This is a genomic window from Phytohabitans flavus, from assembly GCF_011764545.1.
Taxonomy (GTDB): domain Bacteria; phylum Actinomycetota; class Actinomycetes; order Mycobacteriales; family Micromonosporaceae; genus Phytohabitans; species Phytohabitans flavus.
Map to the genome: position 1 here is coordinate 8,684,740 of NZ_AP022870.1, position 230,686 is coordinate 8,915,425.

Genomic DNA, 230,686 nt, shown 5'->3' on the forward strand with positions numbered 1-230,686 from the left:
CAAGGCAGAGCCGCCCATCAGGGCCCACGAACACCCGGCCGCCCACCGGCGTCGCGCCGCTCGGCTCGGGGACGAACTCGCCGGTCAGGGCCGCTTCGCCGACCGTGCGGTATCGCACGTAGCGCCCGGCGCCGTCGCACTCCACCAGCCGCTGGCGGTCGGGGTGAGCAGCCACGAGCCGGCGACCTCCAGCCGGTGCTGGAGCGGAGGCGGGTGCTCGGCGAGCGCCTTGGGTGTCTTCGCGGCGGACGCGACCAGCACCGGGCCCACCTGCTGGCCGGCGGCGGCGCGGTGCGCGAGCAGCGTGCCGGCCTTGGGCGCGACGAGGTCGAACACCCGGTCGTCCGGCGCCCGCACATGAGCCACGACCGCGCCCGCCGTATACGGCTGGCCCTCGGCGACAAGCCATCGCACCAGCTCGCCCCGGCCACCCGGGATGTCCCAGGCCACCGGCTCGATCCGCCAGCTCGGCCGGTCGGCCTGCACCGCGCGGCTGGGCGCCCCGACCGACCAGCGGGCCGCGCCACGGGCGACCGCCAGCTCCGGCTCTGTCGCCCGACGGACCGGGTGGCCGAGCGTGGCGCGGAGGGTCGGCTCGGCCATCGGCAGCCGCGCACCACCGCCGGCGAGCACGACGGCGCCCAGGTCGGCGGGAGTGGCACCGGCCGCGGCGAGCACCGTATGGCAGCTGGTCGCGAGCCACCGCAGCGCGGGCTCGGCGAACGCCGCGAGCCACTCGCGGGTCAGCCGGTACGGCGGGGTGATCGGCGTGAGGTGGTCGGTCACCTCTTCGGTGTCGGCGAGCTGGTGTTTGAGCCGCCGCACGAAGTCGATCGCCTCGTAGTAGGCCCGCAGCCCGGCGTCGCCCGGCGCGGCGAGCAGCGGCTCCAGCCAGGTGCGCCCCTCGGAACGGAGATCGTTGATCAGCAGCGCGTCGAGGTCGTGGCCGGCGGCGGAGGTCTCCTGGGCCAGCTGGGCCGTGTAGTTGCCGCGCACCTGCACGAGCGCGACGGTCCAGGTGGCGCCGAGCACGCAGGCTAGCACCAGCGTCCCGCCGGGCAGCCCGCCGCCGGTCTCCGGATCGAGGGCGGCCGCCACCGCGCTCGACACAAGCTCCACATCGGAGAAGCCGGCCGCCTCGCCCGCCGCGCTCAGCACGTCCCGGCGCGGGTCGCCAGCCAGGTACGACGCGGGTGTGGTGAGCGTCACGCGGTCGACGTTCGCGCCGTACTGCTGGCGTGCCTCGCCCCGCACCGCCGCCAGGTACGCGCTCAGCGCCTCGCCTCCGGTGATCTCCCGCCCCTCCAGCCACATCGATGCCTGAGCGTCGACCGCCCGCCGCGGGCCATCGATATACCGCCGGGGTATGGCGCGCTTGCGTCGCTCGGCAACGGTGCCGAAGACATAGCCCGTGTCGTCGAGGCAGACCGAAGAAGGCCAGACCAGGCTGCCAGTGCCCGGCTCGCGCAGGAGCCCGGACTGGTCACCGACGACCAATGCCACGCGGGTGGCCGACGTGCCGACATCGACCACCAGGATCGGCTCGGCCATGAGCGGTCCTTGAGGGGAATGGGGGCGGCTGGAAGTTTCGAACTACAGGGAGTTCCGGCATAGTTTCCGCGAGTCTTACGGCCACGTCCACCCTCCGGAGGGTCACGGCACAAGCCAAGCGGACGATGTGGATGCAGCGGAAACAGGTCGGTAACAATCGATCGACCAATCCGGGTACCGTACGGCACCGAAGTACCGATATGGGCGCGCAGATGATCGGCGAGAGGCTGGCATTGATGAGCGAGGGCGGCAACGAGGGGCCGCAGCGGGTGGAGCAGCTATCGGCCGTGCCCGCGTCGCCGCCGGACCCCGCCGCGGAGGCCGGCGAGCTGCTGCGCGCGGTCGCGCGCGGCGACGAGGCCGCGTTCACGCGCCTCTACGACCTCGTGGCCCCACGGGTGTACGGCCTGGCCCGGCGGGTCCTGCGTGACCCCGCCCAAGCCGAGGAGGTGGCGCAGGAGGTGCTCGTCGAGGTCTGGCGCACCGCCAGCCGCTACGACCCGGCGCGCGGCTCGGCCACCTCGTGGGTCTTCACGATCGCCCACCGCCGCGCCGTCGACCGGGTCCGCTCGGAGCAGGCCGGCGCCGAGCGGGCCCGCCGGGTGGCGGCCACGCAGGGCGAGACGCCGTACGACGAGGTGGTCGACCAGGCCACCACGCGCCTTGAGCAGCAGCAGGTGCGGCGGTGCATCCAGACGCTCACCGGGCTCCAGCGCGAGGCGATCACGTTGGCCTACTACGGCGGGTACACGTACCGCGAGGTCGCCGAGCTGCTCGGCACCGCGCTGCCGACCATCAAGACGCGCATGCGGGACGGGTTGATCCGGCTGCGCGACTGCCTCGGCGTGGAGGTGACGGCATGACTGACGTACACAGTGATGCCCACGCGCTCGCCGGGGCGTATGCGCTGCACGCCCTGTCCGACATCGAGCGGGCGGCGTTCGCCCGCCATCTGGCCGGGTGCGAGTCCTGCACACACGAGGTCGCCGAGCTGGAGGAGACCGCCGCGCGGCTGGCCGACGGCGCCTGGTCGATCCCGCCACCCCGCCTCCGCGACAACGTGCTCGCCGAGATCCGCCAGACCCGCCAGGTGGCGCCGGGCCGCCCGGATAGTCCGGCCCGCGCCGTGTCCACTACCACCGGCGGCGGCTGGCGGCGCAGGCCGCTCATGGTCGCGGCAGCCGCCGCCGTGGTCCTGGCCGCGGGCACGGGCACGGTGTCATACGTGGCGCAGGAGCAGCGGGTACGGGACGAGCGCGCCACAGCCGAGGCCCTCCGCGCCGAGTCGGCCCGGATCCAGGAGGTGCTCGCCGCCTCCGACGCGCGGCTGCGCTCCGCACCGGTGACCGGGGGCGGGCAGGTCACGATGGTGCTCTCGGAGAGCCTGGACGAGGGCGTGGTCATGCTCTCCGGCGCCCAACCGCCCGGTACCGACCGGGCGTACCAGCTCTGGTACCTCTCCAGCGGCGGGCTGGACTCGCGCGGCGTGCTCCCGGCCGGCGAGGGCGGGGCGACCAAGCTCATCAAGAACATCCGCGGCATGGACAACCTCGGCGTCACGATCGAGCCGAAGGACGGCTCGACTACACCGAGCGCGCCGACGGTGGCGAGTGTGCCCACGGATGCCTGAAGATATTCGCTTCCCGCCGTCGCTAAGGTGATGCCGTGACGTTTTTCTTCCTCGCCCGCTGACCCCCACTAGCGGGTCGCGGGTCCCCACCGCTGGTGATGCGGGGCGGCGCAGCGCCGTCCCGGGTCCTGCCGCGGGAGAAGAACGATGCACGCGCGCCTTCTGGCGCGGACGGTGCGAGGCATGGAAACCCTGGTCGCCGACGAGATCCGCGAGCGCGGACTCGGTCAGGTCGACCTCATCGGCCACCGCGAGGTGCACTTCACCTCGTCGGACCCGGCCGCGGCGATCCGTGCCCTGCCCACCGCCGACGATGTACTGCTCGTGGCCGCCGTCATCCACGGAATCGGCCACACAAAAGACGACCTCCACCGCCTCACGGAGCTGGGTGACCTTGCCTGGGCTCCGCGCCGCCCGCTCGACGTCTCCGCCACGGTGGTGGGGGCGCGCCGCTTCGGCAGGTACGACGTCGAGGACGCCCTCGGCGCGCACCTGTCGAGGATGCTCGGCGTGCCGTACCACTCCCGCCGGGGCGGAGTGCGCCCACCGCCCGGTACCACCTCGTGGCGGGTGACGATCGAGGGCAAGCGGGCCACCGTGGCCGTACGGCAGGGCGACCGACCCGCCCACCGACGCGCCTACAAGCGGGCGAGCGTGCCCGGCACGCTGCACCCGCCGGTGGCCGCCGCGATGGTACGGCTGGCCGGCATCGCACCCGGTGACGTGGTGCTCGACCCGTGCTGCGGGGCGGGCACGCTCCTGATGGAGGCAGCCACGTCCGGCGCTGGCCTCGTCGGTGTCGACCGAGCTCCGGCTGCGCTCGGTGCGGCTCGGCTGAACGCTGCCGGCTTCGCCGTCTCATGGATCGGTGCCGACGCAGGCCGGCTACCAATCCGGCGAGGAAGCGTGGACCGCGTCCTGGTCAACCCGCCATGGAATCGCCAGGTGCCGGCACACGGCACGCTCGCCACCGACCCGGCGTGCCTCTGGTCGGAAATTCGCCGCGTCCTCCGCCCGCATGGCCGCTTGGTCGCCCTACTGTACGAGGACGACTGCCTGCCCGAGGATTGGCCTGTGGAAGCGGTTTACCCGATTCGAATATCGGGAGCAAAAGCGTCGATCGTTCTGGCTAGATATACTCAGTGAGTAATGCCGAACATTGACGCTGGCGCTAAGTGCTCCTTGGGTCTGAAATTCAGATGGCATGCGGATCGGGCTCCGTGGCGCTATGCCATTCTTCGTCTACAATTCTGGTAAACCGTCGCTGCGCGGCTGACGAGGTATCGGCCCAGGTGAGGTGGATTCGTTGCCACCACTCCCATGCAACTCGACCCTTGAATAACCGGGCTACCGCGTATCGCACCTGATTTTCGCTCATTCCTCCCATCTGCCAGGTTGACATCCAATACCCGACCATCAAGTTGACGTAGACCTCTTGGCGGATGTTCGGCAGGCCTGCGACATCCGGGAGGATAGCCTCGAGAAGTTCTCGATCGTTAAGGGCGAGGCTGACGATTTCAAAATGCCGTTGCCGCTCCGCGGCAAGTTGATCTATTGCCATTTGTCGTCGCTGCAGAGCCAGTGAGCCGGCGATTCCACATAAGGCAAGACCGGACAAGGCCGCCGATATTCCGCCGTATGCTGTACCTATCTCGGCGTAGTGCGACCAGTCAGCGTTTTCGTCGTTCATGCGAGCCAGCAAACCAGGAGAGGCGATGATTAAGTACAACACTGAGATAAGCAGCCCTGCGGCGGCGGCTAGTAAGGCGGCTCGGTTCAGAAGAGAAGAGTTAGTGGGACGGGGCACGGCGTCTCCCTAAAGATCCAAGTCACTGACTCGCCTTGTCAAGGTACTTGCCCGCGCCAAGCTTCTGTCGGCGCAAACCCAACTGGCCTTCGACGACAACGGCGCCGGTGGGGTGCATTCCTTAGAGGCGGGCGGCGATGATCTGGGCGGCGCGGCGCAGGGTGGCCAGGTCGCGGGCGGAGGCGCCGGCCAGCACGTCGGCCACCGCCCGCACCCGCGCCGCCCGGCCGCGCTCCAGCAGCCGCTTTCCCGCCGCCGTCGCGGTCACCAGCACCACACGGCGGTCGGTCGCGGAACGCTCGCGCACCGCGAGGCCGTCCGCCTCCAGGGCGGCCACGAGCTTGGTGATGGCCGGCGGGGAGACCTGCTCGATCGCGGCCAGGCGGGTGATCGGCTGCGGGCCGGCGAAGACGACCACGGACAGCAGCGACGCGCGCGGCCCGTCGAGGTCCATGCCGGCATCCTGGGTACGGGCCACGCGCAGCAGCCGCACCGCGGCCGAGTGCAACAGGTTGGCGGTCTCGTGGCGCTCGTCGGCCGGCACACCGGCTGGGCGGCTGGGCAGCCGTGCTTGCCCCGACTGCTTCACCATGGTTAACCTTTTACCACAGTTATGTATCCGCCCAGGAGGTGGCCATGGCGCTCGGTCCGGTGGCCCAGATCCACGTCAGCGTCCGCGACATCGACCGGTCGGTGGCGTTCTACCGTGACGTGCTCGGCATCCCGCTGCTCTTCCAGGTGCCGGGCCAGCAGATGGCCTTCTTCGCCAGCGGCGACGTCCGGCTCTACCTGGGGGTGCCGGAGAGCGCGGAGTTCGCCAGCCGATGCACGCTCTACTTCCGGGTCGACGACATCGAGGCGGAGCACGATCGCCTGGTGGCGGCGGGCGTCGAGTCGTTCGGCAAGCCGCACGTCGTCCATCGCGACGGGGCGACCGAGCTGTGGATGTCGTTCTTCAGCGACCCGGACGGCCACAAGCTAGGTCTGATGCAGGAGCGCTAGCGCGGAGGCTACGCGCCCCACTCGTGGGGCTGACCGGTCGCCTCCAGCACCGAGAGCCACAGGTCGCCGTTGGGGTCGACGGTGTTGCGGCGGCTGATCGCGAGCGGGATGGGGATGTTGACGAAGCGCCCGTGCCACCGCCCCACCACCATCGCGGTACGCCCCGCCATCGCCGCGTGCACGGCCGTGTGCGCGAGCCGCAGGCAGTACACGCTGTCGTACGAGTTGGCGGGCACGCTGCGGATCGCATAGCTGGGGTCGACGTACTTGAGGTACACCTCGTCGCCCCGGGCGGCGAAGTGCTCGCCGATCCGCTCCCTCAGAAAGAGCCCGATGTCCCGGAGCATCGTGTTGCCCGAGGCGTCGTAGCGGGCCGGTGCGGCCGGCAGGTGCTCCTGCCCGGCGCCCTCGGCGACCACCACGACAGCGTGGCCGCGCCGCTTGACCCGGTCGGCCAGATGGTTCAGGAAGCCGTCGAGCGGGAACGGCACCTCGGGTATCAGCACGTAGTCGGCGTCGGTGTTGGCGAGCGCGGCGTAGCAGGCGATGAAGCCGGAGTGCCGTCCCATCAGCCGCACCAGCCCCACACCGCCGGGCACCGACCGCGCCTCCACGTGCGCGGTGCGGATCGACTCGGCCGCCTTGGCGAACGCGGTCTGGAAGCCGAAGCTGTGATCCAGGTACGGGATGTCGTTGTCGATCGTCTTCGGCACGCCGATCACCGAGATCTTCAGCCCGCGTTCGGCCACGGTGTCGGCGATCCGGAGCGCACCGCGCATCGTGCCGTCGCCGCCGATCACGAAGAGCACGTTGATGCCCATCTGCTCCAGGCAGTCGACGATCTCGTCCGGGTCCTGCTCCCCGCGGGAGGTGCCGAGGATCGTGCCGCCGTCCTCGTTGATGCCGCGCACCATGTCGGGCGTGAGGTCCAGCACCTGCCGCCCGTACCGTGCGATGAAGCCCTGGTATCCATTGCGGAAGCCGGCGATCCGGTGCACCCCGTAGTGCAGGGTGAGCTCCATGACCAGGCCGCGGATGACGTCGTTGAGCCCCGGGCAGAGGCCGCCGCAGGTGACGATGCCGACCCGGACCTTGGAGGGGTGGAAGTAGATCTTCCGGCGGGGACCGGCCGGCTCGAAGCCGGGCAGCTTGTCGACGGGTGTGCCGTGGGCCGCGACCATCGCCACGGTGTCGTCCAGCAGCACCCGGTCGTCCTCGTCGACGTAGTGCTCCGTCGTACGGCGCGGCTCCAGCAGGGCTGCCAGCGGCGAGTCGATGCGGCACGGGCCGAGCGTGCGCACCGCCAGGGCGTCGTCCGAGATCATGTCACCCTCCGCCAAGTGTCGCCACGACCATAGCGGTAGCTGGTTACAGGCGTACTACCTGACGAAAGACAGGGGCGACGGTTGCCCTTCGGGCCCTGCGTGGCCCACCCCGGTGTCCATAGCGTCGGACGCATGACCATCACTGTGACCGGCCTGACGAAACGTTACGGCGCGACCACTGCGGTGCACGACATCTCGCTGCGGATCGCGCCAGGCCGGGTGACCGGGTTTCTCGGGCCGAACGGCTCGGGCAAATCCACCACCATCCGCATGATCCTGGGACTGGACCGGCCAACCGCCGGCAGCGCGCTTGTGAACGGCAAGCCGTACGCCGAGCTGAAGAATCCACTTCGGACAGTTGGTGCACTGCTCGACGCTCGCGCGGTGCACCCGGGCCGTAGCGCCCGCAACCACCTGCGTGCGATGGCGCGCAGCAACGGCATACCCGAGCGGCGCGTGGGCGAGGTGCTGGAGACGGTCGGCCTCCGTGACGTGGCGCGGAAGCGGGCCGGCGGTTTCTCACTCGGCATGAGCCAGCGGCTCGGCATCGCGGAGGCGCTGCTCGGCGACCCTGAGGTACTGATCTTCGACGAGCCGGTCAACGGGCTCGACCCGGACGGCGTGCGGTGGATACGCCAGCTCATGCGCGCGCTGGCCGCCGAGGGGCGTACCGTCTTCGTCTCCAGCCACCTCATGAGCGAGATGCAGCAGACCGCCGACCACCTCGTCGTGATCGGCAAGGGCCGGATCATCCGGGACGCCCCGATCGCCGAGGTGATCGCGGGAAGCTCGACAACCGCCATCCGGGTGCGTACGCCGGACGCGGAGGCGCTGCGCCATCAGCTCGCAGCCGCGACGATCGCAGTAAGCCACACCGGCCCGGACGAGCTGACCGTTACCGGCGCGCAGATCGAGCGGATCGGCGACATCGCGTACGAGGCTGGGGTGCGCCTGCACGAGCTGAGCCGGCGGGACGCCTCACTGGAGGAGGCGTACCTGGAGCTGACCGCGCCGAGCGTCGAGTACGCCGCACCGGCACCGGGAGAGTCCCGGTGACCGCGGCGGCCGAGTGGGTGAAGCTCTGGACGGTGCGCTCCACGTGGTGGTGCGTCGCGGCAAGCGTCACGCTGATGGGCTGCACGGCCTTCTTGCTGGCCAACGACTTCGTGTACGACATCGAGCACCCCGACCAGCAGTCGGTGCGCGACACGGCGGCCACCACGCAGTCGATAGTGGACCCGGCCGCGGCGTCGGTATCGCTCGCCCAGTTCGCGGTGATCGCGCTGGCCATGCTGGTGATCACATCTGAGTACTCCACTGGCGCGATCCGGTCCACGCTGCGGGCGGTGCCGGTCCGCGGCCGGGTACTGCTGGCCAAGGCCGCCGTGGCCGCGGCGGCGACCTTCGGCGCGGGGCTGGTTCTCGCCGTCGCCGGCCTGTTCGCGGCGCGACTGGGCCTGCGGGAATACGCGGTCGTGGACCTTGGCGACGCGGGGGCGGTGGCGGTACGGATCGCCGTCTACCTCGCGCTTGTCGCGGTCTTCAGCGTCGGGATGGGCGCCGCCCTGCGCAGCGCGGTCGGCACGCTCTCGGCGGTGCTTGTGTTACTGGTCGGCCTGTCGATGGTGGTACCCGAACCGGCCTCGGAATACATGCCGGGCGTGGCCGGCGGGATGTTCGTGGCGGACGGTGACGCGAGTGGGGCGCTGATACTGGTCGCCTGGACTGGCGCGGTCCTGGCGGCGGGCTACGCGGTCATCAGGCGGCGCGACGCCTGACCGAACGGCGGGAGTGCGGCGACCGGCCGCACTCCCGGTCCGAAGGGCTACCGGCGGTCGAACTCGCCGAGCTGCACACCCTCCAGAAACTCCTGCCAGTGGTCACGCCCGAAGCCGAGCACCGGCCCGCCGCGCTCCTTGCTGTCTCGCATTTGGACAGTGGCAGCGTCGTGGCGTGCCTCCACACAGTTACCGTTGCTGTAGCTGCGCGAGCTCTTGCGCCAAGAGTTCGTCAACACCGAGTTGTTCTCACATTCTTAGGGGGAATGGCGGACCGTAAGCTCGATCTTAGTGATCGACTCATCTGGATCGAGCGCGAGCTGGCGGAGTTTGTGAAACGCGTCCCGATAGGGCTGGATGCTGCTGGCGCGCTCGAATCGTCCCCCGGCGAAATCTTCGATGTACACCGAATCAGGCTCGTCGGATTCTAGATAGATCAAGACGAAGTGCTGGAAGCTGCCGATCGGCCGGGTGTGCTCGTCGAGGAGGATTCGCAGGTCGACATTCGGCAGCTCAGCTGCCTCTATCAGATGATGCAGCTGGTCGCGCATGGTAGCTGTGTCGCCCACCGTCTGCCGGAGGACAGCCTCCTGAAGGATGAGCGAGAGGTGCAGTGGGTCGGCCTTGCGGAGCACCTCCTGCCGGCGCAGCCGCACCTGGATGCGGTCCTCCACCTGGCTCGGGTTGAGCTTGGGGATGCCGCTCTCGACAAGCGCCCGCGCGTACGACTCCAGCTGGAGCAGGCCGGGCACGACCATCGGCTCGTACGACTCGAAGCGCGTCGCCTCGTCCTCAAACCCGATGAACGTGGCATACGCCTCGGAGATCGTCCCGCTGAACTCGCTCCACCAACTGCGCGCCCGTCCCTTCTCCGCGAGGGAGAGCAGCTCGGTGCGGCGGTCAGCATTGTCCACTTGGTACAGGTCCAGAAGGTCGCGCAGGTCCCGGCCGCGGATGCCGATACGGCCCCCCTCCACGCGGGAAATCCACGACGCGGACCGTTCTACCCGCTCGCCGGCCTGCTCGCCGGTCAGTCCCCGCTCCTGTCGCAACATGCGCAGGGCGAGTCCTAGCCGGCGCCGCTGGACGGTCGGGCTCGTGCCGTCCACGACTCCTCCTCCCCACGGCCATGACACGACACATTTGAACATGTACAACAACCGCGGTGTCGCGGTTCCAGTCCCCCGGGCGAAACGTACCATGAGTGATCATGTTGAGTCTCTTGCAAATGCGACTCGCACGGGCCATGCTCATGTGACAGGAGCGGAGGTTCTCCTGCCAAGCCTGCCAAGCTGCCTCCGGCCCCCGCTCCTTTGTACTCCGGCCGGGCCGGCGACGCCGAGGGCAAGGGCGCCCCGCTTCGCCGCCCGGCACGGACCTGTCAGGTAGGGGACAGGTCAGTTGCGGGTGAGCATGTCTTTCGCCATCAGGCGGCCGTCTGTGAAGCAAAGCCGGTAGATGGTGAGCCGCGCGCGCAGCAGGTCGCCGTCCGCGCGGTAGTAGCGGCAGTCGCCACCCGGTCCGTCGTCCCGCGCCGGTGCGTCCAGCCATTCACGGTCCGGGAGCACCCGCTCCACCGCGGCCTGGTCCATGCCGACGCTGAGGGCGGCATAGTCGCCGGGCCGGAGCACCGAGTTGGCCGTCGCATGGGCGTAGTAGACAAGCGCGGTCCCGCCCAGCACCGCACCAAGCGCCACCGGCACCGCGAACGTGGCGACGAGGCCGCGCCGGGCCCGCCGCTGCACGAGCCGCCGCCGGTCGGTGGAGGTCTCCGGGACGTGCGGAGCGGGCGCCGCCGCGTAGGGCAGCCGGGCCACCACCTCGAAGCTACCGCTGGGCAGCCGCCCGGCGCTGAGCGTGCCGCCGGCGAGCCGTACCCGCTCGGTCAGCCCGACCAGGCCGCGCCGCCCCGGGACGCTTTCCGGAAGGGGACCTGCGGGTGGGGGCGCGTTCCGCACGGTGACCGTCGCCTCGGACTCGCCGCGCCGGACCCGTACCGTGACCGCCGCGCCCGGCGCGTGCTTGTTGGCGTTGGTCAGCGCCTCCTGCACGACCCGGTGCGCCGCTCGGTCGACCATCGGCGGCAACGGTTCTATCTCGCCCTCGTGGTCGAGGTCGACGGCCATACCCGAGTCCTTCGCGCGGCGGACGAGCTCCGCGACGTCCTCGTCCACCGGCTGGACCGGGGCCGCGTCGGTCTGGTCACGGAGCACACCGATGATCTCGCGTAGCCGCTCGGTGGCGGCCCCGGCGCTGGCCCGCAACTCGGCGGCGGCGTCGCGGTGCCGCTCGTCGAGGTCGGGGGCGAGCTCGAGGGCACCGGCGCGAAGCGCGATGAGGCTGAGCTCGTGGCCGAGCGAGTCGTGCATGTCCTCGGCGATCCGCGTCCGCTCCCGCAGCCGTACCTGGTCGGCGATCATGCGCTGCTCGCGCTCCAGCTGCTCCGCGTGCTCCCACCCGGCGGCCACCAGGTCCTGCTGCTGCCGCCGGTAGCGACCGACCAGCCACGGGAAGAGCCCCGCGTACACAAGCACGCCGGCCATCTGGGTCCAGACGAGGAAGCCGGCGTCGACAAGCACGTACGGCGTGGCGAGCGCCACGATCGCCAGGAACCCCGCGGCAGCCGGGAGCACGCTCACCATCCGCCGGCCGACGAGGTAGCTGACCACTGGCAGCGCGAACGAGAAGTTGCCGTCCACGGCGGTGAGCGCGACCACGACGAAGAGCGAGGCGATCGGGTACCGGCGGCTCAGCGCCACCGCCGCGGCGAGCCCGGCCAAGGCGAGCAGGAGCAGCCAGAACGGGTAACCGTTGTGGCCGGGCCAGGCGATCGCGACGGGCAGGGCGAGCACCACCCAGAGCAGGATGTCGGTCGCCGTACGTCGCACAGCTCCGACGGTAGCTCCGCCGGACCGGGCGAGAACCCTGCCGAAAGTCAGGGGTGCCGGACGACGATCGGCCGCGGCGGCCGGCAGCACCGCGCACCTACGGTGGCCCAATGTTGCGCGTGGAGACCGGCCTGACCGCACCCGAGGTAGCCGAGCGGATCGCCGCCGGCCAGGTGAACGACGTCCCGGCGCGGTCCAGCCGGAGCGTTGGAGAGATCGTCCGGGCCAACCTGTTCACCCGGATCAACGCGATCGTCGGCGTACTCCTGATCATGATCCTGGCGGTCGGCCCGATCCAGGATGCCCTCTTCGGCGGTGTGATCATCGCGAACACCCTGATCGGTGTCATCCAGGAGCTGCGGGCCAAGCGGACGCTCGACCGGCTGGCGATCGTCGGTGCCGCGCGCCCGATCGTGCGCCGCGACGGGTACGCGGTCGAGGTGGACGCGGCGGAGATCGTGCTCGACGACCTCGTCGAGCTCGGCGCCGGCGACAAGATCGTGGTGGACGGGGTGGTCGCCGAGGCCGAGCACCTCGAGGTGGACGAGTCGCTGCTCACCGGCGAGGCGGACCCGGTCGTGAAGCGCCCCGGCGACCCGGTGCTCTCGGGCAGCTTCGTGGTGTCCGGCGCGGGCTCCTTCACCACGACGAAGGTGGGTCGGGAGGCGTACGCGGCGAGGCTCGCCGAGGAGGCCAGCCGCTTCACGCTCGTCGACTCGCAGCTGCGCAACGGGATCAACACGATCCTGCGGGTGGTCACCTGGATGATCATCCCGACCGGGCTGGCGCTGGTGGCCAGCCAGCTCATGGTCAATCGGGACGACCTGCCCGAGGCGGTACGCCGTATGGTCGGCGGCCTGGTGCCGATGGTGCCGGAAGGGCTTGTGCTGCTCACGTCGATGGCGTTCGCGGTCGGCGTGATCCGGCTCGGCCGGCGCAACACGCTCGTACAGGAGTTGCCCGCGATCGAGGGACTGGCCCGGGTGAGCGTGGTCGCGCTGGACAAGACCGGCACGCTCACCGATACGAAGATGGCGGTGGCCGAGCTGCGCCGGCTTGGCGCGGATGCCCCGGTCGAGGCGGTGCTCGGTGTCCTCGCTGCCGCCGACGAGCGCCCCAACCCGAGCATGCGGGCAATCGCTGCCGCGTACCCCGAGCAGCCACAGTGGACAGTGGGCGAGCGGACGCCGTTCTCCTCCGCCCGGCGCTGGAGCGGGGCGGTGCTCACCGCGCCCGACGGCGGTACGGCCACCTGGCGGCTCGGCGCGCCCGACGTGCTCCTGCCGGTCGGGCACGAGGCACTGGCCGGGGCCGACGCGTACGGCACCCGTGGACTGCGGGTGCTGCTCCTCACCCGGGACGAGGCGCCGGTCGCGTTGGTGGTGCTCGCCCAGCGGCTGCGCGCGGACGCGCCCGATACGCTGCGCTACTTCGCTGAGCAGGGCGTCGCGGTCAAGGTGATCTCGGGTGACAACCCGGTCTCGGTCGGCGCGGTTGCCAAGGCGCTCGACCTGCCCGGTGCCGATCGGCCAGTGGACGCCCGTACGCTCCCGGACGACCGCGCACAGCTGGCGGCCGCGGTCGAGGCGGGTACGGTCTTCGGCCGGGTGGGTCCGCAACAGAAGCGGGACATCGTGGCCGCACTCCAGTCCCGCGGCCACACTGTCGCGATGACCGGCGACGGGGTCAACGACGTACTCGCGCTCAAGGACGCCGACATCGGCGTCGCGATGGGCGCGGGCAGCCCGGCGACCCGTGCGGTGGCGCAGATCGTGTTGCTGGACAACAGCTTCGCCGCGCTCCCGTCGGTGGTGACCGAGGGGCGGCGGGTGATCGGCAACATCGAGCGGGTCGCCAACCTCTTTCTCACCAAGACCGTGTACTCGGTGCTGCTCGCCGTCATCGTCGTGCTGAGCCAGGTGCCGTACCCGTTCCTGCCCCGCCACCTGACGCTCATCGGGTCGCTGACGATCGGCATCCCGGCGTTTTTCCTCGCGCTCGCGCCGAACGCCGAGCGGGCCCGGGCCGGCTTCGTCGGGCGGGTGCTGCGGTTCGCGGTACCGGCCGGGGTGCTCGCGGCGGCCGCCACGATCACGTCGTACCTGAGCGCCCGCGGCATCTACGACGGCAACCTGGAGGCCGAGACCTCGGCCGCCACGCTCACGCTCTTCCTCGTCGCGCTGTGGGCGCTGGCGATCATCGCGCGGCCGTACACCTGGTGGCGGGTCCTGCTGGTGACCACGATGGGCGGCGCGTTCGCGGTGGTGCTGGTGGTCCCGTTCCTCCAGGAGTTCTTCCAGCTTGAGCTGGTCGGCGGGCGAGCGCCCGGCCTGGCGGTGGCGATCGCGGCGGCCGCGGGCCTGCTGCTGGAGCTGGTCACTCGGCTGGCTCGACCAGCCCCGCCTCGTACGCGATGATCGCCGCCTGCACCCGGTTGCGCACGCCCAGCCGGGTCAGGATCGCGCTCACGTAGCTCTTGACGGTCCCCTCCACGAGGAAGAGCCGCTTCGCGATCCCCGCATTGGACAGTCCCGCGCCGACGAGCGCCAGCACGTCGCGCTCCCGCTCGGTCAGCGCTTCGATGCGGGTGCGGGCGGCGGCGCCGCGGCTCATCCGGCCGTCGCGCAGCTCGCTGATCACGCGCTGGGCCACCCGGGGCGAGAGGTACGCGGCACCGCCGGCCACCGCCCGCACACCGGTGATCAGCTCGCGCGGGTCGCCGGACTTCAGCAGGAAGCCGCTGGCGCCGTCGCCGAGCGCCCGGGCGATGTACTCGTCCTCGCCGAACGTGGTGAGCATGACCACCGCGGTATCCGGTGCTGACCGGTGTATCTCGGTGGCCGCCGCGAGCCCGTCCAGGCGCGGCATGCGGATGTCCAGCAGCGCGACCTGTGGGCGGTGGGCGAGCGTGAGGTCGACCGCCTCCCGGCCGTCACCGGCTTCGGCCACCACGTCGATTTCGGGGTCGGCGGCGAGGATCGCCTTCACCCCGGCGCGGATCATGGCTTCGTCGTCGGCGAGAAGTACCCGGATCACCAGGCCGACGCTACCCCGACCTTCGCGCTCGGTACGTGCGCGGCGGTGCGCGGTTCCTGATTGATATCGCGGTGATATGGGCGAGCTTGCGCCTCGATGCGATCCTTGACCGGTGACCACTGCGCACGGCCCCGGCGGAGGCGGCCCGGGCTCCGACGAGCCAACCGGCCGGATCCCGTTGCCGGCCCCAGGCGCAGCACCCGCACCGCCGCCCGTGCCCGTTCCGGGGCAGCACCCACCGCAGGTTCCGGTGCAACTGCCGCCGCCGGTTCACAGTCAGCTGCCGCCGTCCGGTTATCCGCCCTCGTTGCTGGGGCCACCACCGCCGGCGATGCCCGCTCCGGTTTCCGGGCCGGCCGTCTCGGCGGCGCCGGCCGCACCCAAGCCGCGCCGGGCCGGGTTCGTGCTGGCCACGATCGCGATCCTCGTCACGCTCGGGCTCGGTGCCGTCGTGATCGTCCAGTCTCGACAGATCAGCGACCTGCGCGGCGACCTCGACCAGGCCCGTGCCGAGTCGGGCAACGCGCAGGCCAGCGACGACCAGCGGCTCGACAGCCTGGAGGGCCAGGTCACCCAGCTCGGCGAGCAGGCCGACCAGGTCTTCGATCCGCAGGCGGTCGCGGCCGCGGTGCTGCCCAGCGTCTTCCGGATCACCGCGGGCAAGCTGACCGGCACCGCGTTCGCCGTCGGCAGCCCTCGCTCGGGCAGCAGCCGGCTGCTCACGGCGTACCACGTGGTGCAGGAGGTCTGGGGTCGCGGCGCCAACACGGTGCAGTTGGAGCGTGACGGCGAGACCTACAGTGCCACAGTGACCGACGTCGACCCGGGCAACGACATCGCGGTGCTGTCGGCGCCGTTCGAGTTCGCCGGTCTGGCCACGGCCACCGAGCCGGTCAAGTCCGGCCAGCAGATCGTCGTGGTCGGCTCGCCGCTCGGCCTGACCGACAGCGTGACCGTCGGCGTGGTGAGCGCGTTCCGCAAGGGCGAGGCCGGTGCCGCGGACCTCATCCAGTTCGATGCCTCGATCAATCCCGGCAACTCCGGTGGCCCGGTCGTCAACACCTCGAAACAGGTGGTGGGCATCGCCAGCCTCAAGGCCAGAGATGCCGAAGGGATCGGGCTGGCCACCCCGATCCAGACCGCCTGCGCCAAGTTTCGGGTCTGTTAGAGCCTGCGGACAGGTCCTGACCGGCCCCGACGAAGTCCAGCCCCTCAGGAGGAAGAGCGATGAGCCACCCCGGGTACCCGCCGGAAGGCCCGCAGCAGCAGTACCCGCCGCAGTCGCCGGCCTACCCCGGCTACCCGCCGGCCCAACCCCAACCCCAGCCGCAGCCCCAGGTCACCGGTAGCTGGCCCCAGACGAGCACGCCGCCGTATGCCATCTCAGGTGCGCCGCCGGGCACCGGTGTCCCTTATGGACAGCCGCAGCAGGGTGGGCGGGCGTCGATGATGGTGGCGGTCGTGGCGGCGGTCGCGCTCTTCCTGCTAGCGGGCGTGATGACCGGGCTGTATGTGGCCAAGAGCAGCCAGCTCGGCGACACCCGGGACACGCTCAGCAGCCAGGTCGCCGACCGGGACAACGCGATCAAGACGAACACCGACAAGATCACTCAGCTCGAGGCGGACCTCAAGAAGACGAACGACGAGCTGAACAAGAACAAAGAGTCGCTCGACAAGGTCACGAAGGAGCGCGACGTGTTGCTGCCGTGCATGCGGCGCTTCGTCGAGGCTCTGGAAGCTGCCGGGACCGACAACGAGCCCGGGCTGGAGATTGCGCTGCGGCAGGCGACCACCGCCTGCCAGAAGGCGCAGGGCGAGATCGACTCTTGATACCAGCGCGGCGGGGTCCCAGGCCGGACCCCGCCGCGAATGGAGAAATCAGGCAGTGACCTCGCTGCGGTCGCCGCCCCACAGCACGTGGAAGCTGCCCTCGCGGTCGACCCGGCGGTACGTGTGCGCGCCGAAGAAGTCGCGCTGGCCCTGCACAAGCGCGGCGGGCAGCCGCTCGGCCCGCAGCCCGTCGTAGTACGCCAGGGCGGAGGAGAAGCCGGGCACCGGGATGCCCAGCGTCGTGGCCGTCGTCACAACCCGCCGCCAGGCGTCCTGCGCACCGCGTACGGCGTCCTGGAAGTAGTCGTCGACGAGCAGCGAGGGCAGTCCGGCGTCGCCGTCGTACGCCGCCTTGATGCGGTCGAGGAACTTGGCCCGGATGATGCAGCCGCCCCGCCAGATCGTGGCCATCGCGCCCGGGTCGATGCTCCAGTTGTACTCCGCGCTGCCGGCCTGGATCTGGTTGAAGCCCTGCGCGTAGGCGACGATCTTCGACGCGTACAGCGCCTGCTCCACGTCCTCGACAAGCAGGTCGGCGGAGCCGGTGGGCAGCGGGCCGGGCAGCTCGCGAGCGGCGGCGCGCAGGTCGGCGCCGCCGGAGAGCGAGCGGGCGAAGACCGCCTCGGCGATGCCGCTGACCGGCACGCCCAGGTCGAGCGCGATCTGCACGGTCCAGCGGCCGGTGCCCTTCTGCTCGGCCTGGTCGAGGACCACGTCGACGAACGGCTTGCCGGTCGTCGCGTCGGTGTGCGCGAGCACCTCGGCCGTGATCTCGATGAGGTACGAGCCGAGGCGCCCCTCGTTCCAGCCGCGGAAGACCTCGGCGATCTCGGCCGGCTCGCGACCGGCGCCGCGGCGCAGCAGGTCGTACGCCTCCGCGATGAGCTGCATGTCCGCGTACTCGATGCCGTTGTGCACCATTTTCACGAAGTGTCCGGCGCCATCCGGCCCGACGTGGGTGCAGCACGGCGTGCCGTCGACCTTCGCGGAGATGTCCTCCAGCAGCGGGCCGAGCGCCTCGTACGACTCAGGGGAGCCGCCGGGCATGATGCTGGGCCCGTGCAGCGCACCCTCCTCGCCGCCCGAGATGCCGGCACCGACGAAGTGCAGCCCGCGCTCGCGCAGCGCATGCTCGCGGCGGCGGGTGTCCGCGAAGTGCGCGTTGCCGCCGTCGACGATCATGTCGCCCGGCTCCAGCAACGGCGCGAACTCGTCGATCACGGCGTCGGTGGGGCCGCCGGCCTTAACCATGATCACGAGGCGGCGGGGCCGCTCCAGGCTCGCCACGAACTGCTCCGCGGTCTCCGCCGGCAGGAAGGTGCCCTCGTGGCCGAACTCCTCGACAAGCTCCTTGGTCCGGCCGTACGAGCGGTTGTGTACCGCCACGGAATGGCCGTGCCGCGCCAGGTTTCGGGCGAGGTTGCGGCCCATGACCGCCAGTCCCGTGACCCCGATGCGTGCCAACTCCGTCATTAGGTCTTCCTCCCTCACGGCCGAGCAATGGCTCGATTCTGCCCTACATACGTAGTGTGCTCGTCAGGAGTTGAGGTCAACCGTTAGGCCAGCGGCGTTCCCGGATGGTGCGCGCGGCGTTGCTCTGCCAGTTGCCGCGGACGCCGGGGCGCCCCGCCGCCTGGCCCGGCTCCACCTTGCGCCGCGCGCGCATGAGCAGCGTCAGGCCGAGGAAGACCATCATCCCGCCCACCGCGAGGCCCACCGGGAGCAGGCCGGAGCCGCCGGTGTTGGACGCAGGGGTGGTCGGCCCGCCGACGTCGCCCGCGACCGGCGCCTCGGCCTCCTCGGTCGGCGCGGCGGTCTCCTCCTGGGCCGGCGTAGGCGATGGAGACGGGGACGGGCCGTCACCCTCGACGTTGCGGGTGGAGGTGTCGCTCTCCAGGAACTCGTTGCGGGCGTCGTACGCCTCCACGCTGAGGGTCACCCGCCCGCCGCCGGCATCGTCGTCGAACGCGATCCGGTACCGCGCCGTCACGTTGCGGTCGCGGCACAGCCTGCCGGGGTCGAGCCGCTCGTCGGTCACCCGCCCCTCGGCGCCCTCGGACTGGAAGTCGACCGGGAACTGGCCGTCCTCCTCCCGCCGGTCGATCGAGATCTGGTCGAGGCTCATGTTTTCCACCCGGATCACCAGCGACCAGCGCACCTTGATGCACTCGCGGGTGCGCTTGGTCGCCACCACGGTCAGCTCGGCCGGGTTTGCGCCCGCCTCGAAACGGTCGGTCACCTCGGAGATCCGCACGGTGACGCCCTGTGCCGCGGACGCCGGCGCAACGGCTATGCCGGTGGACACGACGAGGATGCCGAGCACCACGCCCAAACGGCCCGCGAAACGCCACACGCTCCTCACCCCAGGTTTGACCCAAAGCTCCAGACGCCCACGCTAGGGCGGGCCGTGGGGAGGTGGAAAGGCGCCGTATTCGCGCCTTTCGCGGATGAAGGACATGACAAACACGACTAGTGGTGAACCGGTCACGCGCCGGCTGCGGTCTCCCGCGTTCTGATCAGGAAGTCGTGGAGCGCCGCGTTGAATTCGGCCGAACGCTCCAGGTTGGGCATGTGTGCCGCGCCCTCGACCACGACAAGCCACGCGTCCGGGATCGTGTCGCTCATCACCCGGGCATCGGCCACCGGCGTGAACGCGTCCTCCGCGCCGACCACCACCAGCGCGGGCACCGCCACCTCGGCGAGCATCGCCACGTAGTCCGGCCGCTCGGCCCGCCCGCGCAGCGCGGCCGCCGCACCCTCGGGAGCGGTGCCCCGCATCATGGCGAGGACCTGCGTGACCACGTCGGGCGGTGCGCTCGCAGACACCATCTTGTACAGGACCTCCTCGGCGTACGGCCCCATGCCCTCGCGCAGCAGCCGCTCCGCCATCTCCCGACGCCACCCCCGCGTCGCCTCGCCGTCGGCCGGTGCCGAGGTGTCCGCGAGCAACAGACCGCGCAGCCGGTGCGCGAAGAGGCGGTGGCACTCCAGCACGATCTGGCCGCCCATCGACAGTCCACCGAGGACGAACCGGTCCACGCCCAGCCGGTCGAGCAGCCCCGCGATGTCGGCGGCGAACACGTCCAACGTGGTCTTGCCCGGCACGACCGTGCTCGAGCCGTATCCGCGCAGGTCGGGGGCGATGACCCGCCAGCCGGCGCGGCTGAGGTGCGCCACCTGCGGCTGCCACATGCTCCGGTCGAACGGGTGCCCGTGCACCAGCACGAGCGTGTCGCCGGTGCCCTCGTCGTCGTACCCAATCGTGATTTCCCCGATGGTTGCCGTAGCCATGCTCCGAGGCTATGTGGTGCAATGGGTGAGTGCAATGACAAAGTTGCACTCGGTGCAATGTGGGGAGTGGCCCGTGGAGGACTACCGCCTGATCGCCGACGCGCTCGCCGGTGACATCGCGGCCGGCCGGCTCCGCCCGGGCGACAGGCTCCCGACGCAGCGGGCGTTCGCGCGGTCCCGGGGCATCGCCAGCTCCACCGCCGCCCGGGTGTATGGCGAGCTGATCCGGCGTGGCCTGGCGACAGGCGAGGTGGGGCGGGGCACGTTCGTCCGGGCTGGCGCGCCGATGGCCCATCAGCCGCTCGCCGAGCCGGCCGGCGCGCGGGTCGACCTGGAGCTCAATTTCTCCGTGCTGCCCGAGCAGCCGGCGCTGCTCGCCCCGGCCTGGAGCGTCTGGTGCGCCCGGACGCGTTCGCGGCCGCGCTTGCCCCGGCGACGGTCACCGGTCCGCCCGGCGCACGCGAGGCGGCCGCGCCGGTGCTCGCCCGCGCCGGCTGGACGCCCGAGCCAGAGCGGATCCTCTTCGCCGGCAACGGGCGCCAGGCGATCGCCGCCGCCATCGCCGCGCTCGTGCCGATGGGGGAGCGGCTGGGCGTGGAGGCCCTTACGTACCCGGTGGTCAGGGGCATCGCGGCGCGACTGGGCGTGACGCTCGTGCCGCTGCCGATGGACGAGCACGGCTTGGTGCCGGAGGCGCTGCGCGAGGCCCGCGTGCGTGCGGTCTACGTTCAGCCCACGCTGCACAACCCGCTCGGCGTGACGATGCCGCCGGCCCGCCACGCGGCGCTGGCAGCCGTGCTCGACGAGCTGGACATCTACGCGATCGAGGATGCGGTCTACGCGTTCTTGCGCGATGACCCGCCGCTGGCCGCCTCGGCGCCGGCCCGGACGCTCGTCGTCGACAGCCTGTCGAAGCGACTGTCGCCGGGACTGACGTTGGGCTTCGTGGTCACACCCGCGCGTGGCGTCGGCGACCGGGTCGCGGCCGCGCTGCGGTCCGGCGGGTGGGCGGCCGGCGGCTTCGCGCTCGCCGCCGCGACAGGCTGGATGGCGGATGGGACGGTCGCCGACCTGGTCCGCGCCAAGCGGCGCGACGCGGCGGAGCGCCAGCGGATCGTCGGCAAGATCCTCGATGGGTACTCGGTGCGCGCCGACCCGAACGCCTATCACTGCTGGTGGGAGCTGCCGGAGCCGTGGCGGGCGGAGACCTTCGTGGCCGCCGCGGCCCGCCACGGCATCGCGGTCACTCCGGCGGCGGCGTTCGCCGTGAGCCCGGCGCACTCGCCGAACGCGGTGCGCCTGGCCCTCGCGGCCCCACCCGTCGACGCCCTGTCCGCGGCCTCGGAAGTGCTAGCAGCCGTGGCGCGCGGCGAATACGCCGGAGTCGAGTGACTTACTTGGTGCCGTCGGAAAGGTTGACCAGCGCCTGGGCGGTCTGGAAGTACTTGCTGCGACCGAGGTCGCCGATCGTCGTGATGTTGAAGGCGCTCTTGAGAAGCTGCGCGTCGCTCTCGCTCACACCCGAGAGAGCAGCCACCGGGGCGTCCACGAGCTCGGTGAGGCTCTTGTCCTCGTACGCCTTGTCGAGCAGCTTCGCGAGATCCGCACTAACAGCCACAGGTCCTCCACGTTGGGTCATCACCCCGGCCGGGTGACCGGGTACTGATCTCACCCTACAAACACCCCAAGCGAGGCTGTCGACAACCGGCGCGCGGTTCCGACCCGTGGTGTAGTGCCCAGAGAGACTTTTGTTTCGGAGGACTCCCATGACCACCATCAGCCCGCAGATCGTGGCCTCGGCCGACGGCACGCCGATCGCGTACGAGTCCACAGGCGACGGCCCGCCCGTGATCCTCATCGGCGGCGCCTTCAACGACCGCACCACCGTCACAGCGCTGGCCGCCACACTCGCGCCCCACGTCACCGCGGTCGTCTACGACCGGCGCGGCCGGGGCGACAGTGGCGACAACGCGGACGCGTTCGCGGTGGAGCGTGAGGTCGAGGACCTGGCCGCCATCATCGCCGCCACCGGGGGCCGGGCCAGCCTCTTCGGCCACTCCTCGGGCGGCATCCTCGCGCTGGAGGCGACCGCGCAGGGCCTGCCGGTCGAGCGGCTCGCGGTGTACGAGACACCGTTCGTCGTGGGCAGTCTCCGCCCGCTGCCCGCCGAGGGCACCGCGGAGCAGCTCCGCGCGCTGATCGCGGAGGAACGCCGCGAGGAAGCGGTGCGCCTCTTCCTCACCCAGCATGTCTCGGTGCCCGCCGAGATAGTCGACATCATGCAGGGCAGCCCGTCGTGGCCGTTCCTGGTGGGGCTCGCCCACACGCTGCCCTACGACGTGGCCGTGTGCGGCGCCGACCTGAGCCTCCCGGCCGACCGCCTGGCGAAGATCGCGGTCCCGACGTTGACGATGTCCGGCGGCGCCAGCCCAGCGTGGTTTCCCGCCGCCGCCCAGGCAGTCGCCGACGCGATTCCGGGTGCCAGCTACCTCACGCTGGAGGGCCAGGACCACAGCGTGCTGCACAACCCGGAGGCGCTTCGCGAGCCGCTGCTGACCTTCCTGCGCTAGTGCGGTGGGTGGTCAGGGTGCCTCGACGGCGGAGATCCGGTACTTGGCGACCGAGGCGTCCAGGATCTGCGTGGCCTGCTCCTCGTCCGGCCCCGAGCCGCGAAAGCGGGCCAGGTCCTCGTCGGACTCCCAGCGCTCGAAGACGTTGATCCGCCACGGCTCCAGAAGATCAGCGGTGAGCGAGAAGTCAAGGCAGCCAGCCGCGGCCCGCGCCTGCTCCAGGACAGCGCGGCAGCCATCCAGGTACGACTCCCGGGCCGCAGGGTCCACCTTGATCCATCCAGCCACGATGATCATCTCGTTACCTTACAGGTATGCAACAGGACGTTGCGTATGGACTGACGGTAGCGGCGTTTCGCGTACGCGATGTGGTGCAATATCGACCGACGGCACGGGAGGGAGGCGCCATGATCACGAGTACGGCTGGGATCGTGGGCATTGGATACGAGAGCCGGACATTGACGGAGTTTCTCGACGGGCTTCTGTCAGACGGTGTAAAGCGCCTTGTGGATGTGCGGCTCACGCCGATGTCGCGCAAGCCCGGATTCAGCAAGACCGCCTTGAGTCGAGCACTCTCCGGAGTGGGCATTCGGTACGAGCATCGCCCAGAGCTCGGCAACCCTAAACCGAATCGAGCAGGCTTCGCTGGCGACCGTGACGAACTGGACCGGGCGCGCGAGATCTACGCCGAGGTCCTTCGTCATCCGACTGCAGTTGAGACGCTCGATGGGCTGGCTGCTCGATCCACGCAGGAACGGATAGCAATCCTGTGCTTCGAGGCCGACCAGGCCCGCTGCCACCGGGACGTGGTGCTTGCACAGGTCGCCGCGCGGTCATTCACCGCTGCGGGTAGTAAACACCGAGCACGCTGAACACATGCGCTCGCTTTGCTTGATTGCCGACATAGAAGGCGGGATCCCGGCTCGCATCGAACATCGTAGTTAGAAACCTGGCCTCCAACTGTGCCCGAATCTCGGGGTCCGGCCAGCCAGCCAGGTGCCTTTGGAGTGCGACGAACTCCCAGTCCAGCAGTCCCTGTTCATGGCCCTTACAGCCAGGCTCGTAACATCGGTAGTGGTAGCGTGCCTGGAATCGAGGCGCCTGTAAGGGCCGCTTGTCCCGTGGATCGAGCAAGTCCATCTGGCGAACGTATTGGTCGATCTTCCGTTGTTCATCTGGGTTCCAGCCGGGATGGGGTGCTATCCGTAGTTGGTAGACCTCTCGTGGGCGTACCAGGGCCAACGACTTCGCGTCCGATCGAGCACGAGCGTCTGCGTTGAGTCGGCACATTGAATCCTCGACGTACTCGTCCAACCAGCTCCGGCGCGGTTTCCACGGCTTCAACGTGTCGCCTTTCACGATCGAAGAGAGGACCGGTCGCCAGCTCTCGCGGCGTTGGTCGTTTCGCGCCGGGAAGGCCTCGAGCGTGATGAACTGGTACTTGTTAAACGCGTCCTGGATGGGAAGATCACGAAAGTTGATTGGGTAAAGCCTGACCCACCCTCTACGTATCAGGTCTGCGTGTATGCCGGCCAAGCAGACCGTTTCACCGTACTTTTCCGATGGATTGGGCGCCGCCTTGACGGTTACGAGCACGGTCATCCGCGTCCGTAGGTCTCCCACCGGCTTCGGGTCTGGCTCGTGACCCAAAGGGCCGAAGAGTGTTTGCGCCATAAATCCTCCTGATCGGGGACCGTCGGCCAAACAAAAGCTTGATAGATGGTCTCACGCTGGTGGATGCGGCGCCACACCTCGTCGTTGGGACGGGAGAAGGAACCTCCTTGCGGCACGGGCCCTCAGCAGGGCTTGTTTCCACACCCGCGCGGGCGGGTAGCAGGAGTGCGCATTGACCGACATGTTGATGTTCGTGTGGAGGAATCATGCGCGTCCCGACCGTCGCGGTCCTGACCCTGGCCGGGCTCGGCCTCGCTGTGGGCGGGTGCGCCGGCACCGAGCCTGGCGCGTCCGGACCCACCACCAGTACCACCAGATCTTCTGCGCCTGAGCCGACCGTTAGCGGTACCGCCACGGGCTGCATGGTCGGCACCTGGCGCACGACCCAGGTCAGCGGTCGCGCGGCCAGCGCCGTCGCCAGCGGCAGCATCTCCGGCGGCACCGGCGCCACGGTCACGATCAGCCAGAACGGCCGGGTGCTCGCCGACTTCAGCGGTATGCAGCCGCTGTCGTTCACCGCCGAGGTGAGCGGCAACGCGGTGGCGGGCTCGGCCACGTACGGCGGGCAGGGCACCGCCACGATCAAGGCGAGCGCGACGACGAGCACCGCCACGACCGACGCGCCGGCCAGCGCGCCCGCGGTGACGCCGGGCACGCCACCGGTACCGAGCGCCACCCCGCAGACCACCGAGACGCCGACCGCCCTTGCGAGCGCCACTGCGGCCGCCGCAGCCGAGGAGGGCACGTGGGAGCCGATCGGGAAAATCGACTGGAGCGCCCTGCGGCTGACCCTCGAGCTGACCAAGCCGGTGGAGGCCAGGCTGCTGGACAACGCACCGATCGGTGACTACATCGACGACGCGGCAAACCAGAGCGGCCAGGCGATCGAGACCGACCCGATCCTGGGCGCCGGCGCGTACAGCTGCCAGGGCTCAACCCTGACCCTTAAGGGCGACACCGACACCGACGGCCTCACCTGGACCCTCACCAAGATCTAGGGTCGGGCTCATTCAGTCCGTCCACAATGGCCGCCGCACGCTCACTACCTAACAAAAGATTTGAGCTACCGCGACGCCCGTTGTGGTCCAGACCGCTGCTCCCGCGGCCTCACCCTCCGCGCTTCACAACCGAACCCGCGATCCGGCAGATCGTGGTACTTGACGGCCCCTATCGGGGCAGCTGAGTACCACGATCGCCGGCGTGCTCCGTCGATCTCGTCGATCAAGGCAAACCAGCTCTCTGCGGGTCGCCGAAGGGGCCGGCAGCACCGATTCGAAGCTGTAGCCAACTCCGAGAGATCTTGTCGACTTTCTGCCGTCCTGGCGACAAGAAGTCGACTAGATCCAAAGTTCTTCCCAGGTTTTCCTGTTGACCAGGCGAGGAGAGCGGGCTCGTCGGGCTTTGGGGAGACTTGTCGCTGCCAGGCAACCACGGGTTTCCCCAAAGGGGCGCCGTCGGGTCTTGGGTGCCGACGGCGGCGCTCTGTTGGGTTGTGGATGGCGGAGGTTTGTGAACGTTTCCCGTTGCTGGGGCAGCAGGAAACGTTCACAAAGGCCGACCCGCTGAATCGGCCCGGAAGGGTGCCGGAACCTCACAGTCGCCCAAGCCGAGGGGACTGTAATCTCCCGAGACCTGCCTACGGTGTGCGTGCCTGCAACCCGTAACGCGTACTGAGCAAGATAACGCCAGCAGAATCACGAGACACTAGCCGCCGTGGGCGCCGTGGAATGGGGTCATCACGCCGTCGTAGCGCAGGTGGAGCGCCATGCCCTGCGCGGCGTGGGTGAGGTTGTGGCAGTGGTTCATCCACTCGCCGGGGTTGTCCGCGCGGAACGCCACCCGCCAGACCTCGCCCGGCCGTACGTCGAACGTGTCCAGCCACAGTGGACTGCCGCTCACCTTCCTGCCGTCGCGCTCCAGGACGAGTACCCGATGGCCGTGTAGGTGCCATGGATGTGTGTCGAAGCCCCTGTTGGCCACCGTCAGCTCCACCAGGTCGCCCTCCCGGACGAGCTGGGTCGGCACGTTCGGGAAGGCGTGGCCGTTGACCGTGTGGGCGTACTTCGGTACGCCGTCCACTAGCGCGATGCCCCGGTCCAGTACCAGCGTGAAGTTGCGGTCGAAGTGGCTTTCTCGCCCGAAGGGTGTGGCGGCCGGCGTGCCGTACCGGGTGATGTCCAGCTCTGGCCACCCCTTGGGCGCGTCCAACCCAGAGCCCGTGCCCGTGCCCAGCCGCAGCCCCGGGTCGCCGTCTATGAACAGGGCGACCGCGCCGGCCGGCATCGTGAACGCCAGGTCGTACCGGCCGCCGGCGGGTAGGCGCAGCTCCACCTCGCGCAGCTCGCCGGGGCCGTTGAGGTCACTCCCGTCGACCGCGACCAGCCGGTACGCCGTGCCCGTGAGCGCGAAGCGGTGCGGTACGCCGTCCGTGTTGACGAGGCGCAGCCGCACGGGCGTGCCGGGTGCGGCGGCGGGCGGGTCGAGCGGCCCGGTGACCGTCGTGCCGCTGAACGTGTGCACCGGCACGGTCAGATCGACGCCCTCGGTGGGCGGCCCGACGACGAGCGTGCCGTAGAGCCCCATCTTCACGCCCACGTCGGACGCCTGATGGGTGTGGTACCAGTACGTGCCCACCTGGTCCGCGCGGAACCGGTACACGAACTCCCCGCCGGGCGGGACGGCGTCCTGGGTCACCCCTGGCGCGCCGTCCTCGCCCGCCGGCACGTCGTACCCGTGCCAGTGCACCGTCACGCCGCGTTCGATGTCCGCGTTGCGCAGTGTGACCTCGATAAGGTCGCCCTGGTTTGCCGTGATCGGCGGGCCGGGCACCTGGCCGTTGTACCCCCACGCCTCGACCGCCCGCCCATCCACCTGGATCGTCGTCTTGCGCGCGGTGAGCTCGTACCGCCGCACCTGCCCGCCCGGCGCCGGCGTGGTCGGCCCGCGCAGGTCGGCCACGGAGATGGCGTGCCCGGCGGGATGGTGGGAGGTTGGGCCGCCGCCGGCATCGAGGTCCGCCCCCGTTGCGAACCCGGCCCCGATGCCGGCCAGCCCCATGACGAGTACCGGCACGAACGTCCACAGTGGTGGACCCGAGCCGGCTACCCGCCACGTCACCAATCCGGCCGCCCCGACCAGCGCCACCGTCACGAGCACGTCACTCCAGCTCGCCGGATAGCCGACGAGGAAGGGGAAGAGCAGGCCGGCCGCGCCCGCGTACCCGGCGAGGAGAAGCGGCACCACGGCGGCGGGTGAGTTGCCCGGCGTGCCGGCCCGCACCGCGGAGAGCAGGCGCGGGCCGGCGATGAGGACGGCGGCGAGCCCGGCCACGCCCAGCAGCGGCCCGGTCAGGACCACGCGGTCCTGCGCGAACCACCAGCCGCCGGTGGCGAGGGCGACCGCGGTCGTGACCCGTACCAGGGTCACGGCGACCGCGACCGCCAGGAGGGCGAGAGCGGCACGGGCGCGCCGGGCCGCCGCCGCGACACCCGCGCCCACCCAGACGGCCGCCGCGAGCAGCGTGGCCACCAGGTCGAGCGCGATGAGCTGCGCGGTACTCATGCCACCGGGGTTACCGTCGGCTGTGGAGCGTCTACAGTGGACTTCTCAGCGGCGAAGGTCCGGGCGCGGCGCAACACCGTGGCCGCGGCGCCCATGACGAGCATCGCATTGACCGCGTGCAGGCCGAAGACGAAGAGGCTGGCCGGGCTTGTGTCCTCGTCCGACCCGCCGGTGATGACGTTGCCGACCACGATGATGAGCACCTGCACCACCACGAGGCCGAGCGGGGCGAGCGACAACCCGATCAGCCGGCCGGGCGCCCGGGCGACCGCGGCGGCGACGGTCGTGAGGATGGAGAGCAGCGGAATGATCATCATCCCGTTGATGCTGTGGAGCGCGTACGTGTCGTCGTCCTGCGGCCGGTCGAACGCACCCACCGCGGCGAAGTAAAACTGCAGCACGAGGGCGATCATCAGCAAACCGGAGAGGACCACGAAGACCCTGCGCATGGTGTACTCCTTTCGACACGGCAGATCCTTCGCCGTGCCGCCCGCGCGCACGTCTGTCCCTGAGCGGCATCGCGCTACGTCATCGCGCGGCCCGGGAGCGCCGGTGTATACGCACGTGAACGTATGCGGCTACGCCTTGAGACGGATCTGGTGGACCCGGGCGGCGGATACGATCGCGCCATGGCCGCCCTTTACTGGCTGCGCCTGCCGGTGTGGGCGCAGGATCTACTGCTCGCGATCTTCGTCGCGTTCATGCAGGTCCAGGGCACCCAACGGATCACGACGCAGGAAGAGTTCGACCAGCTGAGCATGGTCGGCATCTACGCACATGCCGTGCTGCTAGTGCTCAGCGGGCTGAGCTTGGCCGTCCGGCGCCGGTGGCCGTACCTCGTGTTCTTGTTCGAGGTCTGCACAAGCGTCATGTACTACGGCTCCGGCTACCCGGACGGGCCGGGCTGGATCGGTGTCTTCGTCGCGCTCTACACCGTGACCGCGTACGGGGACCGGCGCCGCCTCTGGATCCTGGGGGCCGGCATCGGCGTACTCGTCGCAGGCTGGGTGCTCGCCGCGTTCATGTACCCGCCGGAAGCGGGCTGGTTCGCGTTCCGGATCGGCACTGCCAAGATGGCCGCGGTGCTCGGCGAGTCGGTGCGCATGCGCCGCGTGATCGCGACCGAGGCGCAGGAGCGGGCGGAACGGGCCGAGCGCACCCGCGAGGAGGAGGCACGCCGCCGGGTGGACGCCGAGCGGCTGCACATCGCCCGCGAGGTCCACGACACGGTGGCGCACGCCATCGCGGTGATCAACGTGCAGGCCGGGGTCACCGCGCACGTGCTCGACAAGCGACCCGAGCAGGTACGCGAGACGCTGCTCACGATCGAGCGGACAAGCGCGCGGGCGCTGCGCGAGCTGCGCGCCACGCTCGGCGTGCTCCGCGAGTCAGCGGACGGCCGCGCGCCGACGCCTGGGCTCGACCGGATCGAGGAGCTGGCCGGGCTGGCCCGGGAGACCGGCCTCGACGTCAAGGTCGACATGGCCGCGCCACCACGCGAGCTGCCCACCGCGGTCGACCAGGCGGCCTACCGCATCCTCCAAGAGTCGATCACCAACGTGATCCGGCACGCCGGGCCCGCGCGGGTCACGATCAAGGTCGTGTACGAGCCGTCCGACCTGCGGATCCGGATCAGCGACGACGGCAGTGGCTGCGACGGCCAGGGTGGCACCGGCCGCGGCATCGCGGGCATGCGGGAGCGCTGCACCCTGCTCGGCGGCGACCTCACCGCCGGGCCGAGGGCCAGCGGCGGCTTCGAGGTGTACGCCCGGCTGCCGCTCGTGGCCGCGCCATGACTCGTGTCTTGGTCGCTGATGACCAGGTGCTCGTGCGCACCGGCTTCACGATGCTGCTCGACCTCGAGGACGACATCACGGTCGTGGGCGAGGCGGCCGACGGGCGGGAGGCGGTGGAGCTCGCCCGCGCGCACCGCCCGGACGTGGTGCTGATGGACATCCGCATGCCCAAGCTCGACGGCATCCAGGCCACCGCGCAGATCGCCGGCACACCCGGGCTGGAGCGGGTGCGCGTGCTGATCCTGACCACGTACGACACGGACGAGTACGTCTTCGAGGCGCTGGAGTCCGGGGCGAGCGGCTTCCTGCTCAAGGACGCCGGGCCGGCCGAGCTGCTGCACGCGGTCCGGGTGGTGGCCGCAGGCGACGCGCTGCTCGCGCCCCGGATCACCCGGCGGCTGATCGGGCAGTTCACCGCCGCGCGGACCGCCCGGTACGCGGCCGAGCACCGCCTCGCTGTGCTCACCCAGCGTGAGCGGGAGGTCGTCGCTCTGGTGGGGCGCGGGCTGAGCAACGAGGAGATCGCCGCTGAGCTGACGCTCAGCCCGGCCACCGCCCGCACCCACGTGAGCCGCGCGATGGTCAAGCTCGGCACCCGCGACCGGGCGCAGCTTGTGGTCGTCGCGTACGAGACCGGGCTGGTGCGGGTTTAATCGGAGCGTGACCTTCGAGGTAGTGATCCGGGAGCAGGCGCCGCAGGTGCTGGGCGCGCTGGTCCGCCGGTACGGGCAGTTCGACGCCTGCGAGGACGCGGTGCAGGAGGCGCTGCTGGCCGCCGCGATGCAGTGGCGCGAAGAGGGCGTACCGGACAACCCGCGCGCCTGGCTGCTGACCGTCGCCACCCGCCGGCTGACCGACCAGTTCCGCAGCGAGAGCGCGCGCCGCCGCCGCGAGGAGAACCTCGTGGTCATGGCGCCGGCCGACGAACTCGTCGCGCCGGCCGCCGACGAGGGGCGCGACCCGGACCGGGACGACACGCTGATGCTGCTCTTCCTCTGCTGCCACCCGGCGCTCACCCCGGCGTCGCAGATCGCGCTCACGCTCCGCGCGGTCGGCGGCCTCACCACGGCCGAGATCGCGCATGCCTTCCTCGTGCCGGAAGCAACGATGGCGCAGCGGGTGAGCCGGGCCAAGCAGCGGATCAAGGCAACCGGCAGCACGTTCCGGCTGCCTCCCCCGGAGGAGCGGGCGGAGCGGCTCCAGGCGGTGCTGCACGTGCTTTACCTCATCTTCAACGAGGGGTACACCGCGACGTCCGGCGCCCAACTGCACCGGGTCGAGCTGACCGCCGAGGCGATCCGGCTGGCCCGCGCGGTGCTCGCACTGCTCCCCGACGACGGCGAGGTGGCCGGGCTGCTCGCGCTGATGCTGCTCATCGACGCCCGCCGCCCCGCGCGCACCGGGCCGGGCGGCGACCTGATCCCGCTCGCCAACCAGGACCGTGGACTGTGGACAGCCGAGTACATCAAGGAGGGCGTCGCGCTGGTCACCCACACGCTGGCCCGCGCGCCGCTCGGGCCATACCAGCTCCAGGCGGCGATCGCGGCGGTACATGACGAGGCGCCCCGCGCGGAGGACACCGACTGGCCGCAGATCCTGGCCCTCTACGACCTGCTCGCCGGGGTCTCGGACAACCCGATGGTCACCCTCAACCGGGCAGTGGCGGTCGCGATGGTACGCGGCCCGCAGGCAGGCCTACACGAGCTGTCCACTTTGGACAAGGACGACCGGATCGCCAGCCACCACCGCCTCGACGCGGTACGCGCCCACCTGCAAGAGCTGGCCGGCGACCGGGAGGCGGCCCGCGCCAGCTACCAGCAGGCGGCCAGGCGCACCAACAGCCTCCCCGAGCAGCGCTACCTCCAAGCCCGCGCCGCCCGCCTCGCCTAGCCTCTAGGAGACTGCTGAATAAAGGCCTTCCGGCCCAGATCAGACGCATCGAATCAGGCCGGATGAACCGAGTTCGGGTCGGTACGGCCATCTCCAGCCGTGTTTCTTGGAACACGCGGCGTGATGGCGCGATTATTCAGCAGTCTCCTAGAGAGCTTTGGAGTCAGGGTGGCCTCGGCGTCATGTCGCGGATAGGGATCTAAAACTTAGGAAATTGAGCTACCGCGATGTCCGTGGTGGTCCGGACCGTCGCTCCCGCGGCCTCACCCTTCGCGGTTGGCAAGCTCACCCCTGGGTCGTGGTCGGCCGACCGCGACCTTCGCTGCCGGGTCCGCGGTCCAAGCCCAGCCTTGACCTGGCTCGGCGGTTGGGCGGGGCCCAGCCAAGACAGACACGCGCCCGAAGGGCGCTCGGTTTGCTTGGTCGACGCTAGGGCGGACGCCGTCTGGCAGATCGTGGTACTTAGCTGCCCCTGGAGAGCCTGTCGCAAAATCGCCAGATTCGCATGAAGTGAGGGTCGCGTTGACCCTCACTGGCCGCCGTTCGGCGGCCAGCGGCGGACACAGCCGTGTTTTTCTACGCACACGCTGTAGTCGGGCAATTTTGCAACAGGCTCTGGAGGGGCAGTTCGGTACCACGATCTCTCACGTACACCAACCCGACCGCGCCGATCAAGGAAGCGGGGCTGCGCGGTGAATGTGACCCTGACCCTGAAAGGTCTCTAGACCTTATCCACAATGGAAATTTGAGCTACCGCGACGTCCGTTGTGGTCTGGACCGCTGCTCCCGCGGCCTCACTCTCCGCGATTCACAACCCGCCGCCGGTTTTGGGCCGATGGCGCGGGCAAACCCGGGAAGAACTCTGGATCTAGTCGATTTCTTGTCGCCAGGGAGTCGTTCGCGTAATTCTGAATTCCGGCTCGTCAAGCGCCTCGCACCGGTTGTTCGGCAGCATAAAGCGGATATTTAGGGCGGCTGACGGCGCGGGAGCGTCCGAAATGCGGCTTTCAAGCCGACGGCTTGCCCCTTGACAGATCGCCGCGCCGAATTACGCGAACGGCTCCAGGACGGCAGAAAGTCGACAAGATCTCTCGGATTTAGAATTCGGAGCGGCTCCGTCCCAGGGCATGAGCGGCCACGACGGCCTGCGCGACGAAGCAGGGGAACCTGAGCGGAGCGTTGATCACGGGTCAGGAGCCGGGCTTTACCAGGCCTGTCTCGTACGCCAGCACTACAGCTTGGGCGCGGTCGCGGAGGTTGAGCTTGCTGAAGATGTGGGCGGCGTGGGTCTTGACCGTCGCCTCGCTCAGGGTGAGCGTGGCCGCGACTTCCGCGTTCGACAGGCCGCGCCCCATGAGGGCGAGCACCTCCCGCTCGCGCGGCGTCAGCCCCGCCAGGTCGCGGTGGATCGCGGGTGGGGCGGCCGGCTCGCCGGCGGCGAAGCGCTCCACCAGGCGGCGGGTGATGGAAGGTGCCAGCAGTGCGTCGCCGGTGTCGACAAGGCGTACGGCCGCTACAAGGTGTTCGGGCGTCACGTCCTTGAGCAGGAAGCCGCTCGCGCCGGCGGCCAGTGCCGCGTACACGTAGCGGTCCAGGTCGAACGTCGTCAGCATCAGCACCCGGCACTCAGGTGCGTGCTCCAGCACCCGGCGGGTGGCCTCCAGGCCGTCCATGCCCGGCATCCGGATGTCCATCAGCGCGACGTCCGGGCGTAGCTGACGTACCGCCGCCACCGCCTCGGCACCGTCGGCGGCCTCGCCCACCACGTCGATCCCGCCGGCCGTCAGGATCATGCGGAAGCCACTGCGTACCAAGGCTTGGTCGTCGGCGATGACCACCCGGGGCGCCGCGCTCACGGGCGTTCCAGAGGGATCTTCGCCCGGACCCGGAAGCCGCCGCCAAGCCGCCGGCGGGCGTCGAGGTCGCCGCCGAAGACGGCGACCCGCTGGCGCAGGCCGAGCAGCCCGCGCCCCTCGCCGCGCTGCGGTGGGGACGGCGGGCGGCCGCCGGAGAGGACGCTCGGGCCAGTGTTGAGCACCTCGATCCGCAGGTACCGCTCCGCGTAACGGACGGTGACCTCAGCCTTGCCGCCGTCACCGTGCTTGAGCGCGTTGGTCAGGGCCTCCTGGATGATCCGGTACGCGGTCAGGTCGACCCCGGACGGTAGCGGGCGCGGCTCGCCGGAGATGCGTACCTCCACCGGCAGCCCGGCGAACGCGATCCGGTCGACCAGCGGGCTGAGCTGGCTCAGGCTCGGCTGCGGCGCGAGGTCGATCTCGTCCTCGCCGCCGGCCGTCGGGGCGAGCACGCCGAGCAGGTGGCGCAGCTCGGTCATCGTGTCGCGGCCGGCGCTCTCCACCGCCCGCAGTGCCGCGGTGGCCTCGCCTGCGTCGGCGTCGATCACCTGGCGGGCGGCGCCGGCCTGTACCACCATCAGGCTCACGTTGTGGCTCACGATGTCGTGCAGCTCGCGGGCTATCCGGGCGCGCTCGGCGTCGACCGCGCCGCGGGCCGCTGTCTCGCGCTCCCGCTCCAGCAGCCAGCCGCGCTCCTCCAGCGCGCGGGCGAAGGCGCGCCGGGTGCCGACCAGCCGCACCGCGAGCAGCCCGGCCACCGCGGCCGTCACCGCCGCGACCAGCCAAGCCACCATGGCAACCACTCTCTCAGGCCGCCGCGGTACGGCACATCATCCCCGCGAGCCAGCGCATACATCCCCAGGATGAGACCCGTCGAGAGTTACCACCGGGAGCCGATGCCCGAGCGCTGCCGCCCGGGGCAGTCTCTACGACCATGAGTGACGAAGGCAACGAGCCAGCGGTCGTCCGGCTGTCGGATGTCCGGAAGGAGTACGGCGAGGCGGTGGCCCTCGCCGGGGTCTCGCTGGAGATCCGGGCCGGCGAGGCGGTCGCCGTGATGGGCCCCTCGGGCAGTGGCAAGTCGACTCTGCTGAACGTCATCGCCGGGCTGGACCGGCCGACGTCCGGCTCGGTCGTCATACACGGTGACGACCTCGGCCGGCTGGACGAGAAAGGGCTAGCCCTCTTCCGCCGGCGCCGGATCGGCATGATCTTCCAGTTCTTCAACCTGATCGACGACCTGCCCGCCCTCGACAACGTGGCGCTCGCCGCCCAGCTCGCCGGCGTGGCCGCCCCGCACGCTCGCCGCCGCGCGCTGGAGCTGCTCGACGAGCTCGGCATCGCGGCGCGGCGCAACACGTACCCGGCCCAGCTCAGCGGCGGTGAGCGGCAGCGCGTTGCGGTGGCCCGGGCGCTGATGAACCGGCCCGCCCTCCTGCTGGCCGACGAGCCCACCGGCGCGCTCGACAGCCGGGTCGGCGAGCAGGTGATGGACCTGCTCCTCGACCTCAACCAGATTGGCCAGACGCTGCTGATGGTGACCCACGACGAGCGGCTCGCCACCCGTTGCGCCAGCCGGGTGATCGAGATCGTCGACGGTCAGGTCGCCCACGAGCGCACCCTGGAGCGCGCATGAGCGCCGTCTGGCTGGCGGCCCGCGCGGCGGTACGCCGGCGGAGGCTCCAGACCGCGGTCGTGGGGATCGTCGTCGGGGTCTCGACCACGATGATCGTGGTGGCACTCGGGCTGCTCGCCGTCTCGGCCGGCCCCTTCGACCGGGCCTACGCCCAGCAGCGTGGCGCGCACCTCGCCGTCACGTACGACAGGGCGAAGGTGACCGACGCCGGGCTCACGTCGAACGCCGGGTCGTCGGGGGTCGAGGCGGTCGCCGGCCCGTTCGGCCAGGCCACGGTCGAGCTCGGCGCCGCCGACCGACCTCGGCCGCAGCCCATGACTGTCGTCGGCCGTACCGATCCCGCCGGCCCGGTTGACCGCCTCAACGTCTGGCAGGGTCGCTGGGCGACCGCGCCCGGCGAGATCGTGCTCAACCAGAACCCGGTCCTCCCGGGCCGCTTCGTCCGCCTCGGCGGCCAGCTCACCGCCCCGGACGGCACCGCGCTGACCGTGGTCGGCCGCGCCTACAGCAGCAGCCGCTCGGCCGACGCGTGGGTCACGCCCGAGCAGATGACCGCGCTGCGCCCCACGGCGACCCAGATGCTCTACCGCTTGACCGAGGCGGACACCACCGCACAGGTGCAGGCGGGCGAGGCCGAGGTGACGCGTGGGCTGCCGGCGGACGCGCGGCTCGGCTCGACCTCGTACCTGGTACTCCGCGAGGCGGCCGCGCGCGAGGCGGCGTCGTACGTGACCTTCCTTGTCGCGTTCGGCGTGCTCGGCCTCGCGGTCGCGATCCTCATCGTGGCGAACGTGGTCAGCGGCGCCGTGGTCGCCGGCTTCCGGCACATCGGGGTGCTCAAGGCGCTCGGCTTCACCCCGACCCAGGTGCTGGTCGTGTACCTGACCATGGTCTCGGTGCCGGCGATCATCGGGTGCGCACTCGGCACGGTGCTCGGCAACGTGCTGGCCCGGCCGCTGCTGTCCCAGGCGTTCCGAAATCTGGGCGCCGAGGGCATCGGTGTGCCGGCCTGGGTGAGTGTCGCGGCGCTGCTCGGCGTACCGCTGATGGTCGCGCTCTCCGCCCTCGTGCCGGCCCTGCGGGCCCGGAGGCTGCCCGCGGCCGAGGCGATCAGCGCCGGGAGCGCGCCGCACAGCGGCCGTGGCCTGCGGGTCCAGCGCTGGCTCAGCGGTACCCGGCTGCCCCGCGCGGTGAGCCTCGGGCTCGGCCTGCCCTTCGCCCGACCGGCCCGCAGCGCTATGACGATGGCGGCGGTGGTGCTCGGCGTGACGAGCGTGACGCTGGCGATCGGCCTGGCCGGCTCGCTGACCCGGTACGAGCGGGCCGAGGCGCGCACGGGGGCGGTACAGGTGGAGGTGTTTACGGCCGGCGGCCCGGACTCCGGGTCGGCGGAGGACGAGGCGCTGCTGCGCTCGGTCCCCGGCACCCGCTACGTGCTCGGCGCCACCGAGGTACAGGTGCGGCAGGTCGGCAACACCGAGCAGACGATGCTGAGGCTCTACAAGGGAGATTCGGCCGCCCTCGGCCAGCAGGTCCTGGATGGACGGTGGCCGTCGGGCGCCGGTGAAGTGGCCGTCGCCAAACGCTTCCTGGTCCAACGTGGACTGTCCGTAGGGGACACATTCACGATCGAGGGGGCAAGGGGGCGACACAGGTGCGGATCGTCGGCATGGTGCTCTTCAACGAGACCGAAACGATCATCGCGGACTGGCCGACCGCCGCGCTTGTCGCGCCGGACGCGCTGCCCGACCGCTTCGAGGTGCGGCTGACCGAGGGTACGGACGCCGCGGCGTACATGGAGGCGGTCAAGAAGGCCGCTCCGAACCTGGTGGCGTTCCCGCCCGAGGGCGAGGAGGAGTTCGTCGTGATCGTGCTGGTGACGGTCACCCTGCTGACGCTGATGCTCGCGGTCGTGGCCGCGCTGGGCGTCTTCAACACCGCCGTGCTCAGCACCCGCGAGCGCCGGCGCGACCTCGGCATGCTCAAGTCGATCGGGATGACCCCGGGCCAGGTCGTCGTGATGGTGGTGACCTCGATGGCGGCGCTCGGCGCGCTCGGCGGCCTGCTGGGCATCCCGATCGGCGTGGCCGCCCACCGTGTGGTGCTGCCGGCCATGGCGAACGCCGCCCAGGTTGGCTTCCCCTCCGTCGTGCTCGACGTCTACAAGGGACCGACGCTCGCCCTGCTGGCCCTGGCCGGCGTCGCGATCGCCGCGGTGGGCGCGCTTGTACCGGCCCGGTCGGCGGCCCGGGCCACGATCGCCGAGGTACTACACAACGAGTGACCACGCGAGCGCGATCTTTCGGTCCAAGAAAATTGCGATCATTGATCAACCTCGGGGCCCGGGTGCATCGTGGAAGTCATGCGAAACGGGGAAGCTCTGCTCGGGCCAGAGGAGGAGTGGGCATACCGGGTGCTGGTCCGCCTGGGTACGGCCCGCGCGGACGAGGTGGCGGCGCGGATGTCGCTCCCGCCGGACGACGGGCAGCGACTGCTGGCGGGACTGAGTGACAAGGGCCTGGCGGCAACGGCCGACGGTGCGGACGTGTACCGGCCGCTGCCGCCGGAGCCCGCGCTCGGTACCGAGCTGCTGCGCCGCCAGGAGTCGCTGGAGGAGGCGCGGCGCGGGTTGGCGGCGCTGAGCGAGGAGTACCTGACCAGCGCCCGGCGCCGGTACGCGGACCAGCTGGTGGAGATCGTGGTCGGGGCGGCCGCGCTGCGCGAGCGGATCCGCCGGCTCCAGGACTCGGCGAAGACCGAGATGCTCTGGCTCTGCCGGGCGAACGCGGTGGCGATGGAGAGCGCGGAGAACACCGAGGAGTTCGACGCGCTCGACCGTGGCGTCCACTACCAGGTGATCTACGAGCGGGCGCTGCTGATGGAGCCGGGCATGCAGGCCAACGTCGCCGACGGCATCCGCCGGGGCGAGGAGGCGCGCAGCCTGCGTACGCTGCCGGTGCGGCTGGCCGTCGCGGACCGTACGACGGCGATCTGCCCGCTGGTCCGTGGCGACGAGGGCGACGTCGGCGAGCCGTCCGCCGCGATCATCGGGCGCAGCCAGCTGCTCGACGCGCTGATCGCGCTCTTCCTGAGCCATTGGGACGTGGCCACGCCGGTACGGATCGACGGTGGCGTGCCGGACGAGGAGCCGGACCTGCCGGACGAGTCCGAGCGGTTCGTGCTCTCGCTGCTCGTGGCCGGCGTACCGGACAAGTCGATCGCGTCCCAGATGGGGGTGAGTCGCCGTACCGTGCAGCGCCGGCTGGACCGCCTGATGGCACTGGCCGGCGTGGACACCCGGCCCGGCCTGGCCTTTCAAGCCGCCCGCCGCGGCTGGCTCTAGCCCACGGCCTAATGCAGGCCGTACGCGCGGATCACCGTCTGGGTGACCGTACTGCCGGCCGCGTCGCGGGCGTGGACGCGCAGGGACACGCTTTCCGCGCCGGCCGGCACCAGGGCGCGGTAGCCGTCGCCGTGCCGGATCACCGGTACGGCACGCCAGGTCGTGCCCTCGTCGAGCGAAATCTCGACCCGCAGTGTGGTGGCGCACAGCCCTTCCTGGTGCCACAGCGTCAGCCCGAGCAGGTGCGGGTGCCGGCCGGAGACGTACTGCCACTCCGTGCCGGGCGGCACCTCGGTCATCCCTCCGCCGATGGGGTTCATCTCGTCCCTACGGTCGGTGTCCGGCGCGCGATACGAACCATGGCGTGAGTGTGTGGTCGGGTGGCGGGAGGGTCACTACCTCTGTGCGCGCGCAAAGGCGACATGTCGCCAGATGGACAACGGGATCCTGACGCGAAGGGGCCAGCTGCGCGTTTACGCACTTCGCTTCTGGCGGTACGCCTGAAACTGTAAACTTCCTTAAACGTTTATCCATGCGAACGTTTGGATGGGAGAAGCGGATGAAGCGAGCGTTGTACAGGCTGGCGGTCGTGGCCGCGGTAGCGGCCGCCTTCGGTGGCGCGGTCGCGTCCCCGGCAAGCGCCGGGGTGGTGGGTGTCTACCCCAGCGCGGAGTCCTGCCACGCCTTCGGCCAGCGAGGGGTCGGCACGCTCTGGAACTACTACTCCTGCTACCCGGCGACCGGCGGCTGGGCCCTCTGGGCACCCGGCTACTGACCGTTCCCGAACAACCCGGCCGGACTGTCCCGTAGCGGACGTCCGGCCGGTTTTGGTTGGTGTCGTAGGTCGAGTCACACCTCCATGAGGGGCCGCTGGCTGGACTCGCGTACGACGAGTTCGGGTTCGAAGATGACTTGTTGGTGTTGGTGGGTTTGGGGGTTGTTGGCTTCGTCGAGGAGGAGTTCGGCGGCGGTTTGGCCGAGGCGTTGGCGGGGTTGGCGGACGGAGGAGAGGGGTACGGCTGCGGCGGCGGCGAATTCGATGTCGTCGTAGCCGACGAGTGCGATGTCGTCGGGTACGCGTATCTGTTGGCGGGTGAGTACTTGGAGGACGCCGAGTGCGAGGAGGTCGTTGGCGCAGAAGACGGCGGTGGCTCGTGAGTTCTTGGGTTGGCCGAGGATGCGGGCGGCGGCGTCGCGGCCGGCGGCGACGGTGAGCGCGGGCGTGTCGTAGCGGCGCAGGTTTTCCTCGCCGAGCCCGGCGCCGGTCAGGGCCTGGAGCGCGCCGTCGTACCGATCCCGGACCTGTTCGAGGCGGTGTGGTCCGCCGACGTAGGCGATGCGGCGGTGCCCGCTCTCGACGAGGTGGCGCACGGCGAGCTCGCCGCCGAGCCGGTCGTCCACCGACACGGAGCAGAGGTCGGCTTCGGGGAGCGGCGGTCCAGGAGCACGACTCGGACCCCGCGGTCGCGGAGGCGGTGGAGTCGTTGGCTGGCGTCGTCGATGGGGGTGATGAGGACGCCTTGGACGCGTTGTTCTTCGAGGAGGTCGAGGTAGGCGTTTTCTTTGTTTTGGTTGCCGTCGCTGTTGCAGAAGATGACGGGCATGCCGGCGGTGCTGGTGGTGTCTTCGACGCCTTTGGCGACGTCGGTGAAGAAGGGGTTGGCGACGTCGAGGACGACGAGGCCGAGGGTGCGGCCGCGGCCGCGGCGTAGTTGGCGGGCGGCGTCGTTGGGGACGAAGCCGAGTTCGGTGATGGCGGCGAGGACGCGGGTGCGGGTGGCGTTGGCGACGATGTCGGGGCGGTTGAGCACATTGGACACGGTGCCGACAGACACTCCCGCGTGATTGGCCACGTCCCGGATGCTGACCAGCGGGATCTCCGACACCGTCGCTCTCCTTGCCTCGGCCGCCTCCGCCTTCGCTGGCGGCGCGGTACTGAATCGTGTCAAGAATGCCTCACGATGACGAGCGGGTTGGAAAGCCCTTGCCCGTCTAACGATTCGGTAACCGGGCTGAAACTCTTGACCGGTCCGGAAACCAGCCCTTAACGTCTATCCCACGAGCCCATGAAACGTTTCACTAGCCTAAGCCGGATGCAGGGAGGCGTCGTGCCCGAACGTCCCGAGCACCCTGCGGCACTGCTCACCCTGTCCGGGGTGCGCAAGTCGTTCGGCGCTGTCCACGCGCTGGTGGATGGTCGTCTGGAGCTGCGTGCGAGTGAGGTGCACGCCCTGGTGGGGGAAAACGGGGCGGGCAAGTCGACGCTGGTGAAGATCCTGGCCGGCGTCCACGCCCCGGACGAGGGTGTGCTGAGCCTTGACGGCCAGCCCCGGCTCTTCGGCGGCCCGGCGGATGCGCGGGCGGCGGGGATCGCGGTGATCTACCAGGAGCCGACGCTGTTCCCGGATCTTTCGGTGGCGGAAAACATCTTCATGGGCCGGCAGCCGCTGCGGAGCCTGCGCCGGATCGACACGGCCGCGATGCGCCGGCGCACGTCGGAGCTGTTCGCCCGGCTTGGTGTGCGGATGGATCCGGACCGCCCGGCACGTGGCCTGTCGATCGCGGACCAGCAGCTTGTCGAGATAGCCAAGGCGCTGTCGTTCGACGCGCGGGTGCTGGTGATGGACGAGCCTACAGCGGCCCTGTCGGGTGTCGAGGTGGAGCGGCTGTTCGCCGTGGTCCGCTCCCTGCGCGAGTCCGGGTCGGCCGTCCTGTTCATCTCGCACCGGTTCGACGAGGTCTTCGCCTTGTGCCAGCGGGTGACGGTGATGCGCGACGGCCGCTGGGTCTCGACCGATCCCACCGAGGAGCTGACGGTGGGTCAGGTGGTGCGGCGGATGGTCGGCCGGGAGGTCTCCCAGCTTTACCCGAAGCAGGACACCCAGGCCGGCGACGTGGTCCTCGAAGTCCGCGACCTGACCCGGCTCGGCGTCTTCGACGGGGTCACTTTCGACGTCCGCGCGGGGAGATCGTCGCGCTCGCCGGCCTGGTCGGCGCCGGACGGAGTGAGGTGGTCCGCGCGGTGTTCGGCGTGGACCGGTACGACTCCGGTGAGGTCCTGGTCGGCGGGAAGCGCCTGCCCCGTGGCAGACCGAGTGCCGCGATGGCCGCCGGGGTCGCGCTGGTTCCGGAGGACCGTCGGCAGCAGGGCCTGGTGATGGAGCTGTCGATCGAGCGGAACGCCACGCTGACCCGCCGCTGGTCACTGTCCCGCTTCGGCCTGCTCGGCCCGCGCAGCGAGCGGGAGGACGCCCGCGAGTGGACCCGACGCCTACAGGTCAAGGCCGGTCACCTCGCCGATCCGGTGTCCACATTGTCCGGTGGCAACCAGCAGAAGGTCGTGCTCGCCAAGTGGCTGTCGACGAATCCGCGAGTGTTGATCGTGGATGAGCCGACGCGCGGGATCGACGTGGGGACGAAGGCGGAGGTACATCGGCTGATGTCCCAGCTCGCCGCCGACGGCGTGGCGGTGTTGATGGTTTCCAGCGAGCTGCCCGAGGTGCTGGGCATGGCCGACCGGGTCCTGGTGATGCACGAGGGCCGGCTGGTCGAGGAGATCGCCCGGGAGCGGGCCGACGAGGAGTCCGTGATGCTCGCCGCGACCGGCCAGCCCGGTGGTGCCGCGTGACCACCACGACCCGCGCAGCCGCACCTCCACCCACCCGCGCCCGCGGCGACGTCCGCGGGGCCCGCAGGTTGTTCGTGGTCCGCGAGCTGGGCATCGGCTTGGCGCTTGTGTTGCTGGTCGCGGTGACCACGATCTACAACCCGCGCTTCCTGAACGCCCAGTCCCGCAAGGACCTGATGCTCGGCGCCACCATCCTGATCGTCCTGGCGGTGGGTCAGGCGATCGTGGTGATCACTCGCAACGTCGACCTGTCCGTCGGCTCGGTGCTCGGCCTGTCCGCGTTCGCGACCGGGAAGCTGCTTCTGGCCATGCCGGACGCCCCGATCGTGCTCGCGGTGCTGGCCGGTGTCGGGCTGGGCATGCTCTGCGGGGCGATCAACGGCGCCCTGATCGCGATCGCGAGGGTGCCGGCCCTGGTCGTGACGCTGGGCACCCTCTACGTGTTCCGTGGCATCGACTATTCGTGGGCGGCTGGGCAGCAGATCAACGCGGCCGACATGCCGTCCGGGTTCAAGCGGATGGGCACCCAGACCCTGATCGGCATCCCGGTGCTCGCGCTCTTCGCGGTCGCGGTGTTGCTGATCGCCGGGTTCTACCTGCGCTCGTACCGCTCGGGGCGGGAGATGTACGCGATCGGCTCCGACCCGGCCGCGGCCCGGCTGTCCGGCATCCCGGTGGGGTGGCGCGTGTTCACCGCGATGACCCTCTCCGGTGCCCTCGCCGGGCTGGCCGGGGTGCTGCACGCGGCCCGGTTCGGCACCATCGACGCCGCCGCCGGCAACGGGATCGAGCTCAACGTCGTCGCCGCCGTCGTCGTGGGCGGTGTGGCGATCTTCGGAGGGAGCGGCTCGGTGTACGGCGCGGCACTTGGCGCGCTGCTGCTCAGCACGATCGGGAGCGCGTTGCCGGTGTTGCGGATCGACCCGTTTTGGCAGCAAGCGGTCGTCGGCGCCCTCATCTTGGCCGCGATCGGGCTGGACCGGGCACTCACCGCCCGGATAGCGCACCGGCTCAGGGAAGGAGGGCCCGCGGTGCTTAAGCGCTTGGGCAGCTGGGACGTGCTGGTGATCGTGGTCCTGGCCCTCGTGGTGGTCGTCTCCTCGGCCGCGGTGGAAGGGTTTGCCTCCTCCCGGTTCTGGGGCTTCCTGCTCCTCGACGTCATCCCGATCGCGCTGATCGCGCTGCCGATGACCTTCGTGATCATCACCGGCGAGATCGACCTGTCGGTGGCCAGCGTGCTGGGGCTGTCCAGCGCGGTGATGGGCCAGCTCTGGGTCTCCGGCGTGCCGCTGCCGCTGATCCTGCCGATCATCCTGCTGCTCGGCGTGGTCCTCGGTGCGGTCAACGGCCTGTTCGTCACCGGGTTCGGGCTGCCCTCGCTCGCGGTCACGATCGGGACCCTCGCGCTCTACAGAGGACTCGCCTACGTCGTCCTCGGCGACCGCGCCGTCGCCGACTTCCCGTTTGCGTGGACAGGGCAGGCCATCGAGGCCCTGCCGGGCACCACCATCCCGTGGGCGGCAGCGACAGTAGCAGGCCTCGCGGTGATCTTCGGGATCGTGCTGCACGCGACCCCGATCGGGCGGGCGCTCTTCGCGATGGGCAACAACGACCAGGCCGCCACCTTCTCCGGCATCTCGGTGGCGAAGACGAAGTTCTGGCTCTTCGTACTCACCGCGACCGTCGCCGCCCTCGCCGGCTTCTTCTGGACCATGCGCTACGCGAGCGCCCGTGCGGACAACGGCGCCGGCCTGGAACTGTCCGTCGTGGCCGCGGTCCTACTCGGCGGGGTCTCCATCTTCGGCGGCCGGGGCAGCCTGCTCGGCGTGATGGCTGGGGTGCTGCTGCTCATCACGCTCCGCAACGCCCTCCAACTCGCCGACGTGCCGGCGGACACGCTCACCGTGGTCACCGGCGCCCTACTGATCATCTCCGTCGTCGGCCCCAACGCGGCCACCATGCTCCGCGCTCGCCTCCGCCGGCGACGACCCGCTGTGCCGACCGGGCCTGCGGTTAGCCCCTAAGCCCACATGTTCTGTCGAGGAAGGAAACAGCCATGAGAGGTATGCGGACCCGACGCATGCGCGTGGGGGCTTCCATTGTCGCGCTGTCGGCGTTGATGCTGGGCGCGACGGCCTGCGCCAGCGACGAGGAGGGCGACACCCCGGCCGCCGGCGGCGCCAGTGGGGGTGCGGCGGGGCAGATCAAGGAGGGCCTGAGTGTGGCCTTCTTGCCCAAGCAGGTGAACAACCCGTACTTCACCGTCTCCGACAACGGTGGCAAGTCCGCGGTGGAGGAGTTCAAGGGCGAGTACAAGGAGGTCGGCCCCTCTGAAGCGTCGGCCTCTTCCCAGGTCTCGTACATCAACACGTTGACCCAGCAGGGCTCCGACGTGATCGTCATTTCCGCCAACGACCCGAATGCGATCTGCGGCGCGGTCAACCAGGCTCGGCGGGGCGGGGCGAAGGTCGTCACGTTCGACTCGGACACCAACAAGGACTGCCGTGACCTGTTCGTCAACCAGGTGACCGCGCAGGGCATCGCGGAAAACCAGGTCAAGCTGATCTCGGACCAGATCGGTGGCGCCGGGAAGATCGCGATCCTGTCCGCGACGGCGAACGCGACGAACCAGAACGCCTGGATCGAGCTGATGAAGACTGAGCTGAAGAAGCCCGAGTACTCCAAGATCGAGCTGGTCACGGTGGCGTACGGCAACGACGAGGACCAGAAGTCGTTCCAGGAGACCCAGGGCCTGCTCTCTTCCTACCCCGACCTCAAGGGATCATCTCGCCGACCACAGTCGGTGTGGCGGCGGCCGCTAGGTACCTGTCCGGGTCGCAGTACAAGGGGAAGGTCGCGCTGACGGGCTTGGGGACGCCGAACCAGATGCGCGAGTTCGTCAAGGACGGCACGGTCAAGAACTTCGCGCTGTGGAGCCCGGCCGACCTGGGGTACCTGGCCGCCTACGCCGGCGCCGCCCTCGCCTCCGGGATGATCAGCGGTAAGGAAGGCGAGAAGTTCACCGCCGGCAAGCTCGGCGAATACACCATCGGCACCGACGGCGTCGTGGTCCTCGGCCCGCCCACCGTCTTCGACGCCGGCAACATCGACCAGTTCAACTTCTGATCCCGAAGACTCCTCCGGTGCCGGCGAGGCCATGTGCGGGGCAGCGCCGGCACCGGAGGGCGTAAAACGATTCAAGACCAAGAAGATTTGAGCTACCGCGACGTCCGCGGTGGTCCGGACCGCCGCTCCCGCAGCCTCACCCTCGGCGCCTGGGTTGCGGTTACCCCTTTTGCCTCCGGCGGGGATCACCGGCCTCCGGGATGGCGCCGATGGTGGGGTGCGCGCCCCTCGTGCCGGCAAAGTCGCCGCGCGGGTCACCCGCACAGGCCAGCATGACCGAAATGCCCGCCTCTCGCGGCGGCGGAAGCAGATCATGGTATTTAGCTGCCCCTATGAGGGCAGCTAGATACCACGATCTATTGAAGCGGCGGCGCCGGCCGCTGGCCGGCGGGTGGGGTGTGAAACGCGGAGGGTGAGGCTGCGGGAGCAGCGGTCTGGACCACCGCGGACATCGCGGTAGCTCATGATCAATTGATCTGCGATGAGATCGTGGACAGACCGCTGCCTTTCGCCTCGCGACGCCGCACCAACCCTGATCCAGGCGCCTGGGGTTAGCGGCCGCGTAGCTCGCGGTAGCTTGCGACGAGGTTGGCGGTGGACGGGTCCAGACCCGACACGTCCGCACCCTCGGTGAGCGCCGGCTCGACCCGCTTGGCGAGCACCTTGCCCAGCTCCACGCCCCACTGGTCGAACGAGTCGATGTCCCAGATCGCGCCCTGCACGAAGACCTTGTGCTCGTACAGCGCGACGAGCTGCCCGAGCACCGACGGCGACAGCTCGTTGGCGAGGATCGTGGTCGTCGGGTGGTTGCCCAGGAACGTACGGTGCGGCACCTGCTCCTCCGGCACCCCCTCGGCGCGTACCTCGTCGGCGGTCTTGCCGAACGCGAGCGCCTGCCCCTGCGCGAAGAGGTTGGCCATCAGCAGGTCGTGCTGCGCGGCAAGCCGTGGCGGCAGCTCGGCCACCGGCTGGGCGAAGCCGATCAGGTCGGCCGGGATCATCTTCGTACCCTGGTGCAGCAGCTGGTAGTACGCGTGCTGCCCGTTGGTGCCGGGCGTACCCCACACCACCGGGCCGGTCTGCCACCGCACCGGCTCGCCCTGGCGGTCGATGTACTTGCCGTTGGACTCCATGTCGAGCTGCTGAAGGTATGCCGTGAACTTGGAGAGGTAGTGGCTGTACGGCAGCACCGCGTGCGACTGGGAGTCGAAGAAGGCGCCGTACCAGACGCCGAGCAGGCCGAGCAGCATCGGCGCATTCGCCTCCGGCGGCGCGTTGCGGAAGTGCTCGTCCACGAGGTGGAAGCCGTCGAGCATCTCGCGGAAGCGGTCCGGTCCGATCGCGACCATCAGCGAGAGGCCGATCGCGGAGTCGTACGAGTAGCGGCCGCCCACCCAGTCCCAGAACTCGAACATGTTCTGCGTGTCGATGCCGAAGTCGGCGACCTCCTTGGCGTTTGTCGACAGCGCGACGAAGTGCTTCGCGACCGCGCTCTCGTCGCCGCCGAGCCCGTCGACGAGCCAGGTGCGGGCCGAGGTGGCGTTGGTGATGGTCTCGATCGTGGTGAACGTCTTCGACGCGACGATGAAGAGTGTCTCGGCCTGGTCGAGGTCACGGACCGCCTCGTGCAGGTCCGCGCCATCCACGTTGGACACGAAGCGGAAGTCGAGCGCGCGTGCGGTGTACGGCCGGAGCGCCTCGTACGCCATCGCGGGCCCCAGGTCGGAGCCGCCGATGCCGATGTTGACGACCGTACGGATCCGCTTGCCGGTGGCGCCGGTCCAGGCGCCGGTCCGTACCGAGTTGGCGAACTGGGCCATCTTGTCCAGAACCGCGTGCACGGCCGGCACGACGTTCTCACCGTCCACCTCGATCACCGCGTCCCGTGGTGCGCGCAGGGCGGTGTGCAGCACAGCGCGACGCTCAGTGACATTGATCTTCTCGCCACGGAACATCGCGTCGCGGAGCTCGGCCACGCCCCGCGCCGCCGCCAGGTCACGCAGCAGCGCCAGCGTCTCGCCGGTGACGAGGTGCTTGGAGTAGTCCAGGTAGAGATCACCGACCCGCACCGTGAGCTGGCTGGCGCGCCCCGGGTCGGCCCCGAACAGCTCCCGCAGGTGCGTCCCGCCCAGCTCCGCGCGGTGTTTGGCCAGCGCGGCCCACTCGGGTAGCTCGTTGAGGCGGACGGTCTCAGGCATCGCTCACTCCCGGCTTTTCGTACGGACGCACCTGACTTTATCCGTCACCGATGAACGGCCGGTGTAAGACTGCGCGGATAGGGGCACGTTCTCGCGCATGACCCTCTACGGCTTCCACGCCTCGCATGAGCAGATCACCCCCGGTAACCTGCTCGCGGCGGCCGTCCGGGCCGAGCGGGCCGGCTTCGACGCGGCGATGTCCTCCGACCACTTCTCCCCGTGGAGTGAGCGCCAGGGCGAGTCCGGCTTCGCCTGGTCGTGGCTGGGCGCCGCGCTCCAGGCCACCCGGCTGCCCTTCGGCGTCGTGACCGCACCCGGCCAGCGGTACCACCCGGCGATCCTCGCGCAGGCCATCGGCACGCTGGCCGCGATGTATCCGGGGCGGTTCTGGGCCGCGCTCGGCACCGGCGAGTACAGCAACGAGCACATCACCGGCGACGGCTGGCCGCGTAAGGAGGTGCGCAACGCCCGGCTGCGCGAGTGCGTCGACGTGATCCGGGCGCTGCTGGCCGGCGCCGAGGTGACCCACGACGGACTGGTCACGGTGGACCGGGCGAAGCTGTGGAGCCGTCCCGCCAGGATGCCCGCGCTGGTCGGCGCCGCGGTCGGCATCGAGACCGCGCGGTGGTGCGCGGAGTGGGCCGACGGACTGATCACAGTGGGCGCGCCGCACGATCACCTGCGCCGGATGGTCGACGCCTACCGCGAGGCCGGCGGTCGCGGGCCGCTGCGCCTCCAGGTACACGTCAGCTACGCGGCCGACGAGGAGGAGGCACTGCGGATCGCGCACGACCAGTGGCGTACCAACGTCTTCGCCCCACCGGTCTGCTGGGACCTCGAGCTTGTCGAGCACTTCGAGGAGGCGGCGAAGCACGTACCCCGGAGGCCATGCACGGCGTCGTGCGGATCTCCGCGGACCCGGGGCAGCACGCGGCCTGGCTCCAGGAGTACGCGGACCTCGGCTTCGAGCAGATCTTCGTGCACCACGTGGGGCAGGAGCAGGACGAGTTCCTGGACGTCTTCGGCGGCAAGGTGCTGCCCCAGCTGCGCGGGGGTGCGTCGTGAAGCTCAGCCACACCGCCGACCTGTGGTGGAAGAACGCGGTCGTCTACTGCCTCGACGTGGAGACCTTCTTCGACGCCAACGGCGACGGCTGCGGTGACTTCCGCGGCCTGGCCCAGCGCGTCGGGTACCTCGACGAGATGGGCGTGACCTGTATCTGGCTGATGCCCTTCTACCCGACGCCGGACCGCGACGACGGCTACGACATCACCGACTTCTACGGCGTCGACAGCCGGCTGGGCACCGGCGGCGAGTTCGTCGAGTTTCTCCAGGTGGCCCGCGACCGGGGCATCCGGGTGATCGCCGACCTCGTGGTCAACCACACCTCGAGCCGGCACCCGTGGTTTCAGAGCGCCCGCTCCAGCCCCGAGTCACCACACCGGGACTGGTACGTCTGGCGCGACAAGCCGCCCGCCGACGGCCCCGAGGGCGTCGTCTTCCCGGACCAGGAGAAGAGCCTCTGGGAGTACGACGAGCAGGCGGGACAGTACTACCTGCACCGGTTCTACAAGCACCAGCCGGACCTGAACGTGGCCAACCCAGCCGTCCGGGACGAGATCATGCGCGTGCTCGGCTACTGGCTCCACCTGGGACTGTCCGGCTTCCGGGTGGACGCGGTGCCGTTCCTGCTGGAGACCGACGGCGCGCTGGACGCGGAGGACCTGCCCGACCCGCACGCGTACCTGCGCGACCTGCGTGCCTACCTGTCCCGGCGCAACGGCGAGGCGGTGCTGCTCGGCGAGGTCAACCTGCCGTACCCGGACACCATGCGCTTCTTCGGCGACGAGGACGGCGACGAGCTCACGATGTGCTTCGACTTCATCGGGATGCAGCGGCTCTACCTGTCGCTGGCGCGGCAGCAGGCCGGCCCGCTCGCCGAGGCGCTGCGGGAGCGGCCGGAGCAGCCCAAGGACGCGCACTGGGCGACGTTCGTCCGCAACCACGACGAGCTGACGCTCGACAAGCTCAGCGAGCAGGAGCGGCAGGAGGTCTTCGACGCCTTCGGGCGGGAGCCGCGGATGCAGCTGTACGGCCGCGGCCTGCGCCGCCGCCTACCTCCCATGTTGGACGGTGACCCGGACCGGATCCGCCTTGTCTACAGCCTCCTCTTCTCACTGCCCGGCACGCCGGTGCTCTTCTACGGCGAGGAGATCGGCATGGGCGAGGAGCTGAGCTTCGAGGGGCGCAACGCGGTGCGCACCCCGATGCAGTGGTCCGACGACGACAACGCCGGCTTCTCCACGGGCGACCCGGAGAAGCTTGTCGCGCCGGTCGTCCAGGGCGAGTACGGCCCGTCAAAGGTCAACGTGGCGTCCCACCTCCGCGACCCGCACTCGCTGCTGTCCTGGATGAAGCTGCTGATCCGCCGCTACCGGCAGTGCCCCGAGCTGGCCTGGGGCCGGTACGAGGTACTGCCGCACGAGGCCGAGCAGGTGCTGGCCCACCGCGCCGACCAGGACGGCGGCACGGTGGTCGCGCTGCACAACTTCGCCGGCGAGCCGGTCGAGGTGGCGCTGCGGCTGGACGGCGTCGAGTCCGGCGACCGTTTGGTCGACCTGCTCGGCGACGGCGTCACGCCGGTGGGGGACGGGCGGGTGTCGCTGCGCCTGGACCGGTACGGCTGCCGGTGGCTACGAGTGGTCAAACCGGGCGAAGTGTTCCTCCCATAGCCCGTACGACTGTTTGTTTGGGTGCAAGAAACAAGGCTAACGTGCAACACGCAACTTGCATCTATTGAGCGCACGTGAACCTCGAATTGCGTATCAAGAATGGCTATTGACTAATGCCTCCGCGGTATCGCACGGTAGAAGTCCCGAGGAGGCAAGGCATGGAGCTCAGGCCGTTCTCTGGCACCTATCTAACCGACCCGGCCGCTATTTGGCGGGATCTGCTCGACGGCCCCGAGCGGGTGCATTACGCCGAGGATCTCGGACTGTGGTTGATCACCAGACACACTGATGTGCGCAACGCGCTGGGCGACAGCGAAGCATTCAGTAACGCGTTGACCCTATTGCCCATTTATGACATGTGTCCGGAGGCGCTGTCGATCGTCATGGAGATCGACGCTCCGCCGACCACCGCGGCGGCCGATGCGCCGACGCATACGCGCACTCGCCGCGCGCTGCGGGCGACGTTCCCGAACACGTCCGCACGTGTGAACGAGCAGTACGGCGCCATCGTGCGCCGGCGCGTCGACGAGCTGGTGTCCCGCCTTGTCGCCCGGCGGGGCACCGTCGTCGATCTTGTTTCGGACTTCGCGGCCGAGCTGCCGCTGCTGGTCATCGTCGACCTCCTCGGGGTGCCAGCGGAGGACGTGCCGGCGATCAAGAACTGGTCCGACGGGCAGATCGCGCTGATCTGGGGACAGCCCGAGCCGGAAGAACAGGTGCGCCTGGCGCGTGGCCTGCTCGACTTCTGGCGGTACTGCCAGAAGCTCGTCACCCTCCGTGTCCAGGACGCGGACGCAGGCGACGACTTCATCAGCAAGGCGCTGCGCTACCGGGCCGGCGACGACGAGATCCTGACCGAGAACGAGGTCGCCAGCTTCGCCTTCAACCTCCTGGTGGCGGGGCACGAGACCACGTCCGGCCTGATCGCGCACGGCCTGGACAACGCGCTGTCGGTCCCCTCCCGGTGGGAGCGGCTGGTGGAAAACCCGTCCGGCGTCGCCGCCTTCGTGGAGGAGACCCTGCGCTTCGGCCCGGCGATCGACGGCTGGCTCCGGGTCACCACGCGCGACGTGGCGATCGGCGATACCACGATCCCGGCCGGTTCCCGCTGCCTGCTGCTGCTGGGCGCGGCCAACCGCGACGCGGCGACGTTCGCCCACCCGGACGTCTTCGACCCGCACCGCGCGGACGTGCGCGAGCACCTGTCGTTCGGTTACGGACCGCATTTCTGCATCGGTGCCGCGCTGGCCCGGCTGGAGGCGCAGGTGGCGCTCACCCACCTGACCGCGGCTGTACCCGGGTTGCGGCTCGCGCCCGAGCACGCCAGTTCGTTCAAGCCGAACGTGGGATTCCGGGCGCACAACGCATTGCCGGTCTTCGTTGAGACCTTCGCCCAGATGGACGATCGGACTCCGCGCGCGGCCTGACTGGCCGTAACGATCCAAATCGATCATTTGGGGTAGCTATCCAGAGGTCGGCCCGGCCGCCAGAATGGGACCGGCGGATTCTCTAATGGCCGGGTCGACTCGAAGGTGACACATGGACCGTGCACCATCCGATGCTGCCCCCGATCCGATGGCAAGTCGGCGGTTTCGTGGCGAGCTGCGGCGCTGGCGCACCCGCAAGGGGATGACCCAGCGCGCGCTCGCCGACCGCGTCCGCTTCAGCCGCGAGACAGTGGCCGCGGTCGAGTCCGGCCGGCGCTACGGAAGCCGCGAGCTGGCGGTCCGCTGCGACGAGGTGCTTGGCACGGGCGGCCTGCTCGCCTCGCTCTGGCCTGACGTCGCCCGCGAGCAGATGGCCGCGGACGGACGGCGCGGACCGCGCGAGCGCGCCACACCCCGCCGGCACACACCCGCCGACGACATCGTGGCGATGATCGTCGACAACGGCGCGCGGCGCGGCCCCAGCGAGGTCGTCGTCGAGCTAGACGACCTGCGCACGGCCATCGACCGCGCCCTCAGCCAAGGCCACCGCTAGCACCAGTTTCAATCCTGCCGGCCCACGCCGCGCACAGCCGCCGTCGGGCAGCTCCGCGCGGGCATCGAGCTGCTCCTCACCCGCGCCCACGCCCGACCCGGCTTGGCGGAGGCAGCAAAATCCCTGATTTTGCTGCTTCGAGCGCGGTGTAAGGCAGCAGAATCAGGGATTTTGTCGGGATCTTGATTGGTGCGGTGACGGAACGCGGCGGGGTGTGCGCACGGGGCGGTTTGCCCCGGTGGGCTTGGCGCGCGGAGCTGGCAGCGGAGGTCGGGGGGTCGGCGAGCGCTAGCGAAGCCGGCCGCCCGACGGAGCGGTGCCCGCGGGAGCAAACGGTCCGCAGGTGACGCGGACCGGGGCAAATCTCTCAATGTGTTGATCGACGGTGGGCAAGTGGCGCCACTCGAGGCTGTGCACTGAGAGTGATTGCGGAGAGTGGTTGATCCTCTTCGAGCGGTACAGATGTGGGTACCGGTTCGTCTCGCCACGGGTAACCCCGTTTGTCGCACCCCATGTGCGACCGGAGGGGAATTGCGAGCTGCAACGTGCACATGGAACTGTGCCGACCACCCGTGGGAGTGAATCTTGGCGTCCGGTACTAAAGCCCATGCGGCCCGGCCGGGACCTCGGCAGCGGGGCTGGAAGATCGCATCTCGGATGCGGATCATCGTGGCCGCGCCCTTGGTCGCCGTCGTCGGCTTCGCCGGCCTGGCGCTGGCGGGCAGCGTCCAGCAAGCCGAGCGGGCAAGTGACCTCGGCGTCCTCGCGCGCCTCGGCGCCGACGCGGGCGCCCTGGCGTATCAGTTGCAGCGCGAGCGAGTCTCCGCGGCCGATCTTCTGGCCACCGGGGCACCCGACAAGAGGACGCGTACGCGAAGCAGACGGCGGAGACGGACCAGGCAGTCGCCCAGTATCGGCGGCAGCGGGCCCTCGTGCCGTCCGTGCCGTCCAGCACCGCTGCCGTCTTGCAGCGGATCGACGGATCAATCAACGACCTGGGGCCGTTGCGGGCGCAGGTGCGCACCGCGGCGAACGCCTCGGTCTCTGCCATGACCTTCAGCTACCGCATCATCATCGCGGACCTGCTGGCATACCGGGAGGCGACCGCGCAGGGCGTCGAGTCGGCGGAGATCGCCGACCAGATCCGTGCCTCCTCGGCCCTCTCCAAGGCCGGCGAGTCCGTCGGCCAGCAGCAGGTCGCGGTCATGCGTGCGTTGGCCGCCGGCCAGCTGACGCCGGCGATGCAGCAGGACATCACCGCCTCGCGCACCGGCTTCACCGAGAACAGCCTGACGTTCCTCAGCCTGGCCAGCCCCGAGTGGCGGGTCTGGTGGGAGCAGGCCGGCAGCGGGCAGGAGATCGTCGGCCTGCAACGCCTGCAGGACCAGGTCTCCCGGGCGGAAACGGGCGCCAAGCTGCGGGTATCCACCGCAGACTGGATCGCCGCGACCCAGTCCTGGGCCCGCCGGCTGTACGAGGTGCAGCAGCGCGTCGACGCCGCGGTCTTCGACGAGATCGACGCTGCGCGCGTGGACGAGCGGCGCAACGCGATCCTCGAAGGGGCCGCGATGGCCGTGGCGCTCGCCCTGACCGTGCTGGTCACCTGGGCGGTCGCCCGCCAGATCACAAACCGCCTGCGGCGGCTGCGGGACGCGGCGAACACGGTCGCGTTCGACGAGCTGCCCGCGATGGTCGAGGAGCTGCGCCGGCCCGATGCCTCGGTACACCCCGAGATGCTGGCCGCGCAGGTGACCACCAACCTGGACCGGGGCAGCGGCGACGAGATCGGCGAGGTGGGCGAGGCGTTCACCGCGGTACACCGTGCCGCTGTCCGTACCGCCGCCGAGCAGGCCGTCATGCGGGCCAACACCGCGAAGATCTTCATCCACCTCAGCCGCCGCGAGCAGCGCCTGGTGGACGCGGTGCTGGCCCAGGTCGACCTCGTCGAGCAGGACGAGACCGACCCCGATCGGCTTCAGCGGCTGTACACATTGGACAACCTGGCCACCCGGATGGGGCGGATCAACGCCAGCCTCCTGGTGCTCGGCGGCGTCGGCGTCGGTCGCATGCGGCAGGACGACGTACCGCTGTCCAAGATGCTCCAAGCCGCGCTCTCCCAGATCGAGCACTACGAGCGGGTACGCCTCGGCGTGGTCGACACCGACGTGGCGGTCTCCCGGGACGGGGTGGACGAGGTCGTGCACCTGCTCGCCGAGCTGATGGACAACGCGACCACGTACGCCCCGCCGGAGAGCGAGACCTGGGTGACCGCCCGGAGCCTCGGCGACCGGGTCATCGTGCAGATCAGCGACGAGGGCGTGGGCCTGCCCAAGGAGCGGCTGGCCCAGCTCAACCACCTGCTGCGCCAGCCGCCGGCGATCGACGTCGCCGCGGTCCGGGCGATGGGTCTCGTCGTGGTCGGCCAGCTCGCCATCCGCCTCGGCGCGACGGTGGAGCTGCGCCCGGGCCCGCGGCTCGGCACGATCGCCGAGGTCGCGCTGCCGGGCAAGCTGATCCGCCCGCTGCCGGAGGACGAGGAGCTGCCCAGCGCGGGCCACTCGCCGCTCTTCGGGAGCCCGCTGGAGGCCAGCATCCGCATGGACGGCCCGATCCCGGTCAGCCCGGCGCCGGCCGGCATGCAGATCCCGCTGCCGCGTACCCCGCACGCCGGACCGTTGCCCGGGAATGCCCTGCCCCCGGAAACAGCGGCCTGCACGGTCAGAACGGTGGGCTGCACGGCCAGAACGGTGGCCTGCACGGGCAGAGCGGCGGGCTCCAGGGGCAGAACGGCGGGCTCCCGGCTCGCGGCGGTGCGGCCCAGGGCGCCAGCCCTGTGCTTCCGCCCAAGCCGCCCGCCTTGCCACCGCCACCGGACCCGATCGCGATCCAGGGCCGCGTACCGGTACGGGAGATCGACCAGACCCAGGAGCTGATCATCTTCGAGCAGGTCAACAGCTGGTTCCGGGCTGATCACGGCGTCGGGCTGGAGCAGCGAGAAGTCCCGCCGAGCACCCCCATCCCCGCGGTCGAGTCGCCGGTCCCGCCGGCCGTGACCAACTGGAGCACTCCCGGTGACGACGGTTGGCGCGCGGCGTCCCAGCTCGAGACCCCGAAGGCGGTCGGTACCACTCGCACCGGCCTGCCGATCCGGAAGCCACAGGCACACCTGATCCCCGGCGCGGTCCCGCCCAGCGGCGACCAGGGCCGGGCGGAGCGTCGCGACCCCGCGCAGGTCGCGTCCGCCATGTCCGCGTACGCCCGCGGTGTCGCGGGCCGCCGTCCCCTGGCCAACGCCTCACCCAACAACGACGCGACAGGAGAGCCTTCGTGACCAACGTGAGAGACCTCGGCTGGATGCTGGACAGCTTCGCCGAGCGTGCGCCGGACGTCAGCCACGCCATCGCCATCTCGGCGGACGGGCTCATGGTGGCCGCCACCCGCGCACTGCCGCCGGACCGGGCCGACCAGCTCGCGGCCACCGGCAGCGGACTCGTCAGCCTCCTGCGCGGCGCCGCCGCCTTCTTCGACGCGGGCGCGGTGATCTCCAACGTCACCCAGCTCGAAGGCGGCTTCATGTTCTCCATGGCCTTCAACGACGGTGCGTCGCTGCTCGTGCTGGCCACCCCCAACTGCGATGTCGGGAAGGTCTCGTACGAGATGACGGAGCTAGCCAACCGCATCGGCGACGCCCTCACCCCGGCGGCGCGCTCAGCCCTCACCCACACCCGCTGAACCGAACCACCCCCGGTCCTTTCAGCCCGAACACGGAGTACCCATGCGTATCCAGAAGATGACCGCCGCGCTGATTGCCCTCGGCTTGGCGGCCACCGGAGCGACGGCCTGCGGCGGCGACAGCAGTGCCGCCAGCGGCACCCTCAAGATCGGCCTGCTCGCCTCGCTGTCCGGCACGTACCAGGCGATCGGTACGGACATCCGCGACGGCTTCCAGCTCTACCTCAACATGCACGGTGGTCAGCTGGGCGGCCATCCGGTCGAGCTTGTCGTGGCGGACGAGGGCGACGGCGCGCCGACCGCTGTGCCCGCCGCCACCGACCTGGTCAAGAAGCACAAGGTCGTCGCGCTCACCGGCGTGGTCGGCGGTGGCTCGGCCGCGGCGATCCAGCCCGTGCTGGGCCAGGCGAAGATCCCGTTCATCGGCTCCAACGCCCGGCCTGTGCTGAAGGACGTCACCTACAACTGGGTCACGTCGTACCTGTCGCAGGAGACCGGCGCGGCGATCGCCCAGTACGTGAAGGACAACGTCAAGGGCGAGGTGTACGCGATCGGCCCGGACTACCAGGGTGGCTGGGACCAGCTACAGGGCTTCACCGACGCGTTCGCCAAGGCCGGCGGCAAACTCGCCAACGACGACGGCAAGACGCTGTTCACGCCGTTCCCGGCCACGAAGAACTTCACCCCGTACTTCGCGAAGATCAAGGCCTCTGGCGCCACGGCGGTCTACACGTTCTACGCGGGCGCGGCGGCGATCGACTTCGTCAAGCAGTACTCGCAGTCGGAGGTCAAGGGCCTGCCCCTGTACGCGGCCGGCTTCCTGACCGAGGGCGGCGTGCTCAACGCGCAGGGTCCCGCCGCCCGTGACGTCTACTCGGTGCTCAACTACTCGCCCGACCTCGACAACGCGCAGAACCGCGAGTTCGTCGCCGCGTGGAAGGCCGACCACGACGGCCCGCCGACCACGTACGCGATGGCCTCGTTCGACGCGGCCGCGGTGCTGGACAAGGCGATCGGCGCGGCCGGCGAGAGTCCGACCGCGGAGAGCATCAACAACGCCATCGCCGGCCTGGGCCAGATCGAGAGCCCCCGCGGTGCCTGGCAGTTCTCCAAGAAGACCCACTCGCCGGTGCAGAAGTGGTACCTGCGGCAGGTCCGCCCGGACGGCCGCGCACTGTCCAACACGGTCGTCGGCGACCTGGCGACGGTCGGCGAGTAGCTGAGTGATGGGTGAGCTGGATCCGTACCTGATACCGGCGCTCGACGGCGTCGCGTACGGTCTGCTGCTCTTCGTGGTGGCCGCGGGCCTTGTGTTGAGTTTCGGCGTCGCCGGGATCCTCAACCTGGCCCACGGCACCCTGTACGCGATCGGCGCCTATGTGGCGGCGTGGCTGGCCGACGGTGGCTGGGCCGCGGTGCCACTTGCGCTGGTCGCCGGGGTGGTCGCCGCGGCGGCCGCCGGCACCGCGCTGGCCGGGCTGCTCACACCGGTACGGCGCGGTGACCACCTGACCCAGGCGCTGCTGACCTTCGGGCTCGCGCTGGCCGGCGGGAGCCTGCTGGTCAGCGCGTTCGGCCCGGACGACCTGCCGGTGCGGGTACCGGCCGCGCTGGACCGCCCGATCGACCTCGCGGGGCACTCCTACGCCGCGTACCGGCTCGTCTTCATCGTGGTCGCCGCGGTGATCGCGGTTGGCCTGTACCTGGCGGTGACCCGCACCCGCGCCGGCATGCTGGTGCGGGCCGCCGTCGACGACCCGCAAATGGTGGCTTGCCTCGGCGTCAACCCGACCCGTGTGCGGGTCGGTGTGCTGGCGGTGTCCGGCGCGCTCGCCGGGCTGGCCGGTGTGCTGGGTGCGCCGATCATCGGGCCGGGGCCGACCACCGCGGCGACCGTGCTGCTGCTCTCGCTGGTCGTGGTCGTGCTCGGCGGCCTCAACTCCGTCGGGGGCACGCTGCTCGCGGCCCTCGCGGTTGGCGAGATCCAGACCCTCGGGGTCGCTCTGCTCCCGACGGCCGCGCCTTTCCTCTTGTACGCGGCCATGGCGCTGATCCTCGCCGCCCGCGCGCAGGGCCTCCTCAGGCGATGGAGTACCGCATGAAACGGCTCCTCCTCGTCCCCGCCGTCGCCTTTGCCGCGGCGTTGCCTTGGCTTGTCGACGACTACACGACGGCGACGCTCGCCCGGCTGCTCGTGCTCGGGCTCGTCGGCGTGAGCGTGGCGCTGCTGACCGGCGTGACCGGGCTGCCCACGCTCGGCCAGACCGCCCCGTTCGCCGCCGGCGCGTACGCGGCCGCCCAGCTCGGCCTGCACGACGTGGCCAACGAGCCGGTGCGGCTGCTCGCGGCGGCCGGGGTGGGCGCGGCGTTCGCGCTGCTCACCGCGCCGCTCGTGGTGTACGCGCGGGGCGTGATCGTCCTGATGATCACGCTGGCGATCGGCGAACTGGCGATCACCGTGGCCAGCCGCTGGAAGTCGGTGACCGGCGGCACGGACGGGCTGATCGCGGCCCCCACATTGGACACCGACCGAGCCCGCTACCTGTACACCCTCGCGGTGGTCGTCGTGCTCGTCGCGCTTGTGCTGCTCGCGCTCCGCTCGCCGGCCGGGCTCCTGCTGCGGGCCAGCCGCGACGACGAGGCACGCATGCGGGCCAGCGGCCACCCGGTGACGGCGTACCTGACCGGGGCGTACGCGGCGGCCGGCGGGATCGCCGGCGTGGGCGGGGCGCTGCTCGTCACCACCCAGCAGTACGTCTCGCCGGCCGACTTCAGCTTCGACACCGCCGCCCTGCTCCTGCTGGGGGTGGTGATCGGCGGCGCCGGGTCGATGCTCGGCGCGGCCGCGGGTACGGCGTTCGTCTTCGCCGCCCGCGACTGGCTCTCCGGCCTGCTGCCCGGGCACGCGCCACTGCTCCTCGGCGCGCTGTTCGTGGTGACGGCCTACCTCCTGCCACGCGGGGTGGCGGGATTCGACTGGCGCCGCCTTGGCCGGGCGGCGCGGGCGGCTTCGCCCGGCGCCATGAGGCGTAGAAACCAGGAGGCGTAACACATGGCGGACATCCTGATCACGGAGGCACTCACCCGGCGGTACGGCTCGCTCGTCGCCGTCGACCGGATCGACCTGCGCATCGCGCCGGGCGAGCGGCGCGCGATCATCGGGCCCAACGGCGCCGGCAAGACCACGCTGCTCGACCTGGTGGCCGGCGCGATCCGGCCGAGCGGCGGGCGGATCCGGTTCGACGGGCGGGACATCACCGGGAGCGGGCCGGCGCGGCGGGCGCGGCTGGGGATCGGCCGGATCCACCAGCGCCCGGCGGTGTGGCCGTCACTGACCACATTGGACAACGTGGCGGTGGCGGCGGCGCAGTCGCGTGGCGGCGTAAGGCGTTCCCGTCGCCCGGCCATCGAGCTGCTCGACCGGCTCGGCCTCGCCGACCAGGCCGGGGTGGAGGCGGCGCGGCTGTCGCACGGGCAGCGGCGCCAGCTGGAGATCGCCATGGCGCTGGCCGGCGAGCCACGGCTGCTTCTGCTGGACGAGCCGGCGGCGGGACTGTCCGCTGTGGAGTTCGAGCGGCTCGGCGAGGTGCTCCGCGACCTGCCGGAGGGCATGACCGTGCTGCTCGTCGAGCACCGGCTGGACCTCGTATACGCGTTCGCCGACGTGGTCACCGTGCTCCGCGACGGCCAGTACGTGGTCAGCGGTACGCCGGACGAGATCCGGATGTCGCACACGGTGCGCCAGGCGTACAGCGGGGCGGTGGCCTGATGGCTTTCGCGCTCCGCGTCGACGGGCTCTACGCCGGCTACCACGGCGGGCGGGTGCTGCACGGCGTGGGGCTCGGCGTCGAGGCGGGCACGGTGCAGGCGCTGGTTGGCCGCAATGGCGCGGGCAAAACCACGCTGGTACACGCGATCGCGGGCTTGCTCCGCCCGTACTCCGGCGTGGTGGAGATCGGCGGCACGGACCTGGCCGGCCGCCCAGCGCATCAGGTGGCGCGGGCCGGGGTGGGCATCGTCCCGCAGGGACGGCGGGTCTTCCCAAGCCTGACCGTGGCCGAACACCTCAAGCTCGCCGCGCGTCACCAGGAAGGTCCGATGTGGACCATCAAGGGCGTGCTGGAGCTGTTGCCCCGCCTGGGGGAGCGGCTCAGCCACCGGGGCGACCAGCTTTCCGGCGGCGAGCAGCAGATGCTCGCGATCGCCCGGGCGCTGCTCACCCAGCCCCGGGTGCTGTTGCTGGACGAGCCCTCCGAAGGGCTCGCCCTGGACCTGGCCGCCCGGGTGCGCGGCCTGGTCGCCGACCTGGCCAGAGCCGGACTGAGCCTGCTGCTCGTGGAGCAGCGGCTCGACCACGCGATCGAGGTGGCGGACCGGATCGCAGTCCTGGATTACGGGCGCGTGGTCTTCGACGCGCCAACCGCGCAGGTACGCGCGGATCCCACGACCGTCCAGTCGTTGCTGAGCATCGACCAGCCACTACCGCAAAGGAGCTGACCGAACGTGCCGACCGGCTACTCGTTCGACAACCACGCACCCGAGGCCGACGCCCAACTGGCCACACTGGAGGCGTTCCTCGACCCGCTGACGGGCGCCCGCCTCCGTCCCCTCATGCGCGCGGGTGCGACCTGCTGGGAGGCCGGCGCCGGCGGCGGCTCGGTCGCCCGGCTGATGGCCACCGCCGTAGGCCCCGAGGGCAACGTCGTCGCCTCCGACATCGACCCGTCGCATCTCGCGGCCACGAACAACCTCACCGTGGTACGGCACGACGCCCGTACCGAGCCGGCTCCGGCGGGTGGCCCGTACGACCTGATCCACGCCCGCCTGCTCCTGCTCCACCTGCCCGAGCGCCGCAAGGTGATGGCCGAGATGGTCCGCGCCCTGGCCCGGGCGGCTGGCTGGTGGTGGAGGAGTTCGACTGCACGGCACCGCTGCGCGTGCTGACCGCGCCGTCGGACGACGCGGCGAAGCTCTTCCAGCAGGTGATGGAGGCGATCCTGGGCGTACTGCACGACCGGGGCGCGGACCTTGCCTGGGCGCAGGACGTGCACACGGAGATGGTGCGCGCCGGGCTCACCGAAGTGGACACCGTCACCCACTCGCAGAGCTGGACCGGCGGCTCGGCCGGTGCGGCGCTGCACGACATCAACTCCCGCACCCTGGAGCCGCGGCTGCTGGCGGCGGGTATCTCGCTGGACCAGCTGCGCGCGTTCCGCCAGCTCTCGCGCGACCCCTCGTTCGCGTCGCTCTCGTACCAGTTCGTGTCCACCCGTGGCCGCAGGCCGCTGTAGCTCCTCACTTCCCTCACTCTTCTCGTCGCGCGCGGGGCCGTCCTCCGGCCCCGCGCCGTGCATTTCCGGGGCCGGATGTATCGAGTCGCGCCGATGCGTCCGATCTGTCGTGTTGGCGGAAGGCCTGCTAGGAATCGCTTTCTTGCCGCGCTGCTTGTGCGTGGGAGCCCTCCCATGCAAGACTCGCTCTACGCATTCGGGGAGCCGATGCGAGTGAGCTTCGCCAGGGCACGCGGGCCGGCCTCCAGCCGCTCCGCACGGCGGACCACTGCCCCCAGTCGTCAGGCTGGGCGGGTTTCTCCATCTCCAGCTTGCCTTCCGGGCCGGCGAGCTACCCGTTAGGCGTGCCTGCGGCGCGCGCGTCCGCAAACGCCCGCGGCCCGCCACGCCAGAGCCTCCCGCTCTGGTGCCGCGCGACGAAGTAGGAGTAACAGGAATGAGACTCGTCTCGAGTCGTACCCGGAAGCAGCGTCTCGCCATTGGCGCGGTCGCTGTGCTTGGCTTGGGCGGCCTCTCGGTGATCCAGGCTTTGCCAGCCAGCGCCGCCGCGGGTTGCAGCGTGACCTACACGGTCACCAACTCATGGAACACCGGGTTCCAGGGCAACATCGTCATCCGCAACGTCGGTGACGCGTGGACCTCGTGGAACCTCACGTTCTCGTTCGCCAACGGCCAGCGTGTGACGCAGGGCTGGAGCGGCCGCTTCACCCAGAGCGGCACCGGGGTGACCGTCGCCAACGAGTCGTGGAACGGTGCCGTCCCCAACGGCGGCACGGTCAACCCCGGCTTCACCGGCAGCCACACCGGCACGAACAACAACCCGACCGCGTTCTCGGTCAACGGTGTGGCCTGCACCGGCACGACCAACCCCACCACCGGTGGGCCGACGGGCAACCCGACCACCCGCCCACGACGCCGCCCACCACCCCTCCCACGACGCCGCCGACGTCGAACCCGACGACCCCGCCGCCCGGAACGCGCGTCGACAACCCGTACGCGGGTGGTCGGGGCTACGTGAACCCGGAGTGGAAGGCCAAGGCGGAGAGCGTCTCCGGTGGTAGCCGGATCTCCAGCAACCCGACCGCGGTGTGGATCGACCGGATCGCCGCGATCGAGGGCACCAGCGGCAGCAGCTCGAACGGCCCGATGGGCGTCGAGGACCACCTGCTCGAGGCCGTGCGCCAGGGTGCGTCGTACATCCAGTTCGTGATCTACAACCTGCCCGGCCGCGACTGTGCCGCGCTGGCGTCGAACGGTGAGCTCGGCCCGACCGAGATCGACCGGTACAAGACGGCGTACATCGACCCGATCGCCGCGTACCAGAACGACGCGCGGTTCCGGAGCCTGCGGATCATCAACATCATCGAGATCGACTCGCTGCCGAACCTGATCACGAACGTGGCGGGCCGGGCGACCGAGACCGCGATGTGCAACACGATGAAGTCCAACGGCAACTACGTCGCCGGCGTCGGGTACGCCCTTGGGAAGCTCGGCGCGATCCCGAACGTGTACAACTACATCGACGCCGCGCACCACGGCTGGATCGGCTGGGACGACAACTTCGGCCCGACCGCCGAGCTGCTGGCCACCGCCGCCCGCGCGCAGGGCAGCAACATCGCCAACGTGACCGGCTTCATCACCAACACGGCCAACTACTCGGCCCTCCAGGAGCCGTACATCACGGTGACCGAGCAGAACCGCCCGTCCAAGTGGATCGACTGGAACCGGTACAACGACGAGCTGAGCTTCGCTCAGGCGTTCCGGAGCCGGCTCGTCCAGGCCGGGTTCCCGTCGAGCATCGGCATGCTGATCGACACGTCCCGCAACGGCTGGGGCGGCTCGGCGCGTCCGACCGGCCCGCGGACCACGGGCACGCTGGACGAGCAGATCAACGGTTCGAAGATCGACCGCCGTATCCACAAGGGCAACTGGTGCAACCAGAGCGGCGCCGGCCTCGGTGAGCGGCCGCGGGCCAACCCGGCCACCGGCATCGACGCCTACGTCTGGGTCAAGCCCCCGGGCGAGTCGGACGGCTCCAGCACCGAGATCCCGAACAACGAGGGCAAGGGCTTCGACCGTATGTGCGACCCGACGTACGGCGGCAACGCCCGTAACGGCAACAACGCGACCGGCTCGCTTTCCGGCGCGCCGATCTCGGGTGCCTGGTTCCCGGCGCAGGTTACGCAGCTGATGCAGAACGCGTACCCGGCCCTGTAAGGCAACAGTGATGCGGTCGCGGGGTCCGGGCGTCATGCCCGGGCCCCGCGGTCATTCGCGATTGCCGGACGGCCGCCACACGCTCGGCGTAGCCTCGGACGTGTCGGGAGATCTGACTCTGGGCGTGCTGACGCCCTTTCTCGGTGGCTGGTACTTCGGCGGGTTGCTGCGCGGCATCTCGCGCGTCGCCGCGGTCGAGGGCGGCACCGTCGTCGCGGTCCAGACCCTGGACGCCGGCACCAACCAGACCGAGGTGCGGGAGCCGGTCGACCTGCCGTACCCGGTGGCCTGGCAGCGGGTGTCCGGCTTCCTCGTGATCATCAACGCGGTGCGCCCGAGCTACCTCGCCGCCGCCCAGGACAGCGGCAAGCCGGTGGTCATCATCAGCCACGAGCTACCGGACCTTGACTGCCCGGTTATCGCGCCGGACAACGGCACCGGCATCCACGAGGCGGTGGGCCACCTGGTCGGGCACGGCCACCGGCGGATCGCGTTCGCCGGCTACCTCGGCGCGAAGGACATCCGCCAGCGGTACGAGGCGTACCGCGACGCGCTCCGCGCGCACGACATCGAGCCGGACCCGGGGCTGCTCTTCCCGATCGAGGACAACCAGATGTCCAGCGGGGAGGCCGCCGCCCAGGTCCTGGTCGGCGCGGGCATGCCGGCCACCGCGGTCATCACCGGTACCGACGCGAACGCGATCGGGCTGATGCAGGGCATGCGCGCCGCCGGCTACCGGGTGCCGGAAGACCTGGCCGTGATCGGCTTCGACGACGTGCGCGGCGCGCAGTACAGCCTGCCCCGCCTCACCACCGTCAACCACCCGGTCGACACGATCGGCCGTACCGCCGCCGACCTGCTCGTACGCCGGATCCGCGGCGAGCCGGTGCCGAACGGTACCCGGCACGTGCACACGTCGCTCGTGGTCCGCGAGTCGTGCGGCTGCCGCCGGAACGACGTCACCGAGCCGCCCGCCCTCCAGCCACTGACCCGGCTGGAGGCCGAGGGGCGGGCGCACTTCCGCGAGCGCACCCACCTTCAGGGCATCCTCAGCAAGCAGTACGTGGTGAGCATGGACCTGCTCCGCGCGCACGAGGAGGACCCTCGGCGGCTGGGCTGGCTCGGCCGCACCAGCGCACGGGCCGGCTGCCTCGGCCTGTGGGCCGACCGCGTGCGCCCCGACCCGGCGCTTGACGTTGTCGGCTTCTACCAGCGCGACAAGCCGGGTGCCACAGCCTCGCTGATGATCCCGGTCAGCGAGTTTCCGCCGGCCGACCTGCTCGACGTGGCGCGGCAGGACGTCGACGCGGTCACGTTCGTGGTGCCGGTCAAGATGGACGGCAGCGACTGGGGCCTGCTGGCGGTGGTCGACGCGGTGGAGACCCGTACCGGTACCGGCCGCGAGCCGATCAACCACTGGGCCGCGCTGCTCACCGTCGCGCTCGACTACCAGCAGGTGCTCGCCACCCTCCGCGAGCAGGAGGAGCGGCTGCGGTTCGCCGCCCAGTACGACCACCTCACCGGCCTGCCCAACCGCGCGCTCTTCCTGGAACGGCTCCGCGCGGCGATGGGCGACGGCCACGAGTTCGCGGTGCTCTTCGTCGACCTCGACGGGTTCAAGGTGGTCAACGACAGCCTCGGCCACGCGGCCGGCGACGCGCTGCTGATCCAGGTGAGCAACCGGATCTCGCGCAGCCTGCGGGAGCGGGACACCGCGGCCCGGTTCGGCGGCGACGAGTTCCTGATCCTGCTCGACGGGGTCGCCGACCCGTACACGCCGACGCAGGTCGCCGAGCGGCTGCACGCCGCGCTGGCACCGCCGTTCCGCCTCCAAGGGCAGGAGGTCGTGGTGACCGTCTCGATCGGCATCACGCTCGGCGGCGCCGGGTCGGCGGACGCCGAAGACCTGGTACGCGACGCGGACATCGCCATGTACTGGTCGAAGTCGCAGCGGAAGGGCTCGCACGCGCTCTTCGACGTCGCCATGCACGCCAAGGCGGTCGTACGCCTGCAGATCGAGACCGAGCTGCGCCGGGCCATCGAGCGGGGCGAGCTGGAGGTGCACTACCAGCCGATCGTGCAGCTGGCCACCGGCCGTACCCGTGCGTTCGAGGCGCTGATCCGCTGGCGCCACCCCACACGTGGGCTGGTGCTGCCCACGGACTTCCTCGCGGTGGCCGAGGAAACCGGGCTGGTGATCCCGATCGGCCGCTGGGTGATCGCCGAGTCGTGCCGGCAGCTTGCCGCGTGGCAGCGTACGCCCGGCCGGGGTGACCTGCGAATCAGTGTGAACGTGTCGAACCGCCAGTTCTGGCAGGGCGGGCTTGTCGACGACGTGGCCGAGGCGCTGCGGGTGTCCGGGCTGCACCCGCGCAACCTCGCCTTCGAGATCACCGAGGGCGTGATCATGAACAACGTCGGGCTGGCCCGCAAGATGCTCGAGGACCTGCACAACCTCGGCTGCGAGCTGCACATCGACGACTTCGGCACCGGGTACTCGTCGCTGGAGGCGCTGCACCGGTTGCCGATCGACGCGCTGAAGATCGACCGTTCGTTCGTGGCCCGGCTCGGCATGGACTCCAAGAGCAGCGCGCTCGTGCACGCGATCGTGCTGACGGGCGGCAACCTCGGCCTCCAGCTCATCGCGGAGAGCATCGAGACCGAGGAACAGCGCGACCACCTGCTCCGCCTCGGCTGCGCGTACGGCCAGGGCTATCTCTTCTCCGCGGCGGTCCCCGCCGCGGAGGCCGAACAGCTCATTTCCTAGCCGAGTCCGCACCCGTGGTCGCGAGGATCACCGACGCGACAAGGTCGGGGTCGTCGCTCATCGGTACGTGGCCGCAGCCGGGCAGGTCGATGTGGCGGGCCTCGGGCAGCGCGACCCGCGCCCGGGCGGCTTGGCGGTAGAGCAGGATCATGTCGCGGGTGCCCCACGCCACGGTCACCGGTACGGTCGGCGAGCCGCGGTACAGGTACGAGCGGCCGGCCCGGGCCACCGCGTGGAATGCCGGACCGTTACGCAGCGCGAGCGCGTCGGAGAGGGCCACCTCGGCGGTGATGCCGCTGGCCCGGGCGACGAACATGCCGAAGCAGAGCGCGCGAAACGCACCGTACCGGAACATCGCCCGCATGATCGGCTGCGGCAGCCGCGTGCCCCACCGGTGCGCGGTGAGCGTCCCGATCGCCCAGCGCAGCTCGGCCGGGGTCCAGAAGCCGGCGGGGGACAGCGCGGTCGCCGACGAGACCAGGCCGGCGCCGGCAAGCTCCAGCGCGATCGCGCCGCCGAGGCTGTTGCCGGCCACGTGCGGCCGATCCAACCCCAGCTCGGCGATGAACGCCGCGACCCCCTCGACCGTCTTGGCCATGTCCTGCGGCAGCCCGTCGGCGGGCATCGGCGACAGGCCGAAGCCGGGCAGGTCGATCGCGATCACGTCGTGCACCTCGGCGAGCCGGTCCAGCACCGGCAGCCACGCCTGCCAGTGATGGCCGATGCCGTGCAGCAGCACCAGCGGCTCGCCTGCGCCGCGCCTCTCGTAAACGACCTTTGCCGTCATCGCCCACCTCCGTGCCGGCCGAACGCGCGCCCGAGCGTGCGGACCTGTTCCTCCAACCGGGGTACGGCAGTGCGCGCGCCGTGCCCGATGACCGCGTCGCTGAGCGGGCTGACCAACAGCGAGCGGGCCGCCTGCACCAAGCCGACCACCCGGGGGACATACACCCGGCGCCGCCGTCGCTCGATCGCGTCGACGAACGCCCGCGCGCACGCCTCGACCGAGGTTACCGAGCCGATCGGCCACGGCAGCCTGCGCAGCGTCTCGCGGAAGTGGGGCAGGTCCTCCTGCACGTCGCGCACCAAGTCGGTGTCCACAAAGGACATGTGCGCCGTGCCCACCGCGACCCGGCGGTGCCGCAGCTCCAGCCGGATCGCGTTGCCGAACTGCTCCACGCCCGCCTTCGACGCGCAGTAGGCGGCCATCCCGGGCAGCGCGGCGAACGCGGCGGCCGACGACACAAGCAGGCAGTAGCCGCGGCTGGCGATGAGATGGTCGACGGTGGCGCCGACCGTGCGCATCGCGCCGACGAGGTTGACCTGCACGGTGTGCGCCATCGCCTCGATGTCGCCGACCGCGATCGTGCCGAGCGGGGCGACGCCCGCGTTGGCCACGACCGCGTCGATCCGCCCGTACCGCTCCACCGCCGCCGCGGCCGCTCGGTCGAGCGCGGACTGGTCGGTCACGTCAGCCTCGAACCAGGCGCCGCCGGTCTCGGCGGCCACCGCGGCGAGGCGCTCGGGCTCCAGGCCGACGAGCACCACGGTCGCGCCGCGGGCCGCGGCCAGCCGTGCGGTGTGCTCGCCGATGCCACGGGCGGCGCCGGTGATGAAGAGGACCTTGCCGTCAAGCACTGGCCACCACCTGGTAGTGCGCGGGGTCGAAGCGGCGGGTGCGCAGCCGGTACGACCACGTGTAGCCGGGCCAGATCGCGGAGACCCGGCCGGTCGTGTCCTTGTACCAGCTCTCGCAGCCGCCGGCCAGCCACACGGTACCGGCCATCTTGCGGTCCATTGTGGAGACGAAGGCGCGCTGTGCGGCCGGCGTCGGCTCGATCGCGGTGGCGCCGGTCCGGTCGAGGTGGCGCAGGGCGCCGAGCACGTACGCGAGCTGGCTCTCCATCATGAACACCACCGACGTGTGCCCGGTGCCGGTACCCGGGCCGAGCAGCAGGAAGAGGTTGGGGAAGCCGGCGACGGTCGTACCGAGGTACGCCTCCGGCGAGCCCTGCCACACCTCGGCGAGAGTACGCCCGTCCCGGCCGCGGATTAGCTGCGCGATCGGAATGTCGGTGACGTGGAACCCGGTGCCGAAGATGATCGTGTCGACGGCGCGCTCGGTGCCGTCCGCGGTGACCACCGCGTCCGGCCGTACCTCGGTCACGCCACCGCTGACGACCTCCACATTGGACCGCGTGAGCGCGGGGTAGTAGTCATTGGAGAGCAGCACCCGCTTGCAGCCCATCCGGTAGTGCGGGGTGAGCCTGGCCCGCAGCGCCCGGTCCGGCACCTGGCGGCGCAGGTGGGCCCGGGCCGTCGACTCGCCCAGCCGCATCACGACCGGCTTGAGGAAGCCGGTGGCCTGGGCCTCCCGCGCCCAGTAGACGCCGGTGCGGGCCAACCGCTGCAAGCCCGGCACCGCCCGGAACGCGCGCTGCTCCAGCCGGCTGATCTGCCGGTCGGCCTTGGGCATCACCCAGGGCGGCGTGCGCTGGAAGAGGTACAGCCGCTCGACGTCCGGCGCGATCGCGGGTACGAACTGGATCGCGGACGCGCCGGTGCCGACCACGGCGACCCGGCGGCCGGTCAGGTCGAGGTCATGGCGCCACCGGGCGGAGTGGAACACCTCACCCGTGAACCCCTCCAGCCCGGGCAGCTTCGGCTGGGCCGGCTCGCAGAGCGGACCGGCCGCGGAGATGAGCACGTCCGCGCTGAGCGTGCCGCGGGAGGTCTCGACCACCCACCGGCCGCCGTCCCAGGCCGCGCCGCGTACCTCGGTGTCGAGCTGGAGGTGCCGGTCCAGGCCGTACTCGGCGACGCAGCGGCGCAGGTAGTCCCAGATCTCCGGCTGGCTGGAGAAGCTGCGGCTCCACCCCGGGTTGAGCCCGAAGGAGAACGAGTAGAGGTGCGAGGGTACGTCGCAGGCGCAGCCGGGGTATGTGTTGTCGCGCCAGGTGCCGCCTACCTCGGTGCCCCGGTCGAGCACGACGAAGTCGTCATAGCCCCGCTGTTTGAGCCGGATCGCGGCGCCGAGGCCGCCGAAGCCAGCCCCGATCACCGCGATCCGGTAGTGCCGTGGGCCCGCCATCCTCGGAAAGTTACCATCGGGTAACGCGCCGGGGAAGGGCGGCATTTCTCGATCAGGCCGGGGCTTGCCCGGCTGGCGGGTCTATCAGGTCGTTGCCGCGTTTTCCCAGAGCCCGACGACGTTGCCCTCGGTGTCCTTGAAGTAGCCGACGAACCCCATGTCGCCGACCGCCATCTTGCCGGCCACGACCTTGCCGCCGTGCTGCTCCGCCGTCTCGAGCGCCGCGTCGACGCTGTCCACGCCGATCGTCAACGTCGGCGCCGATACGGGGGACTGGCGTGCGGTCAGCCCGCCGTTGATGGCGCCCGACTCGGTGGGCATGCCCTGCTCGTCGGTGGGCGTGGTGACGACCATCGTGTACGCCATGTCCGGCATTGGAGTCAGCTGCCAGCCGAAGGCCTCGCGGTAGAAGGTCTGCGCCCGTTCCATGTCGTCGGCGGGCATCTCGAAGTGAACAACTCGACCGTTCATGCTGCGTACCTCCCTCGGAGCCGACTCTATGCCCGGCAACGGGTCACGCGTTGAGGAATGCGCTCACTGGAAGCGGTCGACTGACGATCCGGATGTCGCCGAGCCAGCCGTAGAAGCCCTGCTCGATGATCCGGTCGTAGTGGTACGCCCCGACGAACCACGGCTCGCCGGAGGCGGCCAGCCCGATCGCCGGCGTCGACGGGTTGCGCAGGAGCTCGGCCCCGTCGACGTACAGCGTGGTGGTCCGCCCGTCGTTGACCACCGCGACGTGGAACCACTCGTCGGCGCGCATCTCGTGTCCCCAGTTGGTGGAGATGCCGTTCTGGTTGCCCGGGAACACCGCCCACTGGAGGGCCATGCCGTCCGACATGCTGAGCGTCGCGAGCGGCTCCGACGGGTCGCCACCGGTCTTGCCGGCGTCCTTCCCGGCGCCCATCCGGCAGAGGATGCTCATCCAGGCGTGGTTGATGGACCGCACGTTGGCCGGGAGCTTCACGAACGCCTCGATCGTGTAGCCGGACTCGAACGTGGCAAAGTTGAGCGGCGCGCCGGCGGCCGTGCTCAGGTACGCGCCCCGCGCCGGCTGCTTCGCGCCGTTGAAGAAGAGGCTGGCGTGTGCGGGCTGGTCGGGGTGGTGCGCGTCGGTCCAGCGCAGCGCATCCGCCGGGCTCCCGCCGAGCGTGACCCGGGTGAGGTGGTTGCCCAGCCCGGAGAGGTCGTCGATGCGGAAGCCGTCCGGCACGGCGGTGCCGTCCGCCCGCCCCTGGTCAAAACGCCAGTACGCCACAGTGCCGCGAACCAGCATCGGCTTCGCCGGGCGGGCCGGGCGGACCGGTACCGGGGCGAACCCGGCGAACCGCTCGGCGAAGTCGATCGGCACGCTGAACCGGTTGTTCGCGTCGGTGAGCTCGATCTCCTGCCGCTCCAGCGCGTTGCGCCGGCTCGGGTCCTGGCCGAGGATCCACGGCGAGATCGTCTCCACGTCGATCGTGTTGCGGTCCAGATCGAAGTGGTACAGCCGGAGCATCGCCCCGCCGCCGTAGTAGCGGTCCTGGTAGTTGGTGATGTGCACGTGCACGTCGTGCCCGGCGTCGTTGGTCAGCACCGAGTCCGCCGGCGGCCAGAAGTGTCCGTTGATCGTGAGGAAGATCTGGTCGCTGCTCTTGACCAGCCGGTCCAGAGCCGCTGCCCGTGCCCGGAGAGGACCGCCTTGCCGGGCTCGTTGCCCTGGATCGCCAGCTCGTGCGTGGTCAGGATCGCCGGCGTACGTGGGTGCGCCGCGAGCACGCCCTTCACCCACTCCAGCGTGCCGTCCGAGGGGCGCCAGTCGAGCGCGAAGAGCAGCCACTCCCGGCCGGCCGCGCGGAAGATGTGGTACGTGTTGTACCCGTCCGGGGTGGCACCGCCGAACGTCGACAGCGGGCGGAAGCGCTGCGGGCCGAAGACGTCCAGGTACGGGCTGGGGCCGCGCTGGTCGGTGGTACGCGAGTCGATGTCGTGGTTGCCGGCGAGCACGCTGTATGGCACGCGCCGCCGGTCGAAGAGCTCGAACACGTCGCCGGCGCTGGCGAGTTCGTCGGCCGCCGCGTTTTCCACTATGTCGCCGAGGTGCGCGGTGAAGACGATGTTCTGCTCGGCGCGGTGGTCCATGATGTAGCGCAGGGTAGCGGTGAGCGGAGCCGGGTCGCCGCGGTCCTGGTCGAAGAGGTACTGCGTATCCGGGATGACGGCCAGCGTGAACTGGGCGCTGGACGAGTCACCGCCCTTGTGGGCGAAGGCCGGCGCGGTGCCGGCAGGCGCGACGGTGGCCACGGTGGCCGCCGCCGCGCCCAGCCCCACGCCCTGCAAGAGGCTACGTCGAGAGGTAGTTGCCATAACCCTCATCCACCCCCACCCCAACAAAGAAAGATCACGCGCTGCGCTCAACACCTGCCAAACCCTGCGTGAACCCCAGCGTTGTTGATCAGGGAGTTGGTGAGCGTGTCGTGCGGCGATTCGCTCCACGAACTCCCTGATCAACTCCCTCCCCGGGGTTAGAAGACGCCGGCCGCGGCGCGGGCGGCTACGCCGGCGCCGACCACCATTACCAGGGTGGCTGTTCCTGCCGGGGCTAGGCGGGAGATGCGGCGGGACAGGCTGGTGGGGAGTTTGGGCAGGCGGCCGAGGCGGCGCTGGGCGGACACCAGGGCCAGGCCGACGGCGGTGAGGGTGGCGGCCATGCCGACGCCGTACGCCAGCACGAGTACCACGCCGAACGCCGTCCGGCCCAGGCCGATCGCGGCGAGCAGTACCACGATCGCGGACGGGCTGGGCACGAGGCCGCCGGCGATACCGATGCCGGCCAGCCCGAGGCGGCCGTCGCCGCGGTGATGACGGTGGTGGTGCCCATGGTCGTGGTCGTGGTCGTGCCCGTGGGCGTGATCATGCGCGTGGTCGTGGGAGTGGGCGTGGTGGCTGCCCTTCCGGCGGCGGACGAACATGCCCACCCCCACCGCGATCACGATGGCGCCGCTCACGATCCCGAGGTAGCCGAGGATCCGGTCGCCGGCGAGGGTGCTCGACGTGGCCAGCAGCAGCCCGACCACGAGTACGCCGCCGGTGTGGGTCAGCGTCACAGTCGCGCCCACCGCGAGCGCGTCCCGGATCCGGCGCCGCTGCGCGGCCGCGTACGCGGCGAGCACCGTCTTGCCGTGCCCGGGCAGCGCCGCGTGACCGGCCCGAGCAGCAGCGCGAGCAGTACCGCGAGCAGCCCGACCGTCGGGGTGAGGCGGCCGCCGGCCAGCTCCTGGAATCGCCGCTCCACGCCGGCCGTGATCCCGGCCAGCAGGCCGTCACTCGGGCGGCTCAGCGCGGCACCCGCCGTACCGTCGCCGGGCGTCACCCGCAGTGTCGCCGAGCGCACATCCGGCGCGGAGGAGAGCGGGTCGGCCGGGTACACGCGCAGCTCGTCGCTGATGCTCTCGGCGGGCAGCGGCGACTCCACCCGCACGCCCTCGCCGCGGGCGGTCATCTCCCGCCAGCCGACCCGGTCCGTCGCGTACCGGTTCTCCACGGTCACCGTGGCGGTCTCCATCCGCACCGGGACGGACAGCGCGCAGGTGAGGCGGCTGGTCTTCAGGCCACCGCTGCCGTCGACGTGGGCGAACTCACCCGACCTGACGGTCCACTGTAGAGGCTTGCCGTCGACCGCCACCGAGAGAGCGAGGTCCGCACAGGTGGGCTCCGAGGTGGCCTGGAGCGTCGGGATCTCGGCGAAGTCGACGACCGCGGTCGCGTCGATCCGGTCCGGGTGCAGCGTCAGGCCGGTGTACTGGTTGACGGAGAAGTTGCCGAGCGGGTGCGCGCTCGCCGGCGCGGCCGGCATCAGCAGGAGCGCGAGCGGTGCGGCGGCGAGCGCCAGCAGCCAGCGGCGTTTCATCGGGTGACCTCCGGTCCCGCGAGCAGGGTCCGCGCCAGCGGCGCGTCGATGGGAGAGAAGAAGGGATTGAGGCGCAAGGCGGTGGCCAGGTCGGCCTTTGCCGCGCCGGTGCGGCCCAGACCCAGTTCGATCACGCCCAGGTGGTACGCGTACAGGGCGGACTTCGCACCGCTGCCGACGGCCTTGCGGGCGTACGGCAGAGCCTCGGCGTCCCGCCCGGCGTGGTGCAGTGCCCAGGCGAGGTTGTCCGCCACGTCGGCGTGCCCGCGGCGGGACCACTCGGCCCGTGCCTCGGTGAGCGCGGTGGCCGGGTCGCCCGAGGCCAGGGCGAGCGCGGTACCGGTCAGCCCGTCGATGCCACCCGCGCCGGTGAAGAGGCGGTGGCCGGCGACGGCGACCTCCAGCTGGGCGTCCGCTTCGGCGGTACGGCCGGCGGCCCGGAGCAGCTCGGCGTACTCCAGCACGTAGGAGGGTGTGGGTGCGCGGCGGGTGACGTCGGCGTACCCGGTCAGGGCCGCCTCGCGCCGTCCGGCGGCCCAGTCGGCCCGGGCCTTGCCCCGGCGCAGCGCCACGGACTCGGGGTCGGCGGCGAGGCCGGCGTCGTACTGGCGGGTGGCCTCGCCGAGGTCGCCGGCGTGCCAGGCGAGGTCGCCGAGCTGTACGCGGCAGAAGCCGATGTCGGCCGGGCTGACCGCCGAGTCGAGCGCCTGCCGCATCAGGCCGGTGGCCTCGGTGACCTGGCCGCGCAGCTCCAGGTCGTAGGAGGCGCGGGCGTACGCCGACAGGCCCGGCCGCAGGTCAAGCTGGCGCTGCACCGCGGCGGTCGCGGCGGCCACGTTGCCGAGCTGGGTCTCCGCGTCGGCGAGCACCGCGAACGCGTCCGCGTCGTACTCGTTGATCCTGGTGGCCTCGACGGCGAAGCGGCGGGCGGCGGCGAAGTCGTGGCGGGCGTTGGCCAGCGCACCCTGCGCGACAAGCGCCTCCCCGTTGCCGGTCGGGCGTACGGCGAGCGACCGGCGGACGGCCTCCTCGGCGCGGGGGTAGTTCGTGGGGTCGGCGCTGATCCGGCCGCGCTCGACGTACGCGACCGCGAGCGCCGCCCATGCACGCCAGTCGCCGGGTACGAGCTTGAGCCGTTCCTGCGCCCGGGCGATCGGGTCGACCGGGGCGGCGGCCGCGGCCGGGGCGGCTACCGGGGAGTCGCCGGTGGGGCCGAGGATGGCCGCCGCACCGGTCACCGCGACAGCGAGCGCTACCGCGCCGCCGAGTAGAGCTGTCCGTCGCATGTGGAGCCTCCAAGGGGAAGCGGGCGCGCCGCACCGCGGCGGCGCGCCCGGTACGAGGGTCAGAACCGCTGGGTGCGCTGGTCCGCGAGGCGGACCCGGCGGCGCCACAGCCAGGCGAGGACCAGCAGGCCGAGGCCCGCGGTCGCCGCGACCCCCACGGCCGCCGCCGCGATGGTGTTGGGCATGTCCCCGTCGGAGTTGCTGGCGAACCCGGCCGGAGTCAGGTCCGGACCGTCCGAAGAGGACCCGTTGGCGGCGGCCGGCCGCACGCCGTCGCCACCTGTGTTCACGCCGACACCGTTGGGCAGCGCGACGTAGGGGAACGTGCCCCGAACTGCTGGTCGTTGGCGTCGACCTTGTCACCGGCCGCGAGCGCGTCCACGATCTTGCCGGTCTGTGCCGCGCCCTCCAGGGCCTGCACCTCGATGTCGACGACGTCGTCGGTCAGCCGCCGGCCGTTCGGGAAGCCCTGAAGGTCGCCGGCGAGCACGCCGAGCCGGTTGGGCTCCGCGGTGACGGGCACCGTCAGGTTGAGCCGCAGCTGCTCGGAGGGGACGAACCGCTTCGGGTTCACGTCCTTGTTGTTGAGCTGCGAGTTGAGGTCCGCCTTGATCGGTCCACCGGCCTTGGTGGTGATACCGGTCAGGAAGATCTCGACCAGGTCGTTGCGGGGTGTGGCCGGCGCAGGGATGCCGTAGATCTTCTCGATCAGCTGCGGCACCTCGGGGTTGGTCACCCGCTTGACGATGGTGGGGTTCTTGGCGTCCTGGTCGGGCCGGGAGGCGTTGAACGCGTCCTTCAGCCCGGCCGGTACGACGACCTCGTTGACCAGCGGGTTGCCGAGGCGGGAGACCTGCACGCGGTCACCCGACGAGCCGCCACCGGTGATCCGGACGCGCGGCCGGTCGGTGGTGGTCCAGATGCCGATGTTGGGGTTGCGCTTCGCGTCGCCGTTCAGCGCCACGTCCTTGAACGGCACCTGAAGCACGATCGTGTTGACGTTGTAGCCGGCGAGGGTGTCCTGGCCGGTCTCGCTCAGGTCACCGCCGTAGAGCAGGTCGAAGACCCGCAGGTCCAGGAAGAACGGGTCGTCCGCCTGGCCGGCGTAGACCTTCCAGCCGCCGGGCAGCTGGATCGCCGCCTGGTCGCGCAGCTTGCCGTAGTCCGGCATGGACGCCGGGCCGACGCGGGACGGGGCCACCGGCCCGTTCGACACCCGGGTCTTGAACGGCTTGCCGTCGAACGACGACTCCAGCGTGTACGTCTGGCGGACCAGCAGGTTCTCGTCGTCCAGCGACTCCACCGGCCCGTTGTTGTACAGGAACGTACCGGTGCCGCGCTTGTCGGTGGTCTTGAACTTCCACCGGAACACCGCGTCCGGCCGCGCGTCGCCGTCGTTGTCGACGTTGATGTTGTACGTGGCGTCCGTCGCGAACGGGTAGAAGTTCGGCCCGCCGTTGGGCTCTTCGAACGGGATCCAGTTCGCCACGAACGTGACGTAGTCCGGCCGGTCGGGGCTGACGAACGCGTACAGGTCGGTGTTGTCGACGGCCGGGTCGGCCGCGATCAGCGGTGCCTCACGGTGGCTGGAGGCGACGGCGCCGCTCGGCCCGAGGCCGTAGAGCCCTGCGCCGCCGAGCACGGCCATCGCCGCGAGTGCGGCGGCGCCGCGCCGCGTGGAGATTCGGGTACGTATGGACATCGGGGTTCCTTCCGCCCGGTGCGTGGTGATGCCAGGCGTTCGGAACCCCGATGCTCGATGGACTGGCCCCTGTCAGATAGCTCGCATCGAGCAATCCGCAAAGGCGCGGGCCACGAATGGAGTTGTTTAGGGCTGGGTCTTCAGAGGCCCAGCAGGCGGTCGAGGAAGTCGCGGTGGCGGCGGACGGCCGCGCGTAGGTCCTCGGTGTCCTCGCCGGACCGGCCGCCGAGCGCCTCCTTCTGCCGGTTCAGCTCAGCGGTGAGGGCGCCGACTGCTTCGTCGACGAGCTGGGTCGCCTCGCGGGCCGCACTCGCCGGGTCGTCGACGAAGCGGAACTGGACCTCGCGCCACCGCTCCCGGTAGCCCTGGACGGTCTCCGCGCCCCACAGCCCGGTGATCGGCTCCTCGACCGCCGGCGCGACTGCGGCCTCGGCCGGGGCGTCCACGGCCGGCGCGGCTTCGGGAAGGCGGTCGCTGTGGATGCTGACGTGCTGCTCGTCGGGCGCGGCGGTCGTCTCCGTCCGGTTCGCGGCGTCGGCATAGACCCGCTCTTCTGCCGCGCGGTCCGCGTCCAGGTCGGTCCGTTCGGCGTCGAGGCCTTCGCGGCGGTCGCGGTCCGCGTCCCGGTCGGTTTTCGAGGGGGTACCGGATGCGTGGTCGTCGACGGCGCCCTGCGGCTCGGTGTCGGTGCGGTCGCGGACCTGCTGGTAAGGGCCGGCTTCGGCCGCGGCGGCGACCGCACCACCGACGGTGGGCGCGGACAGCCCGGTCCGCTGCGGACCCGGCTCGGCGTACTCCGTCTCGCTGGGGGTCACCGCGGTCAGGTCGTCCGGGTCGTTCCGTTCGCCGGCGAGCACCGGGTCTTCGAACGTGCCACGCTCATCGAGCGTGTCTCCCGGTACCCGGTCGGTGACGTCCTCAGCCGCGCCCCGGTCCCGGTCGGCGTCATAGGTCTGCCGGTTCGCCATGGTGTGCCCCTCCCTCACCGGTTCGTCTCGTGGTGCGAAGCGGTGGGCAGGGACTCGGCGTCGTACCGGCGCGCGGTGGGCACCGGCTCCCGGCCGAGCAGCTCGGTGACCATCTCGCGGTAGTGCACGAGCGCCTCGCGCAGCTGCTCGGTGTCGCTCTCGCCGCGCGCGACCGCCTCACGGACCTCGTGGGCCTGGCGGTAGTGGTCCAGCGAGTGAGAGTGCTCGACGGACAGGTACGCGGCCTGCGCCTCGAAGTCGCCCTCGGGGTAGCCGCGTTCGGTCGCCATACGGCCGACCAGGTCTTCGGCGGCGTTCACGGCGTCGACCGGCGACTCGACGAAACGGATCTGGATCTCCTCCCACTCCCCGGCGTAGCGGGCGCGGGACTCGGGGCTGAGCGGCCTGCGGTCAAGTTCGGCGTGCCGGCGCTGGCGCTCGCGCAGCTCGCGCTCGGCGGTCGCCCGACCGGCGCGCCCGGCGACGAGGCGGTCGTACTCAGGGCCGAACTGGTGGCGCAGGGACCACCGGCGGTACAACATCCAGCCGACACCCGCGGCGACGAGCACCACGAGCACGACGATGATGGTGGTGACAACGGTCTGTGTGGCTGACATGCGGTAGTAGTTCCCGCTCAACCATGATCGGCAATCCCCGCGCGGGCAAAAACTGCGCGTAATTAGTTAGATCGGTTCCAGAGAAGTCACCCTTCGCGGGTGAGAAGGGCGTCTTGATACCCGCGGCGGCAATGTATCCTGCCGAAGGCGCCGTACCGTACCCCCGACGGGCGAGGTCTCATGAATACTGGCAACTGGTCGATCCGCGCGAAGATTATCGCCCTGGTCACCGTGCCTCTCGCCGCCCTTTTGGCGCTCTGGATATTCGCCACGACGCTGACCCTCGGCCCGGCGTTAAACCTGCTCTCGGCCAAGACGCTCCTCGACGAGGTGGGCCGTCCGGGCGAAACCCTGGTGGCCGAGCTACAGCGCGAGCGGCGACTCTCCCTCGTGTACCTCGCGGGCAAGCGCGACCTGCCGGCGATGGGCGAGCAGCGCAACCGCACCGACGCCGCGATCGCCGAGTTCCGCCGCCGGGCCGGCAGCCCCGACCTGCGCGACACCGGTGAGGGCCGGCTCGGCACCTACCTCGACCAGCTCTTCACCTCGCTCGAGCTACTGCCCACCGGGCGCGGCTTCATCGACCGCCGGGAGATGGACCAGGCCGGCGCGCTGGGGCTGTACAGCGGGGTGGTCGACGGCGCGTTCCGGGTCTTCGAGATCATCGCGGACGTCGACGACGACGACCTCAACCGTGAGGCGCGGGCGATCACCGGGCTGGGCCGGGCCCGCGAGGTGCTCGGACAGTCCGACGCGCTGCTGGCCGGCGCGTTCGCGGCCGAGCGGTTCTCCAGCGGTGAGCACGCCCAGCTGGTCCAGATCATCGGCGCCCACCGTTACCTCTTCGCACAAGCCCTGCCCGCCCTGCCGGACGCCGAGCGGGTCGCCTACCAGCGGATGACCGAGGGCGAGGCGTTCACCCAGCTCCGCGTGCTCGAAGACCGCGTGATCGCCCAGGGGCGGGACGGCGTCGAGCCACCGATCACCACGGCCGCGTGGCAGAGCGCGTATGAGCCGGCCGTCCTCCAGCTGCGCGAGTTCGAGCTCTCCAGCTCGGACGCGCTCGCCGACCGGGCCACGCCGGTGGCCATCGGGGTGCTGCTCCGCCTCGCGCTCGCCGGCCTGCTCGGCCTCGCCGCGATCGCGCTGTCGCTGCTGATCTCGCTGCGGGTGGGCCGGTCGCTGATCAGGCGACTTGGTGGCCTCCAGGAGAGCGCGATGGACCTGGCCGACCGGCGGCTGCCCGGCGTGGTCGCCCGGCTGCGGCGTGGCGAGGAGGTCGACGTCGCCGCCGAGGCGCCCCCTCTGGAGTACGGCAGCGACGAGATCGGCCAGCTCGGGCGGGCGTTCACCGAGGCGCAGCGCACGGCCGTCCAGGCCGCGGTCGACGAGGCCACGCTCCGGCAGGGCTTCAACGACGTGTTCCTCAACATCGCCCGGCGCAGCCAGGCGCTGCTGCACCGCCAGCTCTCGCTCCTGGACTCGATGGAGCGGCGCAGCACCGACCCGGACGAGCTGGAAAACCTCTTCCGCGTCGACCACCTCGCCACGCGTATGCGTCGGCACGCCGAAGACCTGGTGATTCTCGCCGGCGCGGCACCCGGTCGGGGCTGGCGCAACCCGATCGGCGTGATGGACGTGATCCGCGGCGCGGTGTCCGAAGTAGAGGACTACTCGCGGGTCTCGATCACCAAGGTCGAGCCCGCCGACATCGCCGGTCGCGCGGTCGGCGACATGATCCACCTGCTCGCCGAGCTGATCGAGAACGCGACGTCGTACTCACCGCCGGAGACCAAGGTCCAGGTGACCGGCGCGTTGGTGCCCAACGGGTACGCGATCGAGATCGAGGACCGCGGGCTCGGCATGCCGCCGGAGGCGGTCGGCGAGGCCAACCGCAAGCTCAGCCGCCCGCCGGACTTCGACCCGGCCAACAGCGCCCAGCTCGGCCTATTCGTGGTGGCCCAGCTCGGTGCCCGCCACGCGGTGAAGATCCAGCTGCGCAACTCGCCGTACGGTGGCATCACCGCGATCGTGCTCGTGCCGCCGGACCTCGTTTCCCCACCACCCGAGCCGGCCGCGCTCCCGGCCGGGCCGTCCACCGGCGAGACTCCCCGTATGCGGCGCGCCCGCGCGCTGGCCGCCGTCGACTCGGCGCCACGCCGCCCGCTGGAGGCGGTGGCCCGCCCGGTACTTGTGCCCGCGCCCGCCATCGAGGCGGAGGAGCCCACCGACGCGTCACTCAGCGTGGGGCCGGACGGGCTGCCCAAGCGGGTGCGCCAGGCGAGCCTGGCGCCCCAGCTCCGCGGGGAGCCGGCCGGTCCGCTCACGCTCGACCGCGCCGAGTCCGAGCTGCCGCCCCGCTCCGCCGAGCAGGCGCGGTCCAGGATGGCCGCGCTCCAGGCGGGCACCGCACGCGGCCGCCGCGACGCCGACACGATCCCGCCCACCACGCGCAAGCCCGGTGCGGTCCCGCTGGCCCGGCGTGATCCGGACAGCATGCCGTTCGCCGGTCGCGGTCCGGGCTCCCCGGCCGCGCAGGACGAGACGCAGTTCCTGCCGCTCGCGATGCGACCGACGCGAGACGCGGAGCCCGACGCCCAGCCTGACGCCGGCGCCGGTAACGGCGGTGCCGTGCCACTGGCCCGCCGGGGTGGCGAAGACGGTCCGCTCCCGCCCGCCCGCGGCACCGCGGCGGTGCCGCCCGGCGCGATCGTGACCCCGCCCGACGCGGGCACCGCCGAGACGCTCAGCGTGATCGACGGGTTACCCCAGCGCAAGCGCGGGGCCGAGGCGCCCTTCAAGCGGATCGGCGGGGAGGGTCCAGTGCGCAGGTCCACCGCTGGCGGGCTGCCCCGCCGGACGGCCGGCGACGACCCGCCACCCGTGGACGCCAACGGCCATGGCAAGCCAGCCGGCGACACCAGTGGGCCGGCGGGTGAGGCGAGCGACAATCGCGGTAGCGCCGAGCGCGACAAGACCCCGCCCGCCGCGGCGGAAGGAGCCGAGTAGTGGTGTCGACGACCAGCCCAGCCGCCAGACTCAACTGGCTGCTCGACGACCTCATCGAGCGGGTGCCCTCCGCGCACCACGCCGTCGTGCTCTCCGCCGACGGGCTGCTCATGGGCTCGTCCCACGGCCTGACTCGAGAAGACGCCGAGCACCTCTCCGCCATGGCCGCGGGCTTCCAGAGCCTGGCCAAGGGGGCGAGCCGCCACTTCGAGACCGGGCCGGTCCGGCAGACGGTGGTCGAGATGGAGGGGGCGTACCTCTTCGTCACCGCCGCCGGCCGAGGTGCCTGCCTGGCGCTGCTCGCCGGCATCGACTCGGACATTGGCTTGATCGCATACGAGATGGCGATGCTGGTCACGCGCGTGGGGCAAAATATGACCACACCTAGTCGCCACCCGACGGTGCCCTCCGATGCGGGGTGAGGCCTCCGGGCCGCAGCACGACTGGCTCGACGACGACGCCGGGCCAGTAGTCCGTCCGTACACGGTGACTGGCGGCCGGGTGCGCCCGGTCACCGGCGGGTTCGACCTGATGGCGTTCGTACTCGCCGCGCCCGGCGCGGCGAGCTCGCCGGACGCCGCACACCTACAGCCTGAGCACCGCGCGATCCTCACGATGGCCGAGGACCCGGTCTCGGTCGCCGAGCTGGCCGCCGGGCTCAACCAGGTCGTCGGAGTCGTCCGGGTGCTGCTCGGCGACCTCCTGGCGGCCGGCCTGGTCGCGATGCACGAGCCGTCGACAGCGGCCCACTTCCCCGAAGACGACGTCCTCCAGGCGGTGGTGAATGGACTCCGGGCACTCTGATCTCGACTCCGATCGGCGGGTCCCGCTCGCGTTGAAGATCCTTGTCGCGGGCGGGTTCGGCGCCGGTAAGTCCACTTTGGTGGGCGCGGTGAGCGAGATCCGGCCCTTGCACACCGAGGAGGTGCTCACCCACGCCGGCGTCGGCACCGACGACCTGGTCGGCGTGGAGGGCAAGCGCACCACCACGGTGGCGATGGACTTCGGGCGGATCACCATCAACGAGGACCTCCAGGTGTACCTCTTCGGCACACCGGGCAGGACCGGTTCTGGTTCCTCTGGGACGAGCTGGCGCACGGCGCGCTCGGCGCGGTGGTACTCGCCGACACCCGCCGGCTGGCCGACAGCTTCCCCTCGGTCGACTACTTCGAGCGCCACGGCATCCCGTTCGTCGTGGGGGTCAACTGCTTCGAGGGCGCCCGCCGCTACACCTCGGACGCGGTGCGGCAGGCGCTCGACCTCGACCCGGACGTGCCCGTGGTGCTCTGCGACGTACGCCAGCGGCACTCCGGCAAGCTGGTGCTGATCGCGCTCGTCGAGCACGTGGCCGGCTACCACGGGCACCCAGTGCCGGCCTGATCCCCGGCCCTGGACCTCTGCGCCGAGCAGCTCCGCCTGCGCGGCGAGGTGACGTCAGCCCACCACGACGACGACGTCGAGCCGCCGCGGTCCGTGCACACCCTCGACCCGGTTTAGCTCGATGTCGCTCGTCGCCGAGGGCCCGGAGATCAGCGTGAGCGGCTGGGTGGGGTCGGCCAGCCGGGCCAGCGCCTCCGGCACCCCGCCGGCGACCTGTCCGCTGTGGACGACGCAGACGTGGTGGTCGGGCACGAGCGAGAGCGCCCGCCGCCCCTGGTCCGGCCCGGCGTCGAGGATCAGCGTCCCGGTCCGCGCGACCGCGACGGCACAACCGGTCAATACGGCCACGCCGGGCGCGTCGAGGTCGGCCACCGCGAGCTGCTGCGGCTCACCGTCCCGCAGGACCCGTCCTTGGTACCCGGAGAGCCATCCCTCGGGCGCTCCGCTCGGCGCCACCACCGTCGAAGCGCCGCTCAGCAGCTCGGCGACCGTCCCGGCCAGCTCGTCGGGGTTACACCGCCGCACGGTCGCCTTGTAGTCGAGCAGCCGGTCCACGAGCAGCGCCACGAGGTCCTCGGCGCCGTCGACGGCCAGGTACTCCCTCGGTACGGCCACGGGCACGGCTGGCCGCGCCGCCCGTACCCGCCGCAACACCTCGTCCCGCGCGCTCATGCCTGCCCCCGTTCCGTGGCCCACCACTCGCGGAAGGTCTGTTTCGCCGGGAGCGGAGCGTCCCGGGTGGAGGTCCACCTGGAGAGGGGCCAGGGCAGGTGGCGCACCGTGCCGCGGCGGCCGGCCACCCAGCGGACCGGGGCGGCGCCGCGGCGGGCGGCCCGGAGCGCGGCCGTGTACCGGCGGCGGTCTCGCATCGCCCAGGACAGCGCGCGCATCGCGGCCCGCTCGGCCACCGGGTGCGGGCCGGTCTGTCGCAGGTGGACGAGCACCTCGGGGATGTTGATCTGCACCGGACAGGCGTCGTAGCAGGCGCCGCAGAGCGTGGAGGCGTACGGCAGCGTGCGGTTGGCGCCCTCGCCGCTCATCTGTGGCGACAGGATCGCGCCGATCGGTCCAGGGTAGACAGAGCCGTACGCGTGGCCGCCGACCCGCTCGTACACCGGGCAGACGTTGAGGCACGCGGAGCAGCGGATGCACCGCAGCGCCTGCCGCCCTACATCGTCGGCGAGGGTCTCAGTGCGGCCGTTGTCGACGAGGACGATGTGGACGGTCTGCGGGCCGTCGCCGGGTGTGACGCCGGTCCACAGTGACGTGTACGGGTTCATCCGCTCGCCCGTCGACGAGCGGGGCAGCAGCTGGAGGAAGACCTCAAGGTCGCGGAACGTGGGCAGGATCTTCTCGATGCCGACCACCGAGATGAGCGTCTCGGGGAGGGTGAGGCACATCCGGCCGTTTCCCTCGGACTCGACCACGACGAGCGCGCCGGACTCGGCGACCGCGAAGTTGGCTCCCGAGATCCCGACCCGCGCGGAGAGGAACTTCGCCCGCAGGTGCCGCCGGGCGGCCTCGGCGAGTGCGGGCGGGTCGTCGGTGAGGGCGGAGAGGCCGTTGCGGGTGAAGATCTCGCGGATCTGGGAGCGGTTGTAGTGGATCGCCGGCACCAGGATGTGCGAGGGCGTGTCGTCGGCGAGCTGGACGATCAGCTCGGCCAGGTCCGTCTCCACCGCGTCGATGCCGGCCGCCTCGAGCGCCTCGTTGAGGCCGATCTCCTGGGTGGCCATCGACTTCACCTTGACCACCTCGGTGGCGCCGGTGTCGCGGACGAGCTGGGTGACCACCGCGCAGGCCTCGGCCGCGTCGCGGGCCCAGTGCACGGTGGCGCCGGCCGCGGTGGCCGTCGCCTCGAACTCTTCAAGCAGCTCGGGCAGGCGGCTGAGCACGTCGTCCTTGATGGCGGCGCCGGACTGGCGCAGCGCCTCCCAGTCAGGCACCTCGCCGACGACCCGCAGCCGCTTGTCGCGGATCGTGTGGGTGGCCTTGCGCAGGTTGGCGCGCAACTGCGCGTCGCCCAGCTCCTCGCGGGCCGCGGCGGGAAACGGCCGCCGCGCGACGATGTTGCCGCCGCTCATGAGGTCGCCGCCAGGATCTCGGCGTAGTGGATCGCCTTGGCCGGGCCGCTGGTGCGGGAGAGGCCGCCGCCGATGTGGGCGAGGCAGGAGTTGTCGACCGCGGCCACGTACTCGGCGCCGGTGTCCACGATGGACCGGCACTTGTCGGCGAGCATGGCCCCGGAGACACCCGCGTTCTTGACGGAGAACGTGCCGCCGAAGCCACAGCACTCCTCCGCGCCGGGCAGGTCGAGCAGCTCCAGGTCGCGGACCGACTCCAGCAGCCGCCGTGGCCGGTCGCCCAGGTGCAGCAGCCGCAGGCCGTGGCAGGTCGGGTGGTACGTCACCCGGTGCGGGAACGTCGCGCCGACGTCGGTCACGCCGAGCACGTCGACGAGCAGCTCGGAGAGCTCGTACGTGCGGGCGACCACCTCAGTCGCGTCCGGCACCAGCTTCGGGTACCAGTCGCGGACCATCGCCACGCAGGAGCCGGAGGGGCCGACCACCGCGTCGTACCCGTCGAAGGTCTTGACGAAGTTGGCCACCAGCGGCAGCGCCTCCTCGCGGTAGCCGCTGTTGGCGTGCATCTGGCCGCAGCAGCCCTGCTCGACCGGAAACTCCACGGTGTGGCCGAGCCGCTCCAGCACCTGGACGACCGCGCGGCCGGTACCCGGGAAGACAAGGTCGTTGACGCACGTCACGAAGAGCGCGACTTTCATGTGGTCCCCGAAGGTCGGGCCTGTCGAAGTAGGGGAGATGTCGCTCCCGGGCGGCGGTGATGTGCGCCCGCATGGCCGTGGCCGCGCCGTCCGGGTCCCGGGCGGCGATCGCATCGACCACGCGGTGGTGCTCCCGCGCGCTGATCCCGTAGTGGGCCGGGGGGAAGTGCAGGCGGAAGAGGTGCAGGTGCGGGCGGAGCCGGACCACGGCCTCGTGGAGCATCCGGTTGCCGGAGAGCTCCGCGAGAAGGTTGTGGAAGCGGGCGTCCTGCGCGGTGAAGGCGGCGATCCCCGCGTACCCCTCGGTGTCGGGCTGCGGGTACGGGAGGTCGGCCTCCGTGCGGAGGCGGTCCACATCCGGCGCCGCGGCCACCGAGGCGGTCCGGCTGGCCGCCGGCGGCTCCAGGATGAGCCGCATCTCGACCAGCTCCTCGAACTCCTCGCGGGTGAGCAGCGGGGCGGCCGTGTATCCGGCCAGGGGGCGCTTGCGGACCAGCCCGTCGGCCTCCAGTCGGGCGAGCGCCTCGCGGACGGGCGTGGGCGAGACCTCGAGCTGGCGGGCGAGGGCGTCGATGTTGATCCGGGCACCGGGCGCGACGGCGTGATCCATGATCAGCGCTTGCACCGAGTCGTACACGTCCTCGGTGAGCGTCAGTCGCCGCGCCGGCCGCATCGTCGCCACGATCCTGTATCCTATACGATGCGTGAGCGCTAGATCAACCGGTGGCGGTCTGGTTGGATTCATGGCGTGACCGGACTCCTCTACATCGGGTGTTACACGCCAGAGTCGGGCGGGGAGGGCGCCGGCATCACCGCCGTGCGGCGCGACCCGGCGACCGGCCGCCTCGACTCGCTCGGCGTGGTGGCTCGTACGCCGTCACCCTCGTTCCTCGCCTGGCACCCGGCGCTCCCGGTGCTGTACGCGGTCAACGAGCTCGAAGATGGTGGCGTCAGCGCCTGGGCGGTCGACGGGGAGACCGACCTGCGCCCGCTGGGGCAGGGCTCGACCGGCGGCCTCCACCCGTGCCACCTCGCCGTCGTGCCCGGCGGGGGCTACCTCGTGAGCGCCAACTACTCGAGCGGGAGCGTGTCCGTGCACCGGCTCGGCGAGGACGGCGCGCTGGGCGAGCGGACCGACCTGCTCGTGCACGAGGGCACCGGCCCCAATCCCGACCGGCAGGAGCGGGCGCACGCGCACATGGTGTCGCCCAACCCCGGCGGTGGCGCGATCCTCGCCGTCGACCTGGGCGTCGACGCGGTGTACCGGTACGAGCTGGAGGCCGCCACCGGCCGCCTCGTGCCGCTCGGGTCGCGGGTCCAGGTGCACGCCGGCTCGGGTCCGAGGCACCTCGCCCGGCACCCGGACGGCCGGAGCGCGTACCTGGTGGGCGAGCTCGACGCGACCGTGACCGCGTACGACCTCGACGGCCCGGCCGGCGGGCTGCAGGAGCGGGGCCGCGTGGCCACCACCCGGTTCACCGGCGCGGAGCCCTCCGAGATCGCGGTACGTGCCGACGGTCGCTTCCTCTACGTCGCCAACCGCGGCCCCAACACGGTCACCGCGTTCGGGCTCGACGGGGACGTGCCTTCGTACGTCGCCGAGATCCCCACCGGTGGCACCTGGCCACGGCACATCGCGTTGGTGGGCGAGCACCTGTACGTGGCAAACCAGCGCTCGCACTCCGTGGTCGGCTTCCATGTCGACGTGGAGTCGGGCGTGCCGCAGGAGCCGGGCGACGTACTCGAACTGCCGAGCCCCACGTGCGTTCTGCCCGCTAAGTCCTTGTAGGCCAATATCGCGAATTAGATGGTCCTATTGAACGGTCGGAGAATGCTCCCGTTATATGAGGGATTCTCGGAACAGTCTGGCGCTATACAACTACGCCACGTGACCGAATATCAGCCGTCAGGTCGCTGATCTGTAACTTTCGGCCGAACGCACCTTGGCAATGCGCACGAAGCGTCAGCAGTATGGGGACCGTGCCAGGCCGCCACCGGATGCATAGCAGTTATCGCGGAGCAGGCGCCATCGTCGTTGCGGTGGCGCTTCTCGTCGTTGTGGGTGGCTCCTGGTTCGGTTATCGGGAGCTCGCCGGTTCCCGCTGCACCGGCGAGGTCAAGCTTTCCGTGGCCGCCGCACCCGAGATCGCACCCGCTGTGCGTTCCACCTTGGAGAGTTGGCGCGCGGACGGCGGCTCGGCCGACGGCACATGTGTCGCGGCCGACGTCAGCGAGGTCAACTCGGTCGACATGGCCGCCGTGATCGCCGGGCAGCACAACGTCGGCCTGGCCGGCGTCGGCAGCGCCAACGGCACGCTCGAAGCGCCCGACGTGTGGCTGCCCGACTCCTCGACCTGGCTGGTGCGGCTCAGGACGCTGGCGTCCGGCTTCACGCCCACCGACGGTGGCTCGGTCGCGCGCAGCCCGGTCGTCGCCGCGATGCCGGAGCCGCTCGCCGAAAGCCTCGGCTGGCCGGACAAGAAGGTGGGCTGGGCCGACCTGCTCAAGCAGATCACCACCGGCACCGGCCTGCGCACCGGGATCGTCGAGCCCACCCGCGACGCCGCGGGCCTGTCCGGGCTGCTCTCGCTTGGCGCGGCGGCGTCCACCGCGGGGGCAACGCGCAGCAGGCGCAGACCGCGGCCCTGCGTTCGCTGGCGCTCGGCCGCTCGGCGCTCCGCGACGACCTCGTGGCCAAGTTCCCGCAGGCCGCCGACGCCGCCTCGCTCGCCTCCGGGCTCAACGTGGCGCCGCTGTCGGAGGAAGACGTCATCGCGTACAACGCGAAGAAGCCGCCGGTGCCGCTGGCCGCGCTCTACGTCGAGCCGACGCCGACGCCGCTCGACTACCCGTTCGCGATCATGCCGGGCCTGGACCCGGCCAAGACGGCGGCAGCCCAGGCGGTGCACGAGGCGCTCGACACCGCGGGGTTCCGCGACCTGCTCGGCGAGCAGGGCCTCCGCTCGCCGGACGGCACCTGGGGCGCTGGCTTCTCGGCGCCCACCGGCGCACCGAGCCCGGCCGGCGGTCCGCCGTCCGCGACGCCCAACGCCGGCGGCAAGGCGGCCGGCGACTTCGACCCGGTGACGCTCGACCGCTCGCTGGCCACCTGGACCGCGGTCACCGCGCCCGGCCGCATGCTGGCCGTCATGGACGTCTCCGGCTCGATGCTCGAACGGGTGCCCGAGGCCGACAACGCCACCCGGATGGCGGTGACGCTCTCCGCGGCCCAGGCCGGGCTCAACCTCTTCGACGACTCGTGGGCGCTTGGGCTGTGGACGTTCTCCACCGCGCTCGACGGCAGCAAGGACTGGCGCGAGCTGGTGCCGATCGGGCCCCTGAGCAGCAACCGGTCGCAGGCGCTCGGCGCGCTCCGGTCGATCACGCCGAAGGCGGACGGCGACACCGGGCTGTACGACACGATGCTCGCCGCGTACAAGGAGGTCCAGGACGGCTGGGCGGCCGACCGGGTCAACTCGATCGTGCTGTTCACCGACGGCAAGAACGACGACGCCAACGGGATCAGCGAGCAGGACCTGCTGGCCCAGCTGAAGCAGCTCGCCGACACCCGGCGGCCGGTACAGGTGATCATCCTGGGCATCGGTGACGGGGTCGACGAGGCCCAGCTCAAGCGGATCACCGACGTCACCGGCGGCGGCGTGTTCGTCACAAAGGACCCGACGAAGATCGGCGACATCTTCCTCAAGGCGCTCGCGCTGCGGCCTGCGGCACCCCGCTGACCAGCAGCTATGCGTGATGTAGGCAAATGACTACCTCGCGTACATGTACGTTCGGGTGGTTGAGCGCAATGAACTGACAGTTTTTTGTCGGAAGCCCTTACGAGATGCCGCCGTAGGTCAAGATGTCCTGGTGCTCTGGCGTCGCCGGCCCCGAACTTGGGTCCGGCGCTTGCCGTTCGGGGCACAGTCGACTTGACAAGCTGGGGGAGGGCTGGTGACGTCGGCGACTCTCCTGACGCGTGCGGTGGGGGTACCGAACGCGGCGGAAGCGACGGGTCCACTGCTGCGCGCGCGCCTGCGCATGTACGAGCGGGCGTTGATGGTGCTCGATCTCACCATCATCTCGCTGGCGGTGCTCGCGGGTTACTTCGGACGGTTCAACTGGGTGGTGGAGCCGTTCGGCGGCGGTGAGCCAGTCGGCTCGCAGATCCCCTATCCGGTGGTCGGGCCGGGCCTCGTGCTGGTCTGGCTCGCCTTCCTGAAGGTGACGCGCTGCTACGACGACCGCGTGTTGGGGCACGGCGCGGACGAGTACCGGCGGGTCACCTCGGCGAGCCTCCGGCTGGCCGGCGCGATCGCGATCTTCGGGTACGTGGCAAACGTCGGTGTCGCCCGGGCTTCCTGGCCCTGACGTTCGCGAGCGGCATCGTGGGCCTCGTCGGCGGGCGGTACGTGGCCCGCAAGTGGCTGCACCGCGCCCGCGCCCGGGGCGCCGGCTGGTCCCGCCGGGTGCTGGTGGTCGGCGACGCCCCGCACGTGCTGGAGCTTGTGCACACGCTGCGCCGCGAGCCCTACGCGGGCTACCGCGTGGTCGGCGCCTGCATCCCGGACGCGCTGCTCGCACCGGTACCGCAGCGGCTTGGCGACGTGCCTGTGGTGGGTTCGTTCCGCAGCATCCTCGAGTCGGCCCGCGCGGCCAGCGTGGACACTGTCGCGGTGACCGCCTCGGGCGAGCTGACCGCCGCCCGGCTGCGCCGGCTCGGCTGGCAGATGGAGGGCACCGGCATCGACCTGGTGCTCGCGCCCGCGCTCACCGACGTCGCCGGCCCGCGCATCCACACTCGACCGGTCGCGGGGCTGCCGCTGATCCACGTCGAGGCGCCCGAATTCATGGGCACCCGCAAGATCGTCAAGGGCTTCGTCGACAGGTTCACCGCGATCGTCGGGCTGACGCTCGCACTGCCGGTGCTGACCGTGATCGCCATCGCCATCAAGCTGGACACGAAGGGGCCGGTCATCTTCCGGCAGATCCGGGTTGGGCAGGGCGGTCGCGAGTTCGGCGTCTACAAGTTCCGCACGATGGTGGTCAACGCCGACGAGATGCTGGCCAAGCTTGCCGCCCGCAACGAGCACGACGGCCTGCTCTTCAAGATGCGCAAGGACCCGCGGGTCACCAGGGTGGGGCGGATCCTGCGCAAGTACTCGTTGGACGAGCTACCCCAGCTGATCAACGTGCTGGTCGGCCACATGAGCCTGGTCGGGCCACGCCCGCCGCTGCCCTCGGAGGTCGCGCGGTACGACGGCGACATCGCCCGCCGCCTCCTGGTCAAGCCCGGCATCACCGGCCTGTGGCAGGTCAGCGGCCGCTCCGATCTGTCCTGGGAGGACGGTCTGCGGCTCGACCTGTACTACGTCGAAAACTGGTCGCTCGCCGCCGACGTCGTGATCATGTGGAAGACGATCGGCGCCGTCATGGCCAGCCGAGGGGCGTACTAGCGGGCTGGTCGGTTGGCATACGGGAGGAGCTGTGGAGCCGGCCCCCTGCCGGTCAGTTTCCAAGACAAAAGATCTGAGCTACCGCGTTGCCTGCCAACGCCCGCGGGCGCGATGGGCTTTGTCGCCATGCAGGGCGAGGCCGCGGGGACACAACGGCTCGCGTTGGTCGTGAAGCGCGGAGGGTGAGGCCGCGGGAGCGACGGTCCGGACCACAACGGAGATCGCGGTAGCTCAAATTTTCATCGTGGGTCACGGGATGATGCGGGTGAGCCACTTGGTTGGGTTGTCGCGGATGGCCCGGACCACCGAGCCGGCCGCGCCCACCACGGCGGCGTCCGCGCCGAGCACCGACGGGCGTACGTCCACAGGTGACCAGGCGTCCGTCAGCACCCGGCGGTGGATCTCGGCCACCACGGCTGGGCGGAGCCACGGGGCGAGCGGCGCGTAGATGCCGCCGAGCACGACCGCCTCGACGTCGAGCAGGTTGACCACGCCGGCGACCGCCACGCCGAGCGCCGCGCCGGCCGCGGCAAGCGCGGCGAGCACCCCCGGATCGCCGGCTGTGGCACGCGCCCGCAGGTCGTCGATGCCACCGGCCGCCGCGGCCCGCAGGATCGCCTCCTGGCCCGCGTACTGCTCCAGGCAGCCCCGCGCCCCACAGCTGCATGCCGGGCCGTCCGGGCGTACGGCCACGTGGCCCAGCTCGCCGCTCCAGCCACGAGCGCCCCGGAAGAGCGCGCCGTGCAGCACGATCCCGGCGCCGATGCCGATCTCGCCGGAGACGTAGAGGAAGCTGGCCGGTCCGGCCGGACCCGCGTGCAGCTCGCCGAGTGCCGCGAGGTTGGCCTCGTTGTCCACAGTGACCGGCAGCCCGTCGAGCGCGGCGAGGCCGGTCGGTACGTCCACGTCGCGCCAGCCCAGGTTGGGCGCGAGGCGGACCACTCCGTGGGCCGTCACCAGGCCGGGCACGGCCAGCGCCGCACCGGCGACAGCCAGACCTTCCCGCTCGGCGTGCGCGCGGGCGTCCGCGGCCAGCTCGGCGACCTCGGCGAGCACCTGGTCGGGGTGGCCGGGGCGCTGGTCGGCATGGCGCACGTCGCGGTGCCGGACGGCCCCCGCCAGGTCGACCACGCAGGCCGCCAGGTAATCGACGTTGATCTCCAGGCCGAGGCCCGCCGGGCCGCTCGCGGAGAGCACGAGCCCGGCGGCGGGACGCCCGGCGCCGGCCCGTGGCGCCGGCCCCACCTCGGTGAGCAGGCCACCCGCGATCAGGTCGTCCACGAGCGCGGACACGGTGGCGCGGGTGAGGCTCGTGGCGGCGGCGATGTCGGCGCGGGACGGCGGGCGCATGGCGTTGGCGGCCTGGCGCAGCACCAAACCCAAGTTGTGCTCGCGCAGCGAAGCCTGGCGTACCGGCCCGTCCGTCATGCCCTTGACAGTGCCACAACAGGGGCAAATAATTCAACCGTTGAACAAATCAGAGACGTTACGTGGAGGTCAATATGTCTGTCCAACCCACCCCTGCCGATAAATTCTCGTTCGGCCTCTGGACCGTGGGCTGGCAGGCCCGCGATCCCTTTGGTGACGCCACCCGCACGCCCCTCGACCCGATCGAGGCGGTGCACAAGCTGAGCGAGCTGGGCGCCTACGGCATGACGTTCCACGACGACGACCTCGTGCCCTTCGGCGCCGACAACGCCAGCCGCGACGAGATCATCTCCCGGTTCCGCAAGGCGCTCGACGAGACCGGCCTGGTCGTCCCGATGGTGACCACCAACCTGTTCACCCACCCGGTGTTCAAGGACGGCGGCTTCACCAGCAACGACCGCTCGGTCCGGCGCTACGCGCTGCGCAAGGTGCTGCGCAACATCGACCTGGCCGCCGAGCTTGGCGCGCAGACGTTCGTGATGTGGGGTGGCCGTGAGGGCGCGGAGTACGACGCGGCAAAGGACGTCCAGGCGGCGCTCGACCGGTACCGCGAGGCCGTCGACACGCTCGCGCAGTACGTGATCGACCGCGGGTACGGGCTGCGCTTCGCGCTGGAGCCGAAGCCCAACGAGCCGCGCGGCGACATCCTGCTGCCGACCGTGGGCCACGCGCTCGCGTTCATCGCCAACCTGGAGCACGGCGACATGGTCGGCCTCAACCCCGAGGTGGGTCACGAGCAGATGGCCGGGCTCAACTTCGCGCACGGCATCGCCCAGGCACTGTGGGCCGGCAAGCTCTTCCACATCGACCTCAATGGTCAGCGCGGCATCAAGTACGACCAGGACCTTGTCTTCGGCCACGGTGACCTGCTCAACGCGTTCGCGCTGGTCGACCTGCTCGAGCACGGCGGGCCGGCCGGTGGCCAGGCGTACGAGGGTCCGCGCCACTTCGACTACAAGCCGTCCCGCACCGAGGACTACGACGGCGTGTGGGAGTCGGCCAAGGCCAACATGCGGATGTACCTGCTGCTCAAGGAGCGCGCCAAGGCGTTCCGGGCCGACCCGGAGGTGCAGGAGGCGCTGGCCGCTGCCCGCGTCGCCGAACTGTCCCAGCCCACCCTGGCCGACGGCGAGACCGTCGCCGACCTGCTCAATGACCGCACCGCCTGGGAAGACTTCGACTCCGAGGCCAAGGGCGCGCAGGGCTACCACTTCATCCGCCTAAACCAGCTGATGGCCGAGCACGCGATCGGTGCCCGCTGACTCTGGCCCCCGTTGATCAGGGACTTCGTGGGCGTGTCGCGCGGCGCGCCGCCCCACCAAGTCCCTGATCAACATCAATAGGAGGAAGGGGAGGGAGACGACATGCTCGTCGCGGGAGTGGACTCGTCGACGCAGTCGTGCAAGGTGGTCGTGCGGGAGGCGGAGACCGGGGCGCTTGTCCGGGAGGGGCGAGCCACGCATCCGGACGGGACCGAAGTTGATCCGGCCGCGTGGTGGGGCGCGCTCTCCGAGGCAATCTCGGCGGCCGGTGGGCTCGCCGACGTGTCCGCCGCCTCGGTGGCCGGGCAGCAGCACGGGATGGTCTGCCTCGACGAGGGCGGCGAGGTGGTGCGCCCGGCCCTGCTCTGGAACGACACCCGCTCGGCCGGTGCCGCCGCCGAGCTGATCCAGGAGCTGGGCGGCGGGCAGGCGTGGGCGGACGCGGTCGGGCTGGTACCCGTGGCCTCGTTCACCATCACCAAGCTGCGGTGGCTGGCCAGCAACGAGCCGGCCAACGCCGACCGCACCGCCGCGGTGTGCCTGCCGCACGACTGGCTGACCTGGAAGCTGGCCGGTGCCGGCTCCCTCGACGCCCTGCGCACCGACCGCAGCGACGCCAGCGGTACCGGCTACTGGTCCACCCCCACCGGGGAGTACCGGCCGGACCTGCTCCGGCTCGCGTTCGGCCGGGAGCCGCTCGTGCCGGAGGTGCTCGGTCCCACCGGCATCGCCGGCCACCTGCCGGAGGGTGCTTCGCTCGGCCCCGGCGCCGGCGACAACGCGGCCGCCGCGCTGGGTGCCGGCGCGCTCCCCGGCGACGTGCTGGTCTCGATCGGCACGTCCGGTACGGCGTTCAGCGTCGCGGAGACGCCGGCCGCCGACCCGAGCGGTACGGTCGCCGGCTTCGCCGACACCACCGGCCGCTTCCTGCCGCTGGTCGCCACGCTCAACGCGGCCCGGGTGCTGGACGCGGTCGCCGCGCTGCTCGGCGTCGACCACGCCGAGCTGTCCCGGCTGGCGTTGAGCGCGCCGCCCGGCGCGGGTGGCCTGTCGCTCGTGCCGTACCTGGAGGGCGAGCGCACCCCGAACCGTCCGAACTCGACCGGCGCCCTGCACGGGCTGACGCTCGCCACCTCCACCCCGGCGTACCTGGCCCGGGCAGCGGTGGAAGGCATGCTCTGCGCGCTGGCCGACGGCCTCGACGCGCTGGTGGCGCAGGGTGCAGAGGTCAACCGGGTGATCCTGGTCGGCGGCGGCGCCCGCTCCGAGGCGGTCCGCCGGATCGCGCCGGAGGTCTTCGGCGCCCCGGTGGTCGTCCCGCCGCCAGGTGAGTACGTGGCCGACGGCGCCGCCCGCCAAGCCGCCTGGGTGGCGCTCGGCGGCGACGCGCCCCCGCCCTGGTCCGGCGGACTGGTGGAGGAGTACGAAGCGAAGGGCGTGCCCGCGATCCGGGAGCGTTACGCCGAGGCCCGCGAACACGTGATCGACCGAACCGCTTGATCGACGCGCGCTGCGGTGCACCGGCGGGTTACCGTCGATAGGTATGACCGCACCGCAGGGCGACCCGGAGCAGACCGCCGGTGGCGACTCGCCGCCGGCGGTGCCTGCGCGCCCCGCGCCGGCTGGCGCCGACGAGCCGCCGGCCGTCCGCGCGCGGGCGGTCGCGCTCACCGAGTACCTGCTGGCCGTCCGCGCGCTGCTGGAAAAGCCGGTGCGGGCCGTCCCGACCGTCGACGCGTTCTGGCAGGACGACCTGCCGGCGCACATCGAGTGCGGAGTCGGCCCTTTCAAGCCGGGCGGGAGCTGGCTGCGGGTCGGCCGGCCGGACCCGCCGGACCCGCCCTCGATCCCTACCCCGCTCCTGCGCCACCTGGTCTGGGACCTCTCCGACACGAGCCCGCCGACGATCGGCGAGGTGCCAGAAAAGATCCAGAACGCCTTCACCGAGTGGCGCGACGGACAGTGGGAGCCGTGGGCCCGCGAGCACCAGCTCGCCGAGGTGACCCGGCGGCTGCACGACCGCCTGTACGACCTGCGCTACCGGGTGGACATCGACGCCGCCCGGGTCGAGCTGGTCTGGGGCCACTTGGTCCTGCGCCATCGGGACATCCACTACCCGCTGCTGGCCACGCCGGTCGCGATCGAGTACGACCCGGACTCCACCACCGTCTCCGTCACGCCGCAGGGCCCGCCGCGGATCCAGGTCGACGCGCTCGGCGACCTCGACGGGCGGCGGGTGGCCGATCTGCTCGACCTCGGCGGCACCGGCGGCCAGGTCGACATCGACCCGTGGGACGCGGCCGAGCGGCTCGACTTCGCCCGCCGCGCGACGCGCCGCCTCGGACTGGAGCAGGACACGGTGGCAGACACGGGGGTCCTCTTCGTACGGCCGCGCCAGCGGATGGTCCGCCGCTTCCTCGAACTGCTCCGGGAGCGCCTGACCAACGGCAGCCTCGAGGTCGGCGCGCTGGCCGGCGTGCTCGCCCACGAGCCGAGCCGGCTGCGCATGCCCGACGACGACGCGGAGACCTGGGCGCGCGCCAGCGAGCGGCTGCTCATGCCGATGCCCACCAACGACGCGCAGGAGTCGATCGCCCGGCGGCTGGCCGCCCACCGCAACGTCGCCGTGCAGGGCCCGCCCGGCACCGGCAAGACACACACCATCCGCAACCTGATCTGCCACCTCGTCGCGCACGGCAAGCGGGTGCTGGTGCTCGCGCAGAAGGAGGACCCGCTGCGGGTGCTCCGCGACGGGCTGCCCGAGGAGATCCAGCCGCTCTGCCTCGCGGTGCTGGGCCGCTCCGCCGACCAGCTCGTGCAGCTCCAGGTCGCCGCCCGTGAGCTCGCCGACCGCGCGGCCACATTGGACAGTGAAGCCGAGGCGGCCTGGGTGCGGCGGCTTGTCGCCGACGTGGCGGCGGCCGAGGAGGCGGCGGCCGCGGCCCGGGACGAGCTGCTCGCGGCGGCCGAGCGGGAGGCACGGCGCTACGGCGGGCGGAGCGCCGGCGAGGTGGGCGAGTGGCTGCGCCGGCACGAGGCCGACGCGCTGGTCTCGGACCCGGTGCCGCCGGGCACGCCGGCACCGTTGGAGGCCGCCGAGTTCGCCGTACTCGCGGAGATCGCGCGGCGGCTGACCGCCGCGGACCGCGCCGCCGCGCTCGGACCCCTGCCCGCCGATGGCCAGCTTCCGACCGGGGAGGCGGTCGCCGCACAGAGGGACGCGCTGCGCGACGCACGCAAGGTGGTCGACGCGCTGCGGGACCGCGGCATGGCGATAGATGGGGTACGGGAACACGGGTCCACCGTCGTCGACGAGTTGGCCGCGGCGCTGCGCGGGGCGGCCGACGAGCTGACCCGCCGCGAGGGGAGCTGGACCGACCGGCTCGGCCAGCTGATCCGCGACCCGAGCTGGCGCGCGGTGTGGGACGGACACGTCGCCGCCTGCCAGCAGCTGCTCGGTGAGCTGGGCCGGCGTACGGCGTTCGTGGCCGGGCGGCGGATCGTGATCCCCGAGCCGTACGTGGCGCAGCCCCGCCGCCTGCTCACCCAGCTCAGCGAGATCCGTGCGCGGTACGCGGCCGGCAAGTCCGTCCGCCGCCTCACCCACGCCGAGCTGGCCCGGGTGGTGGCCGACGTCCATGTCGACGGCGAGCCGCTGCGCACCGTCGACGACGTCGACCTGGTGATCGCCACGGTGGAGCGCGAGCAGCTGCGGCAGCAGCTCGCCGCGCGGTGGGATGAGTGGCGCGGCCGGCTGGACGCGCCGGTGCCGCAGGACGCCTCCAGCGAGCCGGAGCTGTGGGCGGGACGGCTCCTGTCCTCGGCGGTCGCGGCGCTGGAGTGGGAGAGCCGCCGCTGGCCGGAGCTGCACGCCGAGCTGGTGACCGTCTTCCCGCGCTGCCCGCGCGACGTGGACGCCCGGCAGATCGCCGAGCTGGCCGGCGCGGTCGAGGCGGCCGGCAATGTCCTCCTCGCCGACCGGCTCGACGCCGAGCGCTCCGCGATGGCCGACTGGCTGCGCAGGTTCGCGCCCGAGTCGCCGCAGATCCAGGCGCTCGCCGCCGCATGGGACTCGGGTGACCTCGTCGGCTGGGACGCGGCGCTGGCCGAGGTCCGTCGACTGTGGACGCTGCGGCCGGACGCGACCCGGTACGCGGCACTGCACGCCCGCCTCGCCACCGTCGCGCCGCAGTGGGCCGCCGCGATCGACGCGGGCGCCACCGGCTTGGATGGCGCGGCCGCGCTGCGGGCGTGGCAGTGGCGGCAGGCGCAGACCTGGTTTGACGAGGTGGTGGGCGACGTCGAGGGCGCCGACCTGGGACGCCGGCTGGAGCGGGCCCGCGACCAGATCCGCCGGCTCACGGCCGACCTCGTCGTCACCTCGGCCTGGCTGGAGGTGGCGCTCTCGCTGGACGACCGGCGCAAGGCCGCGCTCGCCGACTGGACCGCCGCGCTCCGCAAGATCGGCAAGGGTACCGGCAAGAGCGCTGCCCACTGGCAGGCCGCCGCCCAGCGGGCCATGTCCGAGGCGGTCACCGCAGTACCCGTCTGGATCATGTCGATCGACCGGGCGCTGGAGCAGTTCCCTGGGGTGTCGCCGATCTTCGACGTGGTGATCGTCGACGAGGCGTCCCAGGCCGACCTCTTCGCGCTGCCGGTGCTCACGCTGGCCCGCCGCGCGGTGGTGGTCGGCGACGACCAGCAGATCGGGCCGCAGCTCGTCGGCGTGCCGACCGACCGGGTCAACGCTCTTGTCGCCACCCACCTGCACCCGGCCGGCGTGCCGTCGGCCGAGCACTTCGACACCGAGAGCAGCCTGTACGACCACGCCGTGCGCCGGTCGCCCCAGCGCATCCTGCTCACCGAGCACTTCCGCAGCGTCCCCGAGATCATCGGCTTCTCCAGCGGCGTCTACTACGACGGCAAGATCCAGCCGCTCCGCGCCGCCCGCAGCGGCCTCGACCGTGCGATCGTGGCCGAGCACGTGCCGGACGGAAAGCGGGTGCCGCTGGCGGAGTACGGCGAGGTCAACATCGCCGAGGCGGAGGCCCTGGTCGCCCGGGTGGCGGCGATCGTGGCCGACCCGTCGTACGCGGGCCGCTCGCTCGGCGTGGTCAGCCTGCTCTCGGGGAGTGGGCAGGCGGCGTACCTCCAGCACCGCCTCCGCGAGGAGATCGGCCCGGACGAGCTGGAGCGGCGCGAGTTGCGGGTCGGTGACCCGTACACGTTCCAGGGCGACGAGCGTGACGTGGTGCTCGCCTCGATGGTGGTCTCTTCGGCGGACGGCGCGATCGGCGCGTTCACCAAGCGCGACTTCCACCGCCGCATCAACGTCGCCGCCTCCCGCGCCCGCGACCAGCTGTGGCTCTTCCACTCGGTCACGCTCGCCGACCTGCACCCCGACGACGCCCGAGCGGCCCTGCTCGCGTACGCCCAGCGCCCGCCCGCGCCGCCGGAGGTGGGCGGCGAGCCGGCGACGGAGTTCCAGCGCGCGGTGCACCGCCGGCTGACCGCGGCCGGGCTGCGCACGGTACCCCAGTTCCGGATCGGCACGCTCAAGGTCGACTTCATGGTCGCCGCCCCGGACGGCCGCCGGCTCGCCATCGAGTGCGACGGCGACAGCTACCACGGCGCCGAGGCGTTCGCCCACGACCTACGCCGCCAGGCCATCCTGGAGCGGGTCGGCAACTGCGTCTTCGTCCGCCTGCGAGCCAGCGTCTTCCATCGCGACCCGGAGGCCGCGATGCGCCCAGTCTGGGACCGCGCCGACGAACTCGGCCTCGTCCTGACACCACCCGGTAGTACAAACACTTCGTAGTACGACCTGCGTGGCGCTATCTCTTCGTTATCTGGTGCTGGTTGTGTTGCCAGCCATGGGCGGGCATGGTCACCGGATCTACAGCGTGGTGGTCTTCGTCGTGCTCGCCTCGCTCGACAACGTCGCGATCGGGCTCGTGCCGCCGCTCTACGGGAGCATCAGCGACTCGTTCGGCGTGGCCGAGAGTGCGGTCGGCCTGGTCACCGCGATCACCTTCCTCTTCAGCGCGGTCGCCGCCGTGGCCTGGGCGTACACGGGCGACCGCCACCACCGCAAGCCGCTGCTCATGGTGGGGACGCTTGTATGGGTGGCGGGCTGCGCGGGTACGGCGCTGAGCGCCAACTACGCTGCCTTCTTCGCCGCCCAGATCGTCGCCGCGGTCGGGCTGGGCGCGGTCGCCTCGGTGGGCTTCTCCGTGGTCAGCGACCTCATCTCGCCGCGCCGACGCGGGCTGGTGATGAGCTTCTGGGGGCTGTCGCAGGGGATCGGCACGCTCGCCGGCACGCTGCTCGGTGGGCTGCTCGGGCGCAGCGACTGGCGGGCGCCGTTCCTCGTGCTCACCGCGGTCGGGCTGGTCGCGACGCTGGCCTACTTCTTCACGTACGACGTACGCCGCGGCCAGAGTGACGCCGAGCTCGCCGGCGTGATCGCCCACGGCGGGGAGTACGACTACCGGATCAGCCGCGAGGACGTGCCCCGCATCCTGCGCAGGCGGACCAACTTCTGGCTGGTGCTGCAAGGGCTGACCGCGCAGGTGGCGTTCGGCTCGCTGGTGTGGCTGCCGGTGCTCTTCCGGGAGCGGGCCGCGGACCAGGGGTACAGCGCCGACACCGCGATCGTGGTGGGCAGCATCTTCGCCACGATGTTCCAGCTCGGGGCCGGTTTCTCCATCATCGGTGGCCTGGTCGGCGACCGGCTCCAGCGGCGTGACCCAGGCGGACGGGCGATGGTGGCGGCGGTCGGCATCCTCGCGGCCGTACCGCTGTATCTCGTGCTCTTCTTCGTGCCGATCCGCATCGACGTGCCCGACGGCGCCGGCGCTGGCGCGGTGGTCCGCGCCGTACTGGAAAGCGTGGTGACCGAGCCGACGGTGGGGCTTAGCCTGCTCATCGCCCTCGTCGCGCTGGCGCTGACCTCGGCCAACTCGCCGAACTGGTTTGCCCTCATCGCGGACGTCAACCCGCCGGAGCACCGCGGCACCGTGTACAGCCTCGGCAACCTCACCAACGGCGTCGGCCGCGCGGTCGGAAACGGCCTGGCCGGGGTGGCCTTCCGGGCCTTGCAAGCGCCGCTTCCGCCACCGTTGAACTACGCGGTCGGGCTCGCCGCCTTCCAGCTCTTCTTCGTGCCCACCGGCCTGATGTACTGGCGGGCCTCCCGCACCTCGCCGGCGGACATCGCCGCCGTACACGAGTTGCTGGAGGCCCGCGCCGAGCGGAGCGAGCCGGCTACACCGCAGCCCACACGGTGACGTCGGTCGGCACCGTGCCGTCAGCATTCAGCGGCTCGCTGCTGATCAGTGGCCGGGCGCCCTCGGGCAGGGCGGCCGGCGCTTCGCCGAAGTTGGTCAGTATGTACACGTCGCCATTCTGGAAGGCCAGCACGTCGTCCGGCCCCTCCGTCCAGTTGAGCGTGCCGACACCGAGCGCGTGCCGGGCGCGCAGGCGCAGTGCCGACCGGTACATCTCGTACGTCGAGCCGGCCACCCCGCGCTGCCTGTCCAGCGCGAAGTCGGCCCAGACCGGCGGCTGGGGGAGCCAGCTCTGGTCGGACGGGCCGAAGCCGTACGACGGGGCGTCGCTCTGCCACGGGATCGGCACCCGGCAGCCGTCGCGCCCCTTCTGCTCGCCGTGGGTACGCCGGAACATGGGGTCCTGGCGGGCCTCGTCCGGCATCGTGGTGTTTTCCGGCAGGCCCAACTCCTCGCCCTGGTACAGGTAGGCCGAGCCAGGCAGGGCCAGCATCAGCAGCGTCGCCGCGCGGCCCCGGCGCAGGCCGAGCACCAGGTCCGGCTGCGGGTCGTGGGGGCCGATGCCTCGCGGGCGCAGGGTGCCGATGGGCAGGCCGAGGCGGGAGACGTGCCGGAGCACGTCGTGGTTGGAGAGCACCCATGTGGTGGGTGCGTCGACCGCCCCGTTTGCCTCCAGCGAGCGGTTGATCACCTCGTACTGGGCGGTCGCGGTCCAGGCCGCCTCAAGGTACTCGAAGTTGAACGCCTGGTTCATCTCGTCGGGCCGCACGTACGCCGCGAGCCGCTCGGACGGTGCCACCCACGCCTCGGCGACGAGGATCCGCTCACCCGGGTACTCCTCCAGCACCCGCCGCCAGTCGCGGTAGATGTCGTGCACGCCGTCCTGGTCCCACATCGGGGGCCGGATGCCCTCGGTGGCGGGGCCGGAGAGCGGCTCGACCGGGTAGTGCCAGTCGGCGAGGTCGGCCTGCTTGATCAGCCCGTGCGCGACGTCGACCCGGAAGCCGTCGACCCCTCGGTCGAGCCAGAAGCGCAGGATGTCGCGGAACTCGGCGCGCACCTCGGGGTGGTCCCAGTTGAGGTCCGGCTGACCCGCGTCGAACAGGTGCAGGTACCACTCCCCGTCCGCGACCTGGGTCCAGGCGGGGCCGCCGAACGTGCTCTCCCAGTTGTTCGGCTTGTGGGGGCGGAAGATGTAGCGGGTGCGCTCGGGGCTGCCTGGGCCGGCGGCCAGCGCCGCCTTGAACCACGGGTGCTCGCTCGACGTGTGGTTCGGCACCAGGTCGACGATCACCCGCAGGCTCCGCTCGCGGGCCGCGGCGAGGAGCTTGTCGGCGTCGTCGAGGCGGCCGAAGATGGGATCCACGTCCCGGTAGTTGGACACGTCGTAGCCCGCGTCCGCCTGCGGCGAGGGGTAGAAGGGCGACAGCCACACCGCGTCGACACCGAGCTCGACGAGGTGGTCCAGACGGGCGGTGATGCCGGGCAGGTCGCCGACGCCGTCGCCGTTGGAGTCGGCGTAGGAGCGGGGTAGATCTGGTAGATGACCGCGCTGCGCCACCAGTCTGTGCTACGGGGTACTCCCGCAGACGCGGAGCGCGGCGGAGCGTTCTCGTCGGGTGCGGTCCGCTCAGGCATCGTTCTAGTTTGCCCGAGGAGGCGCGGTCGATTCGCGGACGATCAAGCGAGTTGGCAAGATCACGGTTTCCCCTCCCGGGTAGTTCCCGCCGGTCAGCGGGCTTAGAAGGATGTTGGCCGCGAGGCGGCCTTGGTCGGCCGCTGGCTGGGCCACGGTTGTGAGGCCCACCACACCGGCCAGGTCGTGGTCGTCTATTCCGATCACGCTGATGTCCTCGGGCACCTTCAGCCCCGCCTGCCGGAGCCCGGCCATGGCGCCCATCGCGATCTCGTCGCAGGCCGCGAAGATCGCCGTGGGCAGGGCCCCGCGTCGCAGGAGCTCGGCCACCCCCCGCTCGCCACCGGCGACCGTGAACTCCTCCTCGACGTCGAGCGCCGGGTCGGGCGTGATACCCGCGGCGCCGAGCGCCTCCCAGTAGCCGCGTCGGCGGTCGATGTGCGTGGTGAACGCAAGCTCGTCGGCGGGGTCGCCGGAGATGTGCGCGATCCGCTGGTGGCCACATTCGAGGAGGTGGGCGGTCGCCGTCCGCGCGGCCGCGACGTCGTCGATCCGGATGCTCGGCCAGCCGGGTACGCCGGTGCCCGAGCTGACCGTGACGCCGGGCAGGGCGAGGCTCGTGACCGCGTGGAAGTCCTGCCCTTGCAGCGGCGTGGCCACCAGCATCAGCGCGTCCACCCGCTTGTGCAGCGCGGCGGTGTGCAGCAGCCGCTGCCGCTCGGTCTCGCTGCCGCCGAGGTTGTGCAGCAGCAGGTCGTAACCGCCCAGGTGAAGCGCCTGCTCGGCGGCCTCCACCACGGTCGCGAAGAACCATCGGGTGATTCGCGGTACAACCACCGCGACCGCCCCGGTCTTGCCGCCGGCGAGCCGGGAGGCACTGGGCGACGCGGCGTAGCCCAGCTGGGCGGCGGCCGCGAGTACACGGTCACGGGTGGCCTGCGAGACCGTGGGTAGGCCGCGCAGGGCCCGGGAAACGGTGGCCGTCGATACGCCGGCCAGCCGCGCGACATCGTCGATCTTTGTCACGCGTGCCCCTCCTCGTGGGTGATCGCGCCGGGTGGGCGGCTCGGGCTCTGCTGGCTCGCTTCGCTCGCCGCGGCTCGGGCCACCCACCCGCGTACTGCGTATCAGCCCTTCACACTGCCGGTGAGGAGACCCCGGACGAAGTACCGCTGGAGGGACAGGAAGACGATCAGCGGGATGACGATCGACACGAACGCGCCGGATGTCAGCCGTTGCCACTCGTTGCCGCGGGTACCGGCCAGCTCGGCTAGTCGTACCGTCAGCGGGGCTGTTTCGTCCCCACCGCCCGCGAAGATGAGCGCCACGAGCAGGTCGTTCCAGACCCACAGGAACTGGAAGATGGTCAGCGATGCCAGCGCCGGCGTGATCAGCGGCAGCACGATGGTGCGGAAGATCTTCGGGTGGCTGGCCCCGTCGACCCGTGCCGCCTCCATCAGCTCGCCGGGTAGCTGCGACACGAAGTTGTGCAGCAGGAACACGGCGAACGGCAGGGCGAAGCAGGTGTGCGCGAACCACACCTGGATGAACTTTTGCTCGTCTTCGAGCTGCCAGGCCGGCATCAGCGTGAGGCCGCCGAGCGAGACGCCGCGGGAGAAGAAGCTCAGCAGCGGCACGAGCGCCATCTGTAGCGGCACGATCTGGAGCGCGAAGATTCCTATGTAGACCCACTCACGCCCGCGGAACCGGATCCAGGACAGCGCGTACGCCGCCATCGCGGCGAACGCCACCGGGAAGAGCACTGATGGGATCGTGATCACGAGGGAGTTCACGAAGTAGTTTGCCAGCTGGCCGGAGGAGGCCGACTGTCCGAAAAGGACCTCGTTGTAGTTTTCCAGCGTCAGCTTGGGGTCGCTGAAGAACGTCCACCAGCCGGTGGTCTTGATCGCGTCCTCGGGGCGCAGCGACGAGATGAACAGGCCGAAGGTCGGCACCGTCCACAGCACCGCGATGAGGATCGAGACGACCGTCGCCGCGCGGGTGTTGAGTCGCCTGCGCACCCGGCCGGCGACCGTCTTGGGCATCGCGTCCGCGGTGGCGGTCGGGAGTGCGGGAGTCGTGGTAGCAGCCATGTCAGCCCTCCCGCTGCCGGCGGAGGTTGCGGATCTGGAAGATGACGATCGGGATCACCAGGATGAAGAGGAACACGGCGAGCGCCGAGCCCTGCCCGGTCTCCTGATAGCGGAACGCCTGGTTGTACATCTCCAGCGCGATCACGTTCGTGTCGTAGTTGCCGTTCGTCATCGTGCGGACGATGTCGAAGATCTTCATCGTGGCCACGGTGATGGCGACGATGACGACGATCAGGGCGGGCCGGATGCTGGGGAGCGTGATCCGCCAGAACATCTGCCACGCGCTGACGCCGTCCAGGCGGGCCGCCTCGATGATGTCACCAGGAACGGCCTTGATCGCGGCGGACAGGATCACCATGGCGAAGCCGGCCTGGATCCAGACCATCACCACGATCAGCAGAAGCGTGTTGAGCGGGGAGTCGAGCAGCCACTGCTTCGGCGTACCGCCCAGCCACACGACGATCTGGTTGAGCAGGCCGATCTGGTCCTGCTCCTCACCGCGGTACGCGTACACGAACCGCCAGATGATGCTCGCGCCGACGAACGAGATGGCCATCGGCAGGAAGACCAGCGACTTGGCCACCGCCTCGAGGCGGGCCCGGTCGACGAGCACGGCGTAGATGAGGCCGACCGAGGTCGCCACCAGCGGCACGAGGACGACCCAGAGGAGGCTGTTCCACAGCACGCTGAGGATGTCGCCGTTGCTGAACATCCAGCCGTAGTTGTCGAGGCCCACCCACTCCGAGCCGTCGCCGTTCTTCAGCGACAGCACGAGGGTGCGGACCACCGGCACCACCAGCCCGATCAGCAGCAGCACCACGACCGGGAGGAGGAAGAAGATCGCGTACCCGAACTCGCGGGGCTTGTGCATGCGGCCCGGGGGTAGGGCCGGTGCCTCGCCCGCGGCGACCGCGATCAACTGGCGCTCGCGTCGCCGGGCGAAATAGCTGGGTACGACGTCGAGCAGCAGCAACAGCCCACCGACGACCACGGCGAACGCGACGAGGCCGTACACCAGCATGGTGAGCTTTGGAGAAATATCCGCGAAGTCCATCCGCCCTCCCGAGGGGGATCGGCCGGCCCGCCCCCGAGAGAGGGGGTCGGGCCGGCCGGCTGTGCGTTACTTCCAGGAACTCTCGACGCCCGCGAGCGTGCTGGCGGTGTCCTTACCGTTGATCCAGTCGACCATGGCCTTCCACAGGGTGCCGGCGCCGACGGCCGACGGCATCAGGTCGGAGCCGTCGAAGCGGAGCACCTTGCTCTGGTCTTGCAGGATCTGGACCGACAGCTTGTCGATCGGGTTGCTGAAGTTGTTGATGTCCGCGCCCCGGTTACCCGAGACCCAGTTGCCGAGCTTGGCCCGGGAGTTCGCGTACTCGGGCGTGGCCAGGTAGTTCTGCACCGCCTGGACCTCGGGACGGTCGGCGAAGGCGACAGTGAACTCACCGGCCGCGAGCACCGGCTCGCCCTTGCTCGGGTCGACGGCGGGGAAGTAGAAGGCGAACACGTCGCCGTCCTCGCCGACCTTCGTGCCCTCCGGCCACTGGTTGGCGTAGAAGGACGCCTGCCGGTGCAGGGAGCACTTGTTGTCCAGGATCGGCAGACCGCCCTCCTGGAACGAGGTGGTCGAGATGCTCTTCACGGGGCCGAACCCGGCGTTGACGTACTTGTCGTTCTTGAGGATCGTGCCGGCCCGGTCGAGCGCGGCGGCGACCTTCGGGTCGTTGAACGGGATCTGGTGGGTCACCCACTGGTCGTAGACCTCAGGCGACTGGTCGCGGAGCATGATGTCCTCGAGCCAGTCGGTGGCCGGCCAGCCGGTGGCTTCACCGGACTCGATGCCCGCGCACCACGGCTTTTCGCCGGTACCGGCGATCTTGTCGCTGAGCGCGATGAGCTCGTCCCACGTCTTGGGGATCGTGTAGCCCTTCTCCTTGAAAGTCTTCGGGGAGTACCACACGAAGGACTTCACATTGGAGCCGAGCGGCGCGCCGTAGAACGTGCCGTTGACGGTGCTGTACTTCAGCCAGTCGGCCGGGTAGTTGGCCTCCGCCGACGCCTTGGTGTCGGCCGGGGCGGCCTTGAGCTTCCCAGCGTTGGCGAACGTGGCCAGCAGGCCGGGCTGGGGGATAAAGGCGATGTCCGGCGCGTTGCCGCCGTCCACCTGCACCTGGAGCTGCGCCTCGAACTCGCCGCTGCCCGTGTAGTCAATCTCGATCCCGGTGCAGTCGGTGAACTGCTTCCAGGACTGCTCCAGCAGGTCGGCCTCGGCGTCGCGGATCGACGCGTAGATGGTGACCTTCTTGCCGTCGTTACCGCTGTACTTTTCGAAGGCGGAGCACTCTGCCGAGGTTTCGTTGCCACTTCCGCTGTCGTTGCCGTCGCCGTCCCCGCACGCGGTGGCGCTGAGCGCCAACCCGACCACGGTGGCGATCACGATGGCTTGGCGTCGTCTGGGAAAGACCGCCATGCCGTCCTCCTTCCTTGCCGGCACGGTGCGTTGGCTCACGTGCCGGTCCCGACTTGGGGCGTGTACACATGTAAGCGCTTGCACGATCTATCGTCCAGGCTCTCCAGCAAAGAAGCCGTAACGATTAGGAAACGTCGGGAGCGCTTCCAGGGTCGTCGAGGATGGCGGCGAAGCGGGTCTCGGCAAGATCGAGCTGGTCCATGATGTGGGACTTGGCGTTGCCGGAAAGCGGCGTGTCCGGGCGGCTGACCAGGTCCCGGAAGACCGGCACGAGCGGCCGGTACTTAGTGGCTGAGCTGCGCATTTTCGGCCCAGTGGTGTGTATGACGCCCACGCCGTTGTCGGTGAAGTCGGACACCTTGATCACGCGGGCCCACGGGTGGCGGTCGAGGCTCGCGGCCACGTGGGCCCGGTACTGCTCGTGGCGGTCCCGCTCCGGGTCATACTCCGGATTTGTTACCGCGCGGACCAGGCCGGCGACGCGAGGGTTGAACCGCCGGCTCAGCTCGGCCAGCGCCGCCTCGGTGTCGCCGCCCAACTCGTCGGGGTGGTCCTCGACCGCGTCGTGGAGGAGTGCCGCCACGATCACGTCGACGTCGTCGACCCCGTAGTGCGACATGATCCGGATCGCGACCCGCAGCAGGTGGTTGAGGTACGGCTCGCGCACCCTGCGGTCGTCGCGGTGCAGCTGGGCGGCGAGCGCCAGCGCTTCGTCGAGCCGCTCGCGGTCGGGTGCGGGGAAGCGGGCGACCTCCAGCGCGAACCGCTTGCGCAGGCCGTCTTCCCCGTAGACCTCGGTGATCGCGTGCAGCGGCATGGTCGTGAGGTACGCCGGGGAGGCCATGGGCTCCAGGTATACCGGATCGGGCCGGTCGACGTAGGCCCGCGCTACGAACCAGGCTCCACAGTGGTCACCGGGACCGGTGACGTCGACGACCGGTGTGCGTCACATCGGCCCGCGCTGGGGACCGTCGATCGCCCGCACCGCCCGCACCGTCCACGGCCGCCCGTGCGGGTCAGCCGCCTCCATCGGCGCCGACCGCCCAGCGGCGCGGGACGCCGGCCACCGGTCGTCGGCGAACTCCTCCTCGGTCATGGCCTGGAGCGCGCTGAACGCGACGCCGATCAGCGTGACCGCGGCGAGCACGGTGATCGGCACGATCAGCAGCGAGGGGCTTAGCCCTTCCACCCTCGTCTCGCCGGGTGTCCACAGTCGGATGCGCATCGCGGCCATGCCGGTGTAGTGCATGCCGCACACGGCGAGCCCAAGCACGAAAGCGCCCCCGATCACCGCTCGCCAGCCGCGTACCGCGACCACGAGCCACAGCGCCGCGGTCGCGCCGGTGACCGCGACGAGGGTGGAGGCGCCGACGAGTGCGGGGTCGTACTCGATGCGGCCGGCAACCCGTACCGCGGCCATGCCGGTGTAGTGCATCGCGACGATGCCGGCGCCGGTGAGCAGGCCGCCGAGGACGATGCGGCCGCCGTTCGCCTCGCCGCGGCCGACGACGAAGAGCCCGGCGCCGACGGTGACGACCGCGACGACGAGGCTGGCGACGGTGAGCCCAGGGCCGTAGCGGACCGGGCTCTCCGGCACGTCGAAGCCGAACATCGCGGTGAAGTGCATGAGCCAGACCGCGGCGCCACCGATGGTGATGGCGGCGAGGACGAGCCAGCGGCTGCGCCGCCGGCGGTGGCGGGCGGCCCGGGCCCGGGCCGTGCAGACCAGGCCGAGCAGCGAGCCGACGAAGGCGATCACGTACGAGACCACGGGATTCACGGCGCCGTACGTCAGGTGATGGATCTCTGCCACGGCTGTGATTGAGACATGCGGGGACGGCCCGGACGTACACGCTGTGTGCCTCTACAAGAAACTGGGCGACTTACGGCCGTTGGGGTAGCCGTAAGTCGCCCAGTTCGCTCAGATGTACCGGAGGGTTAGGTGAAGATGCTGACGCCACCCGGGCCCACGAGCAGCCCGACGATGATGAGGACGATGCCCCACAGGACCTGCCGGCGGAAGAGTGCCAGGACGCCGGCGACCACGAGCACGACTGCGAGGATCCACAGAAGAAATTCCATGTGTTGTGAGGTACCCCAGTGCTCGGCGGCAAAAACCTCTTCTCAGCCCAGCCGATAGACGCTGTACGCCTGCCTGATGACCGGATGCGCGACGTTCCGCACCCGTACGCCACCCGGGGTCGCGCCCCGCTCGGTGCCGCGGTGCGCGTGGCCGTGCACCGCCAGCGCGGTAGGCGCCGAGTCGATGGCCTGGCCCAGCAGGTACGAGCCGAGGAACGGGTAGATCTCGAGCGGCTCACCGGCGAGCGTGTCCGCCACCGGCGCGTAGTGGGTCAACGCGATCCGCACGTCACAGTCGAGGTCGCGCAGCGCCACGCCTAACCGGTCGGCCACCGTGCTCGTCGTACGGATAAAGGCCTTCATCTCCGGCTCGCCGAACTCGCTGGCGCACCGCCCGGCGAAGCCACCGCCGAAGCCCTTTGCCCCGGCGATGCCGAGCCGGCAGGCGGGCGTATCCACCACTGTGCTGTCTCCTTCGAGGACGGTGATGCCGCCCTCGTTGGCGAGCACGTCGACAACCTTGTCGACCTGGTCGCACTGGTAGTCGTGGTTGCCCAGCACGGCGACGACCGGCACGCCGACATCGCCGAACTCCTCCGCCACGCAGCGCGCCTCGGCCTCGGTGCCGTGCCGGGTCAGGTCGCCGGCCAGCAGTAGCACGTCGGCCTGTTCGGGCAATTGCGCCAGCGCCGGGCGGAAGCGGCCGAGCACGTCCTGGTCCATGTGGACGTCGCCGACCGCCGCGATGCGGATCGGTGGGTCGAGCGGGTCGTGGGGGTCGTTCACAGCAGGTCCTCCGCCTCGCTCGGTGGGGTCGCGCGGGTGATGCCGATGTCGACGTGGAGCGGTATGTCCGGGAAGTTCTCCTCGACAAGCCGCACGATCTCGTCCCGGCGGGCTGTGCTCTCCACCTCTCCGTAGAGGACCATCGTGCGCTCCCGGAGGATCACGGTGATGCCCTGCTCGGCGAGGCCCGCGTGCTCGGTCAGCAGCCGCTGTACGGCAGCCTCCGCGTACTCGTCGATCATGCGACCACCTCCAGGCGTTCGAGAAGCAGGAGAAACGCCTCGGCGTACGGCGACTGCGCGGTGTCCTTGCGCACCCGGTCCCAGTCGATCTGCTCGCGCAGCGACCGGGCCAGCGGCAGGCCACGGGTGAAGTCGCAGTAGTGCTCGGTAAAGCTCAGCAGCTTGTGGATCATGAGCTGGGTGGCGGTCAGGCACGGCATGACGATCGCCTCGACGACCCGGGGGACGGTGTCGGCCAACGTCTCGTCGGTCACCGGCGTGTCCAGCGGGTGATGGATCAGATCCACCATCCGGTCCTCGTCGTAGACCTTCACCAGCCAGTCCTCGGGCGGCCGCTCGGCCCGGAAACCGGTCGCCACCAACGCTTCCAGCGCCCGTTCCACGTCCGCCTCGCGGAGCAGGAAGTCGACGTCGTGGTCGCCGGAGTGGCCACCGTGCGCGTACACGGCGAAGCTGCCGCCGAGGACGAAGGGGACGTCCGCCTGCTTCAGGGTGGCGGCAACGCGCTTGAGTGTGTTGACCAATCCGTCGTCGGCACCCATGAAGGCTCCTCGCGCTCGTTCAGTCGGGGGAAGGCAGTACACATACCCGGGCGGCAACCGATTGACACGCCAAGCCGCGGGTACACGCGCGCACGGACGGACCGGTGTGACCTCTGCCCCTTCGTAGAGGCGCACCGGTCCGTCCGTGCGGCTGAACCACTCGGCCGGCGAACCGCCAGCGAGCGTCTGGGGGTCAGGCCCTAAGCTAAGCGGCTTCCTCGCCGAGGTGACCGCGCAGCTTGGCGAGTGCCCGGGCGAGGAGCCGGGACACGTGCATCTGCGAGACGCCGATCTGGTCGGCGATCTGCGACTGGGTCATGTTGCCGTAGAAGCGGAGCGTGAGGATCTTCTGCTCGCGCTGGTCCAGCGCGGCCATGGCCGGGCCGAGCGCGACGCGCAGCTCAGCGAGCTCGAACTCGCCGTCCTCGCTGCCGAGCATGTCGCCCAGCTCGGTGGCGCGGTCGCCGTCGCTGGTCGGCATGGAAAGCGACACCGCGTTGTACGCCCGGGCGCCTTCCAGCCCTTCCAGCACCTCTTCCTCGGTGATCCCGATGTGCCCGGCGATGTCCGCGACCGTCGGGGAGCGGCCGAGCGTCTGGAGCAGCGTGCTCGTCGCCTCGGAGATGCTCAGCCGCAACTCCTGGAGGCGGCGGGGCACCCGGATGTCCCACGTGCGGTCGCGGAAGTGGCGCTTGATCTCACCGATGATGGTGGGGATCGCGTAGGCGGCGAACTCGACGCCGCGCTCGGGGTCGAACTTGTCCACCGCCTTGATCAGCCCGACGGTGGCCGTCTGCACCAGATCCTCGATCGGCTCGCCGCGGCCCCGAAGCGGTTGGCGAGGTGCTGTGCCAGCGGCAGCCAGGACTCGATCACCTGGTCGCGCAGCTTGGCCCGGGATGGGTGGTGCACGGGCAGCGAGGCCATCGTGGCCAGCATGTCCGATCCGTTATCGGTCGCCTGGCGCTCGTCCAGGAGAGTGCTGCTTGCCTTGTGCACGTTTGTCGCGGTCATGGTGGTCCTCCCTGCACCTGTGTCCGGACTCGCGTCTGTCGTCTCATGTCCTTCTCGTGCGCTACCCGATCATCCAGGCGGCGCTAACCGATCAGCTATCTCACCCTAGACCAAACGGTTCAGAGAAATCTAGCCGAAAGTACGATGTTGTGTAGTCCGGGTACCGTGGATCGCTGTGATCTATTCCAGAGTTCGGCCCGCTGTGACCGGGCGACCACGGGTTGTCGCACTCGTGGGCGTCGACGGCTCTGGCAAGACGACCCAGGCCCACAGGTTGGCCGCCATGCTGACCGGGTCCGGCATCCCGGCCACGTACTGGCAGAACGCCGGCGGTCGCCGCTGGTTCGGCCGGCTGGCCAAGCGCCTCGGCCGGGGCAGCGACGCCCAGCGGCTGCTCGGCCGGGCCGGGCTGCTGGTGGTCGAGTCGGTCCTACGCTGGCTCGCGATCGCCCGCGCGCTGCTCCGCTCCCGCCTGAGTCGCCGGGTAGCGGTCATGGACCGGTACGCGGTCTGCCAGTACGCCAGCATCCGTGCTCACCGCGGCAGCCGAGTGGCCGAGTGGGTGGCACGGCGGGCGTACGCGCTGTTTCCCCGGCCGGACATGACCTTCTTCCTCGCGGTCGACCCCGTCGAGGCGGTACGCCGGATCGACCTGCGGGCCGAGGATCACGAGAGCGAGGAGTTCCTGGCCACGTCGACCGCCGCCTACCGGTCACTGCCTGAATTCGGCTCTTTCGTGGTGATTGACGGAAATGGTACGGCGGATGAGGTGACCGCCCGGATCGAGGCGCACCTCGATGCGCTCGGCGATCCGACCTACGCCCGTCCGTAGACCGGGATCGCCGCGCCGCTGGCCGGTGCCGACTCCTCCCCGGCGAAGAAGCGGATCACCGTGGCTATCTCCTCCGGCCGCACCCACCGGGACGTGTCCGCGTCCGGCTGGGAGGCCCGGTTTGTCGGGGTGTCGATAACGCTCGGCAGTACGGTGTTGCACCGCACGCCTTTGGCCTTGTACTCCACCGCCACCGCATTGGCGAACGCCAGTACCGCCGCTTTCGCCGTGATGTACCCGGCCGCGCCGGGGAAAGGCGAGACCGCCGCTCGTGACGAGACGCAGACCACCGCGCCACCCCCGGCGTCGACGAGGTACGGCAGTGCGGCCTGGGTGACGAGGTAGGTGGGGCGCAGGTTGAGCGCCAGCATCCGCTCGAAGTCCTCGATCGGCGTCTGGTGCACAAGTCCGGTCGACGCGTACCCGCCCACGAGGTTGACCACCGCCCGCAGTGGCGCCGCCGGGTCGCTCGCCGCGGTGGCCACCGCGGCGTCGACCGCGACGGTGTCGGTGAGGTCTGCCGCTATATAAATAGCGTCGCTGCCGTCTGGCGGGTCCTTCCGCACGGTCGCGACGGTGCGCCACCCGGCGGCCACGAAGGCGGCCGTGACGGCACCGCCCAAACCTCCCGTGCCACCGGTGATCAGAACGGTGCGATCGGCCATTGCCACACCGTATCCCCATCGCCCCGGCGCGCTGTTCCCGCGGATTCCGGCACGCCGTTCTGGCGGGCCGCGACGATCCGAACGGGCTTGCAGAATGGCACGCTCGGCCGGCATCGGGCGAGCGCGTGGGCGGGGTGCGCGGCGTACCGTCGCACATACCGGGTCACGGTTGACGGTCCCACCATTCTGAAAGTAAGTTTCATCCGTGGCGAAAACGACGAAGGTTTCCGCGACCCACGAGTCGAGCGGGCTGATCCTGCACATCAGCGGCCTGCTGCCGTCGCTGTCGCCCGCTGAGCAGCGCGTGGCGCGCCTCGTCGTGGCCGACCCAGCCGACGCCGCGCGGCGCACCATCACCGATCTCGCGACCGCCGCGGAGACCTCCGAGGCCACGGTGATCCGTTTCTGCCGCTCGGTCGGCATGGAGGGCTACCCGCAGCTGCGCATCCGGCTCGCCGCCGAGGCCGCGCGCCGGGTCGAGCCGCCGGACGCCCGGGTGGTGGGCGGCGACATCCCGCCCGGTGCCGACCTGGCCCAGATCATCGCGACGATCGCGTTCAACGACGCCCGTGCGGTGGAGGAAACCGCCGAGCAGCTCGACCCCGCCGTCTGCGAGCAGGTTGTCGACGCCATCAACGGCGCCAGCCGGGTGGACATCTACGGCGCCGGCGCGAGCGGCTTCGTGGCCTCCGACTTCCAGCAGAAGCTGCACCGCATCGGGCGCATCGCCTTCTACTGGCCGGACGTGCACACCGCGCTCACCTCGGCCGCGCTGCTCGGCAAGGGCGACGTGGCGGTCGGCATCTCGCACTCCGGCACCACCTCCGACGTAGTCGAGGTGCTCCAGCAGGGCCGGGCGCGGGGCGCCACGACGGTCGCGCTGACGAACTTCCCCAGATCCCCGATCACAGAGGTGGCCGACTACGTGCTCACCACGGCCGCGCGCGAGACCACGTACCGCTCTGGCGCGATGGCCAGCCGCCTGGCCCAGCTGACCGTTGTCGACTGCCTTTTCGTCGGCGTCGCGGCCCGCAACCGGACCAAGGCACGCCGCGCGCTCGAGGTCACCGCCGAGGCCGTGCAGACCCACCGCGTGGGCGCGGCCCGGCGGTCCAAGTGACGGCGGAGGCGGACCGGCGGGCGGTTGTCCGAGTGGGGTCGCCGACCGAGAGTCGCAACCCGGACAGCGTCGACCTGGACCTCATGTCCACCCGCGACGTCGTACGGGTCATCAACGACGCGGACCGTACGGTGCCGACCGCGGTGGCGGCGGTGCTGGACGAGATCGCGGCCACTGTCGACCTGGCGGTCGCGGCGATCCGCTCCGGATGCCGGGTGCACTACTTCGGCGCGGGTACCTCCGGGCGGCTCGGTGTGCTCGACGTGGCCGAGCTGCCGCCCACGTTCAACTCGCCTGAGGACTGGTTCTGCGCACACCTCGCCGGCGGCCAGAATGCTGTCTTCCGGCCGGTCGAGGACGCGGAGGACAAGGAGGAGGGCGGCGCGCGGGAGGCGGTGGAGTGCGTACGTCCCGGCGACCTCGTGTTGGGGCTGGCCGCGAGCGGTCGTACGCCGTACGTGCTCGGTGCCCTGCGCGCGGCCCGGGCGGCGGGCGCCGGCACCGTACTGGTGACGGCCGACCCGGACGCGGCGGCGGCCACCGGCGTGGACGTATTCATCGCCGTGGACACCGGGCCCGAGGTGGTTACCGGCTCCACCCGGATGAAGGCGGCGACCGCCCAGAAGCTGGTGCTGAACGCCTTCTCCACTGCGGTTATGGTGCGGCTCGGCCGGGTCTACTCCAACCTCATGATCGACATCGTCGCCACCAACGCGAAGCTGCGCGGCCGGATGATCTCGATCTTGGAGGAGGCCACCGGGTACGGCGAGGAGGCCTGCCGCCAGGCGCTCGCCGCTACGGACGGTGACCTCAAGGTGGCCCTCGTGGCGCTTGTCTCAGGCGCGAGCGTGGCGGACGCGCGGGGGCGCTCGGGACCTCCGACGGTCTGGTCCGCGGCGCACTCGCCCTGCTTTCGGGGGATCCCGGGTATCGTTGATTCGGTCCGCGTTTCCTGCCCGGCCGGCCCTGATCGGCTGTGAGGCGGATCCTGGGCGCCCTCCGTTAGGGCCGATGTGACCCGGGTAATCCTTGATCCGACAGTGAACCGCCTACGGCGTACGTGCGTACTGTGAAGTGACGAGGATCGCAGACAGGTAGTGACCCGGATCGCTGTGCGTTATGGAGCCTGGATGTTGTCATTATTCGGGCGAAGTATGCGCAGTGGCCGCCCAATCCGCCACCGGGTCGGACCCCGAACGCCCTGCTGAGGGCAGTGCACAGCAACTACGCACCGCGCTCTCAGCTAGCACTCAGGCATTCGTGACACTTTCGACTCGGCAGATGGAATCCCTTACGCGTCTCATCTGTTGTGTAGGTGTCAGCACCGCGGGGGATTGCGGAAGTTACGGGGAGGGCTGATGAACGTGGGTACCGGAGGCAAGCGAGCAACAGGGGCGAACGAGGGGATCGTGAGCAACGTGGAAAGCAATGTGGTGATGCGCACCGACGAGGTTGCCGAAGAGCGCGACCTGGTTGGTGTCTACCTACACGAGATCTCCCGGACGCCGCTGCTCGACGCCGCCACCGAGGTCGACCTCTCAAAGGCCATCGAGGCCGGGCTGTACGCCGAGCACCTGCTCGACGAGGGGCAGATCCCGAAGGGCGTCGGGCGCGAGGAGCTTGAGCGCGTCGTCTTCGAGGGCGAGCGCGCCAAGGACCTCTTCATCCGGGCCAACCTCCGGCTGGTCGTGTCGATCGCCCGCCGCTACGTGCGGTCGGGTATGCCGATGCTCGACCTGATCCAGGAGGGCAACACCGGCCTGGTGCGTGCCGTGGAGAAGTTCGACTACGAGCGCGGTTTCAAGTTCTCGACCTACGCGACGTGGTGGATCCGCCAGGCGATCAGCCGGGCGATCGCCCAGCAGGAGCGCACTGTGCGGCTGCCGGTGCACCTGGTCGAGGATGTCAACCGGATGCGTAATGTGGCCCGCCAGCTGACCCGCGAGCTCGGCTCCGACCCGGAGCCGGAGCAGATCGCGGTGGCGCTGGGCGTGCCAGTGGAGCGGGTGCACGAGCTGGTGCGCTGGTCGCAGGACACCGTGTCGCTGGACACGCCGGTCGGCGACGACGGCGACACCAACCTCGGTGACCTGGTGGCCGACAGCGACGCGCCGTCGCCCGAGGAGGTCGTGCTGACCGCCCTCGAGCGCCAGCGGATCGAGGGCCTGCTCAACCACCTCGACGACCGGTCGGCCGGCATCATGCGGGCCCGCTACGGTCTGGAGGACGGGCGCGAGCACTCCCTCACCGAGGTCGCGTCGCGCTTTTCGCTCTCCCGGGAGCGGATCCGCCAGCTGGAGATCCAGGCGCTGGGCCGGCTGCGCGAGCTGGCTCGGGCCGAGGGCCTCCAGGCCGCCTGACACCAAACCCCATCAGCCTGCTGAGCGGCCGGCGTCCGGATCGGACGCCGGCCGCTCGCATGTCTACGCGGCAATGCTCAGCCCGCTGTCTTCCGGCTGCCAGGAGCGGGCTGTACGGACGTAGTAGGCCCACCAGCCGATCGACGACCCATACGCCTCATGCAGCTCTGCCGGGCTGGGCGGGGGATCGCCATACACCTCACGGGCCGCGTCTTCGAACTGGGCCATGCCCAGCGGGGCGCCATCCGGGCGGCCGAGCACCCGCAGCAGCAGGGCGTGCGCGGTGAACGGGCCGACACCCGGCAGGCCCAGCAGTCTCTTGCGGACCTCCTCGTACGGCCCGGTGCGCAGCCACTCCTCGTCGAGCGCGGCCACGCCCTCGACCACCTCGCGCAGCCGCCGGGCGCGCAGGCGGTTGCCCGCGAAGCGGATGAGGTCGGCGTCGCCCTGCGCGGCGACCACGGCGAGCGAGGGGAAGGCGACGTGCTCGACCCCGTCGACCGACAGCGACGGCCCGAGCGCGGCGGCGATGCGGCGTTTGCGGGCGGCCGCATACCACTGGGTGCTGCGCTGGATCAGTGCGAAGTAGACCGCACCTTCGGCGAGCGAGGAGAAGCGCACCTGGTGCAGACCGTGTGCGGCGCGCAGCAGCGTGGCCATGGCCGGGTCGCGCCCGGCGACGTCGAGGAAGGCGGAGAGGTCGTCGTCGAGGCCGAGCCAGTGGGCAACGGCGCGGTGCACGGCCGCCCGCTCGGTGGGCAGGAGCTGGCGGTCGGCGTGGAGGGTCAGTGCGACGCCCGACCCCTCGCGAGCGGGGCCGACGTCGGCGACCACCGCCTCGGGGCCGAGCGGGAACGCCTTGCGCACCCGGCCGTCGGTGATCACGTGGCCGCCGGCGCAGGGCGCGAACCCGGCGAGCGCACGTAGGGACATGTCGAACGAGAACGGCTCGGTGGCCGCCAAGATGTCTCCGCTCATGGCCGTCCTCGCTTCGCTGCGGGCGGCCACGAGGCTCCAAACAGGCTGTGTCTGATGATTCCTTCGCTGCGCTCAGTCATGCGACGACGGTGGACCCGCGGTACGACACTTCCCGCCGGCCCGTCACCCGCTGATCAGGGACTTTGGCGCCGATCGAGGACGGCGGGCGGCGTGTCCGTCATAGACCTGCCGCCCGCCGCCCTCGATCGACGCACTTGAAGATTTTTTGGAGCCCTAGCGGACTCTGCCGTAGCCGTACGGGCTCATCATGTCCACCGAGGACAGCTTGACCGTCTCGCCGAAGGTCGGCGCGTGGATCACCTTGCCGCTGCCCACGTAGATGGCGACGTGCCCGAGGCCGCTGTAGAAGACGAGGTCGCCCGCCTGAAGCGAGCTACGGCTGATGTGCGCGACCACGTCCCACTGCATGGCGGCGTTGTGCGGCAGGCTCTTACCAGCCGCCCGCCAAGCGGCGAGCGTGAGGCCCGAGCAGTCGTACCCGTCCGGTCCCTCCGCCGCCCACACGTAGGGCGTGCCGATCGCGTTGTACGCGAAGCGCACCGCGACGCCCGCCTTGCCGGAGATCGCGGGGATCGACCCGGTGTACCCGCCGCCTGAGGAGGTGGCCGAGCCGTACGCCTCCTCACGCATGTCGTACAGCTTGTCGAGGTCGCCCTCGATCTTCTTCTTGCCGGCCGCGAGCTCCTTCAGCTGCGCGGTCTGCTTGGCCTGGGTGGCGTCGAGCTTCGCCTTCTCTTCGGTGAACTGCTGCTCGGCCTCGGTGAACCCCTCCAGCTGCCGCTTGCGGTCGCGGGCGAGCTGGTCGAGCATGCCGAGCCGGTCAGCGAGCGGCCCGCTGCCGTCGAGCAGCGCGCTCGCGGTGCCCACCTGGCCCGTGCGGTACGCCACGGCAGCCATCTCGCCCACCTCGGCGTCGGCCTGCGCGAGCTGGGTCTCCAGCGGGCCCATCTTGGCGCTCAGCGCGGCCGAGGCGGCCTTGGTCTGCTTCAACTGCTCGTTGAGCTTGTTGTACGACTCGACGACCTTCTCAAGCTCGGTCGACGCCTTGTTGATCTGCTCCGTCAGCTCGCTCGGCGACGGCTCGGCCTGTGCAGCCGCGGCCGGTACGGTCAGCCCGATGCCCAAGCCGACCAGCACGACGGCGCGCAGCAGCTTCCGCGCGGACAACAAACGGTGAAACCTTTCTTCCCCACGCCGCCTACCGGGTTAGCTGACGGGTTCGGGCGGGAAGATCGCCCTACCTGACCGCCGTCGAGCAGGCGGCCGCGGATTCACCCCATTGCAACAAGGTGGGTCCCCGATTCGCTGACGGTGTGTGACCGTCGTGCGATTCGGCGGCACCGGGCCGGCGCCACTCCGGGGGAGTGACTGCGGACCGGACCAGCTGCTCCAACCTAGCGTCGGTGCTCGTCGGGCGAAAGTGGTGGCTGGGTGACTTGTGGCTGACATCCGCCAATGGGGTAAATATCCCGCGTCACCCTAAGTGATTGGCCTCCACGCGTGGGCCGTCGGCCGTTCGAGTGACGAAGCAATTTGTCGGTGTTCGCGCCACGTGGGCGAATGAATTGACAAATCGGATATGCAGTACTGAAAGCGGCGCGATGCAGCTAGGAGACCCCTGCCAATCAGCCACCTGGCAGATTGCGCCCCTTCCCTCAACTAGATGGCATCTCGCACAATGGCACTAGGGCCCCTTGAGGTTGCTGAAGCGGCACCGGAGCGAGAAAGACGATCGGCACCTGGCTGCCACCAGGTGCCGATCTCAAGAACCACCACATCAGCCCGCCTCACGAGCCGTAGGAGGCATGACGTGCAGACTACTCGCTACCCCGCGCGGTCACCAGCAGTACAGTCCGTAACGCTGTCCGACATAGCCGGCCCGAAGCCCCTCGCCCCGCTCTACCAGCGCCCCGGCATCCTGGTCACCCAGGACTGGTTCATCGTCGGGGGCCGCCGGTTTCCGGTCGGCGAGCTGCACCATCTCCACACTGCCCGGGGCCCCGCGCATCAGCTCACCGTTCGGTCGGTGACGGTGACCGCGATCGTGCTGGCTGCCATCGGGATCACGCTCGGCATGACCACCGAGCTCAACCATTTGAGTGCCCAGACCTACCTGGCGCTCACGGCGGTGGCGTTCGTCCCGTTCCTCGTGGCGACGATCGGCCACCGCCTGCGGCCACGGGCCTACGAGCTGTGGGGCCAGTTCCGCGGGATGACGGTGCTGCTCTTCAGTAGCGACGAGCAGCGGCAGTACGGGCAGGTCACCCGGGCGCTGCTCCGGGCACAGGAGGCCCACCGCCTCGGCGGGCTGGGCGAGCCGCTTGTCTCGACGAACATCTGGCACATGGCCGAGTAACTGAATACTTCGTCCCCAGTTCGACCCGCCCGCGCGGCAAAGCGGACACGGCGAACGAGGGGCGCAGGTGGGGCCGGGGGCCACACCGATCGTGGGCGAGCTCAGTCGAGCTCGCCCACGATCCTTTTGATCATGTCCTGGGTCTCGGCCGGGCTCAGCGCCATCTCGCGCAGCCGCTCGAACTCGTGCCGGTATGGCCCCACGAGGTCGGGCTGGTCGACCACGTCGTCGCCGAGGCCGTTTTCCAGGTACATCACGTCCTCGTCGGTCGGGTCGGGAAACTCCAGGATCGCGAACGGATTGGGGAAGCCGTCGACGCCGGCGGCGAACGGCAGCACCTGGATCGTGATGTTGGGCTCGCCGGACAGCGAGACGAGCCGCTCCAGTTGCTCGCGCATTGTCCGCGGGTCGCTGGCGATACGCCGTACGACTGCCTCGTCGATCACGGCGGTGATGTGCGGCGGATCGTCCTTGCCCAGCACCTCGCGCTGGCGGGCGAGCCGCACCTCCACCTGGCTCTGATCGTCGGCGCTGGGCTGGTCACGGCGGACCGCCTTCGCCGCGTACGCCTCGGTCTGGAAGAGGGCGGGCAGCTTGGTGGGCGTGTAGCAGAGCACCGAGGAGGTCTCCGCCTCCAGCCCGATGTACGCGGTGTACGGCGCGGGGAGCGCGCTCGCATACGACGACCACCAGCGGCGCACCCGTGTCGAGCGGGCCAGACCGACGAGCTCGTCGACCCTCGGCTTGTCGGTCACCCCGTACAGCCGGAGGAGGGCGCGTGCGTCGATGGGTGAGACGCCCACCGCCCCGGACTCGATCCGGATGATCTTGGAGAGGGACCAGTCCATCTCCTGGGCGACCTGATCCTGCGTGAAGCCTGCCGCCTCACGCGCCGTACGCAATGCGGACCGCAACCGTCGCCGACCAACGGTGGGCCCATATGTCGCAGTCATGCCGCGCTCCTGCGTTGTAGCGCTGCTCAGCCGAGCTGGCCGGCAACCTTGGTGATCTTTGCGAGGGACTTGTGAGGGTCGAGGGACATCTCACGCATGCGCTCGAAAGTCTGTCGGTAGGCGGCCACGTCGGCAGGGCGATCGAGCACGTCCTGCGCCAGCACGCCTTCCAGGTAGACGACGTCGCTGTCGTCCTCGTCAGGGAAGTGGAGGATCACGAAGGGACCTTGCGGTGCGTAGTCGCCGACGGTGAACGGAAGCACGTGGATCGTGACCCGGGGCAGCCGCCCCATCTCGGCGAGGTGCAGCAGCTGCTCGCGAAGCACCTCGGGGCCACCGGTCTGGCGGTGGAGCGCGGCCTCGTCGAGGACGACGTCCACGTCCGGCCGGTCGGGGCGCTCCAACACCTCCTTCTGCCGCCTCATGCGGATCGCGTGCCGTACCTCGATCTCGTCGTCGTCGATGGTGTCCGCGACGGTGGTCGAGGCCGCGGTGACAGCGGCCCGCGCGTAGGCGGGCGTCTGTAGGAGGCCCGGAATGCCCGAGGACTGGAAGAAGGAGAGCCTGGACGCCTCAGTCTCGAGGCCGATATACGACGCGTACGCGCTTGGGAGGGTGTCCTTGTACTGCGACCACCAGGTGCGGCGCCGGGAAACGCGGGCCAACTCGACCAGGTCGTTGACCTGCCGCTGGTCGGTCATCCGGTAATGGCCGAGGAGCGCCTTGACGTCGTTGGTGGAGATGGAGACGGAACCGGCCTCGATCCGGATCAGCTTTGACAGCGACCAGTCCATGGCGGCCGCCACCTGCTCCTGGGTCAGGCCGGCGGCATCTCGGGCGCGACGCAGTGCGGACCGCAGTCGGCGCCTGCCGACAGTAGGCCCATGCACCGTGGTCATCGGCGACCCTCCCTGGCTGCGCGACGCGTCACGCGCCCACGATGTGTCACCGTGCGGAACGAACATCCATCCGTGGCGGAGATCGATCTGCCCAGACAAGATCCGGTCAGATGTGATCCGTGCAAAATGCCACCTGGCTAGACGCGACCTGCCATTTAGCTAGTCTTGTGAAGGCTACACCTGCCCTGCTAGCTTTTCCAGCATCGTGTCGGGCGCGCTAAGCATCCGCCAAAGGTGCGGGTCCGCCTAAGCCGGAAGTGTGGCGGTTTGGGACAGTGAGTCCAGTCTTCATGCGCTAGAGTGTGGCGTCACGGCGCTCTGCCGCGACATTGCTGCGGCTGCGTAAGAGGAGCACCGGATGGCCCAGACACATTCCGTCATTGACGTGTGGCGGAAGAGCGCACGTTGCGAGACGCACAACTGCGTCGAGGTGGCCAAGCGCACCGACCAGGTCGCTATTCGCAACAGCTCGGTCCCGGACGCCCAGTTGGCTTTCGCTCGCCCGGTGTGGGCTGCCTTCATCAGTGACGTTCGGGCAGGTCAGTTCGACCTTCGGTAGGGTCCTGTTCCCCGGGTCTCTCCGCCCGGGGAGCTCTCCTCCGGCACCTGCGAGGGCATCCAGAACGGATGCCCTTTTTTGCTGTTCAAGGAGTCCGTGACCGGCTGTGGCACATTGGTAGCGGTGAGGAGGTCATTCATTCATGTACGCCCTCCTTTCTGCGGATGCCTCGGCATGGAACATTTGATAGCAGTGCGAGTGCGGGGCGGTGCCGTCATGGCCGGCGCGCACCAGCCCGCGGAGGGGCAGGTTGCCGTGGCGGATGGACCGACGAACTGGCGTAAGAGCGCGCAGTGCGAATCGCACCAATGCGTCGAGGTGGCGGTGGGCGCGGAAGGCGTGGCGATCCGTGACTCGACGTCACCGGAGGGGCCGTTCATCGAGGTCACCGCAAGAGCATGGAAAGCGTTCTGTGCGGCGCTGCGCGGGGGCGAGCTCAGGCCGTGACGGGGGCCGGCTCGCGCGCCCAGCGGGTCACGACCCGCTCCGCGTAGAACGACACAAACGGGATCGTGCCCGCGAGCATGACCAGAAGCATGCGGCGCATCCCCAGCGGGTGCGGCGGGCCAGGTCGAAGACGGCCACCAGGTAGATCATGTATAGGAAGCCGTGCGCCGGGCCGACAGTCTCGACCACGGCCGGCTCGTCCCAGATGTACTTCAGTGGCATGCCGACCACGACGAGCAGGATCAGCACCACGCCCACGACGTATGCGATCGCGCGGTAGCGCTGTAGGGCTCCGCCCACGGTTAACTCTCCTCCACCTCTGCTCACCCGGGGTAGTCGGCCGGCCGGGCGTCCGGGTGCTCGTTGAGCCAGGCCAGGTAGCGGTTGTACGCCGCGAGCTCCGGGTCGCCGCCGTCGTCGTACCCCGCGGGCTGCCGGGTGGTGCGCACGGGGCGGCGGAAGGCCGTGGCCGATGTGGCCTGCGCGCCAGCCGGGGCCGGTGAGACCGGCGCCGGCGCCGGCGGCTCGCCGCGGAGCGTGAGACGCACCTCGCGCACCCAGATGAACACGACGAACGCGGCGAACAGCGGCCACTCGAACGCATACGCCCAACTGAGGGTGTTGCCCCCGCGGCCCGGCTGATCTGCCACCAGCCGAGGGCCATGAAGCCGGCCACGAGCCCGACCGCGAGCACGTGGCGTGTGATCCACGCTGGTGTCCACAGCCGCCTCATACGCCCGAGAGTACCGGCGGGGGTTTGGCGAGGTCCGGTCCGGGCAACGGTGGGTACATGACTGGACCAGCGCGATACGCAGACGCCGATGCCCCGTCGGCGGACCTCGACACCGGTGTCGACCCTGCCGAACTCACCGACGACGACCTCATCCGGGAGATGTCCAGCCTGCACCGGACCCGGCTGGACACGCTGCGGCACGGCGCCGACGCGGCGCTGGCCAACCACCTGCGCCGCACGGCTGAGCTGGAGACGGAGTACCTGACCCGCTATCCGGGCGCGAGGTGGACCCCGGCCGCCTCCGCGACGTCTGAGTGTGGCGCGGGCCACTCCAGGCCCCGGAACACCGGGTAGGGGTGGGCCGTTGAGATGACTGTCGGTGTGTCCAGTGTCCCCGGGCCTCACCTAATTGCCTTCGCGGAATACCGTTCGGCTGGAGCCGCGTCGTGCCACTCGCCGAGAGGCGACCTGCACACCGACGCCTAGCGCCGCCCGGTGGCCATTCCACCGGGCGGCGCTTTTTGGTGCCCCGACCCCCGCTACCGTGCGGGAGGAGCCGTAGCTGTGGCGTCGGGCACCCCGTTGCTGGTCCGGAGCACCACCAGGCCGCCGTCGATCGTGCGGCCGGCGGGTTCGGTACGGGCGACCGAGCCGGCCGGGCATGCCGACCCGACCGGCTCGGGGTTTACCTCCACCCGGAAGCCCTGACTCTCCAACGTGGACTTCGCCGCGTCGACCGGCTGGCAGGAGACGTCCGGGATCGAGCGCTGCTCGCCGTAGGCAATCGCCTCGCTCGGCCGGGGAAGTTCTGCTGCGGCCGACCCCGCATGATGTCGGCGAGCGTCTCGTACACCGCCGGGTTGACGATGTCGTGGCTCATGTTCGCGGTGGTTTCCGGCCAGTCCGGGTCGGCCAGGATGCCGGCGACCGCCATCGAGCGGCTGGTGACGACAAGGGACGCGGTGCGGTGGCTGTCGGTGGTACCGGTCTTGCCGGCGATCGGGTGCCCGATGGCGGTATGCGCGGCAGCCGAGGTCGAGCCGTGGCACTCGCCGAACGCGGACTGGTCGCCGACGGGGCACCGAGCGGCGTCGATCGCGGCGCGGGCCACCTCGCGGTCGACGGCCTGGTCGCAGCGGGGCTTGGCGACGTCCAGCGACTTGCCGTGGATGTCCTTGATCTCCTGTACCGGGATCGGCTCGCAGTGCTTGCCGTCCGCCGCGAGCGTGGCGTACGCGTTCGCGAGGTCGAGCGGGGTGGTGCCGGAGACGCCGAGCGTGAACGACCCCCAGTCGTCGGCGGCCGCCCGGTCGTTCGCCATCTCGATGTCCTGCTCGGACAGGAAGCGGATGCCCAGCTTCTTCGCCACCGCCACCGCGTTGGCCGCGCCGGCTTGCTCCTCCAGCGGTACGAAGTACGTGTTGACCGACTTGCCGAAGGCGGTCCAGGCGTTGTGCATGCCCGCGAGGCCGGCGCTGCTGTTGCCGGGGCACCACCGGTCGGTACCGGGGCAGGCGGCGTCTCCGGAGGCGCCGTGGTACTTGGACGGGTACCGCTGCGGTGCGTTGATCGGGTAGTCCAGCGGGTACCCCTTCTCCAGCGCCGCCACGAGCGTGAAGATCTTGAAGGTCGAGCCGGCCTGGTAGCCGCTACCCCCGGTCAGCAGCGGGTTGGTGGTGTTCGGGTACGTGCCCCGCTGCCCCGAGTTCTGGGGGTTGGAGGAGGGCTTGTTCGCCGAGTTGTCGAGCTTGAACACGCGGTTGGTGGCGAGCGCGCGTACCCGCCCGCTGCCCGGCTCGACCGCGGCGACCATCAGCGCGTGCTTGTTGCCGGTCTTGAGGTACTGCTCCACGTTGTCCCGGGCCTTCTTCTGTGCCTTCGGGTCGAGCGTGGTCACGACCCGGTAGCCGCCGCCGTGCAGCAGCCGCTCCCGGTCGTACCCGGTGGCGCCGAACGCCTCCTGCTGTAGCCACCAGCGGCGGAAGTAGTCGCAGAAGAAGCCCCAGTCGTTCGGCTTGGTGACCGTGCAGCCGTTCGGCGGGCGCTTGCCCTTGACGACGAGCTTCTCCTTCTTCGCGACCTCGCCCTCGGCAGCGGTGATCGCCTTGATCTCCACCATCTGGCCGATCACCCAGTTACGGCGCTCCAGCGCGCGCTCCTTGCCCTCGGGGTCGATCGGGTCGTAGTACGTGGGTGACCGGACCAGGCTGGCGAGGAGGGCGGACTCGGCGATCGTGAGGTCCTTCGGCTGCTTGCCGAAGTAGAACTGGCTGGCCGCGTAGACGCCGTACGTGCTGTGGCCGAACGGGGCGAGGTTGAGGTAGCGGGTCAGGATCTCGTCTTTGGAGAACTTCTTCTCCGCCTGGAGTGCCAGCCGCGCCTCGCGGACCTTGCGGGCGGCGTTGTCCTCGCCGGCCTTGACCGCGTCCGCGTAGGTCGGCGCGGTGTACGTCACCGACATCCGGACGAACTGCATGGTGAGCGTGGAGGCACCCTGCTTCCCGCCGCCGGCGCTGTTGTTGAGCGCGGCCCGGGCGATGCCCTTCGCGTCCACGCCCTTGTGCACATAGAAGTTGTGGTCCTCGGCCGCGATGATCGCTTCGCGCATGGGCTCGGCGATCTGGCCGAACGCCACGTCGTGGCGGTTTTCGTCGAAGAAGCGGGAGATCAGCGTCTTGCCGTCGGCGGCGTACACCTCGGTGGCCTGGGGCGCCTGGGTGGTGGTGAGCTCGCTCGGCAGCGCCTCGAACGACTCGGCCCCGGCCTTCGCGGCAAGGCCTGAGGCGGCCAGTGCCGGAAACATCGCTGCCGCGACGACAAGGCCGGCGAGGAGGCCGCAAAGCACGAGGGTGGCGAAGTTGAGGAGCGCGTGGCGGGGGCGTCCGCCCGCCTCACGCCCGGCGGTGAGGCGCAGCAGAGGTTCGGTCACGACTGCAAAGACGTCCAGGGACGCGGCGGGGGTTGCCGGTGCGGCGGATCTTCACAGCACTTTCACGAGTGGTCGCTCGGGCGAGCGCCGCAAACCGTATGACGGCCGGCGGAAGACTTGCACCCCGCGCCGCTGCGGGGTGCAAGATCGTTGGAAGGTCGTCAGCGGCGGGCCGTGGCGAGCCCTTCGAGTACCTCGACGGTCGTGTCCCAGCCCATGCACGCGTCGGTGATCGACTGGCCGTACGCCAGCGGGCGCGTCGGGTCCAGGTCCTGGCGCCCCGGCACCAGGAACGATTCGAGCATGACCCCGACGATGCCGCGCTGCCCGGCGGCGAGCTGGGCGGAGACGTCCTGCGCGACCACCGGCTGCCGGGTGTGGTCCTTGCCGCTGTTGTCGTGGCTGGCGTCGACGATCAGCCGCTCCGGCAGCCCGGCCGCGCGCAGCAGGTCGAGCGCGCCGGCGACGTCCTCGGCGCCGTAGTTGGGCCCGCCCCGGCCGCCGCGCAGCACGAGGTGGCAGTCGGTGTTGCCGCGGGTGTGCATGATCGCGGGGGTACCGGACAGGTCGATACCGGGAAACACGTGCGGTACCGCCGCGGCCCGGATCGCGTCGACGGCCGTGGAGATCGCTCCGTCCGGCCGGTTCTTCATCCCGATCGGCATGGAGAGGCCGGAGGCGAGCTGGCGGTGCACCTGGCTCTCCACCGTGCGCGCGCCGATCGCGCCCCACGAGACGGTGTCGGCGATGTACTGCGGGGTGATCGGGTCGAGGAACTCGCAGCCCACCGGCAGTCCCTTGGCGAGCACCTGGAGCAGCAGCGAGCGGGCGGTACGCAGGCCGGTGTTGACGTCGCCGGAGCCGTCCAGCCCCGGGTCGTTGATGAGCCCCTTCCAGCCGACGGTCGAGCGGGGCTTCTCGAAGTAGACCCGCATCACGATCAGCAGGTCGTCGGCGAGCCGGGCGGCCGTCTCGGCGAGCCGGTCCGCGTACTCCAAGGCGGCCACGGTGTCATGCACGGAACACGGGCCGACGACGACCATCAGGCGGTCGTCCTCCCCGTCCAGCACGCGGGCGACGGCACGCCGACCCTCGACCACCGCGGCCGAGAGATTGTCATCCAGGGGCAGCTCGTGGTGGAGCAGCGCGGGGCTCACCAGCGGCACGACCTTGTCGATCCGCTGGTCGCTGACCCGCTGCACACTCGGGAGAGTCACGGTGGGGTTCCTTCCGCCAGCCACCCCGGGGCCGGCGTCCCGGGGCCGAAGCCGGCTCTGCGTCGTCGTTACACGCGAAAGGGCAGGAGCGCTCTCCTGCCCTGTGCCGGCTCTGGCGGTGGTGACCTAGGTCATGCGGCTCATGCCTCAGTCGCCGGCGCCACAGCCGGCCAACTAAAGCACGCATACCATCGGGTCACGCGGGAATCATATCGCACACCTGGAACCTCAACGGACCGTCGACCGACGTTTACCTGTCGGGCGTGCCGTTCGACACCGATCAATCAATACGTTGCGGGCATGGATCGTCGCACTGTGTTGCGTGCCACCGTTATCGGGGCAGGCACCGCCGCGTTCTCCGGCAGCCTCTGGTCAGCTGCCTTCGCCGCCCCGGCCCAGCCGGGCACGAGCCCTTACGGCGCGCTGCGTGCCGCCGACGCCAACGGTGTACAGAGCCCGAACGGCTTCACCAGCCGGATCATCGCCCGCTCCCGCCAAGCGGTGGCCGGGTACACCTGGCACGACGCCCCGGACGGCGGTGCCTGCTTCGTCGCCGGCTCCGGCTGGGTGTACGTGTCCAACTCCGAAATCTCCTCCACGGGGGCGCCTCGGCGGTGCGGTTCAACGCGGACGGCAGCATCGCGTCCGCGTACCGGATCCTGGGGAACACGAACCGCAACTGCGCGGGTGGCGCCACCCCGTGGGGGACCTGGCTCTCGTGCGAGGAGGCCGACCTCGGGTACGTGTACGAGACGTACCCCCTCGGTGGGACCGCGGCGGTGCGCCGGCCGGCCATGGGCCGCTTCACGCACGAGGCGGCCGCGGCCGACCCGGACCGGCAGGTGATCTACCTGACCGAGGACGAGACCAACGGCTGCTTCTACCGCTTCCGCCCCACCACCTGGGGCAACCTCTCGGCCGGCACGCTTGAGGTGCTGACCGGCGGCACCGCCACCAGCGGCCCGGTGAGCTGGGCGCGGGTGCCCGACCCGGACGGCAGCCCCACCCGCACCCGGAGCCAGGTCTCCGGCGTCAAGCGGTTCAACGGCGGTGAGGGTGCCTACTACGCGGACGGCATCTGCTGGTTCACCACCAAGGGCGACAACCGGGTGTGGGCGTACGACGCGGTCAACCAGCGGATCGACCTCTCGTACGACGACTCGCTGGTGAGCGGCAGCGCCCCGCTGACCGGCGTGGACAACATCACCGGCTCGGACTCGGGCGACCTCTTCATCGCCGAGGACGGCGGCAACATGGAGATCAACATCATCACGCCGAACGGGGTGGTGGCGCCGTTCATCCGTCTCTCCGGGCAGTCCGGCTCGGAGATCACCGGTCCGGCCTTCTCGCCGGACGGCACCCGGCTCTACTTCTCCTCGCAGCGCGGCACGTCCGGCTCCTCGTCCGGCGGCATCACCTACGAGCTGCGCGGCCCGTTCCGGTAAGCCCTCAGCTCAGGGCGAACTCGTCGAAGAGCACAGCTGGTGACGACGGCTGGCGGGTGTCGTGGCGGTACGACCGCACGACGCCCGCCGCCGAGTCCAGCAGCGTGAAGACGGTGATCTCGTTGCTCGCCACGAACGGCAGCGGCACCCCGCCGTGCACGAGCGGCGCCACCGTCGGCACGATCGGCTGGAGCCCGCCCGGGTCGCCCTGTAGCACGTATCCCGGCGGGTACCAGCGGGACATGCCCGAGCTCACGTCGTACGCGCCGTAGCTGTTGCCCACATTGGACGTCTCCAGCCAGTGCACGCCGGCCGCGTTCCGGAAGCGGTTCCACACATGCGAGTGTCCATTGAGGACCAGGTGGACGCCGGCGGCGGAGACGAGCGGCTCCACGTCCCGCAGGATGTAGTCGTCGGCGAGCGGGTACTCGTACCGGATCGACTTCGCCTCGACCACCTGGATCGGGTCCGTGTACGGCGGCACCGAGTGGTTGCCCAGCCCGTGGCTCGGGTGGTGGAACATCACCACGCGGTACCGGGCGGAGCGCGCGGCCGGCGAGGCGAGCTCGGCCTCCAGGAAGGCGAACTGGGGCGAGCCGCGCTTGATCGGCTCGAAGACGAACTGCCCGTACCCCAGCGGTCCGGGTTGTCGACGTCTTCGAGCGCCTCCTGGAACTTGCCCCGCCCTTCGGGCTGTGGTGAGCGCCACACCTGGGTGGCGAAGAGGCAGATCACGTGTACGTCGCCGATCGTGCGGGACCACCAGCGCTGGCCGCCGGACTCGCTGCGCGGGTACGGGAACATCTCCTCGTACGTGGTGGTGTCCCAGGCGCCCGGCTGCGGGTCGTTGAACTGCGCGTCCAGCGTCGCGGTCTCCGACCAGCGCCCCATCACCTCGTGGTTGCCGAGCGCGGGGTAGATCGGCGAGCGCGCCAGGATCGGCGCGAACGTGCGGAAGAAGGCCGGCTCGGCCGTGCTGTCGAACCACTCGCTGGCCCGGTCCGGCGCGTTGACCATGTCGCCGGCCATCAGTACGCCGTCGAAGGTCACGCCAGCCGTCTCGGCCACCTTCGCCAGGTTGGCCGGCACCATCGGCTTGAGCTGGTGGTCGCTGGTGAGCAGCAGCCGCACCGGCCGGTCCGGCGGCGGGGCGGGCGCGAGCGTGTACGCGGCGGTCACCGTGCCGTCCGAGACCACCCGGTACGGCGTCCGCCCGCCGCCCAGCCCGGTGACCGTGGCCAGGTGCCGGTGCACCGGGCGGCGGGTGACCGTCGGGTACGCCCGGCCCGGTACCGCCGACTCCTGATCCTCCCGGGTGCGGGACAGCTCGACGGTGTCCGCGCTGAAGCGGCGCCATCCCTCGCCCTCGCCGGCGTCGCCGGTGGCGGCGGCCCGCGCCTCGTCGCCGGTCATCGACGCGACGGCCGGGCCGGCGAGCACCGCGTGGTCGGAGCCGGGCCCCTCGGTGTGCCACACGACGTGCACGCCGTCGGCTGTCGGATCGAGCAGGTACGGCTCACACAGCATGTCCGTAGTATCCGTCCCTCCCGCGCGTGGCGAGGAGAGGGATTGGCGCATGCTTAGCGCAATAGATCAGCTACCGTCGAGCGCATGTCGCCGACCGGCTACCCGTGGCCCATCGAAACCGCCCGCCTCGACAACGGCCTGCGGGTCGTGGTCAGCGAGGACCGTACGGCACCCGTCGTAGCCGTCAATATCTGGTACGACGTGGGATCGCGGCACGAGCCGGACGGGCAGACCGGGTTCGCACACCTCTTCGAGCACCTGATGTTCGAGGGGTCGGCGCACGTGGCGAAGACCGAGCACATGCGGCTGATCCAGGGCGCCGGCGGCTCACTCAACGCGACCACCAACCCGGACCGCACCAACTACTTCGAGACGGTCCCGGCGGAGCATCTGGAGCTGGCGCTGTGGCTCGAGGCGGACCGGATGGGCGGGCTGGTGCCGGCGCTGACCCAGGAGACGCTCGACAACCAGCGCGAGGTGGTCAAAAACGAGCGGCGCCAGCGGTACGAGAACGTGCCGTACGGGGACGCGTGGCTGCGCCTGCTGCCGCTGCTGTACCCGCCGGGGCACCCGTACCACCACGCCACGATCGGCTCGATGGACGACCTCAACGCCGCCGACCTGGCGACGTTCGCCGCGTTCCACACGACGTACTACGTGCCGAACAACGCTGTGCTGTCCGTCGTCGGTGACGTGGCGCCGGCCGACGCGTTCGCGCTCGCGGAGAAGTACTTCGGCGGCCTCCCGGCCCTCCCCGACATCCCGCCCGCGCCGGACGGCACCCGGCCCGCGCGGCCTACCGGCCCGCTGCGCGAAGACGTGGTGGGCGACGTGCCCGCCCCTCGGGTGTACATCGCGCAGCGCACCCACCCGTTCGGCACGCCTGAGTACGACGCGGTCACCGTGCTCGCCACGATCCTCGGCAACGGCCGGGGCAGCCGGCTCTACCAGCGCCTCGCCGACGGGGCGCGGCTGGCCCAGCCGGACTACGTCTCGGCGTACGGGGTGGACCTGGCGCACGCGCCCGCGCCGCTGATCGTGTCCGCGACCGCCCGCGACGGCGTGAACGCCGCCGACCTGGAGGCCGGCCTTGTCGAGGTGCTCGACGGGTTGGGCGACGGGATCGGGCAGGAGGAGCTGGACCGGGCCAAGGCACTGCTCGCCACCGCGTGGTGGCGGCAGGTGTCCACAGTGGCGGGTCGGGCGGACCTGCTGAGCCGGTACGCCACCCAGTTCGGCGATCCGGCCCGCGCGGGCGATCGGCTGCCGGCCTGGCAGTCGGTCACGCTCGACGCGTTGGCCGAGGCCGCCGCGCAGCTGCGCCCGGATGTCCGCGTCACCCTTTCCTACCTCACCGAGGAGTCGTCGTCGTGAGTTTGGTCGCCGAGCGTCCGGGGCCGGGTGCGGCCCGCCCGTACCGGTTTCCCGAGGTCGTGCGCCGCGACGGCGTGGTCGCCGCCCACCTGCCCGGCCAGGCGCTGGCGGTCGCGGTCCTGCTGATCGACGCCGGCGCCGCCCGCGAGCCGGAAGGCCGCGAGGGGCTCGCCGCCGTCGTGGCGAAGGCGCTGGAGGAGGGTACCGGCGAGCGGGACTCGGCCGCGTACGCGCTCGCGCTGGAGAGCCTGGGGGCGGAGCTGTTCACCGCGGCCGACTGGGACTCGTTTCGGGTCGGCGTGCAGGCGCCGGTCGACCGGCTGCCCGACGCGGTGGCGCTGCTCGCCGAGGCGGCCCGCACCCCGCGCCTGGACCCGGAGGACATCGCCCGGGTACGCGACGACGAGGCGACCGCCCTGCGGATGGACTGGGCCGACCCCGGGCCGCGTGCCGAGGCGGCGCTCCGGGGCGACATCTTCGGGCGCGACAAGCGGCACGGCCGCCCGCTGAACGGCGACCCGGACTCGGTCGCCGGGCTGAGCGTGGACGACGTGGTCGGCTACCACCGCACCTGGTTCGGCCAGCCGGGCACGCTGGTGGTCGCCGGCGACCTGACGGGCGTCGACCTGGACGCACTCGGCGCCACGGTGTTCGCCGGGGCGGGCGAGCCGGTCGAGGGTGCGGGTGGGCCGCTGCCGGTCGTGCCGCGCACCGGCCGGCGGGTCCTGCTGGTCGACCGGCCCGGCTCGGTGCAGTCGACGCTGCGACTGGGGCATGCCGCGCCGTACCGCGCGCACCCGGACTACGTGCCGATGACGCTGGCCGCGACGGTGCTGGGCGGGGCGTTCACGTCCCGGCTCAACCACCTGATCCGGGAGGTGCGCGGGTACACGTACGGCATCCGCGCCGAGTTCGGCCAGTCCAGGCGCTTCGGCCGGCTGCTGGTGAGCGCGGGCGTGCAGACCGCCGTGACCGTCCCCGCGCTGGTCGACACCGTGGGGGAGATCTCCCGTACCGAGGCCGAGGGCGTCACCGAGCCGGAGCTGGCGGTGGCCCGGTCGTGGCGGGCCGGCCAGCTGTCGGTCGATCTCCAGACCCCGGGGGCGATCGCCGGCGCCCTGGCCACGCTGGTGGTACACGACCTCCCGGACGACTACCACGCCAACCTGCGCGCGGCCCTGCTTGGTGCCGACGAGGCGACGGTCTCGGACGCGGCCGCCAAGCACCTCCACCCGTCCGGCCTCACGCTGGTCGTGGAGGGCGACGCGGCGACGATCCGCGACGAGCTTGTCGCGTCCGGCCTGGGCGAGGTGCTCGACGCCCAGTTCTGAGCCGGTCCGGCGCCGGCGCCGTAGCCCTCGGGGGTAGTGGCCGCGGTCACTTTTCTTGACGGTATTCATACGCTTCTGAGCTTTCACAAATTTGTGAAACGAGCGTAGCTTCAGCTGTATGACATCTGCGATCTCGGTCTCTGGCCTGGTGAAGACCTTCGGCCAGACCCGCGCGCTGGACGGGCTCGACCTGTCCGTCGACACCGGTGAGGTGCATGGCTTCCTGGGCCCGAACGGCTCCGGAAAGTCCACCACCATCCGGGTGCTGCTCGGCCTGCTCCGCGCCGACGCCGGCGACGTGAGCCTCCTCGGCGGCCATCCCTGGCGGGACGCGGTGGCATTGCACCGGCGGCTCGCGTACGTGCCCGGCGACGTGAACCTCTGGCCGAACCTGACCGGTGGGGAGGCGATCGACCTCTTCGGCAGCCTCCGTGGCGGGCTGGACAAGCGCCGCCGCACGGAGCTGATCGAGCGCTTCCAGCTCGACCCGAGCAAGAAGGCCCGCACGTACTCCAAGGGCAACCGGCAGAAGGTGGCGGTCGTCGCCGCGTTCGCGTCGGATGTGGAGCTCTACATCCTCGACGAGCCGACCTCCGGCCTCGACCCGCTGATGGAAGCGGTCTTCCAGGAGTGCGTCCGCGAGGTGAAGCACCAGGGGCGCACGGTGCTCCTCTCCAGCCACATCTTCTCCGAGGTGGAGGCCCTCTGCGACCGGGTGAGCATCATCAGGCAGGGCAAGACGGTGGAGGCGGGCACGCTGGCCCAGCTGCGGCACCTGACTCGCACGTCGATCTCGGTGGAGACCGCCCACCCGATCACCGGCCTCCAGGAGCAGACCGGCGTGCACGACGCCCAGGTCGACCAGACCCGAGCGAAGTTCGATGTGGACAGTCACGAGCTGGACCACCTGCTGCGCTACCTGACCCGCTTCGAGGTGCGGACGCTCACCAGCGCCCCGCCCTCGCTGGAGGAGCTGTTCATGCGCCACTACGGCGACGAGCTCCGGGAGAACGGCCTGAAGGCGGAGGCGACGGCCCGATGAGCTCTTTTACGGGGACGGGTCGCCTGGTGCGGCTGGCGATCCGGCGGGACCGGATCCAGCTACCACTGTGGATCCTCGGCACGGCGCTGTTCGTGCCGATCGTGGTCGCGTCCGTGCGGGACCGGTTCCCGACCGACGCGGACCGCATCGAGATCCTGCGCAGCGCCGTCGCGAGCCCCGCCCTGCTCGTGCTCCGGATGGCGCCGACCGGGGCGAGCGAGGGCGCGATGATCATGTTCTCGCTCCTCACGTACGCCGCGGTGCTCGCCGGCTTCATGAGCACCCTCGCGGTGGTGCGCCACACCCGGCAGAACGAGGAGACCGGCCGTTCCGAGATGGTCGGCGCGACCGTCGTCGGCCGGCATGCCGGGCTCACCGCTGCGCTGATCGTCGTGGCCGGCGCCAACATCGTGCTCGGCGGCCTTGTCGCGCTCGCGCTGATCGGCTACGACCAGCCGGTCGCGGGGTCGGTCGGCGCCGGTGCCGGTATCGCCGGGGCGGGCCTTGTCTTCGCGGGCATCGCGGCCATCGCCGCCCAGATCGCCCAGACCTCGCGCGCCGCCAACGGCATCGCCGCCGCGGTGGTCGGCGTCGCTTATGTGTTACGGGGCCTCGGCGACGCGCTCGGCCAGGTGCAGCCCGACGGGTACACCGTGGTGAGCGCCTGGCCCACGTGGCTCTCGCCGATCGGCTGGGTCACCGAGATGCGCCAGTACGAGGGCGACCGCTGGTGGGTGCTGCTCCTGCCCCTGGTGACCGTCGTGGCGAGTGTGGCGGTGGCGTTCGCGCTGACCGCACGCCGGGACGTCGGCATGGGCATGATCCAGCCGCGCCCGGGCCCGGCCCAGGCGACGCCGGCCCTGCTCAGCCCGCTCGGCCTCGCCTGGCGGCTCCAGCGCGGCACGCTCTTCGGCTGGGGCGTGGCGATGGTCGTGTACGGCGTGGCCGTCGGGTCGCTGAGCCAGACCGTCGAGGACGCGCTCGGGGATAACCAGGGCAGCGTCGACACGATCAACAAGCTGGCCGGCGGCAGCAACGTGGACCTGATGGACGCGTTCTTCGCGGCGATGATGGCGATCTATGGGGCGATGGCCGCCGCGTACGTCGTCCAGGCGCTGATGCGCCCCCGCGCGGAGGAGTCCAGCGGTGCCGCCGAGGCGGTGCTCGCCACCGGCACCGGCCGGCTGACCTGGCTGGCCAGCCACGTGGCGGTGGCTGTCGGCGGTGCGGTGCTGCTGCTGGTACTGGCCGGCGCGTCCACCGGGCTCGTGGCCGGGCTGACCGGCAGTGACGTGGGCGGCAACCTCGTCGACCTGACCGGCGCGGCGCTCGTCCAACTGCCGGCGACGCTGACCCTGGCCGGGTTCGCGATCGCCGCGTTCGGGCTGCTCCCGCGGCTTTCCGTCGGACTGGCCTGGGCCGCCTTCACGGTGAGCCTGATCGTCGGCCAGCTCGGCGAGCTGCTGGGCCTGCCGCAGGCGGTACGCGACATCTCGCCCTTCACCCACGTGCCGGCGGTGCCGGCGGCGAGCGCGACGGCCCTCCCGTTGATCGCCCTCACCGCTGTCGCGTTGGCACTCGGGGCCGCCGGCCTGGCACTCTTCCGGCGGCGGGATATAGCGCTTTAGCAAGACGTGGCGGCGCCTCCGGGCGCCGCCACCGGCATAGAAAAGGTGGTGGACGATGGAGGAAAGGCGCGACGAGGACGCGGTTCGCCGCTTCGTCGAGCATTTCGCGATGACCCTCAGCGACCTGGGCTTTCCTCGGATGCCGGCCCGGGTTCTGGCCGCGCTCACGGTGGCCGACGAGCCGGGGTTGAGCGCCGGACAGATCGGCGAGCGCCTCGGGGTCAGCCCGGCCGCCGTCTCCGGGGCGGTACGCCACCTCATGCAGTTGCAGTTCGTCGTGCGCGAGCCGGTGCCGGGCTCACGCAGTGATCGCTACCGCCTGCCGGCCGATCCGTGGTTCACCGCCGGAATGGTCCGAGGTGGGGTCTACAAGCGCTTCGCCGACATCATCGAGGAAGGGGTCGACGCGGTCGGCGACTCGTCTTCGCCGGCCGGCATGCGCCTGGCCGAGATGCACGAGTTCTACCTCTTCATCCAGGACGGGATGCTCGAACTACTGGAACGGTGGGAGAAGTTCCGCGCGGCGCGCCAGGACGGTTGAGCGTGCTTTGATTGGGCCATGGCCAACCCAGCGATCGTGACGGTTGACGACGACCCGGCTGTCTCCCGGGCCGTCGCGCGCGATGTGCGGCGCCGCTACGGTCAGGACTACCGCGTTGTGCGGGCCAGTTCAGGAGCCGAGGCGCTGGACGCGCTCAAGGAGATAAAGCTGCGCGGTGACCAGGTGGCGGTCCTGCTCGCCGACTACCGGATGCCGCAGATGAATGGGATCCAGTTCCTCGAGTCCGCCATGGACCTCTTCCCGCTCGCCCGGCGGGTGCTGCTGACCGCGTACGCGGACACCGAGGCCGCGATCGACGCGATCAACCTGGTGGACGTCGACCACTACCTGCTCAAGCCCTGGCACCCGCCGGAGGAGAAGCTCTACCCGGTGCTCGACTCGCTGCTTGACGCGTGGCAGGCGACGCCCGCCTCGCCCGAGGTGGACACCCGCGTGGTCGGCCACCGGTGGTCGGCCGCCTCGTTCGAGATCCGCGACTTCCTCGCCCGCAACATGGTGCCGTACCGGTGGTACCTGATCGAGGAGCCGGAAGGGCAGCGGCTGCTGACCGCGTCCGGCGCGAGCGAGTCCGACGTACCCATCGTCATCACGCCCGATGGCAAGACGCTGGTGCGGCCGTCGGAGGCCGAGGTGGCCGCACACGTCGGCCTCACCACCACCCCCACGGCTGACTTCTACGACCTGGCGGTGGTCGGCGCTGGACCGGGCGGGCTCGGCGCCGCCGTTTACGGCGCCTCCGAAGGGCTGCGCACGATCCTCGTCGAGCGGCGGGCCACCGGCGGCCAGGCAGGCCAGAGCAGCCGCATCGAAAACTACCTGGGCTTTCCGGACGGCGTCTCGGGCGCGCAGCTGACCGACCGGGCCCGCCGGCAGGCGCAGCGCTTCGGCGCCGAGCTGCTGACCGCGCAAGACGTCACAAGCCTCGACGTGAAGGGCTCGGCGAGGGTGCTCACCTGCGCCGGCGGGCCGCAGATCGCGGCGCACACGGTGATCCTGGCGACCGGGGTCTCCTACCGCACGCTCGACGTGCCCGGCCTCGCCGAGCTCACCGGCCGTGGCGTCTTCTACGGCAGCGCGGCCACCGAGGCGCCGGCCTGCTCGGGCGCGGATGTCTACATCGTCGGCGGGGCAAACTCGGCCGGCCAGGCGGCGATCTACTTCTCCCGGTTCGCCGGGCGGGTGCACCTGTTGGTACGCGGCCAGAGCCTGTCGCAGTCGATGTCCGCCTACCTGATCGAGCAGATCGAGAGCAACCCGCGGGTCCAGGTGCATCCCTGCACGGAGGTGGCCGCCGGCCACGGCACCGACCACCTGGAAGGGCTCACGCTGCGCGACCGGAACACCGGACAGACGCGCGTTGTTGACGCTTCATGGCTGTTCGTCTTCATCGGCGCCCAGCCGCACACCTCCTGGCTGGACGGCCTGGTGGAGCGGGATCCGCAGGGCTTCGTGGTGACCGGCCCCGACCTCGTCCTCGGCGGCCGGCGACCCAGGGGTTGGCGGCTCGACCGCGACCCGTACCACTTGGAGACGAGCGTCGCCGGCGTCTTCGCCGCTGGCGATGTGCGCGCCAACTCGGTCAAGCGGGTGGCTTCGGCGGTGGGCGAGGGCGCGATGGCGGTAACGCTGGTGCACAGGTACCTGGAGGCGCAATGAGCGAGCGAGTTGAGGCCCAGTGATCAGCAAAGAGGAGCTCCGGAAGCTCTTCCTCTTCGAGTCGCTCGACGAGGAGAAGCTCCAGTGGGTGCAGGACCACAGCACGATCGTCGAGTACGAGGCGACCTCCCGCGTCTATTCCGAGGGTGAGCCGGCCACCTGCTTCGTGGTGCTGCTGGAGGGCGCGGTCACGCTGACCCGCAACGTGCACGGGCAGGAGATCGAGGTCGTCCGCACCGACCAGGTCGGCGTTTACGGCGGCGCGAGTCAGGCCTTCCTGGGGGAGCAGGTCGACCAGAAGTACCCCAACTCGATGGTCGCCATCACGCCGGTGAAGGTGCTGGAGCTGCCGGCCGAACAGTTCGGCCCGATCCTGCGCCGCTGGTTTCCGATGGCGATGCACCTGATGGAGGGCCTCTTCTGGGGTCAGAAGCGGATCCAGTCGGCGGTCAGCGAGCGGGAGCGCCTGATCGCGCTCGGCTCGCTCTCGGCCGGCCTCACCCACGAGCTCAACAACCCGGCCTCCGCCGCCGTACGCGCTACCGCCACCCTGCGCGACAAGGTCGCCGGCATGCGTCACAAGCTGGCGATGATCGCCGAGGGAAAGATCGACGTCAAGCAGCTGCACCGGCTTGTGGAGCTACAGGAAGCCGCGGTGAAACGGGCGGCCAACGCCCCGAAGATGACGCCGCTGGAGACCACCGAGGCCGAGGACGCGGTGGTCGAGTGGCTCGAGGGCCGCGGCCTCTCCCCGGGCTTCGAGTACGACCACGCCGCCACCCTGGTCGCCGGCGACGCCAACGTGGCCTGGCTCGACCTGGTCGCCGACGCGGTCGACGAGACCGACCTCCAGTCCGCGGTGAGCTGGCTGTCGTACACCATCGAGACCGAGCTGCTCATGGGTGAGATCGACGACGCCGTCGGCCGCATCTCGACGCTGGTCGGCGCCGCCAAGCAGTACTCACAGCTGGACCGCGCGCCACACCAGGTCGTCGATCTGCACAAGCTGCTCGACTCGACGCTTGTCATGATGACGGTGAAGATCCCGCCGGACGTGACGGTCGTGAAGGAGTACGACCACACGCTGCCCGAGTGCCCCTGCTACCCGGCCGAGCTCAACCAGGTCTGGACCAACCTGATCGACAACGCACTCGGCGCGATGGGCCAGCGTGGCACGCTGACGATCCGCACCCAACGCGACGGCGACCAGGTCGCGGTGACGATCGGCGACACGGGTGTGGGCATCGATCCGGAGATCCGCCCCCGTATCTTCGAGCCGTTCTTCACGACGAAGCCGGTGGGTGAAGGGACGGGGCTTGGGCTCGATATCTCGTACCGCATCGTGGTCGATAAACACCACGGCGATATCAGGGTGCAGTCCGAGCCCGGCAAGACCGAGTTCACCGTCGTGATCCCACTCGAAGATACGCCGTAACCGAAAAGTCCCGCCCACGGTTCCTACCAGTAGTAGCAGATCCGCCGGTGTCGCCGCTGCCGGGCTGACAGACTGCCGGGGTGCCTACCAGCTCCCCGTCCGACTGCTCAGCCCGGGCGGTCCCGGATCCCGGGTGACCCGGCTCGAGCTGTTTTACGACCTTGTCTTCGTGTTCGCGTTTCTCAACGTCAGCTCCTTGGCGTCCGTGAACTTGACCAGGTCCGCGCTGCTGGAGGCGTTGCTCGTTCTGGCGCTGCTCTGGTGGTTGTGGGGCGGATTCGTCGCGCTCAGCAACATCGTCCGCGCCGACCAAGGCATCATGCCATTGGTGGGTTTCGCTATCATGGCGGCGCTATTTGTGCTTGCGCTGGCCACTGACACAGCGTTTCGTGACGAGCCCGGCGGCCTCGACGGCCCGTTCGTTTTCGCCTTGGCCTACGCGACGACCGAAGCGATCGTGCTCGTCGCCCTGTATGCCACGATCGAAACGAAGAACCCGGCGTCAAGGCGGCGGTCGGTGCTGCTCAGCCTGCCGACGATTCTAGGCGCGCTGATCGTCCTTCTGGGCGGCACGGCCCCGCAACTTCTGTTTCCCGCCGACATCGCTCACAATCTCCGGCTTGGATCCTGGGCCGCGGCGCTGGTCGTCGCATACTCCGGCGGACTAGTCATCGGTCGCGTCGGTTGGCGATTGAAGTCAGTGGAGCACTTCGCGGAACGACACGCGCTGATCGTGCTGATCGCTCTCGGCGAGTCGGTGATTTCCTTGGGGGTAGGCGCGACCAGCCGCAACGGCAGGCCAATCACGGCAACAGTCGTCCTGGCCGCGGTGCTCGGTATCGCCGTTATCGCGGCACTGTGGTGGCTGTATTTCGACCTCCTGGCATTCCACGTCGAGCAAGTCCTGCATCGTGCGCGCGGTCAGTCCCGCATTGTTCTCGGCCGTGACATCTACACATACCTACATCTGCCGCTGGTCTCGGGCGTGATCATATTCTCCCTCGGGCTGCAGCGACTGCTGAGCGCCGTCATCCAGAAATCCACGATCGACGGGTGGAATCTCATCAGTCTCTTCGGCGGGGTAATCCTCTATCTGGTGGCACTGGTGGCTGTCGAGCTGCGGAGCTCGCGCCGGCTCGATCCGGTGAGCCTCGCGGGCGCCGCACTCCTTGTCCTCCTGCTGCCGGTCGCCGACCGGCTGCCAGCGATAGCGGCGCTGATTGTGCTCACGGCCACGATCGTCGCGGTGGTGGTGGCGCAACTGTTGACCAAGCGCGGTGTCCGGAAGCAGGTACGTCACCGGATCCACCAGGAGCAGATCGACCTGGAAGCCGCCGTGGTGCGCTGGCGGCATCGCCATCAGTGACGGCTAGCGCCTCGGCGAACCAGCGTCAGCCGGTGCCAGAGCGGTGTGCGGCTCAGGCGATCTGATCGTCCAGGCGACTCTGTGAACCCCACAGGTAGAAGGCGGGGACGCCTCGATTCAGGCCCGACCGGTAGATGCCGATGCCCTGGACGGAGGCACCGGCGCGGATCAACGGCGCCTGGATGACCGAGGCCCTCCAGACCAGTTCGTCCCGGGTGAACGCGGTGCCGTTTTCCGCTTTGACCCGAACGCCCGCCCGTTCGCCTCCGCGCGGGCCGAACGGATGCAGGTACACCTCTGGCACCTCCAGCGCTTCGGGCCCGGGGCCTTTCGCCGACGCTTCGATTGACGCCGGTGCTTCCTCCGGCCAGGACAGCGCGTCAGATCTAGCGGCAGCGAACGGAAGGTCCGGCCGGTGCAGCGCCTGCTCGGCTTCGGTCAAAGGCTCGGCGCGCAGGTACGTAGCCTTTTCCGCCAAGGTGGAAGCAGGGACCACGTAATAGGTGATGCGCCGCTTCCGGACCTCGCCGAGGTCAGCCAGGCCCCAGCCGTCGATGTGCGGCCACCACGTGTCGTACATCGCGACACCGCCGTCGTACGCCAAGACGCGCAATGGCCGTTCGTCGTGCGGCCAACGGAAAACCGCTCCTACCTCCAGATGGGGTGGCTCCATAGTGTGGAGCCTACGGCCATGTCATGCGCTGTCACGGACGACGAGGTGGGTGGGGAGGATGAGGGCCTCCTCGACCGGCTCGTTTTCGGCGAGGCGGAGTAGCAGGCGCACCATCTCGCGACCGATCTCGATTATCGGCTGCCGGACCGTCGTCAGTGGAGGGTCGGTGTAGCGGGCGAACTCCGCGTCGTCGAAGCCGATCACCGCTACGTCGTCCGGGACCCGCCGGCCGGCCTCGCGCAGGGTGCGGAGTGCGCCGTCGGCCATCAGGTCGGAGGCGACGAAGACGGCGTCCAGCTTGGGGTCGTCGTCGAGGAGCTGGCGCATTGCCAGCGCGCCGGACTCGCGGGTGAAGTCGCCCACCGCGACGATCGAACGGCGGTGTGAGCCGCGCAGCGCCTGGCGGTAGCCGGCCAGCCGTTCGATGCCGGCGACCATGTCCTGCGGGCCGGCGATCGTGGCGATGCGCTGGCGGCCGCCGTCCAGCAGGTGTTGAACGGCGCTGGTCACGCCGGCCACGTGGTCGATGTCCACATAGGGCACCAGCGCCCGGCTGATGCTATTTGGCTCCGCTGCCGCGACCGCAATGCCATTCGGCTCCGCTGCCGCGACCGTGAGTGGGCGGCCGCTGCACACCGTGGGCATGCCGATCCTCGTCAGCGCGCCGGGGAGCGGGTCCAGGCCATGCATCGAGGCGAACATGACGCCGTCGACGTGCCGGCCCATCGCGTACCGCTCGATGCGGTCGTGGCTGGCCACCGACCCGGCCATCATCAGTACCAGCTGACGGTCGGCCGCTTCCAGCTCCTGGCTCACCCCGCGCACGATGCCGGGGAAGAGCGGGTCGTCGGAGAAGACGCGGGTGGCGGTCTCCGGGAGTACCAGCGCGATCGAGTCGGTCCGCTGGGTCACCAGCGTGCGGGCGGCCAGGTTGGGTACGTACCCGAGCTCGCGGACGGCCCGGCGGACGGCCTCCTGGATGGTCGGGGCGACCGTGGTGGAGCCGTTGACCACTCGGGAGACGGTGGCGCGCGAAACCCCCGCCCGGCGCGCCACCTCCTCCAGCGTCGGCCGCTCCCGTGCTGATGTCACGCCTTGACCGCGCCTTCCATGATCCCCCGATGATCTGGCGTCCGAAGATGATGAACACGACGAGCAGTGGCAGCGTGGCGATGGCCGTACCGGTGAAGACCTGCGACATGTCCTGGTAGTAGCCATTGGACAGGGCGCGCAGGGAAAGCTGGACGGTCGGGTTCTCCGGGTCGTTCAGCACCGCGTACGGCCACAGGAAGTCGTTCCATGTGGTCATGAACGTGAGCAGGCCGAGCACCGCGGCGGCCGGGCGCAGGGCCGGTGCCACCACGCTGCGGAAGATGCGGAAGGTGCCACACCCGTCCATCCGGGCCGCCTCGATCAGCTCGTCCGACACGGCCTGGCTCGCGTACTGCCGCATCATGAAGACCCCGAAGCCGGTGACCAGTGCCGGCACGATCACGGCCTGTAGCCGATCGTTCCAGCCGAGGTCGGTCATCAGCATGTACAGCGGGATCACGCCGAGCTGTGTCGGCACCATCATGGTCGCGATGATCACGAGTAGCAGCGCGTTGGAGCCGCGGAAGCGCAGCTTGGCGAAGGCGAAGCCGGCCAGCGAGGAGAAGAACACCACGGAGATGGTGACCGAGCCGGCCACGATCGCCGAGTTGATCATGCCGGTGAGGAAGTGGGCGTCGGCGTTGGCGAAGAGCCGGTCGACGTTGCCGGGCAGGTTGCCGCCGGGCGTCACCGGCGGCGGCACCTGGCCCATCGCGTCGCTGGACCGGGTAGCGACGACGAACATCCAGTAGATCGGGAAGATCGACATCACCCCGGCGAGCAGCAGGGCCACGTACGTGAGCCGGGTGCCCTTCCACAGTCCACCAGTCATGACGACCGCCCCGCCCTTCGGATGATCAGTACGTTGACGATGGCCACGATGACGATGAGGGCGAACAGCATCCAGGCGATCGCGGCGCCGTACCCGAAGTTGTAGTTGGGGGCGAACGCGTTCTCGAACATGTACATCGTCATGGTTTGCGACTCGCGCAGTGACCCGCCTCGGATCGCGTTGGTACCGGCGTTGAACAGCAGCGGCTCGGTGAAGAGCTGGAGGCCGCCGATCGTGGAGATGATGACGCAGAAGATGATCGTCGGCCGGAGCAGCGGCACGGTGATCGACCAGAACTGCCGGGACGGGCGGGCGCCGTCGATCGCCGCCGACTCGTACAGGTCACGCGGGATGGCCTGCATCGCGGCCAGGAAGATGAGCGCGTTGTAGCCCGTCCAACGCCAGTCGACCATCGTGGAGATGGCGATCCACGAGCCGAGCTTGCTGGCGTTCCAGTCGATCGGGCCGGCGCCGACAAGACCAATTGCCCAGTTGATGAGGCCGAAGTCGCGGCTGAACAGCTGGCCGAAGACGATCGCCACCGCGGCGGTCGAGGTGATGTTCGGGATCAGCACGCCCATCCGGAAGAACGTGCGGGCGCGGATCTGGCGGTTGAGCATGTTGGCCAGCCAGAGTGCGAGCAGGATCTGCGGCACGGTCGAGATGACGAAGATGCCGAGCGTGTTGTACACCGAGTTCCAGAAGTCGCTGTCGCTCATCAGCGCGCTGTAGTTCGCCAGCCCCACGAAGGGGTGGTCCTCGGCGAGCAGATCCCACTCGTGCAGCGAGACCCAGAGCGTGAACACCAGCGGGTACACCCCGAACACCGCGAAGAGCACGAAGAACGGCGCGATGTACAGGTACGGCGAGTACTTCATGTCGAGGCGGCTCAGCAGCAGCCGGCGGGGTGACCCGGGACGCCGGCGGGTGGCCGGCGTCCCGGGCTCGGTACGGACCTCAAGGCTGGTAGCCACTATTTATCAGCGGCCTTCTTGGCGTTGTTCACGGCGTCGGTCCACCCGTCTGTGGGACTGCGTTGACCGAGTTCCACCGTGCGCACCGCGTTCTCCACCTCCGTCCGTACTGCCTGGTTCTTCGGTCCCATGTAGACCGGCTTGAGGCTCTTCGCACCGGACCCGAAGATCTGTCCGGTGGGCGCCCCGCTGAAGTACGCACTGGTAGCACCGGTGATGGCCGGGTCGTCGAGCGCCTGCGGCGAGGAGGGCAGCGGGCCCTTCGCCTTGAACGCGCCGATCTGGCCCTGCGGGCTGGTCAGGAACTTAACCAGCTCGATCGCCTCGGCCTGGTGCTTGCTCTGCTTGGGTACGGCGAGGAACGAACCGCCCCAGTTGCCGCCGCTGCCGGGGACGGTGGCGATGTCCCACTTGCCGGAGGCGCCCGCGCCCGCGTTCCCCTCGATGACGCCGGTCATCCAGGCCGGGCAGGCGATGGTGGCGAACTTGGCCTGCTTGAACGCGGCCACCCAGTCGTCGGACCAGGCCTGGTACTTGCCGGTCAGGCCCGAGTCGATGATGTCCATCGTGGTGTCCCACGCCTGCTTGACTGCCGGGTTGCTGTCCACCACAAGGTTGTTGCTGGTGTCGTAGTAGTGGTAGCCGCCGGCGGCGCCGCCGTACTGGAGCACGATCGTGTTGAACGTGTTGGTGGCGGCGTCGAGGAAGGCCGCACCGGTGTTCTTCGCCTTGAACTGCTCGCCGACCTTGATGTACTCCTGCCAGGTGGGCCAGAGCTTGCCGACGGCGTCCCGCTCGGTGGGCAGGCCGGCCTTCTCGAAGAGGTCCTTGCGGTAGCACATCGCCATGCCACCGACGTCGGTGCCGAGGCCGACAAGTTGCTTGCCGTCAGCCGTTAGCCCCTGGCTCCACTTCCACTCCATGAAGTTGCCCTTGAGGTCGGCCGCGCCGTGGTCGAGCAGGTTGACGAAGTTGCCCGGGTTCGCCTTGTACTCGACGAGCAGGCCCTCCTCGATCGCCACGATGTCGCCGGCGCCCTTGCCCGCCGCGAGCCACTGGGTGAGCTTCGGCGAGTACTCGTCGAGGTTGCTGCCGGTGCCCCGCTCGACGATCTTTACGTTGGGGTGGCTCGCCTCGTACTGCTTGTAGAGCTCGTCGTATCCGAACTGCCCGAAGACGTCGACCGTCAGCGTGATCGGCCCGTCTCCGCTGCCGCTGTCTCCATCGTCGCCGCCGCAGGCGGCCAGCAAGGTCGCCGTGGTTACGGCGACAGCCACGGCGGCAAGCCGACCGCGGGAATTGACGTGCATGGGTGCCCCTCTCGCGTCGCGCTGAGTGAGAGCGCTCTCACACGAGGAGAGTCGTGGTTGATGTCGAGCTTGTCAAGAGAGCGCTCTCAAGATGTTACGGAACGAGACTCGGGGCGCCTGTGAGAGCGCTCCCACGGCGAGTGCCAAGTACGGCTAGGCTGCGGGCGTGGACATCCACGTCAGTCTCACCGGACGGCGTGACCTAGCGGCCGGCATCTACCGCCAGCTGCTGGACGCGATCCTGGACGGGCGGCTGCGCTCGGGGGAGCGGCTGCCGCCTACCCGCGAGCTCGCCCAGCGGCTGGAGGTCTCGCGCAACACGGTCGCGGTCGCGTACGAGCGGCTGACCGCTGAGGGCTTCCTGGTCACCCGGGTCGGCGCCGGCACGTACGTGTCGGCCGAGCCGCTCGGCCGGCTCCGCTCCCGGGCCGCGCCCGCCGGCTCCGACGTGCTGCCCCGGGCGGTGTGGCGCACGTTGGCCGTGCCCACGCTCAACGGGTCCACTGTGGAATACGACTTCGCGGTCGGCGTACCGGACGGCCGCTTCTTCCCGATCGAGACCTGGCGCCGGCTTGTCGCCCGCGAGTTGCGCGCATCCGCGGTCCGCTCGGCCAGGTACGGCGACCCGCGCGGCGACGCCGACCTGCGCGCCGCGATCGCCCGCCACATCGGGGTGTCCCGATCGGTACGGGCGGGCGCGGACGACGTACTGGTGACGCACGGCGCCCAGCAGGCCCTCGACCTGATCGGCCGGGTGCTCATCCAGCCGGGCAACACTGTCGCGGTGGAGGAGCCGGGGTACTGGCCGGCGCGGCTGCTCTTCCAGTCGCTCGGCGCGCGCGTCGTGGGCGTACCGGTGGACGCCGAGGGCATCGACGTCTCCGCGATCCCGGCCGCGGCCCGGCTCGTCTACGTCACGCCGTCGCACCAGTTTCCGATGGGTACGCCGCTCTCGCTCGCCCGCCGCGCGGCGCTGCTCGCCTGGGCCGAGCGGCGGGACGCGGTGGTGATCGAGGACGACTACGACAGCGAGTTCCGTTTCGAGGACCGGCCGCTGGAGCCGTTGCAGAGCCTGGATCGCGGTGGCCGCGTGGTGTACGTCGGGTCGTTCAGCAAGACGCTCCTGCCCATGCTGCGCCTCGGCTTCCTTGTCGCGCCCGCCTCGCTACAGCCCGCGCTGGCCAACGCCAAGCTGCTCAGCGACTGGCACAGCGACCTGCCGACCCAGGCCGCGCTGGCGCGGTTCATCGACGAAGGGCTGCTGGCCCGGCACGTGCGCAAGGCCAGCCGCCTGTACGCCGAGCGGCACGCCCTGATCGTCACGACGCTGAAGCGGGACTTCACGCCGTGGCTGCGGCTCGTGCCGTCCGCGGCCGGCCTGCACCTGTGCGCGCTGTCCACAGTGGAGCTAGGGCCGGTGGTGGCCGCGGCGCGCTCGGCCGGCGTGGCCGTACAGGCGCTGCGCGACTACCACCTCGGGAAGCCGGAGCGGCACGGGCTCGTCATCGGGTACGGCGCGATCCCGACCGAGCGGATCGGTGAAGGGCTGCGCCGCCTGCGGGCTATCCTTGCCAGTCGCGAACGGCCGCGCGGAGGCGGCCGACGGCCTCACTGAGCTCCACATCGGACGCGCTGCGGACCGCCAGCTCGTCGAGGTAGGCCTCCAGGACCAGCTTCTTCGGCTTGTCGGAGCAGAGCTCAGCTTTGATCACGTCGATCTGGTCGGCCACGCTCCGCGGGTGCGCCAGGTGGCGGCGGCGCTCCTCGAAGGCCTGGTCGAGCGTGAACATCGCGGCACCCACCGCCTCGCGGGGTGTCGCGGGGTCGCGGCGCAGGCGGTTGGCCAGCACGTCGAGCAGCAGGCCACCGGCGAGGAACGCGAGCTCGAACTTCTCCTTAGCCACCCGCGGCCTCCTATATAGAGGGTCGTAATCACAAAGGGTCGGCGCGCGGGTACCTTCTGTCAAGGCGGTCAGCCCAGAGCTTGCATCATCGGGACGAACCACCGTCGGCGGTCACCGGGGAGCGTTCCGCCGTACGCCATGACCACGGTCGAGGTGCGCGGCTCAAGGCCCCGCTCCACCGCCCAGCCGTGCAGCTCCGGGTGCCTGTCGTCGAGGTCGAGCCGGATCGGACCCTCGACTCCCGCGGCCAGGTCGGCGATCAAGGCGCGGGCGTCCTGCGGCGTCTCGGCCACCACCGGCCCGATCACGGTGTTGTCGTGGTTTGGCCACATGGCGCCGTACCCGATGATGGCGCCCTGGACCTCGACGGCGCGCACCTCGGTCGCGAAGGCCGGGAGGCGGTCGATGAGGATCTTGCGGTCCGCGCCGTTGACCTCGGTGTCGAGCCGGTGGATCGCGCCGAGGTCGGCTGGCGTTGCCAGGCGGGAGGCCCGCTCGCCGGCGCCCGCTTCGGGCCTCCGGCGGTCGTCGCCGGCGCCCGTGAAGTGCCCTATGTGGGTGAATGTCCGTCCGACGGTGACGAAGCCGAGACGCTCGTAGAGCGGGCGGCCGTACTCGGTGGCGTTGAGGAAGACGGTCGAGCCGCCGGCCTCGGCGATCGCGTGGGCCATCAGCGCCCCGCCGATGCCCCGCCGCTCGTGGTGCCGGGCGACGAGCACCATGCTGATCGAGGCGAGGTCGCCGTACCTGGTCAGGATCGTGGTGGCGATGACCGCGCCGCCGTCGTCGCGCACCCCGTAGACCGTGCCGACATCGAAGAGCAGGCGCCACTTGTGCCGCTCTGGTGGCCAGTCCCGATCCTGCGCGAGGGCGAGGCAGCTGTCCAGGTCATCAGTGGTGAGCCGGTCGATCACGCACCGATCCTGGTGGGCGCCCTGCGCCTGCGGCAACTAGTTTGCGGCGTAGCTTCTGTTCAGAAGCACGGTGGGAGGTGGAGGCGTAGGTGGAGTGGGAGTTCGCCGGCCTTCTGATCGCCGCCTCGTGCTGCCTCTGGGCCACGGCGGCGGTGGCGCTCGGGCTGGTCCTGGTCTGGTGGCGCCGTCGTGGCCACCGGGCTGACGACTCGGATCACTCTCCAACGTAGACAGCGGTGGCGTCGTCACTCGCCTTGTTGCGCGGCCACCGGGTGCCGGCGGGATCGGTGGCCTCGGCCGCGCGCACCCGCTCGATCAGCTCCGTCGGGCCGCGCGACGCCAGCAGGTCGAGCACGCCTGGCCAGTCCAGCTGGCCGAACGGTGCCACGATCCGGGCCGCGCCGTCGGAGAGCACGGCGAGCCGGCGTACGCCGGTCAGCTCCCCGGTGACCGCGTGGGCGGCGGCGGCCGGGTCCGCCGCGGCTACCCAGAAGCCGCCCGGCCGGTTGCGGTGGGCAAGCTCGGCGTGCTTCATCCGCAGGAGGGCGGCACGCTTCTCCGCCGAGCCGATCGGGTAGCGGTCGGCCGCGTGGCGCTCGGCCGTGGCGGTGGCCTCGATCCGGCCGTCGGTCAGCACATGTAGCTCGCTTGTGGTGTCCGCGAGCACGGTGACGTCGCCGAGGATCAGGTACTCGACCGCGCTCTGGCCGAACCGGACGATCGCCACCGTGGCCGAGGGCGTGGCCGGGTGGCTCAGGTCACACTCCGGGTGGCGGGCGGCGGTCCGCTCGATCGCGCCGGCGAGCACGGTCTGGAGGGGCGGGTCGGGGTCGGCGGCGATCGCGGCGCCGAGGCTCGCCACGTACCAGGAGACACCGTGGCGGCAGCCGGTATCCGTGCGCGCGGTCTGTCCGTCCAGGACGACCGCGAGACGCTGGGTCGCGAGCGCCCAGTCCTCGTTGGCTGCGGCCAGGTCGGCGGGGTAGCTCGCGGTCGAGACGCGCAATGGGCACCGTCAAAATGTGAATAAGATTCGGGTTGGGCTTGGGGCGCGCTCGGCAGGATTCGAACCTGCGACCAACTGCTTAGAAGGCAGCTGCTCTATCCGCTGAGCTACGAGCGCACGACGCCGTGACGGCAACACTGGCCAGCACATACTAGGTTTCCAGGTGCGCGGCTGACGAGCACCGGCTTTACGGCCGATGGTGGTGTCGGACCCTCAGCCAACACTCAGCCGTCCCTCAGACGGGCTCGGCGGCGCTACCTGCCTCGTTGATCCGCGAGGGTCGCTCGATGTAGGCGTCCATCCAGCGCTCCACCTCGTCGAACAGCCGCGCACGTGCCGTCGGTCCGGAGAGCGTGAGGTCGTGCATCCCGCCGTCGATCCGGACCACGGTGACGTGCGGGCCGAGGCCGGGCGCCCAGCGCACCATGTGTTCCACGTCGAGGACCGCGTCGGCCAGGGCGGCCGACTCGTGCCAGGTCGAGCCGCGGAAGCTCCGCACCGAGCAGGCCAGCAGTACCGGTGCGGTGATGGTCAGGCCGGCCCGCAGCCGTACCTGCGCTTCGCGGATCGCGGCCAGCCATCCGGCCCGCACGGGGAAGCCGAGCAGTGGCTTCCACGCCAGGTCGTAGGTCCACTCGCCGCGCTGCTCGACGTGGAGCGTTTGACCGTACACGTGAGAAACGGCGAGTGGGACGATCCGCCGCGGGCGTGCGCGGCCGACGCGCGCGACTGCGGCCGCGATCGGTCTGCGCATCACCCACCGCGCGTTGAAGTCGAAGAACGGGCTGTTGAGGAAGAGCCCGTCGACGATCCCTCGGTGGCGGCGGTCGTGGCTCCACAGCGACGTGATCAGGCCGCCGGTGGAGTGGCCGTTGACGAGCAGCGTGCCGTGGCCGTCTTCCTCGCGGATGATGGCGGCCGCCGCGTCCAACTCCGGGTAGTAGTCGGTGAGGCTGCGGCAGAAGTTCGGCGTCTGGTGGGGGAGGAGGCTGCGCCCGTACTTGCGGAGGTCGAGCGCGTAGAAGTCCCAGCCGCGGTCGGTGTAGAAGTCCGCCAGGTGGGTCTGGAAGAAGTAGTCGACGAACCCGTGCACGTACAGAACCGCGCGCCCGGTGGGCGCCTGCGCGCGGCGGGAGACCAGCGTCGCGACGACCGGGCCTTCGTCGTCTTGGCCGAGGTCAATGACCCTGCTCTGGTACGGCGTGCCGAGAACGTCCACTATCCCGTCTCCCATCTCGGGAACGGTACGCCATGGTCGCGCATAGCACATCCACGCTTGATCAGGGTGTTTTCCACAGGGCGGTCCTTTGTCCACAGCCTGCGGTCACCTGCTGGCGCGGCTCCGTCGTGCGGGGTGAGGCTGTGGCACGAGTCGACTCGCACCACAAGCCCTTCGGACCCCTGTGGGGGAGACGCGATGTTTGACACGTATCTCACGATTATCGGCAATGTAATGACTGCACCTGAGTGGCGCCGTACCAGCCAGAGCCGTGCTTTGGTCGCCAACTTCAAGGTCGCCTCGACCGCGCGCCGCCTCCACAAGGAGTCGGGGCAGTGGGTCGACGGCCACAGCCTGCGCGTGCGGGTGAGCTGCTGGCGCAGGCTCGCCGAGGGCGTCGCCTCCAGCGTGATGGTGGGCGATCCCGTGGTGGTGGTCGGTCGCCTCTACACGCGTGACTGGACCGACACCGAGGGCAACGCGCGCGTGGCGTACGAGATGGAGGCGGTCGCCGTCGGCCACGACCTGTCCCGTGGCCGGGCCCGCTTCGCGCGCAGCCGTCCCGCGGCGGCCACCAGTGCGGTCGAGGACGAGGAGGCGGAAGGCCGCGTGCGCGGCGAGGCGACCGAGCTGGTGCCGGCAAGCGAGGCGCCCACGCGGCACGGTGACCACCCGTTCGACGACATGCCGGATCCCGATTTCGGCGCCGTCCCGGTCTCGCCCGCCCCGGCGTATGACCCGCTGGCGGCGATACGTGGCGGCCACGAGTTCGACGACGAGCTCGACTCGATCGCGCTCGCCGCCGCGCTCGCCACTGAGGCGGATGACGGCGACACCGACGGTGAAACGGACGACGCCGACGACCTGGACGAGGCAGACGAGGGCGGCGACTCGACGGCAGACGGCTTGAGCGTCGACATGCTCCCGGGCGACGGTGCCGAGCCGGACCTGGGTGTGCCAGGGCCGGGCGATGGCCTGACCGAGCCGGGCGGCGGCTTGTCCGAGACGGGGGCGTCCGGCGGTTCGGCTCGCGGCCGCCGTGGCCGGAGCCGTACGCCGGTGCCGGCCTAAAAAACGACCGCCCTCGGGCTCGGCTGGCGACGAGCTTGCCCAGAGGGCGGGTGGTGTCCAGGGCCGCCCCGAGCCCGGACGCCGCCGGCGGCGGTCCTCTGCCCTCCGTGGGGCCGCCGCCGGCACCTACGGCCTGCCTCCTGGATCGTCTGTGGCCGGCCAGACGACGACCAGGGGCACCGGGACGCCGCCTGGACCTCGTCTCGCTTCACCGAGATCCAGGAGGCAGGCCCCAGGACCGGCGGGGTGTTCGATCCGCCCATCGGCCTTCCCGTACCGCCCGTCCCGCCCGGACCAGCCCAGCCGAGCGGGACGGGCCCCTGGGGCGGGGCAGGCAGCGGGGTGTGGGGGCTGGGCAGGCCCTAGGCTGCGGGAGGAGGTGAGGTCATGCGACCGGGAGTCGGGGGCCGATGAGCCTGGCCAACGCCGCGGGCATGCTCGCCGGGTTCGCCGTCGACGCGCTGGTGGGGGACCCGCGGCGGTTCCACCCAGTGGCCGGCTTCGGACGGGCGGCGACCGCGCTGGAGCGGCGGCTCTATCGGCCAAACCGGGCGGCGGGCGCCGTCTTTGCCGCCGCCGCCGTGGGGGTGCCGGTCGCGGCGGCGGTCGCGGCGAGCGTAGCCACGCGCCGGCGGCCGGTCGCTCGGGCCGCGCTTGTGGCGGTGGGCACCTGGACTGTGCTGGGCGGGCGCACGTTGCGACGGGAGGCGGGCTACATGGCGGGCGCGCTGGAGCGGGCCGACCTGCCCGCGGCTCGTGGGCGGCTCAGCCATCTCTGCGGGCGAGACCCGTCCGCATTGGACGAGTCCGAGCTTGCCCGCGCGACCGTCGAGTCGGTCGCGGAGAACACATCGGACGCCGTGGTGGCCCCGCTCTTCTGGGGCGCGATCGCCGGGCTGCCCGGCCTGGTGGGCTACCGCGCGGCCAACACGCTCGACGCGATGGTGGGGCACCGGTCGACGCGCTACGCCCGGTTCGGGACCGCGGCGGCGCGGCTGGACGACCTGCTCAACCTGGTGCCGTCCCGGCTGACCGCCGCGCTGACGGTGGTGGCCGCGCCGGTGGTAAATGGCGAGCGGGCGGAGACGCTGCGCGTGTGGCGGCGGGACGGTGCCGACCACCCCAGCCCCAACGCCGGCCACTGCGAGTCGGCGATGGCCGGCGCGCTCGGCGTCCGCCTCGGTGGCCGCAACGTCTACTTCGGACGGTCAGAGGTCCGCCCTTTCCTGGGGGATGGGCCACGACCCGTGGCGTTGCACATCCGCCGCGCCGCGCGCCTCTCCGGCACGGTCAGCGTGGCCGCGCTCGGGCTGGCGGCCGGCATCGCCGCAGCGGTCGGCCTGGTCGGGCGTGCCCGTGGGGGTGGGCGGTGAGCGGAGGGCTGCTCGTCGCCGGTACCACGTCGGACGCGGGCAAGAGCGCGCTCACCGCCGGCATCTGCCGATGGTTGCACCGGCAGGGCGTGAAGGTGGCGCCCTTCAAGGCGCAGAATATGTCCAACAACTCCGCCGTCGTCGTCGACAGCGCTGGGCGGGGCGGTGAGATCGGGCGGGCACAGGCGATGCAGGCGGCGGCCAGCGGGGTGGCGGCCGACGTGCGGTTCAACCCGGTGCTGCTCAAGCCGGGCAGCGACAGGTCCAGCCAGGTGGTGTTGCTGGGCGAGGCGATCGACACGGTCACCGCGGGCAACTACCGCGCACTGCGGCCGAGGCTGGCGGAGGCGGTGTTCGACACGCTGGCTGCGTTGCGGGCCGAGTACGACGTGGTGGTCTGCGAGGGCGCCGGCAGCCCCGCCGAGATCAACCTGCGCGAGGGCGACTTCGTCAACATGGGGCTGGCGCGGCGGGCGGGGTTGCCGGCGATCGTGGTGGGGGACATCGACCGGGGTGGGGTGTTCGCGGCGCTGTTCGGGACGGTGGCGCTGCTGGAGCCGGCCGACCAGGCGCTGGTCGCAGGGTTCGTGGTCAACAAGTTTCGCGGCGACCCGGGGCTGCTCGCGCCCGGCCTGGACATGATCCGGGAGGCGACCGGGCGGCCGGTGCTCGGCGTGCTGCCGTGGCGGCTGGACCTGTGGCTCGACGCCGAAGACTCCCTCGCGTATGGGCGGGTGCTCGGCCGGCCGGCGCCGCCGCGTGGGGCGGAGTGGCTGCGGGTCGCGGTCGTACGGCTGCCGCGGGTCTCCAACGCCACCGACGCCGAGGCGCTCGCCACCGAGCCTGGGGTGCGGGTGCGGCTCACGATCGAGCCGGCCGAGGTGGCCGACGCCGACCTGGTGGTGCTGCCCGGGTCAAAGTCCACTGTGGATGACCTGGCGTGGCTGCGGGAGACCGGCCTGGCCGACGCCGTGGCGGCCCACGCGGCCTCGGGGCGGCCGGTGCTCGGCATCTGCGGCGGCTTTCAGATGCTCGGCACGCGCATTCATGACGAGGTGGAGAGCCGGCGGGGCACGGTGCCGGGGCTAGGGCTGTTGCCTGTCGAGGTGACGTTCGGGGCGCGTAAGACCCTGGCCCAGTCGGCCGGCGTGGCGTTCGGGTCGGTGCCGGTGCGCGGCTACGAGATCCACCACGGGTACGTCTCGCGCGCCGACCCGTCGCCCGAGCCGCTGATCCGGTACGCGGACGGCCGGGGTGAGGGGGCCGTGGCGGGCAACGTGTTCGGGACGCACTGGCACGGGGCGTTCGAGTCGGACGAGTTCCGGCGGCGGTTTCTGACCGAGGCGGCCCGGCTGGCGGGGCGGGCCGGCTTCGTGGTGGCGCCGGACACGGTGTTCGCGGCGGCCCGGGAGCGGACGCTCGACCTGCTCGGTGACCTGGTCGAGGAGCATCTGGACACCGACGCGCTGTGGCGGCTGATCGAGTCGGGACCGCCGAGCCTCCCCGAGATCAAAGCCACGCTCGCATGACCGGGCTGGGTCGCACGGGTGCGGGCGAGCCGGGTGGGCCGAGGCGCGACGTGGTCGCGGAGATCGCGCGGGAGGTCTGGGCGCGGTCACCCCGGCTGGGTGAGACGCGGCTCGTGGCGGTCGACGGGCCGAGCGGGGCGGGCAAGACCTCGTTCGCGGCGTGGCTGGCCGATGCGATCGGGCCGGGCACGCCAGTCGTGCACACCGACGACCTGCTTGACGGGTGGGACGACCTGGTGACGTTCTGGCCTCGGCTGGAGGCGTGGGTGCTGGCCCCACTGCGGGAGGGGCGTGCTGGGCGCTACCGGCGGTACGACTGGGACGCGGGCCGCTTCAGTCTCAAGTGGACGGAGGTGCCGGCGGCCCCGGTGGTGGTGCTGGAAGGGGTGACGGCGGCCCGCGCGAAGATCCGGCCGGAGTTGATCTTGTCGGTCTTCCTTACCGCCCCGCTCGTGGAACGGATCCGCCGCACGGATCGCCGGGACGGCGGGACCCTCTCCTCGTACCTTGTGAAATGGCGGCGTGACGAGGAGGCGCACTTCGCCGCGGACGCCACGGCCCACCACGCCGACCTGGTCGTGGATACGACCACCTGGGGCCCCTGGTCAGACCCCACCGCACCGCCACCTAGGGGAGATATCCGGGATGCCAGCCATGGACGGGGTGGACAGGCTGGGGCACCATCGGCATGAGCGGCATCACACTTACCCGGGGGAGTGACCATGACGTCAGAGGATGTGGGCGGGACCTCGACACCGGCTGGACCGCCGGCGCGGAGGCGGGTGGTGCTCACGGGCATCAGCTCCCGGGCCTGGGAGCACCCGGCTGACCGGGGCGCGCTTACCGCGCTGCGTGAGCTGCGCGGCTTCGACGACGTGGTCAAGGCCTTCTTCGGGATGTGGAATGAGCGTGGCTTCCGCCTCGCCTACCTCGCCTCCGCGATCCGGGTCGACCACCGGCAGTACCCGTCGATCTACCAGCGGTACACCGAGGCGGCGACCTCGCTCGACATCCCCGAGCTGCCCGAGCTGTACGTGCGGCAGTCGCCGTTCCTCAACGGCGAGGCGATCGGGCTCGACAAGCCGTTCATCGTGCTGCCGACGGCGAGCGTGCAGCAGCTCGACCAGGATGAGCTGCGCGCGCTGCTGGGGCACGAGCTGGGACACGTGCGCAGTGGCCACGCGGTCTACAAGACGATCCTGATGATCCTCACCCGCTGGGCGGCAAACCTCGCCTGGCTGCCGGTCGGCGCGCTCGCGCTGCGCGGCATCATCGCGGCGATGCTGGAGTGGTGGCGCAAGGCCGAGCTCTCCGCCGACCGGGCGGGGCTGCTGGCCGGCCAGGACACGGCGGCCTCGCTGCGGCTGCTGATGAAGATGGCCGGTGGCGGCGACCTGACGCAGATCGACACGACGGCGTTCCTGGAGCAGGCCGCGGAGTACGACGGCGGCGGCGACGTGCGGGACAGCCTCCACAAGCTTCGGATGACCCTCTGGTCGACCCACCCGGTGCCGGTGGCCCGGGCGGCGGCGCTGCGGCAGTGGATCGACTCGGGCGGATACCAGCGGATCCTCGACGGCGACTACCCGCGGCGTGACGACGACGCGACCGCTTCGGTGACCACCGAGATGAAGGCGGCGGCGGAGTCCTACCGGGAGGCGTTCCAGAACACGCAGGACCCGCTGGTCGGACTGCTGCGGCGACTCGGCGACGGTGCGACCGAGATGGGTGAGTGGGCCGGTGGGGCGGCCGGTCGGGCGCGGGCCTGGTTTGGCGCCGCGGGCGAGGCGGCGGCCCGAGCGGCGCGCGAGGCGCGCACCCCGCCGGCCAACGGCACCGACACCAACGGCAATGGCGGCACCACGACCTCGTAAAGACGGTCGGCACCGACAGCCACCGCGCGTGTACAACTCGCACACAAGTGACCGGCGAGCGGGCCGCGCCCGGACGTAAGATCGCGGGCATGACCTTGAGCGAGCCTGAGCTGCGCGCGGCGATCACGCGCGAATTGCCTGGAGTCCGTGCCGATCTCGAACGCCTGGTGCGCATCCCGGGCATCGCGTTCGACGGCTTCGACCACTCCCACGTGGAGCGTTCCGCCGAGGCGGTGGCGGAGCTGCTGCGCGGCTGTGGGCTCGACACGCGGGTCGTCCGCGCTGGCGGCGGCCTGCCCGCCGTCATCGGCAGCAAGCCGGCCCCGCCCGGCGCGCCGACCGTGCTCCTCTACGCCCACCACGACGTGCAGCCGGTGGGTGACCTGACGCTGTGGGAGAGCGACCCGTTCGAGGCGGTGGAGCGCGACGGGCGGCTCTACGGGCGGGGCGCCGCCGACGACAAGGCCGGCGTGATGGCGCACGTGGCTGCGCTGCGGGCGTACGGGACGAGCTGCCGGTGGGTGTCGTGATCTTCGTGGAGGGCGAGGAGGAGTTCGGCTCGGCCTCGCTGGAGCTGCTGCTCGTCGAGCACCGCGACGACCTCGCCGCCGACGTGATCGTGATCGCCGACTCGGGCAACTGGGACATCGGCGTACCCGCGCTGACCACCTCGCTACGCGGCATCGTGAACATGTTCGTCGAGGTGCGCACCGCCGACCACGCGATCCACAGTGGAATGTTCGGCGGCGCGGTGCCGGACTCGCTGACCGTACTGGCCAAGCTGCTCGCCACGCTCCACGACGACGTGGGCGACGTGGCGGTCGACGGCCTTATCTCGGCTGGACCGATACCGCTCGACTACCCGGAGGAGCGGCTGCGCAGGGAGGCCGGGCTGCTCGACGGGGTCTCGTTCGTGGGCACCGGGCGGCTCACCGAGCGAAGCTGGGGCAAGCCGGCGATCGCGGTGCTCGGCATCGACGCGCCGCGCACCGCTGAGGCGCCCAACGCGCTCGTCCCCTCGGCCAAGGCGAAGCTCAGCGTCCGCCTCGCGCCGGGCGACGACCCCAAGAGCGCGTACGCGGCGATGAAGGCGCACCTGGAGAAGCACGTCTCCTGGGGCGCGCACGTCGAGGTGACGCTCGAGCACGACGGGGCGCCCTGCGTGATCGACGCGAGCGGGCCGATGTACGACGCTGCGCGGGGGGCGTTCCGGACCGCGTGGGACGGCGTGGACCCGGTGGACATCGGGGTGGGCGGGTCGATCCCGTTCATCGCGACGTTCCAGGAGATGTTCCCGGAGGCGGCGATCCTGGTCACCGGCGTCGAGGACCCGTATGCCCAGGCACACGGCCCGAACGAGAGCCTCCACCTGGGAGAATTCGCCCGGGTCTGCCTGGCCGAGGCGCTGCTGCTCAAGAACGTCGCGGATGCGGCAAAGGCATAGAAACATCTGAGCTGCCGCGATGTCCGCGGTGGTCCGGACCGTCGCTCCCGCGGCCTCACCCTCCGCGCTTCACAACCCCGCCCGCCTGGCGGCGGGGCTGCCAGCCCGGTGGGCTCTGGAGCTGGGCGCACCGATGCGCCCGCCCCGGGCCGGCCTTGGGGCCAGTCACCCGGGCGTGGACAAGACCGGACCCGGCGCGTCAGCGCCCCGGCGATCCAGCCTTTGTGAACGTTTCCTGTTGCTGGGGCAGCAGGAAACGTTCACAAATCTCGGGTGGGTTGTGCACCGCGAAGGGGTGAGGCTGCGGGACCGGCGGGCTGGGCCCGTCTCGGGGTGCGCATGGATTTCCCTGCCCGTGGCGGCTGCTCAGTCTCGGACCGCGGCTCCCTTCGCGGTTACAACAAGGCGCGGGGCTGGCCGCGCCCGCCGGCGGTTTGGGTGTGAAGCGCGGAGGGCGAGGCCGCGGGAGCAGCGGTCTGGACCACCGCGGACGTCGCGGTAGCTCATCTCTGTCTTCGAGGGTCAGGTGGCGCGGGCGTAGCGGTCGGACAGGGAGCGTAGGTAGGAGACCAACTCCGGCGGGGATGTGACCTCGAAGTCGGCGTCCAGCAGGCCCAAATAGACGGCGAGCGTGGCGATGGTGTCGGCGCCTGTGTCGAGCACGCACGTTTGCTCGTCGAGCGCCTCCACCACGCCCACCGCGGGGTTGATCCGCTCGGCCACCGTGGCGGCGGGCGCGTGCACGACGACGCGTGCGGTGTGCCGCCATGCCGCCGCTGACACGCCGCGTGCCACGTGGGCCGCGGCTCCGCCCGGGGGATCCTCGCGGGGCGCGAAGCGTGGACCGGTCGGGCTGCGCGGTGCGATCCGGTCTACGCGGAACGTGCGCCAGTCTTGCCGGTCCACGTCCCAGCCGACCAGGTACCACCGGCGGCCCCACGAGACGAGGCGGTGCGGCTCGACCGAGCGGGTCGTGGCCGTGCCGTCGTGGCCACGGTAGTCGAAGCGCACCCGCTCGGCGTCCCGGCAGGCGGCCGCCAGCAAGGTCAGCACCGCTGGGTCGACCGTGGGGGCGGGGCGGTCGGGCGGCACCGGCACTGTGTAGGACTGGAGCGCGTTCACCCGGTGGCGCAGCCGTGCGGGGAGCACCTGCTCGATCTTGGCGAGGGCGCGTACCGACGTCTCCTCGATCCCCGCGACGGTGCCGCCGGCGGCCGTGCGGAGGCCGACCGCGACGGCGACCGCCTCGTCGTCGTCGAGCAGCAGCGGTGGCATCGCGGCGCCCGCGCCCAGCCGGTAGCCGCCGTCGGTGCCGCGCGTGGCGTGCACGGGGTAGCCGAGGTCGCGCAGCCGCTCTACGTCTCGTCGGACCGTGCGCTCGCTCACCTCCAGGCGCTCGGCCAGCGCGGCGCCCGACCAGTCGCGCTTGGCCTGGAGCAACGAGAGGAGGCGCAGGAGCCTCGCGGATGTCTCGAGCATGAGCCAAATCTTGCCAGGGCTTTAGGACAGGACCTGACCGGAAGGGTCCGTAGCGTTATCGACATGACCGAGAACACCGAGATCAAGCCCTTCCGCATCGACGTCCCGCAGGGCGACCTGGACGACCTCCGCGACCGCCTCGACCGCACCCGCTGGCCGGACGAGCTGCCGGGCGTCGGCTGGGACTACGGCGTGCCGGTCGAGTACGTGCGGCGGCTGGTCGACTACTGGCGCACCGGGTACGACTGGCGGCGGTGGGAGGCGGAGCTGAACAAGTACCCGCAGTTCACCACCACGATCGACGGGCAGAACATCCACTTCCTCCACGTCCGCTCTCCCCGCGAGGACGCGATCCCGCTGATCCTCACGCACGGGTGGCCGGGGTCGATCGTGGAGTACCTCAAGGCGATCGAGCCGCTGACCCGCGACTTCCACGTGGTGGTGCCGTCGCTGCCCGGCTTCGGCTTCTCCGGTCCCACCCGCGACAAGGGCTGGAACCGCTACCGCACCGCCAAGGCGTGGGCCGAGCTGATGCGGCGGCTGGGCTACGACACGTACGGCGCGGTGGGCAACGACGCCGGCTCGTTCGTCGCCCCCGAGCTCGGCCGGATCGCCCCCGAGCACGTGGTGGGCGTGCACGTGACGCAGATCTTCTCGTTCCCCTCCGGTGACCCCGCCGAGATGGAGAAGCTCGGCCCGGAGGAGTACAAGGGCCTGGAAGTGCTCCAGTGGTTCTACGAGAACAAGATGTCCTTCAACACGCTCCACTCGCAGCAGCCGCAGACCCTGGCGTACGGGATCTTCGACTCACCCGCCGGCCTCCTCGGCTGGAACGCGCAGCTCCTCGGCGATGGCGTCGACGACGACTTCGTCCTCACCAATACGATGCTCTACTGGCTCACCGGTACGGCCACCTCGGCCACCCGCTTCTACTACGAGGACGCGCACGCCGAGCAGGCCAAGGCGCAGGCCGAGCCGACGACGGTACCGCTGGGGGTGGCGATGTTCGAGGGTGACTTCGTGTCGATGCGCACCTTCGCCGAGCGCGACCACCACAACATCGTGTCCTGGAACCGGTACGAGCTGCCGGGCGGCCACTACGCCGCCCACCTGGAGACCGAGACGCTGGTCGGCGACGTGCGCGCGTTCTTCGACGGTCTGCGCTGATGACAAAGGTCCTGACGTGGCGCGCTCTCGGGCGCGCCACGCTGGCCCGCCAGCTCCTGCTGGAGCGCGCGCCCATGGGCGTGGCGGAGGCGGTCGAGCACTTGGTGGGTCTGCAAGGCCAGGCGCCGCACGCGCCGTACATCGGGCTCTGGTCGAGACTGTCCACATTTGACCCGGAGGAGCTGAGCGGGCTGCTTCGCGACCGGCTGGTGGTGCGGATCGCGCTGATGCGCGGCACCGTCCACCTGGTCACCGCCCGCGACGCGTGCGGCCTCCGCCCGCTGACGCAGTCGATCTACGACCGCGAGGTGCAGGCCAACAACCTCCCCGCCGCGCCGCTGGCCGGCCTCGATCTCGCGGCCTTGGCCGCCGCCGGGCGCGAGCTTCTCGAAGCAAAACCGCTATCTGGTACGAAGCTCGGGGCGCTCCTGTGTGAACGCTGGCCGAATCGGGAGGCGGCCTCGCTCGTGTACGGCCTGCGCGGGCTCCTCCCGCTCGTGCAGGTTCCACCGCGGGGACTGTGGGGGCGCAGCGGGCAGCCGGTGCTCACCACGCTCCAGTCGTGGACCGGGGCGCCACTGTCCCCGATGGATCCGGCGGTCGCCGTGACCCGCTACCTGGGCGCCTTCGGGCCGGCGAGCATCCAGGACGTACAGGCCTGGTCCGGGCTCACCGGGCTGGGCGAGGTGGTACGCGCGCTGCCGCTCGCCCGCTTCCGGAACGAGGCCGGGCGGGACCTCTTCGACCTGCCGGACGCCCCACGGCCCGACCCGGACACGCCGGCACCGGTGCGCTTCTTGGCTGACTTCGACAACCTGCTGGTCTCGCACGCCGTTCGCACTCGCGTGATCGCCGACGCGCACCGGACGTACATGTCCCGGCACCGGCTCGTGCGGGCGTTCCTCGTCGACGGGGTTGCCGCCGGTACCTGGACGATCGCGAAGGGCCGCCTGACAGTGGAGCCGTTCGGGCAGCTCACCAAGCGGGACCGGGCCGCGGTGGTGGCCGAGGGGGCGCGGCTGCTGGCATTCGTCGCGCCGGGCGCCGATCCGTCCGGCGTGACGGTAGGCGCAGCGGCGTGAGAGTCGTGGTGCGTCAACGCTCTGGCGCTCCGCTGAGCGCGGGCTCCTTGCCGTGCTCCCGGTCGTAGGCCTCCCGGGCGGCGGCGATCGTGGCGCGGTGCCGCTCGGCCCAGGTCGTTAGCGTGACAAGCGAGTCGTAGAGCTCCAGCGCGATCTCGGTCGCCCGGTACTCCACCTTTGGCGGGACGGTCGGGTAGACGGTGCGCACCAGGAGGCCGTCACGCTCCAGCTGGCGCAGCGTGAGCGTCAGCATGCGGCGGCTGATCCCCTCGACCGAGCGCTCCAGCTCGGTGAAGCGGACCGGGCCCTTCGAGGCGGCCACCAGGATGCCGATGCTCCACTTGCCGCCCACCCGGTCGAGCACCTGGCGGACGGTGCAGGCCTGGTCCTCGACCGGGACCTGCTCGGTCACACATTTGTTTCCCTGAGACATAAAAGTGCCTCCTTACGCCGGGCTTCATGGTCACACACCATGGGTGCTGTTACAAGTCGTGCACCTAGAGAACGGGTGGTTACCCATGGACCGGCTCAGGCTGGCGTTACTGATCTTCGCGGCCTTCATTATCTCGATCGACTTCAATATCGTGTACGTCGCGCTGCCCGACATCGGGCACGAGCTGGGCTTCACGGCGCAGTCGCTTCAGTGGGTGGTCAGCGCGTACGCGGTGGGCTTCGGTGGGCTCCTGCTGCTCGGCGGGCGGGCGGTGGACCGGCTCGGCGCACGGCGGATGTTCGTGCTCGGGCTCGCGATCTTCGGAATTGCCTCCTTCGCCGGTGGCCTGGCTGGTGCGCCGGGCGTGCTGGTGGCCGCGCGGGTCGTGCAGGGTACCGGTGGCGCGCTGCTCTTCCCGGCCACGCTCGCCCTGATCAACAACACCTTCGCCGCCGGCCCGGCACGCAACCGCGCGCTAAGCCTCTGGGGCGTCGCCGGGAGCACCGGCGCGGTCGTCGGCCCGATGGCCGGTGGCGTGATCACCAACTACCTCGGCTGGGAGTGGATCTTCTTCGTCAACGCCCCGCTCACGCTGGCCGCCATACTGGCCGCGCTCCGGGTGCTTACCCCGGACCCGGGCGGCTACGCGTGGGGCGGCTTCGACCTGCCGGGCGCGCTGGTGGCCACCGCCGGCTCGACGCTAGTGGTGTTCGGGCTGGCCAGCGGGCCGGAGGCGGGCTGGGGCTCGGCACGCGGCGCGGGTGCGCTGGCGCTCGGCGGGGTGCTGCTAGCCGCGTTCGTGCTGATCGAGCGGCGCTCCCGCGACCCGCTGGCCCCGCCGCGCCTGCTCGGCGTACGCAGCCTTGTCACGATGATGGCGTTGATCTTCGTGCTCATGGGCACGATCAACACGCTGCACTACCTCTTCTACATGGACGTGCAGGAGGTGCTCGGGTACACCGCGCTCGGCGCCGGCCTCGCGTTCCTGCCGATGAGCGTCACGTCGATCGTGGGCGCGGCGAAGCTGCTCCCGCTGCTGCTGAGCCGCCTCGGCATGCGCAACGCCCTCTTCGTCGGCGTGCTCGGCGCGGGCCTGGCGATGGCGGCGGTCGCGGCGGGCATGTCGGCGGACGGTTCGTACTGGCGGCTGCTGCCGGGCATCGTGCTGCTCGGGCTGTGCGGCGGCCTGGTGTACCCGATGGTCTTCCTCGCCAGCGGCACGGACGTCGCCCCGGCGAGCAGGGCGTCGCGGCGGCGCTGGTCTCCACCTCCCAGCAGATCGGCGGCGCGGTGGGGCTGGCCGCGCTCGTCGCGGTCGCCAACGCGGGCATCGATGTCGGCGCGGGCGCCGCGCCGGCGGCGGACCTGGTGGCCGGCCTGCGTACGGCCGGGTGGGTAGCCGCGGTGGTGACCGTCGCGGGAGCGTTCCTCATCCTGCTCCTGAAGCGCGCTGACCAGCGGGAGCCGCAGCCGGCGGCCGCGGAATTGTCGGTCGGGCCACTACCGTGAAGTCGTGCGGTTTGTTGATCTCGTGGCCACCTCGGCGGCCGTTTCGGCGACGTCCAGCCGAAAAGCCAAGGTCGAGCTGCTCGCCGACGCGCTGCGCCGGCTGGAGCCGGAGGAGATCGTGGCCGGCTCGGCATACCTGGCCGGTGAGCTGCGCCAGCGCCAGACCGGGGTCGGCTGGGCCACGCTCCGGGAGGCGCCACCACCCGCCGCTGAGCCCACCCTGACCGTAGGCGCCGTCGACCGGGCGATCGAGGAGATCTCGAAGGTCGGCGGCGCCGGCTCGCAGGCCCGCCGCCGGGATCTCGTCGGCGGGCTCTTCGCCTCGGCCACCGCGGACGAGCAGCGCCACCTCATCGGGCTCTTCGGCGGCGAGCTGCGCCAGGGCGCCCAGGCCGGCCTGCTGGTCGACGCGATCGCGCGGGCCGGCGAGGTGCCGGTGACGCTCGTGCGGCGGGCGCTGCTGCTGGCCGGCGACCTCAAGGAGGTGGCTGCGGCGGCGATGACCCGCGGGGCGGCGGCGCTCGCGGAGTTCACACTGCGGGTGGGGCGGCCGCTCGCCCCGATGCTGGCGCAGAGCGCGGCTTCGGTCGAGGATGCGCTCGCCGCCACGGGCGTGCCCGCCGTGGTCGACGTCAAGCTCGACGGGATCCGCATCCAGGTGCACCGCTCGGGCGACGAGGTGGCGGTCTTCACCCGCAGCCTTGACGACATCACGCCCCGGCTGCCCGAGGTGGTCGCGGCCGTGCGCGCACTGCCGGCGCGGGAGATCGTGCTCGACGGCGAGGCGATGGCGCTGGACGCGGCGGGGCGGCCGCGCCCGTTTCAGGAGACGGCGAGCCGGGCGGCCACCCGTGGCGTGCCGGTCACCGCCATCACGCCGTACTTCTTCGACATCCTGCACCTGGACGGTACGGACCTGCTGGACGCGTCCGGGCGGGACCGCTGGGCTGCGCTCGCCGAGGCGGTACCGGCGCCGCTGCTCGTCGGCCGCACGGCGGTGACCACGCCCGCCGAGGCGGCGGATGCCTTCGCCGCGGCGCTGGCCGCGGGCCAGGAGGGCGTGGTCGTGAAGTCACCCGAATCGGCGTACGACGTGGGGAGGCGCGGCGCGGCCTGGGTCAAGGTCAAGCCCCGGCACACGCTCGACCTCGTGGTGCTGGCCGTCGAGTGGGGACACGGTAGGCGCAAGGGCTGGCTGTCCAATTTGCACCTCGGCGCCCGGGATCCGGAGACCGGCGGGTTCGTGATGCTGGGCAAGACGTTCAAAGGCCTCACCGACGAGCTGTTGCGGTGGCAGACTCAACGCTTTCTGGAGTTGGCCGTCGACAAGGGCGATTGGGTCGTCACCGTGCGTCCCGAGCAGGTGGTCGAGGTCGCGTTCGACGGGGTGCAGGCGAGCCCGCGCTACCCCGGCGGCGTGGCACTGCGGTTCGCGCGCGTGTTGCGGTACCGCGACGACAAGCCGGCGTCCGAGGCCGACACAATTGACACCGTGCGGGCGATCCATAACAGAACGTAAAGGTTCCAGATAACCGCCACTGCCCCTATGCTGGCTGATTATGTGCCGGCCTTTGTCCGAAAGGTGGGGCCTGTGGTTTTCCCCGGCGGGATTCATGTCGCGTGCCCGCGACGCGATGATCCGACGGTAGGGAGGCAGCGGCACCGATGGTGACCGCAGAGCGGCTCGCCCAGCACTGGGCCCGCGCTATCGCGTGGACGAGCTTCGTGTCGATGACGACCGGTGAGCTGGCCGTCTACCTGGCGGGACCGTCCACTCGCCTCCTCGACGCGCTCACCGCGGAAAAGGCCGACCCCCGTGCCGCGCAGGAGATCGGCGCCGGGCTTGTGGACGCCCACTTCACCCAGCCCGCCTCGCTGGACCGCACGCTCGTGGTGCTCGACGAGCAGCTCGGGGCGTACGCCGAGTCGATCGGCAAGGGCTCCCGGCTCGGCCTGCTCCAGGGCGCGCTCGCCGCCGGGTACGCCCAGGCGCTGCGTGAGCGGACGCTGCGCGAGCAGGAGGACATCTACGCCGCCGCGCTGGCCGCCCGGATCGAGGCCGAGGAGGCCCGGCGGTCGCTCCAAGAGCAGCTGCGCCACCAGGCCCTGCACGACCCGCTCACCGACCTGCCCAACCGCACGCTCTTCTTCGAACGGCTCACCAGCGCCCTGGGGCGGGCAAGGTCCGGGCCGAGGAGCGTAGCGACGAGGGCGGATCGCGCCGGCCCCTCGGGGCCTCAGCGAGCGAAGCGAGCGCAGCCAACGCAGCCCTGATCAAGCCGGAGGCCGATGCCCGGATCGGCATCTGCTACCTCGACCTCGACGGCTTCAAGGCGATCAACGACACGCTTGGGCACGACGCGGGCGACGACCTGATCCGTACCGTGGCCAGCCGCCTCGCCGTGCGGCTGACGCCCAGCGGTCACCTTGTCGCCCGGATGGGCGGCGACGAGTTCGTCGTGCTGGTCGAGCAGGTCAAGAGCACCGACGATGTCGTACGGGTGGCCGAGCTCGCCCTCGACGCGGTGCGCGCGCCGGTGTACCTCGGCGGCCATGTCCTCAATGTCTCGGCCAGCGTGGGCGTGGTCGACCGGCCGGTGGAGGGGACCGACGCGGCCGAGCTGATGAAGGCGGCGGACACCACGCTGTACTGGGCGAAGGCCGACGGGCGGGACCGGTGGGCGATCTTCGACGCCGACCGGCACGCCTCGGACGTGAGCCGCTACAGGCTCTCCGGCCAGCTGCCCGAGGCGCTCGCCCGGCGCGAGTTTTTTGTGGAGTACCAGCCGTTGGTGCGCCTCGACGACGCCGTCGTGATCGGCACCGAGGCGCTGGTGCGGTGGCGCCATCCCGAGCTGGGGGTGCTCGGCCCCAACCGCTTCATCGAGCTGGCCGAGGAGACCGGCGCGATCGCCCCGCTCGGCCAGTGGGTGCTCATTGAGGCATGCCGGCAGGGCCGGGCGTGGCGGGATGTTCACCCGCACAAGCCGCTGCTGATGAGCGTCAACATCGCGGTGCGCCAGATCCGCGACGCCGGCTTCGTCGACGCGGTCAAGGAGGTGCTCGCCGAGACCGGGCTGGAGCCGGAGGCGCTTCAGCTCGAGGTGACCGAGAGCTCGGTGATGGGCAGCGCCGGACAGCCGCTGCAAACGCTCCACGCGCTCGCCGAGCTTGGCGTGCGGATCGCGATCGACGACTTCGGGACCGGGTACTCCAACCTGTCGTACCTGCGTGACCTGCCGGTACACGCGCTCAAGCTGGCCGGGCGCTTCATGGCCGGGCTGCGCGCGCCGGGCGGGCCCGACCAGACCGACCAGGAGATCCTCTCCGCGCTGATCGGGTTGGCCCACAAGCTGAAGCTCACGGTGACCGCCGAGGGCGTGGAGACGGCCGCCCAGGCGACAGCGCTGCGCGAGCTGGGCTGCGACACCGCGCAGGGCTGGCACTACGGGCGCGCGGTGCCGCCCGAGGAAGTGGAGCTAAAGGGCCGCCAGTGAGCGGACGTAGTTGACCTGGTTGTGGATCTGCTGCACCTGCTCCTGGGTCGTGACCGGGATGCGGGCCACGTACTGCCGCGGGCCGTTGGTCACCGTCACCTGCACCGTGCCCTTGTAGATCGTCTGTTTCACCAGCAGGAAGAGCAGGCTGAGGACGGTCAGCACGCAGAAGCCCAGCACCGCCGCCCAGATCGCCCAGGTCGGCGTCTTCTGCTCGGTCTGCCAGAAGTCGGAGACCTGCCAGGTCGACTGGGCGAGCGGGATCTCGCCGGCGGGCGTGCGGACGGCCGTGGGTGTCACCGCGATCTCGCCGATCAGGGCGACGACAGCGTCACTCACGCGATCGCCACTTCTGCCCGGTCCACCGGCTCATCCGCCTTCGGATGCGCCTCGCGGTAGACCATCCAGCCGAAGCCGGCGAGGGCCAGCCCCGCGAAGAGCCACCACTGGAGTACGTACCCGGCGTTCTGCCAGGAGTTTTCGTGCCGGATGGTGACCGCGGTGAAGCCGGCGGTGGGCTCCTCGGCCAGCAGGTACGCACCCCACAGCGGGTAGGGGAGATCCTCGGCCAGCCGCTCCACGCCGATCCGGCGTACCTCGATCTTGCCGTCGCGGAGGCTCACCGAGTCGGGGCGGCTCTCGCTCGGGTGCACCCGGCCGACCACCGTCACCTCCCCCTTTGGGGGAGCCGGCACCTTCGGCATCGAGGCCGCGCCCGACGGCGACGGCGGCACCCAGCCCCGGTCGACCAGGACCGTCGGCCCGTCCGTGCGGACCAGCGGCGTGACCACCTCGTAGCCGACCGCGCCCTCGACCGTGCGGCCGCGCACCAGGATCTCGTTCGCCGGGTCGTACTCGCCGGTTACGGTGACCCGGGTCCAGGCCGCGGGCACTTCTTCCGGCAGTGCGACAGGCGCGACCCGTGACGACTCATCGATCCGTTCGTTGGTCGCACTGCGCTGTTGGTACCGGTGCAACTGCCAGTTGCCGAGCAGCACCATGACGACGGCCGCCACGCCGATGAGAGCGGCAAAGCCCAGCCAGCGGGGGTGAGGAGGAACCGGTACACAGCACGAGGCTACCCGTGTGATCTCAGGCACTACGCTGGTCCCGCCGATTGTGGGGAGGAGACGTCGATGACCGCCGTACCGCGTGTCGTGGTGAGCGCACCATCGTCCGGGCACGGCAAGACGGCCGTGGCCGTCGGCCTCCTCGCGGCCCTCGCGGGGCGGGGCATGCGCGCCGCCGGCTTCAAGATCGGCCCAGACCACACCGACGCCGCCTACCTCGGGCTCGCCGCCGGCCGGCCCGGCCGCAACCTCGACCCCCGGCTGGTCGGCTCGGCGCGGGTCGCCCCGCTCTTCGCCCACGGTGCCAACGGCGCGGACATCGCGGTGATGGAAGGCACGATGGGGCTCTTCGACAGCCTCACCGGCCGCTCCGACTCGCACTCCACCGCGGGCGTCGCCGCCACCCTGCGCGCGCCGGTCATCCTCGTGATCGACGTCGGCGCGATGGGCCAGTCGGTCGCCGCGCTTGTGCACGGCTTCCGGGCGTACGACGAGGTGCTGTGGCTCGGCGGCGTGATCCTCAACCGGGTCGCCTCGGACCGGCACGAGCAGTTGTTGCGCGAGGCGCTCGACGACATCGGCGTGCCCGTCTTCGGCGCGCTGCGCCGCCGCGACCTGCCCGCCGCGCTGCCGTCCCGGCACGACGGGGTGGTGCCCGTCGTGCACCGCGCCGTCGAGGCGGTCCGCGGGGTGCGGCGGCTGGGCGAGGGCATCGCCGGTGCCGTCGACCTCGATCGGCTCGTCGCGCTCGCCCGTTCCGCGCCCCAGCTCGGCGTGGAGCCCTGGACCGCGCGCGGGAGAGCCCCGCCGTCGCGGTCGGGCGCCGCCCGGTCGTCGCGCTCGCCGGCGGTCCGACGATGTCCTACTCGTACGTGGAGACGGCCGAGCTGCTCACCGCCGCCCGCGCCCACGTCGTCATGGTCGACCCGCTGCGCGACGAGCACCTGCCCGAGGGGACGGACGCGCTGGTCATCGGGGGCGGCCTGCCCGAGTCGTACGCGGAGGAGCTTTCCGCCAACCGCCGGCTGTGTGCCGAGGTGGCCGAGCTGGCCCAGGCCGGCCGCCCGGTGCTCGCCGAAGGTGCGGGGGTGCTGTGGCTGGCCCGGGAGTTCGACGGCCGGCCGATGTGTGGGGTCGTCGAGGCGACCGGCATGAGCACCGACCAGGTCGTCGTCGGCTACCGCGAGGCCACCGCGCGGGCCTCGACCCCGGTGGCCCAGGTCGGCGCCCGGATGGTCGGCTACAAGCAGCACAGCGGCGTGCTCAACCCGCGCGCCGGCCAGACCCCCGCCTGGACCTGGGGCGGCAGCACCCCCGAGGGCTTCGTGTGGCGCCGGGTGCACGCGTCTCAGCTCATGCTGCACTGGGCCGGCGCGCCGGAGATCGCCCACCGCCTGGTGGCGGCCGCCGCACCCGCCGACGCCCCGACGCCGGTGTCGCCCGTGCCTGCCCTCTCCTCGACCGCGGACACCGCGCAGCTGCCGACCCAGCCCGGCCCGCCGGCGCAAGAAGCCCAACCACCCGTCAGTCCTAGCGGTGAGGTCAATTCGTGACTGGACACGTGGCGGTGCGGCGGTTTCCGTCGTTGACCGTGTCGACTCCGCGCGTCCTCGTACGCCCGGTGGAGGTCGCCGACGCCAAGGCGATCACCGAGGTGTTCATGGACAAGCAGACCCAGCGGTGGCTGCCGTTCCCGCGCGAGTTCGGGCAGATCGAGGGCATCGCCTGGTGCACCGAGACCGCCCAGGAGCGGCGGGACAGCGGCAACGGCGACCACTACGCGGTGGTACGCCGCGAGGACGACCGGCTGGTCGGGTGCCTGTGGACCAAGCGCACCGACTGGGTCGCCAAGGTTACCGAGGTGTCGTACGTGATCGCCCCGGACACCCGCGGCTTCGGCGTGGCCGCGGAGGCGGTCGACGCACTCGCCATCGCGCTGCTGCTGGAGCACGGCTTCCAGCGGGTCGAGCTGCGGGTGGCGCCGGGCAACACCGCGTCCCGCCGGGTCGCGGAGAAGGCCGGCTTCACGTACGAGGGCCTGCTCCGCAACGCCGGGCACGTACACAGCGGCCGGGTCGACCTCGAGGTGTGGTCACTCGTCAAGGCCGACCTCCACGCCGGCTCCTAGCGTGCGGGATCAGCGCAGGATCGACGCCGGCGGTGGGATGAAGTTGCGCTTGGGCTTGCCTTCAAGGCTGTCGTGCAGTGTTTCGGCCACCGCGTGGACTGGTTTGAGGGACTGACCGTCGCCAACCGCGTTGAACGGGTAGTCCGGGTCGGCGAGGAACGAGGCAGCTGCCAGGTCTGGCGTCATGCCGACGAACCAGGCCGCGCGGGTCGAGTCCGTCGTACCGGTCTTGCCGCCCACCGGGCGCCCCACGATGCCGGCCACGTCTGTCGCGGTCGACCAGCCGCCACACGAGCCGCGTTTGGCGCCGGAGCCGGTGGGGCAGAGTGCCGCGTCCGCCGCCGCGCGGGCGGCCGCCGGCTTGACCGCCTGCGTGCAGCGCGGCTTGGCCACGTCGACGCCCCGGTACGCCACCTGTGAGCCGTCCGGATCCGTGATCGACATCACGGGCAGCGTCTCGCAGTACTTGCCGTCCGCGGCGACGGTGGCGTACGCGTTCGCCATCTCCAGCGGTGTCGCGTCGGAGACGCCGAGCGTGAAGGAGCCCCAGCCGCGCGCCTTGGCCGGTGAGGCCTGGAGCTTGTCCATCTCGGTGCGCCATCGCAGGCCCAGCCGCTCGGCCATGCGCACCGCCTTGTCCGCGCCCACCTTCTGTTCGAGCTGGACGAAGTACGTGTTCACCGACTGGCCGAAGCCGGACCACATCGCGTGCCGGCCGGTCATCGCGCCCGATGCGTTAGACGGGCACCACCGGCCACCGCAGCTGCCCGGCTCGCCGTCGCCCGCGAGGTACTGCGAGACCAACCGGTACGGGGAGTAGAACTCCGTCGTCATCGGCAGACCGGCGTCGAGCGCGGCCAGCATGGTGAACATCTTGAACGTCGAACCCGCCTGGTAGCCAGGCATGTCGCCACCGCCGAGCAGCGGTACCACCGTGTTCGGGTAATTGCTCTTGATCTTGCCTCTCTTGGCGGGGTCGGAGTGCGGCCCGTTCTGCGACTGGTCCAGCGAGTACACGCGGTTGACCGCCATCGCCTTCACATGGCCGTTGCCGGGCTGTATGACCACGGTGCCCAGCGCGAAGCGGCTGTCCGTCTCCTCCTTGTCCAGCACGTTCGCCAGGGTGACGCGCTGGATCTTCGGATCGAGCGTCGTCACGATCCGGTACCCGCCACGGCGCAGCCGGTCCTCCCGCTGCTGCGGGTTGTTGCCGAACGCCTTCTGCTGGTTCCACCACGACTTGAAGTAGTCGCAGAAGAAGCCCCAGTCGTTTTGCCGCTCGGTGACCGAGATGCAGTCGTTCGGCGGGCTGGTGAGGCGGAGGTTGATCGGGGACTCCTTGGCCTCTTCGCCCTGGGCGGGCGTCACGGACTTCATCGCCACCATCCGGTCGATCACGTAGTTGCGCCGATCGGTGGCCGCCTGCTTGTCCTGGCTCGCCGGGTCGTAGTCGGTGGGCGCCTTGACCAGCCCGGCCAGCATGGCCGCCTCGGCAAGCGTGAGGTCCTTGGGTCGCTTGGAGAAGAAGATCTCGGCCGCGGCGTAGACGCCGTATGCCCGGTGCCCGAAGTACGCCGCGTTCAGGTAGCGCTCCAGGATCTCCTGCTTGCTGATCTGCTTCTCCAGCTCGACCGCCAGCTTCATCTCGCGAATCTTGCGGGCGCTGGTCTGCTCGGTGGCCTGCTGTACCTCCAGCGGCGTCTTCGCGCTGTCCCGCAGCGCCATGCGCACGTACTGCATGGTGAGTGTGGACGCGCCCTGCTCCACCGCGCCGCCCTGGTGGTTGGCGACGAAGGCGCGGGCGACGCCTTTCGCGTCCACGCCGTTGTGCTTGTAGAAGCGGGAGTCCTCGGAAGCCACGATGGCTCGCTGGACGTACGGCGACATCTGTTTGATCGGTACGTACTTCCGGTGTTCCTCGTAGAACATCGTGATCAGCGTCTTGCCGTCCGCCGCGTACACGTAGGTGGTCTGGGCTTGTGGCGTCGCCTCCATCACCGAGGGCATGTCGTCGACGAAGTCCACGGCGGCCTTGGCTCCGATGCCACCCGCGGCGGCGATGGGGTAGGCGGCGGCGGCAACGAGCACTCCGGCGATGAGTCCGGCGCGGACCAGAGGTGCCATCCGAGAGGTTGCGGACAGTGCGCGCTTCATCACCACCTCAAGGTAGGACAAAGGCGGTTAAGACATGATCTAAAGAGGCAAAACATGCCGGGCGGTGGGACGCCGGATCCCTCGTTCATCCTGGACGGTATGGATCTCGGGTTTCACGGCGACCGGGAGGTCGGGTCCGGCCTCGTCGACCTGGCGGTGAACGTACGCCAGGCGCCGATGCCGCCATGGCTTGCCGAGCCGATCGCGGCGTCGCTCGCCGACCTCGCCGCGTACCCGGATCCGGCGCCGGCCACGGCCGCGGTGGCCGCCCGGCACGCACGTCCGGCCGGTGAGGTGCTGCTCACCGCCGGCGCCGCACAGGGATTCGTGCTCATCGCACAGGCGCTGCGCGGGGCGCGGCGGGCGGTTGTCGTGCATCCACAGTTCACCGAGCCGGAAGCGGCGCTGCGGCACGCCGGCCACGAGGTGACCCGCGTGGTGCTGCCCGAGGCGTCCGGCTTCGCGTTCGACCCGGCGCTGGTACCGGACGACGCCGACCTCGTCTTCGTCGGCAACCCCACCAACCCGACGTCGGTGCTTCACCCAGCGGAGGCGGTGGCTGCCCTCGCCCGTCCGGGCCGGGTGCTGGTGGTGGACGAAGCGTTCGCCGACACGACCGGCGAGGTGGAGTCGCTGGCCGGCCGGCGGGACCTGCCCGGGCTCGTCGTCGTGCGCAGCCTTACCAAGACCTGGGGGCTGGCCGGGCTGCGGATCGGCTACCTGCTCGGCGCGGCCGACCTGCTCGCGCGCTTCGCCGCCGTACAGCCGCTGTGGGCCGTATCGACGCCCGCACTCGCCGCCGCAGCCGCGTGCGCGAGCCCGGCCGCCGTCGCGGCCGAGCAGGAGATCGCCGCCGCCCTCGCCGCCGACCGCGACCACCTCGTGGCCGCGCTGCGTGGGCTGCCCGGCGTCGTCGTCGAGGGGCAGCCGTCAAGCTCGTTCGTTCTTGCCCGCGTGCCGGATGGCGGCCGCGTCCGGCTGGCCCTTCGCGATCTGGGGTACGCGGTGCGGCGCGGCGACACATTCCCCGGGCTGGGCGCAGACTGGCTGCGGATCGCGGTGCGAGACACTGCGGTCACCGATGGTTTCGTCTCGGCCCTGCGGAAGACCTTGGAGGCCTGATGATCGACGGCATCTCCCCGCTCGACGAGGGGGCGATGGAGGCGGCGCGGGCGCTGCACGCGCGGCTGACCAAGCCAGCCGGCTCGCTCGGTGCGCTGGAGGAGCTCTCCGTGCGCCTGGCCGGGCTGGCCGGCGAGTGCCCGCCCCCGCTGCCCGAGCCGGTCGCGGTGGCGGTCTTCGCGGGCGACCACGGCGTACACGCCCAGGGGGTGTCGCCCTGGCCGCAGGAGGTCACCGGCCAGATGGTGGCCAACTTCCTCGCCGGCGGCGCGGTGGTCAACGCCTTTGCCCGTCAGGTCGGCGCCTCGGTGACGGTGGTCGACGTCGGGGTGCTGGACGACCTCGGGTGGGGCGACGAGGGTGGCGGCAGCGGGCCGATCCCGGCGCCTCGGTCGAGTGGCGAAGAGCAGCGCAGGCGGCTGGTGGCCGCCAAGGTACGCGCCGGCACGAGAGACATGACCGCGGAGGCGGCGCTCACCCGCGAGGAGGTCTCGGCAGCGCTGGAGGCCGGCGCCCGGGTCGCCTTCAAGCTGGTGGACGACGGCGCTCGGGCGTTGGTCACCGGTGACATGGGGATCGCCAACACGACGCCCGCGGCGGCGCTGATCGCGGCCTTCACCGGGGCCGACGCCGAGGTGGTGACCGGGCGGGGTACCGGCATCGACGACTACCGGTACGCCCGCAAGGTGGCCGTGGTCCGCGCCGCGCTGAACCTGCACAAGCCCGACCCGGCCGACCCGGTCGGCGTGCTGGCGGCGGTCGGCGGGCTGGAGCACGCGGCGATCGCCGGCTTCATCCTCGGCGGGGCCTCCCGGCGGGTACCCGTGATCCTCGATGGCGTGATCGCGGTGTCGGCCGCGCTCGCCGCGGCGGCGCTGGCCCCCGACGCGGTCGGCGCGATGGTCGCCGGCCACCGTTCGGCCGAGCCGGGCGCGACGGTGGCGCTCGCCCACCTCGGCCTCGATCCGCTCATCGACCTCGGCCTGCGGCTCGGCGAGGGTACCGGCGCGGTGCTCGCGGTGCCGATCGTGGCGAGCGCGGTGCGGGTACTGCACGAGGTGGCGACCTTCGACTCCGCGGGAGTATCTGAGAAGTGACAAGTCCGTACCCACTCGCCCTGCTTCTAGAGGGGCGCCGCGTGCTCGTGGTCGGCGGCGGCGCGGTCGCCACGCGAAGGGTGCCCGCGCTGCTCGACGCGGGCGCGCGGGTCGAGGTGGTCAGCCCTTACCTGACGCCGGCCCTGCGCGCGCTTTTCGACGCCGGGCGGTTGCGGTGGAGCGAGCGGCGCTTCGAGCCCTCCGATGTGGACGGTGCGTGGCTGGTGCAGGTGGCGGTCGACGACCCGGCCGCCGCGGCGGCGGTGAGCGCGGCGGCTCTGGAGCGGCGGGTGTTCTGCGTGCGCGCGGACGACCGGCACGCGGCCACCGCCTGGACGCCCGCGACCACCCGCCACGGCCCGGTCACTGTCGCGGTCACGGCCGGTGGCGACCCGCCCCGCGCCGTGGTGATCCGGGACGCGATCCGGGAGGGGCTGCTGGACGGGACGCTGCCGGGGTGCGCGGTGCCGTCGGCGCCTTCCGCGGCACCCACCAGGGAGGTGCTCGGCGGTGGGCGGGTCGTGCTCGTCGGCGCGGGCCCCGGCGACCCTGAGCTGATCACGGTGAAGGGGCGGCGGCTGCTGGCCGAGGCCGACGTGGTGGTCGCCGACCGGCTGGTACCCGGGCTGCTGCTGGACGAGCTGCGGCCCGAGGTGGAGCTGGTGGACGCCTCGAAGATCCCGTACGGACCGGCCAAGGCTCAGGAGGAGATCAACCGCATCCTCGTCGAGCGGGCTTCGGCCGGGCTGATGGTGGTACGGCTCAAGGGCGGCGACCCGTACGTCTTCGGCCGCGGCGGCGAGGAGGCGATCGCCTGTGCCGAGGCCGGGGTACCGGTGACGGTGGTGCCCGGCGTGACCAGTTCGGTGGCCGTACCAGCCGCGGCCGGGATCCCGGTGACCCACCGCGGGGTGGCGCACGAGTTTACGGTGGTGAGCGGGCACGTCGCCCCGGACAACCCGTCGTCGCGGGTGGACTGGGCGGCGCTGGCCCGGATGCGCGGCACGCTCGTGGTGCTGATGGGCCTCAAGAACCTACCCAAGATCACCGCGACGCTGCTGGCGAATGGCCGCGACCCGGGTACGCCCGCCGCCGTCGTGCAGGAGGGCACCACGGGAGCCCAGCGCGTGCTCCGCACGGTCCTCTCCGAGGTCGCCGCGCAGACCGCCGAGGCCGGCTTCCGCCCTCCCGCGATCGTGGTCGTGGGTGAGGTCGTGGACGTGCTCGCCGAGGGCTAGGCGCCTCGGGCGAGCGAGAAGCCTTTGCCGTCCAGGAGGAGCGCGCAGCGGATCAGGCCGAGGTGGCTGTACGCCTGCGGGTGGTTGCCCAGGCCGCGCTCGGCGACCGGGTCGTACTGCTCGGGCAGCAGGCCGGTCGGGCCGGCCGTGTCCAGCATCTGCGTGAAGAGCTCCTCGGCGTCGCTGCGCCGACCGGTGCGCAGGTACGCCTCGATCAGCCACGCCGTGCACACGTGGAAGCCGCCCTCGCGGCCGGGCAGGCCGTCGTCCCACCGGTAGCGGTACACGACCGGGCCGCTGCGCAGGTCCGCCTCGACCTTGAGCACCGTGGCGAGGAAGCGCGGGTCGTTGTCGGGCAGCAGGCCGGAGAGGCCGATCCACAGGCTTGACGCGTCCATCTCGTCGTAGCCGTACGCCACCGTGTACGCCCCGGCGCGCTCGTGCCAGCCGTACTCCAGCACGTTGGCGCCGATCCGGTCGCGCAGCTCCACCCACTCGGGGCGCTCACCTTCGCCGTGGGCGCGCAGGACGTGCAGCGCGCGGTCCACGGTCAGCCAGCACATGACCTTGGAGTACACGTGGTGCCTGGGTGGCAGCCGTGCCTCCCACAGTCCGTGGTCCGGCTCGTGCCACCGCCGCTCGACACCTTTGACCATCGCCTCGATGACCCGCCACTCCTCCTCGCGTACCGAGCCGCGGGAGTCGGAGACCGCCGAGATCAGGTCGACCACCGGGCCGAAGACGTCGAGCTGGAGCTGGTGGTTGGCGAGGTTGCCCACGCGTACCGGGCGGGAGCCGGCCCAGCCGGGGAGCGTGTCGATGACCGCCTCGGCGCCCAGCTCGAACCCCTCCACCGTGTACAGCGGGTGGAGCCGCTCAGGGTGGCCGCCGGTGCGCTCCACGCAACCGTCCACCCACCGCAGGAACCCCTCGGCCTCCGTCAGCGAGCCGAGGTCGACAAGTGCCCGCGCGGCCATGGCGGCGTCGCGGAGCCAGCAGTAGCGGTAGTCCCAGTTGCGTACACCGCCGACCTCCTCGGGCAGCGAGGTGGTGGCCGCGGCGAGGATGCCCCCGGTCGCGTCGTTGCACAGGCCGCGCAGCGTGAGCGCTGACCGCAACACAAGGTCGCGGCCCACGCCCGGCAGGCGCAACCCGGCCGTCCAATCCCGCCACGGCTGCTCGGCCGCCGCCTGGCGATCAGACACGGGTACCCCCTGGTGCTCCAGGCCGTGCGTCCCCAGCCGCAGCTCCAGCGCCGCCTGCCCGCCCGCGGCGGTCAGGTCGACCACGGCCCGCGCGGTGTCGTACCCACCGTCGGTGGTCACCTCCCACTCGACCCCGGGGAGTAGAGCGCGACAGGCTCGCTGGAACCGAGCACCAGCAGCCCGTCGCCGAGGTGCTGAAGCCGCATACCGACCTGCCCGAACTCGGGCCGTGGCGCGAACTCCAGCCGGGCCCGGCCGTGGCCGGCGAGCAGGCGGATGAGCGTGGAGTCGCCGCCGTTGCCGGGCGGGGCCAGCCAGTCGGTGACGGTGAGCCCGGACCAGCGGGTCTCCACGGTCATCGTGCCCGAGCGGTAGCGCTGGCCGAGCGGCATGCCGCCGCGGTCAGGGGCCACGCTGAAGTAGCCGGCCGGGTGGCCGCCGAGCAGGTCGGCGAAGAGCGCGGCCGAGTCGGCCCGCGGGTGGCACAGCCAGGTGAGCTTCGCCTCGGGCGTGAGCAGGGCGACGGTACGGCGGTTGGTGAGCATCGAGTGGCGCTCGATCGGTACGGCCCGCTCGCCGAAGAGCCAGGTGCGGCGGATCTGGAGCAGGAGCCCGAGCACGCGAGCGGCCTCGATCGGCTGGGCCACCCGGTACCCGGCCCGTGTCTCGCCCGGCCCGATCTTGATGCCCACGTCGGGCCCGTGCAGTCGCGCGAACGCCTGCTCGTCGGTCACGCTGTCGCCGATCACGAGCGCCGCGCTCGCCGACATCTGGGTGCGCAGCTGGTCTACGGCCGAGCCTTTGTTGGTGGGGAGTACGGACAGCTCGACCACCTGCTTGCCCTCGGTGACGGTCACCTCGGGCCAGTTGGCGGGACCCGCGCGGAGCTCGTCGAGGACTAGTGCGCCGACGTCCGGCTCGGCCCGCGCACATGCACTGCCACGCTGGCCGGTTTCGACTCAAGTCGCACCCCTGTCTGGTTTTCGATGATCTGACGGACCGCGTTCTGGAGGCGCGTGCGGACCTCGACCAGCTCAGGCGCCAGGCGCTCGACAAACCCGATGTCGAACTCGGACCCGTGGCTGCCCACCAGGTGCACCTCGGAGGGAAGGCGGGAGAGCGCGGCGAGGTCACGCAGGGCACGCCCAGAAATCACGGCGACGGTCGTCTGCGGCAGCGCGGCCAGCGCGCGGATCGCGGCGACGGACTCGGCCAGCGGCACGGCCTTGGTCGGATCGAGCACGATCGGCGCGATCGTGCCGTCGTAGTCGCAGGCGATCAGCAGGTTGGGCACCCGCGCGATCCGGCCGATAGCGCGCCGCAGGTCAGGATCGATCTCACGTAGCGTGCGCTGATCAAGGTCAAGGACCATGACTCCTATGCTGCCTCTGGCACTCCAAGCTCGTTGAGGAACGAGCGCGCCCAGTGCCCGACGTCGTGGGTACGAAGGTGGCGCTGCATGATCCGCATACGCCGGCGCGCCTCGACGCTGTCGACGTGCACCGCCCGGAGCAGCGCGTCCTTGACCCCCTCCGGATCATGCGGGTTGCACAGGAACGCCTGCCGCAGCTCGGTCGCCGCCCCGGCGAACTCACTGAGCACGAGCGACCCACCCGTGTCGGCGCGGGTGGCCACGTACTCCTTCGCGACGAGATTCATGCCGTCGCGGAGGGGAGTGACCATCATCACGTCGGCGGCGCTATAGAGCGCGGCCAGCTCGCTCCGGCTGTACGACTGGTGGAGGTAGTGCACGGCCGGGACGCCCACCCGCCCGAACTCGCCATTGATCCGTCCCACCTCGCGCTCGACCTTCACACGGAGCGCCTGGTAGTGCTCGACCCGCTCCCGGCTCGGCGTGGCCACCTGCACCATGACCGCGTCGGGCACGCTCAGCTTGCCGTCGGCGAGCAGCTCCCGGAACGCCTTGAGTCGCCGCTCGATCCCCTTGGTGTAGTCGAGCCGGTCGACGCCGAGCACGATCGTCTTGGGGTCGCCCAGCTCGGCGCGGATCTGCTTGGCCCGCGCCTGGACGGACGGGTCGGTCGCCATCCGCTCCATCTCGGCCACGTCGATCGAGATCGGGAACGCGCCGGCCTTGACCCGCCGCCCGTCGACCTCGATCGTCTGCCCCTCGTACCGCAGGCCGAGCAGGTGCCGGGCCAGCCGGACGAAGTTTTGCGCGGCGAGCCGCTGCTGGAACCCGACCAGGTCGGCGCCGAGCAGCCCGCGCAGCACCTCGGCCCGCAGCGGCATCTGCATGAACAGCTCGATCGGCGGAAAGGGGATGTGCAGGAAGAACCCGATCCGCAGGTCGGGGCGAAGCTCACGGAGCATCGCCGGCACCAACTGGAGCTGGTAGTCCTGCACCCAGACCGTGGCACCCTCGGCCGCCACCTCCGCGGCCGCCTCGGCGAACCGCGCGTTGACTATCCGGTACGCCTCGCGCCAGCGCCGCTTGAAGACCGGCGTCTCGACCGCGTCGTGGTAGAGCGGCCAGATGGTGGCATTGGACTGGCCCTCGTAGTAGCGCTCCAGCTCCTCCGAGCTGAGCGGCACGGGGTGCAGCCGGATGCCCTCCAGGTCGAACGGCTCCGGGGCGCTGCCGACCCCGCCGGCCCACCCCACCCACGTGCCCTTGTGCTGGGCGAGGACCGGGTGCAGCGCGGTCACCAGACCGCCGGGGCTGCGCCGCCAGCCACGCCCTTCCGGTGTGGTCACCTCATCGACTGGCAGGCGGTTGGCGACTACGACGAACGAGCTACGAACCGTCACGCTCCGTACACCTCCGGTGTCGACGGGTCCCCAGCAGAGACTACTTGTCTGGCATTTCGTCGCTGCGTCGCGGGAGCATCGAACCCGGATGCCTCGTCAGCGCATCGCCACGGCGACGTGATTTCCCTGGTAGACGAGCGGGTGGCGGCCCGCGAGATTCGCGTCTCACCCGCCAAGGATTGGGCTGGGAGATCGCCTGGCCACTCATCCCTCTCGATGGCAGGGGTCAGGGTTGCGTGGAAATGGGGGAATAGGTCGCACCTTAGCGGCGTTCCTCTCTCGGTTCGGTGTGTATGGCCGGCGCCCGGGCGTAACCAGGGCAAAGCAGTCCGGCGACCGCACACCGAGAGCCAATCCGCGCATGTCCCTCCGCGCGGGGTGATTCGCTAGTCGGGTGGCGGACCTGTCAGGATTGACGGTGGTGTTGTTCGCCCGAGCAGACCGCACGATCCATTGGAGGTAGGCCGCACCGTGGCCCAGTACATCTACGTCCTGGAAAAGGCGCGCAAGGCGCACGGCGACAAGGTCGTGCTCGACAACGTGACGCTGAGCTTCCTGCCGGGCGCGAAGATTGGTGTGGTCGGCCCTAACGGGGCCGGCAAGTCGAGCCTGCTCAAGATCATGGCAGGGCTCGACCGGCCGAGCAACGGCGAGGCGCGGCTGATGCCCGGCTTCACCGTCGGGATGCTCGCCCAGGAGCCGCCGCTCAACGACGCGAAGACCGTGCTCGGCAACATCGAAGAGGCGGTCGCGGAGACGAAGGCCAAGCTGGAGCGGTTCAACAAGATCGCTGAGCAGATGGCCACCGACTACTCCGACGAGCTGATGGAGGAGATGGGGCGGCTCCAAGAGGAGCTCGACCACGAAGACGCGTGGGACGTCGACTCCAAGCTCGAGCTGGCGATGGACGCCCTGCGCTGCCCGCCGCCGGACGCCGACGTAACCCAGCTTTCCGGTGGTGAGCGGCGCCGCGTGGCGCTGTGCAAGCTGCTGCTCGAGGCGCCCGACCTGCTGCTGCTCGACGAGCCCACCAACCACCTCGACGCGGAGAGCGTGCAGTGGCTGGAGCAGCACCTGGCCAAGTACGCGGGCACCGTCCTGGCGATCACCCACGACCGGTACTTCCTGGACAACGTCGCCGGCTGGATCCTGGAGCTCGACCGCGGCCGCGCGATCGGGTACGAGGGCAACTACTCCACCTACCTGGAGAAGAAGGCGGCCCGGCTCGCGGTCGAGGGGCGCAAGGACGCCAAGCTCAAGAAGCGCCTCTCCGACGAGCTGGAGTGGGTCCGCTCGAACGCGAAGGCCCGCCAGACCAAGTCGCGGGCGCGTCTGGACCGGTACGAGGAGATGGCCAGCGAGGCGGAGAAGACCCGCAAGCTCGACTTCGAGGAGATCCAGATCCCGCCGGGCCCGCGGCTGGGCAACACCGTGATCGAGGCGCAGGGTCTGGTCAAGGGCTTCGACGGCCGGGTGCTGATCCACGACCTCTCGTTCTCCCTGCCACGCAACGGCATCGTCGGCATCATCGGGCCGAACGGCGTCGGCAAGACCACGCTCTTCAAGACGATCGTCGGTCTCGAGCAGCCGGACAAGGGCGGGGTGAAGATCGGCGAGACGGTGCAGCTGTCGTACGTCGACCAGAACCGCTCCGGGCTCCAGGGCGACAAGACCGTCTGGGAGGTGGTCTCCGACGGGCTCGACCACCTCTTGGTGGGCAAGGTCGAGATGCCGTCCCGGGCGTATGTGGCGGCGTTCGGCTTCAAGGGCCCTGACCAGCAGAAGCCGACCAAGGTGCTCTCCGGTGGTGAGCGAAACCGCCTCAACCTCGCGATGACGCTGAAGATCGGCGGCAACGTGATCCTGCTCGACGAGCCGACCAACGACCTCGACGTCGAGACCCTCTCCAGCCTTGAGAACGCGCTGCTGGAGTTTCCCGGCTGCGCCGTGGTCATCTCCCACGACCGGATGTTCCTGGACCGGGTGGCCACGCACATCCTGGCCTGGGAGGGCGACGACGTGGACCCGGCGAAGTGGTTCTGGTTCGAGGGCAACTTCGAGGCGTACGAGAAGAACAAGATCGACCGGCTGGGCGCCGAGGCGGCACGGCCGCACCGGGTGACCTACCGCAAGCTGACTCGCGACTGATCTTCAGCGTGACTGACCGGTTCGTGTACCACTGCGCCGTGCGGTGGTCCGACATGGACGCGTACGGGCACGTGAACAACGCACGGTTCCTCACGCTGTACGAGGAGGCCCGGGTGGCGGTGATGTTCGTCGGCGCCCGGGAGGCCGGCGTGACCTCGCTGGAGGAGGGCATCGTCATCGCCCGCCACGAGATCGACTACCTGAGGCCGGTCGACTACGGCGACCCCGTGCGCATCGAGCTGTGGATCGAGGACATCCGGGCGGCCCGGTTCACGGTGGCGTACGAGCTCTACAACGGCGAGGTCCTGGCCAGCCGGGCGCGCACCGTGTGCGCCCCTTACAACCTGGGCGAGCAGCGTCCCCGCCGGCTCACGGAGGCCGAGCGGGCCTTTCTGAGCGCGTACCAATGAGGATCGACGCGCAGGACGCGGGCGCCTTCCTGGCCCGGCTGACCCGCCTGGACCCCAAAGCGGTGGTCCGGCTCAAGGGAGGCGGCGACAGCGGGCACGTCGCGCTCTGGGCCTTGCTGCCCTGGGGCGTGCTCGTCACCCGCACCGTCGAGGGTGCCGGGCCGGACGATGCCACGGTGTCTGCGGCGGAGCTGCTGGCCGAGTTGGGCCGTGGGGGAGACACGCTGCCGGCCCGCCGCGACCAGCAGTGGCGCTGGCCGCTGCCGCCGCCGGGCGCGCAGGTCGTGGAGACCGTTCCCGCCGCCGAGGTGCACCGCATCGCCGCCGTGGCTGCGGGCACGTTGCGTACGGCCAGCACCGAGGGGGTCGGTGGCCGGGCGGTGGGACAGCGGGCACTTCGCGACGCGCTACTGGATCATGTTGCGATCCTGGTCACACACGGGGAGTCTCAGTTCGAAGTGCCGCAAAGGTTGATCCAGGCCGTCGTACGGATGGGGTTTGTCGGCCGTTCGGCCCCGGCTGCCAGTGAAGTAGTCCCCGTACATGTAGGCGAAGTGCGTGTGCAAGCTATCGGCCGATGGGTTGGGTTGGCGGCACCATACGGTGTTGCGTGGCTACTTCCCGTGAGTCAATTCGCGGTACGACCAGCCGCAGCTCATACGAACGGCTGATACCGCATCATCTTTCTGGCTTGGTGGGGTCGTTGGGGGATGCCTGAAGCCGGCTGTCCGGGTACCGTCGTGCGTCGGGTCCAACGCAACGTAGGCGGCTGGATCCGCTGGGGAGTGAGGTGCACGAGCGATGCCGTGGTGGCAATGGCGCCCCGGTCACACCGGTGGCGGAAGGCTGGAGAGGCCAGGCGTGACCCAGAAAGCCATCGGGGACGAGCCGGAAGCGGCGGGCACCGGGAGCGCTCCACGGCAAGGCGGAGCGCCGCGACCTTCAAACGGCGGCGGCGCTAAACGCGCGGCCGTCCCTGGCAAGGTCCGCGTCGGCGTCCCGGCCCAACGCGAGGCCGGGCACATTACCGTCCCCGCCGATCTGTCCAGCATGGACGACGAGATGCCGGTCAAGGTCGCCCCCGTCACGCTGCGCCGCATCGGCGAGGCCCTCGACCTGCTCGACGTGCGCTACCTCGCGGACGGCGACGGCAGCCTGCTGGCGATGTGGGAGCGGCACGCCGTGCTCTTCACGCTCGAGGGGCCGGACGACGAGATCCTCGTGATGCGTGCCCGTCCACACTCGACGGTCCCGCCGGACTGGGCCGACCGCGCCTACCGCGTGGTCAACGAGTGGAACCACACGCGCCGCTTCTGCAAGGCGTATGTTGGCGATCCCACCGAGCGGGGCCAGCTGCCCATCTACGCCGAGCTGCAGGTGCCGCTGAGTGCCGGCGCACACGACGCGCTGGTGGTCGAGCTGCTCGACTGCGGCGCAGCGGTGGCCACGTCGTTCGTTGACTGGCTGCACGACGAGGGCGCGCTCCTCTAGCAAGATCGCAACAGCGCGCCTTGGAAGATCGCAAGAGCGCGCCGTCGACTGTGTCGGAGGCCGCGTCCAGCCGGGCGAGGCCGGCCCTGGAGACGCCGTTGACCGCCGAGAACGTGCCGCCGGCATAGAGTCGCCGGCCAGAGGCGGCCAGCGCCCGTACGTCGCCCCAGTCGATGCCGGCGCTGGAAGCCCGCCACCCGCGCGCCGGCCGCGACCGAGAGGCGGGCCAGACCAACGACCGCGGCAGTCGCGCTGTTATACGGTCTTCAACCCATTTGTCGGACCAGCCGGGCCCGGCTCGTCGTCCATCGTGTTGACCATGAAGTACGCCGCCCGCTCCAGGTACTCCCAGAGCGTCGTGTGCTGGTCGGCCGGGAGGTCGAGGCTGTCCACGGCCCGGCGCATGTGCAGCAGCCAGGCGTCCCGCTCGGCCGGCCCCACCCGGAACGGCGCGTGCCGCATCCGCAGCCGGGGGTGCCCGCGCTGCGCCGAGTACGTGTTCGGACCGCCCCAGTACTGCATCAGGAAGAGGGTCAGCCGGTCGGCCGCCGGCCCGAGATCCTCCTCCGGATACATCGGGCGGAGCAGCGGGTCAGTCGCCACCCCCGCATAGAACTCGTCGACCAGCTTGCGGAATGTCGGCTCGCCGCCGACCGCGTCGAAGAAGTTCACCGCTCCATCTTGCCAGGCAGCCCTACCTGCTCGACGACGTCACGTGCGTCACCCTGATGCGCGCCGTTCTGCCGGATCGGCTGGTCGAGATCGTCCGGCAGCGGCGGCTGGACGGCCCCCGGCTGGCTGCGGGCGGCTGCGGCCACCGCGGCGTTGAACCTGTCGGCGGTCGGCCACTGGGTCGCGGCCAGCAGGATCAGCACCACACCGGCCAGGCTCCAGAGCCCGACCACGCGGGGGATCGGGTTGTGCTCGGCGAGCACGCCAGTGGCCAGCACCGCTGCGCCCTGCATGATCTGGGTGCCGCTCTGCATCACGCCGAACGCGCGGGCCCGGTACCCATGGGGCAGCGCTTGGACGAACAGGCCGTTGGCCGCGGGCATCATGCCGGCGACGGCGAAGCCGCAGATCGCGGCCATCACCGCGATGCCCAGCGCCGAGGGGCCGACGATGGCCGGTACGAGTGAGAGCGGCGCCAGCACCGCGAACGGCCGGATCATCGCGCGCCGCAGGTCGGGCCGGAGCAGCCGGGCGGTCACCAGGCCGCCGATGATGAAGCCGGCTGGACTGGCCGCCATGATCAGACCCTGGGAGAAACCGCGCCCCGTCTCGGTCTCGCCCAGCGTGGCCGCCCAGGCGGCGGCCAGGCCCTCGGGCACGATCGCGAAGAGCATGGCAGCGAAGACGAGCACGGCGATCGCGCGCAGCACCGGCGTACCGAAGACGATCCGGAAGCCGTCAGCGGTCTCCCGCAGCAGGTGGCTGCGGTGGGCGGCGGCCATCGCCGGCGGCCGGGCGCGCACGCCGAAGCGGATCAGTATTGCCGACGCCGCATACGTACCGGCGTCGATCGCCAGCGCCAGCCGTGGGCTGACCGCCGCGATCGCGGCGCCCGCCAGGTAGCCGGTGACCTGGGCGGCCTGCCCCGTCGTGAGGTTGACCGAGAGGCCCACGACGAGGCGGTCGCCGGCCAGGATCATCGGGAGCAGGGCCGAGCGGGCGGCCTGGGACGGCGGGTTGGCCAGCGTGCAGAGGAAGATAATGACGAGGAGGAGGGGAGCCGGCATCTCGACGAGCGCGATCGACCCGACCAGCACCAGGCGGACCACGTCGGCGCTGACCATGACCGTGCGGTACGGATACCGCTCCGCGACGGCGGCCAGCAGTGGGCCGCCCAGCAGCCACGGCAGGTAGCTGATCGCGAATGCGGCGGCCGACATCGCCACGGACTGGGTCTGCTCGTAGACCAGCACCGTGATCGCGGCCTTGGCTACATAGTCACCGACCCAGGACAGCGCGCTCGCGATATAGACCGCTCGGTACTCCGGCTGGCTGAACACCTCGCTAAAGGTGGCCTGCCGCTCAGCGGTGGCGCGTGCCTCGTCGGACACCGGGGAGCCTCCATCGTCCCGACCGGGCAGTCACTTGTGGTGGCATCGCCGGAGGAACGCCAACTAGACGGAAAGGCGAGATCATCGTGACGCTCCGCCAAGGAGCTATTCACGAATTCTGCCCGATCGTCTGACAACTCGCTAGGGCGAACGGATGGTCCGTCGCCTCGACGACTGAACGAACGGACGATACCTGACCGTCCACCTGGCGCGCGACCCACGCGCCACGCTTCCCTCGTCCGTGCTCGTCAGGTGGCGCCGCCGCGGGTGTCTCCCTCTCCGTTCGGGGCGGCGGGGCGGGGAAACATGCGGGTCGCCGCGATCCGCGCGGTGATGCCGGAGGCGTCCAGCGCCTCGCTCAGCCGGCGGCGCAGCTCACGGCCGACGTCGAACTGGCCGTCCGCGGTGGTCTTCGCGATCGTCCGGATCACCGCGCCGTCCACAGTGACCTGCTCGACGCCGAGCACGTCCGGCGGCTCCACGAAGTGCGCGGCCAGGTCCGGGTCCTCGGCGACCTCGGCGGCGGCCGCCCGCATGACCGAGGTGGCCTCCTCGACGCCGGCGTAGCCGATCGGCATGTCCACGATGACCAGCGCCCAGCCCTGGCTCTTGTTGCCGACTCGGATGATCTCGCCGTTGCGGATGTACCAGAGCACGCCGCGCGCGTCCCGGACGGTGGTGATGCGCAGCCCCACCGCCTCGACTATGCCGGTCGCTTCGCCGAGGTCGACGGTGTCGCCGACGCCGTACTGGTCCTCCAGCAGCATGAAGATGCCCGACAGCACGTCCTTGACCAGCGACTGCGCGCCGAAGCCGAGCGCGACGCCGGCGATGCCCGCGCTGGCGATGAGCGGCGCCAGGTTGAAGTTGAGCTCGGACAGGATCAGCAGTACCGCGATCGCGAAGACCACCGCGGTGACCGTGTTGCGCAGTACCGACCCGATCGCCTCGGCCCGCTGCCGGCGCCGCTCGGGTACGACCGCGCTCGGATCCGCCGTGGCGGCGGGTGCGCTCGGGATCCGCTCGCGCAGCGGCCGGAGGATCGCCGGTACCGAGGCGTGCGCCGACGTGCGTACCAACCGGCTGATCATGCGGTGGGCGGCCCAGCGGATCAGCAGCGCGATCAGCAGGATCAGGATGATGCGGAGCGGCTTGACGAGGATCCAGAAGCTGCTCTCCGCAAACCACGCGTTGCCGGTGATGTCGTAAATCTGCTTGCAGACGGTGTCCATCCGGCAATCCACGCCGACGGTGGGAGTCGTGGTGGGGTCCGGCTCGGCGAGGAGGGCGGCAATCACGTGTGCCTTAGTACCGCAACCGACCCCTCGGCGGCGAGGCGGGGGCGACCCGGTTGGCTACCTCGTCATCGGATAAACCGGTCATCTTGCCCCGGGATACCTAAGCTTCACGAGGTAGGCGCCGAATAGTACGTGCAATTCTCCTACCCATCAGGGACTATTGGCCCACGGACGCCGGTGATCTGCCGGCGTCGGCCGCGGTCACCGACGGCCTGCGGCGGGCTGGGCTGACAGGGAGCTGGTCTGCAGGACCTGGAGAGGTGAGCGCGATGCCTGACATACGACCCTCGGTGGGCTCGGGAGCATTAGTTCTCAATGCCACTTACGAGCCGCTGTGTGTCGTGTCAGTGCGAAGAGCCGCGATCCTTGTCCTGTCCGCGAAGGCCGTCTGCGTCGCCGACGGCGACGGCATCCTGCACAGCGCCCGTCACGACCTACCCGTCCCCTCAGTGGTGCGGCTGACCCGCTACGTCCGGGTACCCTACCGCAGCCACGTCGGCCTCTCCCGGCGGGCCATCTTCGCCCGCGACGGCTGGCGCTGCGCCTACTGTCGCGGCCCGGCCGAGACCATCGACCACGTCTTCCCGCGCAGCCGCGGCGGGCGGCACGCCTGGGAAAACGTGGTGGCCGCCTGTGCCAAGTGCAACCACGCCAAGGGTGACCGCACCCCGGCGGAGCTCGGCTGGAGGCTGCACGCGTTGCCCGCGGCGCCGAAAGGGATGGCCTGGCGGGTCCTCGGCCACCGCGCCCCGGACCCACGCTGGGCCGACTGGCTAGACCTCCCCGAAGCGGCGTAGACGCCGCTTTTATTGATTCCGGGGTCAAGCTTCGCGCGCCGTCGCCACCCACCCATCGCCCGCCACGGGTGATCAACTGGGCAAAGACGCAGATCCTAGGTCACCCGGGCATGCCGCTCTGGGTAGTCCAGGTGCGAACCGCTCGCCGCGATCGCCCGCAGGCGGGCCAGCCCGGTGTACACGTCGACGAAGCGGGTGTACAGCGCGCCGAAGCCGAGCCGCAGCCGGTCCGGCGTCCGGAAGTCGGGCACCACGCCGGCCGCGCGCAGCGCCTGGCTGTACTGCCACGCCCGCGGATGGTGCAGCGTCACGTGCCCACCCCGGCGGGTGCCGGCGCGCGGCGAGGCGAGCGCGAAACCGTGCGGCGCCAGCCACGCGTCGCTCACCTCGATCGCGTACGCCCCGAGCGCCGCCCCTTCTCCGCGATCGCCCCGATGCCCGCCTCGGCTGTGATGCGGGCGCCCTCCAGCGCCGCGTACGCGCCGAGCACCGGCGGCGTGCCCACCTGGAAGCGGTCGATCGAGGCCACCGGGTCGTACTCGGCACCCATGTCGAACTGGTCCCGCTGCCCGAACCAGCCCCAGATCGGCTGGCGCAGCTCAGGCTGGAGGTCGGCCCGCACGTAGAGGAACGCGGGCGCGCCGGGACCGGCGTTGAGGTGCTTGTACGTACACCCAACCGCGAGATCGACCCCGGCGGAGCGCAACGGCACGCGGACCGCGCCCGCCGAGTGGCTGAGGTCCCAGAGGACGAGCGCGCCAACCTCGTGGGCGGCGGCGGTGACGGCCGCCATGTCCGCGACCGCGCCCGAGCGGTACGCGACGTGTGAGAGCGAGACCAGCGCCACGTCCTCGTCCAGCGCCTCGCGCACGGCCTCGACGGATATGCCCAGGTCGATGTCGGTCTTCACCACCCGCAGGTCGAGGCCGCGCTCCTCGGCCAACCCCTGGAAGATGTACCGGTCACTGGGGAAGTTGTCGTCGTCTGTGACGATCACGTGCCGGTCGGGGCGGGCGGCGCAGGCGGCGACGGCGAGCTTGTAGAGGTTGACGCTCGTCGAGTCGGAGAGCACCACCTCGCCCGGCTCGGCCTCCAGCACGCCACCCGCCAGCACGTCGCCGACCTCGCGGGACAGCGTGATCCACCGGTCCCACCCGCGGATCAGGTCGCCACCCCACTCTTCGATCGCCAGGTGCAGCCGCTCCCTTGTGGACCTGGGCAGCCGGCCCAGCGAGTTGCCGTCGAGGTACACGAGGTGCTCGTCGGGAATGACAAACCGTTCGCGAAAGGGCGCGAGCATGTCTGCGGCATCGAGTTCGCGGGCGCGGGCGAGAAAGTCCGTCACCCGATACAAACTAAGGGGCATGGCTGATCTACACGATCTCTCCGCCTTGGAGCAGGCCGGCGCGATCCGGCGGCGTGAGGTGTCCAGCGCTGAGCTGGTCGACCACTACCTGGCCCGGATCGAGGCGCACGGCGACACGGTGGGCGCCTTTGTCACGGTCACCGCCGACCAGGCGCGTGCTCAGGCGAAGGCGGCCGACGGTGTGCCGGACGAGCAGCGCGCGCCACTGCACGGCGTGCCCACGGCGATCAAGGACCTGACCATGACGGCGGGGGTGCGTACGACGTTCGGCTCGGCCGCGTTCGCCGAATACATCCCGCCGGTCGACGCCGACGTGGTAGCCCTGCTCCGCGCGGCCGGAACGATCAGCCTCGGCAAGACCACCACCTCTGAGCTGGGCATTTCCCTCTACTCCGAGGGAAAGGTCGCCCCGCCGGCCCGCAACCCGTGGGGTCTGGAGTACACCGCCGGCGGCTCCAGCGGCGGCGCGGCCGCGGCGGTGGCGGCCGGGCTCGTGCCGTTCGCGCAGGGCTCTGATGGTGGCGGGTCGGTGCGCATCCCGGCCGCGCTGTGCGGTCTTGTCGGGTTCAAGCCCACTCGCGGCGTTGTCTCCACCGGGCCGTTCGGCTTCGGCGCGTTCGGGTTGCCCACGCCCGGCCCGCTGGCCCGGACGGTGACCGACGCCGCGGCGATGCTCGACGCGATGGCCGTTCGCCTCCCCGGCGAGCCCTACCTCGCCACGCCGCCGCCCGAGGACGGCTACCTGGCCGCGGCCCAACGGCCCGGCCCTCCGCTGCGCGTGGGCCGCTTCACCACCCCGATGCTGGCCGCGGACCAGACGGTCGACCCCGCCTGCGTGGACGCCGTCGACATCGTGGCCGCCGCGCTGGCCGGCGCCGGCCACGAGGTGATCGACATCATGTCGCCGCTCGGGCCCGACGTCTGGCCGCTCTTCGAGACCATTTGGTACGTGCTGGCGCTGGCCCCCGTACCGCCGGACCGCGAGTCCGAGCTGCTGCCGCTGACCCGGCTGATGCGGGAGCGTGGTGCGGCGGTCACCGTGCCCCAGCTGATGAGCACGCTCTCTGAGATCCAGGTACAGGTGCGCAGCGGAATGCGCGCCGTCGCCGGGTACGACCTGCTGCTCTGCCCCACACTCGCGATGCCACAGGCCCGGGTCGGCTCGTTCACCGAGGCCGGCGACCCGGCGCTCGACTTCGACATGCAGCGGCGGTTCTCCCCGTACTGCGCGGTGTTCAACGTCACGGGCCAGCCGTCGCTTTCGCTGCCGGTCCCGCGGGCCGAAGGGATGCCCGTTGGCGTACTGCTGAGCGGCCGGCCCGGGGCCGATGGTGCCCTGCTCGCGGCCGCCGCCGAGCTGGAATCCTCCCTCGGATGGGGCGACCGGCACCCCGAGATCTGGCGGGCGACGCCCTCCGCTACCGTGAACGGCGTCTGAGTCAGGAGTGTTGTCCGTGTCTGTTACCGAGACGGTGCTCGTCTTCGCCGGCATACCGCTGGCGATCGTGCTCGTGATCTCTGGGCTGGCCGCGCTCGGTGGCGGTCACGCAGCCAAGCGCTACCGGCCGGGGCGCCCGTTCGAGTTCGCCCCGGTGTGGTTCCTCGCCGCCCCGGAGCAGCTGGCCGGTGCCCAGGGCGCAGGCTCTGCGGCCACGCCGGGCGAGCTGCCCGCCGGCACGGCGTCGCACGCGGCGCTGCCCGCCGGTTCTACCGAGGACAAGGGCGGCGAGCTCGTAGCGGCGCCGACTCGGGTCGGACCGACTGGAGGCGCAAGTGACCGGTGGTGACCACCCCACCCCGGACGGCCCGGCCGTCCGTTCCGGTGTGCTGGACGGGCCGTTCAACACCCGGCAGCTGCTGCGCCTGGACGAGGCGCTGCGGGTGGCCGACCGTTCCACCGGCCTGACCTTCAGCGTCTACATCGGAGACCTGGACGAGCCGGTGCGCGGCCACGCGGAAAAGCTGCACGGCCAGCTCGCCGACCCGGACCGCTCGGTGCTCGTCGCCGTGTCGCCAAACCAGCGCGTGCTGGAGATCGTCACCGGCTCGGTGGCCCGCAAGCGGCTCCTCGACCGCGAGGCCAAGCTTGCCGCGCTGTCGATGGTGGCCTCCTTCGGCGGCGGCGACCTGGCCGGCGGCATCATCAGCGGCCTGGACCAGCTCGCCACGCACGCCGGTCGCGCCCGCCGCTGACACCGCGGCTGCTCCGCGTCCCGGCCGGCTAGCGGCTGCGGCCGTAGAGCAGTTTGACGACCTTGACGATGCGGTCGACGTCCTTCGGCGTGCGCTCAAAGGTCTGCGCCGGCAGTACGGACGGCCCACGGCGCCGCGTGATGGCCTTGGCCCGGCCGAACTCGCGCAGCCCGTCGTCGCCGTGGATCCGTCCGAACCCGGACTCGCCCACCCCGCCGAACGGCAGCGTGGACATGCCCACGAACGTCAGCGCCGAGTTGATCGCGGTCATGCCGGAGCGTAGCCGCCGGGCGATGGCCACCGCCCGGCGCTGGCCGAAGACCGAGCCGCCCAGCCCGTAGGGCACCGCGTTGGCTAGCTCCACAGCCTCGTTCGCGTCGCGCACGCGCCGGATCGTGAGCGTCGGCCCGAACGTCTCCTCGCGCACGGCCGCCGAGTCTTCGGGCACGTCGACGAGGATTGTCGGCCTCACGTACGGCGGCTGCACGGACTCGGGCCCGCCGAGCACCGCGCGGCCGCCGCGGGCCAGCGCGTCGTCGATGTGGCGGCGGATGATGTCGATCTGCGCGGGCATCGTGATCGGACCGAGGTCCGCGTCCTTGCCGGCTCCCACGGTCAGCTTTTCGGCCCGCTCCACGACCTTTGCGACGAAGGCGTCGTGGACCTGCTCCACCGCATACACCCGCTCGATGCCGATGCAGGTCTGGCCGGCGTTGGTGAGCCCACCCCACACCGCCGCCTCGGCGGCCTTGTCGATGTCGGCGTCGCTGTCGACGATCATCGCGTCCTTGCCACCGGCCTCCATGAGCACCGGCGTGAGCGTCTCGGCGCAGGCGGCCATCACCTTGCGGGCGGTGGCCGACGAACCGGTGAAGGCGAGCTTGCCCACCCCGGAGCGGCAGAGCGCCGCACCCACGTCGCCGAGCCCGTGCACGATCTGGAAGACCGGGTGCTCGGGCACCACCCGCGCGAACGAGTCGACAAGCCACTGCCCGACCGCCGGCGTGTACTCGCTGGGCTTGTAGACCACCGCGTTGCCGGCGGCCAAGGCGTACGCGATCGAGCCGAGCGGGGTCACCACCGGGTAGTTCCACGGGCCGATGACGCCGATCACGCCATACGGCTGGTACTCCAGATGGGCGGAGAACTCGGCGAGCACAAGCCGGGTGCGCACCTTGCGCGGGCCGAGCACCCGGCGGGCGTTGCGTGCGGACCAGTCGGCGTGCTCGATGGCCGCGACCGCCTCCACCACCGCCTCGGCGACCGGCTTGCCCGACTCGCGGTTGACAAGGTCGGCCAGCTCGGTCACCTGCTGGGCGAGGAGGGCACGCCAGCGCAGCAGCCGCTCCTTGCGCCCGGCGAAGCCAAGACCGGCCCACCAGAGCCCGGCCTCCCGGCCGCGCTCGACCGCGCGGGCCACGTCGTCGGCGGTGGCAACGGGGAAGCGCCCGGCCTCCGCGCCGGTCGCCGGATTGGTGGAGACGAGCGCGCCGTCCTCGATCCAGGGAGCCCCGGGCGTATGCACAGCGGTCATGCCCGGGAGTGTAGACCCAAACCTACCCACCGGTAAGGAGATCGCTATACGCCCGGCGCGCGCCCTAGACGACGTGATCGTCCTATTTGGACCGGCAGATCCTGACCGCACGCTTTGTGCTGTGTATTGAAGAAGTGCGACCGCGATCAAGGAATAGCGGGTCAGCGGCGGCGCCTTTAAACGCGTAGCTTGACCGGGTGCACATCTGCTACGTCGATGATTCCGGTCGAGGAAAGGCGCGTACGGTAACCGGCCTGATCATTCCTGCCGCGAAATGGAATGATCTAATGCATTGCTGGTTGGAAGGTCGCAAGAGGCTGACCGCGACGTGGGGAGTCCGCGAGCACGTCGAGCTGCACGGCAATGAGCTGGCCCGAGGGCGAGGCGCCTACTGCGAGTCGGAAGAGCAGGAGCGAATCTTCAAGAATCGAGCCGTCCGGCTCGGTGCGTATGATCTTATGCTCGCTGCGCTGGCCGGCTGCGGCGCGCTGAGCGCGACGACCGTCTGTTGCGCGACGGCGCACATGCCGACGGCGTACGCGCGGTTTGTCGAGCACCTGGAGCGGTGGGCGGCCGATGTGGACACGCACGTGCTCGTCGTGCCGCGACTCAGTGGCTGTGGGTGAATACGAATCTGTGGCCCAAAGGTGGGCCGACGCACGGGCGGCCGCTTACGGAGGTGGCGAAATCCTACGAGAGCCTGGCCGGGCTGTGGTTGCCTCCGGACCAGTTCGGTATCCACTGGGCGAGCGCGGACGCCCCGAAATACGAAGAAGCCCTCGGATGACCGAGGGCTCTTCGAGGGGCGAGATCCCGTGGGAGCCCTCTCTGGACTCATGGGAACTCGCGTAGCCAAGTATGCGCTTAGAGAGGGGCGGGGGCAACCCTGGACTCGCCGCCGAGAGCGCCGGGCCGGTGCGTGAGATAGGCCACCCGTTGCGATGGGGCGGACGCGACGTGGCAGACTCGCGCGCATAACCTTAGCGAGCGTTAGGGGACGGCCGTGGCGCGCGAGATCAACGTCGTGGGCGTGGTCGGGTTGGGCACGATGGGCGCGGGGATCGTGGAGGTCTTCGCCCGCAGCGGGATCGACGTCCTGGCGGTCGAGGTGAGCGAGGCCGCGCTGGAGCGGGGGCGGTCGACGCTCGCCGGCTCGACGGACCGGGCGGTCGCCAAGGGCAGGCTGGCGCCGGCCGACCGGGACGCGTTGCTCGGGCGGGTCACATTCGCCGTGGGACTTGCCGCGCTGCGGGACGTCGACCTGGTGATCGAGGCGGTGCCCGAGCACCTCGACCTCAAGCAGCGGCTCTTCGGCGAGCTTGACCGGGTCTGCAAGCCGACCGCGATCCTCGCCACCAATACGTCGTCGCTGAGCGTTACCGAGATCTCCGTGGCCACGCAGCGGCCCGGCCAGGTCATCGGCATGCACTTCTTCAACCCGGCGCCGATCATGAAACTGGTCGAGGTGATCCGGACCGTCGTGACCGCACCAGAGGTGGTCGCCGACGTGGAGGCCCTCTGCGCGCGGCTCGGCAAGGTCGACGTGACCATCAACGACCGGGCCGGCTTCATCGCGAACGCGCTGCTGTTCGGCTACCTCAACCACGCGGTCAACATGTACGAGGCCCGGTACGCCAGCCGGGAGGACATCGACGCGGCCATGAAGCTCGGCTGTGGGCTGCCGATGGGGCCGCTCGCGCTGATGGACCTGATCGGGCTGGACACCGCGTACGAGATCCTCGACACCATGTACCGCCGGGGCGGGCGGGACCGGCGGCACGCCCCCGCGCCACTCGTCAAGCAGATGGTGACAGCGGGACTGCTGGGCCGGAAGTCCGGCCGTGGCTTCTATACCTACGAGAAGCCGGGTTCGCCGGTACTCGTACCGGATGAGCAGACACCGACCGCGACGGAGCCGGCAGCCGCCGACGGCGCGCGGGGGATCGCGAAGGTCGGCGTCGTCGGGTCCGGGACCATGGCCACCGGCATCCTGGAGGTGTTCGCGGAGGCCGGGTACGAGGTCGTGTCCGTGGTCGACTGGTCGGCCACGTTGGAGCACCTGGCCGACGTCGACCTGGTGGTGGAGGCGGTGGCCGAGGAGCTGAGCGTCAAGCAGGCACTCTTCGCCGCGCTGGACGAGATCTGCAAGCCCGGAGTGGTGCTGGCGACCACCACGTCCTCGCTGCCGGTCATCGAGTGCGCGATGGCCACCCAGCGGCCGGCCGACGTGGTAGGGCTGCACTTCTTCGACCCGGCGCCGAGCAAGTCGCTGGTCGAGGTGGTGCACACGATCCGCACCTCGGCGGAGGCGCTCGGCACCGCCCGCGCGGTCGTCGCCGCCCTCGGCAAGACCGGCGTGGTCTGCGCCGACCGGGCCGGGTTCGTGGTAAACGCGCTGCTGCTCCCGTACCTCAACGACGCGGTCAAGATGCTCGAGGCGAGCTACTCGACGGTGGACGACATCGACAACGCGATGAAGCTGGGGTGCGGCTACCCGGTGGGGCCGTTCGAGCTGCTCGACAAGGTGGGGCTAGACGCGGCGCTGGCGATCCAGCGGGAGCTGTACCTGGAGTCGCGCGAGCCGGGCTTCGCGCCGGCGCCGCTGCTGGAGCAGCTCGTCACCGCTGGATACCTGGGGCGCGAGGCGGGACGTGGTTTCCGCCACCACACCTCGTCGTAGCTGTTACCGGCCGGCCGCGGATCAGTCGCCGTCGCCGCAGGCGATGCCGTCACCGTTGCGGTCGAGCTTGTGCCGGTCGCGACCGTTGACCTTCAGCGGCTTGTAGCCACGCTCCCGCAGCCAGGCACAGCCATCCGTCACGCCGTCCGGAAACTCCCAGGGCACGCAGATGGTGCGATCGCCGTACGAATAGTCGCAGCCCTCGTTGCCCTCCTCGATCTCGATCGGCGCGGTCGGCGAGGGCAGTGGGCGCTCCGGCGTTCCGGGCTTGTCGGCGAACTCGTGGATCCGGGGCGGCGCCGACACCGCGGACCCCGCCTGGTCCCGCTTGCCACCAGCGGCGGCCGCGGCGGGTCCGGCACCGCTGTCCGCGGCGTCGCTCTCACCCTGCTCAGCGGCGCTCTCCGGCGGCCGGCCACCGAACCAGACCGGACTGCCACCCTCGCCGCCGGCGACCGCGAAGCCGCCAGCGGCGAGCAGGAGTACCAGCAGCGCGCCGGCCATCGTCCACCGCTGAAGCGGGTTGCGGGCTTTCAGCCATCCGATCGCGGCCCTGTACCACCGGATCATCCGAGCTTGACCCACTTGGCGATGGACGGAACACCGTTGGCGCCGTGGACGAAGAGCATGTACCAGCCGGGCGGAGCGATGTTGGGGTTGCTCGTCACGTTGAGCCCGATGTTGTTGCCGCTGACCGTCATCGGCAGCTCCACGAACCGCTGGTTCGGGTCGGACGAGTGGGTCACGGCGGCCGGACGGATCAAGGACGCCCGCACGACCGGCGAGTTGACCGTGATCTGCTGCGTGCTGCCATACCCCCAGTTGGTCGCGGCGACCGAGGTGATCTGGGGCCGGGCGCCCTGGAAGAGGTACGGCGGCGAGTAGACCGAGATGCGGTTGTCGAACGTGCCGTTGCCCGGGTTTTCGCCGATCGCCATGACCCGCCCGTCAGGCAGCAGGAAGGCCGACGAGTGGTAGCTCCGCGGCACAGGGTCGGTGGCCATCCGCGGGCGGAACGTGTTGGAGATCGGGTCGAAGATGGACGCCTCGAACACCGGGTCCGCCCGGTTGTGCAGGGCACCGCCGGTCTCGAAGACGGTGCCGTCCGGCAGGAGCACGGCCGAGACGTACATCTTGCCCTGCTTGCTGCTCTGTGCGGCCCCGCCGGTGAGCGTGCCCTGCGGGATCGGCGGCCCGGCGACGTACTTCGGGCTGGCCGCCTTGAGATCGATGATGTCGGTCAGCCGGCCCGCGTCCACGTTGGTGTGGCCGTTGCCGCCGCCGAGCGTGAGCACCCGCTGATCCTGTGCCGGTGGCAGCAGCACGCTCATCGACTGGTCGCGGTAGTCCTTGTCCTGGAGGCCGGGCACGTCCGTGATGGAGCCGCTGGCGTAGTCGTAGATCGAGGCGCCGGTGCCCGGGAGACCCGCGCCGAACGTGTGGCTGCCGGTGTAGAACAGCCGCCCGTCCTGCATCAGGACCATCGTCGGGTACAGACCCCACCACTTCCAGCTCTGCTTCACCTCGTTCCAGGCCAGCCAGCGGTTTTCCGAGGACTTGAAGTACTCGGTGAAGGCCGTGCCCTTGGCGTCCTCGCCGAGGCCGCCGAGCGAGATGACGTCGCCGTTGCCCATGATGGTCGCCGAGGGGTACCAGTGACCGGCCTGCATGTTATTGATCTTCGTGTACTTGTTGGTCGCCGGGTCGAAGATGTACGAGCTGCGCAGGCCCTTGAAGCCGACGCTGCCGTCCGGGGTGGGGTAGTCCTTGTTGCCACCCATCACCAGCACGCGCCCGTCCTTCAACTGGACGTGACCGGCGCAGAAGAGGTCCTCCGGCGTGTTCACGTTCGTGAAAGAGCCGTTCGCGGGGTCGTAGACAGCGGTGCGGAACGTGCCGGCGCGGAATTCGGTGGTGCTGTTGCCGGAGCCGGCGACGAGCAGCACCTTGCCGTTGTGCAGGACCACCGCGTGGATGCCGCGGACCGCAGACTGGTACGGCATGACCTGCCAGCGTCCCTTGGTGCAGGCGACGCCGTCGGTGCAGGTCGGCGTCGGCGGCAGGGCGGTCGCGTCCGCCATCGAGTAGTCGTCGGTGATCAAGGTGCCCGGCCCGTACAGGCTGACACCCCAGATGATCTGGTCGGTGCCGGCCGGAAGAGGCGGAGTGCGCACTGTCTTCTGCTTGTACGCGTCGGTCGCGGCGAGCGTCGCCAAGTCCGTCCAGTACTGCCAGCCGGCGCTCGCGTCGTGCCGGAAGAGGGTCAGCGCGGCAGCCACGGTGGTGGACTTGTACCAGACGGACAAGTCGTACTGTCGGCCCTGCGTCACCTTGGGGGCACAGGTCGCGTTCTTCAGCATCATCACCTTGCGGTCACCGGACGTGTACCCGCTGATGGTTACTTTGCTGGCGACATTGCCGGTGTGGGCGTCCGTGGTCGTGCCGATGGAGAAGGTGTGCTCGCCATAGCCGCTCTTCTCCCAGCAGGTTGGAAACCCGGAAGTGCTGGCCTCGAGGCTGGGGTTTTGCACCAGATTGTCGGCGGCTTGGGCGGGTGCGGCGGCGGCCAGTCCCGTTACGAGGAGCGCGGTCAGTACGAGGATGCGACTGAGACCACGGCGTAACTCCGGGCTCCACATAGGTACCGGCTGCGGTCCATGTGCGAACCCGACGTCAGTCACTGCGGGGCTCCTCCAGTCGAAGCGTCTACCCTGGGCCGTCGGGGAGCCTACCCCGTGGTAGTGGCGAGGGCGTAGGGCCGTCCGGCTACGGTGGTGCACCTTGTCGCATCGGCTTGTATGGTTTGGCCGTCGGGCTATTGTCCGCCGCATCGGGCTTTTGTGGGCTTTGTGCCTTATCTAGCGGTCGGGCGCAACGGGGAGGGTGGCTTCGCGGTGATTTGCTGTGCTTCTGTTCACAGGGCTTGTGGCCTCAGTGGCTCGTCAAGTTAACTGCCTTGGTTACCCCTCGACTCGCTGAGGAGAAGCTCGCCGTGGGTTCGCCGGCCCGCACCGACGCTCCGTTGCCGCCCGACGCCACCGCCGAGTTCCGAGTGCCGGGCAGCCTCAGGGCGCCGAGCCAGCGGAGCACCAAGAGCGCGGTTCCACCGGCGCGACCGGCCTACGCGCCGGTGCCGCTGCCACCCACCGACGACGAGAAGTTCCTTTATCGCAAGCGGCGGCTGGCCCCGCTGATGCTCTTCTCGTTCGTCAGCTTCGGCTCGCTCGTGGTGAGCCAGGTCCTCTTCCTCCGGCTCGCGCCCGCGTTGCTGCTGCTGACGCCCCTGCTCCTCTTCACGCTGGCCTACTACGTCATCTCGGTCGTGGTAAACCTGTTCACGCCCAGCTTCGACGTCAAGGAGCACCGGCGGCTCGTCGCTGAGTGGAAGCCGGAGCGGTACCCGCCGGTCGACGTCTTCCTGCCGGTCTGTGGCGAGCCGCCGCACGTGCTCGCCAACACGTGGGAGTACGTACGGCAGATGGCCACGTACTACGGCGGCAACGTGACGGTCTATGTGCTGGACGACTCGCCGACCGAAGACATGGAGCGGATGGCGCTCGCCTTCAACTTCGTCTACCAGCGCCGACCCAACCGCGGCTGGTACAAGAAGGCCGGCAACATGCGGTATGCCTTCGAGCGCACCCTCGGTGACTTCATCCTCGTGCTGGACGCTGACTTCTCACCGCGGCACGACATGCTCGACGAGATGCTCCCGTACATGGACGCCGACCCGACCCTGGGTATCGTCCAGTCGCCGCAGTTCTTCCGTGTCCACAAGGGACAAGGGTGGGTGGAGCGCGGGGCGGGCACCGTGCAGGAGCTCTTCTACCGCTCGGTCCAGGTCTCCCGCCAGCATCACGACGCCGCCATCTGTGTGGGCAGCTGCGCGCTCTACCGTCGGGCCGCGCTCGACGACATCGGCGGGTCGACTCTGATCGAGCACTCCGAGGACGTGCACACCGGCTTCGACCTGCGGATGAAGGGCTGGCACCTGAAGTACATCCCGGTCGCTCTCGCGGCCGGGCTCTGCCCAGGCGACGTCGACTCCTTCTTCACCCAGCAGTACCGCTGGTGCGCCGGGTCGATGAGCCTGCTCGGGTCGAAGAAGTTCTGGCAGACGAAGCTGCGCCTGCGCAGCCGGCTCAGTTACGTCTCTGGCTTCTGCTACTACCTGCACACCGGGATCTTCACCGTCGCCGGTCCGATCATCCCGCTCGTCATGCTGCTGTTCTTCCCCGAGGAGATGGCCGTGACGAACTACCTGCTCATCGTCCCGAGCGTCATCTACAACCTGGTGCTGTTCCCGCTGTGGCACAGGTCGAAGTACGGGCTGGAGGCGTGGACGGTCAAGCTGCTGTACGGCTGGGCGCACCTGTATGCCGTCTACGACATCCTGCGCGGGCGGCAGATGGGCTGGCAGCCGACCGGCGGTAAGGCCAAGAAGAACCGCACCGCCCGGCTCTGGAACGGTCTGCGGTACTGGACGGCGGGCGTCGGCCTTGTCTGGGTGGCGCTCGCCGGCTACCGGATGATGGGTGGCGACGCGCTGATCTTCGCGCCCGCCATGCTGAGCGGCCTCTTCTTCCTCTCCATCGTGGCCCAGGCGCTGCTCGTCGACCCACGCAAGGATGTCGAGGTCGTGATGTGAAGAGCCGGCACATCGTCGTCGCCCTCGCGATCGTCGCTCTCGCCGTCTCGGAGTACGCCCTCGTCAGCCAGCTCAACATGTCGAAGGTGCTGAAGTCGGTGGCCGGTCAGCAAACGGCGGTTGCCGCGTCGGCGGGGCCGGAGGCGAGCCCGAGCCCGACGCCGCCACCGCCGTACGACATCACCCACCTGCTCACGCCGGACAAGAAGTACCTCGGCGTGGCCATCAACGGTGCGCCGCCCGACATGAACAAGATCGAGAAGTGGGCCGGCAGCGTCGGCAAGCAGCCCAACCTGATCGCGATCTACGAGAGCTTCGACGACAAGTTCGCGGTCAGCGAAGCTAGAAAGGCCTACCAGTACGGCGCGCTGCCGGTCATCCGGTGGGAGCCGTTCAAGCCCAAGCTCGCCGACATCGCGGCGGGCAAGCAGGACGCGTACATCCTGGAGTTCGCGAAGGCCGTCCGGACGCTCAACGTGCCGATCGTGCTCACGTTCGCCCACGAGATGAACGGCGACTGGTACCCGTGGGGGCGCCAGCGCAACAAGCCGGCCGACTTCGTCGCGGCCTGGCGGCACATCCACGGGCTCTTCGCCAAGGCCGACGCCACGAACGTGATCTGGGCCTGGACGCCGAACGTGATCAACCCGATGCCCAACGTCAAGCTGAAGCCGTACTATCCGGGCGACAAATACGTGCACTGGATCGGTATCGACGGCTACTACACGCGCAAGGGTAAGAAGACGTTCGGGACGCTCTTCGAGCCCACGCTCGACCAGATTCGCGAGTTCACGAAGAAGCCGTTCCTCATCGTCGAGACGGCCGCCGAGCCGGGTTCCGCACGGCCGGACCACATCTCAGACCTTTTCGAGGGCGTAGCCGACAGGTCCGACATGCTCGGTCTCATCTGGTTCAACAACGACGGGTCCGGGGACTGGAACATCGACGAAGACACCGCCGCGATCCGCAGTTTCCGCAGCGAGGCCAAGAGCCCGGTGTACGGGTTCCAGGTCAAGTGATTTCCGGGTAACTTCCGTGTCGAGTAGCGAAGGGATTCCCGGCGATGGTGCTTGCTCCTGACCGCCCCGAGGTTGGTGTGCGGGAAGATGGCCCGCAGCCCGAGGCGCAGCCGGAGCAGCCGGAGCGCCGGTCGACCGCGTTCTTCGCGATCTTGCCGTTCCTCGCCGCCCTGGTGATCGGCTCGGTGGGCGTGGGCAGCCGCCAGATGTGGAACAACGAGTACGCCACCTGGCACGCGGCCACGCTCTCCTTCCGCGACCTGGCCCACCTGCTGTCCAACACCGACCTGGTGCACACCGCGTACCTGATGGTCATCAGGGTCTGGATCGCCGTCGCGGGCGACTCGCCTGCGGCGATGCGGGCGCCGTCATTGATCGCGATGGCGGTGGCGGCGGGGTGCCTGGCGTTGCTCGGCCGTCGGCTCGTCAACACGTCCGTGGGGGTGGTGGCCGGGCTGCTCTTCGCCGGCATTCCCGCGGTGAGCCGGTACGGACAGGAGGCCCGCTCTTACGCGCTCGTCACCATGATGGTGGTGGTGTCGACGCTGCTGCTGACCCGGGCGATGGACCGGCCCGTCTGGCGGCGCTGGGTGTTCTACGGCGCGAGCGTGGTCGTGGCCGGCCTGCTCCACTTCGCCTCGCTCATCGTGCTGGCCGCACACATCCTGCTGGTCGTGCGGATGACCGACGGCGACGACGGCCGCCGGTACCGGTGGGCCGGCACTGTCGGCTTCGCCAGCCTGGGGGTTATCCCGCTGCTGTCGTTCGCGTCGCGGCAGTCCGCCTCGATTTCCTGGATCAAGGCGGACCTCGACGCGGTGGCGTCGTTCCCGCGCGAGCTCTTCCTGTCCTGGCCGGCCGCCGCCGCCATCGGCGTCTTCGGCGTGCTGGGCGCGGTCACCCTGTGGCGCCGGCACCGAGTGGTCGCCCCGGTGCTGGTCGTGTGGGCGGTGCTTCCCATCGTCTTCGTCTACGTCACGTACCCGGTGCTGCACATGTTCCTCGCCCGGTACGTGCTCTACACGCTTCCCGCGTGGGCGCTGCTGGCCGCCACGGCGGTCTGCGCGGTCGGCGGCTTCGTCACCCGCCGGCAGACGACCTGGGCTCGGCTGCTGGGCGCGATGCTGCTGCTTCCGCTGTTCGCGTACGCGGTGGTGCCCGGCCAGCGGGAGGTTCGGGCCAGCCCGGTCATCGGACAGCCCGACTACAAGGGTGCAATCGACGTCATCCGGGCCAACGCGCGGCCGGGTGACGCGATCGCCTACAACGACGTCTTTGGCCAGCTCTCCGACCTCGCGCGCGAGGCGGTCGACTATGAGATGCGCGACGACCCCCGGCCGACGGACGTGTTCATGACGCAGACGTCGGTCGCGCGTGGGTCGTACTCCGCGGCCGAGTGTGCCCTCAAGGACCAGCCCGTTTGCCAGCCGGTCGCAGCCGAGCGGATCTGGCTGATCAGCACGACGTACTCCCCGGACCCGCTGTCCGGGCTCACAGCCGACCGGCGCGAGCTTCTGCGGCCGTACCGGGTCACGCCACAGGGCACCTTCGAGGGCGTGCGGCTGGTGCTGCTCACCCGCGCCGCGTGACGCGGTACCGTCGCAGCATGCTCTACCGCGTCTGGGCGATCGACCGATCCCTGGTCATCCACCACACACGCCTGCCCTGACACCATGCCCCGCCGAAACCAGCGCCGCGACGAGGCGCCCCCGCTCGACCTCGATCGCGCCCGGCAGGGAATGCAGGTGGTCCAGCAGTGGAGCGACGGCGAGTGGACGGTACGCACGATCCCCGGAAAGGCGTCCGCGAAGACGTACCGGTGTCCCGGCTGCAACCAGGAGATCCGCCCGGGTACCCCGCACGTGGTGGCCTGGCCGGCGGACGGGCGCGGCGACGAGACCGACCGCCGCCACTGGCACTCCGGCTGCTGGCGGGCGCGGGAGCGGCGGCGGTGAGCGCCGCCACCGGGAGCCCGGTTCACCGGTCCGGTGGGCGGCCGCGGTGACAGACTTGTCCGGTGAGTGAGAAGATCCGCGCCAACTCGATCCTGCCCGGCCGGCGGGAGGACATCGAGCTGCACACCGCCGACGGGCTCAAGCTGGTCGGCGAGCTTGCCCTCCCGGTCGACCGCGACCCGGTCGCGACCCTGGTCTGCCTGCACCCGTTGCCCACACACGGCGGCATGATGGACAGCCACGTGTTCCGCAAGGCGGCGTGGCGGCTGCCCGCGCTGGCCGGGCTGGCTGTGCTGCGGTTCAACACGCGGGGCACGAGCAGCGTCCGGGGCACGAGTGAAGGGGAGTTCGACACCGCGGTCGGCGAGCGCTTCGACGTGGCGGCCGCGATCGAGTACGCGGAGTTCGGCTCGCTGCCGGACGTGTGGCTGGTCGGCTGGTCGTTCGGCACTGACCTGACCCTGAAGTACGGCTGTGACCCGTCGGTCACCGGCGCGATCCTGCTCTCCCCGCCGCTGCGCTTCATCACCGAGGACGACTTGGCGGTGTGGGCCGCCTCCGGCAAGCCGGTCATCGCGCTGATCCCGGAGCACGACGACTACCTGAGGCCGGAGGAGGCCCGCCGCCGGTTCGCCGCGCTACCCCAGGCCGAGGTCGTCGGCGTCGATGGGGGCAAGCACCTGTGGGTCGGCGACTCCGAGCGGGTGCTCGACGAGATCGTCTCCCGGGTCGCGCCGGGCGTGACATTGCCACTTCCGACCACATGGGACGGTCCGATGGAGTACGGCGACGGGAGCGCGTACGCCGACCGCACGGTGGCCTCCTTCGCCGACGTACCGGTGTCCGGCCCGCCGCGCCGCCAGGAGGGCTAGCAGATTCTAGAGGCTGTGGGCGCATTGCCTGATGAAGATTTGGGCTACCGCGGCGTTCGTTGTGGTCCGGGCCGCTGCTCCCGCAGCCTCACCCTCCGCGTTCCACAATCCAAAACCCCGGGTCGGTGAGGCCTAGCTGGTGCGCGATGCGCAAAGCTGGGGAACCTTGACCCCATGTTTCCCTTGATCGCTGCGTGCTCCGATCCCACCGCGCCGATCAGGGCGACGTCGCGGACGGCCGGCGCTGTCGAGTGGGGGGCATGGCCTTGATCGGTGGGTGCTGCGGTCGTCCGTGGCGAGAAATTGCCCTTCCAAGGGCAATTTCTCGCCACGGACGCAGCCGGGTGGGGCGCTGGTTGCGCCGATCATGGAAAGCCGGCGGCCATGGCCTTGATCGGCGTCGCTACGTGGAGTCCCCGGGGAAACGTGGAGCGCAGCGGAGCGTTTTCTTGGGGGTGCTTTCCCGCAGCCTCAGCCTTCGCGGTTGGCAGGGCTCACCCCAGGAGGTCGCGGTCGGCCGACCGCGACCTCCGGTTCCGGTCTGAGGGATCAAGCCCAGCCTTGACTTCGCTCGGGGGTTGGCGCATAGGCGACTCGGCAGGTCTGTGGCTGGGCGCGGTTACGCGCCCAGCTCGACAGCTCGCGGCGATGAGGAACCCCTTCAGGGGGTTGGGCTTGGACCGCGGACCTGGCAGCGGAGGTCGGGGATCTCGGCGAGCGCTAGCGAGCCGCCGGCCTGCGCGGTGCCCGCGGGAGCATACGGTCTGCGACTGACGCGGACCGGGGAAATGCCATCTCAAGAAATTGAATGTGACCCCGAGCCCGAAAGAGGTCTAGGGCTTGGTGGGGGCGAACTCCTCGCTGGTGGGGTCGTGCTGCACCGCGCCCGGGCCCTGGGTGCGTACCTGGCGTGAGGGGTGCACAAGCCGCCACAGCGCGCCGGCGCAGCCGGTCACCACCGAGACGATCGCCACGAACGTCGTGAAGGAGAGCGCGTCGAACGTGCCCTCCACGACGATCGCCACGATCTGCACGGTGATCAGGCAGCCACACAGGTGGCGGTCGGCTGGCTTCGTGGAGCGCCGGAACGCCATGATGGCCAGGACGATCGCGGTCAGGTGCAGGCCGGCGAGCGTGGCCACACCGACGATGCCGCCGCTGACCACGTGGCCCAGCCACTGGTTGTCGAGGAACGTGTAGACGCTGGGGATGAACGTCCCCTGCCCACGGCCGAACCACGGTCGCTGGCTGAAGAAGTAGCCGACGATCTCGTAGTCGTCCTTGCGTCCCTGGACGCTCGGGTCGTTGCCCCAGTTGGAGAAGAGCCCGGTCACCGAGCCGAGCAGGCCCGGCCGGACCACCGCGAGCGCCCCCATCAGCCCGAGGAACGGCAGCCCGAGGTTGTACCGCATCCGCCAGCTCCAGAACGGAACCATCACGACGAGCGTGACCAGCAGCGCGAGGGTCCCGGTGCGGGACACGGTCATCGGGATCGCGGCGAGGATCAGCACGGTGGCGACGGCGCTGGTCTGCCGTGCGAGGCCCTTTTCCGCGAATCGGGCCATGTGCACGCCGAACGGCAGGATCATGGCCATCAATGCGCCGAACTCGATGTAGTGCGCGGCCGTGCTCGCCACGCCGGAGCGGATCGATTCCGCCCCCGGGATGCCGCCGCCGTAGTTACTCAGGTTGACCAGGCCGGGCACCTTGATATACACGGTGAGGTCGATGCCCACAATGGACTGGGTGATGCCGATGAAGGCCATGCCGCCGGCCCCGAACACCATCGTCTGGATGACGGCGTCCAGCCGCTGCCGATTGGGCACCCCGTCGGCGAACGCGACCATCGGGCCGAGAAAGGCGAGGCAGCCGAGAATTGCCCGGTCAGCGCCACTGGCCTCGATCGATGGCATAGAGCGGTAGAGCCCTGCGGCGTAGGAGATCATGAAGCTGGTCAGGTACGCGGCGACAGCCCAGCGCATCGGCTGCGGCCCGCGCGTGGCGAGCCGCGGGTGGGCACGGGCCAGCACCCACACCATGAAGAGCGCGAGGCCCATCAGCGTCGCTGGCCGCCCCAGGTCGCTGAACTGGGGCAGGACCAAGCCGGCCGGCAGCATCAGGGCGAGCAGCGCGAGCAGGCTGATCAGGAAGCTGACGTCGATCAGGTGCCGCCGCTGCCGCGACGTGTAAGTCCCGGTGTCGACCAGCGAGGGGTCGAGGTCGACGGCGCTGAGGGTCAATTCGGCGAGGCCGGCGACGGTGGCCGCTGCCCGTCGTCACGCTCGGGCCTGACCCACCGCAGGCGGCCGAGCGGTAGGACCGTGGTCGCGTCCTCCGCGACAGGCAGGGAGCCGGAATCGGGCGCGTGACGGCTGCCGGACTGCTTGCCGTCGCCGTCCTCCGGCTGCTGCTGGCCGGACTCGCGGCGATTCCAATTTCCGATCCCGCTGATCACGATCGTCTGCTCGTCGTCGTCGCCGGTCGGCCGGCGGCCCCCACCGGAACCGGTCTCTCCGGGGTTGGGCTGCTGCCGGCCGGGCGGTGGTGCCGCTGCCTTGCTCTGCACCACGCGGCCCTTGCTCTTACCATTGCTGCCGTTGCCATTGGTGGACGGCGTGCCCTCGCCCTCCGGCCAGCCGACACCGGCCCGCGCTCGGGCCGTCTTGGAGACGCGCACCGGCTTGCCCGGGATGATCTGGGTCTCGCTGGACTGGGGCTGCTGCCCTGGCTGGTATCGCCGGGCCGGCACCGAGGCGGAGCCGGACGTACCGGCCGAACCCGCCCGCTTCCGCACCTCGCGGCGACGCAGGAGCGCGTCCAGCAGGAGCACGATCGAGAGCGTCAAGATCAGCCCGATCGCCGTCACGACGATGAGCGTCCGTTTCACATTCGACGTGACAACCTGGACGTTCTGCCCGGAGTCGAGCGCCTCCAGCGTGATCGCCTCGCCACCCTCCACACCATACGGAGACTGGAGCCGCTCGAGCTGGGCGGTGAGCGCGTCGATCAGCCGGGCGAGGGTCGCCTTGGCGAGCTGCTCCGAGCTGGCCACGACCTCGATCTCCACGATGGGCAGCTGCGTGCCACCGATCGAGGCGACCCACTCCTCGGAGAGGCCCTCGCTGCTGAGCTCGCGCTTGATGTCCGCCCGCGCCGAGTAGATCACGAGCGCGTCGGCGAGCGAGTAAACATTCCAAGGGCTGACCGTCGTCGTGGTCGGCGCCTTCTTCGGATCGACGGCCTTCTGCGTGCTGGGCGGCAGCAGGGTCACGTGCCCTGTCGTCTTGTAGTCCGGCTTGACGCTGGAGGAGACGAAGTAGGCCATGACCAGGGTCAACACCAGAAGGGGCAGCGCCACCCACTTGTGGCGCCACAACACCTTTGTGACATCCCAGAGATCCATTTGATCCTTCCACGGCCCGCGTCCATGAAGAGTGTGACCTGCCCACCCGAGCCTGGCAACGCCACCAAAAGCCGAGGAACGGCGCTGAATGGCCTGGAAACGGGCTACGCAGCGCCAGGTTTTCCCCTGAAGAGCAGGCATTGTCGCAAACCCGACGGAGGATTGTGGTACCCGACGCGCCCGGCAGAATTGCGGCGACACGCCCGGCCGGCGGGTCACCGTAGTCCAGCACCGCCAAGCTGCCAGCAGCCGGAAGGATCTCGATGCGCATCGGGTTCGCGTGCCTGTGGGATCGCCACGCACCGTCCACCTGGTCTCACACACCGTGGCACCTGCGCGCGGCGATGCGCCGGATCGCCGAGGTACAGGACGTGGGCGTCACGCTCAACCGGGCCACCCGTGGCGCCCTGGCCGCCATGCACCTGCGCTACCGGGACGGGCGGCTGGGCACGATGTGGGAGCAGGCGCGGATGACCGACGCGTACTGCCAGCGCCAGATCGAGCGGGCCGCGGCCCGGGGCCGGTGCGAGGCGGTCCTGGAGATCCAGGACCTGGCGCCGCTTGACCGGCCGTTCTTTGTGTACCAGGACATGACGTTCGACGCGCTCATCAAGCTGCTCGAAGCGGGCGCGCCGATCTTCCGTGAGCTCTCGCTGGACGAGCTGCGCCGCCGCCGGGAGCGCCAGCACCGGGTGTACGAGCGGGTGACCGGCGTCTTCGCGATGAGCCACTGGCTCGCGCGCAGCCTCGTCGAGGACACCGGGCTGCCGCCGGAGAAGGTGCACGTGCTCCACCCTGGCCTGCACCTGGACGCGAGCGCCGCGGACAGCCGCCCGCCCGCGCCGGAAGGGCCGCGCCGGCGGCTGCTGTTCGTCGGCCGTACCTTCGAGGGCAAGGGCGCCGACCTCGTGCTCGCCGCGCTGGAGATCCTGCGCCGCGACGTCGACCCGGGCATCACGCTGACGATGGTCGGCCCGCGCGAGTGGCCGCTGGCCGGCGGGCCGCCGGAGGGCGTCGACTTCCGGGGGTCGCTGCCGCTGCGCGAGGTGGCCGCGCTGTACGACCACCACGACCTTTTCGTGCTGCCGACCCGGATCGAGGGCTTCGGCCTGGTGTTCGCCGAGGCGCTCGCCCGCGGCCTGCCGTGCGTGGGCCGGGACGCGTTCGCGATGCCCGAGATGATCAAGCCGGGGGTCAACGGCGCGCTGCTGTCCAGGGACGACCCGGCGGAGCTCGCCACGCTCGTCGCCGGGGTGCTCGCCGACGAGTCGATCTACGAGAAGACCCGCGCCGGCATGGCCGACATCCGTGCGTGGTTCTCCTGGGATCGCGCCGCGGCCGAGGCGGTACGGGCCATCGAGGCAGCCGTGGGAGACGAACGGCCGGCCGCCATATAGTGCTCGCGCATACCCCTCTCCACCGAACGGCCCGGCTGGTGTCACCCCTGCGGGAGTTCTGTGTAAGCAAGGCGACAAACCAACTGCGCGCCCGCTGCCGGTGCAGGAGACTTGCCGGGCGCACGCTCGAAACACGTTCCCTGCCGACGAGATCAGGTGCTCTCCTCCACCTCGCCGTCGGCCGGCCCTTACCGCGAGGTGAGCCGCGTTGACCGCTGATCAGTCCCGACCGCTGCGCCGTGCGCGGCGCCGACACGTCACGATCCTGATCGCCAACCTGCCGGCCGAGCGCGATCGCCGGGTCATCCGGGAGTGCCTGACACTGGAGGAGAACGGGTACGAGGTAACGGTCATCGCGCCCCGGGGCAATCCCGACCTTCGCGTGCTGCCCGGTAGCCGCAACACGCGGCTGAAGCCGTACCCGGTGTATCTCAACGGTTCCGGCGTGCTCACGTTCGCGGCCGAGTTTCTCTGGTCGTTCTTTTGCATCGCCTTCCGCCTCCTCGGCGAGGTGCTGAGCGGCCGGGCGCACGCCGTGCAGGTGTGCAACCCGCCAGACGTGTACTGGCCGCTGGCGCTCTTCGTCCGTGCGCTGGGCCGGCCGTGGGTCTTCGACCACCACGATCTGTCGCCGGAGGTGTACGCGACACGCAGCGACGACGCGCCCAACCCGGTGGTGTTCCGGACACTGACCGCGATGGAGTGGCTGACGCTGCGCACGGCTTCGGCGGTGGTCGCCACCAACGAGTCGTTCCGGGAGAACGCGTTGCGGCGCGGCGTGTCGCCGGCGAAGGTGACGGTCGTGCGCAACGGTCCGTCGGCCCGGGAGATCGCGCCCACCGCGCCGGTCACCGCCGCGGACGGCATGCACCGCATCGTGTACCTAGGGGTGCTCGGCAAGCAGGACAACGTCGCCGCCGTCGTGTACACGGCGGAGGAGCTGACCCGCCGCCGCCCGGCCCGCGACTGGCGGGTGGTCATCGCGGGCGACGGCGAGACGCTCGAGGAGCTGAAGGAGCTGGCGGTCGCGCGGGGTGTGGCCGACCGGGTGGAGTTCACCGGGTGGCTCAATGGCGAGGAGGTCGACGCGCTGCTCCAGACGGCGACCGTCGGCGTGCAGCCCGACCTGCCGACCCGGATGAACCACCTGTCCACGATGGCCAAGAGCGTCGAGTACGTGAGCCGGGGCGTCCCGGTCGTCGCCGTGGACCTGATCGAGACCCGCCGTACGGCCGGCGACGCCGCGGCGTACGTCGAGACCGGCGCGCCCGCCGAGTTCGCCGCCGCGATCGACGCGCTGCTCGACGACCCGGAGCGGCGGGAAGCGATGGCCAAGATCGCGCTCGACCGGTTCGACACCGAGCTGTCGTGGGAGCACCAGAGCGTGCGGTACGCGGCGATGTGGCACCGCCTCTTTCGGGGCCGGCGGGCCCAGGCTGACGGCGAGACGGCCCCGGACGCGATACCCGTACCACGCCGGGGCCCGGCGCCGCGCCACGCGGCGGCCGAGGGGACCACGCCGGCACTGACCCGCCCGGAGTCCAACCAATGACCGTGAGCGTCGTGATCGCCGCGCACAATGAGTCGGCGGTGATCAGTCGGTGCCTGTCCGCGCTCCGCGAGGGCGGTGCGGACCTGGACATCACCGTGGTCACCAACGGTTGTACCGACGACACCGCCGAAGTCGCCCGCCAGCACGCCGGCGTCCGCGTCGTCGAGCTGGCCGAGGCGGGCAAGGCCGGCGCGCTCAACGCCGGCGACGCGGTGGCGGCGAGCTTCCCCCGGGTGTACCTCGACGCCGACATGACGCTTACCGGAGCCCAGATCCACGTGATCGTGGGGGCGCTCGACATGCCGGGCGTGCTGGCGTCGACGGCGGTACGGCGCATGGTCACCCGTGGCTCGGCGGTACCGGTCAAGGGCTACTACGCCATCAACAACCGGCTGCCGCTCTTCCGCAACGCGCTCTTCGGGCGGGGCGTGATCGCACTCTCCAAGGAGGGGCGCGACCGCTTCGAGAGCTTCCCCGGGGTGATCGCCGACGACCTGTTCCTCGACTCGCTCTTCGCCCCGGCGAAAAGCGCGAGGTGCCGGCGGTGGTCTCCCGGGTCGCCGCGCCGCGCCACACCCGCGACCTGGTCCGCCGGCTGGCCCGGGTGCGCGCCGGCAACCGCGCCCTGCGCAACGAGTCCGCCGGCACCCGTTCGGCCGAAAACTCGTCCTGGCTGCGCGACGTGGCCCTGCCGCGCCCGTGGCTGGCCCGGCGGCGGTCTGCTACGTCGCGATCACCGCGGCGGCCGAGATGCGCGCGCGGCGGGCCACCGGCTGGGGCCGCGACGAGTCGTCCCGGCAGGCGGTCGCCGGATGACGCCGACCGTGAGCGTGCTGATGGTCTCGTACCGCACGCGCGACCTGACCGTGCGCGCCCTGTCCGCGCTGCGCGAGTCCTGCCCGGGCACGACGTTCGAGACGATCGTGGTCGACAACGCCTCCGGCGACGGCTCGGCCGACGCGATCCGGGCCGCCGTCCCCACGGCGACCGTCGAGGAACTGCCGGAAAACGTGGGCTTCGGCCGCGCGATGAACCGCGCCGCCCAGCACGCCCGCGGCGACTGGCTGCTGCTGGTCAACCCGGATACCGAGCCGGACGGCGATGTGGTGAGCGCGCTGGTCGCGTACGCGACGGCACACCCCGAGCACGGCATCTACACGGGCCGCACGCTGCATCCGGACGGCACCGACGACATGCGCTCCTGCTTCGCGCTGCCCACCCTGCGGCAGTACGTGGCGTTCGCGCTGGGCCTCTCCACGCTGGGCCGCCGCTTCCGCCGCCTGGGGCCGCTGTTCAACCCCGAGGAGCTTCCCGGGTACGACCGGACCACCGCCCGCGAGGTCCCGGCGGTCTCCGGTTGCCTGATGCTGATCCGGCGCGACCTGTTCACCGCGCTGGGCGGCTTCACGCCCGACTACTTCATGTACAGCGAGGACATCGACCTCTGCGTCCGCGCCCGCGAGCGCGGCGCCCGGCCGGTGCTGGTGCCCGAGGCCCGGCTGCTCCACCTGGGCGGCGCCTCGGCCGGCACGAGCTCTCGCAAAATCGTGATGCTGCTGCGCGGCAAGTGCACCTTCGTCCGGCTCCGCTGGACCCCGGGCCGCGCCGCCACCGCACGGACGCTCATCGCCGCCGGCGTGGGCCTGCGCGGCGGCCTGGCCGCGATGCTGGGCCGCAAGAGCCCGTGGCGCGAGGTCTGGAGCGCGCGCCGCGTCTGGCTGGCCGGCTGGCCCGCCCAGGCGACCGAGCCGGCCCTGACCCGCGACTCAGCCCCGACAGCCTGACCGCGCCTTCGGCGCTCGATGTCAGGGTCCTGTTCCCATTCCAAGAGACAGACCTGGGCTACCGCGATGTCCGCCGGGCTCCAGACCGCTGCTCCCGCGGCCTCACCCTCCGCGCTTCACAACCCGCCAACGCACCCTGCGGCAGACCAGAGAACGCTGGATCTAGTCGACTTTCTGCCGTCAGGACGACCAAAAGTCGACTAGATCTCCCGGGCTTGGCCACAACGGCACCCGGACGCGGTCCCCTGGCGCGTCTTGACTGCTTGTTTCCCTTGATCGGTGGGTGCTCTGGTCGTCCGTGGCGAAAAATTGCCCTTCCAGGGGCAATTCCTCGCCACGGACGCAGCGTTACACGACTCAGCCTGCGTCGATCAAGGAAATCCGCGGCCGTAGGCCATGATCGGCGTCTTTGCGCGGGCCACGCCGGCCTCGGGTTGGCTTGTGAACCGCGGAGGGTGAGGCCGCGGGAGCAGCGGTCCGGACCACCGCGGACATCGCGGTAGCTCAAATCTCGATCCTGTAGCCACATTGTGGGCAGAGCTCATGACGCCGACTCCGAAAGGGTCTCTAGATACCTTGATCGGTCAGTGGCTGCGGCGTCCGTCGCGAGAATTTCCCCTGGAGGGGCGCTTTTTCGCCACGGACGCAGAGGCGGCACTCCACGACCAGGCCGATCAAGGAGAAATGCGGGTCGCGGGGCCGCTTCCCATAGGGAGCGGAGCAAATGCGACCAGTGCCGTGACCTGTCGCGGCTCGTGCGACGGGGTCGGGGTCAGGCGGGGACGGACTGGCGCTCGACGACCGCGAGGTTGGCCAGGAAGCCGACCGTGGCGGCGTCCGTGCCGTACTCGCCGGACAGCAGCCCGGCGAGCCAGTCCTCGCGGACGAAGCCGGAGCGGAGCACGGGCTCGACGAGCTTCGGCTGCTCGCGCCAGTGGCGGATGACAAGGTCGGCGAGTACCGGGGTGCCGACGGCGGTGGCGGCCTTGCCGCGGGCGAACTGGTAGACCTTCTCCATGCCGCGCTGGGCGTACTTGCGGATCGAGTACTCGGCGAGCTGCTTCGGCACGTACCGGCGGGGGAGGTGCTTGGGGCGCACGCCGGTGGCCAGCCGCGCGTTGGCCAGCCACGGGTCGAGGCGCTCCAGGACGCGCGCGGAGTAGCCGGAGCCGCTGCGGCTGGTCGGTGCCACCGAGCGGGCCAGCGCGAGGAAGCGCGGGTCAAGGTAGGGGCCGACGATCATGCGGTCCAGGCAGGCGCCGGTGAAGTTGATGCCCACCCAGCGGTGCACCCGCTCCTGGAGGAAGAACTCGTCGATCGCGGTCAGCCAGTCCGTGTGGTACCCCTCGAAGGCCCGGCGGATCGCGGCGGTGGCGTCATCCCGCGCGGAGGCGGCGAAGTCGGGCACCAGGGCGTCTGCCGTGGTGGCGTCGTTGGTCACGAACCACCAGCGGGCCAGCCGGTCGACCAGCTCGGTATTCGGCGCGTCGTGCTGCTGCTGGCCCATGTGGTAGCTGCCGCGGGCCATCTCGCCGCCCTGCCCGGTGATGCGCACGCCCGGCGGCACCTGGCTCTCCACCCAGTCGAGCACGCCCAGCGCGACCGGGTTGCCGACCGTGTCGTGGCGCACGGCCGAGGCGTCCACCAGCTCGTGGGCCGCCTCGGGGTGAGGTCGCCGAGCTTTGTCAGGTCGATCACCTGGTGCTCGGTGCGGAAGTGCGCGGCCAGCTCGCCGGCGATCACCGGGTCGGCGCGGCCGGGTGCGGAGAGCGTGAGCGTGCGGACCCCGGCCCGGCGGGCGGCCGGGAGCGCGGCGAACGCGAGCCGGCTGTCGAAACCGCCGGAAAGCTCGAAGACCGTCTCTGGGTGCTCGTCCAGGCACCGCTCGACGTTGCCGCGCAGCAGGGCGGCCATCGCCTCGACCGGGTCGCCGCCGGGCACCTTGGCGGGCTCGGCCACATCCACGTACGACAGGGTGGTGAGCTCGCCCCCGCCAGCCGCCAGGTGGAGCCCGCGGGCAGCTTGGTCACGCCCTTGAACGGCGTCGCCTCGCCGAGGTGGAAGCCGGTCACCGCGTACGTGCCGACGGTCTGCGGGTCGAGCGGGGCGCCGGCCAGCCGGGCCAGCTCCAGCGCCGAGGTGGACACAGCGGCCCAGCCGTCGCCGCGAATCCCATACAAATGGCGGAGTCCGATGTGGTCGGTGGCCGCGGTCAGCTCGTGCTCGTCGAAGGCCACCGCGGCGAACGGGGCGGCCATCTGGGCGAGCGGCGTGCCCGCGCGCAGCCATCTCGTGAGGATCTCGGCGTCGACCGGGCGGAAGTCGTGGTCGCGCGGCCCCAGCGCGAGCGCCACGACGCCACGCTCACCGGGAACCGGCCCGTCGAGCCACAGCCGGCCCCACGGGCGGTGCGCCACCGAGGCGGCGCCGCCGAAGGGTGCGACCGGAGCCGGTCCAGCACCCGGCGTCCCGCTCACCGCGAGCAGGTTGCGAATGAACTCCACGGTCTCTCCTCGGCACACGGGCCAGCCCCCACCGGCTTGCCGACTCTACCGGCGTCATGAACCCGCCACGCCGACGGATATCCGACTCGCCCGCCGCACTGAGCAGGGCGCGCATCCTTGTACCGTGACGCCGGTGAGGTCCCTTTCGACCACCGCGCGGCGGGCTGCGCGCCCTGCCGCGCGCGCACTAACCCGTCCGGTGGGCACGGTGCGGGCCGTCCGGACGGCACGTCCCGACATCGTGCTGACGTATGACGACGGTCCGGACCCCGACGGTACACCGGCCGTACTGGACGCCCTCGCCCGATTCGGTGCCACGGCAACGTTTTTCGTGCTGACCCGCCGCGCCCGGATACACACCGGGCTGCTGGCCGAGGTCGCCGCCGCGGGCCACGAGATCGCCCTGCACGGCATTGACCACACAAGACTCACCCGGCTCCCGCTTGACGAGGTGCGCCGCCGGATCCGCGACGGCAAGGCCGAGCTGGAGGATCTGGCCGGCACGCCGGTGCGCTGGTTCCGCGCGCCGTATGGTGCGCTGCTCCCGAAGCACTGGCTGGAGGTGCGCCGCGCCGGGCTCATGCCGGTCGCCTGGGGCCCGACGCCGCGCGACTGGGACAACGAGTCCGAGGAGCGGCTCGCCGAGGACGTGATGGCGAGCAGCGGCGCCGGCGAGATCGTCCTCGCCCACGACGGGTATGCGGGGGCGGAGGACAACGCGTTCGACGGCCCGGAGCCGGCGATCGACCGGGGCAAGCTGGCGAGCCTGATGCTGGAGGGTTACGCCGAGCGGGGACTTGTCGGCCGCAGCCTCGGCGCAGCCCTCGAGCACGGTACGGTCGCCAAGTGGGCGTGGTTCCTCCGGTGACCGCCGAGCCCTGGGTCGTCGTCTGCGCGGTCAACTCGTGGACCGGCACGGCGCGCACCGACCGGCACATCACCACCCAGCTGACGCGGTACGCGCGGGTGCTGTGGGTGGATCCGCCGGTCTCGGTGGTGACGCCGTCCGACTACCGGCACGGTGCCCCGCGCTCGCTGCGGCCCCGCCTTGTCGCGGAAGCGCCGCGGGTCACCCGGCTGGCCACGGTGGCGCAGCCGTTCCACACCCGGCGCGGGATCCGGCTGGCCACCCCGGCGCTCGTCCGGGCGCAGATCCGGTGGGCGCTGCGCCGCCTGGGGGTCCGGCCGGCGGCGGTGCTCGCGTTCTCCGCCAGCGACCTGCTCGGCCGGTGGGGCGACGACGTCGTCGACGTGCTCTACGCGACCGACGACTACCTTGCCGGCGCCGACCTCATGCAGATCGCCCCGGAGGACGTCGACCGGGAGGAGCGCGAGGCGCTGGCCCGCGCGGACCGGGTGATCGTGGTGTCCGAGGTGCTGGCCGAAAAGTGGCGGGCGCTGGGCGCCGACCCGGTCGTGGTGCCCGGTGGGGTGCGCGCGGATGCGTACACGGGTGTCGACTCCGCGCCACTGCCGGCCGACGTGGACCTGCCCGGCCCGGTCGCCGGCGTGGTGGGCCACCTGTCCGACCGCATCGACGTGCGGCTGCTGGAGGCGGTCGTCGAGGCGGGCTGCTCGCTGCTGATGGTCGGCTCGCGCGACGAGCGGTGGGCGGTGCGGGAGTTCGAGCGGCTCTGCGCCCACCCGCGCGTGGCGTACGTGGGACACCGCCCGTTCGCCGAGCTCCCGTCGTACCTGCGCCTCATCGACGTGGGGCTCACGCCCTACGTGGACACCGCCTTCAACCGCGCCTCGTTCCCGCTCAAGACACTTGAGTACCTCGCCGCCGGACGCCCGGTGGTGAGCACCGACCTGCCCGCGGTGCGGTGGCTCGACACCGACCTGATCCACATCGTCACCGACCCGGCCGCGTTCGGCGAGGCCGCGCTCAAGGTGGCGGCCGAGGCACGGATGCCGGAGCGGGTGAAGGCCCGGCAGGAGTTCGCGGCGGAGCACTCGTGGGCCAATCGGGCCGACCGGGTCGCGCGGGCCATCGGGTTCACCGTGACGGGCGACTGATCCTTCACTCAGTCAGGCGATACGCGGCATTCAGCTGATTCGCCCGGTACGCCACGCGCGTACCGTCGGTCGCCATGGCCGACCCGTCCCCACCTGGACCCGCACTCCTGGCGAATCTGGAGCCGGCGCCCGACGCGCCCCCGACTAGCCGGCGGCGCCGGTGGTGGCGCCTTGTCGCGCTGATCCTCGGGCTGGCGCTCGTGCTCGGCGCGGGCGGCACCGCCGGGGCGGCGTGGCTCTACACCCGGTCCGTCGACAAGAGCATCGAGCGGGTGGACGCGTTTGTGGGCGTGCCGGAGGAGGGCCGGCCGGAGAAGGTCGCCGGCAAGGCGCTGAACCTGCTCATCGTCGGTAGCGACTCGCGCGACCCGGAGGTGGCCGGCTCCCGCACCGACACGATCATCATGGCGCACGTGTCGGCGAGCCGGGAGGACGCCCAGTTCATCTCGATCCCTCGGGACACCTGGGTGGACATCCCGCGCTCCGCCGACGGCAAGTCGGGCGGGCGGAAGGCGAAAATCAACGCGGCCTTCGCCTGGGGCGGGGCGCCGCTGCTCGTACAGACGGTGGAGAAGTTCACCGGCGTGCGCGTCGACAACGTGATGATGGTCGACTTCGCCGGCTTCAAGGATGTGGTGGACGCGCTCGACGGCGTGGAGATCGCGGTGGACGAGGACTTCACCTCCGTCCACTCCAGCCGCGAGTTCGCGAAGGGCGACCAACACATGGACGGCGACACCGCCCTGGACTACGCGCGGCAGCGGTACCAGTTCGCGGACGGCGACTTCACCCGCATGCGGCACCAGCAGCAGCTCGTCCAGGCGATCATCGAGCGGGCCGCGGACCGGGGGCTGATGAAGGATCCGGCGCGCTTGAACAGCTTCATCCGGGCCACGGCCGACGCGGTGACTGTGGACAAGGGCATGAAGCTCTTCGACACCGTGTGGGGGCTGCGCGGGCTGCGGCCGGACGGCATGACGTTCATGACGAGCCCGTCCCGGGACACCGGCTGGGTGGGCGACCAGAGCGTGGTATTCGCCGACGAGGACGCGTCGGCGAGCCTGTACGAGGCGGTCCGCGAGGACGAGGTGACCGATTGGCTGATCGCGAACCCACAGGAGTGACCTAAACCGGCATCTGTGTCGGATAGCTGATCCGATCGGGCCTGCCGCCGCGCGCGAGGTGGCCACTACCCTCCCAGCGTGGGTCTACATTCCTTGCGCCGGCGCCTCGTCGACTCGCCGGACTCGTGGGGCGCGCGCCGCCGCGCCAAGCGGGCGCTCTGGTTGAGCGAGACGTTTCCCGACCTCGCCCAGATGTCCGTCCTCGACCTGGGCGGACGTGTCGACACCTGGGAGCGCGCGACCGTGCGCCCCAAGCACGTGCACGTGGTCAACCTCGAGCCGCTCCCCGGTGACCTGCCCGAGTGGGCCGAGCTCGACTACGGCGACGCGTGCGCGCTGCCCGAGCACATCGCCAAGCGCCGCTACGACCTCGTCTTCTCGAACTCGGTGATCGAGCACGTGGGTGGGCACGAGCGGCGGGTGCGTTTCGCCGAGTCGGTGCACACGCTGGCCGAGGCGCACTGGGTGCAGACGCCGTACCGGTTCTTCCCGATCGAGCCGCACTGGGTGGCGCCGGGCATGCAGTTTCTGCCCACCTCGCTGCGGACGACCGTGGCCCACCGGTGGCCGCTGTCGCACACCCCGGCCAAAGACCGCGCCACGGCGATGCAAAACGTGTTGTGGACCGAGTTGATCGACAAGACGCAGATGCGCCATTACTTTCCGCAGTCGACGATCCGGTCGGAGCGCTTCCTGGGGCTCACCAAGTCGATGATCGCCTACAAGCTGACCAGCTGATCGGCTGATCCATCGTGGACAGGGAGTGCACTTGTTGTATTTCCGTCATCACGGGCAGTGTCCGGGCGTAATGTTCCTGGCGATGTCGGTTTCCCGACAACCACCCTTGGTCAATTCGTCCCGAGGGTGCCTGATAAGTGTCGAAGCAAAGAGTTCGCGGGTCTGTATCAAATCCGAGGTCTACGCCTCTGACCTGGGCAAACGCCTACGGGCGCCGGGTCCCCGCCGGGTATGGCTGCGCGTTTTATCGATGGTTCTAGCTTGACCGCCCTTGGTCCTATGGCCAAACGGCCGAGGTGGTTCCGGCCGGCACGGCGTGGTGGGGGCCGCATCCGATAATTGTGCGGTTCTCGCAGCAGGGCTACCGTTTGCCCGCTGATCTTTGGGTCCGGGGGACGAAGATGAATCTTGTTCGGGCTCGCTGAGGGGCGACCGGTTGTGAATAGTGGGCAACAAGGCAGTGACGGCGTGATGAGCCGCGTGCTCAAGGGCGCCGCGGTGACCGCCGTGCGGGTCGCCGGCACGGGACGAAGGGCGCTGGACGGGTTCCTGGGCGGCCGTCTCATGCGGACCCGGGCACGCCGCCGGATGACGCTCGCCGCGGGCGCCGCGACGCTTTGCGTCGTCGCCGGTGGGCTTGTGGTGGTGCCGGCCGCGATGGCGGCCGCCGACCCGTGTGCCCCACTGATCAACCCGGTCGCGTGTGAAAACTCCAAGCCGGGCAACCCCTCCTCCGAGTGGGAGATCTGGGAGGCGGGCGAGGAGTCGATCCAGGGCTTCGCCACGGACATCAGCGTGAACGTCGGGCAGCAGATCAAGTTCAAGGTCAAGACCCCGGCGACCTCGTACCGGATCGACATCTACCGCCTGGGTTGGTATGGCGGCGACGGTGCCCGCAAGATCACCAGCTTCTCGCCCAGCGTCCCGCTCCCGCAGAACCAGCCGCCGTGCGTCACCGATCCCCAGACGGAGATCTACGACTGCGGTACCTGGGCTGTCTCAGCACAGTGGACGGTGCCCAGCACCACGGTGTCCGGCGTCTTCATCGCGAAGCTGACCCGCACCGACGCCGCCGGCAACGGTGACAGCAGCCACATCACGTTCGTGGTCCGTAACGACGCCAGCACGTCCGACCTGTTCTTCCAGACCTCGGACACGACCTGGCACGCGTACAACATGTACGGCGGCAGCAACTTCTACCACGGCGGCGACAACGGCCGGGCGTACAAGGTCAGCTACAACCGTCCGTTCGGCACGCGGGGCAACAACCCCGAGGACTTCCTCTTCAGCAACGAGTACCCGATGCTGCGCTTCATCGAGCGCAACGGGTACGACGTCAGCTACACCACCGGCATCGACTCCGACCGCCGGGGCAACCTCATCAAGAACCACCAGGTGTTCCTCTCGGTCGGCCACGACGAGTACTGGTCGGGCCAGCAGCGCGCCAACGTCGAGGCGGCCCGGGACGCGGGCGTCAACCTCGCGTTCTTCAGCGGCAACGAGATGTACTGGAAGACGCGGTACGAGAACAGCAAGGACGGTACGAACACGACGTACCGCACGCTGGTCTGCTACAAGGAGACCTGGTCCAACGACAAGATCGACCCGACCACCGAGTGGACCGGCACGTGGCGCGACCCGCGCTTCTCGCCGCCGTCCAACGGTGGCCGCCCAGAAAACGGGCTGACCGGTACGGCGTACATGTCGAACAACGTGGACCTGGCCATCCAGGTGCCGGCCGCGCAGGGCAAGAACCGGTTCTGGCGCAACACAAGCGCCGCCGGCCTCACCGGCACCCAGGTCGCCACGCTCGCGCCGCACACGGTCGGGTACGAGTCCGACGAGGACCTGGACAACGGCCACCGACCACCGGGCCTGATCCGGCTCTCCACCACCACAGGTGAGACGCCCGAGCTGTTGCGCGACTTCGGCAACACGGTCACCCCGGGCACGACCACCCACCACTTGACGCTGTACCGGGCAGCCAGCGGCGCGCTCGTCTTCTCCGCCGGCACGGTGCAGTGGGCGTGGGGCCTCGACGAGTACCACGACGGCACCGTCGAGCCGGTCGACCCGGCCATGCAGCAGAGCACGCTCAACCTCTTCGCCGATATGGGCGCCTTCCCCGGCACCCTGATGTCCGGCAAGCAGATGCCGAGCGCGTCGAGCGACGCGACCAAGCCGACCATCGCGATCACCTCGCCGGCCTCCGGTGCCTCGGTGGCCAACGGCAACCAGATCACGGTCTCCGGCTCCGCCGCCGACGTCGGTGGCGTGGTCGCGGGCGTCGAGGTCTCCACCGACGGTGGCGAGAGCTGGCACCCGGCCAACGGCACGACCTCCTGGTCGTACTCCTTCTACACGACCGGCGCGGGCACCCAGGCGATCCTGGCTCGGGCGATCGACGACACGGCCAACATCGGCCTGCCGGTCACCCGCACGATCACGCTGACCGGCGCGAGCACGATCTTCGGCAACCGGACGCCGACGACGGCGGCCGTGACCGACACCAGCGGGATGGAGCTAGGCGTCCGGTTCAAGGCGGACACCGACGGCTTCGTCACCGGCATCCGGTTCTACAAGGGCACCGGCAACGGCGGTACGCACACCGGCAGCCTGTGGAGCGCGAGTGGTTCGCGGATGGCGACGGCGACGTTCCAGAACGAGACCGCGACCGGCTGGCAGAAGGTGACGTTCGGCAACCCGGTGCCGGTGTTCGCGAATACCACCTACATCGCCTCGTACTTCGCCCCGCAGGGCCGGTACTCGGCGGACCAGGGCATGTTCACGATCGACGACTTCAAGGCGTTCCCGCTGCGGGGCCTGCGGTCGTCGTCCGCCGACGGCAACGGTGTCTTCAAGGAAGGCGCTGGCTTCCCCGGCGGCAGCTACAAGGACACCAACTACTGGGTCGACGTGACGTTCACGCCGAGCAACGCGGCGGCGCCGACGGTGCTCTCGGCCGTGCCGCTCGCCGAGTCGACGGACATCCCGGTCGACATCAAGCCGCAGGCGGTCTTCTCCAAGGCGATCAACCCGTCCTCGCTCCAGTTCACGCTGAAGAACGCGGCGAACGTCTCGGTGCCCGGCTCGGCCAGCTACAACGCCACCACCAAGACGGCGACGTTCACGCCGAACGCCAACCTGGCGCCGGAGATGCTCTACACGGTCGCCGTCTCCGCGGCCGACGGCAACGGAAACGGGATGGACTCGCCGCGCACGTGGACGTTCAGCACCGAGCTCGACCCGTCGGTGCAGCGACTGTTCCCGGACAGTGCGGTGCCGAACGACCCGAGTGTCAACGACAGCAACGGGGTCGAGCTGGGTGTGAAGTTCACGCCGCAGGTCAACGGCCAGGTCGTCGGCATCCGCTTCTACAAGGGTGGCGGCAACTCGGGTACGCACGTCGGCACGCTGTGGAACACCAGCGGTGGCCAGATCGCCCGAGTGACGTTCACCAACGAGGGTGGCAACGGCTGGCAGACCGCCCGGTTCTCCAGCCCGGCCAACGTGACGGCCGGCACCACGTACGTGGCGTCGTACCACGCGCCGAGCGGTCACTACGCGGCCTCGGGTAACTTCTTCACCTCGGCGTACAACCACGGGCAGATGACCGCACCCAGCGGCGTCAACGGTGTCTACAACTACTCGCCGACGCCGGCGTTCCCGCAGGACGCGTACAACTCCAGCAACTACTTTGTCGAGCCGATGTTCATCCCCGGCAGCGGCGGTGGTCCGAACCCGACGCCGTCGACGACCACCAGTCCCACGGGCCCGCCCGGACCGTCGCCGTCGCCGACCGAGGGGCAGTGGCCGACGGGTACGACGATCTTCAACGCCACCGACACCCCGCAGTCGAGCTCGTGGAACGACAACGACTCGATCGAGGTGGGCGCGAGGTTCCGGTCGGACGTCAACGGGAAGGTGACCGCGATCCGGTTCTACAAGGGCGCGGGCAACACCGGGGTACACACCGGCACGATCTGGTCGACCACCGGCCAGGTGCTGGGGAGCGCGGTATTCAGCAGCGAGTCCGTCTCGGGCTGGCAGACGGCCACGCTCACCACACCTGTCGACATCACGGCGAACGCGACCTATGTGGTCTCGTACCACACGACGACCGGACACTATGCGGTGACGGTCAACCAGTTTGGCGGCGCGAACTTTGACCGGCCGCCGCTGCACGTGCTTGCCTATGGAGGGGTCTACCAGTACGGCGCCGGCCAGGTGTACCCGGGCAACGGCACGGGACACAACTACTGGGTGGACGTGATCTTCCAGGCCAGCTGATCGGTAGTGCGACGGATCCGGCCGGGTCCCTTCACCGGGGCCCGGCCGGACGGTTTTGAACTGGGGAGAGTTCTTCGGTGAGCGATTCGCTGTTCGGCCGCGCGGGCAAGGCGCTCGGCTGGAGCTTCGCCTCCACCGCCCTCGGGCGGCTGAGCACGCTCGCGATCGGCATCGCGATCGCGCGGCTGCTGGGGCCGGAGGAGTTCGGCACGTTCGCGGTGGCCACGGTCGCACTGCTCGCCGTGCTGAGCTTCAACGAGCTTGGCGTGAGCCTCGCGATCGTACGGTGGCCGGGCGACCCGAAGGAGATCGCGCCGACCGTACTCACGATCTCCGTCATCTCCAGCATCATCGTCTACATTGGATGCTTCTTCGGCGCCCCGCTCTTCGCCAACGCGATGGGCGAGCCGGACGCCACCGGCGTGGTACGCCTGCTCTGCCTCAGCGTCATCATCGACGGCCTTGTCGCCACGCCCGCGGCCATGCTCCAGCGGGAGTTCCGGCAGGGGCGCAAGACCATCGTCGACCAGACCACCCACTGGCTCGGCTCGCTCACCTCGATCGCCTGCGCGTTCACCGGCATGGGCGCGATGAGCCTGGCGGTCGGCCGGCTCACCGGCGCGCTCGCCGGAGCGGTGCTCTTCATCGCGTTCGCCCCGCAGGCGATGCGCTTCGGCCTCAACCGCGAGAAGGCCAGGGCGCTGATGCGCTTCGGCCTGCCGCTCGCCGGGTCGAGCATCATCGTCTTCGCGGTCAACAACGTCGACCGCATCCTGGTCGGCGCCACGCTGGGCCCGGTCGCGCTCGGCTACTACGTGCTGGCCGCCAACCTCGCCGGCTGGCCGATCAACATCTTCTCCCAACCGGTCCGCGCGGTCGCCCCGGCCGCGCTCGCCCGCCTCCAGGGTGACAAACCGGCCATGCGCACGACATTCCTGTCCACCGCCGGCCTCCTCGCCGCCGCCACGCTGCCCGCCTGCGTGGTACTGGCCGCGGCCAGCGAGCCGCTCATCCGCCTGGTGTACGGCACGGTGTGGGAGCCCGCGGCCATGATCCTGCCGTGGCTCGCCCTCGTCGCCGCGGTGCGCATCCTCTTCGAGCTCGTCTACGACTACTTCGTGGTCCTGGCCAGCAGTCGCGTGGTGTTTACCGCGCAGCTCGCCTGGCTGATCGCCCTCATCCCGGCGCTGATCGCCGGTGCCGCCATCGCCGGCCTCCAGGGCGCCGGCGCGGCACAGCTGGGCGTGGCCCTCGTCGTGGTGCTGCCCATCTACCTGTACGAGCTACGCCGCAGCGGTATCGGCGCGGGCTCGCTCGCCGCTCGGCTGGCTCTGCCCGTGCTGGGCGCCGCGGTGGTCGGTGGCGTGGTCGCGGTGACCAGCCACCTGATCACCATCGACCTGCTCGCGCTGGCGGTGGCCGGCCTCGTGGGCGTGGCCGGGATGGGCGCATTGCTCTACCGCCTGCGCCACCTGATCGGCACCCTCCGCCGCATCGGCGCATCCGCCGATGCCGCCCCCGAGCCAGCCCCGGTCCCCACCCCGCGTGACCGTTGGGGTCCGCCCCGGCTATTCAAGAGACAGACGAGGGCTACCGCGACGTCCGCGGTGGTCCGGACCGCTGCTCCCGCGGCCTCACCCTCCGCGGTCCACAACCACCTGCCGGTACAGCTGACCGCGAGGCCGCAACCCGCGCGCCGCGCGGAGCCCGCGAACCTCGAACGCTCGTTTTCCCTTGACCTGCGCAACAGCCGGACGCCATTTGTTGGCCTGCTCCAACCCTTCTACACCGTTCAAGGAAGACCGGGTCTGCGCGGCCGCCATCACCAATTCCGTGCCTGCGGCATGCGGACAAGGTCAAGACCTCAAGCCCGAATGATCCCTCTAGAGATCTTTTGGGGTTGGGGTTTCGGGCTTGTCCACAAGCGACGCTTCGCGTCGATTGTTCGGCGATTTGTCCTATGCCCGAGGCTCAGATTGCCTGATGCCGGCTCGCGCGGCGCCCGCGAAGGCGTGGTTTCCCTTGATCGGTGGGTGGGGTTTGGAGCAGGCAAGCGATCGTGGTCCTTAGCTGTTGCTGTGGGCACAGCCAAGTACCACGATCCGTCGGACGGCTTCCACCTGTAGTACCGATCAAGGAAGCATGGTGCGTTTTGGGTGTGTTTGTCGGATCTCTAGAGATTTTTCGGAGTCGGGTCGATTGGGTCCGTCGACAAGGGTGGCTGTGGGCTCATTGCCTGATGAGAGATTTGGGCTACCGCGGCGTTCGTTGTGGCCGGGCCGCTGCTCCCGCAGCCTCGCCCTCCGCGGTCCGCAATCCATACCCGGGCTGGCGTCGCTGGCGATAAGGCCATTGCTGGCGGGCGTGATGCCGGGAGCTGGCGAGTCTTGTCGCATGTTTCCTTGGTCGCTGCGCGCTTTGACCTCACCGTGCCGATCAAGGTGAGGGTCGCGGGCGCCCGGCACCGTCGAGTGGGTGGCGTGGCCTTGATCGGTGGGTGCTCTGGTCGTCCGTGTCGAGAAATTGCCCCTCCAGGGGCAATTTCTCGACACGGACGCAGTGTGGTGGGGTGCTGTATGCGCCGATCGTGGGAAGTCTGCGGTCATGGCCTTGATCGGCGTCTTCGCGTGGAGGTCACGCGCCCACCACCGCAGAGCCGGCAGTGGAGGTCGGGGGTTTCGGCGAGCGCTAGCGAGCCGCCGACCGGAGCGGTGCCCGCGGGAGCATGCGGTCCGCAGCTGACGCGGACCGGGGTAGATCTGGCTTCTGCTCTCTGGGTTGACGCAACCAGATGATTGCTATAGCTTCAGTGGCAACTGAATGGTTGCTACAAGGAGGCGGACATGGCATTCCCCGATCGGATCGAGCGCACGCTCCAGCTGGCCCACCCACCGGAGCGGGTCTGGGCGGCGCTCACCACGGCCGACGGCCTGGGCACGTGGTTCGGACATCGCGCCGAGGTCGACCTGCGCGTCGGTGGCCAGGCGAAGCTCACGTGGGACAGTGGCGACACAGCCACCCTCATCATCGAGCGTCTCGAGCCGCCGCGTGTCTTCGGCTACACCTGGCCGGTCTACGGCCTCTCCGACAGCGATCCGCGACGTACCTACGTGGAGTTCACGCTGGAGGCCACCAGCACCGGCACGACGCTGACGATGGTCGAGAGCGGGTTCGCGCAGCTGCCGGACGCCGAGCACAAGGCGGCATTCGCCGGCAACACCGACGGCTGGACAAACGAGCTGGGCGAGCTTGTCACGTACCTCGATGGACAAGCCTGACCTTGAGGCGGTGGCGGAGGAGGTCTTCGCCGCCCTGGCCGACCCGAGCCGGCGAGGCATCCTCGCCGCGCTCGCGGCCGAGGGGCCGGCCACCGCGACGGACCTGGCCGCCCAGCTGCCGATCACCCGGCAGGCCATCGCCAAGCATCTCGCCCTGCTGTCCGAGGCGGGGCTGGTCGTGGCCGAGCCGGGGGAGCGGCGGCGGGTCCGCTACAGGCTGGACTCCGCGCCCATGAAGGTCGCCCAGCAGTTCCTCGCCGCGCTGGCCCGCGACTGGGACGGTCCGCTGGCCGCCCTGCGAGACAGGTTGGACGAGCCGCCGGACGGCCCTCGCGGCGGGACTTGACCCTACGGGTTGGACTTGATGGACGCGGCGGCGAGAGTGGGTGCGTTGAAGTCGTCGCGGGCGGCGCTCTTGCGCAGCGACTCGTAGCGTCGCCGGGTCTTGTGCGCCGCCAGCCCGGCCAGCGACCGCAGCCCGTCCCGGGCACCCGCACCGGCCGACTGCTTCACCGCCAGCGCCTGCTCGTAGATCTCCACCTGGAGGCGGGCAGCGCGCTGGAGGCTGAAACGCTCGACGACGAGCTCGCGGCCGTACTGGCCGAGCTTGGCCCGCTCGCCCGGGTCGGCGAGCAGGCGGCGAAGCACTGTCGTGAGGTCGTCCGCCGGTCCCACGCCGTACCAGCCCTGCTCCAGGAAGAGGTCGACGCTGTCCGGCGTCAGCAGGCGCCAGAAGCCCTCCTCGCCCTGCACCACGAGCGGCTTGCCGAAGGCGAGTGCCCGCAGCGCCGAGCCGCCCATACCGAGCATGATGTCGGCGGCCGCGTACGCCGGGCGGGGGTCGAGCAGCTCGCCGGTGAGCACGACTGCACGCCGCCCGGCGCGGGCGTTCGCGGCCTCCGCGCGTGCCTCGACGGTCTCGCGGGCCACGCCGTCGCCGGCGATGACCAGGCGCACTGGCTCGTGCTGCGCGAGCTCGCCCATGACGTCGATCGCCGTGAGGATGCCCTCCAGCTTGAGCTGCGGGGAGAGCCGGGTGACCGCGACGATGTCGACAAACCCCGGGCCGAGGCCGAACTGCTCGCGGAATTCGGCGGTGGGGTGGCCGGGCGCGTTCTGCACGACGTCGACCGGCGGCTCGATCAGGTGCACCGGGCCGGGGCGGCGGGCGGCGGTGTGGCGCTGGAGCGCGGCGGTGCCGACCACCAGGTGCATCGACGCGGGCAGGAATGGAGCCACCGCCATCGACATCACGGTGGCCACGGCGGCGGCGCGGCCACCGGGGTAGACGGCGGCGTTCGCCTCCAGGGCGGGCGGCCACTCGTACCCGTGCACGATGTCGAGGCCGCGGCTGCGGATCAGGCGCCGCAGCTTCGCCGTGACGCCCGGCGAGGGGCGGCGCCGGCGGTCGCTGACCGGCAGGTGTTCCATGCCCATCGCGGTGACCCGGTCGACGAGCGGGCCGGGCTCGCCGATGACGGCCACGTCGTGGCCCAGGTCGCGGACGGCCGCGGCCAGCTCGATCGCGTTGAGCTGGCTGCCACCGATGTGCATGCCGTGCGGGTAGACCAGGATCCTCACTGGACGCTCCACAGTAGACCGAACAAAATGGTCATCGCACCACCGCTGGGGACCACGCGTCGTGGATCAGCAGCTTCGGCGCGCCCGTGCCGTCGGCCGGTACGCTCCACACGTCGCTCGTGGCCGTGTCCGCACCCTCGCGCGGCAGGCCGTAGAGGACCGTCTTGTCGTCGAGCCAGACCGCCTGGTCGTCGACGCTGCGCTCCTCGGCGAGCACAGTCTCCTTGCCGCTGCGCAGGTCGTAAACGGCCAGCCGCCACTTGCCCGCGGGCAGGTCGCCGTGCTTCTTGAACGCGACCCGCGTGCCGTCGGGGGACAGCGACGGGCACTCCACGTCCTCGCGGATCGTGGTCACCCGCTTGGCCGACAGGCTCCCCTCCACCAGCCAGGTCTTCTTGCCCGAGGCCGCGGTGGCGTAGAAGCGGTCGTTGTCGGCGAAGGTGACGCCCCAGAGGTTCTTGTCGCGGGCGGCGAGCACCTTGCCGTCGACCACCAGCTCGAACTGCTCGATGTCGCCCACCACAGCGCCGTCCGTCTGGGACACCACCGTACGGGTGGAGAACTGGCCGGGCGACGCGTACGAGTCGCCGAAGACGAACGCTGTCGTGGCCACCAGCTGACCGTCCCGGGACAGCCGCGCGCGGCTCGGGATGCCGGCCAGCGGCAGGTCGTGGCTCGGCGCCCACTCCTGGTCGAGCAGCGTCGCCTTGTACGTGGTGACGAGCCCGCGCTCGGCGCTGAGGCAGATCGCGTCGACGGCGGTGGCGTACACCCGGTCACAGGCGGCCGGGGTCATCGCGCGCGGCCCGTCGGCGTTGGCCAGCGGGACGACCGCCACCCGCCCGTACGACTGGCCGAGCGCGGTGCTGCGGAAGACAAGGTGCGGCGCGGACCGCAGCGCGGTGAGGTCGTCGCGCACCGGCACCGGCGGGGCGTCCGCCACGGCCTGTGCCTGGGAGCGGCGCTCGTACAGCACGTACCCCGACGCGCCGAGGACGACGACGACGATGATGGCGACGAGCGCGTAGATCCGCGACTTGGTGTTCACGCTGAAACAGCCTTTCCCGAGACACCGCGCAACAGCCAGGCGGCGGCCGGGATGACGGCGGCGAGCGCGGCCGCGACCAGCAGGAGCGCGGTGCCACGGCCCGCGAACTGCCACAGTATGCCGAAGCCGAGCGAGGCCGCGAAGCGGGCGAGCGCCACCACCGTCTGCGCGGCCGCGATGCCGCTGCCCCGGGTCTCGGCCGGCACCAGCCGGCTGATCAGCGCGGGCAGCACGCCGTCGGTCGCCGCGTAGAACGTGCCGAGCAGCGCCAGCACCGCGAGCGTCGAGACAAGGCCGCCGGACGGGCGGGCGGCCAGCAGGTAGCCGGCAACCAGTGCGACGTGGCCGCCGATCAACACCCGGGCACGGCCCACCCGGTCGGCGAGGCGGCCGAACGGCACCGCCAGCGAGAGGTACACCGCGTTCGTGCCGATGTAAAGCAGCGGGAAGTAGAGCGCGGCGAAGTCGTCGCGGGCCTGGAGCGAGAGGTAGATGAAGCCGTCGCCCACCGTCACTAGACCGAGCAGGCCGGCCGCGAGGAGTGGCCGGCGAAGCTTCGGCCCGCTGATCTCGCGGGCCACCCGCCGCAGGCCGACGCGGGCCTTGCCCGCCGCGGTGCGCAGGTTGGGGACGAGCAGCAGGAGTACGGCGAAGCCAGCGGTCGCGAAGCCGAACGACACCACGAACACCGAGTCGTAGCTGCCCGGAACCGTCCACAGTAGAGCGAAGGCGACAAGTGGGCCGAGCGCCGCCCCGAACGTGTCCAGCGCCCGGTGTACGCCGAACGAGCGGCCCAGCGAGTCCGGATGCGAGGAGGCGGCGATGAGCGCGTCGCGGGGCGCGGTGCGCAACCCCTTGCCGAGCCGGTCTGCGGTGGTTACCGCCGTGATCGCGGCGAAGCCCTGCGCGGGCAGCATCGCGATGCGGCTGAGCGCGGAGACCCCGTACCCGAGTGCGGCCACCAGCTTGGGGTGCTCGCGGCGGTCCGCGGCGAACCCTCCGGCGATCCGGACGATCGCGCTCACGCCCTGGTAGATGCCATCCCAGAAGCCGTACGCCGCGGGGCTGAGGCCGACCACCGCGGTGAGGTACAGCGGCATGATCGACGCGACCATCTCCGAGGAGACGTCGGTGAGCAGGCTGACGACGCCGAGCAGGACGACCGTGGAGGAGACCCGCCGGACCACCGCACGACTAGCCGGCGGGGCGGCACCCGCCGGCTTGTCGCGCAGTGACACGTACACGGGACAGGGACCTTACCCGAGGGCGGCGGCCAGCTCGCGAACGACGGCCTCCTGCTGGTCGACCGTGATCTGCGGGTAGATGGGCAGCGACAGGATCTCGCCGGCCGCCTTCTCGGCCTGCGGGAAGGCGCCCTGGCCGAGGCCCAGCCCGGCGAACGCGCCGGTCAGGTGCACCGGTACCGGGTAGTGGATACCGGCACCGACCCCGGCCGCGTTGAGCTTGGCCAGCACCTCGTCCCGGCGAGGCACCCGGACGCAGTAGATGTGCCACACGTGCTCGTTGCCGTCGAGCGTCGCGGGGCGTACCACGTCGAGCCCGTCGAGCAGCGCGTCGTAGCGGGCGGCTGCCGCACGACGCGAGTCGTTCCAGTGGGCGAGGCGGGTCAGCTTGGCGCGCAGTACCACCGCCTGGAGCGCGTCGAGCCGGCTGTTGAAGCCGATGACGTCGTGCGCGTACTTCTTGAGCCCGCCGTGGCTGCCGATCGTGC

At 70.7% G+C, this 230,686-nt stretch carries 187 protein-coding genes, 1 tRNA gene, 24 pseudogenes and 1 riboswitch (2 of these 213 running past the window's edge); of the genes and pseudogenes, 116 read left to right on the forward strand and 96 right to left on the reverse strand.

What is annotated here, in order from left to right; genetic code table 11:
* Both Pflav_RS38665 and Pflav_RS38670 read right to left on the reverse strand, forming a co-directional pair.
* Positions 1 to 118: the beginning of a hypothetical protein gene (locus Pflav_RS38665; protein ID WP_173041534.1), read on the reverse strand. 506 nt of this gene lie to the left of the window's left edge; the window shows 118 of its 624 coding nt (coding positions 1-118); it begins with the start codon at positions 116 to 118; its stop codon lies beyond the left edge, outside the window.
* The gene (locus Pflav_RS38670; protein ID WP_173041535.1) at positions 85 to 1,551 is read right to left on the reverse strand and encodes an Hsp70 family protein; all 1,467 of its coding nucleotides are present in this window, start codon (positions 1,549 to 1,551) and stop codon (positions 85 to 87) included. Before Pflav_RS38670 ends, Pflav_RS38665 begins: the two co-directional genes overlap by 34 nt.
* A gap of 212 nt (positions 1,552 to 1,763) precedes the next feature.
* Here Pflav_RS38670 and Pflav_RS38675 point away from each other — a divergent pair, with 212 nt between their 5' ends.
* From Pflav_RS38675 to Pflav_RS38685, 3 genes are all read left to right on the forward strand, one after another.
* Positions 1,764 to 2,414 (forward strand): sigma-70 family RNA polymerase sigma factor, encoded by a 651-nt coding sequence (locus Pflav_RS38675; RefSeq protein ID WP_232072413.1) that lies wholly within the window; start codon positions 1,764 to 1,766, stop codon positions 2,412 to 2,414.
* Positions 2,411 to 3,181 (forward strand): anti-sigma factor, encoded by a 771-nt coding sequence (locus tag Pflav_RS38680; protein WP_173041536.1) that lies wholly within the window; start codon positions 2,411 to 2,413, stop codon positions 3,179 to 3,181. The genes Pflav_RS38675 and Pflav_RS38680 overlap by 4 nt, the downstream gene beginning before the upstream one ends.
* Before the next feature lie 183 nt (positions 3,182 to 3,364).
* Positions 3,365 to 4,327 carry a methyltransferase domain-containing protein gene (locus Pflav_RS38685; protein ID WP_232072415.1) on the forward strand — a complete coding sequence of 321 codons (963 nt, stop codon included), beginning with the start codon at positions 3,365 to 3,367 and terminating at the stop codon, positions 4,325 to 4,327.
* Between the two features lie 49 nt (positions 4,328 to 4,376).
* On the opposite strand, the gene Pflav_RS38690 is transcribed toward Pflav_RS38685, so the two are convergent.
* Positions 4,377 to 4,871 (reverse strand): DUF6082 family protein, encoded by a 495-nt coding sequence (locus tag Pflav_RS38690; protein WP_173041538.1) that lies wholly within the window; start codon positions 4,869 to 4,871, stop codon positions 4,377 to 4,379.
* Between the two features lie 238 nt (positions 4,872 to 5,109).
* Positions 5,110 to 5,580 carry a MarR family winged helix-turn-helix transcriptional regulator gene (locus Pflav_RS38695; RefSeq protein ID WP_173041539.1) on the reverse strand — a complete coding sequence of 157 codons (471 nt, stop codon included), beginning with the start codon at positions 5,578 to 5,580 and terminating at the stop codon, positions 5,110 to 5,112.
* 44 nt (positions 5,581 to 5,624) lie between these two features.
* On the opposite strand from Pflav_RS38695, the gene Pflav_RS38700 reads away from it, so the two are divergent.
* On the forward strand, positions 5,625 to 5,990 hold the full coding sequence (locus tag Pflav_RS38700) for a VOC family protein (RefSeq protein WP_173041540.1): 366 nt from the start codon (positions 5,625 to 5,627) through the stop codon (positions 5,988 to 5,990).
* Between the two features lie 8 nt (positions 5,991 to 5,998).
* Here the strand turns inward: Pflav_RS38700 and Pflav_RS38705 are convergent, their stop codons facing one another.
* Positions 5,999 to 7,315 (reverse strand): ATP-dependent 6-phosphofructokinase, encoded by a 1,317-nt coding sequence (locus tag Pflav_RS38705; RefSeq protein ID WP_173041541.1) that lies wholly within the window; start codon positions 7,313 to 7,315, stop codon positions 5,999 to 6,001.
* 132 nt (positions 7,316 to 7,447) lie between these two features.
* Between Pflav_RS38705 and Pflav_RS38710 the strand changes: the two genes are divergently transcribed.
* Both Pflav_RS38710 and Pflav_RS38715 read left to right on the forward strand, forming a co-directional pair.
* Positions 7,448 to 8,371, forward strand: a complete 924-nt coding sequence (locus Pflav_RS38710; RefSeq protein WP_173041542.1) for an ABC transporter ATP-binding protein — start codon at positions 7,448 to 7,450, stop codon at positions 8,369 to 8,371.
* On the forward strand, positions 8,368 to 9,093 hold the full coding sequence (locus Pflav_RS38715; protein WP_173041543.1) for an ABC transporter permease: 726 nt from the start codon (positions 8,368 to 8,370) through the stop codon (positions 9,091 to 9,093). Before Pflav_RS38710 ends, Pflav_RS38715 begins: the two co-directional genes overlap by 4 nt.
* Before the next feature lie 47 nt (positions 9,094 to 9,140).
* On the opposite strand, the gene Pflav_RS38720 is transcribed toward Pflav_RS38715, so the two are convergent.
* The 3 genes from Pflav_RS38720 to Pflav_RS38730 all read right to left on the reverse strand — a co-directional run bounded on the left by Pflav_RS38720 (position 9,141) and on the right by Pflav_RS38730 (position 11,981).
* Entirely contained in the window at positions 9,141 to 9,332 is a 192-nt protein-coding gene (locus tag Pflav_RS38720) for a DUF397 domain-containing protein (RefSeq protein ID WP_173041544.1), read from the reverse strand.
* 18 nt (positions 9,333 to 9,350) lie between these two features.
* Positions 9,351 to 10,202 carry a helix-turn-helix domain-containing protein gene (locus Pflav_RS38725; RefSeq protein ID WP_173041545.1) on the reverse strand — a complete coding sequence of 284 codons (852 nt, stop codon included), beginning with the start codon at positions 10,200 to 10,202 and terminating at the stop codon, positions 9,351 to 9,353.
* Between the two features lie 288 nt (positions 10,203 to 10,490).
* Positions 10,491 to 11,981 (reverse strand): sensor histidine kinase, encoded by a 1,491-nt coding sequence (locus tag Pflav_RS38730; protein ID WP_173041546.1) that lies wholly within the window; start codon positions 11,979 to 11,981, stop codon positions 10,491 to 10,493.
* Between the two features lie 110 nt (positions 11,982 to 12,091).
* Here Pflav_RS38730 and Pflav_RS38735 point away from each other — a divergent pair, with 110 nt between their 5' ends.
* Complete coding sequence (locus Pflav_RS38735; RefSeq protein WP_173041547.1) at positions 12,092 to 14,398, forward strand: HAD-IC family P-type ATPase; 2,307 nt, start codon at positions 12,092 to 12,094, stop codon at positions 14,396 to 14,398.
* On the opposite strand, the gene Pflav_RS38740 is transcribed toward Pflav_RS38735, so the two are convergent.
* A complete protein-coding gene (locus Pflav_RS38740; RefSeq protein WP_269474652.1) occupies positions 14,358 to 15,020 on the reverse strand; it encodes a response regulator in 663 nt (220 codons plus the stop codon). The genes Pflav_RS38735 and Pflav_RS38740 overlap by 41 nt on opposite strands.
* A 328-nt stretch (positions 15,021 to 15,348) precedes the next feature.
* Here Pflav_RS38740 and Pflav_RS38745 point away from each other — a divergent pair, with 328 nt between their 5' ends.
* Positions 15,349 to 16,185, forward strand: coding sequence for a S1C family serine protease (locus tag Pflav_RS38745; RefSeq protein WP_173041549.1), 837 nt, complete (start codon positions 15,349 to 15,351; stop codon positions 16,183 to 16,185).
* 59 nt (positions 16,186 to 16,244) lie between these two features.
* A complete protein-coding gene (locus Pflav_RS38750) occupies positions 16,245 to 16,847 on the forward strand; it encodes a hypothetical protein (protein ID WP_173041550.1) in 603 nt (200 codons plus the stop codon).
* A 48-nt stretch (positions 16,848 to 16,895) separates the two neighbouring features.
* On the opposite strand, the gene gndA is transcribed toward Pflav_RS38750, so the two are convergent.
* The 3 genes from gndA to Pflav_RS38765 form a co-directional block, all read right to left on the reverse strand.
* Complete coding sequence (gene gndA, locus Pflav_RS38755; protein ID WP_173041551.1) at positions 16,896 to 18,320, reverse strand: NADP-dependent phosphogluconate dehydrogenase; 1,425 nt, start codon at positions 18,318 to 18,320, stop codon at positions 16,896 to 16,898.
* A 76-nt stretch (positions 18,321 to 18,396) separates the two neighbouring features.
* On the reverse strand, positions 18,397 to 19,200 hold the full coding sequence (locus Pflav_RS38760) for a hypothetical protein (RefSeq protein WP_173041552.1): 804 nt from the start codon (positions 19,198 to 19,200) through the stop codon (positions 18,397 to 18,399).
* 131 nt (positions 19,201 to 19,331) lie between these two features.
* The gene (locus tag Pflav_RS38765) at positions 19,332 to 20,138 is read right to left on the reverse strand and encodes an alpha/beta fold hydrolase (protein ID WP_173041553.1); all 807 of its coding nucleotides are present in this window, start codon (positions 20,136 to 20,138) and stop codon (positions 19,332 to 19,334) included.
* A gap of 34 nt (positions 20,139 to 20,172) precedes the next feature.
* Between Pflav_RS38765 and Pflav_RS49195 the strand changes: the two are divergent.
* Positions 20,173 to 20,397 (forward strand): annotated as a pseudogene (locus Pflav_RS49195) (GntR family transcriptional regulator); the annotation flags it as partial.
* 137 nt (positions 20,398 to 20,534) lie between these two features.
* Complete coding sequence (locus tag Pflav_RS38770) at positions 20,535 to 21,530, forward strand: aminotransferase-like domain-containing protein (protein ID WP_232072417.1); 996 nt, start codon at positions 20,535 to 20,537, stop codon at positions 21,528 to 21,530.
* Between the two features lies 1 nt (position 21,531).
* On the opposite strand, the gene Pflav_RS38775 is transcribed toward Pflav_RS38770, so the two are convergent.
* Complete coding sequence (locus Pflav_RS38775; protein ID WP_173041554.1) at positions 21,532 to 21,756, reverse strand: hypothetical protein; 225 nt, start codon at positions 21,754 to 21,756, stop codon at positions 21,532 to 21,534.
* A gap of 148 nt (positions 21,757 to 21,904) precedes the next feature.
* Between Pflav_RS38775 and Pflav_RS38780 the strand changes: the two genes are divergently transcribed.
* Complete coding sequence (locus tag Pflav_RS38780; protein WP_173041555.1) at positions 21,905 to 22,708, forward strand: alpha/beta fold hydrolase; 804 nt, start codon at positions 21,905 to 21,907, stop codon at positions 22,706 to 22,708.
* A gap of 12 nt (positions 22,709 to 22,720) precedes the next feature.
* Here Pflav_RS38780 and Pflav_RS38785 read toward each other — a convergent pair whose 3' ends face one another.
* On the reverse strand, positions 22,721 to 23,005 hold the full coding sequence (locus Pflav_RS38785) for a putative quinol monooxygenase (protein ID WP_173041556.1): 285 nt from the start codon (positions 23,003 to 23,005) through the stop codon (positions 22,721 to 22,723).
* A 110-nt stretch (positions 23,006 to 23,115) separates the two neighbouring features.
* Between Pflav_RS38785 and Pflav_RS38790 the strand changes: the two genes are divergently transcribed.
* Entirely contained in the window at positions 23,116 to 23,580 is a 465-nt protein-coding gene (locus Pflav_RS38790; protein WP_173041557.1) for a DUF488 domain-containing protein, read from the forward strand.
* Here the strand turns inward: Pflav_RS38790 and Pflav_RS38795 are convergent.
* Positions 23,546 to 24,310, reverse strand: coding sequence for a hypothetical protein (locus Pflav_RS38795; RefSeq protein ID WP_232072419.1), 765 nt, complete (start codon positions 24,308 to 24,310; stop codon positions 23,546 to 23,548). The genes Pflav_RS38790 and Pflav_RS38795 overlap by 35 nt on opposite strands.
* A 278-nt stretch (positions 24,311 to 24,588) precedes the next feature.
* On the opposite strand from Pflav_RS38795, the gene Pflav_RS38800 reads away from it, so the two are divergent.
* On the forward strand, positions 24,589 to 25,380 hold the full coding sequence (locus tag Pflav_RS38800) for a hypothetical protein (RefSeq protein WP_173041559.1): 792 nt from the start codon (positions 24,589 to 24,591) through the stop codon (positions 25,378 to 25,380).
* 706 nt (positions 25,381 to 26,086) lie between these two features.
* Here the strand turns inward: Pflav_RS38800 and Pflav_RS38805 are convergent.
* Both Pflav_RS38805 and Pflav_RS38810 read right to left on the reverse strand, forming a co-directional pair.
* Positions 26,087 to 27,943 (reverse strand): multicopper oxidase family protein, encoded by a 1,857-nt coding sequence (locus Pflav_RS38805; RefSeq protein ID WP_173041560.1) that lies wholly within the window; start codon positions 27,941 to 27,943, stop codon positions 26,087 to 26,089.
* A complete protein-coding gene (locus Pflav_RS38810; RefSeq protein ID WP_180201298.1) occupies positions 27,940 to 28,392 on the reverse strand; it encodes a DUF6220 domain-containing protein in 453 nt (150 codons plus the stop codon). The genes Pflav_RS38805 and Pflav_RS38810 overlap by 4 nt, the downstream gene beginning before the upstream one ends.
* A gap of 180 nt (positions 28,393 to 28,572) precedes the next feature.
* Here Pflav_RS38810 and Pflav_RS38815 point away from each other — a divergent pair, with 180 nt between their 5' ends.
* The 3 genes from Pflav_RS38815 to Pflav_RS38825 are packed head-to-tail and all read left to right on the forward strand — an operon-like array spanning position 28,573 to position 31,629.
* A complete protein-coding gene (locus Pflav_RS38815) occupies positions 28,573 to 29,739 on the forward strand; it encodes a sensor histidine kinase (RefSeq protein WP_173041561.1) in 1,167 nt (388 codons plus the stop codon).
* On the forward strand, positions 29,736 to 30,392 hold the full coding sequence (locus tag Pflav_RS38820; RefSeq protein ID WP_173041562.1) for a response regulator transcription factor: 657 nt from the start codon (positions 29,736 to 29,738) through the stop codon (positions 30,390 to 30,392). Before Pflav_RS38815 ends, Pflav_RS38820 begins: the two co-directional genes overlap by 4 nt.
* A gap of 7 nt (positions 30,393 to 30,399) precedes the next feature.
* Positions 30,400 to 31,629: an RNA polymerase sigma factor gene (locus Pflav_RS38825; protein WP_173041563.1), complete on the forward strand. Its 1,230-nt coding sequence runs from the start codon at positions 30,400 to 30,402 to the stop codon at positions 31,627 to 31,629.
* 1,190 nt (positions 31,630 to 32,819) lie between these two features.
* Here Pflav_RS38825 and Pflav_RS38830 read toward each other — a convergent pair.
* Entirely contained in the window at positions 32,820 to 33,485 is a 666-nt protein-coding gene (locus Pflav_RS38830; RefSeq protein ID WP_197938848.1) for a response regulator, read from the reverse strand.
* Complete coding sequence (locus Pflav_RS38835; protein WP_173041564.1) at positions 33,482 to 34,279, reverse strand: sensor histidine kinase; 798 nt, start codon at positions 34,277 to 34,279, stop codon at positions 33,482 to 33,484. Before Pflav_RS38835 ends, Pflav_RS38830 begins: the two co-directional genes overlap by 4 nt.
* A 140-nt stretch (positions 34,280 to 34,419) precedes the next feature.
* On the opposite strand from Pflav_RS38835, the gene Pflav_RS38840 reads away from it, so the two are divergent.
* From Pflav_RS38840 to Pflav_RS38850, 4 genes are all read left to right on the forward strand, one after another.
* On the forward strand, positions 34,420 to 35,121 hold the full coding sequence (locus Pflav_RS38840; protein ID WP_173041565.1) for an ABC transporter ATP-binding protein: 702 nt from the start codon (positions 34,420 to 34,422) through the stop codon (positions 35,119 to 35,121).
* Positions 35,118 to 36,890, forward strand: a complete 1,773-nt coding sequence (locus Pflav_RS38845) for an ABC transporter permease (RefSeq protein ID WP_232072423.1) — start codon at positions 35,118 to 35,120, stop codon at positions 36,888 to 36,890. The genes Pflav_RS38840 and Pflav_RS38845 overlap by 4 nt, the downstream gene beginning before the upstream one ends.
* On the forward strand, positions 36,791 to 37,405 hold the full coding sequence (locus Pflav_RS46765; protein ID WP_232072425.1) for an ABC transporter permease: 615 nt from the start codon (positions 36,791 to 36,793) through the stop codon (positions 37,403 to 37,405). Before Pflav_RS38845 ends, Pflav_RS46765 begins: the two co-directional genes overlap by 100 nt.
* A 78-nt stretch (positions 37,406 to 37,483) precedes the next feature.
* Positions 37,484 to 38,464 (forward strand): helix-turn-helix domain-containing protein, encoded by a 981-nt coding sequence (locus Pflav_RS38850; RefSeq protein WP_173041566.1) that lies wholly within the window; start codon positions 37,484 to 37,486, stop codon positions 38,462 to 38,464.
* An 8-nt stretch (positions 38,465 to 38,472) separates the two neighbouring features.
* Here Pflav_RS38850 and Pflav_RS38855 read toward each other — a convergent pair whose 3' ends face one another.
* Positions 38,473 to 38,784, reverse strand: coding sequence for a hypothetical protein (locus Pflav_RS38855; protein WP_173041567.1), 312 nt, complete (start codon positions 38,782 to 38,784; stop codon positions 38,473 to 38,475).
* 239 nt (positions 38,785 to 39,023) lie between these two features.
* Between Pflav_RS38855 and Pflav_RS38860 the strand changes: the two genes are divergently transcribed.
* On the forward strand, positions 39,024 to 39,239 hold the full coding sequence (locus tag Pflav_RS38860) for a hypothetical protein (protein ID WP_173041568.1): 216 nt from the start codon (positions 39,024 to 39,026) through the stop codon (positions 39,237 to 39,239).
* 74 nt (positions 39,240 to 39,313) lie between these two features.
* On the opposite strand, the pseudogene Pflav_RS49200 reads toward Pflav_RS38860, so the two are convergent.
* Positions 39,314 to 40,350, reverse strand: a pseudogene (locus tag Pflav_RS49200) (LacI family DNA-binding transcriptional regulator).
* Positions 40,351 to 40,557: 207 nt separating this feature from the next.
* Between Pflav_RS49200 and Pflav_RS46780 the strand changes: the two are divergent.
* The 4 genes and pseudogenes from Pflav_RS46780 to rhaS all read left to right on the forward strand — a co-directional run.
* Positions 40,558 to 41,043: pseudogene (locus Pflav_RS46780) on the forward strand (ATP-binding cassette domain-containing protein); the annotation flags it as partial.
* Between the two features lie 170 nt (positions 41,044 to 41,213).
* Positions 41,214 to 42,092, forward strand: coding sequence for an ATP-binding cassette domain-containing protein (locus Pflav_RS46785; protein WP_232072796.1), 879 nt, complete (start codon positions 41,214 to 41,216; stop codon positions 42,090 to 42,092).
* Positions 42,089 to 44,116, forward strand: a complete 2,028-nt coding sequence (locus tag Pflav_RS46790) for an ABC transporter permease (RefSeq protein WP_173041569.1) — start codon at positions 42,089 to 42,091, stop codon at positions 44,114 to 44,116. The genes Pflav_RS46785 and Pflav_RS46790 overlap by 4 nt, the downstream gene beginning before the upstream one ends.
* A gap of 95 nt (positions 44,117 to 44,211) precedes the next feature.
* Positions 44,212 to 45,218: pseudogene (rhaS, locus tag Pflav_RS38880) on the forward strand (rhamnose ABC transporter substrate-binding protein).
* A 551-nt stretch (positions 45,219 to 45,769) separates the two neighbouring features.
* Here the strand turns inward: rhaS and pgi are convergent.
* Entirely contained in the window at positions 45,770 to 47,416 is a 1,647-nt protein-coding gene (gene pgi, locus Pflav_RS38885) for a glucose-6-phosphate isomerase (protein WP_173041570.1), read from the reverse strand.
* A gap of 97 nt (positions 47,417 to 47,513) precedes the next feature.
* Between pgi and Pflav_RS38890 the strand changes: the two genes are divergently transcribed.
* The 17 genes and pseudogenes from Pflav_RS38890 (at position 47,514) to Pflav_RS38960 (ending at position 66,135) form a co-directional block, all read left to right on the forward strand.
* Complete coding sequence (locus tag Pflav_RS38890; protein WP_332107835.1) at positions 47,514 to 48,578, forward strand: TIGR03885 family FMN-dependent LLM class oxidoreductase; 1,065 nt, start codon at positions 47,514 to 47,516, stop codon at positions 48,576 to 48,578.
* Positions 48,478 to 50,148 carry an alpha-amylase family protein gene (locus tag Pflav_RS38895; protein ID WP_173041571.1) on the forward strand — a complete coding sequence of 557 codons (1,671 nt, stop codon included), beginning with the start codon at positions 48,478 to 48,480 and terminating at the stop codon, positions 50,146 to 50,148. Before Pflav_RS38890 ends, Pflav_RS38895 begins: the two co-directional genes overlap by 101 nt.
* A gap of 158 nt (positions 50,149 to 50,306) precedes the next feature.
* A complete protein-coding gene (locus tag Pflav_RS38900; protein WP_173041572.1) occupies positions 50,307 to 51,575 on the forward strand; it encodes a cytochrome P450 in 1,269 nt (422 codons plus the stop codon).
* Between the two features lie 112 nt (positions 51,576 to 51,687).
* Positions 51,688 to 52,128 carry a helix-turn-helix transcriptional regulator gene (locus Pflav_RS38905; RefSeq protein WP_173041573.1) on the forward strand — a complete coding sequence of 147 codons (441 nt, stop codon included), beginning with the start codon at positions 51,688 to 51,690 and terminating at the stop codon, positions 52,126 to 52,128.
* 836 nt (positions 52,129 to 52,964) lie between these two features.
* Positions 52,965 to 53,618: pseudogene (locus tag Pflav_RS46795) on the forward strand (nitrate- and nitrite sensing domain-containing protein); the annotation flags it as partial.
* A 606-nt stretch (positions 53,619 to 54,224) separates the two neighbouring features.
* The gene (locus Pflav_RS46800) at positions 54,225 to 55,061 is read left to right on the forward strand and encodes a sensor histidine kinase (protein WP_269474653.1); all 837 of its coding nucleotides are present in this window, start codon (positions 54,225 to 54,227) and stop codon (positions 55,059 to 55,061) included.
* Positions 54,986 to 55,459 (forward strand): hypothetical protein, encoded by a 474-nt coding sequence (locus Pflav_RS38915; RefSeq protein WP_173041575.1) that lies wholly within the window; start codon positions 54,986 to 54,988, stop codon positions 55,457 to 55,459. Before Pflav_RS46800 ends, Pflav_RS38915 begins: the two co-directional genes overlap by 76 nt.
* On the forward strand, positions 55,456 to 55,860 hold the full coding sequence (locus tag Pflav_RS38920; protein WP_173041576.1) for a roadblock/LC7 domain-containing protein: 405 nt from the start codon (positions 55,456 to 55,458) through the stop codon (positions 55,858 to 55,860). The genes Pflav_RS38915 and Pflav_RS38920 overlap by 4 nt, the downstream gene beginning before the upstream one ends.
* Positions 55,861 to 55,903: 43 nt before the next feature.
* Positions 55,904 to 57,079, forward strand: coding sequence for an ABC transporter substrate-binding protein (locus Pflav_RS38925; protein WP_173041577.1), 1,176 nt, complete (start codon positions 55,904 to 55,906; stop codon positions 57,077 to 57,079).
* A gap of 7 nt (positions 57,080 to 57,086) precedes the next feature.
* Positions 57,087 to 57,962: a branched-chain amino acid ABC transporter permease gene (locus tag Pflav_RS44350; protein ID WP_197938851.1), complete on the forward strand. Its 876-nt coding sequence runs from the start codon at positions 57,087 to 57,089 to the stop codon at positions 57,960 to 57,962.
* The gene (locus Pflav_RS44355) at positions 57,959 to 58,909 is read left to right on the forward strand and encodes a branched-chain amino acid ABC transporter permease (protein WP_197938852.1); all 951 of its coding nucleotides are present in this window, start codon (positions 57,959 to 57,961) and stop codon (positions 58,907 to 58,909) included. Before Pflav_RS44350 ends, Pflav_RS44355 begins: the two co-directional genes overlap by 4 nt.
* 3 nt (positions 58,910 to 58,912) lie before the next feature.
* Complete coding sequence (locus Pflav_RS46805) at positions 58,913 to 59,629, forward strand: ABC transporter ATP-binding protein (protein WP_173041578.1); 717 nt, start codon at positions 58,913 to 58,915, stop codon at positions 59,627 to 59,629.
* Positions 59,629 to 60,357, forward strand: coding sequence for an ABC transporter ATP-binding protein (locus tag Pflav_RS46810; RefSeq protein ID WP_173041579.1), 729 nt, complete (start codon positions 59,629 to 59,631; stop codon positions 60,355 to 60,357). The genes Pflav_RS46805 and Pflav_RS46810 overlap by 1 nt, the downstream gene beginning before the upstream one ends.
* Positions 60,358 to 60,363: 6 nt before the next feature.
* Positions 60,364 to 60,804, forward strand: coding sequence for a class I SAM-dependent methyltransferase (locus Pflav_RS38945; protein ID WP_173041580.1), 441 nt, complete (start codon positions 60,364 to 60,366; stop codon positions 60,802 to 60,804).
* Entirely contained in the window at positions 60,765 to 61,151 is a 387-nt protein-coding gene (locus Pflav_RS38950; RefSeq protein ID WP_173041581.1) for a hypothetical protein, read from the forward strand. Before Pflav_RS38945 ends, Pflav_RS38950 begins: the two co-directional genes overlap by 40 nt.
* A 436-nt stretch (positions 61,152 to 61,587) precedes the next feature.
* Positions 61,588 to 63,368, forward strand: a pseudogene (locus Pflav_RS38955) (glycoside hydrolase family 6 protein).
* A 100-nt stretch (positions 63,369 to 63,468) separates the two neighbouring features.
* Complete coding sequence (locus Pflav_RS38960; RefSeq protein WP_173041582.1) at positions 63,469 to 66,135, forward strand: EAL domain-containing protein; 2,667 nt, start codon at positions 63,469 to 63,471, stop codon at positions 66,133 to 66,135.
* Here the strand turns inward: Pflav_RS38960 and Pflav_RS38965 are convergent.
* The 13 genes from Pflav_RS38965 to Pflav_RS39010 form a co-directional block, all read right to left on the reverse strand.
* A complete protein-coding gene (locus tag Pflav_RS38965; RefSeq protein WP_173041583.1) occupies positions 66,125 to 66,922 on the reverse strand; it encodes an alpha/beta fold hydrolase in 798 nt (265 codons plus the stop codon). The genes Pflav_RS38960 and Pflav_RS38965 overlap by 11 nt on opposite strands.
* Positions 66,919 to 67,773 carry an SDR family oxidoreductase gene (locus Pflav_RS38970; protein WP_173041584.1) on the reverse strand — a complete coding sequence of 285 codons (855 nt, stop codon included), beginning with the start codon at positions 67,771 to 67,773 and terminating at the stop codon, positions 66,919 to 66,921. The genes Pflav_RS38965 and Pflav_RS38970 overlap by 4 nt, the downstream gene beginning before the upstream one ends.
* Complete coding sequence (locus Pflav_RS38975) at positions 67,766 to 69,226, reverse strand: flavin-containing monooxygenase (RefSeq protein WP_173041585.1); 1,461 nt, start codon at positions 69,224 to 69,226, stop codon at positions 67,766 to 67,768. The genes Pflav_RS38970 and Pflav_RS38975 overlap by 8 nt, the downstream gene beginning before the upstream one ends.
* An 84-nt stretch (positions 69,227 to 69,310) precedes the next feature.
* Positions 69,311 to 69,697, reverse strand: a complete 387-nt coding sequence (locus tag Pflav_RS38980) for a VOC family protein (protein WP_173041586.1) — start codon at positions 69,695 to 69,697, stop codon at positions 69,311 to 69,313.
* A gap of 43 nt (positions 69,698 to 69,740) precedes the next feature.
* Complete coding sequence (locus Pflav_RS46815) at positions 69,741 to 70,802, reverse strand: LamG-like jellyroll fold domain-containing protein (RefSeq protein WP_232072429.1); 1,062 nt, start codon at positions 70,800 to 70,802, stop codon at positions 69,741 to 69,743.
* Positions 70,796 to 71,572: a metallophosphoesterase gene (locus tag Pflav_RS46820; RefSeq protein ID WP_232072431.1), complete on the reverse strand. Its 777-nt coding sequence runs from the start codon at positions 71,570 to 71,572 to the stop codon at positions 70,796 to 70,798. Before Pflav_RS46820 ends, Pflav_RS46815 begins: the two co-directional genes overlap by 7 nt.
* A gap of 158 nt (positions 71,573 to 71,730) precedes the next feature.
* Positions 71,731 to 72,378, reverse strand: a complete 648-nt coding sequence (locus Pflav_RS44365) for an urease accessory protein UreH domain-containing protein (RefSeq protein ID WP_197938853.1) — start codon at positions 72,376 to 72,378, stop codon at positions 71,731 to 71,733.
* Positions 72,309 to 73,115 carry a hypothetical protein gene (locus Pflav_RS44370; protein WP_197938854.1) on the reverse strand — a complete coding sequence of 269 codons (807 nt, stop codon included), beginning with the start codon at positions 73,113 to 73,115 and terminating at the stop codon, positions 72,309 to 72,311. The genes Pflav_RS44365 and Pflav_RS44370 overlap by 70 nt, the downstream gene beginning before the upstream one ends.
* Positions 73,112 to 74,401 (reverse strand): tetratricopeptide repeat protein, encoded by a 1,290-nt coding sequence (locus tag Pflav_RS38995; RefSeq protein ID WP_173041587.1) that lies wholly within the window; start codon positions 74,399 to 74,401, stop codon positions 73,112 to 73,114. The genes Pflav_RS44370 and Pflav_RS38995 overlap by 4 nt, the downstream gene beginning before the upstream one ends.
* Positions 74,402 to 74,460: 59 nt before the next feature.
* Positions 74,461 to 74,691, reverse strand: coding sequence for an MYXO-CTERM sorting domain-containing protein (locus Pflav_RS46825; protein WP_232072433.1), 231 nt, complete (start codon positions 74,689 to 74,691; stop codon positions 74,461 to 74,463).
* A complete protein-coding gene (locus Pflav_RS39000) occupies positions 74,688 to 76,103 on the reverse strand; it encodes a DUF4331 domain-containing protein (protein WP_232072435.1) in 1,416 nt (471 codons plus the stop codon). Before Pflav_RS39000 ends, Pflav_RS46825 begins: the two co-directional genes overlap by 4 nt.
* 140 nt (positions 76,104 to 76,243) lie before the next feature.
* The gene (locus tag Pflav_RS39005) at positions 76,244 to 77,071 is read right to left on the reverse strand and encodes a hypothetical protein (RefSeq protein WP_173041588.1); all 828 of its coding nucleotides are present in this window, start codon (positions 77,069 to 77,071) and stop codon (positions 76,244 to 76,246) included.
* Positions 77,072 to 77,085: 14 nt separating this feature from the next.
* A complete protein-coding gene (locus tag Pflav_RS39010) occupies positions 77,086 to 77,688 on the reverse strand; it encodes a hypothetical protein (RefSeq protein WP_173041589.1) in 603 nt (200 codons plus the stop codon).
* A 180-nt stretch (positions 77,689 to 77,868) separates the two neighbouring features.
* On the opposite strand from Pflav_RS39010, the pseudogene Pflav_RS39015 reads away from it, so the two are divergent.
* The 4 genes and pseudogenes from Pflav_RS39015 to Pflav_RS39030 form a co-directional block, all read left to right on the forward strand.
* Positions 77,869 to 80,190, forward strand: a pseudogene (locus Pflav_RS39015) (sensor histidine kinase); the annotation flags it as partial.
* A gap of 506 nt (positions 80,191 to 80,696) precedes the next feature.
* Positions 80,697 to 81,119 carry a roadblock/LC7 domain-containing protein gene (locus Pflav_RS39020; RefSeq protein ID WP_173041591.1) on the forward strand — a complete coding sequence of 141 codons (423 nt, stop codon included), beginning with the start codon at positions 80,697 to 80,699 and terminating at the stop codon, positions 81,117 to 81,119.
* Complete coding sequence (locus Pflav_RS39025) at positions 81,109 to 81,501, forward strand: DUF742 domain-containing protein (protein WP_173041592.1); 393 nt, start codon at positions 81,109 to 81,111, stop codon at positions 81,499 to 81,501. The genes Pflav_RS39020 and Pflav_RS39025 overlap by 11 nt, the downstream gene beginning before the upstream one ends.
* A pseudogene (locus tag Pflav_RS39030) lies at positions 81,482 to 82,077 on the forward strand (GTP-binding protein). The gene Pflav_RS39025 and the pseudogene Pflav_RS39030 overlap by 20 nt, the downstream one beginning before the upstream one ends.
* A 54-nt stretch (positions 82,078 to 82,131) precedes the next feature.
* Here the strand turns inward: Pflav_RS39030 and Pflav_RS39035 are convergent.
* From Pflav_RS39035 to Pflav_RS39050, 4 genes and pseudogenes are all read right to left on the reverse strand, one after another.
* Positions 82,132 to 82,749: a LutC/YkgG family protein gene (locus Pflav_RS39035; protein WP_173041593.1), complete on the reverse strand. Its 618-nt coding sequence runs from the start codon at positions 82,747 to 82,749 to the stop codon at positions 82,132 to 82,134.
* A complete protein-coding gene (locus tag Pflav_RS39040; RefSeq protein ID WP_173041594.1) occupies positions 82,746 to 84,161 on the reverse strand; it encodes a LutB/LldF family L-lactate oxidation iron-sulfur protein in 1,416 nt (471 codons plus the stop codon). Before Pflav_RS39040 ends, Pflav_RS39035 begins: the two co-directional genes overlap by 4 nt.
* On the reverse strand, positions 84,158 to 84,859 hold the full coding sequence (locus Pflav_RS42995; RefSeq protein WP_180201299.1) for a (Fe-S)-binding protein: 702 nt from the start codon (positions 84,857 to 84,859) through the stop codon (positions 84,158 to 84,160). The genes Pflav_RS39040 and Pflav_RS42995 overlap by 4 nt, the downstream gene beginning before the upstream one ends.
* A gap of 115 nt (positions 84,860 to 84,974) precedes the next feature.
* Positions 84,975 to 85,604, reverse strand: a pseudogene (locus tag Pflav_RS39050) (GntR family transcriptional regulator); the annotation flags it as partial.
* On the opposite strand from Pflav_RS39050, the gene Pflav_RS39055 reads away from it, so the two are divergent.
* The 3 genes and pseudogenes from Pflav_RS39055 to Pflav_RS39065 all read left to right on the forward strand — a co-directional run bounded on the left by Pflav_RS39055 (position 85,599) and on the right by Pflav_RS39065 (position 90,315).
* Positions 85,599 to 86,648, forward strand: a complete 1,050-nt coding sequence (locus Pflav_RS39055; RefSeq protein ID WP_173042884.1) for a lactonase family protein — start codon at positions 85,599 to 85,601, stop codon at positions 86,646 to 86,648. The pseudogene Pflav_RS39050 and the gene Pflav_RS39055 overlap by 6 nt on opposite strands.
* Before the next feature lie 209 nt (positions 86,649 to 86,857).
* A pseudogene (locus tag Pflav_RS39060) lies at positions 86,858 to 88,599 on the forward strand (substrate-binding domain-containing protein).
* A gap of 214 nt (positions 88,600 to 88,813) precedes the next feature.
* A pseudogene (locus Pflav_RS39065) lies at positions 88,814 to 90,315 on the forward strand (sugar transferase).
* A gap of 249 nt (positions 90,316 to 90,564) precedes the next feature.
* Here Pflav_RS39065 and Pflav_RS39070 read toward each other — a convergent pair.
* On the reverse strand, positions 90,565 to 91,743 hold the full coding sequence (locus Pflav_RS39070) for an ROK family transcriptional regulator (RefSeq protein ID WP_173041596.1): 1,179 nt from the start codon (positions 91,741 to 91,743) through the stop codon (positions 90,565 to 90,567).
* Positions 91,744 to 91,817: 74 nt separating this feature from the next.
* Between Pflav_RS39070 and xylA the strand changes: the two genes are divergently transcribed.
* From xylA to Pflav_RS39090, 4 genes are all read left to right on the forward strand, one after another.
* Positions 91,818 to 93,005, forward strand: coding sequence for a xylose isomerase (gene xylA, locus Pflav_RS39075; protein ID WP_173041597.1), 1,188 nt, complete (start codon positions 91,818 to 91,820; stop codon positions 93,003 to 93,005).
* A 102-nt stretch (positions 93,006 to 93,107) separates the two neighbouring features.
* Complete coding sequence (xylB, locus tag Pflav_RS39080; RefSeq protein WP_173041598.1) at positions 93,108 to 94,505, forward strand: xylulokinase; 1,398 nt, start codon at positions 93,108 to 93,110, stop codon at positions 94,503 to 94,505.
* A gap of 43 nt (positions 94,506 to 94,548) precedes the next feature.
* Positions 94,549 to 98,823, forward strand: coding sequence for an AAA domain-containing protein (locus Pflav_RS39085; protein WP_173041599.1), 4,275 nt, complete (start codon positions 94,549 to 94,551; stop codon positions 98,821 to 98,823).
* Positions 98,824 to 98,878: 55 nt separating this feature from the next.
* Positions 98,879 to 100,294 (forward strand): MFS transporter, encoded by a 1,416-nt coding sequence (locus tag Pflav_RS39090; RefSeq protein WP_173041600.1) that lies wholly within the window; start codon positions 98,879 to 98,881, stop codon positions 100,292 to 100,294.
* On the opposite strand, the pseudogene Pflav_RS39095 reads toward Pflav_RS39090, so the two are convergent.
* The 12 genes and pseudogenes from Pflav_RS39095 to Pflav_RS39150 all read right to left on the reverse strand — a co-directional run bounded on the left by Pflav_RS39095 (position 100,272) and on the right by Pflav_RS39150 (position 111,159).
* Positions 100,272 to 101,932 (reverse strand): annotated as a pseudogene (locus Pflav_RS39095) (glycoside hydrolase family 13 protein). The gene Pflav_RS39090 and the pseudogene Pflav_RS39095 sit on opposite strands and share 23 nt — an antisense overlap.
* 4 nt (positions 101,933 to 101,936) lie before the next feature.
* Entirely contained in the window at positions 101,937 to 102,956 is a 1,020-nt protein-coding gene (locus Pflav_RS39100) for a LacI family DNA-binding transcriptional regulator (protein WP_173041601.1), read from the reverse strand.
* A gap of 101 nt (positions 102,957 to 103,057) precedes the next feature.
* On the reverse strand, positions 103,058 to 104,023 hold the full coding sequence (locus Pflav_RS39105) for a carbohydrate ABC transporter permease (RefSeq protein WP_173041602.1): 966 nt from the start codon (positions 104,021 to 104,023) through the stop codon (positions 103,058 to 103,060).
* Between the two features lies 1 nt (position 104,024).
* Entirely contained in the window at positions 104,025 to 105,077 is a 1,053-nt protein-coding gene (locus Pflav_RS39110; protein ID WP_173041603.1) for a carbohydrate ABC transporter permease, read from the reverse strand.
* A 66-nt stretch (positions 105,078 to 105,143) separates the two neighbouring features.
* Complete coding sequence (locus Pflav_RS39115) at positions 105,144 to 106,493, reverse strand: ABC transporter substrate-binding protein (protein ID WP_173042885.1); 1,350 nt, start codon at positions 106,491 to 106,493, stop codon at positions 105,144 to 105,146.
* Between the two features lie 124 nt (positions 106,494 to 106,617).
* Positions 106,618 to 107,337 carry an HD domain-containing protein gene (locus Pflav_RS39120; RefSeq protein ID WP_173041604.1) on the reverse strand — a complete coding sequence of 240 codons (720 nt, stop codon included), beginning with the start codon at positions 107,335 to 107,337 and terminating at the stop codon, positions 106,618 to 106,620.
* 102 nt (positions 107,338 to 107,439) lie between these two features.
* Positions 107,440 to 108,306 carry an MHYT domain-containing protein gene (locus Pflav_RS39125; RefSeq protein WP_173041605.1) on the reverse strand — a complete coding sequence of 289 codons (867 nt, stop codon included), beginning with the start codon at positions 108,304 to 108,306 and terminating at the stop codon, positions 107,440 to 107,442.
* Positions 108,307 to 108,431: 125 nt separating this feature from the next.
* Positions 108,432 to 108,575, reverse strand: coding sequence for a GPGG-motif small membrane protein (locus Pflav_RS39130; protein WP_173041606.1), 144 nt, complete (start codon positions 108,573 to 108,575; stop codon positions 108,432 to 108,434).
* A 42-nt stretch (positions 108,576 to 108,617) separates the two neighbouring features.
* Positions 108,618 to 109,328, reverse strand: a complete 711-nt coding sequence (locus Pflav_RS39135; protein ID WP_269474654.1) for a metallophosphoesterase family protein — start codon at positions 109,326 to 109,328, stop codon at positions 108,618 to 108,620.
* A 29-nt stretch (positions 109,329 to 109,357) separates the two neighbouring features.
* Positions 109,358 to 109,603 (reverse strand): hypothetical protein, encoded by a 246-nt coding sequence (locus Pflav_RS39140; protein WP_173041607.1) that lies wholly within the window; start codon positions 109,601 to 109,603, stop codon positions 109,358 to 109,360.
* Entirely contained in the window at positions 109,600 to 110,145 is a 546-nt protein-coding gene (locus tag Pflav_RS39145) for a nucleotidyltransferase (protein WP_173041608.1), read from the reverse strand. Before Pflav_RS39145 ends, Pflav_RS39140 begins: the two co-directional genes overlap by 4 nt.
* A gap of 205 nt (positions 110,146 to 110,350) precedes the next feature.
* Positions 110,351 to 111,159, reverse strand: a pseudogene (locus Pflav_RS39150) (SigB/SigF/SigG family RNA polymerase sigma factor).
* A 202-nt stretch (positions 111,160 to 111,361) separates the two neighbouring features.
* Between Pflav_RS39150 and Pflav_RS39155 the strand changes: the two are divergent.
* Positions 111,362 to 111,991 carry a dTMP kinase gene (locus Pflav_RS39155; protein ID WP_232072439.1) on the forward strand — a complete coding sequence of 210 codons (630 nt, stop codon included), beginning with the start codon at positions 111,362 to 111,364 and terminating at the stop codon, positions 111,989 to 111,991.
* Here Pflav_RS39155 and Pflav_RS39160 read toward each other — a convergent pair.
* Complete coding sequence (locus tag Pflav_RS39160; RefSeq protein ID WP_173041610.1) at positions 111,976 to 112,656, reverse strand: SDR family NAD(P)-dependent oxidoreductase; 681 nt, start codon at positions 112,654 to 112,656, stop codon at positions 111,976 to 111,978. The two genes, Pflav_RS39155 and Pflav_RS39160, sit on opposite strands and share 16 nt — an antisense overlap.
* 205 nt (positions 112,657 to 112,861) lie before the next feature.
* Here Pflav_RS39160 and Pflav_RS39165 point away from each other — a divergent pair, with 205 nt between their 5' ends.
* The 3 genes from Pflav_RS39165 (at position 112,862) to Pflav_RS39175 (ending at position 116,136) form a co-directional block, all read left to right on the forward strand.
* A complete protein-coding gene (locus Pflav_RS39165; RefSeq protein ID WP_173041611.1) occupies positions 112,862 to 113,776 on the forward strand; it encodes a MurR/RpiR family transcriptional regulator in 915 nt (304 codons plus the stop codon).
* 32 nt (positions 113,777 to 113,808) lie between these two features.
* The gene (gene murQ, locus Pflav_RS39170; protein WP_232072441.1) at positions 113,809 to 114,756 is read left to right on the forward strand and encodes an N-acetylmuramic acid 6-phosphate etherase; all 948 of its coding nucleotides are present in this window, start codon (positions 113,809 to 113,811) and stop codon (positions 114,754 to 114,756) included.
* 378 nt (positions 114,757 to 115,134) lie between these two features.
* A complete protein-coding gene (locus Pflav_RS39175) occupies positions 115,135 to 116,136 on the forward strand; it encodes a sigma-70 family RNA polymerase sigma factor (protein ID WP_173041612.1) in 1,002 nt (333 codons plus the stop codon).
* Between the two features lie 63 nt (positions 116,137 to 116,199).
* Here the strand turns inward: Pflav_RS39175 and Pflav_RS39180 are convergent, their stop codons facing one another.
* Positions 116,200 to 117,114, reverse strand: coding sequence for a DNA-3-methyladenine glycosylase family protein (locus Pflav_RS39180; protein WP_173041613.1), 915 nt, complete (start codon positions 117,112 to 117,114; stop codon positions 116,200 to 116,202).
* A gap of 234 nt (positions 117,115 to 117,348) precedes the next feature.
* Complete coding sequence (locus tag Pflav_RS39185; protein WP_173041614.1) at positions 117,349 to 118,305, reverse strand: C40 family peptidase; 957 nt, start codon at positions 118,303 to 118,305, stop codon at positions 117,349 to 117,351.
* 10 nt (positions 118,306 to 118,315) lie between these two features.
* Positions 118,316 to 118,482: riboswitch (cyclic di-AMP (ydaO/yuaA leader) on the reverse strand.
* Between the two features lie 463 nt (positions 118,483 to 118,945).
* Between Pflav_RS39185 and Pflav_RS39190 the strand changes: the two genes are divergently transcribed.
* Positions 118,946 to 119,491 carry a DUF6232 family protein gene (locus tag Pflav_RS39190; RefSeq protein WP_232072445.1) on the forward strand — a complete coding sequence of 182 codons (546 nt, stop codon included), beginning with the start codon at positions 118,946 to 118,948 and terminating at the stop codon, positions 119,489 to 119,491.
* Positions 119,492 to 119,592: 101 nt separating this feature from the next.
* Here the strand turns inward: Pflav_RS39190 and Pflav_RS39195 are convergent, their stop codons facing one another.
* Entirely contained in the window at positions 119,593 to 120,444 is an 852-nt protein-coding gene (locus Pflav_RS39195; protein ID WP_173041615.1) for a helix-turn-helix domain-containing protein, read from the reverse strand.
* Between the two features lie 26 nt (positions 120,445 to 120,470).
* The gene (locus Pflav_RS39200; protein ID WP_173041616.1) at positions 120,471 to 121,343 is read right to left on the reverse strand and encodes a helix-turn-helix domain-containing protein; all 873 of its coding nucleotides are present in this window, start codon (positions 121,341 to 121,343) and stop codon (positions 120,471 to 120,473) included.
* 358 nt (positions 121,344 to 121,701) lie between these two features.
* Between Pflav_RS39200 and Pflav_RS39205 the strand changes: the two genes are divergently transcribed.
* Positions 121,702 to 121,902, forward strand: a complete 201-nt coding sequence (locus Pflav_RS39205) for a DUF397 domain-containing protein (protein WP_173041617.1) — start codon at positions 121,702 to 121,704, stop codon at positions 121,900 to 121,902.
* Between the two features lie 198 nt (positions 121,903 to 122,100).
* Positions 122,101 to 122,349, forward strand: coding sequence for a DUF397 domain-containing protein (locus Pflav_RS39210; RefSeq protein WP_232072447.1), 249 nt, complete (start codon positions 122,101 to 122,103; stop codon positions 122,347 to 122,349).
* Here the strand turns inward: Pflav_RS39210 and Pflav_RS39215 are convergent.
* Positions 122,339 to 122,649, reverse strand: a pseudogene (locus Pflav_RS39215) (DUF3817 domain-containing protein). The gene Pflav_RS39210 and the pseudogene Pflav_RS39215 overlap by 11 nt on opposite strands.
* Positions 122,650 to 122,672: 23 nt before the next feature.
* Positions 122,673 to 123,082 (reverse strand): annotated as a pseudogene (locus Pflav_RS39220) (hypothetical protein).
* Between the two features lie 57 nt (positions 123,083 to 123,139).
* On the opposite strand from Pflav_RS39220, the pseudogene Pflav_RS39225 reads away from it, so the two are divergent.
* Positions 123,140 to 123,396 (forward strand): annotated as a pseudogene (locus Pflav_RS39225) (DUF6158 family protein).
* 188 nt (positions 123,397 to 123,584) lie between these two features.
* Here Pflav_RS39225 and Pflav_RS39230 read toward each other — a convergent pair.
* Both Pflav_RS39230 and Pflav_RS39235 read right to left on the reverse strand, forming a co-directional pair.
* Positions 123,585 to 125,996, reverse strand: a pseudogene (locus tag Pflav_RS39230) (transglycosylase domain-containing protein); the annotation flags it as partial.
* 176 nt (positions 125,997 to 126,172) lie between these two features.
* On the reverse strand, positions 126,173 to 127,252 hold the full coding sequence (locus Pflav_RS39235) for a 3-deoxy-7-phosphoheptulonate synthase (protein WP_377310206.1): 1,080 nt from the start codon (positions 127,250 to 127,252) through the stop codon (positions 126,173 to 126,175).
* A 276-nt stretch (positions 127,253 to 127,528) separates the two neighbouring features.
* On the opposite strand from Pflav_RS39235, the pseudogene Pflav_RS39240 reads away from it, so the two are divergent.
* Positions 127,529 to 128,673: pseudogene (locus Pflav_RS39240) on the forward strand (alkaline phosphatase PhoX).
* A gap of 4 nt (positions 128,674 to 128,677) precedes the next feature.
* On the opposite strand, the gene Pflav_RS44375 reads toward Pflav_RS39240, so the two are convergent.
* Both Pflav_RS44375 and Pflav_RS44380 read right to left on the reverse strand, forming a co-directional pair.
* Positions 128,678 to 129,196, reverse strand: a complete 519-nt coding sequence (locus Pflav_RS44375) for a hypothetical protein (protein ID WP_197938855.1) — start codon at positions 129,194 to 129,196, stop codon at positions 128,678 to 128,680.
* Positions 129,196 to 130,200, reverse strand: coding sequence for a metallophosphoesterase (locus tag Pflav_RS44380; protein WP_197938856.1), 1,005 nt, complete (start codon positions 130,198 to 130,200; stop codon positions 129,196 to 129,198). Before Pflav_RS44380 ends, Pflav_RS44375 begins: the two co-directional genes overlap by 1 nt.
* Before the next feature lie 84 nt (positions 130,201 to 130,284).
* Between Pflav_RS44380 and Pflav_RS39250 the strand changes: the two genes are divergently transcribed.
* The 8 genes from Pflav_RS39250 to Pflav_RS39285 all read left to right on the forward strand — a co-directional run bounded on the left by Pflav_RS39250 (position 130,285) and on the right by Pflav_RS39285 (position 140,594).
* The gene (locus tag Pflav_RS39250) at positions 130,285 to 131,574 is read left to right on the forward strand and encodes a M16 family metallopeptidase (protein ID WP_173041619.1); all 1,290 of its coding nucleotides are present in this window, start codon (positions 130,285 to 130,287) and stop codon (positions 131,572 to 131,574) included.
* Positions 131,571 to 132,905 (forward strand): M16 family metallopeptidase, encoded by a 1,335-nt coding sequence (locus tag Pflav_RS39255; protein WP_173041620.1) that lies wholly within the window; start codon positions 131,571 to 131,573, stop codon positions 132,903 to 132,905. The genes Pflav_RS39250 and Pflav_RS39255 overlap by 4 nt, the downstream gene beginning before the upstream one ends.
* 118 nt (positions 132,906 to 133,023) lie before the next feature.
* Complete coding sequence (locus Pflav_RS39260) at positions 133,024 to 133,947, forward strand: ABC transporter ATP-binding protein (protein WP_173041621.1); 924 nt, start codon at positions 133,024 to 133,026, stop codon at positions 133,945 to 133,947.
* Positions 133,944 to 135,575 (forward strand): ABC transporter permease, encoded by a 1,632-nt coding sequence (locus Pflav_RS39265; protein WP_173041622.1) that lies wholly within the window; start codon positions 133,944 to 133,946, stop codon positions 135,573 to 135,575. Before Pflav_RS39260 ends, Pflav_RS39265 begins: the two co-directional genes overlap by 4 nt.
* Before the next feature lie 55 nt (positions 135,576 to 135,630).
* The gene (locus tag Pflav_RS39270) at positions 135,631 to 136,116 is read left to right on the forward strand and encodes a GbsR/MarR family transcriptional regulator (protein ID WP_173041623.1); all 486 of its coding nucleotides are present in this window, start codon (positions 135,631 to 135,633) and stop codon (positions 136,114 to 136,116) included.
* Positions 136,117 to 136,134: 18 nt separating this feature from the next.
* Entirely contained in the window at positions 136,135 to 137,793 is a 1,659-nt protein-coding gene (locus Pflav_RS39275) for an NAD(P)/FAD-dependent oxidoreductase (protein ID WP_173041624.1), read from the forward strand.
* A gap of 19 nt (positions 137,794 to 137,812) precedes the next feature.
* Entirely contained in the window at positions 137,813 to 139,228 is a 1,416-nt protein-coding gene (locus tag Pflav_RS39280; protein ID WP_197938857.1) for an ATP-binding protein, read from the forward strand.
* A 133-nt stretch (positions 139,229 to 139,361) separates the two neighbouring features.
* Entirely contained in the window at positions 139,362 to 140,594 is a 1,233-nt protein-coding gene (locus tag Pflav_RS39285; protein WP_173041625.1) for a low temperature requirement protein A, read from the forward strand.
* Positions 140,595 to 140,646: 52 nt separating this feature from the next.
* Here the strand turns inward: Pflav_RS39285 and Pflav_RS39290 are convergent, their stop codons facing one another.
* The 5 genes and pseudogenes from Pflav_RS39290 to Pflav_RS39310 all read right to left on the reverse strand — a co-directional run bounded on the left by Pflav_RS39290 (position 140,647) and on the right by Pflav_RS39310 (position 145,475).
* Positions 140,647 to 141,174: a hypothetical protein gene (locus tag Pflav_RS39290; protein ID WP_173041626.1), complete on the reverse strand. Its 528-nt coding sequence runs from the start codon at positions 141,172 to 141,174 to the stop codon at positions 140,647 to 140,649.
* Positions 141,175 to 141,288: 114 nt separating this feature from the next.
* On the reverse strand, positions 141,289 to 142,359 hold the full coding sequence (locus tag Pflav_RS39295) for a LacI family DNA-binding transcriptional regulator (protein WP_173041627.1): 1,071 nt from the start codon (positions 142,357 to 142,359) through the stop codon (positions 141,289 to 141,291).
* Positions 142,356 to 143,191, reverse strand: a pseudogene (locus Pflav_RS39300) (carbohydrate ABC transporter permease). The gene Pflav_RS39295 and the pseudogene Pflav_RS39300 overlap by 4 nt, the downstream one beginning before the upstream one ends.
* Entirely contained in the window at positions 143,188 to 144,165 is a 978-nt protein-coding gene (locus Pflav_RS39305) for a carbohydrate ABC transporter permease (protein WP_377310194.1), read from the reverse strand. Before Pflav_RS39305 ends, Pflav_RS39300 begins: the two are co-directional and overlap by 4 nt.
* Entirely contained in the window at positions 144,165 to 145,475 is a 1,311-nt protein-coding gene (locus tag Pflav_RS39310; RefSeq protein ID WP_173041628.1) for an ABC transporter substrate-binding protein, read from the reverse strand. Before Pflav_RS39310 ends, Pflav_RS39305 begins: the two co-directional genes overlap by 1 nt.
* 166 nt (positions 145,476 to 145,641) lie before the next feature.
* Between Pflav_RS39310 and pdxR the strand changes: the two genes are divergently transcribed.
* Positions 145,642 to 147,090, forward strand: a complete 1,449-nt coding sequence (gene pdxR, locus Pflav_RS39315; RefSeq protein ID WP_173041629.1) for a MocR-like pyridoxine biosynthesis transcription factor PdxR — start codon at positions 145,642 to 145,644, stop codon at positions 147,088 to 147,090.
* Here the strand turns inward: pdxR and Pflav_RS39320 are convergent.
* The 5 genes from Pflav_RS39320 to Pflav_RS39340 form a co-directional block, all read right to left on the reverse strand.
* Positions 147,038 to 147,379 carry a hypothetical protein gene (locus Pflav_RS39320; protein WP_173041630.1) on the reverse strand — a complete coding sequence of 114 codons (342 nt, stop codon included), beginning with the start codon at positions 147,377 to 147,379 and terminating at the stop codon, positions 147,038 to 147,040. The two genes, pdxR and Pflav_RS39320, sit on opposite strands and share 53 nt — an antisense overlap.
* 68 nt (positions 147,380 to 147,447) lie before the next feature.
* The gene (locus Pflav_RS39325) at positions 147,448 to 148,293 is read right to left on the reverse strand and encodes a GNAT family N-acetyltransferase (RefSeq protein ID WP_232072452.1); all 846 of its coding nucleotides are present in this window, start codon (positions 148,291 to 148,293) and stop codon (positions 147,448 to 147,450) included.
* Positions 148,294 to 148,507: 214 nt separating this feature from the next.
* Positions 148,508 to 149,299, reverse strand: a complete 792-nt coding sequence (locus Pflav_RS39330; protein WP_173041631.1) for a protein phosphatase 2C domain-containing protein — start codon at positions 149,297 to 149,299, stop codon at positions 148,508 to 148,510.
* 44 nt (positions 149,300 to 149,343) lie between these two features.
* A tRNA-Arg gene (locus Pflav_RS39335) sits at positions 149,344 to 149,416 on the reverse strand.
* 118 nt (positions 149,417 to 149,534) lie between these two features.
* Entirely contained in the window at positions 149,535 to 150,533 is a 999-nt protein-coding gene (locus tag Pflav_RS39340; RefSeq protein ID WP_173041632.1) for an alpha/beta hydrolase, read from the reverse strand.
* A gap of 183 nt (positions 150,534 to 150,716) precedes the next feature.
* Here Pflav_RS39340 and ssb point away from each other — a divergent pair, with 183 nt between their 5' ends.
* From ssb to Pflav_RS39370, 6 genes and pseudogenes are all read left to right on the forward strand, one after another.
* Positions 150,717 to 151,589, forward strand: coding sequence for a single-stranded DNA-binding protein (ssb, locus tag Pflav_RS39345; RefSeq protein ID WP_173041633.1), 873 nt, complete (start codon positions 150,717 to 150,719; stop codon positions 151,587 to 151,589).
* 410 nt (positions 151,590 to 151,999) lie between these two features.
* On the forward strand, positions 152,000 to 152,962 hold the full coding sequence (locus Pflav_RS39350) for a cobalamin biosynthesis protein (RefSeq protein ID WP_173041634.1): 963 nt from the start codon (positions 152,000 to 152,002) through the stop codon (positions 152,960 to 152,962).
* A complete protein-coding gene (locus Pflav_RS39355; RefSeq protein WP_173041635.1) occupies positions 152,959 to 154,491 on the forward strand; it encodes a cobyric acid synthase in 1,533 nt (510 codons plus the stop codon). The genes Pflav_RS39350 and Pflav_RS39355 overlap by 4 nt, the downstream gene beginning before the upstream one ends.
* The gene (locus tag Pflav_RS39360) at positions 154,488 to 155,183 is read left to right on the forward strand and encodes a uridine kinase family protein (RefSeq protein WP_180201300.1); all 696 of its coding nucleotides are present in this window, start codon (positions 154,488 to 154,490) and stop codon (positions 155,181 to 155,183) included. Before Pflav_RS39355 ends, Pflav_RS39360 begins: the two co-directional genes overlap by 4 nt.
* 30 nt (positions 155,184 to 155,213) lie before the next feature.
* Positions 155,214 to 156,365: a M48 family metallopeptidase gene (locus tag Pflav_RS39365; RefSeq protein WP_173041636.1), complete on the forward strand. Its 1,152-nt coding sequence runs from the start codon at positions 155,214 to 155,216 to the stop codon at positions 156,363 to 156,365.
* A gap of 95 nt (positions 156,366 to 156,460) precedes the next feature.
* A pseudogene (locus tag Pflav_RS39370) lies at positions 156,461 to 157,809 on the forward strand (M20/M25/M40 family metallo-hydrolase).
* Between the two features lie 522 nt (positions 157,810 to 158,331).
* On the opposite strand, the gene Pflav_RS39375 reads toward Pflav_RS39370, so the two are convergent.
* Entirely contained in the window at positions 158,332 to 159,288 is a 957-nt protein-coding gene (locus Pflav_RS39375) for a helix-turn-helix transcriptional regulator (protein ID WP_173041637.1), read from the reverse strand.
* A gap of 63 nt (positions 159,289 to 159,351) precedes the next feature.
* Here Pflav_RS39375 and Pflav_RS39380 point away from each other — a divergent pair, with 63 nt between their 5' ends.
* Positions 159,352 to 160,455, forward strand: coding sequence for an epoxide hydrolase family protein (locus Pflav_RS39380; RefSeq protein WP_173041638.1), 1,104 nt, complete (start codon positions 159,352 to 159,354; stop codon positions 160,453 to 160,455).
* Positions 160,455 to 161,537: a winged helix DNA-binding domain-containing protein gene (locus tag Pflav_RS39385; RefSeq protein WP_197938858.1), complete on the forward strand. Its 1,083-nt coding sequence runs from the start codon at positions 160,455 to 160,457 to the stop codon at positions 161,535 to 161,537. The genes Pflav_RS39380 and Pflav_RS39385 overlap by 1 nt, the downstream gene beginning before the upstream one ends.
* Positions 161,538 to 161,550: 13 nt before the next feature.
* On the opposite strand, the gene Pflav_RS39390 is transcribed toward Pflav_RS39385, so the two are convergent.
* Positions 161,551 to 161,970, reverse strand: coding sequence for a winged helix-turn-helix transcriptional regulator (locus Pflav_RS39390; protein WP_173041639.1), 420 nt, complete (start codon positions 161,968 to 161,970; stop codon positions 161,551 to 161,553).
* A gap of 85 nt (positions 161,971 to 162,055) precedes the next feature.
* Here Pflav_RS39390 and Pflav_RS39395 point away from each other — a divergent pair, with 85 nt between their 5' ends.
* From Pflav_RS39395 to Pflav_RS46840, 4 genes are all read left to right on the forward strand, one after another.
* Complete coding sequence (locus tag Pflav_RS39395) at positions 162,056 to 163,369, forward strand: MFS transporter (RefSeq protein ID WP_232072456.1); 1,314 nt, start codon at positions 162,056 to 162,058, stop codon at positions 163,367 to 163,369.
* A gap of 114 nt (positions 163,370 to 163,483) precedes the next feature.
* Positions 163,484 to 164,998: an ATP-dependent DNA ligase gene (locus Pflav_RS39400; RefSeq protein ID WP_173041640.1), complete on the forward strand. Its 1,515-nt coding sequence runs from the start codon at positions 163,484 to 163,486 to the stop codon at positions 164,996 to 164,998.
* Between the two features lie 146 nt (positions 164,999 to 165,144).
* A complete protein-coding gene (locus tag Pflav_RS46835) occupies positions 165,145 to 165,753 on the forward strand; it encodes a GGDEF domain-containing protein (protein ID WP_232072457.1) in 609 nt (202 codons plus the stop codon).
* Positions 165,754 to 165,815: 62 nt separating this feature from the next.
* Complete coding sequence (locus Pflav_RS46840) at positions 165,816 to 166,976, forward strand: putative bifunctional diguanylate cyclase/phosphodiesterase (protein WP_232072799.1); 1,161 nt, start codon at positions 165,816 to 165,818, stop codon at positions 166,974 to 166,976.
* Here Pflav_RS46840 and Pflav_RS39410 read toward each other — a convergent pair.
* Both Pflav_RS39410 and Pflav_RS39415 read right to left on the reverse strand, forming a co-directional pair.
* A complete protein-coding gene (locus Pflav_RS39410) occupies positions 166,959 to 167,315 on the reverse strand; it encodes a hypothetical protein (protein ID WP_173041641.1) in 357 nt (118 codons plus the stop codon). The two genes, Pflav_RS46840 and Pflav_RS39410, sit on opposite strands and share 18 nt — an antisense overlap.
* A pseudogene (locus Pflav_RS39415) lies at positions 167,312 to 168,045 on the reverse strand (SURF1 family cytochrome oxidase biogenesis protein). Before Pflav_RS39415 ends, Pflav_RS39410 begins: the two are co-directional and overlap by 4 nt.
* 67 nt (positions 168,046 to 168,112) lie before the next feature.
* On the opposite strand from Pflav_RS39415, the pseudogene Pflav_RS48230 reads away from it, so the two are divergent.
* From Pflav_RS48230 to Pflav_RS39425, 3 genes and pseudogenes are all read left to right on the forward strand, one after another.
* Positions 168,113 to 168,631, forward strand: a pseudogene (locus Pflav_RS48230) (nucleotide-binding protein); the annotation flags it as partial.
* 272 nt (positions 168,632 to 168,903) lie between these two features.
* Complete coding sequence (locus tag Pflav_RS48235) at positions 168,904 to 169,599, forward strand: type 1 glutamine amidotransferase family protein (RefSeq protein ID WP_332107838.1); 696 nt, start codon at positions 168,904 to 168,906, stop codon at positions 169,597 to 169,599.
* Positions 169,596 to 170,174, forward strand: a complete 579-nt coding sequence (locus Pflav_RS39425) for a GNAT family N-acetyltransferase (RefSeq protein ID WP_173041642.1) — start codon at positions 169,596 to 169,598, stop codon at positions 170,172 to 170,174. Before Pflav_RS48235 ends, Pflav_RS39425 begins: the two co-directional genes overlap by 4 nt.
* Before the next feature lie 9 nt (positions 170,175 to 170,183).
* Here Pflav_RS39425 and Pflav_RS39430 read toward each other — a convergent pair whose 3' ends face one another.
* Positions 170,184 to 172,331 carry a transglycosylase domain-containing protein gene (locus tag Pflav_RS39430; RefSeq protein ID WP_173041643.1) on the reverse strand — a complete coding sequence of 716 codons (2,148 nt, stop codon included), beginning with the start codon at positions 172,329 to 172,331 and terminating at the stop codon, positions 170,184 to 170,186.
* Positions 172,332 to 172,382: 51 nt separating this feature from the next.
* On the opposite strand from Pflav_RS39430, the gene cobC reads away from it, so the two are divergent.
* Genes cobC through cobA form a run of 3 tightly spaced genes read left to right on the forward strand, consistent with a single transcriptional unit; the run spans position 172,383 to position 175,785 of the window.
* Entirely contained in the window at positions 172,383 to 173,450 is a 1,068-nt protein-coding gene (gene cobC, locus Pflav_RS39435) for an Rv2231c family pyridoxal phosphate-dependent protein CobC (RefSeq protein WP_173041644.1), read from the forward strand.
* Positions 173,450 to 174,547 (forward strand): nicotinate-nucleotide--dimethylbenzimidazole phosphoribosyltransferase, encoded by a 1,098-nt coding sequence (gene cobT, locus Pflav_RS39440; protein ID WP_173041645.1) that lies wholly within the window; start codon positions 173,450 to 173,452, stop codon positions 174,545 to 174,547. The genes cobC and cobT overlap by 1 nt, the downstream gene beginning before the upstream one ends.
* On the forward strand, positions 174,544 to 175,785 hold the full coding sequence (cobA, locus tag Pflav_RS39445) for a uroporphyrinogen-III C-methyltransferase (RefSeq protein ID WP_173041646.1): 1,242 nt from the start codon (positions 174,544 to 174,546) through the stop codon (positions 175,783 to 175,785). Before cobT ends, cobA begins: the two co-directional genes overlap by 4 nt.
* Here cobA and otsB read toward each other — a convergent pair.
* Both otsB and Pflav_RS39455 read right to left on the reverse strand, forming a co-directional pair.
* Positions 175,782 to 178,362, reverse strand: a pseudogene (gene otsB / locus Pflav_RS39450) (trehalose-phosphatase). The gene cobA and the pseudogene otsB sit on opposite strands and share 4 nt — an antisense overlap.
* 5 nt (positions 178,363 to 178,367) lie before the next feature.
* Positions 178,368 to 179,762, reverse strand: a complete 1,395-nt coding sequence (locus Pflav_RS39455; protein WP_173041647.1) for an alpha,alpha-trehalose-phosphate synthase (UDP-forming) — start codon at positions 179,760 to 179,762, stop codon at positions 178,368 to 178,370.
* Between the two features lie 471 nt (positions 179,763 to 180,233).
* Between Pflav_RS39455 and ettA the strand changes: the two genes are divergently transcribed.
* The 4 genes from ettA to Pflav_RS39475 all read left to right on the forward strand — a co-directional run bounded on the left by ettA (position 180,234) and on the right by Pflav_RS39475 (position 183,811).
* On the forward strand, positions 180,234 to 181,910 hold the full coding sequence (gene ettA, locus Pflav_RS39460) for an energy-dependent translational throttle protein EttA (RefSeq protein WP_173041648.1): 1,677 nt from the start codon (positions 180,234 to 180,236) through the stop codon (positions 181,908 to 181,910).
* An 8-nt stretch (positions 181,911 to 181,918) separates the two neighbouring features.
* On the forward strand, positions 181,919 to 182,320 hold the full coding sequence (locus Pflav_RS39465) for an acyl-CoA thioesterase (protein WP_173041649.1): 402 nt from the start codon (positions 181,919 to 181,921) through the stop codon (positions 182,318 to 182,320).
* The gene (locus Pflav_RS39470) at positions 182,317 to 182,991 is read left to right on the forward strand and encodes a hypothetical protein (RefSeq protein ID WP_173041650.1); all 675 of its coding nucleotides are present in this window, start codon (positions 182,317 to 182,319) and stop codon (positions 182,989 to 182,991) included. The genes Pflav_RS39465 and Pflav_RS39470 overlap by 4 nt, the downstream gene beginning before the upstream one ends.
* A gap of 130 nt (positions 182,992 to 183,121) precedes the next feature.
* Complete coding sequence (locus Pflav_RS39475) at positions 183,122 to 183,811, forward strand: type III secretion system chaperone family protein (RefSeq protein ID WP_377310180.1); 690 nt, start codon at positions 183,122 to 183,124, stop codon at positions 183,809 to 183,811.
* 255 nt (positions 183,812 to 184,066) lie between these two features.
* On the opposite strand, the gene Pflav_RS39480 is transcribed toward Pflav_RS39475, so the two are convergent.
* From Pflav_RS39480 to Pflav_RS39490, 3 genes are all read right to left on the reverse strand, one after another.
* Positions 184,067 to 184,483 (reverse strand): globin, encoded by a 417-nt coding sequence (locus Pflav_RS39480; protein ID WP_173041651.1) that lies wholly within the window; start codon positions 184,481 to 184,483, stop codon positions 184,067 to 184,069.
* The gene (locus tag Pflav_RS39485; protein WP_232072461.1) at positions 184,480 to 185,874 is read right to left on the reverse strand and encodes an MFS transporter; all 1,395 of its coding nucleotides are present in this window, start codon (positions 185,872 to 185,874) and stop codon (positions 184,480 to 184,482) included. The genes Pflav_RS39480 and Pflav_RS39485 overlap by 4 nt, the downstream gene beginning before the upstream one ends.
* A gap of 248 nt (positions 185,875 to 186,122) precedes the next feature.
* Positions 186,123 to 187,172, reverse strand: coding sequence for a mechanosensitive ion channel family protein (locus Pflav_RS39490; protein WP_415624359.1), 1,050 nt, complete (start codon positions 187,170 to 187,172; stop codon positions 186,123 to 186,125).
* Positions 187,173 to 187,441: 269 nt separating this feature from the next.
* On the opposite strand from Pflav_RS39490, the gene Pflav_RS39495 reads away from it, so the two are divergent.
* Positions 187,442 to 187,969, forward strand: coding sequence for an HNH endonuclease (locus Pflav_RS39495; protein WP_173041652.1), 528 nt, complete (start codon positions 187,442 to 187,444; stop codon positions 187,967 to 187,969).
* 95 nt (positions 187,970 to 188,064) lie between these two features.
* Here Pflav_RS39495 and Pflav_RS46845 read toward each other — a convergent pair whose 3' ends face one another.
* The gene (locus Pflav_RS46845) at positions 188,065 to 188,355 is read right to left on the reverse strand and encodes a kynureninase/PvdN C-terminal domain-containing protein (protein ID WP_232072463.1); all 291 of its coding nucleotides are present in this window, start codon (positions 188,353 to 188,355) and stop codon (positions 188,065 to 188,067) included.
* Positions 188,352 to 189,314, reverse strand: a complete 963-nt coding sequence (locus tag Pflav_RS39500) for an aminotransferase class V-fold PLP-dependent enzyme (RefSeq protein WP_232072465.1) — start codon at positions 189,312 to 189,314, stop codon at positions 188,352 to 188,354. The genes Pflav_RS46845 and Pflav_RS39500 overlap by 4 nt, the downstream gene beginning before the upstream one ends.
* 19 nt (positions 189,315 to 189,333) lie before the next feature.
* Between Pflav_RS39500 and Pflav_RS39505 the strand changes: the two genes are divergently transcribed.
* From Pflav_RS39505 to Pflav_RS39515, 3 genes are read left to right on the forward strand one after another with little or no spacing between them, the layout of a single operon-like run.
* Positions 189,334 to 190,773, forward strand: coding sequence for an amidase (locus Pflav_RS39505; protein WP_173041653.1), 1,440 nt, complete (start codon positions 189,334 to 189,336; stop codon positions 190,771 to 190,773).
* 16 nt (positions 190,774 to 190,789) lie between these two features.
* Positions 190,790 to 191,122, forward strand: a complete 333-nt coding sequence (ctaJ, locus tag Pflav_RS39510; protein WP_455430736.1) for an aa3-type cytochrome oxidase subunit CtaJ — start codon at positions 190,790 to 190,792, stop codon at positions 191,120 to 191,122.
* Positions 191,109 to 191,528 (forward strand): DUF5130 family protein, encoded by a 420-nt coding sequence (locus tag Pflav_RS39515; RefSeq protein WP_173041654.1) that lies wholly within the window; start codon positions 191,109 to 191,111, stop codon positions 191,526 to 191,528. The genes ctaJ and Pflav_RS39515 overlap by 14 nt, the downstream gene beginning before the upstream one ends.
* A gap of 28 nt (positions 191,529 to 191,556) precedes the next feature.
* On the opposite strand, the gene Pflav_RS39520 is transcribed toward Pflav_RS39515, so the two are convergent.
* Complete coding sequence (locus Pflav_RS39520; RefSeq protein WP_173041655.1) at positions 191,557 to 193,062, reverse strand: aldehyde dehydrogenase family protein; 1,506 nt, start codon at positions 193,060 to 193,062, stop codon at positions 191,557 to 191,559.
* A 299-nt stretch (positions 193,063 to 193,361) separates the two neighbouring features.
* On the opposite strand from Pflav_RS39520, the gene Pflav_RS39525 reads away from it, so the two are divergent.
* Positions 193,362 to 193,688, forward strand: coding sequence for a hypothetical protein (locus tag Pflav_RS39525; RefSeq protein WP_173041656.1), 327 nt, complete (start codon positions 193,362 to 193,364; stop codon positions 193,686 to 193,688).
* A 377-nt stretch (positions 193,689 to 194,065) separates the two neighbouring features.
* Positions 194,066 to 195,742 carry a 3-hydroxyacyl-CoA dehydrogenase family protein gene (locus Pflav_RS39530; protein ID WP_173041657.1) on the forward strand — a complete coding sequence of 559 codons (1,677 nt, stop codon included), beginning with the start codon at positions 194,066 to 194,068 and terminating at the stop codon, positions 195,740 to 195,742.
* Between the two features lie 21 nt (positions 195,743 to 195,763).
* On the opposite strand, the gene Pflav_RS39535 is transcribed toward Pflav_RS39530, so the two are convergent.
* On the reverse strand, positions 195,764 to 196,312 hold the full coding sequence (locus Pflav_RS39535) for an excalibur calcium-binding domain-containing protein (protein WP_173041658.1): 549 nt from the start codon (positions 196,310 to 196,312) through the stop codon (positions 195,764 to 195,766).
* The gene (locus tag Pflav_RS39540) at positions 196,309 to 198,423 is read right to left on the reverse strand and encodes a galactose oxidase early set domain-containing protein (protein ID WP_232072467.1); all 2,115 of its coding nucleotides are present in this window, start codon (positions 198,421 to 198,423) and stop codon (positions 196,309 to 196,311) included. Before Pflav_RS39540 ends, Pflav_RS39535 begins: the two co-directional genes overlap by 4 nt.
* A 311-nt stretch (positions 198,424 to 198,734) precedes the next feature.
* Between Pflav_RS39540 and Pflav_RS39545 the strand changes: the two genes are divergently transcribed.
* From Pflav_RS39545 to Pflav_RS39565, 5 genes are all read left to right on the forward strand, one after another.
* Positions 198,735 to 200,390 carry a glycosyltransferase family 2 protein gene (locus Pflav_RS39545; protein ID WP_197938859.1) on the forward strand — a complete coding sequence of 552 codons (1,656 nt, stop codon included), beginning with the start codon at positions 198,735 to 198,737 and terminating at the stop codon, positions 200,388 to 200,390.
* Positions 200,387 to 201,409 carry a glycoside hydrolase family 26 protein gene (locus tag Pflav_RS39550; protein WP_173041659.1) on the forward strand — a complete coding sequence of 341 codons (1,023 nt, stop codon included), beginning with the start codon at positions 200,387 to 200,389 and terminating at the stop codon, positions 201,407 to 201,409. Before Pflav_RS39545 ends, Pflav_RS39550 begins: the two co-directional genes overlap by 4 nt.
* A 44-nt stretch (positions 201,410 to 201,453) precedes the next feature.
* Positions 201,454 to 202,998, forward strand: a complete 1,545-nt coding sequence (locus Pflav_RS39555) for a glycosyltransferase family 39 protein (protein WP_173041660.1) — start codon at positions 201,454 to 201,456, stop codon at positions 202,996 to 202,998.
* Between the two features lie 84 nt (positions 202,999 to 203,082).
* Positions 203,083 to 203,364 (forward strand): hypothetical protein, encoded by a 282-nt coding sequence (locus tag Pflav_RS39560; RefSeq protein ID WP_173041661.1) that lies wholly within the window; start codon positions 203,083 to 203,085, stop codon positions 203,362 to 203,364.
* Between the two features lie 62 nt (positions 203,365 to 203,426).
* Positions 203,427 to 204,236 carry an alpha/beta hydrolase gene (locus tag Pflav_RS39565; protein ID WP_173041662.1) on the forward strand — a complete coding sequence of 270 codons (810 nt, stop codon included), beginning with the start codon at positions 203,427 to 203,429 and terminating at the stop codon, positions 204,234 to 204,236.
* 833 nt (positions 204,237 to 205,069) lie between these two features.
* On the opposite strand, the gene Pflav_RS39570 is transcribed toward Pflav_RS39565, so the two are convergent.
* Positions 205,070 to 206,476, reverse strand: a complete 1,407-nt coding sequence (locus tag Pflav_RS39570) for an O-antigen ligase family protein (protein ID WP_173041663.1) — start codon at positions 206,474 to 206,476, stop codon at positions 205,070 to 205,072.
* On the reverse strand, positions 206,473 to 207,639 hold the full coding sequence (locus Pflav_RS39575; RefSeq protein ID WP_173041664.1) for a GumC domain-containing protein: 1,167 nt from the start codon (positions 207,637 to 207,639) through the stop codon (positions 206,473 to 206,475). Before Pflav_RS39575 ends, Pflav_RS39570 begins: the two co-directional genes overlap by 4 nt.
* Before the next feature lie 263 nt (positions 207,640 to 207,902).
* Here Pflav_RS39575 and Pflav_RS39580 point away from each other — a divergent pair, with 263 nt between their 5' ends.
* From Pflav_RS39580 to Pflav_RS44385, 3 genes are all read left to right on the forward strand, one after another.
* Positions 207,903 to 209,036, forward strand: a complete 1,134-nt coding sequence (locus Pflav_RS39580; protein ID WP_173041665.1) for a glycosyltransferase family 4 protein — start codon at positions 207,903 to 207,905, stop codon at positions 209,034 to 209,036.
* A 208-nt stretch (positions 209,037 to 209,244) separates the two neighbouring features.
* Positions 209,245 to 210,588: a glycosyltransferase family 4 protein gene (locus tag Pflav_RS39585; RefSeq protein WP_232072469.1), complete on the forward strand. Its 1,344-nt coding sequence runs from the start codon at positions 209,245 to 209,247 to the stop codon at positions 210,586 to 210,588.
* The gene (locus Pflav_RS44385) at positions 210,585 to 212,372 is read left to right on the forward strand and encodes a glycosyltransferase family 2 protein (RefSeq protein WP_197938860.1); all 1,788 of its coding nucleotides are present in this window, start codon (positions 210,585 to 210,587) and stop codon (positions 212,370 to 212,372) included. The genes Pflav_RS39585 and Pflav_RS44385 overlap by 4 nt, the downstream gene beginning before the upstream one ends.
* A 772-nt stretch (positions 212,373 to 213,144) precedes the next feature.
* On the opposite strand, the gene Pflav_RS46850 is transcribed toward Pflav_RS44385, so the two are convergent.
* Together Pflav_RS46850 and Pflav_RS46855 are read right to left on the reverse strand one after the other, a co-directional pair.
* Entirely contained in the window at positions 213,145 to 214,017 is an 873-nt protein-coding gene (locus Pflav_RS46850; protein WP_232072471.1) for a hypothetical protein, read from the reverse strand.
* Between the two features lie 47 nt (positions 214,018 to 214,064).
* Positions 214,065 to 214,661: pseudogene (locus Pflav_RS46855) on the reverse strand (asparagine synthase-related protein); the annotation flags it as partial.
* Positions 214,662 to 215,084: 423 nt separating this feature from the next.
* Here Pflav_RS46855 and Pflav_RS39605 point away from each other — a divergent pair.
* From Pflav_RS39605 to Pflav_RS39645, 8 genes are all read left to right on the forward strand, one after another.
* Positions 215,085 to 215,744: a polysaccharide deacetylase family protein gene (locus Pflav_RS39605; RefSeq protein ID WP_197938861.1), complete on the forward strand. Its 660-nt coding sequence runs from the start codon at positions 215,085 to 215,087 to the stop codon at positions 215,742 to 215,744.
* Positions 215,723 to 216,895, forward strand: coding sequence for a glycosyltransferase (locus tag Pflav_RS39610; RefSeq protein ID WP_173041669.1), 1,173 nt, complete (start codon positions 215,723 to 215,725; stop codon positions 216,893 to 216,895). Before Pflav_RS39605 ends, Pflav_RS39610 begins: the two co-directional genes overlap by 22 nt.
* Positions 216,896 to 216,969: 74 nt before the next feature.
* Positions 216,970 to 218,019: an LCP family protein gene (locus Pflav_RS39615; protein WP_173041670.1), complete on the forward strand. Its 1,050-nt coding sequence runs from the start codon at positions 216,970 to 216,972 to the stop codon at positions 218,017 to 218,019.
* Between the two features lie 78 nt (positions 218,020 to 218,097).
* Complete coding sequence (locus tag Pflav_RS39620) at positions 218,098 to 218,757, forward strand: class I SAM-dependent methyltransferase (protein WP_173041671.1); 660 nt, start codon at positions 218,098 to 218,100, stop codon at positions 218,755 to 218,757.
* A 471-nt stretch (positions 218,758 to 219,228) separates the two neighbouring features.
* Entirely contained in the window at positions 219,229 to 223,047 is a 3,819-nt protein-coding gene (locus Pflav_RS39625) for a DUF4082 domain-containing protein (RefSeq protein WP_197938862.1), read from the forward strand.
* A 77-nt stretch (positions 223,048 to 223,124) separates the two neighbouring features.
* Positions 223,125 to 225,173 carry a lipopolysaccharide biosynthesis protein gene (locus Pflav_RS39635; protein WP_173041672.1) on the forward strand — a complete coding sequence of 683 codons (2,049 nt, stop codon included), beginning with the start codon at positions 223,125 to 223,127 and terminating at the stop codon, positions 225,171 to 225,173.
* 717 nt (positions 225,174 to 225,890) lie between these two features.
* A complete protein-coding gene (locus tag Pflav_RS39640; protein WP_173041673.1) occupies positions 225,891 to 226,325 on the forward strand; it encodes an SRPBCC domain-containing protein in 435 nt (144 codons plus the stop codon).
* Positions 226,312 to 226,671 (forward strand): ArsR/SmtB family transcription factor, encoded by a 360-nt coding sequence (locus Pflav_RS39645; RefSeq protein WP_173041674.1) that lies wholly within the window; start codon positions 226,312 to 226,314, stop codon positions 226,669 to 226,671. The genes Pflav_RS39640 and Pflav_RS39645 overlap by 14 nt, the downstream gene beginning before the upstream one ends.
* A gap of 2 nt (positions 226,672 to 226,673) precedes the next feature.
* Here Pflav_RS39645 and Pflav_RS39650 read toward each other — a convergent pair whose 3' ends face one another.
* The 4 genes in view from Pflav_RS39650 to Pflav_RS39665 are tightly spaced (at most 31 nt apart) and all read right to left on the reverse strand, a layout consistent with a single transcriptional unit that may run on beyond the window.
* Positions 226,674 to 227,906, reverse strand: coding sequence for a glycosyltransferase family 4 protein (locus tag Pflav_RS39650; protein WP_173041675.1), 1,233 nt, complete (start codon positions 227,904 to 227,906; stop codon positions 226,674 to 226,676).
* 31 nt (positions 227,907 to 227,937) lie between these two features.
* Positions 227,938 to 228,954, reverse strand: a complete 1,017-nt coding sequence (locus Pflav_RS39655; RefSeq protein WP_173041676.1) for a TolB family protein — start codon at positions 228,952 to 228,954, stop codon at positions 227,938 to 227,940.
* The gene (locus Pflav_RS39660; RefSeq protein ID WP_197938863.1) at positions 228,951 to 230,198 is read right to left on the reverse strand and encodes an MFS transporter; all 1,248 of its coding nucleotides are present in this window, start codon (positions 230,196 to 230,198) and stop codon (positions 228,951 to 228,953) included. Before Pflav_RS39660 ends, Pflav_RS39655 begins: the two co-directional genes overlap by 4 nt.
* Positions 230,199 to 230,210: 12 nt before the next feature.
* Positions 230,211 to 230,686, reverse strand: the 3' portion of a protein-coding gene (locus Pflav_RS39665) for a DegT/DnrJ/EryC1/StrS family aminotransferase (protein WP_173041677.1). It continues 619 nt past the right edge of the window; 476 of the gene's 1,095 nt are visible here — the last part of the coding sequence; its start codon lies beyond the right edge, outside the window — the gene reads right to left on this strand; its stop codon occupies positions 230,211 to 230,213.

Excerpts from the sequence above, each read along its gene's own strand:
- Pflav_RS38670 (WP_173041535.1), bottom strand. The coding sequence starts at position 1,551 with ATGGCCGAGCCGATCCTGGTGGTCGATGTCGGCACGTCGGCCACCCGC.
- Pflav_RS38675 (WP_232072413.1), top strand. The coding sequence starts at position 1,764 with ATGATCGGCGAGAGGCTGGCATTGATGAGCGAGGGCGGCAACGAGGGG.
- Pflav_RS38680 (WP_173041536.1), top strand. The coding sequence starts at position 2,411 with ATGACTGACGTACACAGTGATGCCCACGCGCTCGCCGGGGCGTATGCG.
- Pflav_RS38685 (WP_232072415.1), top strand. The coding sequence starts at position 3,365 with ATGGAAACCCTGGTCGCCGACGAGATCCGCGAGCGCGGACTCGGTCAG.
- Pflav_RS38690 (WP_173041538.1), bottom strand. The coding sequence starts at position 4,871 with ATGAACGACGAAAACGCTGACTGGTCGCACTACGCCGAGATAGGTACA.
- Pflav_RS38695 (WP_173041539.1), bottom strand. The coding sequence starts at position 5,580 with ATGGTGAAGCAGTCGGGGCAAGCACGGCTGCCCAGCCGCCCAGCCGGT.
- Pflav_RS38700 (WP_173041540.1), top strand. The coding sequence starts at position 5,625 with ATGGCGCTCGGTCCGGTGGCCCAGATCCACGTCAGCGTCCGCGACATC.
- Pflav_RS38705 (WP_173041541.1), bottom strand. The coding sequence starts at position 7,315 with ATGATCTCGGACGACGCCCTGGCGGTGCGCACGCTCGGCCCGTGCCGC.
- Pflav_RS38710 (WP_173041542.1), top strand. The coding sequence starts at position 7,448 with ATGACCATCACTGTGACCGGCCTGACGAAACGTTACGGCGCGACCACT.
- Pflav_RS38735 (WP_173041547.1), top strand. The coding sequence starts at position 12,092 with ATGTTGCGCGTGGAGACCGGCCTGACCGCACCCGAGGTAGCCGAGCGG.
- Pflav_RS38745 (WP_173041549.1), top strand. The coding sequence starts at position 15,349 with ATGCCCGCTCCGGTTTCCGGGCCGGCCGTCTCGGCGGCGCCGGCCGCA.
- Pflav_RS38750 (WP_173041550.1), top strand. The coding sequence starts at position 16,245 with ATGAGCCACCCCGGGTACCCGCCGGAAGGCCCGCAGCAGCAGTACCCG.
- gndA (WP_173041551.1), bottom strand. The coding sequence starts at position 18,320 with ATGACGGAGTTGGCACGCATCGGGGTCACGGGACTGGCGGTCATGGGC.
- Pflav_RS38765 (WP_173041553.1), bottom strand. The coding sequence starts at position 20,138 with ATGGCTACGGCAACCATCGGGGAAATCACGATTGGGTACGACGACGAG.
- Pflav_RS38780 (WP_173041555.1), top strand. The coding sequence starts at position 21,905 with ATGACCACCATCAGCCCGCAGATCGTGGCCTCGGCCGACGGCACGCCG.
- Pflav_RS38785 (WP_173041556.1), bottom strand. The coding sequence starts at position 23,005 with ATGATCATCGTGGCTGGATGGATCAAGGTGGACCCTGCGGCCCGGGAG.
- Pflav_RS38790 (WP_173041557.1), top strand. The coding sequence starts at position 23,116 with ATGATCACGAGTACGGCTGGGATCGTGGGCATTGGATACGAGAGCCGG.
- Pflav_RS38795 (WP_232072419.1), bottom strand. The coding sequence starts at position 24,310 with ATGACCGTGCTCGTAACCGTCAAGGCGGCGCCCAATCCATCGGAAAAG.
- Pflav_RS38800 (WP_173041559.1), top strand. The coding sequence starts at position 24,589 with ATGCGCGTCCCGACCGTCGCGGTCCTGACCCTGGCCGGGCTCGGCCTC.
- Pflav_RS38805 (WP_173041560.1), bottom strand. The coding sequence starts at position 27,943 with ATGAGTACCGCGCAGCTCATCGCGCTCGACCTGGTGGCCACGCTGCTC.
- Pflav_RS38810 (WP_180201298.1), bottom strand. The coding sequence starts at position 28,392 with ATGCGCAGGGTCTTCGTGGTCCTCTCCGGTTTGCTGATGATCGCCCTC.
- Pflav_RS38815 (WP_173041561.1), top strand. The coding sequence starts at position 28,573 with ATGGCCGCCCTTTACTGGCTGCGCCTGCCGGTGTGGGCGCAGGATCTA.
- Pflav_RS38820 (WP_173041562.1), top strand. The coding sequence starts at position 29,736 with ATGACTCGTGTCTTGGTCGCTGATGACCAGGTGCTCGTGCGCACCGGC.
- Pflav_RS38835 (WP_173041564.1), bottom strand. The coding sequence starts at position 34,279 with ATGGTGGCTTGGCTGGTCGCGGCGGTGACGGCCGCGGTGGCCGGGCTG.
- Pflav_RS38840 (WP_173041565.1), top strand. The coding sequence starts at position 34,420 with ATGAGTGACGAAGGCAACGAGCCAGCGGTCGTCCGGCTGTCGGATGTC.
- Pflav_RS38845 (WP_232072423.1), top strand. The coding sequence starts at position 35,118 with ATGAGCGCCGTCTGGCTGGCGGCCCGCGCGGCGGTACGCCGGCGGAGG.
- Pflav_RS46765 (WP_232072425.1), top strand. The coding sequence starts at position 36,791 with ATGGTGCTCTTCAACGAGACCGAAACGATCATCGCGGACTGGCCGACC.
- Pflav_RS38850 (WP_173041566.1), top strand. The coding sequence starts at position 37,484 with ATGCGAAACGGGGAAGCTCTGCTCGGGCCAGAGGAGGAGTGGGCATAC.
- Pflav_RS38855 (WP_173041567.1), bottom strand. The coding sequence starts at position 38,784 with ATGAACCCCATCGGCGGAGGGATGACCGAGGTGCCGCCCGGCACGGAG.
- Pflav_RS38860 (WP_173041568.1), top strand. The coding sequence starts at position 39,024 with ATGAAGCGAGCGTTGTACAGGCTGGCGGTCGTGGCCGCGGTAGCGGCC.
- pgi (WP_173041570.1), bottom strand. The coding sequence starts at position 47,416 with ATGCCTGAGACCGTCCGCCTCAACGAGCTACCCGAGTGGGCCGCGCTG.
- Pflav_RS38890 (WP_332107835.1), top strand. The coding sequence starts at position 47,514 with ATGACCCTCTACGGCTTCCACGCCTCGCATGAGCAGATCACCCCCGGT.
- Pflav_RS38900 (WP_173041572.1), top strand. The coding sequence starts at position 50,307 with ATGGAGCTCAGGCCGTTCTCTGGCACCTATCTAACCGACCCGGCCGCT.
- Pflav_RS38905 (WP_173041573.1), top strand. The coding sequence starts at position 51,688 with ATGGACCGTGCACCATCCGATGCTGCCCCCGATCCGATGGCAAGTCGG.
- Pflav_RS46800 (WP_269474653.1), top strand. The coding sequence starts at position 54,225 with ATGCTCCAAGCCGCGCTCTCCCAGATCGAGCACTACGAGCGGGTACGC.
- Pflav_RS38925 (WP_173041577.1), top strand. The coding sequence starts at position 55,904 with ATGCGTATCCAGAAGATGACCGCCGCGCTGATTGCCCTCGGCTTGGCG.
- Pflav_RS44350 (WP_197938851.1), top strand. The coding sequence starts at position 57,087 with ATGGGTGAGCTGGATCCGTACCTGATACCGGCGCTCGACGGCGTCGCG.
- Pflav_RS44355 (WP_197938852.1), top strand. The coding sequence starts at position 57,959 with ATGAAACGGCTCCTCCTCGTCCCCGCCGTCGCCTTTGCCGCGGCGTTG.
- Pflav_RS46805 (WP_173041578.1), top strand. The coding sequence starts at position 58,913 with ATGGCGGACATCCTGATCACGGAGGCACTCACCCGGCGGTACGGCTCG.
- Pflav_RS46810 (WP_173041579.1), top strand. The coding sequence starts at position 59,629 with ATGGCTTTCGCGCTCCGCGTCGACGGGCTCTACGCCGGCTACCACGGC.
- Pflav_RS38965 (WP_173041583.1), bottom strand. The coding sequence starts at position 66,922 with ATGACGGCAAAGGTCGTTTACGAGAGGCGCGGCGCAGGCGAGCCGCTG.
- Pflav_RS38975 (WP_173041585.1), bottom strand. The coding sequence starts at position 69,226 with ATGGCGGGCCCACGGCACTACCGGATCGCGGTGATCGGGGCTGGCTTC.
- Pflav_RS38980 (WP_173041586.1), bottom strand. The coding sequence starts at position 69,697 with ATGAACGGTCGAGTTGTTCACTTCGAGATGCCCGCCGACGACATGGAA.
- Pflav_RS46820 (WP_232072431.1), bottom strand. The coding sequence starts at position 71,572 with ATGGCAACTACCTCTCGACGTAGCCTCTTGCAGGGCGTGGGGCTGGGC.
- Pflav_RS44370 (WP_197938854.1), bottom strand. The coding sequence starts at position 73,115 with ATGAAACGCCGCTGGCTGCTGGCGCTCGCCGCCGCACCGCTCGCGCTC.
- Pflav_RS38995 (WP_173041587.1), bottom strand. The coding sequence starts at position 74,401 with ATGCGACGGACAGCTCTACTCGGCGGCGCGGTAGCGCTCGCTGTCGCG.
- Pflav_RS39000 (WP_232072435.1), bottom strand. The coding sequence starts at position 76,103 with ATGTCCATACGTACCCGAATCTCCACGCGGCGCGGCGCCGCCGCACTC.
- Pflav_RS39005 (WP_173041588.1), bottom strand. The coding sequence starts at position 77,071 with ATGGCGAACCGGCAGACCTATGACGCCGACCGGGACCGGGGCGCGGCT.
- Pflav_RS39010 (WP_173041589.1), bottom strand. The coding sequence starts at position 77,688 with ATGTCAGCCACACAGACCGTTGTCACCACCATCATCGTCGTGCTCGTG.
- Pflav_RS39025 (WP_173041592.1), top strand. The coding sequence starts at position 81,109 with ATGCGGGGTGAGGCCTCCGGGCCGCAGCACGACTGGCTCGACGACGAC.
- Pflav_RS39035 (WP_173041593.1), bottom strand. The coding sequence starts at position 82,749 with ATGAGCGCGCGGGACGAGGTGTTGCGGCGGGTACGGGCGGCGCGGCCA.
- Pflav_RS39040 (WP_173041594.1), bottom strand. The coding sequence starts at position 84,161 with ATGAGCGGCGGCAACATCGTCGCGCGGCGGCCGTTTCCCGCCGCGGCC.
- Pflav_RS42995 (WP_180201299.1), bottom strand. The coding sequence starts at position 84,859 with ATGAAAGTCGCGCTCTTCGTGACGTGCGTCAACGACCTTGTCTTCCCG.
- Pflav_RS39070 (WP_173041596.1), bottom strand. The coding sequence starts at position 91,743 with ATGACGGACGGGCCGGTACGCCAGGCTTCGCTGCGCGAGCACAACTTG.
- xylA (WP_173041597.1), top strand. The coding sequence starts at position 91,818 with ATGTCTGTCCAACCCACCCCTGCCGATAAATTCTCGTTCGGCCTCTGG.
- xylB (WP_173041598.1), top strand. The coding sequence starts at position 93,108 with ATGCTCGTCGCGGGAGTGGACTCGTCGACGCAGTCGTGCAAGGTGGTC.
- Pflav_RS39085 (WP_173041599.1), top strand. The coding sequence starts at position 94,549 with ATGACCGCACCGCAGGGCGACCCGGAGCAGACCGCCGGTGGCGACTCG.
- Pflav_RS39090 (WP_173041600.1), top strand. The coding sequence starts at position 98,879 with ATGGGCGGGCATGGTCACCGGATCTACAGCGTGGTGGTCTTCGTCGTG.
- Pflav_RS39105 (WP_173041602.1), bottom strand. The coding sequence starts at position 104,023 with ATGGCTGCTACCACGACTCCCGCACTCCCGACCGCCACCGCGGACGCG.
- Pflav_RS39110 (WP_173041603.1), bottom strand. The coding sequence starts at position 105,077 with ATGGACTTCGCGGATATTTCTCCAAAGCTCACCATGCTGGTGTACGGC.
- Pflav_RS39115 (WP_173042885.1), bottom strand. The coding sequence starts at position 106,493 with ATGGCGGTCTTTCCCAGACGACGCCAAGCCATCGTGATCGCCACCGTG.
- Pflav_RS39120 (WP_173041604.1), bottom strand. The coding sequence starts at position 107,337 with ATGGCCTCCCCGGCGTACCTCACGACCATGCCGCTGCACGCGATCACC.
- Pflav_RS39130 (WP_173041606.1), bottom strand. The coding sequence starts at position 108,575 with ATGGAATTTCTTCTGTGGATCCTCGCAGTCGTGCTCGTGGTCGCCGGC.
- Pflav_RS39140 (WP_173041607.1), bottom strand. The coding sequence starts at position 109,603 with ATGATCGACGAGTACGCGGAGGCTGCCGTACAGCGGCTGCTGACCGAG.
- Pflav_RS39145 (WP_173041608.1), bottom strand. The coding sequence starts at position 110,145 with ATGGGTGCCGACGACGGATTGGTCAACACACTCAAGCGCGTTGCCGCC.
- Pflav_RS39160 (WP_173041610.1), bottom strand. The coding sequence starts at position 112,656 with ATGGCCGATCGCACCGTTCTGATCACCGGTGGCACGGGAGGTTTGGGC.
- Pflav_RS39175 (WP_173041612.1), top strand. The coding sequence starts at position 115,135 with ATGAACGTGGGTACCGGAGGCAAGCGAGCAACAGGGGCGAACGAGGGG.
- Pflav_RS39180 (WP_173041613.1), bottom strand. The coding sequence starts at position 117,114 with ATGAGCGGAGACATCTTGGCGGCCACCGAGCCGTTCTCGTTCGACATG.
- Pflav_RS39195 (WP_173041615.1), bottom strand. The coding sequence starts at position 120,444 with ATGACTGCGACATATGGGCCCACCGTTGGTCGGCGACGGTTGCGGTCC.
- Pflav_RS39200 (WP_173041616.1), bottom strand. The coding sequence starts at position 121,343 with ATGACCACGGTGCATGGGCCTACTGTCGGCAGGCGCCGACTGCGGTCC.
- Pflav_RS39205 (WP_173041617.1), top strand. The coding sequence starts at position 121,702 with ATGGCCCAGACACATTCCGTCATTGACGTGTGGCGGAAGAGCGCACGT.
- Pflav_RS44375 (WP_197938855.1), bottom strand. The coding sequence starts at position 129,196 with ATGTTCCACCACCCGAGCCACGGGCTGGGCAACCACTCGGTGCCGCCG.
- Pflav_RS44380 (WP_197938856.1), bottom strand. The coding sequence starts at position 130,200 with ATGCTGTGTGAGCCGTACCTGCTCGATCCGACAGCCGACGGCGTGCAC.
- Pflav_RS39250 (WP_173041619.1), top strand. The coding sequence starts at position 130,285 with ATGTCGCCGACCGGCTACCCGTGGCCCATCGAAACCGCCCGCCTCGAC.
- Pflav_RS39260 (WP_173041621.1), top strand. The coding sequence starts at position 133,024 with ATGACATCTGCGATCTCGGTCTCTGGCCTGGTGAAGACCTTCGGCCAG.
- Pflav_RS39265 (WP_173041622.1), top strand. The coding sequence starts at position 133,944 with ATGAGCTCTTTTACGGGGACGGGTCGCCTGGTGCGGCTGGCGATCCGG.
- Pflav_RS39270 (WP_173041623.1), top strand. The coding sequence starts at position 135,631 with ATGGAGGAAAGGCGCGACGAGGACGCGGTTCGCCGCTTCGTCGAGCAT.
- Pflav_RS39275 (WP_173041624.1), top strand. The coding sequence starts at position 136,135 with ATGGCCAACCCAGCGATCGTGACGGTTGACGACGACCCGGCTGTCTCC.
- Pflav_RS39290 (WP_173041626.1), bottom strand. The coding sequence starts at position 141,174 with ATGTACGACACGTGGTGGCCGCACATCGACGGCTGGGGCCTGGCTGAC.
- Pflav_RS39310 (WP_173041628.1), bottom strand. The coding sequence starts at position 145,475 with ATGCACGTCAATTCCCGCGGTCGGCTTGCCGCCGTGGCTGTCGCCGTA.
- Pflav_RS39340 (WP_173041632.1), bottom strand. The coding sequence starts at position 150,533 with ATGGGAGACGGGATAGTGGACGTTCTCGGCACGCCGTACCAGAGCAGG.
- ssb (WP_173041633.1), top strand. The coding sequence starts at position 150,717 with ATGTTTGACACGTATCTCACGATTATCGGCAATGTAATGACTGCACCT.
- Pflav_RS39350 (WP_173041634.1), top strand. The coding sequence starts at position 152,000 with ATGAGCCTGGCCAACGCCGCGGGCATGCTCGCCGGGTTCGCCGTCGAC.
- Pflav_RS39360 (WP_180201300.1), top strand. The coding sequence starts at position 154,488 with ATGACCGGGCTGGGTCGCACGGGTGCGGGCGAGCCGGGTGGGCCGAGG.
- Pflav_RS39365 (WP_173041636.1), top strand. The coding sequence starts at position 155,214 with ATGACGTCAGAGGATGTGGGCGGGACCTCGACACCGGCTGGACCGCCG.
- Pflav_RS39375 (WP_173041637.1), bottom strand. The coding sequence starts at position 159,288 with ATGCTCGAGACATCCGCGAGGCTCCTGCGCCTCCTCTCGTTGCTCCAG.
- Pflav_RS39380 (WP_173041638.1), top strand. The coding sequence starts at position 159,352 with ATGACCGAGAACACCGAGATCAAGCCCTTCCGCATCGACGTCCCGCAG.
- Pflav_RS39385 (WP_197938858.1), top strand. The coding sequence starts at position 160,455 with ATGACAAAGGTCCTGACGTGGCGCGCTCTCGGGCGCGCCACGCTGGCC.
- Pflav_RS39390 (WP_173041639.1), bottom strand. The coding sequence starts at position 161,970 with ATGTCTCAGGGAAACAAATGTGTGACCGAGCAGGTCCCGGTCGAGGAC.
- Pflav_RS39395 (WP_232072456.1), top strand. The coding sequence starts at position 162,056 with ATGGACCGGCTCAGGCTGGCGTTACTGATCTTCGCGGCCTTCATTATC.
- Pflav_RS46835 (WP_232072457.1), top strand. The coding sequence starts at position 165,145 with ATGGTGACCGCAGAGCGGCTCGCCCAGCACTGGGCCCGCGCTATCGCG.
- Pflav_RS48235 (WP_332107838.1), top strand. The coding sequence starts at position 168,904 with ATGTCCTACTCGTACGTGGAGACGGCCGAGCTGCTCACCGCCGCCCGC.
- cobC (WP_173041644.1), top strand. The coding sequence starts at position 172,383 with ATGCCGGGCGGTGGGACGCCGGATCCCTCGTTCATCCTGGACGGTATG.
- cobT (WP_173041645.1), top strand. The coding sequence starts at position 173,450 with ATGATCGACGGCATCTCCCCGCTCGACGAGGGGGCGATGGAGGCGGCG.
- Pflav_RS39470 (WP_173041650.1), top strand. The coding sequence starts at position 182,317 with ATGAGGATCGACGCGCAGGACGCGGGCGCCTTCCTGGCCCGGCTGACC.
- Pflav_RS39475 (WP_377310180.1), top strand. The coding sequence starts at position 183,122 with ATGCCGTGGTGGCAATGGCGCCCCGGTCACACCGGTGGCGGAAGGCTG.
- Pflav_RS39495 (WP_173041652.1), top strand. The coding sequence starts at position 187,442 with ATGCCTGACATACGACCCTCGGTGGGCTCGGGAGCATTAGTTCTCAAT.
- Pflav_RS39505 (WP_173041653.1), top strand. The coding sequence starts at position 189,334 with ATGGCTGATCTACACGATCTCTCCGCCTTGGAGCAGGCCGGCGCGATC.
- Pflav_RS39520 (WP_173041655.1), bottom strand. The coding sequence starts at position 193,062 with ATGACCGCTGTGCATACGCCCGGGGCTCCCTGGATCGAGGACGGCGCG.
- Pflav_RS39535 (WP_173041658.1), bottom strand. The coding sequence starts at position 196,312 with ATGATCCGGTGGTACAGGGCCGCGATCGGATGGCTGAAAGCCCGCAAC.
- Pflav_RS39555 (WP_173041660.1), top strand. The coding sequence starts at position 201,454 with ATGGTGCTTGCTCCTGACCGCCCCGAGGTTGGTGTGCGGGAAGATGGC.
- Pflav_RS39560 (WP_173041661.1), top strand. The coding sequence starts at position 203,083 with ATGCCCCGCCGAAACCAGCGCCGCGACGAGGCGCCCCCGCTCGACCTC.
- Pflav_RS39575 (WP_173041664.1), bottom strand. The coding sequence starts at position 207,639 with ATGGATCTCTGGGATGTCACAAAGGTGTTGTGGCGCCACAAGTGGGTG.
- Pflav_RS39580 (WP_173041665.1), top strand. The coding sequence starts at position 207,903 with ATGCGCATCGGGTTCGCGTGCCTGTGGGATCGCCACGCACCGTCCACC.
- Pflav_RS44385 (WP_197938860.1), top strand. The coding sequence starts at position 210,585 with ATGACCGTGAGCGTCGTGATCGCCGCGCACAATGAGTCGGCGGTGATC.
- Pflav_RS39615 (WP_173041670.1), top strand. The coding sequence starts at position 216,970 with ATGGCCGACCCGTCCCCACCTGGACCCGCACTCCTGGCGAATCTGGAG.
- Pflav_RS39625 (WP_197938862.1), top strand. The coding sequence starts at position 219,229 with ATGAGCCGCGTGCTCAAGGGCGCCGCGGTGACCGCCGTGCGGGTCGCC.
- Pflav_RS39640 (WP_173041673.1), top strand. The coding sequence starts at position 225,891 with ATGGCATTCCCCGATCGGATCGAGCGCACGCTCCAGCTGGCCCACCCA.
- Pflav_RS39645 (WP_173041674.1), top strand. The coding sequence starts at position 226,312 with ATGGACAAGCCTGACCTTGAGGCGGTGGCGGAGGAGGTCTTCGCCGCC.